The sequence below is a fragment of the Devosia sp. Leaf420 genome (assembly GCF_001425445.1).
Lineage (GTDB): Bacteria > Pseudomonadota > Alphaproteobacteria > Rhizobiales > Devosiaceae > Devosia.
Genome location: NZ_LMQU01000009.1, coordinates 336,892 through 564,303, shown reverse-complemented (window position 1 = coordinate 564,303; position 227,412 = coordinate 336,892). Strand labels below are relative to the sequence as shown.

Here is a 227,412-nt window from a genome sequence, read left to right as displayed (position 1 = left end):
GACGCCATTGGCGTTGACCGGGGTTGCACCGCCGCCATTGGACAGAAACGCCGAGGCGAGGCGGATGTCCTGCATAGCTTCGAAGGGCGACTTGCTGATATCGCCACCATCGCCCTTATCGCCACCGCGCTTGTCGGGGCCATTGTTGAGCATGGCAACGCCATTGCTGACGAGTTCGACATGGGCGAGTTCTTCGGCAGTGATCGAGGCAACGAGGCTGTAAAACGGCCTCAGCTTGTCCTTGCTGCGGAAATTGAAGCTTTGGAACATGTAGTTCCCAAGCGTCGACATCTCCCCATATTTGCCGCCGAGCAATTCCTGAAGCGCTGCGGCAGCATTGGGGTCCTGTTTTTTCGGCGGAGGCAATTCGGTGATCAGACGGTCGACACGCATAAACATGGACAAGTCTCCTGATTGGCTGCAGGGCCAACGGAGCGCACATGGCGATGTTCCTGAAACCATCCTCGGTTTCATTTGCGGGTTGTCAGTCTGCTGCCGCGGGAAAATCTCGCGAGATCAGGGCGGGTTCACGGCGGTGGATAGACCTATTCAGGCTTCCAGACGGCCGTGTCGGCTTCGCGTTTGAGCGGGCCCATATGGGTGATGTCTTCGCCGCGGCGCATGGCGATGTTCATGCGGAAGGAGTTGCCGATGCGTTCGGAGCGCTCGGTGAAAAGGGCGGCGATGTCGGGCGGGCAGAGGGCGTCGACGGTTTCGCGGAAGAGGCGGAGCCAGCGCATGAAATGGGCATCGCTGAGTTCGGGGATGGCCATGTGCTTGGGCATGGGCCGGCCGCCATATTTGCCGGTGCCGAGGAGCATGGAGCTCCAGAAATCGGTGATCGTTGCGATATGGGCAGGCCAGTGGGCTTCGGGGATGACGCGATTAAAGACAGGGCCGATGACCGGATCGCGGCGGGCGGCGGCATAAAAGCTCACGACCACGCGGGCGATCATGGCTTCGTCGAGCCCCTCGGGCGTATCCCAGCCGATGCGGTGAAGGCGCGTGCCGGCGGGTGGGCGGGGATCGGTCATGAGACGGTCTCGGACGTGATGCGATAGGAGCAGCGGCGGCCACCGCTGACGATATGTTCCTCGCGCTCGATCTGGGCTTCGGGGCCGAGAATCGAGCGGAAGACATCGAGCTCAGCGCGGCAAAAGCCCTGGCAGGCAGTGGCGGCGGCGCAGATCGGGCAATGGTTTTCGATGAGGAGGAGCGAGCCATCGGGCTCTTCGCGCCACTCGGCCATATAGCCTTCGCGTGTGCGGAGATCGACGAGCGCGGCGGTGCGGGATTTGAGGTCGGTTTTATCGGCGACGGCGGCTTCGTAGGCCTCGCGGGTGAGGGTTTCGCGGGCGGTGATGACGGCATCGAGCGCGTTGGGGCCAAGGGTGGTTTCGACGAGTTCGAGGAGCTGGACGGTGAGAGCCGCGTGCGTATCGGGGAAGCGCGACTGGGCGGCGGGGGTCAGGGACCAAAGCTGGGTCGGACGGCCGACGCCGGTCGACGACGCCATGGCTTCCACCAGGCCTTCTTGGGCGAGGCGCAGCAATTGCTGGCGGGCAGCTTCGCCGGTGATCCCCAACTCCTGGCCGATGGCGCCGGACGACAGGCCCGAGCGCATCTTGAGCGCCATCAGCACCCGCTCGCGCGGGCTGCGGGGGGACCAGGCCGGATTTTCCAAGTCTGAACTTGACATATTTGGCGGAAGGGTTTTCAAAGTCATTGCTTGGAAAATAGTCCGGTTAGCCGCAGATGGCAAGCCGGGCCGGAAGGAACCTCAAGCGAGGTGCTTCGATTTTCCCGATGCACAATGCAAAAGGAGCCTCAAATGGCCTTCGAACTGCCCACCCTGCCCTATTCGACCAATGCCCTTGCCAATGCCGGCATGAGCCAGGAAACGCTGGAACTGCACCACGGCAAGCACCACCAGGCCTATGTGACCGCGCTCAACGGCTTTGTGGAAAAGAACCCGGATCTGCAGGGCAAGAGCCTCGAAGAAATCGTGCTCTTTGCCAAGGACAAGGCAGACCTCGCGCCTGTTTTCAACAATGCCGGCCAGCACTGGAACCACATCCACTTCTGGAACGCGCTTTCCCCCACCGGCGGCAAACTGCCGGGCAAGCTCGAAGCCAAGATCACGCAAGACTTCGGGTCGGTCGATGCGTTCAAGGACGCGTTCAAGACCGCGGCGACCACGCAGTTCGGTTCGGGCTGGGCCTGGCTCGTGCTCGGCAATGACGGCAAGCTCAAAGCGACCAAGACGGCGAATGGCTCGAACCCGCTCGCGACTGGCGAAGGCAAGCCGCTGCTGGGCCTCGATGTTTGGGAACACTCCTACTATGTCGACTTCCGCAATCGTCGCCCGGATTATGTGACGAACTTCCTCGACAAGCTCGCGAACTATGAGTTTGCCGAAGCCAATTTGGGCTAACACCCCTACGCAGCGTCATCCCCGCGAAAGCGGGGATCTCGCTTACCAAAAGGGATTCCCGCTTTCGCGGGAATGACGCGGTGAAATCGACTGACCCGCAACCATCGACACTTCCGAGTAGCGTGATGCCTGATTTTGAATTGCCTGAGAGCATGACGCTGCGGCCGACGCGACGGCCGATGGTTGGTTCGGCCGAGTTCCGCAGCGCCATGGCGTCGATGGCGGCCAGTGTCTCGGTGGTAACGGCGCGGCGAGGCGAGGAGCGGGTTGGGCGGACAGTTACTGCTGTGATGTCGCTTTCAGCGACGCCGCCGGCGATCCTGATTTCGATCGATATCATGAGCCGGCTGGCAGACTTGATCGCCAAAACCGGTGGCTTTTCGCTCTCGATGCTGGCAGCGGGGCAGGACGAGATTGCGAATGCCTTTGCCGGCAAGGTGGCGCAGGCGGAGCGGTTTATGCTTGGGACCTGGCACCAATGGCCATCGGGGCATCCGCAGCTCGACGGGGCGATGACGGTGCTCGATTGCGAAGTGATCGGCTCGATCGCAACGGGGACGCATGTGCTGTTTGCCGGGGCCATCGTCGATGTCGAGACGCATGAGAGCCGGCAGCCGCTTTTGTGGCAGCGGCACGATTATCATGCGTTGACGGAATTGGACTGAAGCGGTCCAAAGTGCCACACTGACAGCGTTTTCCCGATTCAGGTTGAACCGCGCTGGAGGCGAGACGTTTTCCTCCAGTGCCGGCGCTGAGGAGGCGGTCTTGCCACGTTACTTTTTCCACTATCGCACCGATGAGGAACTGATCCGCGACGAAGCGGGCAGCGAACTCGCCGATCTCGACGCTGCGGAAACGCAGGCGGCGGAAATCGGCAAGGCGATAATCGAGCGATTGGCGGGGCAAGGCGGCGAAACCAAGCTGCCGCGGACCATCGAAATCACCGATGCGGGCGGCGAGGAGCTGCTTTATGTGGTGTTTTGGGAGGGGCCGAAGATCGGGAGCGAGGGCAGCCCGGTGACGCCGGCGAGCGTGCACTGATTTTTGCAATGGCTTCCCGCTTTCGCGGGATGACGCCGTAAATGGCAAAGTTCTAATTACAAGAAGAGCGGGCCGCCGTGGGCGGTGACGACGAAGCCAAGGATAAGGGCGGCGGCGAGAGCGGCGTAGGAGACATAGAGCTGGACGTTGGTCATGGCGGCCTCACGAGCTATGACCCAAAGACTACCAGACTAATCGAGATTAACAAGCTGTAAACCGTATGCCGGAAGGCCTGCGGTGGAAACGCTTTGCCTCGTTGTGACGGTTTGATGAAAAGAGTCTACCGTCACGCTCCTGTCCGAGGCGTGACGCAGGAAGGCAGACAGACTCACTTTGGCTGATAGAGTGGGCGCGAATAACGGTAGGAGCGGCGTATGACGGACGAGCGGATCTGGAGCTTTATCGAGGCTGCAAAGGCACTGGCAGCGGGCGATGCGAGCCTTGCCCGGTTCCTGGTGGCGGCGATCAAGGCGACCGATCCCGACGACCTGGCGCGGCAAACGCCGGAAACGTTCCTGGCCGGATTGAAGCGGAGCCATGCGGCGGCGATTTTCGGGCCGCTACAGGAAACGCGCATCCAGATGACGCCGCCGACGGCGCCGGGCGAACTGCTCGCGATGGATGTGATCTCGCCCGATATGCCGTTTATCGTCGATTCCACCTTGGCCGCCTTGCGGGCGATGGGCGGGACGATCCGGCTTTTTGCCCACCCCGTGGTACATGTGAACCAGGCGCAGGTGGTCGAGACCGGGGGCGCGGCGATCAGCGTGCTCCATATCCTTAGCGAACCGGTGGCGGACCTTGCGGCGCTTAAGGAGGAAATCCGGGCGACGCTCACCGATGTATCGCGGGCGGTTGTCGATTGGCGGGCAATGCTCGACCGGGTGCGGCAGGCGATGACCGGGCTCAATGGCGTCAAGCCGGCGCTGCGCGATGAACCGGCGCGGTTTCTCGAATGGCTGACCGAGCATAACTTTACGTTTTTGGGCGTGCAGGAATACCGCCTCGAGGGCGCGGAACTGGTGCCCATGGCCGGGACCGGGCTGGGGCTCTGGCGCGATGAGACCCTCAAAGTGCTGCGCAACGGGCAGATTTACGTGGATTCAACGCCCGAACTCGTGGCGTTTTTGCAGACCGCCGAACCGCTGCTGGTGACCAAGGCCAATGTGCGCTCGCGCGTGCATCGGCGGCAGCACATGGACTATGTGGGGGTCAAGATTTACGGCGCCGACGGCGCGGTGCGCGGGGAATTGCGCATTGTGGGGCTCTTTACGGCGCAGGCGCTGGCGACGCCGCATACCGAGGTACCGATCATCCGGCGCAAGATTGCCGAGGTGATGCGCAAGAGCGGGCTCGACCCGCTGGGCCATGCCGGACGGGCGCTGCTCAGCGCGCTCGATTCTTATCCGCGCGACGAGATGTTTCAGATCGACATCGCGCAATTGGCCGAATTTGCCGAGGCAATTGCGGGGCTTTATGACCGGCCACGAGTGCGCGTCTTGCCGCGCATCGACCGGTTCGACAATTTCGTCTCGATCTTGGTTTTCGTGCCGCGCGATCGTTATGACGGGGACGTGCGGGCGCGGATCACGCGCTATCTCGCCGAGGTCTACGACGGGCGCGTTTCGGCCTATTATCCGCATTTTCCTGAGGGCGAGCTGGTCCGGCTGCATGTGATCATCGGGCGCCTGAGCGGGCCGACGCCGAAGCCGACGCGCACTGTGCTCGAAGCGCGGGTAGAGGCGCTGACGCAGGATTTTTCAGACCTCTTGCAGGCGCAGGCGACAGAGCCGGCCGAGATCAGCGACTATCGTTCGGCCTTTTCGCAGGCCTATCAATCGCGCAATACGGCCGAGGATGCGCTGGCTGATATTGCCGCCTTGCGGGCGCTGACCGAGGGGCAGATTGGCTTGAAGCTCAGGACGCGCGAAGGCGCGGAAGGGGCGTTGGGGCTCAAATTCTATTCCAAGGGCGGGGCGATTGCGCTGAGCGATCGCGTGCCCATGCTCGAGCACTTTGGGTTCAAGGTGATCGACGAGCGGACCTATACCGTCGTGCCGCGGGACGGGGTCGAGCGGTTTATTCACGACATGGTTCTGGCGCCGGCCTCGGGCGGTGAGCTCAATGTCGCGCTGCGCGGCAAGGCGATCGAGGAGGGACTGCTTGCGGTCTGGGCAGGGCTGGCGGAAAGCGACCAGATCAATACGCTGGTGACCCAGGCTGGGCTCGACTGGACCGAGGCGGCGTTGTTGCGCGCGCTTTCGCGCTATCTGCGGCAGATCGGGATTTCCTATTCGCAGCGCTATATCGCGCAGGTGCTGGTGACGCAGGCGGAGGCGGCCAAGGCGCTGGTGACGCTCTTTGCGGCGCTGCACGATCCGAAGCTCGAAAGCCGCGGCATGGCAGAGGCGGCGGCGCGCGACACAATCGCTGCGCAGCTCGAGGCGACGAGTTCGCTCGACGAGGACACGATCATCCGGCGGTTCTTGAACCTGATGGATGCTTCGCTGCGGACCAATGCGTTTCAGCGCGACGAAAGCGGTGCGCGGCGACCGGCGCTGGCGATCAAGTTTGATTCCGCTGCCGTCGCCGGCATGGTGGCGCCGCGACCCTATCGCGAAATTTCGGTCTATTCGCCGCGCGTCGAGGGCGTGCATCTGCGCTTTGGCGCCATCGCGCGTGGCGGCATTCGCTGGTCGGACCGACCGGAGGATTTCCGCACGGAAGTGCTAGGGCTGGTCAAGGCGCAGCAGGTCAAGAATGCGGTGATCGTGCCAGTCGGCGCCAAGGGCGGGTTCGTGCCCAAGAGGCTCGTGACCGGCATGGCGCGCGAGGCTTTCATGGCCGAGGGGACCGAGAGCTACAAGATTTTCATCGGCGCGCTGCTCGATGTCACCGACAATCTGATCGAGGGCGCTGTCGTGCCGCCGGCCGAAACGATGCGGCGGGATGGGGACGATCCCTACCTCGTCGTCGCGGCCGACAAGGGCACGGCGAGTTTTTCCGATACGGCCAATGCCATCGCCTTAGGGCGCGGCTTCTGGCTCGGCGATGCCTTCGCCTCGGGTGGATCGGTTGGCTATGACCACAAGAAGATGGGCATTACCGCGCGGGGCGGCTGGGAGGCAGTGAAGCGGCACTTCCGCGAGATGAACCGCGATATTCAGCGCGAGGCGTTCAGCGTCGTTGGAGTTGGCGATATGAGCGGGGACGTCTTTGGCAATGGCATGTTGCTATCGCCGGAAATTCGGCTCAGGGCGGCGTTCGACCACCGCGATATCTTCATCGATCCGGAGCCCGATGCGGCGAAAAGTTTTGCCGAGCGGCAGCGGCTCTTTGCCCTGCCTCGGTCGAGCTGGCAGGATTATGACAAGAGCCTGATTTCGGCTGGAGGCGGGGTTTTCTCGCGCAGCCTCAAGGTGATTGCGCTGACCGAGGAAATGCAGGCGCTGCTGGGGCTCAAAAAGGCGACGGCGACGCCGGCCGAGGTGATGCGCGCGATTTTGACGGCGCAGGTGGATTTGCTGTGGTTTGGCGGCATCGGCACCTATATCCGTGCGGCAGAAGAAGACGATGCGGCCGCGGGCGACCGCGCCAATGACGCGATCCGGGTGACGGCGGGCGAGGTGCGCGCGAAAGTGGTCGGCGAAGGCGCTAATCTCGGCGTCACGCAGCGGGGGCGCATTGCTTTCGCGCTCAATGGCGGGCGGATCAATACCGATGCCATCGACAATTCGGCTGGCGTGAATTCGTCTGACCTCGAGGTCAATATCAAGATTGCGCTGGCGCCGGTTGTCGCTTCTGGCGCGCTGGGCGAACAGGCGCGGAATGCATTTCTGGCGACCATGACCGATGAAGTGGCGGCGCTCTGTTTGCGGAACAACTATCTGCAGACCCTGGCGCTATCGCTGGCTGAGCGCGCGGGAACGGCGGAACTGCCGGATCATCGCGGGCTGATCGAGACGCTGGAGGAACGTGGTCGGCTCGATCGGGCGGTGGAATTCCTGCCGAGCGATGCGGTGCTCGATGCGCGGGCAGCGCAAGGCAAGGCGCTGACGCGGCCGGAACTGGCGGTGATCCTTGCCTATGCCAAGCTGTCGCTGTTCGATGACTTGATGGCCAGTACGGCGGTCGATGCGCCTTATCTTGCCAATGAACTCTTCCGCTATTTCCCGCAGACGCTGCACGGGGCCTATCCAGAGGCAGTCGAGGGACATCGGCTGAAGCGCGAGGTGATCGCAACGGTGCTGGCCAATGCGATGATCAATCGCGGGGGTCCGGCTTATGTGTCGGAGCTGACGGCGGGGACGAGCGCGAGTGCCGGCGATGTGGCGCTGGCCTATGCGGCGGTGCGCGATATTTATCGGCTGACCGAGCTCAATGCCGCGATTGACGCGCTCGACACCGTGGTGCCGGGCAGTGTGCAACTGGCCCTTTATGCGCAGGTCGAGGCGCTGCTGCGGCGCGAAACGCTGTGGTTCCTGCGCAATGGCAATGTGGCGGGGAGCGACATCGCCGATCTCGTGCGGCGGCATCAGGCCGGGGTCGAGACGCTGCGGAGCGAAGTCGACACGCTGCTGCCGGCCAAGGAGCGCGAGGCGCTTTCGGCGCGGGTCAATGGGCTGATCAGCCATGGGGTCGCCAAGGACCTGGCGCGGCGGATCGGGCAGATGCCGGTGCTCAGTTTTGCAAGCGACGTGGTGCTGGTCGCCGAGCGCGCCGGGGTCGAACATGACGAGGCGGCACGGGCCTTCTTCGGGGTGGCGGGGCTATTCGATTTCTTCCGTATCGTCGAGGAAGGACGCGCGATTGCGCTCAGCGATCGGTTCGACCGCATGGCCCTTGATCGGGCACTAGCGAACCTGATGCGCGCGGTGCGGGATTTGACAGCGGACGTGTTGGCGGCGGGGGATATCGATGCGTGGCGGGCCAAGCACGATGCGGGCATCGCGCGGACGGTGAAGGCGGTCACGGAGCTGACCGGCGGCGCGGCGACGGTGTCGCGGCTGAGCGTGGCGGCAGGGTTGCTGGGGGATTTGGCGCGGGAGGGGTAGGTGCTTTATTTTTGGCGTTGGAAGGCGCATATTTTGAGCATGACTCTGACCATCGATATCCCTGAACCAATGCAGGATCGCGTCCAAGCAATTGCGATGCGGTCAAACCTGACGCCTTCACAAATCGTTGCGGATGCACTGGAGCACGGACTGTCGCTCGAATGGCAGGAGCATTTTATCGCCCAGGCTGAGGCAGGGCTGAAGGACGCCGATAACGGTAACTTTGCCTCTGAAGAGGAAGTTCTGGCGGTCAGAAACAAATATAGACCCAAGAGCTTACCTTCCTTCTCCCCTTGAGGGAGAAGGTGGCGCGAAGCGCCGGATGAGGGGTATTCCTGCTGGCTCGCTCCTAGCTCCTATGCGGAGGATGGATACCCCTCACCCTGGAATTTCTTCTAAACGAAGAAATTCCTGTCCCTCTCCCACAAGGGGCGAGGGAAGGTCCGCGCAAGGCATCTCTCAAGTCACCCAAAAGTCTCTCTTGTGTCGGTTCGCTCGATCGCCATGGTATCTGCGATCAAATGGAGTTGCCTATGACCACGCTTGCCCAATGGCTTGAGACTGAGACGGATGATGCGGCGCTGGCTTCGGTGGTTTTGAGCATGGCGGCGGCGAGTGCGGAGCTTTCGGGGGTTTTGCGGGAGGCGCCGATTGCCGGGCAGACGGGGCTGGCGGGCCATACCAATGTGCAGGGCGAAGCGCAGAAGGCGCTCGATGTCATTTCCAATGATGTCGTGCTCAAGCATTTGACGGGTAATGCGGCGGTGGCTGTGTTGATTTCGGAGGAGCTGGATGAGGCCGTGCATCTGGCGGAAGGGGGCGCTTATCTGGTGGCGACCGATCCGCTCGATGGGTCCTCCAATCTCGATGTGAATGTCACTGTGGGCACGATCTTCTCGGTGTTGCCGAGTTCGGGCGGACTGTTGCAGCAGGGCAAGGCGCAGGCGGCGGCGGGATATGTGGCGTATGGGCCGGCGACGAGCTTGGTCATCCGGATCAAGGGCGACGTCTCGGTGTTTACGCTCAGTGCTGCAGGCGGATGGCTGCAGACGGTGGCGGCGGCGAAGGTGCCGGAGGCTTCGGGCGAATTCGCGATCAATACGGCGCGCGAGCGGTTTTGGGATGCGGCGACGACGGGCTATGTGAAGGAAAATGTGGCGGGCGAAACGGGGCCGGCCGGCAAGCGCTACAATATGCGCTGGGTGGGGTCGATGGTGGCCGATATCCACCGCATCCTCATGCGCGGCGGGATTTTTCTTTATCCGCTCGACAGCGAGACCGTGAGCAAGGGTGGGCGCCTGCGGTTACTTTATGAGGCGAACCCGATGGCTTGGCTGGTCGAGGGGGCCGGTGGGCGTTCGACGACGGGAACGCAAGGGATTTTGGACATTGTGCCGACAGGGATTCATCAGCGAGTGCCGGTGATTTTGGGGTCGGCGGAGGAAGTGAAGCGGGTTGAGGGGTGGTATGCCAAGGGGTGATGGCCCTCCCGCTGCGGAGGATGCCATTCGAGCGTAGCTCTCATGGCCTTCTCTCCTCAAATCATGCCACTGGCATGATTTGCCCTGCAGGACGGCTCGAAGCCCCTCACCCTGATTTTCTGCTGAACGCAGAAAATCTGTCCCTCTCCCACAAGGGGCGAGGGAGAGCCGGTGATTGGGGTGAGCAGAAAGAAGACTGCACACTGAAAAATTGCAACGTTGCGATGATGTCGGTAGAAGCGTCGGAAACGTCCGGCAGTGATGGCCGGAGGGGAGATATGATGAGCGAGCCGACCCTTTCCCTGCCCCGCACCAATGCCAGCCCCTGGCAGAAGCGGCCTTTTCACCGTCAGTACCTAATGCGGCAGGCGAACAACCTGTTCGACTTTTTCGAGGCGGCCTCGATCAATCCCAAGGGCGGATTTTTCGAGCTCGACGATGAGGGCTTTCCGCTCGGGGTAGACAATGGGCTGCGGCAAATCCATGTGACGACACGCATGATTCATTGCGCCGTTGTCGGTAGCCTGATTGGGCGGCCGGGGTCGGACGAGATCATCGACCACGGGATGACATATCTCTGGGAAAAGCACCGCGATGCGGAGCGCGGGGGCTATTTCTGGTCGCTCGACGACAATGGTGTCAAAGACGGCGTCAAGCAGGCCTATGGGCATGCGTTCGTGTTGCTGGCCGGGTCGAGCGCCAAGCTGGTTGGGCATCCGCTGGCCGACAAGGTGATTGCCGACGTGACCGAGGTGATCGAGCGGCGCTTCTGGGACGACAAGGCCGGGGCTGTGCGCGAGGAGTTTAGCGCGGACTGGGTCGAAGTGCCGGGCTATCGCGGGCAGAATTCGAACATGCACCTGACCGAAGCGCTGATGGCGGCATATGAGGCGACGGGCAACAAGGATTATCTGAAGAAAGCCGAGCGGATCGCGCAGCGGATCATTCGCGACAATGCCGTGCCGCTGGGGCATCGGGTGGCCGAGCATTTCGACGAGAACTGGGGCGTCGACAAGAATTACAAGCACGAGAACGAAATGTTCCGCCCGTCCGGCACGACGCCTGGACATTGGCTGGAATGGTCACGGCTGCTCTATCAGCTCTGGGTGCTGGGGCAGAAGCAGCATAGCTGGATGACCGATGCGGCACGCAATCTCTTCACCAAGTCGATCGACCTTGGCTGGGACAAGGTGCATGGTGGTTTTTTTTATACGCTCGACTGGGACGACAAGCCGGCGATCCGCGAAAAGCTCTGGTGGCCGGTGGCTGAAGCCATTGGCGCGGCGGCTTATATTTCGGCCCATGACAATGAGGACTATTTCCAGACCTGGTATCGCAAGCTCTGGGACTATGCCGAGAACCATGTGATCGACCATGCGCGCGGCGGCTGGCTGAGTGAATTGTCGGAAGACCTGACGCCGGCCTCCAACCTCTTTGTCGGCAAGCCCGACATTTATCATGCGCTGCAGGCCTGCCTTATCCCGCTTTATCCGGCAACGGGCAGCTTAACCCACGGCATTATCGAGCAGGATCATACGACGCGCGGCAGCCACTAAGCGTTTTGGGTCACGAGAGATTGGGGCGTCGGGGTCAACCCTGGCGCCCTTTTTGCGTTCTGGCTTTCGAACAGGAGAGAACCATGAACGATCTGAGCAACAAGGCGGCGCTGGTGACGGGAGCCGGTTCGGGACTGGGCAAGGCAACGGCGCTGCGCTTGGCCAAGGCGGGCGCGAAGGTGGCTGTCTTGAGCCGGACCAAGGAAGAAATCGATAAGGTTGCGGCAGAAATCGAGGCGGCGGGCGGCACGGCAATCAGCATTCCGGGCGATACTTCGAGCGATGGCGACATGAAGAAGGCCATCGAGACCGTCGTCGAAAAGTTTGGCAGCCTCGACATCGTGGTGGCCAATGCCGGGATCAATGGCGTGTGGGCGCCGATCGAGGATATTACGCCCGATGAGTGGGACAAGACGATAACGGTCAATCTGCGCGGGACCTATCTGACGATCCATCATGCAGTCCCGAAGCTCGAAGCGGCGGGTGGCGGGGCGATCGTGATCATTTCGTCGATCAACGGGACGCGGACGTTTACGTCGCCGGGGGCTTCGGCTTATTCGGCGACGAAGGCCGCGCAGGTGGCGATGGCGCAGCAATTGGCGCTGGAACTGGGACCGCGGAAAATCCGGGTGAATGCGATCTGTCCAGGGGCGATCGAAAGCGAGATCGACGATAATACCGAGCAGCGCGGTACGGAAAAGACGGAGATTCCCGTGGAGTTTCCGAAGGGGGATATTCCGATTACCGATGGCAAGCCGGGCAAGGCTGAGGATGTGGCCGAGGCGGTGTTGTTTTTGGTTTCGGATGCCTCAAAGCATATTACGGGGTCGCCGCTTTGGATCGATGGCGGGCAGAGTTTGCTGCGGTAGGGGGTTAAGGCCCCCTCAACCCGCCGCTGCGCGTCGACCTCTCCCCCAGAGGGAGAGGTGGTGGCTGTTGGGGTGTAGGAGAAAGAGGCGAGATTGTCAGCGTGACGGGAGAGGCGTAGAGAACGGCGGAATTCTTTGCGCAAGTGTCACCTATGTCCGATCCCCTGCCCGCTTCGTCTCAGAGCCTGACCGATCTTGCCGTTACGGCGTCGATTGCGGCGGCAGAGGTTATTCTCGAGGTTTATGCGCGGCCGATCCATGCGGTCAAAAAATCCGACGGGTCGCCGGTGACCGAGGCGGATGCGGCGGCCGAGAAGATCATCATTGCGCATTTGGCCGGGACCGGGGTGCCGGTGCTCGGGGAAGAAAGCGTTGCGGCGGGGATTATTCCCGAACTGGGCGACCGGTATTTCGTGGTCGATCCGCTCGATGGAACCAAGGAGTTCATCAAGCGGAACGGGGAATTCACCGTCAATATTGCGCTCGTCGAAGATGGCAAGCCGACAATGGGCGTGGTGCTGGCGCCGGTAACGGGCGAAATTTTCGTCGGTGACGCGGATGGCGCGTGGGCCGGGAAGATCGTCGATGGCGTCGTGACCGGGCGCGCGCCGATCAGCATCGGCTTTATGCCGCGTTTGCGGATCGTCGCCAGCCGCTCGCATGGCCATGCGGCGCTTGAACAGCTCTGCGAGAGTTTTGATGTCGAGAGCGATGTGTCCGTAGGATCGTCGCTCAAATTCTGTTTGCTGGCGCGGGGCGATGCGCAGCTTTACCCGCGCTTTACCCCAACTTGCGAATGGGACACCGCGGCAGGCCAGGCGGTACTGGAAGCGGCGGGGGGCGCCGTGGTAACCTTGGATGGCGCGCCAATGCGCTATGGCAAGCACGCACTGGGATTTCTGAATCCATACTTCGTTGCTGCGGCGAGCCTAGAGCTTGCACAGCGTGCAGCGGATAAAATGCGAACGCTGCTTGCGTAATACTGCGGCAATGTCCCGTCCCTATAGACTTTGTCAGGGGAACATTGGGGGACATGCAACACACGCTTAACTGATCTGCGCGATGCCCTCCCTCGTAAATCTTGCCGTGAGGGGGTTGGACAATATATAGCCCGAGCATATATCGAACCGGAATAGGCCGGAGGATGGGTGCTTGATGAACGTGCGGACGCTTTGCCTGTCGGTTCTCTATGAGGGCGAAGCCACGGGCTACGATATCCGCCGCATGGCCTCGGAAGGCGAGTTCGCCTATTTCGTCGAGGCCAGTTTTGGGTCGATCTATCCGGCACTGGCAAAGCTCGAAGAGGATGGCCTCGTGACGAGCCGGATCGTGCCGCAAGACGGCAAGCCGGCGCGCAAGGTCTATTCCATCACCGACACCGGGCGCGAGGCTTTTGCCGAAGACCTGTCCGGCCCGATCGGGGAAGACGTTTTTCGCAGTCCGTTTCTCCTACTGGCACGGTTTGTCAGCATCTTGCCGCAGAACTTGGTGGCGCAACGCGCCGAAGAGCATCTGGAGCGAATTGCAAAGGACCGCCAGCGGCTCGAACAGGGCGAAGCTGACGGAAACTGCAGCCCGGCTGATTGCTGGGTCATCAATTACGGTCGTGCAGTATTGGATGTTGCGGAACGCTATTTGCGCACCCATATGCACGAACTGATCACTTTATCGCGAGCCGAGCAACGCAAGGACGCGGCGGAATAAAAGGGGCGACTATTCTATGCGTGCATTGTTTTCCTACGGGCTCGCGCTGCTGATCCTTCTGGGTGCAGGCGCGTGGCTTTCGACCGGAACGCTCGTGATGGGCGGCAACGGCCCGGGCAATGGCGAAAAGCCAATCGTCTCGGTGATCGAAGGCAAGGAACATGGTCCGGTGGCTACGGCGCTCGGCAATGCCGGGCTGCTGGCCGAACACCATGAGCCGGAAGTCGACCCTGCCCTGACCATTGCCCAGCGCAATGAAGAGACAACTGGCGCCAATGCCCCGATGCCGGATGTTCGGGTCCAGACCTTTACCGCCCAGCCCATGCCGATCGAAGTGCCGCTGCGCGGCCGCACGATCGCCAAATCCAGCATCACCGCCGTTGCCGAAACTGCCGGCACCGTCGATACGGTGCATGTGACTAAGGGCCAGCGCGTCAATGTGGGCGATGCGCTCTGCACGCTCGACCAGGGCACGCGCGCCGCCGCCGTTGCCCAGGCACAGGCCGGCGTCGATCAAGCCAATGCAGCGCTTGCCCAGGCGCAGCTCAACTTCGATACCAATGCCGACCTTCGCCAGCGTGGCCTTGCCGCTGCAAACACCGCCAATGCTGCCGATGTGGCGCTTGCCCAGGCCAAGGCCGGCGTGAGCCAGGCTGCTGCTGGTCTCGACAATGCGCAGGCGGAACTTGACCGCACGGAAATTACGGCCAAGGTCGCCGGCCTCGTGCAGGACCCGGTCGCGACGGCTGGTGCGATGCTCAATGCCGGTGGTGCTTGCGCCACGATCGTGCAGCTCGACCCGATGGTCTTTGCCGGCATGGTTCCGGAAAAGCATATCGGCCTTGCCAAGGTGGGGCTTGAAGCGACGATCACGACCGTGACCGGCCAGAGTGTCGAGGGCAAGGTGACCTATATCGCGTCGCAGGCCGACAATGCGACGCGCTCCTTCCCCGTCGAAATTGAAATCCCGAATGCCGACTTTGCCATCAAGGACGGGGTGACGGCGGAAGCCAAGGTCAATCTCGGCGCTGCGCCCGGACACCTGCTGCCGCAATCGGTGCTGACGCTCGACGACGAAGGTACGCTTGGCGTGCGCACGGTGGAAAATGGCGTTGTTGCCTTCCATCCCGTGACGATCGTGAGCGACACACGCCAGGGCGTCTGGGTGACAGGCCTGCCCGTAACGGCCGAGGTGATTACCGTGGGCCAGGAAAGTGTGACTGCCGGACAGGCCGTGAAGGCCAGCCCGGCGGCGACTACGCCGACTGAACCCGTAGCCAGCTAAGGACGAGTTTCATGCTCGACTTCATCGAAAAGATTTTGAGGATGCCCAGAGTCGTCCTCACCGTCATGGCGATTGTCCTGACGGCTGGTACGGCGGCCTATCTTTCCATGCCAAAGGAAAGTTTCCCGGCCATCGACGTGCCCTATCTCTACGTCTCGATCAGCCAGACCGGCGTTTCACCGCGCGACGCGGAAAACCTTTTGGCAAAGCCTGCCGAAGAGGAACTGGCCAATCTGCCGGGCCTCCAGAACATCTCGTCGACCTCGACCACCGGCCATGCTTCGGTGATCCTCGAATTCGACATCAACACCAACAAGGACCAGGCGCTGCAGGATACGCGCGCCAAGATGGACGCGATCAAGGCCAAGCTCCCCGCTGACGCCGACGATCCGACCGTGAGCGAGGTCGATTTCATCGGCCCGGTCATGTCGGTGGCTATCTATGGCACGGCGCCTGAAAAGGAACTCAACCGCCGCGCCGAGCAATTGCAGGATGCGCTCGAAGCGCTGGGCGATGTGCGCGAAGTCAAGCTTTCGGGCGCGCGCAAGGAACAGCTCGAGGTCCGCATCGACCTGCTCCGTCTGGAAGCCTATGGCCTGACGGCCAACCAGCTCTTTGACGCGCTATCGCGCAACAACATGGTCGTGCCTGGCGGTACGCTCAACACCGGACAGGGCTCGTTCAATATCGAAGTGCCCGGCCTCATCAGCAATGCCGAGGACGTCTACAATCTGCCGATCAAGACCGACGGCAACACCGTCGTCACCTTCGGCGATGTGGCAACCATTACGCGCACGCTGGCCGACGCCACGGAATATACCCAGGTGAACGGCTCGCCGGCGCAGATTCTGGGCGTGTCGAAGAAAGCCGGCACGAACATCATCGACGTCTCGAGCCAGATCCGCGCGACGACGGCCGAACTGGCGAAGAGCTGGGGCAATGGGGTTGGCTACAGCTTCTTCCTCGATCAGGCTGAAACGACCACCAATCTCTTCCGCTCGCTGGAAGCCGCTGTTTTGACCGCTGTGGCGCTGGTGCTGATCACCTGTATCGCAACGCTTGGCCTGCGCCCTGCGCTGATGATCGGGCTTTCGATCCCGCTCTCGTTCATGATGGCCTTTCTCGTCGCCGAAATGCTGGGCATGACCATCAATATGATGGTGATGTTCGGGCTCGTGATCGCGGTGGGCGTGCTCGTCGACGACCCTGTCGTGGTCGTCGAGTATGCCGAGCGAAAACTGATGGAGGGCGTTCCGAAGAAGGAAGCCTTCATCATGGCCATGCGCAAGATGTTCGTGCCCGTGGTTGGCGCGACGGCAACGACGCTTGGCGCATTCATTCCGCTCCTCTTCTGGCCTGGGATCATCGGCAAGTTCATGAGCTATCTGCCGATGATCGTGATCATCGTCATGATCGCCTCGTTCATTTCGGCGCTGATCTTCATGCCAGTTATCGGCTCCGTCATCGCTTCGACCCATGTCGATCCGGTTGCAAAGGCCAAGGCCGATATCGTCATGTATCCCGACAAGTTCGACACCAAGAAGGTGTCGGGCCTGACCGGGCTCTATGTGCGGTTGATGGACAAGCTGATTTCCTGGCCAGTGCCGACACTGGCCGTCGGATTCGGTATCATCGTCGCGATCTTCGTGACCTATGCCACGCATCCCACCGGGTCCGAAGCCTTCCCGGCTTCCGAACCGGAATATGCAACGGTGGCCGTGGTTGGACAGGGCAACTATTCGCCCGAAGAAGTGCGCGACATGCTGATCGAGGTCGAAGACCAGCTCTTGCAGGTCAATGGCATCCAAGACGTGATCATGCAATTTGGCACGACCGGCGCCGCCGGCACCATGCCGCCTGACACGATCGGCAATTTCCAGCTCCAGCTCACCAATTGGAACCAGCGTATCAAGGCGGAACAGATTTTCGCCGATATCCGCAATCGCGTTGCCGGCATTGCCGGGCTCGATGTTCAGGTTTTGGCGGTCGAGAATGGACCTCCGGCCGGCAAGGATATCAACCTGCGGGTGGAAAGCACCAATTACGACGACCTCGTGCCTGTGGTGACCGCGATCCGCAATCACCTTTCTACGTGGCCGGAAGTGGTCGATGCCGAAGATGGCCGCCCTTCCCCCGGCATCGATTGGCAGATCACTGTCGATCGGGCAGAGGCGGGGAAATATGGTCTCGGCGTGCGTGAGCTCGTGCCCTATGTGCAGCTCATCACCAATGGCGTGAAGCTCGGCACCTATCGTGACGAGGAAGGCGACGAACTCGATATTCGCGTTCGTCTGCCCAAGGACGAACGCACGTTCGACGCGCTCGATTCCATGCGCATCGCCACCGCCGGTGGCATGATCCCGGTCTCGAATTTCATCGACCGCAAGGCTGTACCCAAGGTCGCCAATATCGAGCGCCGCAATCAGGTCTATGTGATGAACGTGGCGGCTGGGCTCGTGAACCTGCCCGAAGGCGTCTATGCGGCCGATAAGGTTGCAGAGCTGCAGAAGTGGATCGGCGAGCAGAACTTCCCTGAAAGCGTCAATGTCGCTTTTGGCGGTGCCGAAGAGCAGATGGGCGATGCCAATGCCTTTATCGTTACGGCGATGGGCATGGCTATGGCGCTGATCTTCTTCATCCTGCTGCTCGAATATAACAGCTTCTTCCAGGTGATGGTGACGCTCTCGACGGTGGTGATGTCGGTTGCGGGTGTGCTTCTGGGCATGCTGGCAACGGGGATGACCTTCTCGGCCATCATGACTGGTCTCGGCATCGTGGCACTGGCGGGCATTGTGGTGAAGAACGGCATCGTGCTGATCGACACCTACAATGACTATAACCGCCACCAGCATGTCGAGCCGGTGAAGGCCATGTTGTTGACGGTCGCGCAGCGTGTGCGTCCGGTGTTGTTGACCGCGTTCCTCACGGCGCTTGGCGTTATCCCGATGTGGGCGAACGTCGAGTTCGACTTCATCCGCCGCGAAATCGTGGTGGGTGGTCTGGCGGGTTCGTGGTTCATCCACCTCTCGGCAGCGCTTGTATCGGGCCTCTTCTTTTCGACGCTCCTAACGCTGATCATGGTTCCGGTGATGATCACTGCGCCAAGCGTTCTCTGGCGCCAGATCAAGGGCACGGGCGAATGGATCCGCAGCATGCGCCGCCGGCCGGCCACGGCTACTCCGGCAGGCTTTGACGGCATGGCCGTCGAAGAAACCGCCGATGGCACCCAGCGCTTTGTCGTCAGCAAAGATGCCGGGCTGCACGATCGCCGGGATGCGGCGGAGTAGTGTTTGGTGGATCGAAGAATGAAAAGGGCCCGCAGCGATGTGGGCCTTTTTTTATTGGTGGGTGACAATGTGGGCGGAATGGATTATATCCAATTTAGCTATTTTAGCTGAAAGGGATGACCATGGCACAAATCTCGGCGACGGATGCTAAAAACAAGTTTGGCCAAGTTTTGGAAATGGCGCAGGCTGGTCCGGTGCACGTCCAAAAAAATGGCAGAGATGTCGTGGTCGTGCTGTCGGCGGAGCAATATGCTGAACTGAGAGCCGCGAACGGTACAGCCAAGGTCAGACCTGCGATCGAAGAGTTGATGGCGAGAAGCGTGGAAAAACGGAAGTCGCTTTATGAAGCGCTCGCTCGATAGCCAGCATGCCTTTCAGCTATTTGACGCTTGAAGAAGCGCTGCGCATCCATGCCATCCTGATCGAAAAATTTGGTGGTGCGGCGGGCGTTCGGGACCTCGGCCTGATCGAGGCGGCACTGCTTCGCCCACAAACGGGCTATTATGCCGACCTTATCGAGGAAGCTGCCGCACTCTGGGAAAGCCTGGCGATGAACCATGGCTTCGTCGATGGAAATAAGCGCGTCGCCTATGCCTGTCTCGAACTCTTTCAACAGCTGAATGGCTCGGACGTTGTGGCCGACAACGACGAGATTGAGCGCTTCATCTACTCAAATCTCCAGGCCGGATCGTTTCGCAAGGACGTTCTTGAGGCGTGGTTGCGCCAGCACACAGCCCCGCTGACCTAATTCTATCTCAACGGCCCTTGAGCCACAAACTCATTAAGCCGCCAATCGTCGCCGTCGAAGTGGATGTCGCGGGTGGTCAGGGCTTGGGGTGCGAGGACTTTGGGCCAGAAGAATTGGGCGGCGGTGTTGGCGTGGGGCACGGCGATGTGCCAGGGGCCGGGGTGGAGGACGAGGGCCTCGTTGACGGCGGCTTTGCCGGCTCCCCTGCCCCGATAGGCTTTCAAGACAAAGAACTCGGCCATGAACCAGCAGGGCTTGCGGCCGGTGAGCGGGCACTCGTCGATGACGACGGCGAAGCCGGCGATCTCTTCATCGGACATGATGAGGTAGGGGAAGCGCCAGAAGCGGTCAAGGAAATCGTATTGGTAGCGGCCATCCGCGCCGACCGGAAACGGCATGAAGGCGGTCATGTCGTGGAGATAGAGCTGGATCAGATTGGCTATGATCGGCTTCTGGTCAGGGCGCGCGGGGGTGAGGTGGATGGCCATTGCGGGAGGTTAGGCGGAGAGAGCGGAGGGGGCAAGGTTTGACGGCTTGATTGCGCGCTCTAAGCACTCAGCACCGGGCGCTTTGACTTCATCCTCTGTCATCCTCACGCGAGCGGCGAGCAATCTTGAAATATCAGGATGGGCCCCGGCCTTCGCCGGGGTGACACTCCGTGGGGTTGCTGCTGCTCTTCAATCACAGTCCAAAAAGAGATCCCCGCTTTCGCGGGGATGACGCAGGATGGAGAGGTACGCCTTGGTTCAAGTCATAGACTATTCCGCAGCGGGCGTGCCGCGCTTTACAAAACCGTCCGGGTCTTCGCGGGTGCGGGCGAGGGCTTCTTCGGCTTCGGTGGCTTCGCGTTGGCGGCTCCACATTTGGGCGTAGAGGCCGTTTTGGGCGAGGAGCTGGCTGTGGTTGCCGCGCTCCGCAACGAGGCCTTCGCGGAGAACCAGGATTTCGTCGGCATTGATCACGGTCGAGAGACGGTGGGCGATGACGACGCTGGTACGGTTGCGCGAGACTTCATCGAGAGCTGCCTGGATATCGCGCTCGGTCTTGGTATCGAGGGCGGAGGTCGCTTCGTCGAGGATGAGGATCGAGGGGGCTTTGAGGATAGTGCGAGCTATGGCAACGCGTTGCTTTTCGCCGCCGGACAGTTTTAGCCCACGTTCGCCGACCGGGGTTTCATAGCCCTTGGGCAGGCTTTCGATGAAGGGGCCGACCTGAGCCATGCGAGCGGCAGAGCGGATGTCTTCCTCGGATGCACCGGGGCGGCCATATTCGATATTGTAGCCGATGGTATCGTTGAAGAGCACCGTGTCCTGCGGCACCATGCCGATGGTCGAGCGCAGGCTTTCCTGCGTGACATCGCGGAGGTCCTGGCCATCGATAGTGATGCGGCCGCCGGTGACGTCGTAAAAACGGTAGAGCAGACGCGAAATGGTCGACTTGCCGGCGCCGGTGGGTCCGACGATCGCGACCGTCTTGCCGGCCGGCACTTCGAAGCTGACGCCCTTTAGGATCGGACGATCTGGATCGTAGTGGAAGGTGACGTCTTCGAAACGGATGACAGGACCAGTGACCTTGAGCGGGGTCGCATTGGGCTTGTCGACGATTTCTGGATCCTGATCGAGGAGCTTGAACATCTCTTCGATATCAGTGAGGCCCTGGCGGAGCTCGCGATAAACGAAGCCAATGAAATTGAGCGGACGATAGATCTGCATCAGGAAGGTGTTGAGCAACACGAAATCGCCCAGCGTCAGGCGGCCGGCCATGACGCCATTGATGGCCATAATCGAGATGATCAGGAAGCCGCCATAGAAGATGACGGCCTGGCCGAAGTTCAGCCAGCCGAGCGAGGTCCAGATGCGGATCGCGGACTTTTCGTAGCTCGCCATGGCGCCGTCATAGCGCTCGGCCTCCATCTTCTCATTGGCGAAGTATTTGACCGTCTCATAATTGAGGAGGCTGTCGATCGCCTTACCATTGGCGTCGGTGTCGGAATTGTTCATGTCCCGACGGATGGAAATGCGCCAATTCGAGGCCTTGATGGTGAAATAGAGATAGGCCCAGATCATCACCACCAGGACGCCGAGATAGCTGACGCCGAAGAGCCAGACGAAGATGATGGCGACGACGATGAACTCGACGATGGTGGGTGCGATATTGAGCATGGCGAAACGGACGACCGTTTCGATACCTTTTACGCCGCGCTCGATGACGCGGGAGAGGCCGCCAGTGCGCCGCGCGAGATGGAAGCGCAGCGAGAGGCGGTGCATATGGTGGAAGGTCTGGAGCGCAAGTTTGCGCACGGCATGCTGGCCAACGCCGGCAAAGAGAACGTCGCGCAATTGCTGGAAGCCAGCATCGAGCACATTGCCCAGCACATAGGCGATGACGAGCACCACCGGAATGGCGAGGCCCATCACCAACTGGCTATCGACATCGGTGCCATCGAGATTGTCGATGATGCCCTTATAGGCAAAAGGCACGAGGGTGGTCGCGACCTTGCTGAGGAGGAGAGCGCCGATGGCGAGCACGACCTGCAGCTTGAGATCGGGCCGGCCATCGGGCCACATATAGGGCCAGAGATTGCGGACGGTAGAGAATACCGAGCCTTCGTCCGCGTTAACGGACGGCTTCTTTTCATTGGGTTTGTCAGCCATTAGGCCAGTTTCGCTTTCCTCAAAGCGCAGGGCGAGTTTTTCAGGCTCGCTTTATGCGCCTTAATCATTGGTTTTGTGCAGATCGTAATTCCCGAAACCGAGAACCAGTTTCAGGAGACCTGCTGTAGTGGGGCTCGGAGATTGAGACCATCGATCAAACCGCCAAAGGCGGTTCCGAGTTCGGCCAGGCGATCCTGCCGGATCATGTAGCGGTTGCGCGTGCCGGTGGGCTTGCGTTCGATTAGCCCGGCATCGAGCAGCACCTTTATGTGCTGGGAGACAGTGGACTGGGCGAGCGGCAGGGATTCGGTGACATCGCCGCAGCAACATTCGCGCTGCTGCTGGCTCGCGAGGAACCGCAGGATGCTGAGCCGGACCGGATGGCCCAAAGCTCTCATGATGTTGGCAATGTCGTCGTCTTGCATGGGGCTGGCCGAATTCAATCGGTGAATTGCGATGAACATGGTGAGGATTGGGGGGAAGGTCAATCCCTGGGGTGCGCTGGGGCGGAGATAAAGGTGGTTTGGGGTAGCAAAGGCCACCCCCTCCCGGCCTCCCCCATCTAGGGGGAGGTGTCAGGCTGGTGGGTGTGACAATACCCAGCCCCACACGCGATGCCTCACCTCCCCCTTGATGGGGGAGGCTGGGAGGGGGTGATGTGAATGTCCGCGTCAAACGAAAATGGCGCCCGGGGGCGCCATTTTTTATTGGGGGAGGCTGAAAACCTGGCCGGGGTAGATACGGTCGGGGTCGCGGATCTGGCCGGTATTGGCGTCGTAGATGGTGGTGTATTTGATGCCCTCGCCATAGACGCGGCGGGCGATGGTCCAGAGATTGTCACCGCGGCGGATGATGGCTTTGCCGGACGCGAAGCGCTGGGCATCAGGGCCGCCGACGGAGACGGCGACCATGGTGGGGACGGCAGGCTCGGCGGCGGGTTGCGTGGGAGCAGGCGTCGGGGTTTCTGCAGTTGCGACGGACGTTGCAGGCGCAGGCGCCTCGGGTTCAGTCGTCGTGGCGAGTGTGTCAGCATCGGCGGCGGATGTCGCGGGGGTCTCTGTGCTGGCGGCGGCAGCGGGAGCAGTTGGCTCTGCTGCTGGCGTAGGCGTTTCCGGGGCTGCGGGCTCGGTGGCCGGAGTGGTGGATGGCTCCACTGCGGACGTTGGAGCCGGCTGCGATGTGGCGGCCGGAGCGGTGGTCGAGGTGTCGGCGCTGGCGACGGAGGTCTCGGTGCTCTGCCCTTCAGGTTCATCGACGACAAAATCGACTTCGGCGCGGGCGACGACATCCGAGGAGTTGGCGCCGAGGAGGTCGGCGCGCACGCGCTGGCTGGGGGCAGAGAGGACGGGGCCGGCTTCGACCAGCCAGCGACCGCCTTCGACCTTGGAATCGGCGACGAAGGTATCATCCACATAGAGGCGGACGGTGCGCCCTTCTGGACCGCTGCCGGCGAAGAAGGTGCGGGCGCCTTCGACTTCAATGGCGTCGATGGTGGGTGGGACGTCGGCGACCTGAGGGGCTGCCGGCGCTGCGGGTGGAGTTGCTGCGGGAGCAGCGGGCGCGGGTGTGGTTGCCGGAGCAGCTGGCGTTGCCGGCGCGGGTTGAGTTTCTGCTGTCTGCGCGGCAGGAGGCGTGGTGCTTGGAGCGGCGGCCGGGGCGGTTGGTGCAGGAGTATTTGGCGCAGGGGTGGTCGTTGCTGGCTGAGCGGGTGCAGCAGGTGCGGCTTCAGGGGCAGCCGGTGAGGCTGGCTCTGCCGATGGGGTGGCGGCTTCGTCCGGTACTGCTGGTGGGGCAGTGGGTGCCGGTGTTGCGACGGGGGCCGGAGTCGCAGTGGGTGCTGGTGGAGTGGCAGCGGGCGCTGGGGGCGTCACAGCAGGCGCTTCGGCGACGGCCATTGGCGAAGGTTCGGTTTCCGGTGCCGCAGGAGGCGTTGTTACCTCGGGCGCGGCGGCGACGGCGGTCGGTGCCGGGCGATCGAGGCCCTGGAGGATTTCGCTGGCCTGGCCCGGTGTGCTGGCAACGACGAGCGGCTGGGTAGTTTTGTCGTCATCGACGACGACGACGAAAGACTGATCGGCGCGCTCGGTCTTGCCGTGCTCGGCAAGGGTGATTTCAACGCCGCCCGTGGGCAGTGGGCTATCGGGCACGAGGACCCAATCGCCTGAGGATTCGACCTTTGCCGTGCCGAGGAGCTTGTCGTCGGAATAGACGTCGACTTCGCTGCCGGGCTGACCGCTGCCGGCGATGACGACGGAGCCATCGGGCTCGGCGCGGAGGAGGCCAAAGGTTGCGGCGACGATGCCCTGCGGCACTTCGGGCGTCGCTTCGGCTGGCGGGGTGACGTCGAGCGCTGGCGCGGTCAACTCGCCTTCGGGTTCTGCGGGCGTGGCAGGCGTTTCCGTTGGAGCCGCCGGCGTTGTGGTTTCGGCGACTTCGGTGACGGGCGCGGGCGGGAAGAGGCCGGCTTCGGTGAACTTGCCCCTGATGCACTGACCCATGCCATCGGGACTATTGAAGCAGGTTGAAATGGTGGGCGCGGCGAAAATGCCGAGGATGACAAGTAACGTGACGGCGACTGCCCCAATGGTGAGAGCAAGTGGGCGTTTTGGAGCAGTTTCGGCCAGTTTGTCCTCCCGGACGGTTGTCAGCCGGTGGCTTTTTGCACCGGCCGAGAAGTCGCCATCACTGTGGTCGACTGCACCGCCTCAGTCTTCAACAGCTTGTATGTGATTGATTCATACAGAGCTTCAAAGGACGCATCAATGATGTTGGAAGAAACACCGATCGTCGTCCAGCGCTCGCCGGTACTGTCCTTGCTCTCGACCAGTACACGGGTGACCGCGCCCGTGCCACCGTCGAGGATACGCACTTTGAAATCGACCAGTTCAAGATCTTCGATCCGGGCGGAATAGATGCCGAGATCTTTGCGCAGGGCCTGATCGAGCGCGTTGACCGGGCCATTGCCTTCGGCGACGGACATCAGCAATTCGCCCTGCACCCGGACTTTCACCACCGCTTCGGTGACGGTGATCTCTTCACCTTGTGCGTTGTGGCGGCGCTCGACCATGGCGCGATAATGTTCGACGTCGAAAAAGCTTGGCAGCGTGCCGAGGACGGAGCGGGCGAGGACGGCGAAGGACGCATCGGCGCCGTCATAGGAATAGCCGCGGGCTTCGCGACTTTTCACCGTCGCCAAGAGCTTTTCGAGGCGGGGATCGTCCTTTTCGAGAATTATATCGTGGCGCGCGAGGGCGGTGAGCAGGTTGGATTTTCCGGCCTGCTGTGAGACCATGATGGCGCGTTCGTTGCCGACGCTTTCGGGCGGGACGTGCTCATAGGTAGAAAAATCTTTGAGGAGGGCCGAGGCGTGGATGCCGGCCTTGGTGGCGAAAGCAGCGGCGCCGACATAGGGCGCCTGGCGCGCGGGGGCACGGTTGAGGCGATCGTCGAAGGCGCGGGAAATGTGGGTGAGGCGTTCGAGATGGGCTGGCGTGATGCCGGTTTCGAAGCGCTCGGCGTAATAGGGTTTTAGGACCAGCGTCGGGATCAGGGTAATCAGATTGGCATTGCCGCAGCGTTCGCCGAGGCCGTTGAGCGTGCCCTGAACTTGGCGCACACCGGCTTCGACGGCGGCCAGCGCATTGGCGACAGCCTGGCCGGTATCGTCGTGCGGGTGGATGCCGAGCTTGTCGCCCGGCGCGAATTTAAGAACCGTGCCGACGATGGTGCGGATTTCGGCCGGCATGGTGCCGCCGTTGGTGTCACAAAGGACGACCCAGCGGGCGCCGGCATCAAGCGCGGTCGTAACGCAGGAGAGCGCGTATTCGGGATTGGCTTTGAAGCCATCGAAGAAGTGTTCGAGATCGATGAGGACTTCCTTGCCGGCTGCAGCAGCGGTGCGCACGGTGTCCGCGAGCCCTTCGAGGTGCTCGTCGGTGTTGGAGCCGAGGGCGAGTTCGACCTGATAATCCCAGGCTTTGGCGACGAAACAGGTTGCGGCGGCGGCGGAATTGACGAGGGACTGGACGCCTGGGTCGTTCTGAGCCGACCGCCCTGCCCGCTTGGTCATGCCGAAAGCGGTGAAGGTGGCCTTTTTCGTGCGCCTTTCGTCGAAAAAGGCCGTGTCGACCGGATTGGCACCGGGATAGCCGCCTTCGATATAGTCGACGCCGAGCTCTTCCAAGAGACCAATAATAGCGATCTTGTCCTCGAGCGAGAATTCTACGCCGGCCGTCTGCGCGCCATCGCGCAGGGTCGTGTCGAAGAGGTAGAGGCGATCTCGGGACATTTTTGGTCTCTAGTCTTTTTAGGTTTTTGGTGGCCAGGTGGCCGTGTCGTGGTCGGGGTGCTGGTGATTGGAGGAGGCGATTGCGGCGGCCCACGAGGCGTTGTCATCGTCCCGTGTGCCTGTTTCGCCGCCATGTGCGAGCGTGGGCAAGGTATCGAACCAGGGCACGCGCGCTTCATTGCCATCATTGATGTGGGGCGGGAATAGCTCGAGGTGATCAAGCGAGCCGATGGTGAAATTCACCCGGTTGCCGGTGATGTCCTCGTAAAACAGGGGCGTGCCGCATTGGCTGCAGAAGCCGCGATCGACGTGATCGGAGGAGCGAAAGCGCGCGGGCGTGCCGCGGGTCCAGGTGATGACTTCGCGTGGAGCCGCGACGAGGGCGGCAAAGATATTGCCGACGGCCTTTTGGCACATGCGGCAATGGCAGATGTGCGCGTTGTCGAACATTTCCGTTGCGTGATAGCGCACAGCGCCGCATTGGCAGCCGCCGCTGACGTCCATTGTGTAGCGGTCCATCAGATTTCGTCCTTGGGCGGCCAATCGGCGGTGTCGTGATCAGGGTGCTGATTGGAATGGATTCCGGTCAGGAAATCGCGCCATTCATCGCTGACTTCATGGCGGACGGGGATTTTGGTCAGGTCGTCGAAAAATGGCAGCTTGTCGTGCGGATTGACCTGGATTTCGGGCGCGGCGACGGTCGGGTCGTCGAAGGCGCCGATGGCCAGTTCCAGGCCGAAGCGGGTTTCATAAGCAAGCGGGGTGCCGCACTCGCCGCAAAAAGCGCGGCGGGCGGCATTGGAGCTCTGGAACCATTTGGGTTCGCCGCGGGTCCAGGCGGCATTGTGCGCCGTGACCAGCGGGCCAAAGAAGCCGCCGAATGCCTTTTGGCACATGCGGCAATGGCAGATGGAGGGCCGGCCAAGCCGGGTGACGCGGAAACGAACCGCGCCACACTGGCATCCGCCGGCGTGTTCTTCACTTGGGGGCATGACACACCGCTTCGACATTGTTGCCATCGGGATCGATGACGAAGGCACCGTAATAATTCTCGTGATAATGCGGGCGCGGACCGGGGCCGCCATTGTCGCGACCGCCATTGGCCATGGCGGCGGCATAGAAGGCGTCGACTGCGGCATGGTCGGCGGCGGCGAAGGCATAGTGGCGGCCGGGGCCGGTTTCCATGCTCTCGGTTAGCCAGAAATCGGGTTTTTCCTTGCCATAGCCACCGACCTTAACGCCGCCCGTGAATTGCTCGGGGACTTCGGCGAGCATGGTGTAGCCGAGGGCGGCAAAGGCAGCGTCGTAAAAGGCGCGGGATTTGGTCCAGTCTGCGACGAGAATTCCGACGTGATCAAGCATGGGGGAGACTCCTTTGGTGAGGAGGCCATGAGGATAGGCGTGGGTGGTGACAGGGGGTGTCAGCATGGGTTTGCTGACCTCTGTGCAGAGTGGCCCAGATGGTTTCAGCGACGGCGTCTGGGGAGGCTAGGATGTCATTGTTCCAGAGGCGGAGGAGGTGGAAGTTTTGCGCGCGCAGGTAGGTGTCGCGGGTTAAATCGCGCGGGGATTCGGCGTGCTGGGAGCCGTCGGCTTCGATGATGAGGCGGGCTTCGAGACAGATGAAGTCGGCTATATAATTGCCAACGGGGAATTGGCGACGGAATTTGAAGCCCAAGAAGCGCCGGCTCCGAAGCAGGGTCCACAACCGTTGCTCGGCTTCAGTGGGCTCGTGGCGCATTGAACGGGCACGGCCGCGCATCAACCCTGAAATTCTTCGATGCTTGGGCGAAGAATACCCCTCATCCGCCCTTCGGGCACCTTCTCCCGCAAGGGGAGAAGGAGGGCTGGTGGTTAGGGCTGACACCACAGCTTGGGCATGCACGGAACTCCCCTCTCCCCTTGCGGGAGAGGGTGGATCGGCCGGAGGCCGAGACGGGTGAGGGGTATGCTCGGGAGCCACCATCACCTCTTCACTTCCCACTTGGTCGCCCGCTGGCCATTCTCATCCTTGTAGTCGAGCAACGCCACGCCCTGCTCTGCCAGATCGTTGCGGATGGCGTCGGCTTTAGCGAAATCCTTGGCGTTGAGGGCTTCGAGGCGGGTGGCGATGGCGTTGGCGATGTGGGCGGGGGCTTCCCAGCCGTCGTTGGAATCGAGGAGGCTATCGAGGCTGAAGCCGAGGAATTTTAGGGTGGCGGCGAGGCAGTGTTTGGCATTGCCTTCTTCGCGGTTGGCTTTTTTGACGATGAAATCGAGGGCGACGCTGGCGCGGTGGAAGTTGAGGTCGTCGGCGAGTTCGCTGACGACGGAGGCGTCGGGGTCGTCGCCCTCGGACACCGTTGCGCCGCGGGCGGCGCGTTGCCAGTCGCGGAGCTTGGTTTCGGCTTCTTCGAGGCGTTTTACGGTGAAATCGATGGGCTCGCGGTAGTGCGTCATGAGCATGGCGAGGCGCAGGACTTCGCCGACCCAGGCGCGGCCGCCCATGGCGCCTGTTTCGAGGAGCTCGTTGATGGTGACGAAATTGCCCAGGCTCTTGGACATTTTCTGTCCTTCGACCTGGAGGAAACCGTTGTGAATCCAGACATTGGCCATAGCGTGGGTGCCATGGGCGCAGCGGGACTGGGCGATTTCGTTTTCGTGGTGCGGGAAGATCAGGTCGAGCCCGCCGCCATGGATATCAAAGGTTTTGCCGAGGTAACGCTCGGACATGGCGGAGCATTCGATGTGCCAACCGGGGCGGCCGCGGCCCCAGGGGCTGTCCCAGCCGGGTTCGGTTTCCGAGGACAGTTTCCAGAGGACGAAATCTGCCGGGTCTTCCTTGTGGGCTTCGACCGCGATGCGGGCGCCGGCGAGATTGTCTTCGAGATTACGACCGGAGAGTTGTCCGTAGTCTGCCATTGAGCGGGTGCGGAAAAGCACTTCGCCATTGGTGTTATAGGCGTGGTTGCGCTCGATCAGCGACGAGATGAGGGTCTGCATCTCGGTGATGTTTTCGGTGGCGCGCGGCTGGTGGGTGGGTGCAAGCGTGCCGAGCGCCTTCACGTCGGCGAGAAACTGGTTCTCGGTCTTTTCGGTGACCTTACGGATGGCTTCGTTGAGCGGCAGATCAGGAAAATCGCGCAGCGCGCGGGCGTTGATCTTATCATCGACGTCGGTGATGTTGCGCACGTAGGTGACGTGGCTCTCGCCGTAGACGTGGCGCAGCAGACGGAAGAGCACGTCGAAGACGATGACCGGGCGGGCATTGCCGATATGGGCGAAGTCATAGACCGTCGGGCCGCAGACATACATGCGCACATTGTTCGCATCCATGGGCGCGAAGGGCGCCTTGGTGCGGGTGAGCGTGTTGTAGAGGCTGATCTGCGGCTTTGCCGTGGTCATCGAGAGGTCCTTGTGGGCCCGACACATTGGGGCTCTGGCGGGAGGCCTCTATCTTCAGAGAATTTTGGATGAAGAAGACTGCTCCGCCAACGCTTGGGTTAGCAGGTAATAATGCAGGCGATAATGGTGCACTTGGTCTTCATGAGCGGAGATTGGCCGGGCGAGCCAAATAAATCAAGAGCCAAAAGAAAAGAGGGCGACCCGAAGGCCGCCCATTTCGCTTTGGAGGCGAACATCATCCCAAGGGACGATCTCTGCGGAGTTAACTAACCCGTACGGGTTAGCTCCGGAATTGCTGGTGGCACTGGCCACAGGTGGCGCCGATGGCCTTGACGGCTTCGGTGTAGGCTGCGGCGTCGCCAGCTTCGGCGGCTGCGATACCCTGTTCGGCAGCGGTCACGCCGGCATCGGCGATAGCGGTGAAAGCTTCCCAATTTTCCCAGATGGCAGGAAGGGCTTCGGATTCACCGACATTGGAGCCTTCGGGGAAGAGCGCCGGAATGTGGCTATAGTTGTCGCGCAGGGTCGTCATGGCAGCGACGGCGTCGGCTCCGGTGAGGTTGCCGGCCTGGCGCAGGATGCCGCCATTTTCCTTCATCATCGCCTCGCGAACGGTGACAGCCTCTTCAGGCGTCGCCGGAGGCGTAAAAGCGTCCTGGGCCACAACCGCGACCGTGCCTGCAGCGAGCAAGGCGGCTATGGCAATACCGGAGAACTTCGAAAGGACCATCAAACTGCACCCTCAACGTGATTGATATGAACCAGCCGCTCCAACGGCCAGTGAGTTCGCCAAGCTCCCCCACTCGACAATGCGACAGTGGCACGCGGAGTTGACGCTCCCAACGTCAACACGGGAATGTTACCGAATTAGGGGCGCGGCGAAAGAGCCACGACGGTCTGCCGGATATCGCCGAAAACCGAGCGATTGCCCGTGCCGATGGCGGCGATGCGGACACTGTCGCCGGGCTTGAGGAAGGGCGTGCGGGCTTTGCCGAATTTCACCTTTTCGGCCGTGCGCGCTTCGGCGATGCAGCCAAAGCCGATGCCATCTTCTTTGATCGGGAGCGTAGAGTCGTGGTGGTTGGCGATCGTGCCCGAGCCGATAATGGTGCCGGCGGTCAACTGTCGGGTACGCGCGGCTTCGATGATGAGATCGACGAAATCGAAGTGGACATCGACGCCGGCATTGGGTTGACCGTAGAGCGTGCCGTTGACCTCGACGCGAATGGGGAGATGGAGCTTGTTGTCGCGCCAGCGATCGCCGAGCGCATCGGGTGTGACAACGACGGGAGCGAATGAGGTCGAGGGCTTTGAGTGGAAGAACCCAAAGCCGTTTTGTAGATCATCGGCGACGAGGCGGCGGAGAGAAACGTCGTTGCAGACCGTGATCAGGCGAATGGCGGCGGAGGCCTGGTCGCGGCTCGGACGCATGGGCACGGGGCCGATGATGGCGGCGAGCTCGACTTCGAAATCAAGCGCGAGATCATCTTCGGGGATGACGATGGGATCGGTGGCGGCGGAAAGCGAATCGGAGCCGCCCTGGTAGATCAGGGGGCGAACCGATTGTAGCTCCGCATCGCGGCTTCCCTTGAGCGAGCGGACGCGTTCGAGGTGGCTCATATAGCCGGCGCCGTCGATCCACTGATAGGCGCGCGGAAGAGGGGCAAGCGCGGTGGTTGGTTCGAAGGGTTGGCCGGCGATTTCGCCTTTGTCGAGCTGGGCCGAAAGCGCCGAAAGCTCGGGCGAGAGGCGCTGCCAATCATCGAGCGCGGCCTGCAGCGTTGGAGCGATGCGGCCGGCGGAGACGCAGCGGGTGAGATCGTTGGAGACCACGACCAATTGGCCATCCGGACGGTTGGCGCGCAGGGTAGCGAGTTTCATGAGCGAACGATCTCCCTTTATGTGTTGCCCGGCAGCGCTACCGGCGCGGTCAGGCATTGTTATAGTGTTGCAACTTGCCCTAGCGATGTCTTAAGGGCGAGACATGGCCACAGGTTGCGGCCGCCGAACAGGACCATTTCGTGCGCATATCTTTTTCCGGTCTTCGCGTGCCTCTGCTGCTGGCTTTTGCAGCGCTGATGTTTACGCTCGATGTGCAAACCGTCTATGCCCAATCGGCACAGTGCAACCAGCTCAATGGCGCGCTGCGCCAGTTCGACCGCAATGGCGATTTCCGGCAGCGCGGGGGCAATTCGTCGGCGGCGCAGCAATTGCAGCGCGACGTGCAAAATGCGGAAAGCCAATATATTCGCGAAGGCTGCAATGATGCGGCGCGGGCCGGCCAGGTTTTGACCCGGCAATGCCAGCAGATCGGGCGAACGGTTTTGCGGCTGCGCGAGGATTATGCGCAGGTTTCGCAATCTGTCGACACGGCCAATGCCGTCGCCCAGCAGCGCGAGGCCATTTTGCAGGAAATGGCGCGCTTTGGTTGCAATGGCGGCTCGAGCGCTACCTTTAGCCAGGATCGCCAATCGATTTTCGATCGCGTTTTCGGTTCGACCACCGAGGGCGATTTCACCAATGGCGATTTCATCGACGGCGGGGACTATTGGGGCAATCAGGGCTACAACACGGTCCGCACGGTCTGCGTGCGCCTCTCGGACGGCTATTTCTGGCCCATCAGCTATTCGACCCTGACCGAATATGTCGGGAATGACGCCCAGCAATGCCAGGCGATGTGTCCCAACACCCAGGTTGATCTCTACTACTATGACAATCCCGGGCAAGAGCCGGAGCAGATGCGGAATATGTCGGGTTCGGCCTATACGAGCCTGCCGACAGCCTTCGCCTATCGCACCAATTTCGACATCAAGGCGACTTGCAAGGTCGCGCCGCAATCGGCTGGCACGGTGAGTGTCGCGACGGACGCTGGCGGCAGCGGAAGGACGATGCTCGATATAAATGGGCTGAAATTTCCGATGCCGCTGCGCGATCCGCGCGGCAGCGTGCCGACGCAGCAGGCTGTGGCGCCGGCGCCGGTCGAGGCCGTTGCCTCGGTGGCGCTGATCAACGTCCCCCTGCCCCGCCCGAGGCCGTCGGGCCCCGGCGAAGTGGCTGTGCGGCCCAATGCCAATCAGACCGCGGAAGAAGCGGAACTGCGGATCGTTCACTTCGATGGCAAGGCTGTCAGGGTAGTCGGTCCAGACACGCCGTACGCCCAAGCAGGACAAGCAGGGACTTAAGCTCGGGGCCATCGTGGCGGCCTGTCAGGGCGAGGCGAAGGGGCAGGAACAAAGCCTTGCCCTTTCGGCCGGTCGCACCCTTGAGCGCAGTGGTCCAAGTGGACCAGGTGGTTTCGTCCCAAGGTTCAAGCGGCAGCATAGCCTTGGCGAGAGCCAGGAATTCCTGATCTTCATTGGCAATGACCGGCTCTATCGGGCCGGTGACGACCTTTGACCATTCGGCGATATCGGGGAAGCGCACGAGGTTTTCGCGCAGAAGAGTCCAGATCGCTTCGCCTTCGAGCCCGAGCGAAGAGAGGCGCGGAAACGCTTCTTCGTAGGGCATGGTGTGGAGAAGGCGGGCGTTGAGGCTGTCGAGTTCAGCGGGATCGAAGCGGGCCGAGCCATGCGAAATCATCGAGAAGTCGAGTTTTTCGGCGATGGCGTCTAGGCTCGGATAGGGCTCGATCGGCATGCTGGTGCCGGTCAGGGTCGCCATGATGGCGATGGCGAGCGGCTCGTAGCCTTCATCGCGGAAATCGGAAATCGACTGCGAGCCCAAGCGCTTGGAAAAGCCCTGGCCGGCTGCATCGGTGAGAAGATTGTGGTGGGCAAAGGTCGGGACAGCGCCACCCAGGGCTTCGATGATCTCGATCTGCGTGCCGGTGTTGGAGACGTGGTCCTCGCCACGGATCACATGGGTGATCGCGAGGTCGATATCGTCGACAACTGAGGGGAGCGTATAGAGATAGGAGCCGTCGGCGCGGATCAGCACCGGGTCAGACATGGAAGCGGTGTTGACCGTCTGCGGGCCCTTGATCAGATCGTTGAATTGAACCGGGCGACCATCGAGCTTGAAACGCCAATGGGGTTTGCGGCCTTCGGCTTCGTAGGCGGCTTTCTGTTCGTCCGTCAGACTGAGCGCGGCGCGATCATAGATCGGTGGTTTGCCGAGGAGGCGCGCGCGGGCGCGCTTGCGGTCAAGTTCGTCTTCGGTTTCGTAGGCGGGGTAGAGGCGGCCGGAGGCGATAAGCTGGTCGCGGGCGTTATCATAAAGCGCAGTGCGCTCAGACTGGCGGACGAGGAGATCGGGCGTGACGCCGAGCCAGGCGAGATCGACCTCGATGCCATCGGCGGATTCGCGCGTCGAGCGCGCGAGGTCCGTGTCGTCCATGCGGAGGATGTAACGTCCGCCATTGCGGCGGGCGAAAAACCAGTTGAGCAGCGCCGGACGGGCATTGCCGAGGTGAATGCGGCCCGTGGGGGACGGCGCCCAGCGTACGACTGTCATCCGACGGTCTGATCCTTGTAACCATTGGTGATGGGATATTTGCGGCCGAGGCCGAAGGCCCGGGCGGTCAGCTTCGGACCCGGCGCGGACTGGCGGCGCTTATATTCGGCGATATTGAGCAGGCGCTCGATACGCTTGACCAGAGCCGGCTCGTGGCCGCGGGCAACGACTTCTCCGAGGCTCATCTCTTCTTCAACGATGGAACGGAGAATATCGTCGAGCACGGGATAGGGTGGCAGGCTGTCCTGATCGGTTTGATCGGGGCGGAGCTCGGCACTTGGGGCCTTGTCGATGATGGATTGCGGGATGACCTGACCGCTCGGGCCAAGGCTATCACCAGGCGTGTGCTTATTGCGCCAATCGGCAAGGGCATAGACTTCCATCTTGAACATGTCCTTGAGCGGATTATAGCCGCCGTTCATGTCGCCATAGATGGTGGCATAGCCAACGCCCATTTCGGACTTGTTGCCGGTGGTCAGGAGCATGGAGCCGAGCTTGTTGGACACGGCCATGAGGATCGTGCCGCGCATGCGCGACTGGATGTTTTCCTCGGCGGTATCGAGCGGGCGATCGCCGAATACAGGCGCAAGCTCGCGGAGCGCGTTGTCGACCGGATCACCGATGGCGACGACGTCGTAACGGACGCCGAGGCGGGTGGCGCAATCCTTGGCGTCGCGGAGGCTCTCTTCGGACGTGTAGCGATAGGGCAGCATGATGCAGTGGACTTTTTCAGGTCCGAAAGCATCGACGGCCATGGCGGCGACGACGGCACTATCGATGCCACCCGACAGGCCGAGCACGACGTGATTGAAGCCGTTTTTATGGACGTAGTCACGCAGGCCGAGAACGGCAGCGCGCCATGGCGCTTCGTCGATCGAGGGCAACTCTTCCAGACGGCCATTGATCGAGGTCCAGCTCTCGCCTTCTCGATGCCAATCGGAGACAAGGAAGTCGGTTTCGAAGGACTTTGCCTGGAGGACGAGCTTGTCGCCGGGTGCGATGGCAAAGGAGGCGCCATCGAAAACCAGTTCGTCCTGACCACCGACCTGGTTGAGGTAGATCAGCGGGACGTCATGCTCGATAGCGTGCTTGCGCACCAGTTCCTTGCGCACATGCTGCTTGTTCGTCCAATAGGGCGAGCCATTGGGGCACAGCAGGATTTCGGCACCTTCACGCACCAGATGTTCGCAGGCCCAGGGGTGCCAGATATCCTCGCAGATCGGAATACCGACCGAGACGCCCTTGATGGTCACGGGGTGCGGCAAGGGTCCGGCAGTAAAATAGCGCTTTTCGTAGAAGACGTCGTTGTTGGGCAGTTCACGCTTATACCGCTTGACGGTGATCGCGCCATTTTCGGCGACGAGCACGGCGTTGTGGAGCGCGGAATTTTCCTGCCAGATGGTGGGCAGGATCAATGTGACATCGGTCCCGGCAGTATCGGCGATCAGGGCTTCGGCGGCGGCCTTGGCATCGGCGAGAAACTGAGGCTTGAAGAGCAGATCATCCGGGAAATAACCGGTGAGGAAAAGCTCGGACAGCATCAGGATATCGGCCTTGGCCGAAACGGCATCGGCCAGCGCCTTGCGCGCCAATGCAAGATTACCTGGAAGGTCGCCGACCTTGGGATTGAGCTGGGCGAGCGCAATTCTGAGCTGGTCGGTCACGGAAGCTGCCTAATGGATATGGACGGGCCGCCCGGCCCGCGGCCGAACGCGGGCAAGACTTAGCCTCTGGACCTGCCAAGAGCAAGCGCTGGACTAGAAGCTGCCAGCGACTTCGAGCAGCGCGCCATAGCGGAGCATCGAGAAGGGATTGTTGTTCGAGATGTAGTTCTGCTGCGAAACCGTTGGTGGGTCCCCCGCTGTAGCCGGCTGGGTCACCTGGTACGTATTGTATGTAACGTCATACTGACCGGTCAAATAGGTAGCACGTCCACCAAGCCGGATTGCCAGATTTTCTGTTGGTTTGAAGCCAACCATGAGTTTGCCCGTCGCGCCGTAGGCATGACCGTTTACGGCGGCAGCCGACCCCTGACCAAAGTATGGACCTAGCGGTGCGCCCTGATAGGCACCGTACGTGCCGGTAATCCAAGAATATGGAATGGCGGCCGCTTCGCCGAGGATGTCAAAGCTACCGGTATCGAACTTGGTGGCCAAGCCGAGTTTAAGCTGATGGATCTCGAAGTTGTTGATTTCGCTGTCGCCGCCAGAAAGCTGGTAAAGCCCTCCTACCTGCGTCGTGCCGCCCGTGTAGAAGTTCGCTCGGCCCGTATCGGGGCTATCGTTGGTGTACTGGTAGCCTGTGATGAAGCCCAGGCCGACGCTATCCCCCCCGAAGGGGAGATAGGCAAAATCAGCGCCTGCATAGCCAAGGCGGTAAGCGGGTAGTGTCTGCGGGGTACCGCCATTGGTGGTGTATGTGCCCTCATGAGCGACGCCGTAGCCGCCGAAGGCTTCGAGGTAGGAGCGGGTCGAATGATCCTCGACGCGTGCGAAGACTTCACCAACATGGCTCTTGCTGTCGACCGACTGGCTATAGTTGCCGATCTGGTGGTCCTGCTTGCCAATCGAATACCAGTAGCGCACGCCCAGTTCGATCCTCAGTGGATCGCTGGCTGGGGTTTCCCACTCTTGCGGATAAGCCGGACGCAATGGAGGGAGTGCGCCATAGTCAGCAGCGAATACCGTTGCAGAAGAGACAGTGGCAAGGCCTGCAAGAACGCCGACTGCATAGAGCTTCATCACCAACTCCCCTGGTACGCAAACATTGGATCGTGGAACGTTTATCGATCATTAGGGTTAATGTTCCGCTAAATCAGTCCGCCGGAATTTTTCGCTTTGGTAACTTCCGAGGATCATCCTGACAGTCGACGTCGAGATTTCGTCGTTTCGGCATGCAACCACATTGCGCTTCAGGAGTTTGTGTCAAATGGGTATTAGTCAGAAGACTGTCGTTTGATGCCGTGTCGCGTTCTCATTGTTGAAGACGAGATATTCGTCGCTTCCGAGATCGAGCAGATCGTCGCGGAAATGGGCCATGAGCCTATCGGCATCGCTGCTGACAAGAAGAGCGCGTTGCGTCACGCCAGCGAAGCTGAAATCGCGCTTGTCGATCTCAACCTGCGCGATGGACCCACCGGCATCGAAATCGGCAAAATCCTGGCCCAGACTCATGGTGCAAGCGTCATATTCCTGACGGCCAACCCAGCGCAACTTGGCGCCGGCGTTCCGGGCACGATCGGGGTAGTTTCCAAGCCTATCGCCGAACGTGACCTGCGCGAAGTCGTGGATTATGCCATGGCAAAACGCGCTGAAGCTGACGCGAGACCGCCAAGACGCTTACGTCTTTTCGATTGGCCCGGTGGCGGAACGCAACAGGCCACTTGAGCCAGACAAACAAACATCTAACGACGATTTTGGGACGCCTCAGGCGTCCTCTGTTTTTTCTACCTGCAGGCGGCTTGAGCGCATGAGCGAAGCGAGCGGTAATGTCAGCTCGACCTTGAGACCATCATCTTCCCACAGACGCTCGATCTGACCGCGCATCTGGCCGGTGACGGACAGTTCGATCAAGCGCGATCCGAAGCCGGATAGCTGAGCTGGGGCCGAAGTGCTAGGGCCACCGCGCTCTTTCCAGGTGAGGTGGAAGTCGTCGCCTTCGCGCCGACCTGTGAGATCGACCCAACCATCGGGCCCCTGCAGCGCGCCATATTTGGCGGCATTGGTGGCAAGCTCGTGAAAGAGAAGCGCTAGGGGCGTAGCTGCGGCATCGTCAATGATGGTGTCGTCACCCGCATAGCGGATCCGGCTCGATCCATCTTCGCCCTCGTATGGACGGAGGAGGCGAGCGACCAGCGCGGACAAGGTCCCCTGCCCCTTCGAGCTTTCCGACAGGTAGGTCTGGGGGCGCACGAAGTCGTGGGCCTCGCCAAGCGCAAAGATACGCTGACGCAACTGATCGGCGAAGGGCTTGATATCCGGGCGGCCACGGGCCGACAGAGACACGATGCCGGTGAGCACCGCAAAGATGTTCTTGATGCGGTGGCTGAGTTCCTGAGCGACAAGCTCGCGCTCCTCGGCGGCCTTTCGCGACTCGTGGATATCGGTGCAGGTGCCGATCCAGCGCAGAATGCGTCCGTTGTTGTCGACGATCGGCAGGGCGCGACCAAGGGTCCAGCGATATTCGCCGCTGTGATGGCGGAGGCGATATTCGATCTGGTAGGGCTCACCGGTTTCGAGCGAGTGACGCCAGCGCTTCCAGGCTTCTTCCTGATCGTCAGGGTGGAACATGTCGTTCCAGCCTTCGCCGTCGGTGGTGCCCGGTTGCATGCCGGTGAACTCGTACCAGCGGGCGTTATAGTAGTCGTGGTAGCCATCCGGCTGGGTGGCCCAGATCATCTGCGGCATGGTGTCGGCGAGGGTGCGGAATTCAAGCTCGCTTTTGGCGAGCGCCTCGGCGGCACGGCGCTGCTCGGTGATGTCGATCGCAACACCTGGGAAACGATAGACTTGACCTTCGGCATTGAAGCGGGGACGGCCAGAAGCCACAACCCACCGGCGCGTGCCATCTGGGGCAACAACGCGGTATTCGCTGCGAAAGTCGGCGCCAGTGGAGAAAGAGCGCTGGAGGTCGTCGTTTACGCGCGGCAGGTCCTCATGTTCGACCGCCAGCAGATATTGCTCGATGGGCGCGCCGAGGCCGGCGATCTGGGAATCGACATTGTAGAGATTGGCGAACTGATCGTCGGCCGTGACGATATTGTTGATTGTGTCCCAATCCCAGGTGCCGACGAGGGCTGAGCTCGAGAGGGCAAGGGTCAGGCGCTCTTCGCTACGCGCGAGGGCCTTTTCGGCCAGGATACGGGCCGTGGTTTCATGGACAATACAAAGCGTACCCATGGAATAGCCATCGTCCCCCATGATGGGGCTGTAATGAAGGTCCATCCAGCTGGTTTCGGGCGCTCCGTGACGATTAAGCAGTAGTTCCTGGTCGTTCAGCGTCCATGACTCGCCGGTCAGGCCGCGCTCGACGTTTTGGCGATTGAAATCGGCGATCTCGGGCCAGGCTTCGAGGGCTGGCATGCCAAAGATCTCGGGGTGGCGCTGGCCGGCGAAGACGCCATAGGCATCGTTATAGATAAGGATGGCTTGCGGGCCGACCATCATGACCATGGGGGTCGAGGCGACCATCATCAAGCGCACAGCGCCTTTGAGGCTTGCCGGCCAATCGGGGATCGGACCGAGGGGATTGCTCGACCAATCATAATCATTGAGCAATTTGACAGTTGGATCGCGCTCAAGTTCAGCGCGGACCTCGGGTGCGGCCAGGGGAAACAGAGATCTCGGCATTACCTACTCACTCTTGCGCGGCACTGTCCTTGGCCTGGAAGCGGGCAAAGAAAAGACCGCGCGCCGATGATGAACGCGCGGCCGCCTCTCAAGTTCACTCTTGGCGCTGGTCTATTCGCCCGCAAGCCGCCGCTGGGCGGGCGGCTTCTGGGCGTGCACTTCCTCGGCGACGAGGAAAGCCAGCTCCAGCGCCTGGCTGGCATTGAGGCGAGGGTCGCAATAGGTGTTGTAGCGATCAGCCAGCGTCGTTTCAGTCACGGCCGACAGACCACCGACGCATTCAGTGACATCGTCGCCGGTCATTTCGATGTGGACGCCGCCAGCATAGGTGCCCATTTCGCGGTGCACTTCGAAGAAGTTGCGCACTTCGGTGAGGACGCGATCGAAGGGGCGGGTCTTGTAGCCGGTCGAGGCCTTGATCGTATTGCCGTGCATAGGGTCACAGCACCAGACGACGGTGCGGCCTGCCTTTTGGACGGTTTCGACGAGACGCGGCAGGTGTTCGTGCACCTTATCGGCGCCGAAGCGCGAGATCAGCGTGATGCGGCCGGCTTCGTCGGTCGGGTTTAGCCGATCAAGGAGGCGTAGGAGATCGTCATTGGCAAGGCTTGGGCCGCACTTGATGCCGATGGGATTGTGGATGCCGGCGAAGTATTCGACATGCGCGCCATCAGGCTGGCGGGTACGGTCCCCGATCCAAAGCATATGGCCAGACGTCGCATAAAAATTGTTGGAGATGGAATCGCGACGTGTCAGCGACTCTTCATAACCGAGCAGCAGGGCTTCGTGGCTGGTGTAAAAGCTTGTCTGCTTGAGAGCGGGCGTATTGTCCGGATTGAGACCGAGCGCCGACATGAAGGTGATGGCGTCATCGATCTTGCGAGCGACTTCCTCGAAGCGGACGTTCCAGTTGGACCCCTTCATGAAGCCCATGGTCCATTCGTGGATGCGAGTCAGTTCGGCATAACCACCCATGGAGAAGGCGCGAAGCAGGTTCAGCGTCGCGGCCGACTGGCGATAGGCCTGCAGCATGCGATCGGGATCGGGTACGCGCGCGGCTTCGGTGAACTCGATGGCGTTGATGATGTCGCCGCGATAGCTCGGTAGCTCGACGCCTTCGATGGTTTCGGTATCGGCGGACCGGGGCTTGGCGAATTGGCCGGCGACGCGGCCGACCTTCACCACGGGCTTCGAGCCGCCATGGGTCAGGACCACCGCCATCTGCAGAAAGACGCGGAAGAAGTCGCGGATATGGTCCGCGCCATGCTCGGCGAAGCTTTCGGCGCAATCGCCCCCTTGGAGCAGGAAGGCTTCGCCGCGGGCAACGGCCGCGAGGCGAGACTTGAGTTCACGCGCCTCGCCGGCAAAAACCAGCGGCGGGAACGAAGCGAGTTGACGCTCGGCCTCAGCCAAGGCAGCGGCATCGGGATAGGCGGGAACCTGAAGAACAGGCTTTTCGCGCCAGCTGCTGGGGGTCCAAGTGGTCATGGTCATCTCGCTCACGCGGGGCATCTTGCGGGTTGGGGCGGTCTAGCAATACCTACACGGGCTGCCAAGTCCAAACCAGGCTTTGCCGTCTACCCCACCTTCTTGCAGTCGCGATAAGTGTAGCTCGGCGATTTGAAGGTCACGAGTTCTTCGGCCGCCGTAGGGTGGAGCGCGATGGTGCGATCGAGGTCTTTTTTGGTCGCACCCATGCTCATGGCGACGCCGACAAGCTGGATCATTTCACCTGCGCCGGGACCAAAGATGTGGACGCCGAGGACCTTGCCTTCGTCCTTTTCGGTGATGAGCTTCATCACCATGCGCTCGGTGCGGGTCGAGAGCGTATTCTGCATGGGACGGAAGCGCGCGAGGTAGACGTCGACATCGCCATGGGTGGCGGCTTCTTCCTCGGTGAGGCCCACAACGCCAATCTCAGGCTCGCTGAAGACGGCCGTCGGGATCAGCGAATAATCGACCTTCTGCGGATTGTTGTTGTAGACGGTCTCGGCAAAGTACCAGCCTTCGCGGATCGCAACGGGAGTCAATTGCGCGCGGCCCGTGACGTCGCCGACAGCATAGATCGAGGGGGTCGAAGACTGCGAATAGGCGTCGACGGCGATGCTGCCATTGTCGTTGAGTTTGACGCCTGCGGTTTCAAGGCCAAGGCCAGTGGTGTTGGCGCGGCGCCCGGTGGCGAACATGACGACATCGAATGGCGCAGTGATGCCGTCGCTCAGGGTCGCCTGGACCTTGTCGCCAGCCTTGGCGAGCGAAGCGATAGTGGCTTGATAGATAGTGCGCACGCCACGGGTGGTGAGCGCGGCTTCAAGACCACGGCGCATGTCTTCGTCAAAGCCGCGCAGGATGCAATCGCCGCGATAGATCAGGGTCGTATCGACGCCGAGACCGGCAAAGATGGTCGCAAATTCCACAGCGATGTAGCCGCCGCCCTCGATGAGGATGGTCTTGGGAAGCGTCGGAAGATCGAAGGCCTCATTAGAGGTGATGCCGAATTCGGCGCCGGGCACTTCGGGAATGAAGGGGTGAGACCCGGTTGCTATCAACAAGCGCTCAGCCGTGAGTTCACGACCTGAACCCGTGAGGCGCAGGCTATTGGGCCCGGTGACGACGGCGCGATCCCTGATGATTTCGACGCCCGGCTTTTCGAGATTGGCCGTATAGGCGGATTCGAGCCGGGTGATTTCTTTTTCCTTGGCGGCGACCAGGGTCGGCCAATCGAAGCTCGCCTCGACCTGCCAGCCGAAGCTGGGCGCGAGATCGAACTGATCGGAAAAGCGGGATGCATAAACATAGAGCTTTTTCGGCACGCAGCCGCGGATGACACAGGTGCCGCCGACGCGGAATTCCTCGATGATCGCGACCTTGGCGCCATAGGTGGCAGCCATACGGGCGGCGCGGACGCCGCCAGAGCCAGCCCCGATTACCAAGAGATCATAATCATAAGCCATGCTCGCCCCCATGCTTCATCGTAATCTAACGATATAGATAATCTATCTTGCTGACAAAAAAAGACCCCGCACAAGGGCGGGGCCGGTATTCAAACGTCAGATCGATCAGAGCTCGATATTCTGAGCGCGGAGTTCGGCACGAACCTTGGCGAAGAATTCGCGCTGCAGGTTACCCGAGAAAACCTGCATGACGCGCTGCAAATCCGTGTTCAGTTCGGAATTGGCCTGAGCCAGCTTCGCGCCGGTCGGCGATTCATAGAAGGTCACGATCTGCTGAAGCTCTTCCATGGTGAAGCGCAGCGCATAGACACGCGCAAACTGATCGAGCAGTTCGCCCTTGCGGCCGCGATATTCCTCGATGACCTTGGTGATCGCGGCGTTCGTCTGATCGATGATTTCCGGATTCTGCTGCACGATCTGCTGCATGGTGCGCACGCCGGTTTCGACGACAGTCACTTCGTAAACAGCACCACGATCGGTCAGATCGATATATTTGCGGGCGAGCGCCAACTGCTCAGGCGCAACTTCCTGCGCGAAAGCAGGAGCGGCCAGACCGATCATGCCGGCAGTGACGACTGCGGCGAAGATCGCCTTGGCGCCGCGCATAAAATCCATGTTCATCCGGTTCCCCATGTCTTCAGTTGCGGGCTTGAGGTCAGTTGCCCTTGAGAAGTGTTTTTACGCCATCAGGCGCCGCCACATAAGCTTTGCTGCACATATTGAGGAAGAGCCCATGCTGGACTACTCCCGGAATATCGAGCAGATCGCGTGACAGCGCTTCTGGCTGCGAAATGCGGCCAAAAAAAGCATCGAGGATCAGGTGTCCACCATCGGTCACGAAGACTTCGCCCTTGTCTTCGCCGCGCAGCTTGAGAGCACCCTCGGCACCGTGCGCCTTGAGCGTTTCGGCAACAAGGGCGCGGGTAGCGCCAAGGCCGAAACGATTGACCTCGATGGGCAAAGGAAAGCGCCCCAGCGTGTCGACGACCTTGGAGCTATCGGCAATGACGATCATGGTGCTCGACGCGGCGGCAACGATCTTTTCGCGCAACAGCGCGCCGCCACCGCCCTTGATCAGATTGAGATTGGCATCGAGTTCATCGGCACCATCGACGGTGAGGTCGATGCGGCCAAGACGATCGAGATCGGACAGCGGAATGCCGAGGCCGCGTGCCTGCTCGGCAGTGACTTCGGATGTCGGCACGCAGATGACATCGAGTCCCTGCGCGACGCGCTCGCCGAGCAGGTCAACGAAGTGGCGGGCGGTCGAGCCAGTGCCGAGGCCAAGGCGCATGCCGGGGCGAACATCTTCAAGCGCACGGCGTGCGGCTTCGCGTTTGAGGTCTTCGGACATTTTTCCTCACTTTGGCCAAGGGTGATGCAAGCTCCCCTGCCCCGCTGTCAACCCTTGCGCAGCGCCGGTCTGGATCATTGGTGAACACGCACTGTCACCTCCGCGCAACAGAGTGTGGCGTACCCGCCATTTATGTGGCCAAAAGGTGACTGTTAAGACTTCTCGCCTAGAATTGAGAAATGTAAATAGCGGCATTACTTACGGCACGCGAATCAACCGCCGCCGAACTTTCAGAGGCCTGGACGAGCATGAAGTTTTCGAGAGCGGCAATGGCCGTGTGTCTGTCGGTCCTGGTGGCGCTTTCGATGACTGCGCAGAGCCGGGCTGTAACCGTCTACAACACCGATACGAATACGTGGGAAGAAAAGGTCGTCACCACCCCGCGTCGTGGCGGCAGCCCGATCAAGAAAGAGCTCGTCGACTATGTGACGAACTATAAAGTCGGCACGATCGTTGTCGAGACCGGCGAACGCCGCCTGTATCTCGTGCTCGAAGACGGTAAGGCGCTGCGCTATGGCATCGGCGTCGGCCGCGATGGCTTCACCTGGTCCGGCACGCACCGGATCACCCGCAAGGCCGAATGGCCCGGCTGGACTCCGCCTGCCGCCATGCGCAAGCGCGTCCCTGACCTTCCGGCCTATATGCCTGGCGGCCCGGAAAATCCGCTCGGCGCCCGCGCACTTTACATCGGCTCGACGCTTTACCGTGTGCACGGCACGTCCGAGCCCTGGTCGATCGGCCAGGCCGTCTCGTCGGGCTGTATCCGCCTGACCAATGATGACGTCGCGGACCTCTATGAGCGCGTCAAGGTTGGCGCGACGATCGTCGTCAACCACTAAGGTTGATGGACTAAGGAATTGAAAGGGTCGCTTCGGCGGCCCTTTTGTTTTGTCCGGGGCAACAACATTGCTCGACCATGGTTTCCATCTCATGCGGCACCGCTTACATTGAAGCCATGAACGCGCCTTTCGCTCCCAAACGTCCGCTGGTCGACACTTTTGGCCGAACCATCAGCTATCTGCGCATTTCGGTGACGGATCGCTGCGATTTTCGCTGTGTCTATTGCATGGCGGAGGACATGGTTTTTCTGCCCAAGAAGGATGTGCTGAGCTTTGAAGAGGTCGAGACGATCGCTTCGGCCTTTATAGCGCGGGGAACGACCAAGATCAGGCTGACGGGCGGCGAACCGTTGGTGCGGCGCGACATCATGGATTTGGTGGGGACGCTGGGTGAGCGGATCGGATCGGGGCTCGAAGAGCTGACGATCACGACCAATGGCAGCCAATTGGCAAAGCATGCTGAAGGCTTGTTTGCAGCGGGTGTCCGGCGGATCAATGTATCGCTCGATACGCTCAATGCGGAGCGTTTTGCGACCATTACACGGCGCGGGCGGCTGGCTGACGTGATGGCCGGAATTGATGCAGCACAGGCTGGGGGGCTGAGCCTCAAGATCAATATGGTGGCGATGCGCGGCGTCAATGATGACGAGATCGAGCCGATGATGGCCTGGGCGCATGGGCGCGGCATGGGCCTAACGCTAATCGAGGGCATGCCGCTCGGTGAAGTCGGGCTAGACCGTGTTGACACCTATCTGCCGCTGCGAGAGTTGCATGAGCGTCTCGCGAACCGGTACACCCTGACACGATTAGCCAAAAAGACCGGCGGACCGGCGCGCTATGACCATGTGGCGGAAACGGGCGGCGTGCTCGGCTTCATCACGCCAATGAGCCACAATTTCTGCGAAAGCTGCAATCGGGTGCGGCTGACGGCGACCGGCCAGCTCTTCCTCTGCCTTGGGCAGGATGATCAGGTGAACCTGCGCGACGCATTGCGCGATGGGGGTCGGGCGGGGCTCGATGCGGCACTCGACCATGCGATGCTGATCAAGCCCAAGGGGCATGACTTCGTCATTGATCGCAACGCACCGGCGCCGGCGGTTGCGCGGCATATGAGCGTCACCGGCGGATAGCCTAGCGCCCTTCACCGCGCTCGATCAGTTCCACCATGATGCCGTCGGGATCGCGCACGAAAGCGAGCTGTTTGATCAGTGGCGTATTGCGAGCGCCACGTGGTCCTTCGATCACCTCGACACCGGCAGCTTCAAGGCGCCCGAGCACCTTGGCCAAATCTGAATAGGCGAAGGTCAAGTGGCGGATGCCGGCTTCGTGGAGAGGCACGTCGCGGAAGCGGTCGACGGTGGCCGCATCGGGCGCAAAGACTTCGAGCATGCCGGCGCCGGTATCGAAAAAGCCGATCTCACCACGATCAACCTTATTGCGTTGTGCGAGCGTGAGCCCGAGCAGGTCGCAATAGAATGCGACCGCCCGATCCATGTTCGACACGGTCATACCAACATGTTCAAAGGCAATGAGCATGGCTTACTTGTCGTCGTCCACGACTATGGCGAAGTCGAGCGGCAGGGCTGTCGTGTACTTGATCTGGCCCATGGCAAAAGCGGAGCTGACATCGGTCAGATTGATCTTGCTGATGAGGCGCTTGTAAAACGTATCATAGGCCTGAATGTCGGGCACGACGACGCGCATGAGATAATCGACATCGCCGCTCATGCGATAAAATTCGACCACCTCGGGGAATTCATCGATCACGCCGGAGAATTTGCGCATCCAGGCTTCATTGTGCTCGTTGGTCTTGACCGAGACAAAAACGGTGACGCCGACATTGACCTTATTGGGGTCGAGCACCGCAACGCGACGCTGAATGACGCCGTCTTCTTCCATCTTCTGAATACGGCGCCAGCAAGGGGTGGTCGACAAGCCAACTTTGCGACCGATCTCGGCGACGGGCATTGTGGCGTCTTTTTGGAGCAGCGTCAGTATCTTGCGGTCGATCTTATCCAGTGCCATCCGGCCCTCTCGGCGAAATCAGATTTTTCTTGCAGCGATTTTATTGGGCATTCGCGCAGCGGAAACTGCCATAAGGACTTACATTGCGCAATAAAATTGCTTCGTCGACTTATCATATGACTTCTGGTGGACGTACGATCGTCCGCAGCAGGTAACGCAGATGCGGCGTTCCAGTTTCACGTCATGTTAACCACGCCCTGACTACGTTGGCAGCGAGCGTAGCAGTGACCCGTTGTTACTGCGTGGTTTAGTAATGAGTACCGTTCATGCCGTCTCAGCCGGCCAATAACGCGGACGTGCGCGCCTTGATGGGCCGTGACGGGAAACGCGCTGCCCAAAAGACCGTGCTTGAGGCACGCCAGAAGCTGACATCCAGCTCCGGCACCCGTGCGGAATTCGACTTCGAACTGATGCATGATTATGCCGCTTCGCGTCGTGAGGCAGCACTGCCCATGGCAGCGGTCGTCTGCATCCTCGCCATCGTCTCGAGTTTTTGGGTACCAGTCATTTTCTCCGCACTTTGGGCGGGGCTGGTGATCGTCAGTTTGCTGGTGGTGGTGCTGGTTGCGAGCCGGTTCATCGACCAGGACCCCAGCAAATTCAATGCGGCGAACTGGACGACGAGTTTTGTTGCCGCCGAAACCTTCTATGGCTTGACGCTTTCGCTCCTCGCCGTTTCCGCCTTTGTGGCTCCGACGGATGTGGCGCCGGTGATGTTTGCCATGGTGCTGGTGAGCATCGCGGCCAATGCGATCGCGACGCACACGCTGCCCCCGGCGACGCTGATGAGCACTTTACCGGTGACGATCAGCGTGGCGATCAGCCTTGTCTGGCTCGGTGGCACGATGAATTATACGCTGGCTGGCGTTGCCGTCTGCGGCGAAATCTTTTTCCTGTTCCTTGCTCGTCAGCTCTATGGCTCGGAGCTTGAGACGCTGTCGCACCAGTCCGAAAAGGACTCGCTGATCGCGGAACTGGAAGAAGCGCGGCAGATGTCGGAAGAGGCGCGGCGACATGCCGAGCAGGCCAATATCGCCAAAAGCCAGTTTCTCGCCACGATGAGCCACGAGCTGCGCACGCCGCTCAACGCCATCATCGGCTTTTCAGAAGTGCTGAAATCCGAACTGTTGGGCACGCACCAGGTGCCGCAATACAAAGAATATGCCGGCGACATCCATTCGAGCGGGCAGCATCTCCTCAACCTCATCAACGAATTGCTCGACCTCAGCCGTATCGAGGCCGGTAAATATGAGCTGCATGAGGAAGCGGTTTCGATCATCGATATCGCCGACGATTGCCAGCGCATGATGCAATTGCGCGCCAAGTCCAAGGGTATCGAGTTGACCTTTAGCTATGGCGATAACCTGCCGAAAATCTGGGGTGACGAACGCGCCATTCGCCAGGTGGTGCTGAACCTCCTGAGCAATGCCATCAAGTTCACGCCCCAGCATGGCAAGGTGATGCTACTCGTAACGCGCAGCGCCGATGGCGGGCAGTTGCTTTCGGTCAAGGATAACGGTCCGGGCATTCCGGAGAACGAAATCGAGACGGTGCTGTCCTCGTTCGGCCAAGGGTCACTCGCCCAAAAGACGGCGGAACAGGGTGCGGGTCTCGGTCTGCCGATCGTGCAGCGGATCATGGACCTCCATCAGGGCAGGTTCGATCTGTTCTCAAAGCTCCGCTTCGGCACTGAAGTCATTGCGACCTTCCCGCGTGCTCGCGTGATGGATGCGCTGGCCCCGGTGACCGAGCGTCGCAACAAGCTCGAGATTTACTCGCAGGTTGGTTGAAACCGAGCATTTGGCGTCTCAAATTTGCCCCTATCGGGCCCTCCATTGCGGTCCAGATAGGGGTATCGAATTTGAAGTCGCTTGCTCGGTTCTTGTCGTTGTTGATCCTGCTCCCGACCCTCGCCTTTGCGCAGGAGAAACCGGTCCAGGTTTTCGACACCAGCTATCCGCCTTCAACGATCATATCGGCGCGTATCCAGCGCCAATTCCTCGACTCGGTTCGCTGGTCGGTCGGCGTCGAGGTGCGCAATAGTCTTGCGGCAGCGTTTGCCGAGCGACCCGCGCTGGAAATCTGGCAGGATCTGGTGGCCAAGGACGGGCTAAAGACCGGCAATGTGGCCGATGCGTTGACCGCCTATTGGGTACTCAATTGGGTGACTGCCAATGCCCGCTACAACAGCAAGATCGACAACAGACCAGTACGGGCGCAAATCGCCGCGGCCATGGCGAATGATGCAAGTTTTCGCACGCTCGACAATCTGCAGCGGCAGGAAATGGCTGAGGGATATATCCTCAAATTCCTCGTCGAGCATGCAGCGCTGAACCAGGCGATGGCCAGCAAGGATGTGGCAACCCTCGGCAGGCTAGCCCTCGCCTCGGCCACCCGCTTCCGTCAGGAAATGGGCGTCGATCTCTTGACCCTTGAGCCCGGCTCAGAGGGGTTCATGCCAAGGGTACGACCTGTCACGCCAGCGGCCGACTGACCGACGCGCTTTCGAAGGTCGCCATATTGGTGTGGAGGTGGAGCGCCGTCTTGATCAGGACGACGCCGAGCGCTGCGCCCGTGCCTTCGCCGAGATAAATTCCGAGATTGAGCAGCGGCTTCTTGCCGAGGCGTTCGAGCACCTGTGCGTGGGCGCCTTCGTCGGCGACGTGTGCGAATAGGCAGTGGTCGATAGCTTCGGGGTTGACCGCATGGGCAATGGCGGCAGCGGCGGTTGCTACATAGCCATCGATAACGACAGGGACTTTCTGGTGGCGTGCAGCGATCAGGGCGCCGAGGATGGCAGCGATCTCGCGGCCGCCGACGCGGGCCAGAATGGCGAGCGGATGATCGAGCTGGCCGGCGTGGAAGGCGAGGGCCAGGTCGACGGCGTCGATCTTATTGGCGCGGTGTGCGTCATGGCTGCCGGAGCCCTGCCCGACCCAATTAGCGCCGGTGCCACCATAGAGCGCGGCAAAAATGGCGGCGGCGACGGTGGTGTTGCCGATGCCCATATCGCCGAGGCCGATAAGATCGGGCTTACCAGCGACCGCTTCCATGCCATAGGCAATGGTGGCGGCGCACATCTGATCGTCGAGCGCGGCGGCTTGGGTGATGTCTGCGGTGGGGAGCTCGAGCGCGAGTTCGAATACGCGCAGGTTGATTTCGTGGAGAGCGCAAATCTGCGAAATGGCCGCGCCGCCATTGGTGAAATTGGCGACCATTTCGGCGGTCATTTCCTGGGCGAAATCCGACACGTCCTGCGCCGCGACACCGTGATTGGCGGCAAAGACCGTGACCATGGGATTATCGAGACGCGGCACTTTCCGGTGCTGCCAGCGCGCGAGGAACTCGACGAGCTGTTCGAGACGACCGAGCGAGCCTGCCGGTTTGGTCAAATCCGCATCGCGTTCGCGCACGGCCGCCACGGCCGCTTCGTCCCCATCCGGCACAGCCATCAGCAGTTCGAGAATATCGGCAAAGGCGGGATTGAGCGCAGGCATGGGGCAGTCCGGTGAAGGGCGATTGGTGCGGACTTGTTGCTCAGAACCGCGCCGAATGCAATTGAGACTGGAGCCGAGGCGTGCCTGCGGCGTTAAGGCGGGGGAACTTCGCTGCTGCCAAGCCTTGAAATGGCCGCGCTGCTCCCCTTAATCCATAGGCATAGGCCAACGGAGCGACGACGACGATGATCTTTATAGGGATTGCGCTTCTCGTCGCCGTGGGTATTGCCCTGATGATATCTGCCGATGCCGGGAGCATGATCGGCCTGACGCAGACACAGACCGCCCAACTCGTGCCAATGGTGGTGATCCTGATTGTATTTGCTGGCGGGCTTTTCTCAAGGCGGCGCCGCGCGGCAGAATTGCTGGGCGCGGTCGGGCTTTGGGTTGCGATTTTTGCGGCGGTCGGCGTTGGTTACGCTTATCGCGATGAACTGCTGGGTGTCGTCGGTCGAGTGACGGGCGAATTGCAGCCGGGCGTTGCTGTCGTCGATAGCGAAAATCGCACGGCAGAATTCCGGCGCGGCTTTGGCGGGCATTTCGAAATCGCGGCAACGATCAATGGCCATACGACGCCGATGATCTTTGACACCGGGGCAAGCGCCGTGGTGCTGACGCGCGCCGATGCCGAGGCGGCGGGGATCGATCTTGAGGGATTGCGCTATACGGTGCCGGTTTCGACGGCCAATGGAACGGGCATGGCGGCGCGGGCGGGGCTCAAGAACATCGAGGTTGGCGGGATCAGCCGGCGCAATATCGCGGCCTTTGTGGCCGAGGATGGCGCGCTCGATACGAGCCTTCTAGGCCAGACGTTCCTCGAAACGCTGGGCCAATATAGCGTGAGCCAGAACTCGCTCTTGCTGCGCGACTGATTACTCGGCAGCGACCTCGGCGCGGTCTTCGACAGCCGCCAGCGCCTGGAGGAACACTTCCGTGCCGGCATTGGGTCGGCAGGCATCGACGCTGAGAATTTGGCGGAATTGGCGCGCACCGGGACGGCCATTGGCGAGGCCCAGCATATGGCGCGAGATATTGTTTAGGCGGGCGCCGTCGCGAAGCTGGGTTTCGGCGTAATCGGCCATCTCATGCATAACATCGGCAAGGGTAATGTCGCGTGGTGCGTCGCCAAAGAGGCGCTCATCGACTTTGGCCAGCAGCATTGGATTTTGATAGGCGGCACGGCCTATCATGACACCGTGCATGTGCTGGAGATGGACAGCGATGTCATCAAAGGTTTCGATGCCGCCATTGATCACAATCGGCAAGGGTGCAAGGCGCGCGCTGAGCCGGTGAACACGCGGGTAATCGAGCGGCGGGATCGTGCGGTTTTCCTTTGGACTCAATCCCTGAAGCCAGGCTTTTCGCGCATGGACATAAAGCGCGGCAACGCCGGCTTCCGCCATCTTGTCGGCGAAGCGATCCAGGCTCTCTTCGGTGTCCTGATCGTCGATGCCGATGCGGCATTTGACGGTGACGGGCTTGTCGGTTGCGCTGCGCATGGCGCGGACGCAGTCGGCAACGAGGTCGGGTTCGGCCATGAGGCAAGCGCCGAACTTGCCCGACTGCACGCGGTCCGATGGGCAACCGACATTGAGGTTGATTTCATCATAGCCGAACTCGTCGCCGATGCGGGTAGAGGCGGCGAGATCGGCGGGATCGGACCCGCCAAGTTGCAGAGCGACAGGCTGCTCGACGGGATCAAAGCGCAGCAGGCGTTGGGTATCGCCGTTGAGGATCGCGCCTGTTGTGATCATTTCGGTGAACAAGAGACCGCGACGCGTGAGGATGCGATGGAGGTAACGGCAATGCCGATCCGTCCAGTCGATCATCGGGGCAACGGAGAAGCGGCGTGCGGTCTCGAGGGAAACGGCATGGCCGCGCTTCTGGTCGGTCATCAGCGCGCAAACACGTTTTTCTAATCAGGAGGTGGCTGGAATAGACCTTTCCATGGCGGCGGGCAATGGACTGATCTGGATCAAAGCGGACACGCATGCGTTAGTCCAATGTCACACCAGTCCAAGCCAAAAGGGGGAATGAATGTATTCCAACATCATCTGCGCCATCGACGGGTCCGATCTCAGCACTAAGGCGCTGACCCAGGCGATCCATATTGCCGGAAAGCTTAGCGCGCGACTGACGGCGGTGACCGTAACCGAAACATCGATGATCGTGGCGCCGGGGCCGGAAATGATGATGGTCGACACGACCAATATGATCGGCGAACTCGATAAGGCCAAAGCGGAATCCGCAAAGGCGACCTTGGCCGCAGCATTGAAGCTGGGTGAAGCGTCCGGGCTCGAAATGTCCGTCAAGCATGTCCCGAACCTACCGGCAGCCGAGGGCATTATAGCGGCCGCGCGAGAGCTGAATGCGGACCTGATCGTGATGGGATCGCATGGACGCCGCGGGCTTGGCCGGCTGCTGCTTGGCAGCCAGGCGGCAGAGGTTTTGGCCCATGCCGATATACCGGTGCTGATCATCAAATAGCGCTAACATGTTAGCCATGGCGCGGCGGTTTGAATTCCGCTATGGGGCTTAAGCCCCGACGGAGAGCGCTGCGCCATGACACAGTCCCTGCCCCGCCATATCGCCGTGATCGATATCGGCAAGACCAATGCAAAAGTGGTTTTGATCGATGCGGCAAGCGAGACCCAACTTGGCGGGCTCAGCCGACCCAATACCGTCCTTCGCGATGCGCCATACCCGCATGCCGACGTAGATGGGCTGTGGGATTTTGTGCTCGATAGTCTCGGTCGGCTGCATCGCCAGCATGGCGTCGATGGAATTTCCATTACGACGCATGGTGCCACCGCCGCGCTGATCGCGGGCGATCGACTGGCGCTGCCGGTGCTCGACTATGAATATGATGGTCCTGCGGCTTCGGACGAAGCCTATGACCGGGCACGGCCGAAATTTGACGAGACACTGTCACCAAAACTGCCGAACGGGCTCAATCTCGGGGCTCAGATCTTTTGGCAATCGCGCGCCTTCCCCGAGGATTTCGCTCGGGTGACGAGCATTCTGACCTATCCGCAATATTGGGCCTGGCGGCTGACGGGCGTCCTCGCCAGCGAAGTCACCTCGCTCGGCTGCCATACCGACCTTTGGGCGCCGGACAGCGGAGACTTTTCGGCGCTAGTGGATGAGCAGGGGTGGCGAGGGCTGTTTCCGATGATCCGTCCGGCGGCTTCAATATTGGGCGCCATTCGGCCCGATATCGCGACGCTGACAGGTCTTGCGGCAGACACGCCGGTGACCTGTGGGATCCACGACTCCAATGCGTCGCTGGTGCCGCATCTGGGACGGCGCGCTGCGCCATTCACGATCCTTTCGACTGGGACTTGGGCCATTGCGATGACAGTGGGTGGGGACACGGCGCAGCTCGACCAGATGCGCGATAGCCTTGCCAATGTCGATGCCTTTGGACGGCCCGTGCCGACGGCGCGGTTCATGGGTGGGCGCGAATTCGACGCGCTGGTGGACAAGATTGTCGAACCGACAGAGGCTGATCTGACATCGGTCATGGAGCGCGATGTTCAGGCTTTGCCGACCTTTGCGCCGGGGGTTGGGCCCTTTGCAGGCAAGAAGGGGCGGTGGACCGCGGCGCCGGATGGTTTGAGCGATGGAGAACGGACCGCTGCAGCCTCGCTTTATCTCGCGCTCGTCGCCCGCGAATGCCTCGAACTCTGCGGGTTGGGAGAGACCATCACCATAGAAGGTCCATTGGCGCGCAATGGCGTATTTGCGGCAGCGCTGGCGGCTTTGGCCGAGCGGCCGGTGCATGCTTCGGGCGATGGGACGGGAACGAGCCTGGGGGCCAGCCTGTTGTTCGGTGGACAACCCGCGCATGAGCAGCACGATTCTCCGATCGCGCCGCTGATGCATCCAGGTTTTCCGGCCTATGCGCAGCGTTGGCGGGATCGTGTCACCGGGTAGACTTAAGCGGCATTGACGGCGCGCTGCCCAAACCCAATGTTTGAGGCAGATATGGAGGCCGCCATGACGACGCCAAAGCACCGGATCATCATCATCGGTGGAGGCTTTGGCGGTATCGCCGCAGCGGAGGCGCTCAAGCACGCCGATGTCGACGTATTGCTGATCGACCGGCGCAATCACCACCTGTTCCAGCCGCTGCTCTATCAGGTCGCAACGGCGTCGCTTAGCCCATCGGAGATTGCCTGGCCGATCCGGCATGTGCTGCGTCGCCAAAACAATGTCCGCGTGATCATGGCGACGGTGACCGGGATCGACGTTGCCTGCAAACAGGTGATGATCGAGGATGGCGAGCCGGAGCGCTATGACAGCCTGATCGTCGCGACCGGGGCGCAACACGCTTACTTTGGCAATGACGAATGGGAGCAGTTTGCGCCCGGGCTGAAAACGCTCGAAGACGCGACCGGCATCCGCCGCAAGCTGCTGCTGGCTTTCGAGGCGGCTGAGCGCGAGGCCGAGCCAGAGCGGCGGCGGGCTCTGCTGACATTTGCCATCATCGGAGCCGGGCCGACCGGGGTCGAAATGGCCGGGGCGATTAGCGAATTAGGGCGGTCGGCGCTGGCGGGGCAGTTCAAGACCATAGCGCCTGGGGATGTACGCGTCGTGCTGATCGAAGGTGCCGATCGCGTACTGCTCAATTTCGAGCCCGAGCTCTCGGACTATGCGCTCAAGGCGCTGGAGCGTCTGGGGGTCGAAGTAGAGCTAGGGCAAAAGGTCAAAAATATCGACGCCGATGGCGTCAGCTACGGCGACAAACGGCTCGAAACCAAGACCATCATTTGGGGCGCTGGGGTTGCGGCGTCGCCAGCGGCAGAGTGGCTGGGCGTGGAGCCGGATCGGTCGGGACGGGTCAAGGTCGAGAAGGACCTGTCGCTGCCGGGACATAAGGAGATTTTCGTCGTCGGGGACACGGCGAGCATCATGCAGGAGAATGGCAAGCCTGTGCCGGGCGTGGCGCCTGCGGCCAAGCAAGCAGGGGCACATGCGGCGAAGACCACACTACTGCGGCTCAAGGGCGATATGAGCGCGCATCCATTTTCTTATAGCCATGCCGGCGATCTCGCGACGATCGGGAAGCGGGCAGCGGTCCTCGACTTTGGCTGGACCAAACTCACCGGCGGGCTCGCCTGGTGGGTTTGGGGCATCGCGCATATCTACTTTCTGGTCGACGTCAAAAACCGCATCTTCGTCGCGATGAGCTGGCTCTGGATTTATCTGACGGGCCAGCGCAGCGCGCGGTTGATCACCCACGGGCGGGCGACTTCTGCAGAGCCCTTGCGGGAAGTCGAAGAGGGCAAGGTCGGCTAGTGGGGCACAACAACTGAGGGCGCGGGCTTGGCCAAGCTCCGCTCGCGCAACCAGATGTATAGCCCGCTCAAAATGACGATCGGCGCGCCGACATAGAGCCAGAAATCGGGCGGCTGGGCGAAAATCAGCCAGCTCGAAAGCGCCATGAAAATGATCTGAAAGTAAGAAAATGGCGCCAGCACAGTCGCCGGTGCCAGACCCGAGGCCATGGTGATCAACTGATGACCGAGAAAGCCGAAGATGCCCACGGCGAAGAAGGCGATCCAACCATCTGGCGTCGTCGGCCAGGACCAAAAAAATATCACGATCGGCAGCAGTACGACGGTTGCGAAGATACCAACATAAAACTGGCTGGTCGCGGGGCTGTCGAAGGCGGAGACGCGGCGTGTCAGCAGCATATAAGCCGCAGTGCTGAATGCACCGAGAAGGCTGAGGAGTGAGGCTGGGTGAAAGGCGTTGGTGCCTGGGCGAACGATCACCAACACACCGATAAAGCCGACGCCGATAGCGGTCCACCGCCGCCAACCGACGGTTTCGCCGAGGAAGGGGACGGAAAGTGCGCAGATCAACAGGGGGACTGTGAAGGCAATGGCGCCCGTGACGGTCAAAGGCAGATATTGCACCGCGACGAAATTGCAGACGGTGGACCCAAGCAAAGCAAGCGCACGGAAGAACTGGAGTTTAAGGCTCCCTGTCCTCACCATGACCCGGCCATGGCGCGGCAGATGGACCGTCGCCACCAAAGCCAGATGAATGGCGTAGCGCAGGAAGACGATCTGCACGGCCGAAATGCCGACAAGCCCGAGCCATTTGGCGGAGGAGTCGATGCCGGTGAACATGAAATAGGCGGCAAGCGCCAAGCCGATCCCGAGGAGCCGATGCTCTTGGGGCGGGGCGAAGGGAGCAGACATTTTCGATCCATGCGGCCGCAGGAGGCGCGACCCGGATCAAGGGTGGAAGAAAGCTGCCGCCCAGTCAATCGCCGGGCGGCAAAAACTTGTATGGCAGTTTAGAAGGTTTCGGCCAGGTTGCGGACCTTGAGGGAATTACGCAGGTCAGCAGATGTGACGCTCGCGCCATGGCGCGGTTGGAACACCAGCTCGACCGGTTGGCCGGGAAGCAGGGTTAGTGCATTGTCCGAGAAGTAGCCAGGAACATCGACCGTCGCTGTTGCGAACAGGGCGGGCTTGTCCGAAACGAGCGTCAGGACCGCTTGGCCGTCGCGATCGGACCAGGAGGACGCGATCGTGGGCTGGACCAGTTCATAGGCCTTATAGGGCTTGGGGAAGTAGTCGTTTTCGCCGATCGTTGTTCCGGCAGCGTCCTTCCATGAGAAGTAGAGGAACTCGTCGTCCGCAAGATCGGAGAGCGACATAGTTGCGAGAACGATGGCAGCGTCGGGACCGACGGCGGCATTGCCCGAGAAGACCGTCCGGGTCTCGCCAGTGACTTTGACGGCTTGGACGTCAAGCGTGAAAGACGTCGCGCTGCCGGTGTCGTTGATACCCTTGAGGCTGATTGCGGTGTTTTCAGCATTGGGTACGGCGACGACATTGACCAGGCGGAAGAAGCGCTTGGCCATGTATTGCATCAGCTTCCACTGCCCGCCGTAATCAAGGCTCGACCAGCTTGCGACCGGCCAGATGTCGTTGATCTGCCAGTAAAGCGTGCCCATGCAGCGGGGCTTGGTGGAGCGCCAATACTCGATGGCGGTCTTGATGGCGAGTCCCTGCTGGATCTGGCTGAGAAACACCATCTGGTCGAAATCGCGCGGGAAGCGGAAGTAGCGCGTCATCGTTTCGATAATACGGGCATTGCCGCCATTGTTGCGCTGGTGGTTTTCCATGACCGGCGAGGACGGATTGCGGTCCTTTTCTTCCGAGAAGGTCTCAATGACATTCATCGAGGTGAAGGACTGGAAGCCGAATTCGGAGGCGAAGCGCGGATTAACCGAGCGATAGGCGTCAAAGCTTTTGGCCGAATGCCAGACGTCCCAATAGTGGAGATCGCCGCGGGTGTCGGAGTGCCAGCCGTCGGAAAAATCCATGTAGCCGAGCGAAGGCGAAGACGGCCAAAAGCGGCGGGCGGGATCTTCATCCTCGACGATGCGATGCAGCATCGAGTTGAGGCGATCGTAATTGGCGAGATAGCGGCCGGGGTCGGCCTTGGTTTCCGGGTACCAATTGAGCGAGCCGATAACTTCGTTATCACCGCACCAAAGGGCGATCGAGGCGTGGTGGCTGAGGCGGCGCACCTGCTGTGTGATTTCGGTTTCGACCGAGGCGAGAAATTCTCGGTTGGATGGATAACTCATGCACGAGAACATGAAATCGTGCCAAAGCAGAATGCCGAGCTCGTCGCAGAGATCGTAGAAGTAGTCCGGCTCGTACTGGCCACCGCCCCAGATGCGGAGCATATTCATATTGGCAGCTTTGGCGCTCTCCAGGAGATCGCGGATGACTGTTGGCGTGATGCGCGAGGGGATGGCATCGGCCGGGATCCAGTTGGCGCCCATCATGGTGATGTCGCGGCCATTGATGCGACACTTGAACGAGTGGTCGATCTCGTCCTTCTCGATGATCCATTCTAGCTTGCGCAGGCCGATCTTGCGGGTCGTGATTTCGCCTTCAAGATTGGTGGTCAGTTCATAAAGCGGCTGCTCGCCCTGCCCGGCCGGCCACCAGATCTTTGGATTATGGACGGTCACATTGTGGGTGAAGACATTCTCGCCCTTCTGGACGGAAACCTTATCGGTGATGGTCTGGTCATCGATCATGTGTTCGAGTTCGACTTCGCCATGGGCAAAGGCGAAGATGCGCGTCTTGATCGAGAGTTCGACCGAATTGGCGCCGTGGGTCTGGTTGACCTCGACGCTGTCCTGGCGGGCAAGGCGCGATTTGCGGAGCGCCATGGTGCCATAGACGCCGATAGGCATGGTGCAGATGCCCCAGTCCCACCCCGCATGGCAGGCTGCCTTGCGGATGAAGTTCATGTGGATACCCTTCAGGCCATTGGTCTGGTAATTATAGGTGAAGGGGATCGGGAACGGGTGCGCATCGGAGCGTGCTTTGGCGACATCGGGCGCGATATCGAATTCGATGCGAAGCGTGTTTTCGCCAGCGCTGACCTTTCCGGTGACGTCGATGTCATGGCGCACAAAGCTATTGTCCGTCCGCGCGATCTCTTCGCCGTTGAGGAAGATGGTTGCGATGCAATCAACTTCCGAGAGTGTCAGGGTGAGATAGCCATCGATATCAGCGGCCGAGGCTTCAAAGCGGCGCTCGACGGTCCAAGCGGTCTCATTGACCCACATCACGACCTTTTCATTCTCGCCGTAATAGGGGTCGGGAATGAGATCGGCGGCGAGGAGAGCGCCATGAACGTCGCCAGGCAATTCGATGGTCGTGGCGATATCGCGCGAGGTGGCGGTTAGCGCGTATTTTCCGTGCAGGTTCAGCGCAGTATTGAAGCTTGGGATGGTCAAGTCGTCCTCCTGCCGGGCAGGTCCGGCCTCGTCTAGCAGCGGATGGCGTGGCTGCTGAAATCGATTTCGGAAGCGCTTTTAGCGTGAAGAGGTGACGGTTGGAATGCCCGCAAGCGCGCATTTTTTTATCTTTTGCATCGTTGCGATCAGCTTGAGAAGAGAATGCGACGCTGGATTTACTGATCTATTAGGAAGTTGCTGCTTAGTCTTCCTTGGTTAGGGGCGTTCGATGGCAGTTTTCCGGCAATTTTGCCGCAGTGTATTCGGTGGGCAGGCGACGGCAGAGCTGACGCTAGCGCAATGGAATGCCCTGCGCCTGCAAGTGCCGCTGATGTATGTCATGCTGCTGACCAATTCGATCATCCTGGCCGCCACACATTATGCCGTCGCGCCGCATGGATTGACGCTGATCGTCCCTGGCGTCCTGACCGTCCTTTGCACCCTTCGCATTGTGATCTGGATGCGCGATGGGAAGCGTCCGGTGACGGTCGAGAAGGCACGGCGCGGGCTGCGCATGCTGGTCATCCTCGGGCCGATGCTGGCCGTTGGTTTCACCTGGTGGTCGCTGAGCCTTTTTCCTTATGGCGATCAATATCAGCAGTCCCACGTGGCCTTTTTCATGGGCATCACTGTGATCGGCTGCATGTTCTGCCTTTTGCGCGTGCGTCAGGCGGCGCTGGCGATCAGCGCGATCGTCATCGTTCCATTTCTTCTGGTTTTCGGCACCGCGGGTGAGCCGACGCTGCTGGCCATCGCCGTCAACATGTTGCTTGTGACGGCCACGCTGACGGTGATCCTTTTCGGCAATTATCGGGACTTTGCCGGTCTCGTTGCCTCGCGCACGGCAATTGCACAGAAGCAGGCCGAGACACAGGCGCTGCTTGAGGAAAACCACCGCCTCGCCTGGCTCGATAGCTTGACCGGCGTGCCCAATAGGCGCTCGTTCCACGAGACGCTCGGCGCCTGTCTCGAAGAAGCGGGGCGCGAGGGCCGGACCATTGCGCTAGCGCGGCTCAATCTTGATGCGTTCAAGGCCGTCAACGAGGTGTTCGGGCAATTCATGGGCGACCAGGTGCTGCGGGAAATCGCGCAGCGGCTCGACCAGAACAAGCCACCGCATTCGTTTTTTGCTCGTCTCGATAGCGATAATTTCGCGCTGATCGTCACGGAAAACACCGGCAGCAAAAATCTGGAGCGGCTGGGCAAGCGGCTTGGCGATATCGTCAACCAGCCGATCACCCTGGTGCAGGGCACGGCCCATGTCACCGCCTCGATCGGTTTTGCCGCATCAAGCGTCGATGACACGCCAGAGACGCTGTTCGATCACGCTGATTACGCGAGTTGGCTGGCTAAGCGCGATATGCGCGGCCGCTGGATGATCTTTTCGGCCATCGATGCGCATGACCTCCGGCAGATCCGCCGGATGGAGCAGATGCTCCACGCTGCCGACCTCGACAGCGAAATCTACATTTTGCTGCAGCCGCAATTCGATGTCTCGATTGGCGAGACGACGGGCTACGAAGTACTGGCGCGCTGGCGCAGCCCGCATCTTGGCGAAGTGTCTCCCGCCGATTTCATTCCCATGGCGGAGCGCATGGGGCAGATCGGGCGGATCACACAGGTGGTGTTGCGCAAGGCGATCGAGGTCAGCAAAACCCTGCCGCGCGGCGTTCGCCTGTCGGTCAATCTTTCGGCGCACGATATCGGCTCTGATGCGGCCGTCGATGAGGTGATTGCACTGGTCAAAGCCGCGGACCAGCCAACGCGGATCGATTTCGAGATAACCGAAACGGCAGTGATGCGCGATCTGCATCAAGCAAATGAAGCGGTGTCGCGCCTCCTCAATCTCGGGTCGCGCATCGCGCTCGACGATTTCGGCACGGGTCACTCGAGCCTTACCCATGTGCAGCGTTTGCCGCTCCATCGGATCAAGATCGACCGCAGCTTTGTTGCCGAAGTCACGACCGACAGCACGAGCCGCGCCATCGTCAAAACGATGATCGACCTCTGCCGCAATCTTGGGATGTCCTGCGTGTTCGAAGGGATCGAGACCGAGGAGCAGCTCGAAGCGCTGGTCGGGCTCGGCGGAACAGTGATGCAAGGCTATCTCTTTGGCCGCCCCATGGCGCCGGAAGCAGCGCTTGAACTCGCCGCGCGACCAGGAGACGGCAAAAGGAATGACCGCTTGCGCCAATACGGCACGACAAGCTGAATTTTCCCGATCGCGTGTCGAAACTACCGCCCGAAAATCGTCGCAAGGTCAGCGGCTCAACAGTGAGCGCGGGATGGACAAGACAAAATGATCAGGACAGGTTGGGTATTGAGCGTGCTGGTCACGCTGTTTCTTCTCGGCGCTTCGGCAGCGCCAAAGCTGATGAATTCGCCATTGGCGCTGGAGCCGATGACTGTCGTTGGCTGGCCAGCAAAATACATGCTGCTTATTGGCCTCATCGAGGTGCTTTGCGCTGTGCTCTATATCATTCCGCGCACGGCCCTATTGGGCGCAGTACTGACGACCGGGCTTTTGAGCGCGGCGCTGGCGGCCAATCTGCGGGTCGACAATCCGCTTTTCAGTCACACGCTGTTCAGCGTCTATTTCGGTATTTTGGTTTGGGTAGCGCTATGGTTGCGCGAGCCCAGGATACGGAATCTCTTTCCGATCATCCGCTAAGAAAAAGCCCCGGCATCGCTGCCGGAGCTTTTTGCTATTGCGCAGCTTCCAAGTCCAAGAACCCACCGGACTGACGCTCCCAGAGCATGGCGTAGTGCCCTCCAGAGGCGAGGAGTTGCGCGTGCGTTCCCTCCTCGACAATCCGGCCCTTTTCGAGCACGACAAGACGGTCCATGGCGGCGATGGTTGAGAGACGGTGGGCGATGGCGATCACCGTCTTACCCTGCATCAGCATGGTCAACTGCTCCTGGATTGCCGCTTCGACTTCGGAGTCGAGGGCAGAAGTCGCTTCATCCAACACGAGGATCGGCGCGTTCTTGAGGAGAACGCGGGCGATGGCGACGCGCTGGCGTTGGCCGCCCGAGAGCTTTACGCCCCGCTCTCCGACATGAGCGTCATAGCCCCGACGGCCCTGTGGATCGGACAGGCCCATGATGACTTCATGCACATTGGCCTGCTCGGCGGCCCGGATCATCTCTTCGTCACTCGCCGAATGGCGGCCGTATTTGAGATTTTCGCGGACCGAGCGATGCAGCAGCGACGTATCCTGGCTGACAAGGCCAATGGCGGCGCGGAGGCTTTCCTGGGTTACCGAGCGGACATCGTGGCCGTCGATGCGGATCGATCCGTCCTGAACATCGAACATGCGCAGGGCAAGGTTGACCAGCGTCGACTTGCCTGAGCCCGAACGTCCGACAAGGCCGATCTTTTCGCCTGGTTTGATCGTCAGGTTGAAGGCATCGATGACGCTGCCTTCCTTGCCCCGCCAATAGTTGAAGCTGACATTGTCGTAGTGGAGGCCACCCGCCGTGACTGGCAGAGCCACCGCTTCGGGCGCGTCGAGCATGGTGAGGGGCTGAGCGATGGTGTCCATCGAGTCCCGCGTCGTGCCGATCTGACGGAAAATGTTCGACCCGATCTCGAGGATCCAGCCGCTCATATTCATGATCTGAAGGGCAAAGGGAATGGCAGTCGCCACCGCAGCGGCTGTCAGCGTCCCATTGTTCCAGCCGGTCAGTGACAGCCAGGTGACCGAGACCACGAGACCAGCATTGAGCAAGAAGAGCGTCGACCACATATAGGTGAAGACCCGCATGAGTTTGCGAAAACTCTTGGCGTGGTCGAGGACGCTGTCGGAGACATAGCGGTCCTCATGCTCGCCGGTAGCGAAGGTCTTGATGGTCTGGATATTGGTGTAGCTGTCGACGATGCGACCGGTCATCACCGATTTGCTTTCCGAAAGCTCTTCGGAGTAACGAGCAATGAGCGGCATGGTGATGGTGAAGAGCACCGCATAAAGCAGCAGCCAGATGCCGATGGGTACCAGCAGCAACAGATCGAGCTGTGCCAGGACGATGATGGCGACGACAACGAACACCAGAGCATACCAGGCGGCGTCGATGGTCAGGTTGACGCCGATCTCGATGGCTTCACCAACTTGGATGACCTTATTGGCGATGCGGCCGGCAAAGTCATTCTGGAAATAGGTCCAGCTCTGACGGATGACATGCCAATGGCTTTGCCAGCGGATAATGTCGACGAGATTGGGCACGATGGCATGGTTGCGCACCAGCGTATCGAGGAGGAAGGTCAGCGGCCGGACGAGCACCACCACGAACACCATCCACAAAAGAGTCTGGCCGTGCTGGTCGAAGATTTCGCCTGGATTAGTGGTGGCCAGCATGCCCACGATCATGCCGACGAAAACGGGCATGAGCGCATCGGCGACCGAGCCGATGGCGACAAGGCCTATGCGGATAGCAAAGGCGCGCTTGAACTGGCCGATGAAGTAGCTGACGAAAGGTCGGAGGCCCATGGGCGGCTGGCGGTTCTTGGCCAGAGCGACGGGCGAATAAAGATTGTCGAAGAATTCGATGACGCGGTTGAACATTTTCTGCTCATTTTATTGAGCCGCGCCTGACGGGAGCTTCCTTAGTCGTATTGCTGGGAAGGAAAGCTGGTTTCCACTTTTCCTAGCGATACTTGCTTCCTGGTCAGGTTCGGTGCCGATCGGTGGGTTTGGGTTGGCTCAGGGCAAATGCACTCGGGTTGCCCATATGTCGCGTCATGATGATATCTCCCATTTGGGATCTCCTTGTTTGGTGCTGCCCCTCGGGGCGGCGGGTTGATAACTCTATGTCGGAAACGGAGCGGCGCTTATTGCGCCGCGTCCTCCACCTGATCCATCTCGAGGAATCCGCCTGATTGGCGGGCCCAGAGCTGGCTATAGATGCCGCCTGAATCGACGAGCTCGGCATGGGTACCCTGCTCGACGATCTGGCCTTTGTCGAGCACCACGAGACGATCCATCATGGCGATGGTGGAAAGGCGGTGGGCAATGGCAATAACCGTCTTCCCGCGCATCAGCAGCTCGAACTGGCTCTGGATGGCAGCCTCGACCTCCGAATCGAGGGCGGAGGTCGCTTCGTCGAGCACGAGAATTGGCGCGTTTTTCAGGAGTACGCGGGCAATAGCGATCCGCTGGCGTTGGCCGCCGGAGAGTTTCACACCGCGCTCGCCGACATGGGCGTCGTAACCGGTGCGACCCTTGTAGTCGGTGAGGTTGAGGATGAAATCATGGGCCTCGGCAAGCTTGGCCGCTTCGATCATCTCCTCTTCGGTCGCATCCGGACGGCCGTAGGTGATGTTTTCGCGCACCGAGCGATGGAGCAAAGACGTATCCTGCGTGACGACGCCGACATTGGCGCGGAGGCTATCCTGCTGGACCTCGGCAATGTCCTTATCGTCCATAAGAATGCGGCCACCCTGACGGTCGTAGAACCGCAGCAGCAGGTTGACGATGGTGGACTTGCCGGCGCCTGAACGGCCGACGAGACCGATCTTTTCGCCCGGCTTGATATTGAGGTTAAGGCCCTCGATGACGCCGGATTCCTTGCCATAGTGGAACGACACGTTGTCGAACTTGATGTCGCCGGCAACGCGGCCGATGGCCTTGGCCGCAGGCTTGTCCGAGACGACGCGCGGCAATGAGATCGAGTTGATGCCGTCCTTGACCGTGCCGATGTTTTCGAACAGCGACGACATTTCCCACATCACCCACTGGCTCATGCCCTGGAAGCGCATGACGAGGCCGAGTGCAACTGCAAGCGCGCCCGGGCTCATGATGCCCTGCATCCAGAGCCAAATACCCGTGGCGCCGACGGCAAAAAGCAGCAGCGCATTGGACCAGAGCACCAGCATATTGAGCCAGGTGAAGAGCCGCATCTGGCGGTAGACGGTGTCGAGGAACTCGTCCATCGCCTCGCGGGCATAGGTCTCTTCGCGGTTGGAATGGCTGAAGAGTTTTACCGTCGCGATATTGGTGTAGCTGTCGACGATGCGGCCGGTCATCATCGAGCGCGCATCGGCCTGCGCCTGGGAAATCTTGCCCATGCGCGGGATGAAATAAACCATCAGAGCGACATAGGCAGCGAGCCAGGCGAGAAACGGCACTGCGAGCCGCCAATCAGCGGCGGCGGCCAGAATGACGGCGCCCGTGAAGTAGACGACGACATAGACCAGCATGTCGAGAAGTTTCATGACCACTTCGCGCACGGCGAGCGAGGTCTGCATCAGCTTGGCGCCGATACGGCCGGCAAACTCATCCTGGAAATAGCTCATCGACTGACGGATCAGATAGCGATGGGCCATCCAGCGGATGCGCTGGGGGAAGTTGCCCAGGAGTGTCTGGTTCATGGTCAGCGTCGAAAGAAGCGCAAAGCCCGGCACGATGAACACAACCATCGCGCCCATGAGCGCCAGCTTCCAACCGTCCGTCTCAAGGAACGTGTTGGGATCGGCGTCGGCGAGCCAATTGACCACATCGCCAATGAAACCGAAGACGAGGATTTCGCCGATAGCAACGGCTGCGGCGGCAAAGGCCATCAGGGCCAGCCACTTCTTGGCGCCAAGGCTATAGTGCAAGCAGAAGGCGAGCAGCCCCTTTGGCGGCTCCGTCGGCTCACCTGCAGGGTAAGCGTCGAGCCGCGTTTCGAACCATTTCAACATAACGTCACCATACCTACCGTCCGGAAGGACACCGTGGCCAAACGCTATGCGACGGCAATGACAATGGCCGTCAGCAGAGCTGGCAATGGTCGAACCACCCAGGAAAACTTCAAGGACCGCGCTCGGTACGCCCCCAAGTGGCGCAGAGGAGCTGCGTGGTGCATTGCCCGTTCCTCCTCCTCGCACCGCCCTATGGGCACGAAGAATTGGGCTATGCAGCCAAGAGCGGCGTAGAATACACAAATGGAGAGAGTCGGCTGTTACCCGATGGCCACATTAGACTGCCAGAAATAACGTTGTATTGGATCGCCTAATGCGCACCGAGACCGAGCACACCATTTTTCTCAAGGACTATGCCCCGACGCCCTACGCGATCGTCGCCGTGGACATGGACTTCAAGATCACTGCGGCTGGGACTCGGGTGCGCACGCAGATGACGGTGGAGCCGCGACCTGAAACGGCGCCGGGGACGCCGCTGGTGCTTGATGGCGATGGACTGACGCTCGATTCCATTGCCATTGATGGCCTGCCGCTGATGCTCTCGGCCTATGCCTCAAACGAGACAGGTCTCACCGTTGTGGAACCACCGTTCCGCCGCTTCGTGCTCGAAACGGAAGTGAACCTGCAGCCCGACGCCAATACGAAGCTGATGGGGCTCTATCGCTCGGGCGGGACCTGGTGCACCCAATGCGAACCCGAGGGGTTCCGGCGCATCACCTATTATCTCGACCGGCCCGACGTCCTCGCCACATTCAAGGTGCGGATCACTGCGCCCAAAGACATTGCGCCGGTGCTGCTCTCGAACGGCAACCTCGTCGACAAGGGCGAAGCTTCCGACGGCATGCATTTCGCGCTCTGGGAAGATCCGTTCCCCAAGCCCGCTTATCTCTTCGCGCTCGTTGCCGGCGATCTGGGCTCGATTACCGACACTTTTACGACCATGAGCGGCCGCAAGGTCGATCTCGCAATTTATTGCGCCCATGGCAAGGAAGCCGAATGCGTCTATGCCATGGACAGCCTCAAGCGCTCTATGGCCTGGGATGAAAAGCGGTTCGGCCGGGAATATGATCTCGACGTTTTCAACATCGTCGCCGTATCCGATTTCAACTTCGGCGCGATGGAGAACAAGGGCCTCAATATCTTCAACGACAAGCTGGTTTTCGCCCTGCCCGAGATCGCGAGCGACGCCAATTATTCCAATATCGAGCGCGTCATCGCGCACGAATATTTCCATAATTGGACCGGCAATCGCATCACCTGCCGCGACTGGTTCCAGCTCTGCCTCAAGGAAGGGCTGACGGTCTATCGCGATCAGGAATTCTCCTCGGACGAGCGTAGCCGCCCGGTGCAACGCATCCACGATGTCGAAAACCTGCGCGTGACACAGTTTCCCGAGGATGGCGGTCCGTTGGCGCATCCGCCGCGGCCTGACCATTATCGCGAAATCAACAATTTTTACACGACAACTGTCTACCAGAAGGGCGCGGAAGTCGTCCGCATGCTGGCAACGCTCCTCGGCGAGGCTGGTTTCCGCAAGGGAATGGACCTTTACTTCGAGCGCCATGATGGCGAGGCGACAACGATCGAAGCTTTCATCAAGGTGTTCGAGGACGCCAATGGGATGGAGCTCAATCAGTTTGCCCGGTGGTACACCCAGGCGGGAACGCCAATCGTCAACGCGCGCGACACGTACGACGCCGCGAGCCAGACCTACACGCTGAGCCTAAGCCAGCGGACGGCGCCCACTCCAGGCCAACCGGAAAAGGCGCCCTTCGTCATTCCCGTGAAGTTTGGGCTTATCGGACCAAATGGACACCCTGTGACTTGGTCCGAAGTCAGTGGCGGTCGCGTAGAGGGCGACCTCATCGTCCTCGACCAGGAAACCGTCACCCTGACGTTTACCGGTGTTGCCAATCGGCCCGTGCCGTCGCTGTTCCGCGGTTTTTCAGCCCCCATCAAGCTCGAGACGGGGCTCGGTCATGGCGATTTGCTTTTCCTCGCGCGGCATGATAGCGATCCATTCAATCGTTGGGATGCGATGCAGACGGTTGCAACGCAATTGCTCGCCAAGAGCGCCACTGGCGCGAAGCCGACGACCGGTGACATAGATGCCCTCCGGCAGGCGATGATGGATACGCTCAACGATCCATCGCTTGATCCGGCCTTCAAGGCCCAGGCGATCGGCATTCCGGACGAAACCGTGATTGCGCGGCATATCGGGCGCAATGTGGATCCAAGCGCGGTTAGCGCGGCGCGGGCAAGCCTCGTCAAAACCATCATTGGCCCAATTGCGGCACAGCTTGAAGCGGTCTATCGCGAACTCGCTGTTTCCGGACCCTATAGTCCCGATGCGGAGCAAGCCGGACGCCGGTCGCTGCGCAATCGGCTGCTTGCGCTGCTGACGGCAGGATCGGACCTCGGCGCGGATCTGGCCGAGGCCCAGTATTACGCGGCGACCAATATGACGGACCGCTACGCTGCGCTCGCAATATCGGCGCATAACTGGACCAAGGCCGCGCCTGCTCTACTTGGGGATTTCCGAATGCGTTTCGGCGGCGATCCACTGGTGTTCGACAAGTGGCTGGTGGCGTCCTCGCAGGCGCCGGACGACGGGGTGATCGAGCGCCTTCGCTCTATCCTTTCGGCACCGGACTTCCCCAAGACTAACCCCAATCGCCTGCGCTCCCTGCTCGGCAGCTTTGTCATGAGCAATCTCGAACAGTTCGCACGCGCCGATGGGCTTGGCTTCCGTTTCGTGACCGAAGCGGCGGCGGAAATCGATAAGGTCAATCCGCAGGTCGCGGCTCGCATCCTCACAGGCTTCCGGACATTGCCACTCCTTGAAGCCAATCGCCGCGAGATCGGGCGGGCAGCGCTCGAAGCACTCAAGAGCCAGCACGCGCTCAGCCGAAATACCGGCGAAATTTTGGATCGAATCCTCGCCGGCTGACCCCAAATCACAGCCCGCTGTTTGGCGCTAAGCCACGGCTTCTGGGCACCTCAGACGAGTATTCCACAGGCGGGTTCCGGAGACGTTCTCCGGGACCCTTTTTCTTAAACTATTTTTCTTTGAGCCTAAGTGACTCAAGAGACTCGCGTTTTTTGACAAGCCCAAAACAGCCCCTGTGAGGACTCTGGACAACACCCCTCGGGATGATTCATTAATCGTTAACGGGCAAATCGCTTCGAGACTAACCTCTTCTAGTTCTGGAGAATTTTATGCAGTCGTCGGAGACCTCCGGCGCCAGTGCTGACAAAATCGGCGCGGGCAATGGACGAAATTTCTGGCGTGTCCGCCACCACGGCAAGACTGCATCCCGCAGCCGGCACAACAAGACACCATCGGTCACGATGTCAGTCGCCGGAACAGCTTTTATCGCCGCAACGCTCTTCGTTGCCTATGACGTGTATTCGACATTGGCGGAGGTGAAGCGCGAGCTGGCTCTGATGGGCACCGCTGTTGCAGCGCGCGTCGCCACCGTTGCGCCGGAAACCGCAGAAGCAACTTTGGCGGGCAGTCTGGGTGATTATCCCGGGATTGTCAGCGCAAGCTTCATCCAAGGTGGCGTACCCGAGCAACGCCCGCTCTTTTCCGAATTGGTCCCCGCTGGCGAGCATGGGCTTATCAGCATTGAAGGCGAACAGTCCGGTGCGTTAGCCGGTATTGCAGGCCGTGGCGCTGCAGCCCTCGCCCTTGCCGGTCTTATGACCGCGTTTACACTGCGTCGCCGCCGCGACGACGATACCGAAGTTGATCTACAGCTCGAAACGCTCGAAGTCCTGACTTCCGCCATCCCCATGGGCGCTGCCTGCTGGACCCAAGAAGGCCGCATGATCGTCTGCAATGAGGATTATCGCGCCCGCCTCAAACTCCGCGACAATGACATTACCTACTCGGAAGCCTTGGGGCGCCTGTTGACGGGGGGCTACCTCAAGCTACTCCGCGAAGATCGCGGCAATCGCCTTCTGGAACTGCATCAGGTCGATGGCTCTTGCTTGATGATCGAAGAGCGTCCCCTGGACAATGGCGGGTTCATGACGCTCGTGTCCGACGAAACCAAACGGCGCCACGCCGACGTTCTGCTCACGACGATCCGCGAAGAGCAACGCCAGCTGGCGCGGCGCTATCATGAGGAAAAGATCAAGGCCGAGGCTGCGAGCCGCGCCAAGACCAATTTCCTTGCCCATCTCAGCCACGACATCCGCACGCCGCTTAACCACATCATCGGCTTTGCCGAACTGATGGGCCGGGAAACCTATGGCAAGCTCGGCGATCCGCGCTATGCCGACTATGTGCAGTCGATCCGTAATTCCGGCGAGCATCTGCTCAACTCATTCTCTGCCATTCTCGACCTCGCCGAACTCGACAACGGCCAGAAGGTGCTCCGGTCCGACACAGTGCCGGTTGATGAGGTCATCGATTCCGTCAGCCGCCGTTTCCAGGCGCAAATCAAACGCGCCGGCCTCGAACTTGCTGTCAGCGCCAATTGTGGTGCCGTGCTCAATGGCGATCGCCTGGCCCTCGTCCGCATGGTTGCCAATATCGTCGAAAATGCCATTCGCTTTACGCCGCCAGGCGGGGAGCTGACCCTAGCCACGTTCGCGGCTGAAGATGGCGTCGTGATCGAAGTGACCGATACCGGCATCGGTATGAACGAAGAACGCCTGAGCAGCCTCCGTCAGCCATTCGCCCTTGGCGATGCGACTTTCACCAAGGAAGGCGTCGGCCCTGGCCTCGGGATTTCGATCTCCCGCGCCATTGCCGAATTGAGCGGCGGCCGCATGGTGATCGACTCAACGCCTGCGATCGGCACGACCGTTGCCATCTCCCTCCCCATCGGAGCAGACCTATCTAAGGCGACCGTGGCAGCCTGATCGCAACTGGTCTGATGCGCACCGAACAATAAACGTTACAGCGTTCGCGCTTTTTCGTACCACTGGGCCGCTGCTGCAGCGACTTCGCTCTGCATCTGGGCGACATCAGTCGCGAGCAGCCGGAAATCGGGATAATGGCAGAGTTGGGCCAAAAGCTCTTCGAACGCTGGAGACCAGGCCGTCTCGCTGAACGGCGAAACCAGCGCCGAACTCATCACCTGCAGAATGGTCGCGTAGATCTGGTGGATTTCCGCCAGTCTTTCGCCCCTCGGCACCAGGCCGAGCTTGCCGAGGCGCATCAGCACGCGTGGGGGCGCGGCCTGTGGCAGATCGATCATCCTGCTCGCAACGAGCTGCGCCGATTGCGCGATAAATTCGAGATCAACGAGGCCACCCGGCGCCAGCTTGAGATCGAAGGCATGGCGCGGCTTGCGCTCCTTGGCCATCAACGCGCGCATGGACACGGCGTCGTCGATGGTTTTTCCGACGTCGCGTGGCATGGCCATGACTTCAGCGATCTCGGCATCAACTTTTGTCCGCAAGGCGGGAGCCCCAGCGACGACGCGTGCGCGCGCCAGTGCCAAGTGTTCCCAGGTCCAGGCTTCTTCATGCTGATAGCGATGGAAGGAGCCGATGCTGGTTGCGAGCGGTCCGGCATTCCCCGAAGGCCGCAGCCGCATGTCGGCCTCGTAAAGCACGCCTTCGGCCGTCGGTGCAGCGAGGGCGGCAACCAGACGTTGAGTGAGCCGCGCAAAATAGTGGGAGGTCGCCAATGGCCGCTCACCGTCGGACTCGGCATCTGGCGCGTCATAAAGCAGGATGAAATCGAGATCGGAAGCGAACGTCATCTCACGGCTCGCCATCTTGCCGAAGGCCAACAGAGCGGTTGACGCGCCGGCAATCCGCCCATGGCGCCGCGCGAACTCATCCTCGACGCTGGCGAAGAGACGATGCAGCAGGGTCTCGGCCAGGGCGGTGAACTGTTCACCGGCAACCGTCGCAGAGACTGTGCCCGAGAGCAGCCCCGCGGCCACGAGAAATTTCTGCTCCTGTCCAATGATGCGGGCGCGATCGATCAGGTCTTCATAGGAGCGCGCATCGGCGAGGAACGTATCGACTTTTCCCACCAGCACATCGCGATGGGTGACATCATCGGCAAAGGCGGGGTCGATCAGACCATCGACCACGTGCGCGCGGTGAATAACCGCCTCCGCCATACGCGGGGCCGAAGCCATGAATTGGACGAGCAGCGACCGCAATTGCGCATGATTGCGCAGCAGCGCGAAAAGCTGCACGCCGGCCGGCAGGCGCGAGAGAAAATCGTCCATGCGCGCGAGACCCAGATCGGCGCTGCCCGCCGCGGCGAGCGTCGTCAGCAGCGCCGGAAGAAGTTCGGTCAAATGCGCCCGGGCCGCGGATGTGCGTGTAGCAGCGTAGCTCCCATAGTGCCACTTTCGCACGATCTCGATGGCCTTGTGGGCGTCGACGAAGCCCATATTGGTGAGGGTCTCGAGCGTGTTCGGATCGTCATCGCTGCCGGTGAAAACGAGATTACCCTCGACGGTCCCTAGCGTTTCGCCTTCAGTGAACAGCTCGGCATAATAGCGGGCGACCCGTTCGAGCGCCGCACGATAGGTCTTCTCGAATGTAGAGAGATCAGGTTCGCCCATCAGCCGGCCGATAACGGCAACGGCTTCGGGCGTATCGGGCATGATGTGGGTCTGTTCGTCACGCAGCATTTGCAGCCGGTTTTCGACGGCGCGAAGATACCAATAGGTCTCGGTCAGTTCCTTCGCCGTCGTCGGCGCGATCCAGTTGGCCTCGGCAAGCGCGGCCAGTGCATGCGATGTCGGCCGCACCCGTAGCGACTTATCCCGGCCACCGGCGATCAATTGCTGCGTTTGCGCGAAGAACTCGATCTCGCGGATACCGCCGCGTCCAAGTTTGACATTGTGCCCTTCGACGCGGATATCGCCGACTTTCTTCGACACATTGATCTGGCGTTTCATCGCCTGGATATCGGTGATGGTCGCGTAATCGAGATGCTTGCGCCAAACATAGGGCGCCAGCTCCTTGATGAAGGCTTCGCCCACTGCCTTGCCTCCGGCGCAGGGCCGCGCCTTGATCCAGGCGGCGCGCTCCCAATTCTGGCCGCGCACCTCGTAATAGGCAATGGCCGCATCGACCGACAAAGCCACGGGGGTCGACCCGGGATCGGGCCGCAGGCGCAGGTCGGTGCGGAAGACATAGCCATGGGCCTGATGATCCTCCATCAGCCCGACGAGCTTTTGCACCATGCGCGAATAGATTTTTGTCGCCTCGCTCGGATCGGCGAGCACCGGCTTTTGCGGATCGAAGAAGGCGACGATATCGATATCCGAGGAGTAATTGAGTTCGCGCCCGCCATGTTTGCCGAGGGCGAAGAGCGCGAGACCGGAATTGGCCGCCAGAGCTTCCTCACGCGGCAGAACCAGTTGTCCCTTGTCTGCGGCCTGCCCCATCAAGAGATCGAGCGCCGCTTCGAGCGCTGCGTCGGCCAGGTCGGAAAGCGCTTCCGTCGCGCGTGCCGTCGTCCATGCGCCACCGGTTTCGGCAACCGCCGCCAACAGTGCAGTCCGGCCCTTGGCGATGCGCAGGGACTGCCCAAGCCCGGCCTCGTCACCCGACCGGCCAGCACTGCTCACCTCGGCCAACAGCGCGCCGAAAGCGGCATCGGGGCCCGTTTCGATCGCGTCCATCAGCCATTGCGCATGCACGCGCGCCAGTTCCAGCAAATAGGGCGCCGACTGCAGCAACGGCCCCAAAAGACCAGCGTGGGTCTGAACCTGCTGGCCGAGCGCAGGAGGCAAGTCAGCGCAAAGCGCGTCGAATGCAGGATGGGGAATGGATGGCAAAGGCGAAAGAACGGTGCTCATTAAAGAGGCATAACCCGCCTCCTCTAACCCAGCAAGTCGGGCTAGGCCCTGTCCGCCTTGCCGGCTTGAGTTTGGGAAAGTTCAGCCAGGACGCGCTTTTCCTCGTCCGACAGATCATCCCCAGCCTGGGGCGGAGACTGCCTACGGCTGGCGACCCAAATTCCACCAAGGCCCGCAATCAGCAGCGCCGGCGCGGCGATCCAGAGGATCCAGGTATGCTCGTTGAGCCTTGGATTGAGGAGGACATATTCGCCATAGCGATCGACGAGATATTGCTGAACCTCGGCGTCACTATCACCGGCCACCAGTCGCTCACGCACCAGAATGCGCAAATCCCGAGCGAGATCGGCGTCGCTATCGTCGATCGACTGGTTCTGGCAGACCAGACACCGCAGCCCCGACGAAATTGCCCGCGCCCGTTGCTCCAGCGCCGGATCGGACAGCATTTCGTCTGGAGACACCGCCATCGCCGGAAATACCAGAGCCAGCATCAGAGCGAGACAGGCCAGAACCCGCTTCATTCGGCTGGTTCCATGACGTGCTTGGTGGCGCGCTGTGGAGCGCCGACGCGGAGCCGCCGATCGGTCAGCGACAGCACCCCTGCCCCGGCCATGACGATGGCGCCGAGCCAGATCAGGAGGATGTATGGTTTGTGCCAGATGCGGACGACATGGGTGTTATCGAGCGGTTCGCCGAGCTGCAGATAAAACTGCGACAGCCCGAACGTTGCGATTGCGGCTTCTGTCGTCGGCATGCCGCTCGCGACATAGGTCCGCCGCTCAGCCTCAAGATTGGTCGTGCCGCCACCAGGCGCCGTCAGCGTGAAATGCCCGGTATCGGCCATATAGTTCGGGCCCGGAATCTGGGAGAAATCGTCAAACGCCAGGGAATAGCCGGCAAGTTGCGTCGTCTCGCCAGGATTGAGCGTCGTCACCAGTTCGGTTTCCCAAGCCGTTACCGAGACAATGCCGAGCACAGTCAGCCCCAGGCCCATATGGCCAATCGCCGTTGACCAAATGCTGCGTGGCAGGCCCGCCAGACGGCGCAAACTTTCGCGCACTGGAATGCGCCCGATCTTGCCGCGCTCGATCAGTTCAGCAAAGGCGCCGAAGGTGACCCAGAAGCCAAGCAGCAAACCCAGTGGCGCGAGCGAGATCGAGACGCCGCCCAGCGCAGAGACCAAAATCGTGAGAAAAATGGCAAGTCCCGCGGCCCCGATCAGCCGCTGGCCAGCGGCCACCATATCCGCGCGCTTCCAGGGCAAGAGCGGCCCAAACGGCAACACCAGCAAGAGCGGCGCCATCAGCGCGCCGAAGGTCAGATCGAAGAATGGCGCGCCAACAGAGATAGTGGTGCCGATCAGCGCGTCGAGCACGAGCGGATAAAGCGTGCCCACAAGGATCGCGCCGACAGCCGTCGCCAGGAACAGGTTATTGAGGATCAATGCGCCCTCGCGGCTGATGGGCGCAAACAGGCCACCCTGCCGCAATGCGCTTGCACGCAGCGCGAACAGCAGGAAGGCGCCTCCGATCAGCACGGCGAGAATAGCGAGAATGACGAGACCACGCGTCGGGTCGCTGGCAAAGGTATGGACCGAGGTCAGGATGCCCGAACGGACAAGGAAGGTGCCAAGCAGGGACAGCGAGAAGGTGATGATGGACAAAAAGATCGTCCAGATTTTCAGCGCGTTACGCTTTTCCATCACCAGCGCTGAATGGAGCAGCGCCGTGCCCGCAAGCCAGGGCATGAAGCTGGCGTTTTCGACTGGATCCCAGAACCACCAGCCGCCCCAACCGAGTTCGTAATAGGCCCAATAGGAGCCCATAGCGATACCGAGGGTCAGAAAAATCCAGCTCAACATGGTCCAGGGCCGCACCCAGCGCGCCCACGCCTGATCGATACGGCCGGAAATCAGCGCGGCGATAGCAAAGGAAAAGCAGATCGAAAAGCCGACATAGCCGGCGTAGAGTAGCGGCGGATGAATGGCGAGGCCGATATCCTGCAAGATCGGATTAAGGTCGGCGCCCTCTATCGGCGGCTGCGCAAGACGCGCGAACGGATTGGACGTGAAAAGTGTAAAGCCGCCAAAGGCAACGACCAGAAGGCTCTGCGTCCCGAGCACCAGATTGAGAAGGTCCGCCGGAAGACGCCGGCCAAACGCCGCGACCAGAGCACCGAACAGCACAAGGATCAGGATCCAGAGCAGCAGCGAGCCTTCGTGATTGCCCCAAACGCCGGAGATTTTGAAAATCAGCGGCTTCAGCGAGTGCGAATTGTTTGCCGCCAACGCGAGGCTGAAGTCGGATGTCGCAAAAGCCTGCACCACGGCAAGAAACGCCACAGCCACCAGCACGAACTGCAGAATGGCCGATTGCGCCAAGACGGAAGCCAGACGTTCGCCGCTGCGCCAAAGCGTCAGCCCGCCAATGGATGATGCCAGCGCGATGGCGCAGGCGAGGATCAGGGCGAAATGTCCGAGCTCGATGCTCATTGCGCTGTGCCCTCCGGCCGCCATTCGCCCTGCGCTTTCAGCGCCTCGACGACTTCCTTGGGCACATAGTTCTCGTCGTGTTTCGCCAAGACATTGGTAGCCGTAAAAATGCCATCAGGACCGACCGAGCCCTCGGCCACGACGCCCTGCCCTTCGCGGAACAGGTCCGGCAAAATGCCGCTATAGCGCGCCGTGATCTCGGTCCCGCCATCGGTGACGACAAAGGTATTGTCCTGCCCAGCGCGCACCCAAGTGCCGTCCTTGACAAGACCACCGAGACGGATCGGGTGACCGGGCTCGACACCACGAGATTGAATTTCGGACGGCGAATAGAAAAAGACGATCTGATCGCGCAGCGCCGTCAGCACCAGCGCCGCAGCAATAGCCAGCACCACACCAAGCCCGACGATCACAGCGAGGCGCTTCTGCTTGCGCGACCAGCCTTTGCGGCGGACTGCGGAAGGCATGGTCATTGCGCGTCTCCGTTCAGTTTCAATCCTGCGCTCAGGGCTAGCGTGTCGAGCTCACCCCGTTCGAACGCTGTGGGATAGGCTGCGACCGAAGCATCATAAGCCTTTTGCGCATTCGGCAGATCGCCAAGCACGATGTAGGAGCGCACGAGCTGCGTCCATTCTTCGATGGTTCCGCCCTCGTCGTAAAGCCGTGTGGAGAGACTCTCGACCATTCCGCCGATCATCTCTGCCTGATCGGAGGCCGTCGTATCGACACCGTCGTTTTGCGCCACTGCAAGCCCCTGCCGGGCAGCGGGTAGCCACGGCTCCGCCCCACTCGCGAGGTCGATTGCCGACTGCCAATAGCGCGCGGCATCGTCATATTTTGCAGTCCGCGTCAGCTCGGCGGCCAGATAAAGCTGCGGCTGCGGGTCAGTGGGGTCGAGTTCGGTTGCCTGGCGCAGCAGCGTCATAGCCTCATCAGACCCTGCGCCATCCGCCGCAAGCAGCAGCGCCTCAGCCTGATCGGTCAGAAGTTGCGCCGTCGGCTGCGATAGCGCGATGACACGGCCATAGGCGTTGGCGCCATCCGTGAAGCGGCCGACCTGCACCAAGGCCGGCGCGAGGACGGTCCAGCCACGAATGTCATTGGGATCTTCTGCAAGCCGAGTCTCAATGCGGGAAATGGCCGCGTCGATATCCATGTTCTGCGCCGCCACATCGGCGCGCGAGGCAAGGGGTTGAGCGGGAATATTGGGACTGCCGAGAAGAGCATAACCACCGAGCGCAATGGCGGCGACAAGAGCGGCACCGGAGACAAGCGCGGCGCGGCCGAGTCCAACGGCAGCGGGCTTCGCTTCCGACTTTGCCCGGATCATTTCGCGCGCTAGTTCGCCCTTGGCGCCAATCGCTTCATCGGCATTGATCTTGCCGGCGGCGAGATCGCTATCGATCCCAGCAAGCAATTGGCGGAAATGGCTGGTGGTATCTGCGCTTTCGTCCCCCGCTGCGTTGACCGGGCGACCGCGCCCCGCGTACAACAGCGCGGCGCAGGCAATTGCGGTTACAGCTATGGCGATCAACCAGAAAATCATGGGCTCCGGACGCTTGCTTCCGGCCTTGAGAAAGGCCGCGCCTTCTATAAGCCGATTGGCAGCAAATGCCACTAAAACCCACGTGTTAGCTGCGGACTCATTGCCACAGGGTCAGCGCGCCGCAGGCAGGCAGCATGCCTGACATCGCGGTCGAGTTCGCCGTATTCGGCGCCAGTCCGCTGGCCTGCCTCGTTGCAGGCCTCCTTGCCGAGCGGCATGGAAAAACCGTGGTACAGATCGCAGAGCCGGAAGCCCGCTATCGGTTGACGCGTAGCATCGATCTCTCGATTGCGCCGATCACCCGGCCCGAAACCTGGACGCTTTTGGGCAAACTTGTTCCCGAAACCCAGAAGCTGCTGACGCGTATCGCGGGACGTCGCGTCCTGCGCCGACTTGATCCTCTGCTCTACGCCCATCACGCAGAAGGCCAGGAGGCTCTCGGCCATATTGCTCACATGGCCCGCGCCAACGGGCTGATGGCCGATCGGGTTGCCAATTCGAAGCTTGGTCCGAACCGAAGTGCGTTCCGGTTCGGCGACGTGCTGACAATCGACCGACAAACGCTGTTGCCGCGCTCAGAAAAATGGCTCACGGGTCTAGGCGTCAGGCGTTTGAGACCGGACTTTGCCACTCTGCACGCTGATGGCGTGACCGAACTGGCGGATGGCGAAAACACGATCCGCGCCGCGCGGTCGATCCTGATCGACGAAGCCGCCATCATGCGCCACGTGCCCACCGCGCAGTGGCCGGACGTGCTCCAGACCCGGCCCCATGCCAGCATCCTCATTTCCGCCAAGCATCGCCTCAGCAGCGATGTGATGCTCAATCTCGATACCGGTCTGACACTCATCCAACTCGATGGCGGCAGTGTCGCCGCGACGGGCCCCGGCACACTTTCGCAATTTTCGGCACGGCTCGCGCAAACACTCTTGGACCGGGGCGTCACCCAACAAATTGGGCAGTCCGGTTTTGACGCGCTTGTCTCGCTTGACGGCACACCGATCATCGACGCTTTGGACACGGGCCTAGTGATCCTTGCCGGCCTTGGCACGACCGGCGCGTTCCTCGCGCCTCTCTTTGCCCGCTACCTGACGAATAGCGCGAGCGACGAAGAAGCTGTTTGGTCCGCCGCCAGAAGCTCAAGCATCGACCGCCGCGCCGTCGCCGAGTTCCTTTTCCGCTTGCCGGATCACGCCGCATGAGACCGCAAATCAGCCGGCTACCCGCAAACACCGCCAAGGGCCTCGCTGGCTCGCAAATTGATCGCACCCGGCCCATCGAGTTCCGTATCCAGGGTCGCATGGTCTCGGCGTTCGAAGGCGACACGGTGCTGACCGCGCTTCTCGCTTCGGGCATCGACACCATCGGGACCCATCACGGTCAGCCGATTGGATTGCGCCACGGCGCAGCACCGGCAATTGCCTATGCCGGAGCTGCCGCCACGCCAGAGCTCGCCTTGCCGATGGATCGTGTACCTGCGCGGGGCGGCGCCGATTACGTCTTCGTCGCTCCCGGCAAGAAATCAGGCCTCATCACCCGCCTGTTCCAAGGTGGCCGCACGCTGGGCCTGACGCTGGACGATCATGACAGGAGCCTCGTCCGCCCGTGGCGCAGTCTCGTCGGTCGTACTGAACCCGGCGTCGATGTGCTCCTCATTGGTGGCGGCGTCGCCGGGATGAGCGCGGCTTTAACTGCCGCTCGTGCCGGCCTCTCGGTCACGCTTGTGGAAGAGAGCCCGATGCTTGGTGGCCATTCCGGTCTGTTCGGCACTCAAGATGGCGATGCAACGCCTGAGGACCACGTCGCGCTACTGGTCACCGAAATCAAATCCCACGCCGCAATCACCGTTCGCACCCATAGCGAAGCCTTCGCGATCGTGCCGGGTCTTGTCCGCGTGCATCAGATCGATATCAGCGGCGGTCTCGTCACCGGCAAAGTGCTCGACCTACCCGCCCGCTACATCATTCTCGCCACGGGCTCCATCGAGCGCCTCCCCGTCATTCCCGGCAATCGACGGCCCGGCGTCATCGGCGCGCAGGAAGCCTATGAGCTCGCTCAGCGCTACGGCATCTGGTCAGGTCATTCGGTGATGCTCGCAACCTCGGCCAATCCCGCCTACCGCCTTGCCACGCTGCTTGCCGAAACCGGCATCGCACTCGATCGCATTACCGATGGGCGCGATCAGGCCAGTTCGCGCTATATCGAATTTTCGAAGGCTTATGGGTTCCGCTTGTTTCCTGGCACGGTACCAAAGAGCATCGCCACAGCCGACGGGCAGCTTGCCATCGATCTGGCGCATGGAGATGCCGTTCGTGTCGACAGGCTCATCCTCAGCGGCGGCTGGCAGCCCGATCTTACGCTGTGGCACATGGCTGGCGGGCATAGCCGCTGGAACGCCAATGCGGAGCGGCTCGAACCCATCGGCACGCTCGACACAATCGCTCTCGCTGGCGCCGCCGCGGGCTACCTCACGCGCCAGGGCTGCGTCACCAGCGGCGTTGCCGCGATCAATCATCTGCTCGGCCGGGCTGGTCCCGGTGTCGACGACCCCGTCATATCCGCGCTTTACGAGACGCCCGATCGGCAGATGTGCGCTCTTGAAGCGCCAGACGCGAACCCTGCCTATCTCGATGCCGAAGCCAGTCTAGTCGTTCGCCCTATCCCCCAGCCGCAGCATTGGTTGTCCAAAATCACCGACAGGCAAGGAAGCACTTCGGGCCTTCTCGCCGAATCGCCGCAGCCGCTTTCGATTTCTGCAATTTCCTCGGGCGTCGCTCTTGGCCTGATCCCGCCTGAATCCGCCGGTGTCGTCGCGCAGGAGCGGGTCGCCCTGATCCCTCTCTCGCACCAAGATGCGGCAGACATTTCCGCGCCATCCGAGACCAAGTCTGTCCCAGATTACCTCCAGGGACGGTTTGGCGCCGACGCCATAGTGGTGCAGCTCGATCAGCCCGAGGCGCGCCGAACCGACAGCGGTGCACTCATCTTCCTCGATCACGACACGACCAACCCGCAGCGCGCGGTGGGTATCGTCCTTAGAATGCGGAGTGAGAAGATCGAAGCGCTCTTGGCCGCAGCCCATGCGCAGCCGGGCGTAAGGCTGGTCGTGCGGGATCTCGGCCAGGCGTTCCCGGCCGAGGTAAAGGCTTAGCTGCGCTTTTCCGCGGCGTGCCGCGCGCGCTTCAGCGTCTCGGCATATTCGGCCGAGAATCGCACCTGCGCCATCTGGATCACCGCATCGAGGCGGGCGATCGTATTGGCGTCTTCCGGGTCCTGCCGATAGGTATCCATCGTGCGCTGAATGTGGATTTCCAATGCCTGGCCTGACTGGTTCCAGGCCTGCTCGAACACCGAATTGAGCGCCAAAGAATCCCGGCAATCGCGTACGGTTGCGAGGAGGAAAATCCCGCCAACAGCGGCGAAGAGTTTTTCGGTGTCGAGCCGGTCCGCGTTCTCGCGCCGGCGCATGGCCTGGTTGAGGTCGGTCACGACCTCCTTGAGCCGTGGCTCCAGCCGGTCCGAAACATATTTGGTGATGGCCGAAAGGGTTGCCGTCGCCTGGCTGCCGCGCGAAAACTCAATATATCCCGTCAAGGAGCGCACGAGCTTGTGGAAGCGCTCAAGCGCCCGGCAGATCAGATCCACATCGGCGAATGGCCCATTGCCCTCGAAGAACCGCAACTGATTCTGGGCATGAGCGATATAGGCATCGAGAAGTGGGCCGAGGCCCGCGCGCCGCACGGACACTTCCGTAGCCGCGCCCGAAAGTTTGATGGCGGCGAGAACGAGGATCGTCGGGTTCCCCGCCTGACCAAGCGCAGCGTGGAAAACCAACGCCGCAAGCGCAGGCTCCTGCAGCGGCATGGCCTTGATGGCTGCGGCCAGAGCATTTTCGTCGGAGATTGAATTGGTCGCCTTGCCGAAGGCCTGGGCTTTGCCGAGAAGTGCCCGGTTGCGCAGAGCCAACATCACCGTGGGCAAATGTTGGCGCGTCTCGTCGCCACCAAGCTGGGCGGAAAGGCGTCGCGCGCCTTCCACATCGGCCAGGCCTTGAGCGAGCGCGGCCTTCATCCGCCCCAGCATTTCGGGCAGAGCAGCTTCCACCTCGGCAGGCGTCAAAGCACCGCTGGCAATGCGATCGGCCGGAATAATATCATTGCAGATATCACGCGTAACCCAGGTCCATATGCCCTGGGCAGCATGAGCATTCACCGATCCCTGAAACGTCTCGAGCACTGGGTCATGCACGAGAACGGAATCGATCAGACCACAGAAAGGGCCTTTGGGCTTTGGTGCCGCGCTCGGCTGGGCAGAAGCCGGCGCAACGGTATCCACGCGGTTGGCGAGCTGTGTCATGGGGCTGTCAGTCAAAAAGAAATTTGACCGACAGCGTACCGAGCGCAGGTAAACAATCCATGTCAGGCATGGATTGACTTGAGTTTATGCGGCGCCCTGAACCACATTCCAATTGCCGGTCTGCTCGCGGCAAGCGGTGCCCTTTTTCACGTAGTCCTGGCCATTGGCCTTAACCGTGTGCGTGAAATCGCGGCAATCGAGATTGTTGACGCGGACGTAAGGCCCAACCGAGACCGAGCCGGTCGTGCCCTTGTCGCCAGCCCACTGGCGCGGCGCGCCGGGACGGCCAAACTGGAGCGCGTAGAATTGCGCGCTATTGGCTTCAGCCGAATCCTTTGCCGTCATCACGGCGAGCGCTGCGCTATCGACAAAACCGGTGGAAACGCTGGTGGTCAGGCGAGCCTGCTGCGTCGTCTGGGCCGTGCTCGGCATCATCGGCTGCGTCACGACCGGCATTGGAGCAGTAGCCACGACCGGAGCCTGCGCCACTTGGCTTGTTCCAGTGCTGGAGCAACCGGCAAGCGCCAGAGCAAGGATAGGCATGGCAAACAGGGCAAAGCGATTCATCGTTATGGACCTTATCAGCGTTCGATCGGTACTTGTTGAGCCATTGCGGCGAAAGTGCGTCAGGCGGCGGATGGGCGCCCAATGCCCACCGCCCGTGCAGCGGGAAGGCGCAGTTCGACCAATAGTCCGCCTAGCGCCGAACGTTTGAGCTCAAGACTTCCGCCATAGACATCAACCAGTTCCTTGACGATATCCAGCCCCAGCCCGCTTCCGGGCGTTTTCTCGTCGAGCCTGACACCGCGGCGCAACACTTTGCGGGCGTCATCCTCGGTCAGACCGGGGCCATTGTCCTCGATCCGAATCAAAAGCTGGCTGCCCTTGGCATTGCGTTCGCCCGAAAGCGAAACGTCGACCTGCCCCCTCGACCACTTGCAAGCGTTGTCGAACAGATTGCCCGCCATTTCCTCGAGATCAGCTTCATCGCCCCTGAACCACGGGAGGCCTGCCTCGGTTTGCTCGAAATGAACATCCACGTCGCGATGGATCTTTCCCATCACCCGCGCCAGCCGCGACAGGATCATGCCCGCATCGGCTTTCTTGCCCACGACCGACGTCCGCGCTGCAAGCCGCGCGCGTTCGAGATAGGTCGAGACCATTGTGCTCATCTTTTCGGTCTCGGCCGCTACGGCATCGGCCAAGGCGCCATTTTGCGTCCCGGCCTCATTGCGCAACACGGCGATCGGCGTCTTCAACCCATGGGCGAGATTGCCCACCTGATTGCGCGCGCGCTCGATGATCTGGGCATTGGAGCGGAGGAGTTCGTTGACCTCCTCAGCCAACGGCGCGATTTCAGTGGGATAGCGTCCAGTAATCTCCGTCGTTTCGCCCTCGCGCACGCTTTCGATTGCCGCACTGAGCCGCCCCACGGGCCGCATGGCAAAGCGCGCGACGATCACGCTCATGATGGCGAGCATTGCGCCCACCGCACCAAGCACAATGAATGTCTGCCCGCGGAAATCGCCGACCAGCCCAAGAATTTCAGTGAGATTGCCGGCGACCTCGATCCGATAGGTCTGGTCACCCATCGAAACACTGCGCTCGACGACGCGCAATTGCGTTCCGAAGGCATCGGACAGCACGCCAGTGCGCCGGCCGAGCGCATCAAGATTCCCGCTCAGCCCAGGCAGATCGATACCCACAACCGACGTCGACAGATTGACAAGCCGGCCGCTACCATCGCGAATAATCCAGTACCAGCCCGAGCGCGGACGATCGAAACGCGGATCCGCAAGTGTGATTCCTGGGTCGCGCGGATCACCGGCCTCGAGCAAAATCCCCGTGAGGCTCTCGACGTGAAAATCGAGCGTCTGGGATAGCGTCGTATCGAGCGTCCGCGAATAAAGGTCGGTCAGCAAAAAACCGGTCGCGACCAGCGCGATCACGAGCCAGCCGGCCGTCAGCCAAAAAAGCGAAGCGGCAATCGATCCCTTGCGCAGCCAGTGCGGCGCGTTATTGGGCGAAGCAGCCGGTTGTCCGGTCTCGTTGGACAAGCCCGCCTAGTCCCCGACGATCTGATAGCCGAGTCCGCGCACCGTCTGGATGCACTCTTCGGGCAGTTTCTTGCGCAGGCGCCCCACGAACACTTCGATCGTGTTGCTATCGCGGTCGAAATCCTGGTCGTAGAGGTGCTCGGTCAATTCCGTGCGCGAGACGACCTTACCCTTGTGATGCATCAGGTAGCTCAAAAGCCGCAACTCGTGGCTCGTCAGCTTCACGGCCTGCCCATTGACCGTCACCCGGCCCGAACGCGCATCGAGCCGCACCGGCCCGGCGGTGATCTCGTTGCTGGCATGACCTGCCGCGCGGCGCACGAGCGCCCGCAACCGTGCCAACACTTCTTCCATATGAAATGGCTTGGCGACATAGTCGTCGGCCCCGGCGTCGATCCCCTGAACCTTATCGCTCCAGCGATCGCGCGCCGTTAGCAGCAGCACCGGCGTTGTTTTGCCGGCACGGCGCCATTCTTCGAGCACCGAAAGCCCGTCCATCTGTGGCAGGCCGATATCGAGCACCACCGCATCATAGGGTTCGGTTTCGCCAAGGAAATGTCCCTCTTCCCCGTCAAAGGCCACGTCGACGACATAGCCTGCTTCGGTCAGGGCTTCCTTGAGCTGCCTGTTGAGATTGGTATCGTCTTCGACGACCAGAATACGCATCGCCTGCCCCCGACGCTCAGAGAAATCCGCTGGTGACCACTACCACCATTCCCGCACCAAGGCACAATAGGCTGGAAACCTATTGTGCGCTCAGTGTCAGGTTCTGCGCCTGACCATCCGCGGTCAATACGCCGATGATATAGACCAGTTGCCCGCCCTGATCGCAAACCTGGACGTTGAGAATTTCGGCGCTGCCATCGACGCCATTCGCCGCCAGCACCGCATCGAGGGACATGATCTGCCCCGAGGTGACGGCTTCCTGGATCTGTTGCCGGTCAAGACAAGCCTGTGCCTGGCTCGCTCCCGTACCCGAAAGGGCCAAGGCAAGAGCCAGTGCAATGGCTGCAGCGGCGGATGGTTTTGAGGCTTTCGTGTTCATGGCGTGAAACTAGCGGCACCTAGCTGAATGGGACATGAATAAGGCAGGTCATATCCCAAAGCTGATTGTCCCGATTTCGTTCCGTCATGCCGCGCCGGCCTTCAAACCCTTGCGCAAAAAGATGATGGCCAGCGCTTCGAGAACAAGATTGCCCGCCGCCCCGCCATCAAGCGAGGGCAGGTCGATACCCAGAACCTGCGCCAACCCGGCCAGCAGCATGAACGCCGCGACGATATAGGTGCGATAGCCCGAGAAAACATCCATCGGCAGTCTCCTTTGCATGGAAGTGGAATTTTCGACGGCGCCCAGCGCAGCCGCCCTCACCGCGGCCACTCGGCTGGTCCAGCCGCGGCCGAACACCGGAAAAGTCGCGAGCCCGCGCAGGAAGGCGAGCCGCCGGTCGCAAACCGCGTTGATCAGCGCCCTACTGTCAGCCGCACCAAGCGCCGCGAGCGTCTTCGGCCCGACTTCACCATCCGCCGCGACGCCGAGCGCCGCCTGCAAGACGCGCGCCGCCCGATCCGGCCCGGAATTGACCGCAAAATCAAACACCGCGAGGTCCACGCCCGCCGGCATCGCCCCGGCCTTACAAGGGTTCCAGTATTGTGCCCGATAGATCTGCGCCGCCTCGGCCCGGCTCAGCGCCTTCACCGCGCTTTTCGGCAAGTCGGTCCAGGGCGAAATTTTTCGCCACCGCGCCAGCGTCTTGCGCGTGATCCCCATATTCGTCGCGCCGCCAAGATCGCTCGGATGGTCACTATAGCCCCCCTCATGCCGCAGAACTTCCCTGAGGCACTGCTCAAACCGCTCATCCGCCATAGCCCTGCTCCCGTGCCTGCCCCGCTCCCAAAGCCGGGCTCACCTGCGCCACCGTGTAGACAAAGCCCGTCGCCGCACCGCCAAAGTCAGCCACCTGCTCGGCCAGGCTGTAGCTCGCCTGCGTCGCTCCGCTGTCGATGACGCGCTTGACTGTGGATCCATCGAAAATCGACAGCCGATAGTGCTCCGGCACCACGTCGAGCCCCGGCTCCGCCACGCCCCAGGCATCATCATCTGCCCGGCTTCTTCTGATCCAACTGAAGGCGATGGCTCCATCGCTCTGCCGCTTGGCCCGCAGATGCACCGGCGCCAGAGGCAGGGCCGCCGCCACTTGCGTCAGGGCCGAAACCACCTGCCCCACAAGATCAGCGCTGCCCGCATAAGCCCGAACATCCCGCGCCTCGCCCAGCCAGCCCGACTCCACCGGCACAGCACTGACGCGACCATCCAGCACCATGACGCTACGACCCGAGGAAACCGGCCCCACCGCCGCATCCGTCCCGATCAGCCCACGCAAAAGTTTGGACAGCCGATAGACCCCCGCCTCGATGAGTTCAGCCGCGGTAAAGCCGATCACCTCCCAAGCCCCCGCATCCGTCTCGACCGCAATCCGATTGCCACCCGCCAAGACCGCTGGCTCGGCCCCATCGGCAAGATGCCCGCCATAAAGCCGGATGGTCAGCACATTGCCCCTGTCCCAAACCGCCCGCGGCCCAGCCCCAATCGCCTCTACCACCTCGCCCAGCGTCGCCGGCCGCTCCACTTGCGTCAGTGCCGCCCCCGTCGCCGCATCCACCAGCCGCACCATTCCCGGCCAGGGCCGCGCAAACGCGCCCACCGCCAGGCGGCTGCGCGTAAGATCACCCGCATCCGGCGGCAAATGCGCCAGCGCAATCACCGGTGTTGCCGTCAAACCAGCCACTGGGGCTGGCGCCGGTGGCCGCGTCAGCCCCGCCGCCGTCGCCACTCCAGCCGCCACCGCCCGCGCCGTTACCCGCCGTACAAGCCCGTCGCGGATTTCTGTGATCTCGAACGGTCCCTCGGCGAGCCCCTCCACGGCCACCCGATCCCCCGGCTCCACGGCAAGGAGGCTCGGCGGCAGGGCCAGTTCGACCGTATCAAGCGACGCCGCTCGATCATCGAGCAACCGTTCCGCCGCCAGCCTTGCCCCTGCCCCATCGAGCACCATGGAGAGGCTCTCGCTGACCAACGGCCCCGTCCCCGGCCGGATAGACGTCGCCGTCGCCACCAGATAATCCCGGTCACGATCGATATGACTTAGCGCCAATCGTGCCGGCCGCTCTTCGGCCGCCGCCCGACGGCGCGCCAAGATCGGCCCCTCGCCCTCCGCCAGCGCCTCGTGATCAAACGTCACCGCCGCCGATCCACGCGCCGAGACGGCCGTCAGCACACCCTGCCGCGCCAGCAGCCGCTGCCCCGTAATCTCCAGCAGCGGCTCCAGCGCCTCTCGCGCCGTCCCCGGCGATGCCAACATCACGCCCGTCACCATCGGCTGCGCTGCCCCCGAAACCAGCGTCACCCCATGATCCCGCGCGATCGCCGCAGCCAATTCGTCCGTCGCCATGCCCCCAAGCCGCCCGGTCAGCCAATGCCCCGTCAGATGGTTCGCGCCATCCGCCCAGAAATCGGTCAAGGCCGGAAAAGCCGGGTAAGGCCGCGCGTCCCAGGTCCAGCAATAAATCCGCTCGACATCGACCATGCCCGCCGGATTTTTCGCGGGATCACTCCAATGCCGGTAGTGCGCCCGCAGATATTGCCGCTGCATCAGCGCATCGGGCGCCCCATTGGAGAAGTATGGCCGCCCACCCTCGGCGCTCTTGGCGTCGCCAAAAATATTGGGCTGGTTCGCGCCCTTGTCGACCGCCGCGCAGCCCAATTCCATGAGCCAGATCGGCTTCGCCCCCGGCACCCAGGCCGTCGGCACAGCCGCTCGCACCCCGCCCGGCCGGTTGAAATGCTGCTGGCTCCAAAAGCTGACCAGATCCTTGAACCGCCAGATCCACGGCTCGCCATATGCGCCATCCGCAATCGGCGTCCGCACCTGGTTCAGCCGATCGGTGTCGCTCGCATAGAACCAATCGAACCCTTCGCCCCCGGCGATATTGCCGCCGAGATAACCAAGATCATGGATGCCCCCCGCCGCGGCATCGAGATGCCCCTCGCCCTCGCGCCAGTCAGCCGCCGGCATGTAATAGTCGATCCCGACCGCATCGATGGCAGCCGATGCCCAGAGCGGATCGAGGTGAAAAAACTTCTCGCCCCCGCCCTGCACTCCGGCATATTCGCTCCAATCCGCCGCATAAGTCAGCTTCACCCCGAGCCCGACCAGCGCCCGCACATCGTCCGCCAAAGCCACCAGCGCCGAAACGAACGGGAAGGTGTTTCCCGCCCCGCGCACCGTCGTCAGCCCGCGCATTTCCGAGCCGATGATGAATGCCTCGGCGCCGGCCTCCGCCGCTAGGCCCGCATATTGCAGCACCATGGCGCGATAACCCGGCACGAATGCTGCTACCTGCGCCGCAGCCGCTGCGCTCCCATCGGGAGACCCCGCCCGTCCAGCCGCCGGATGACATGTGATCCGCCCGCGCCACGGATAGCTCGCCTGCATCGCCCCGCCATAAGGATCGGGCAGGCCATTACCCGCCGGCACATCCATCATCACCATGGGATAAAGCGTCACCGAAAGCCCACGCGCCCTGAGGTCGGCAATCGCCGCGCGCACCGCCGCGTCCGAGGGCGTACCGCCATAAGCCGGCCCGCCCGCATGGCTCGACACGACCGGCACATCCCCGCGCGAAAACCCCGCGACGCTCCATTCGACCCCCTCGACCACACGCTCCGCCGACTCGACCCGCGGCCCGATGGCGCAGGACCCACAGCGCAGATCGTCCCCAAACCAGGCCACCACCAGCGACACATGCTTGAGGTTCGGGCAAAGCTCCTGCAACTCGTCGATCGACACCGTCCAGTCGCTGACACCAGGCAAAACATGCGCGTTCTCGGCCTCGCCCGTCCCCCGTCCCAACACGCGAAAGCGCGGCACCGGGTCATAACCAAACTCGGTCGCGCCGGGGATCACCGTGATCGCCCTTATCGCCGGCTCCAGCTCGCCCACCGGCCGGCACAGCTCCACCGAAATCTGCGGAATGCGATTGCCGAAGCGCGAGAGCGGCAGGTTTTCGAACACGATGTAGCAAAGCCCGCGGTACGCCGGCGCCTGTCCCGTCCCCTGCGTCGCTTCGATCAGGCTATCGGGCGCCTGGTCCTCGCTCCCCGCATAAAAGCGGAAATTGAGCCCGCGCGTATCGAGCAATTGCCCATCCGCCCAAATCCGCCCCAGCCGCGCCGCAGTCCCTTCGCAAAAGCCGATGGCAAAGCTCGCGCCGATTTCGTCGTCTTCCTCCTGCCCAAACCCCTTGGCGCCCGACGTCTCACCCCCGAGCCGCTCCAGCTCCCGCGCCCAGATGATATTTCCGGCCAGGCGCCCCCAGCCATAGAGCCGCGGGATCGGCACGCCCTCCGCCGATCCGCCAATGCGGACGTCAAAGGCGCGCTGCTGCGGCTTTTCGCCAAACAGCATCCCATCGACAGCACTCCCCGCCAGCGCCCCCAGCGCCCGCCCGATCGTCGCCCCGATCGGCCCGCCCACCAGCGCCCCGGCAAACTGCCCCGCCAAGGATAAAGCCAAAGTCGCCATGTTTTCACCATTGCCTGAGAGCCACGATCCTCCCTCGCCCCTTGAGGGAGAGGGACAGATTTTCTGCGTTCAGCAGAAAATCAGGGTGAGGGGTATTCTCTCCTCCGCAGAGGAGCATGTGATTGGAAAGTGGTATCGGCCGAACCTAAGGAAACACGAACCGTCCGCTCACCCGCTTCGCCCAGCCCGGAGTCAAATTCGCCTCGACCACGCCGAGCTTTTCCTGCGCATGGAGGAACCGATCGGCTCCAACCAAAATCCCGCAATGCCGCGCCTCGTCGAGCCCATTGAGCCGAAACAGCACCACCTGCCCCGCCTCAACCGCCCCCTCCGCCGGCAGCAAAAACTGCTCCGCCGCTTCCCGCAGCGCCCCAGCATGCTCCGGATCTCGCACACTCGCTCGATAGGCAGGAACCACCACCGGCTCCTTGCCATAAAGCGCCCGCCAGACCCCGCGGAGCAGCCCCAGGCAATCGCACCCTGCGCCTAGCGTTGAAGCACGATGCCGATAGGGCGTGCCGAGCCAGGCCCGCGCTGCCGCAACCACCGCGTCGCCGGTCATCGCACCACCGCCCGTCCATCGAGCGCGTCGCCCTCGCGTGGATAGCGCAGCACGAAGTCATTGCCCGGCACATGCGGAAAGCCGCGAAACCCCGCGCCATTGCCGAATTTGTCCCGGCACGTGGCAAAGCGCCGGTCACACCCCGCCGTCACCTTAAGCGTGTCGCCCGGCACGACCCAGTCGCCCACCCGCTGCCCAAATCCGATAAGATCGCCAGCGCCACTCTTGCGATGCGCCAAGACAGCATCCGCCAGCCCGCTCTTCTTCCCCGAGCTCCAATGCCCCATGCCAAAGGCAAACCAGTCCTCGACGAAGCTGCCAAGCCCACTGACTTCCACCCGAAACGCATCGACCACGGAAACCACCGTCGCCACCGCCCAGCGCCCCGGCGCATCGAGATCGACGCCACAGCGCGCATCCCCCACCACCGCGTCGCACAGCCCCTGATAGAGCCGCCCACCGGTCTTGTTCAGCGCTGCTTCCGCCGAGCGCAGTTCCGCACGAAAAATCCCATCTTCACGCACGATCTCGCCGATCGTATCGACCCGCAGCAGCAGCCGTTCTTCCGGTGCGTGCCAGTTCACCCGCCAGGTCTCGACCCGCGCGCCATCGTAGCGCCCGAGCAAAATATCGTCCTCGGCAATGGCGGCATCATCGAGAATGCCCAGCACCTCGCCCGTCTCCACCTGCGCCCCGAGCCGCACCGGCACCTCGCCGCCCTCGAGCCCATGCATCGGCCGGCACGCCGTCCCCTCGACCAAAAGCTCCAGGTCATGATCGGTAAATCCGAGCACGACCCCGTCGGATCGCAGCACCCGCCAGCACGTCGCCAGCGTCGTCTCGCCCTGCGCCAGATGCGCCGCCAACCCCGCGCTCACCGTCTTCATGGCAAGATCTCCACCAGCGGAATATTCGGCGCCTCGGCCGCATCGAACCCCGACCATTCGACATCGAGCCGATCGGTATCGAAGCGCACCGGCACATCGAACAGAAACCCCGCCGTCACGGCAGCCCCAGCACCCGGCGCCACCGCAAAGCTGACAATCCCCGTCGTCATATCGACACTCCAGCCGCTCACAGCCTCAACGCCAGCCACCGCCACGCGGACCGACCCCAAAACCGGCTTTCGGATTGGCCGCTGATAGGGCGCAAAACTCGCTCCATAGGTCTTGATCAGCTGAAAACTCTTCGTCGCGCCATCGCCGGTGCCGAGCGCCTGATCTCCCGGCAGCGGCACCATGCCACCCGAGGAATGATCCATCCCATCGCGCCACAAAAACCCATGCAGCCGCCCGCGCCGTTCCTCGAAAAACGCCAGCACCGCGTGCATATCCGCCCGCGATTTCACCCCGTAGCCGGCATTATATTTCCGCCGCGAATGCGCCCACCGCCCATTACGCTGCTCGCCCCCGCCCGCGAGGGTGACGACATCCGTCTTCCGCTCCGGCCCACCCCGCGCCCCCAGCGCAATGTCGAGCGGAAACCGCACATGATGAAATGCCATTTTTTTGTCCCTACCCACCTAACCTCCCCCTGAAGGGGGAGGGACACATCACGTTTGTCTCCTGGTCTGTGAGCCACCGGCAGACCCCTCCCCCTACCAGGGGGAGGCCAGGTGGGGGTCCTACTAGGCCCCCCTCGACCCCCGCCTGACGGCCCTCAACAGCATCGCGCTCACCTCTGCTTCACTCGCCGCAAAGCTCCGCGCGTCGCTCGCCGTCACATTGAACGTCACATTGACCCCGCCACCGCCGCCTGCGACACCCAGCCGACCATCGGGCCCGCGCGCCAGCGGCATGATCGCCTCCGGCCCCGCCTCGCCCGCCAGCCCGATTGCCCCACCCATCGGAAAATAGGTCGGCGCTGCAATCACCCCGCCCTTGGCATGGGGAATGATCGAGGGATTGAGGCCCGTAAACAGCCCCTCCAGCGCCTTGCCCGCCAGCATCTCCAGCGGCTTGAACGCTGCCTTCAGCGCCATGTCCGAAAACGCCTTGCCGATATCGGCGATCACCGATTGCAACGATTTTCCATCGGTCAGCGCGCTGCGAAATCCCGAGGAAATGGAGCGCGCCACTCCGTTTGCCAGCACATGGATGCGCTCGATCTCGACCGACACATCGGTCAACTCGGTCCTGAAATCGTCCGAAAAAAGATCACCGGCCATCTGGAAACCTCTCCATCAGCGCTTCGAGCCCCGGCCGGTCCATCGACCCCGCCCGCTCGCCCACCACTGCGCCCCAGGCTGCCGCCAGTTCACGCGGGCTCATTTTCCAAAAAACCTCGGGCGGCAGCCGCAACACGCCCAAGCCAAACTGCATGGCGTCCTTCCAGGGAAACGGCCTCATGCCGCTTCCCCAAATGTCGCCTGCAGCAATCTCACCGCAATATCAGCCGCCCCGCGCAACCCGCCCTCGACGCTCATCTGCGCCAGGTCATCGTCGGAAATGGCATTGCCACCCCCGCGCAATCCGGCCCCAATAATCGCCGTCAAATCCCGCGCCGAAATCTTGCCGCCAGCAAACCGCTCGGCCAGTCCCGCCAGATCCCCCGCCCCAAGACGCGCCTCCAACTCCGCCAACGCCCCCAGCGTCAGGCAAAGCGTGCGCGTCTCGCCACCGATCACGGTAGCGATTTCTCCTCGATAAATGTTTGGCATTTTGTCTCCTCAGAAAAACGTCGCGCAGCGACACCTCACCCTCGGGGGGGGGGGGAGAGGTCGACCCTCTTGGGTTCACCGAATTCGCGTCTGCGAATTCGGTTGGGGTAAGGGAGCCTTCCCTAAGCCGCCACGAACGTCACTTCCCCGGCACTTTCCAGCGCCAGATCGAACGTCACTTCCCCCGCATGGTCAGCCGAGAATTCCAGCGCCACGATCTGGAACGGTCCCGCCACCGTGCCGAAATGCGGCAGGATCAGCTGCCAATTCCGGATCGTGCCGCCAAAGAAAAGGCTCCGGATAAGCCCATCCGAAGCCTGATCCTTGAACACCCCGGCCCCCGAAACCGAAGCCCGCTTCACCCCGCCACCAGCGAGCAATTCCCGCCAGCGCCCCGCACTTTCCTGGTCCGTCGTATCGACACTCGCTGCATTGAACGCCAGGCTTCGTGTCCTCAGCCCCGCCACCGTCAGAAAACTCCCCGACCCCGTCTGGTCGAGTTTTAGAAGCATATCCTTGCCGCTCTGCGCCGCCATTCTCTTGGTCCCTCTCTCGGTGTCACCCCCCCCACCAGCGCGTCCCTCCCCCTCTCAGGGGGAGGCTAGGTGGGGTGCCCGCTACTCCGTCAAAAACCGCAAAAGCACCGCCGCCCGCGCCTGCCCCGTCGAAGTATCGATCATCGTCTCGGTCCGCACATGCTCCGCCAGCGTCACCGCCAAGCCCACCGGCGCCAATCCAAACCGCGCCGCCATCACCCGCTCGACAATCGCCAGGGCCGCCTTTCGGCTCGCCCGATCCGCCCAGCAATGCACCATCACCCGATGCTCCTGCCCCGGCGTCCCGTCGCCATCGGCCTGGCGCATATCGTGCCGGTCGATCACCACATAGGGCGCCGGCCTATTCTGCGGCGGCGCATCGAACACGCCGCCTGCGCCGATCAGCGCTGTAAGACCGGCATCCGCTTCAAGCGCCGCCACCAGCGCCCCCTGCAGCAAAACGATCGGATGGCTCATCCCGTCACCTGCGTTTCGCTGCACGAACAGCTCAAATAGGCCCGACGCCCGTTCAAATCCGCCGCGCTGACCACATCGAGATTGCGCCCGCGATAGATGATCCGGTCGCCCGGCCCGAGATCAGGCCGAAACCGCAAAACCACCGTATGCGAAATCGCCACCATGCGCCCATCGGCATTGCTGCCCTGGCGCCCCGAAAGGCTGCGCACCCGCGCCCAGGCATTGCCCAGCGGCACAAAAATCCGCGCATGCCCGCCTTCCGGCTCCGCCACGCTTTCTCGTCGCCGCAGCTGCACCCGATCAGTCAGCGTCCCGATCGGCGGCACCGCCTTGCTCACAGCCGCACCCGCTTATGCGAAGCCACCAGCCGGTCGAACCCTGTGGGCACCACCGCCCCTGAACCCGCGACGATGACGGCGTCCCGATGCTCATACCAATGCGCGATCAGCCCCAGCATCGCCTGTTTGAGATCTGCCGGCACCTCGTCCGGTTCGGTCCCAAACCCCGCAACATAATCGATCTCGATCCCCTGCCGCTCCTGCAGCGCCGGCATGCCGACCACCACGCGCGGCACCAGCAGCCGATCCGGCTCCGATCGGAACTGCCCCAGCGGCAGCTCATGGCTCGCGCCATTGCCATCGGTCGCCGAAATCTCGGTCACCGCAATCAACGGCGCCACCGGCAGCTTGACGACGCCATTCTCCGGCCAATCGTCGAGCACCACCCGCCAACTCTGCGCCAAGAGTGCCTTGCCAGTGATGCCCTCCACATGCAGCCGCGCCGCCCCGATCAGTGTCGTGATCAGCCCGTCTTCCGCACCATCCTCGACTTTCAGAAACCCCTTCGCCTCGACAAGCGAAACCGGCTCCTCAGCGGGCCCCGCCAGGAGATAGGACGTCATTCTTTTGTTCCTTTGGATTGTTAGCTGGAAGCCACCGGCCCTCCCCTCGCCCCTTGTGGGAGAGGGACAGACCAACTTTGCGTTCAGCAAATTGGTCAGGGTGAGGGGTATCCATCCTCCGCAGAGGAGCGGGTAGGGGACACTGTAAGAATACCCCTCATCCGCCCCTGCGGGGCACCTTCTCCCACAAGGGGAGAAGGGGGCCGGTAGGTGTGATTATCTCAAGCTATTGCCCAGGCCCTCAGCTGACCCCAAATTTGAGCAGCTTGATCGCATCGTAATCCGCGATCCCACCACCCACGCGCTTCGTCGTATAAAACAGCACATAGGGCTTGCTCGAATAGGGATCGCGCAACACGTTCACCCCCTGGCGATCCACAATCAGATAGCCCCGACGAAAATCACCGAAAGCCACCGAAAGCGAGTTCGCCCCGACATTGGGCATGTCCTCCGCCTCCACCAGCGGAAAGCCCATGAAGCTCGCGCGACCATCCGCCGTCGCCGAAGGCTGCCAGAGGTAATTGCCGTCGCCATCCTTGAGCTTCCTGAGCGTCCCCTGCGTCTTACGGTTCATCACCCAGGTCGCGTTCTGCCGATAGCCGGCCTTGAGCGCATAGACGAGATCGATCAGCACATCGCTGGCATTGCTCGAGGGCAGCGCGCCGGATGTTCCGGTCGCCACATAGCCGAGGTTCCCCCAGCTCCAGCTCGTCTCGGCTACTGCCGTCGCCGCAAGAAAGCCGGTTGGTTTATTGACGCCGTTGCCGGTCACGAAGGCCGTCGTCTCCTGCGCCGCAAAAGCCGCGTTGACCTCGTCGGCAATCCACTGGCCGACATCGACCGCCGCATCGTCGAGGAAAGCCGTCGTTGCCGCCGGCATGGCGTAGAGTTCTGTCGTCGGATAGGTCAGTTCCGCCAGCGTCTGGCTCGACGTCGTCGGGCGGCTCGCCGCCTCGCCAACCCAGCCCGTCTGCGGCCCGGTCACCGTGATCGGGCGCTTATAGATCGAGGCCGACACCTGGCGCACACCGGCAATGGCACGGATTGGAGAAATACCCGTCATCAGCCGGGTGATTTCCACCTCGACCTCGCTCGGCACTACATAGCCGCCATCGGCCCCAACGCCGACCTGCAGCGCCTTTTCCTCGCCGCGCTTCACATAGGCCGAAAAGGCCTCCTTATATTCGCCATTGGGCACCGCGCCCTTGCCCTCGAGCGCCGGACGGCCACGCTCCGCCGTCGCGCGATCAAGCGCCGCCTTCTGCCCGTCGAGCACGGCATTGAGCTTTTCGAGCTTGCCTTCCAGCAAGCCGTCGGCCGTGCCGCGCTTCTCGATCTCCTTCAAACGCTGGTCATTGGTGCGCTTGAACTCCTCGAAAGCAGAGGAAAATTCGCCAAACAGCGCGGCAACGTCAGTCCCCGCGCCGGCCTTGGTTTCAAGTCCGTCGTCAATCCGATCCATGTCGGCATCCTTCTATCGGTTACGGATAGTTCTCGTGGCGGCCGCAATGGCGGCGCCGGCCGAAATGGGAACAGCGATCCGCGCCGCCTCCATCATCGGAAAGGTCACGATCGAAATTTCATAAAGATCGATCTCGTGCAGCAGCCGGTTCCCCGCCTGCCGGCTGGCTTTCACGGTGCGAAAGCCGATGGAAAGCCCATCGAGCGCCTCGGCCTCGATCAGGCGTTTGAGGGCATCCGCCCGCGGCACGCCGGGCACGAGCCGCCCACGCGCAAAAAGCCCGTGAGAATCCTCGCGAAGCTCCTCCCAAAAGCCCACCGGCTCCTTGGGATCGTGCTGAAACAATAGCCGAATGCGCCCTGCGCGGCTCCTGAGGCTTTTGGCAAATGCCCCCGGCAAAACAATATCGCCGCCGCTATCGAGCCGGTCGAACACGCTCGCATATCCCGCAAAGCGCCCATCGGCATCGACAGGAATTGGCCCTGCCATCAGCGCTTGCTCCCCGCCCGCCCCTGCGGCCGGGCAGCGGATCGCCCCGGCGGTTTCGCCATCGGCTTCCCCTTGTCCACCAGCGTCCCCGCCAGGTTCCAGGCAAATTGCCGAAACGTCTGCACCGCCGCCTCCCGCCCCTGCTTATCCGCCATGTCAGTCATCCCCCTTGCGAAAGAGCCTATTCAGGCTCGCGATCTCGCTCACGAAATCATTGAACCGCTTATTCCCCGCCGCCATCTCCCGCAGCGCCCAAACCAAGAGCGAACTCGCCCCCGTCGCCCACAAAAACAGCGCCAGATGCGCAAGATCTCCCCGCTCGACGATGGTTCTCGTCAAATCGTCCATGATGTGTCCCCTTTGTCAGCGCAGTCAGGCGGGCGAGACACCAACCATCTCCCGCTTCTCCGCATCGCTCAAAAAGTCCGCCCCGCCGACCCTCGCCCAAAGCGCCGCGCGATCCTCCGCCAGCGCCTCGACCTCGTCGAAATCCGGCACGACCTGCGCGCCGTCGAATGCCGGCCCCAGCCACAGGCTCAGTTCCTGCGCCACCCGCACCACCAGCGGCACCAGGGTTTGCCGCCAGAGCGCCCGATTGGCCTCGGCCATATTGGCATAGGTATTGTCGCCCGGAATCCCGAGCAGCATGGGCGGTACGCCGAAGGCGAGCGAAATGTCCCGCGCCGCCGCATGCCGCGCTTCGATAAAATCCATCTCGCGCGGGCTCATAGCGATGGCCTTCCAGTCGATCCCGCCATCGAGCACCATCGGCCGCCCCGCATTGGCGGCACCGGAAAAATTCTCTTCGAGCTCTTCCTTGAGCCGCCGAAACTGCTCTTCCGTCAGCGAGCCCCCGCCCGTCGAATAGACCAGCGCTCCGCTCGGCCGCGCCGCATTGTCGAGCAGCGCCTTGTTCCACTGCGCCGAGGCATTATGAATATCGAGGCTCGTCTGCGCCGCCTCGAGCGGCCCCATGCCATAATGGTCGTCCATGGGGTGAAACAGCGCCATGTGCAGCACGCCCGGCACCGGCGCTGTCTCCTGCGAAATCCGCACCGAGCGCCCACTGGCCGTATAATCATAGCCCACCGGCCAGCCATCACCGCCTGACACGACCCGCATCCGATCGGGCCGCAGCACGAACAGTGCCTTCACCCCGCCATCGACGATACCAGCCTGCAGATAGGCATTCCCCGCGGTCTGCAGATAGGCATAAACCGCCTCCAGCATTTCCGCGCCCGATTGCCGCCCATTCGGCCTTTGCAGCAGCGCCACGAGCGGATGCTCGCTCACGTTCCGGCCATCGACCTTGACCACCAGCGGCACCCGGTTCGCCGTCTCGGCAATCAGCCTTATGCAACGATAAACCACCGGATTGCGCATAAACCCCTGATTGACGAGGCTCGCATAGCCTCGCCCGCTCCACTGCGCCGGCCCCAAGGCGCTCAACGTCATCAGCGAATGCCCGCCAAAACTCTTCGTTTCGCTAGGCATGTTCGTCCGTCCGCCAAACAGGCGGCCCATCCAGTTCGGCATTTTTTGATCCTTAGATTACCCGCACCCGCGGCCCCTGCCCTTTGAGCAGCAGCTCCGTCAGCGCCCATACCAGCGCATCCACCCGGTCCGGCGAATGTCCATCCGCCTTGCCATCCGGCCCAAAGGCACAGAGCTCATCCTCAAGCGCGGTCAGTCCCGCTACATGGCCAACAAGCCCCCGCGCATAAAGCGCCGCCACCGGCTCGGCCCGCACCCACTTACCCCGGCTCGCCCGCACCTCGATCACCGGCACCGTCGCCTTCACCTGGGTCAGCAACCCCTTCACCAGGTCCCCGCCCTGGTTCACCTCGACGACGATCGCGTCCGCCTCATGCGCCTCGAACGCCGCCACGGCCCGCCTCGCCCAGGTCAGCGGCGCCACCCCCTTGAGCGTCGCGTCTTCGAGCACCACCGCGCCCTCGCCACTGCGGCCCACAACCACGATCCCGCACGCATCCGAGCGCGCCGTTCCCGTCACCGGCGGATCGACCGCCACGACGATCCGCCCGTCGATCACCCCGCCCTCGCGGAAAATCCCCCGCTGCCAGAGCGCATCGGGTCGATCCTCGATCAGCTCGCCCTCAAGCTCCTGCCGTCCCAGAACCGTGCCACGATAGCGCGCGACAACGGCGTCCAAAAACGTCGGCGCCAATTGCGCCTTGTTTTCCTCCGTCGTGATCCGCACCGTCACCGTCTGCGGGTCGGCCAACAGCCGCTTGATCAGCCGTGTCGGCCGCGGCGTCGTCGTCACCAATTGCCGCGGCCGGTCCCCCAGTCGCAGCCCGAACTGCAATTGATCGAAGGCCTCTTCCGCCCTTGGCCATTTTCCCGCCTCGTCGCACCAGGCAGCGGCAAATTGCGGTCCGCGAAACCGTTCCGGGTCCGATGCCGTCATGATCGACGCCTCGACCCCATTGGGCCAGACCAGCCGATTGCCCCCGCGCAGGATCGGTCTCTCATCGTCGGGGTGCACCGCGATAATGCCGCTTTCGCCGCGCACCATGATGCTCAGCGCTTCGGTCATCGTTTCGCCCACCAGCGCAATCGGCGACACCCGCTCCCGCGCCAGTGCACGCACCCATTCCGCGCCCGCCCGTGTCTTGCCCGACCCGCGCCCGCCCATCAGCAGCCACGTCGTCCAGTCGCCTGCCGGCGGAAGTTGCTTGAGAAAGGCCCATTTCTGCCAGTTGAAGAGCATCGTCTCGACATCTACGTCTTCAAGCCGTTCGACCTGTTCTTTCTCTGTCAGGCGCGGTCCCTGGACAGGTGCATTGTCCCAAACGTCCGTTTCGGTCACGCCCCGCCCCTATCGTCTGTTAAACTGCTCCAACTGCTTGACGAGTTTGGCCCGCATGTCCGTCATGTCCTTGCGGCTCGCCGGTTCCACATCGGGCTTGGTCGCCCCCTGCTTGATCAGCGTGTCGAGCGTTTTCACCGTTTCGCTCAGCGCCTTGACCTGTTTGTCGATCGGTTCGTCCACCGCCTTCTCCAACTGTCTCAGCTGCTTGTCCAAAACCCTGAGCATCCGCGCGACGATGTCGCCATGCTTGGGCACCCGAGCCCGCGAACTCAGCCAGCCTTCCAACTGCCGCCGATAGCGCAGCTGCATCTCGGAAATCCCATGCCGCTGGCAGATCACCGACGGCAAAAACAGCCGGCCTTCATACTCTTCCCGAATGGTCTCCCAGTCGGGCTTGCGCACGTCATCCATGTCATTGACTCGATTGTGAATCCGCCAAAGCGGAACGCCGTGGAATCGGGCTGGATTCATTTCTGTGGCCCCAACGGGAGAGCCGCGCGATGTCCACCGCCATCCGCCATATGCATTACAAGTCCGACAGCCAGGAGCTGTCGGTCTGGTTCGGCCCCGATTTCCGCCGCTACAAATATTTCGGCGTGCCGCAGCACCTCTATGAGGCCTTCAGCGAAGCCGACAGCCAAGGCCAGTTCTTCAACCGCTTCATCAAAGGCCGTTTTGATTGCATCCCGGTCGCCAAACCCGCCAACCCGAACAAAGGCTGGCAATCCGTCCGCCGCGTTTCACCCACTTCTTCGACCATACCCAAACAATAGCAGGTCACCGTGACGCGTGGATAAGATGGATAAGTTTTTAGGCGATCCAGCTTGAAGACCGCCGCAGCGCCGCAAGATCGCGCGGCGATTTCATCGCCTCTTCAGCCCGCTCCAAAGCATCTTCTCCTAGCGCTTGCGCCGCTGCGGCAAAGCTCGGATTGCATGCCGCCACCGTTTCCAGGCACTTCATCAGCCGGATCATGACTTCGACGATATGCGCCCCGTCGCGCGCCAAAGGCCGGAACACATCCTCAAGCACATCGGCAGGATCGAGCCGCGCCACGAACACCCGGTCATGCTTGGCGTCCTCTTTTTCATCCTCGAATTCGAGCAGCAGCCGTGTCACCGTGTCGATAACATCGATTGCCGTACCCGGATCGTTGATCCCAGCGGACATCGCCTTATCGGCAATTTCGCCGAGCACGATAAAGCCGAAGCGCGGATCGGAATCATAGCTGCGCGTGTCGCCGATGACGAAACAGGCCGCCAGTTGTTCCGCGACGTCCTTGCCAAAGGTCCCCTCGACCGCGAGCACCGGCCGCACCGGCGTCGCATAAGCGCCCGGCCGGGCCAGCACCGCCAGGGTCAGGTCGTGCTCTTCCGCCAGCCGCTGCAGTTCGACCGTGTCGCAGTGCTGCACATAGCCGGGCTTGAGCGCAGTAATCCGTTCGCCCTGCGGCTCGCCGTCCAATAGGCGCCCATCGAGCAGCGGATGCTCAGCCATCACGGCGAGCGCATCGTGCGTCGCTTTTTCCACTGCATCGATCGTATTGCCCACCCGCCCGATCGCCGAAATCTGACCGATCCAGCGGATAAGTGCCGCCACGACAAGGACGAGCACGCCGAGCGTTACGACGAACAGAAAAAGCCGCCCGGCTTCGCTATAAAGCCCCGCCGAAAGCCCGATAATGCCGACGATGGAAAACAGAAATGCCCCGATAAAAACCGAGATCGAGGTCTGCGCCCGCAGATCGCCGGCAACGAGCGGCACCGCCCGCGGCGTCGTCGCGCTCGAGGCACTCGACAGCGCCCCGACGACGGTCGAGAGCGCAAACACAGCGACCGTTAGAAGGCTCGATGCCAATATCTGCAAGATCGACTGCACGGCGTTGGCCGGCATGACGAAAGGCAGCTCGTCCGGGGCAAAGCGCGCCAGGATATAGGCGATGATCACGGTCAGCACCGCCAGCGCCGAAAACGCCGCCGGCAAAAACCACATGCGCTGCAACAACTGGCGCAGCTTGAACCGGATATAACTCATGAGCCCCCCTTTCCTCTCGGAATGCGCGGGGTCGGAATAGGATGCGCCTTGAGCCTAAGGCCCCCTCACCCGCCGGCTACGCCGTCGACCTCTCCCCCCTAAGGGAGAGGTGGGTGATCACCAATGTCGCGGAGCGACACCTCTCCCTTGGGGGACTTCGAATTGACCCGAAGGGAAAATCGCTCCGGTGGAGCGATTTTAAGTGAGAAGGCCATGAGAGCTATGCTCGAATGGATTGTCGGCCCTCTTGGGCCGGGTGAGGGGGCCTTCTGGCGCTCGCAAACGCCTCACCCAAAAACCCGCTTAGCCTCCATCGCCAAGCCAAGCCCCACGCTCCCCAACACATCCGTCCGCACCACATCGGCGTCCGGAAAGAGCCCCTGCAATTGCCCGGCCACTGCCGGCACCAGCGTCGAGCCACCCGTCAGGATCAAACTATCCACCGCCTCGCGCCCAACCCCCGCACGCTTCAGTGTTTCGCCGATTGCCGCTTCCAGCCGCCCAATCGACTCCGCCAGCGCGGCGCCCAATTCAGCCGCCGTAATCGTCGTCTCGATCGTCCGGTCCCGCACCGGAAACTCGAACAGCGTCTCCGCCCGATCCGAGAGATCGATCTTGGCCTCTTCCACCCGCCCGATCAGCCGGTGCCCCAACCGATCTTCGACCAGCATCACCATGGTCTCGACCCGATCGGGCTCGGCCGCCTCGCGCATGGTCGAGCGCAGGTCGCGCTGCGCCTGCGCATCATAGAGCCGGTTGATCCGGTGCCAGGTCGAGAGTTCGACATAGGGAGCGACCGGCAGATAGCGCTTGCCGTCCCGGGTTTCGCTGCCGAGCCCCATTTCCGGCATCACCTTGGCCATCGAGAGCAATCGATCGAAATCGGTGCCGCCGATATGCACGCCGGCCGTTGCCAGAATATCGCCGCTGCGATCCGCCAGCCCGCTGCGTTCCGGCGAAACCCGCACCACCGAAAAGTCCGACGTGCCGCCGCCCAGGTCGACGATCAGCGCCAGCCGCTCGCCATTGACCTGCCGCTCATAATCGAGCGCCGCCGCGATCGGCTCGAACTGAAAGGCGATTTCTTCAAACCCCTGCGCCCGCACCGCCGCCTCGAGCTGCCCCTGCGCCGCCGCATCAGCCACCGGATCGTCATCGACAAAATGCACCGGCCGGCCCATCACCACCTGGGTCAGTTCATCGCCGAGTTTTGCTTCGGCGCGCTGCTTCAATTCCCCCACAAAGCTGCCGATGATCTCGCCAAAGCCGAGCCGCCGTCCCTTGATGCGCGTCGTGTCGTTAAAGAGCGTCGTCCCCAACACGCTCTTGAGCGAGCGCATCAAGCGCCCATCCGCCCCGCTCACATATTCGGCCACCGCATCGCGCCCAAACCGCAACTTGTCGTCTTCAAACCCGAAAAACAAAACGCTTGGAATCGTCCGGCTCTCACCCTCAAGCGCCAGCAAATCGGGCTGCCCATCGGCGCCAATCCGCCCAAGCGTCGAATTGGAAGTGCCAAAATCGAGGCCACAACTCAGCGCCATCGCAAACCGTCCACGAAAAGGGAAAAGCGCGGCAACCGCGCGGGGACGGGCTCTATAGGAGGTGAGCCTTGGCTTGGCAACCGCTGGGGGAGAGAAAGGCGTACAGCCATCACGTCGCGCCGAGCGTTACACGGCGTCATTCCCGCGCAAGCGGGAATCTCTTCTCAAGAAGCCAAGGCCCCTCACCCGCCGCTAAGCGGCGACCTCTCCCCCAGAGGGAGAGGTGGGAGTATGGCCTTAGTCGCGGAGCGACACCTCTCCCTTAGGGGGAGAGGTCGAATTGCGCAGCAATTCGGGTGAGGGGGCCTTCCGGCAATAGAGGATGGCGAAGCAATAAAGCGGAGCTACTTACTGTCCGCTTCCTAAAACCTAAGCCGCCACGTCCCGCTTCTCGCCACCGCGCAGATCCGCAATATCGAGCCGACCCAGTCCCCGCCGCTGCGCCTTGCGCAGCGCCTGCTTGGCGATATCGAGCACATTGCGATCATAGGGCGGTTCCGGATTGACCACCGCCAGCCCTGCCCCGAGCGTCACCGCTCCAGCGTGGCTTTCCTTGTTGATCAGACCCTGACGACGCACGGCCTGGTTGATCTTCATCACCAGTTCGCGGCCCATCAGCATCGGCATATCGGGTAGCACCAGCACAAAGCCGCTCTGGCCGAGCCGCATGCAACTATCGTCCTCGCGCACGAGCAGCGAAGCAATCAGCCGCTCCAGCGTTTCCATGCAGTCTTCGGCTGCATCGCGCCCATAGGCGGAGAGATATTCGACATAACAGTCGATTTCGAGCGCCACGACACAAAGCGACACGCGCCGCTCCGACGCCATCAGCCAGGCGCGTTGCAATTCTTCTTCGATCGGCCGGCCGGCGGGGTAGCGCTTGCGCATGGCCTCGAGCGCCTCTGCCCCGCCGCTCCCGCGCAACGCCGCATGGCGCCCCAGGATCGTCCGCACACGCTGCCAGAACCATTCTTTCTGGAAACTTTCGGTCATGCTCATCATGCCTGCCCCACCGCGGATATTGCCGCCGATCTGGTCACATCATGGTTAATGAGAAGTTACCAAGTTAACTGATTTGGCAAGTATCAGCTTTGCTTAGATATCGAAGAAACGCGCAAGATAGCCGCCGTGTGACAATTTCGACTCTAAAGATGTTCCGGCGGTTCCCATTCGGGCCAATCCACCGCGTGCTCTTCCCATTCATCGGGATCGACTTCGGTTTCCAAGAACGTCCGCCCCTTCACCGACACGCCGACATCGACAACGGTCTGCGGATCGCCCGAAACCAGCGGATGCCACCAGGCAAGACCCTTGCCTTCGGCGAGCCGGCGATAGGCGCAGGTGGTCGGGATCCACTTGATTTCTACGACATTCTCGATCGTCAGCTTGATGCAGTCGGGCACCTTCTTCTGCCGGTTGGGGTAGTCGGTGCAGCCGCAGGTATCGCCATCGAGCAATTGGCAGCGCACGTCCGAGGTGATCAGCGTGCCGGTATCCTCGTCTTCGAGCTTGATGAGGCAACAGCGGCCGCAGCCATCGCAGAGCGCTTCCCACTCTGCCGGGCTCATTTCGGCCAGCGTTTTTTCTTCCCAAAAGGCCATGCGGGGTTCGTTCCGTTTATCCTGTTGCCCGTTTGCGCTTGTCTTCCGCACAAGGCAATCATATTCCAGCGATGCGATTGAATTGGCATCCGGCTCAAGTCACATTCGAGCGACGTGATCCAAGGGGTTGGGCGTGCAGGATCCTTTCTATAGCAAGCAAAAACGTCCAAAACGCGCCGGCGGCATGTTGGCCGCCGATGCCTGGCTCGACTCTTCGCTTTACGAATTCTGGCAGGCCCTTGGCCGCGGTTATACCCGCTACCAGGATTTCATGAGCCGGTTTCACGTCACGGGCTTCAAGCGCTTCATCGTCGAAATCCTCTCGGACGCTTTTACCTTCGGCGCTATCGGCGCGGTGTTGATGACGGCGCTCGCCATGCCCGCCTTTTCGATCATCGATCGCGGCGCCTTCAACAAGGCCGAGGATTATTCTGTCGTGTTCCTCGATCGTTTCGGCACCGAAATCGGCCGCCGCGGCATTCGCTCCGACGATAGCGTCGCGCTCGACCAGATGCCCGATTATCTGATCAAGGCGACCCTTGCGACCGAAGACCGCCGTTTCTACGACCACTTTGGCATCGACATCGTCGGCACGCTGCGCGCCCTTGCCTCAAATGCCCAGGGCGACAATTCCACCCAGGGCGGCTCCTCGCTCACCCAGCAGCTCGCCAAAAATCTCTTCCTCTCCTCCGAGCGCACCTTTGAGCGCAAGATCATCGAAGCCTATCTCGCGATCTGGCTCGAATGGCACTATTCCAAGGACGAGATTTTAAAACTCTATTTCGACCGCGCCTATATGGGCGGCGGCAATTTCGGCGTCACTGCCGCGGCCGAATATTACTTCGGCAAGCGCGTACAGGACATCAACCTCGCCGAAGCCGCCATGCTCGCCGGCATGTTCAAGGCCCCGACGCGCTATGCGCCACACGTCGATCTCGCCGCTGCTCGCGGCCGCGCCAATCTCGTCCTCTCCAATCTCGTCGCCTCGGGCTTTCTGACCGAAGGCCAGGTAACCGCCGCCCGTCGCCACCCCGCCTCGCCCATCGAGCGCACCGCCGACGTCAATTCGCCCAATTACTTCCTCGATTGGGCCTTTGACGAAGCCAAGCGCATCATCGACGAGACCGGCGCGCAGGGCAATAATTTCACCGTCCGCACCACCATCGATACGACGCTCCAGCGCTATGCCGAGGAAGCCGTGACCTCGGTCGTCCGCGAACAGGGCGAGCAATATAAGGTCTCCCAGGCCGCCATGGTCGTCACCGACACCCAGGGCGCCATCCGCGCCATGGTCGGCGGCACGGACTACGGCAAAAGCCAGTTCAACCGCGCCATCGTCTCGACGCGCCAGCCCGGCTCCTCCTTCAAGCCCTTCGTCTATGCCGAAGCCTTCGAGCAATTGGGCCTCAAACCCTCCGACACCATTTCGGACCGTCCGGTCTGCATCGGCGATTGGTGCCCGCAGAATTATGGCCGCAATTACAAGGGCCAGATTTCCCTGCAATCAGCCTTTGCCGCTTCGATCAACACGGTCCCCGTCACCCTCTCGATCAAGACCGGCCGCGACACCATTGCCGCGCTCAGCCATCGCATGGGCCTCCGCGCCGATTATCCGGTGACCCGTTCGCTCGCCCTTGGCGTTGCCTCGGTTTCCGTCCTCGACATGACCTCGTCCTATGCGGTCTTTGCCAATGACGGCCTCAAGACCCCCGCCTTCGGCATCACCCGGATGACGACGCTCACCGGCGATCCCGTCTGGGAATATGATCCCGACGCCCCGCGCGAGCGCATCCTCTCGGAACAAACCGTCGCCTATATGAACCAGATGATGCGCGCCGTCGTCACCAGCGGCACCGGCTCGCGCGCCAAGATCGACGGCGTCCCGACGCTGGGCAAAACGGGCACCACCACGTCCTATCGCGACGCCTGGTTCTGCGGCTTCACCGGAAATTATGTCGCCGCCGTTTGGTTCGGCAATGATGACTATCGCCCGACCAACAATCTCACCGGCGGCACGCTGCCCACTGTGGCCTGGCAGAAATTCATGGCCTATGCCCACACCAATATCGAGATCAAGCCGGTCTTCGGCGTCGATTTCGTGCCCGAGCAGACCATCGTCGCCGATGCCGCCGCGCTCCCCGAGGAAGAAACGGCCGAGCGGCCGCCCAACCTGACCCCGGCGGCCGCGCGCAAACTCCTCGATCTCGCCGATCGTCTTGACATCGCCATCAAGGATCTGGCGCCGGTTTCCGATCAGGCCAGCGCCCCCGCCCCCAGCGCCGGGCTCTGAGCCCGGCAGCGCCGCGCCACAGTAAACCCCTGTCGCCGCCCTATTTTCACCGCATCTTTTGCCCATCTGATGCCGGCGCTCACCGTTTCGTGAGCGTCAAACTGCGATGCACCGGCCGGTTTCCGGCACGGGCGCCATTCGCGATCAACAGATCAAAGGATGAGTTATGAAGACAACGATTCTCGCCGCTGCTTTTGTTTTCGCCGGCACCGCCACCGCTTTCGCCTGCACGCCCGAAGAGCTGCAGACCAAAGCGATGGAGCTCTCGACCAAGGTGCAGGAAGTGGTTGCCGCCAATCCTGACAAGGCCACCGAAATCAGCCAGAAATTCACCGGTCTCCAGACCAATCCACCGACCGATGTCGAAGCCGCCTGCAAGGCCTATGACGATCTCATCGTCGAACTCGACGCCATGTAAGTTTCGGCGCGGCGGTCCCCCGCCGCGCTCACTTCTACTGCCGCTTGTAGGTCCCGATAAACGACACATTGAGCCCGCCGCATTGGCCATTGTCGTCGACCTCGAGCAACTCGCCATTCAGCGTCATATCCACCCAGCAATCATATTGCCCGGCTTCGCTCGTGGGGATGATCTCGTCGCCCGTCGATGCGATAGTCACGTTATTGCCGTCGATCCAGTCGGCCGGAATGTTGCCTGCAAATCCCCCCACATTGATCGCGCCCATCGCGGCACTTTCGGGATCCTCGGCGCCATAGGTGGCATAGCCCTCGACCGCCAAACCGCCATCGGCGCCCGACGTGATGGTGATCTCCTGTTCAGGTCCCCCGATCCATGTTCCGGTCCATCCGGATAGGTCGCCCACGGCCGTCGTCTTGTCCTTGGCCATTGCGGGGCCAGCGGCAACTGCCAATAGCCCAAGCGCGATCCAAATCCGTCCCTGCATAAACATCTCACCCGTCTTGATTCTCTTGATAGAGCTATCGCTATTTTGCGTCTGCGGCATCACCATGGCTTTCGCCCCCGCCGCTTGATTGCTATAGCCTTGGCATGTTCGCGGCGCTGCCGGTTCAGCACGTCATGCCCAGATATCGAGGAAGCTGAACTCAAGTGCGGTTTGTCCTGCTTCTCCTCTTTTCCATCGCCGTCGCCCTCGTGACCGGCTTTGGTCTTTCCTATTACGCGCTGACCGATGGCCGCCTCTTCGGCGCCGCGCAAATCGGCGCCTGGGTGTCCTGGCCCGATCTCGGCTCGGACGCCCCAAATCCCTATACCCGCGGCCATCTCACCCGCGAAGCCGCGCTCCAGCTTGGTCGTGCCGAAGGCCTCCAATTCCTCGCCACCACCGACACCGCCGGCGAGCCGCTCGATCTCTCCTGCACCTATACGCTCTCCGGCCACGTCCCGGTCTCGAGCTTCTGGACGCTCGTTGCCGTCGATAGCGCCGGCCAGAACCTTGCCGCCCCCGGCACCGATCTCGCCATGCGCTCGAGCCAGATCGCCCGCGACAAGTCCGGCGCCATGACCGTGCATGTCGGCAAATCGCTGTCCCCCGGCAATTGGCTTGAACTCGCCGGCTCCGGCCCCTTCAGCCTCGAATTGACGCTTTACGACACCACCGCCTTTTCCGGCTTCGGTTCGGGCAATGACACCATGCCCACCATCACGCGCGGAGATTGCGCATGATCCGGTTCTTGCTCTGGCTCGTCGGCGGCGTCCTTCTCGGCGGCATCATCCACATCGTCGTCATTCTGACCCTGCCGATGCTGGCCGAAGAAACCACCTGGTCGCGGGTCTCAGCCTTCGAAGCCAGCAACCGTATGGTCATCCTGCCGCCGGTCGAAGCCGCCCAGCCCAATCCGCTGGGGCTCGATCCCGATCTCGTCTATGGCCTCTGCCAGCTCGACCTTTCCCAAGGCCCCGCCTATCTCCGCGGCACCCTGCCCGATGCCTTCTGGTCCCTCGCCCTTTTCAACGAGGCCGGCATCGTCATCTATTCGACCACCAATCGCGACGGTATCGGCCAGACGGTCGATCTCGGCATTTTCAACGCCGCCCAGACCCGTCTCCTTGCCCAGCAGCAGCTCGATATCGAAGAGGGCCTCCTCGTCGTCGAAGCGCCCAGCGACAAGCTTTTTGCTCTCGTCCGCCTCTCCCCGCCGCACCAGGTTATGCGCGCGCGTTTCGCCGAACGCCTCGGCGCCATTTCCTGCGGCCCGCGCGGCTGATGCCCGCGTTCGGCTCCGCCCTTCTCGTTTATGCGCTGGCCGCGCTCGCTGAAATCGCTGGCTGCTTTGCCTTCTGGGCCGTCTTCCGTTTGGGCAAGCCCATCTGGTGGCTTGTTCCCGGCATGCTGGCCCTCGCCGCTTTCGCCCGGCTCCTCACTCTCGCGCCCAGCGATCATGCCGGCCGCGCCTATGCCGCCTATGGCGGGGTCTATATCCTCGCCTCGCTGATCTGGCTCCGGGCCGTCGAAGCGCGCCAACCCGATGCCTGGGATCTTGCTGGCGGCGTGCTCGCCCTTGCCGGCGCCGCAATCATCCTTTTTGCTCCTCGCGGCTAAGCCGGCGTCGAAACGGCAAGTAGCCGTTCGTCGCGCAGAAAACAGAGGAGTGTTTTCATGTCGTCAAAAGTCTTCAACGTGCAGGGCGCCTATGCCGGCATGTCCGTCGCCGATCTCGATATAGCCCTTGTCTGGTACGAAAAGCTGATCGGCCGCCCGGTCGATGACAAGCCCATTCCCGGCATGGTGCAGTGGCGCAATATCGGCGGCACCGGTCTCCAGCTGTGGCAAGACGAAACCAATGCGGGCCACTCGGTCATGACCATCGTCACCCCCGATCTCGACACCGAAATCGCCCGCCTTGCCGCCCTAGACATCGCCGCCGTCAACGCCACGAGTGGCCCCTTCGGCAAGGTCGCACAAGTCTTCGATCCCGACGGCAACCGCATCGCGCTGGCCGAACCACCCCCAGGTTTCGGCGGCTGATTTCTTTCTCGCATCACCGCCGAGCCCCCCCCACCATCATGAAGACCCGGCTCGACCGGGTGGACCATCTGACGCCCGAGGCGCAGAACAGGATTTCAGTTCACGCGCCAGACGGTCTAAAACCTCTTCATGTCACCCGAATCCTTCGCGCAAACCCTCGCCGCCACCGTCACCCGCTATCTCGCCCAGGTAGCCGCCCCCGCCGAGCACCTGTCGCTGCTCCGCTGGCAAATTGCCGAAGGTCATCGCCTCGATCTCCGCGAAACTATGCCGGGCCATCTCACCACCAGCGCCATCGTGCTCTCGCCCGATCACGCCCAGATCCTCGTCATCGACCACATCACCATCGGCCGCTGGCTCCAGCCCGGCGGCCACTACGAACCAAGCCCCTTCTTCCATCTCTCCGCCCAACGCGAAGCGGAGGAAGAAACCGGCGTCACCGGCCTAAAACTGCACCCCTGGCATCAAAACGGCGACCTTCCCTTCATCATCGACAGCCACGACGTCCCCGGCAAAAAATCCCGCAACGAGCCGCCCCACATCCACCACGACCTCCAATACCTCTTCCTCGCCGACCCAAGCCAACCGCTGACCGCGCAGCTAGACGAGGTGAATGCCGCCAAATGGCGCGAGGTGGCGATGTTGGAAGATTTTGCGCCAAAGACGGCTGCGCGGTTGAAGATGGCCCCTGCGCCAGTCTAGGGCACGAAGCGCACAGCCCAGCGCTCCGTGTTAATCCTGATTCAGCAAATTTAAGTGCGATATTGGTATTTGTTGGCTCGCCCCGCGCCAATGATCTAATCATCGCGCAGACAACTCCGCCGGAGCCCAAAATGGCGAAGCGAATTGAATACAATTCTATTCAATACTTGCGCGCTGTTGCTGCGCTCGGCGTCGTCGCGCACCATCTGGCAGTGCAATTTCCGCGCTTCGGCAGCACGCTGGAACTGCCGGAGTTTCTCTCGGCGGGCGTCGATCTTTTCTTCATCATCAGTGGCTTCATCATGTGGATGACCACGCGCGAGAGCGATATCACGCCCGCGCAATTCTATCGCAAGCGCATCGTGCGGGTGGTGCCGCTCTATTGGCTCGTCACAAGCTTTCTGGTGCTTGTCGCGTTTGCGGCGCCGAGTGTCCTTCAAAGTGGCGCATTCGATCTCAACCACATCATCGCGTCATATCTTTTCGTGCCCTATCCCCACCCCGTCGTCGACGCGATCTATCCGATCCTCGTTCCCGGCTGGACCCTCAACTATGAGATGTTCTTCTACGCCATATTTGGCGCGGCGCTCTTTTTGCCGGTCACGGCGCGGCTTTGGGCCGTTGGCGGCCTGCTGATCCTGCTGTCGGTCTTTGGTGCCGTTACGTCCCCGACCAATGCAGCGCTCAAGTTCTGGACCGACTCAATTCTGATCGAGTTCCTCTTCGGCATGCTTATCGCAGCGCTGCTCAGCAGCGGCAGACTCACGCTTGGACGCGTCCCGGCCTGGACGCTGATCATAGCCGGGCTGGTCTTGGTCGCCATTCCAGGCATATCGACGCACGGACTATCGCGGACATGGTTCTTCGGCGTGCCAGCCGCGATGATCCTGATCGGCGCTGTTTCGCTTGATGCCATTGGCGATATCGGTCGGTGGCGCATCCCGAAGCTGCTCGGCGATGCGTCCTACTCGATCTATCTGTCACATGGGATCACCCTGTCGGCGATGAGCCACGTTTGGCAGCGGCTCAATCTTGGTGGCGAGCCCATCGCCATTCTCGCCTTCTGCATTGCCGGAATGAGCGCCGCAATTATCGTCGGAATAGCGGTCTATTTCTTCGTAGAGCGCCCGCTGACCGGGGCCTTCATGCCGCGCAACCGACAGGTACCGAAGCCAGCCTAACGGTCACACGACCCCCATCACCCCGCCAATAACCGCCAGCGCCACAACAACCGCCAGCGGCGGCACTTTCCAGTTCACGAGCGCCACAAAACCTGCCAGCGCCAAAACAAAATCCACCGGCCCCAGCACCGCGCTCGTGAATACCGGATTATAAAGCGCCAGACCCAAAATCCCGACGACCGCGGCATTTGCCCCGCGCATCGCCGCCTGCGCGGTCGCATTGCCGCGCAGTCCATGCCAGAACGGCAGCGCCGCCAGCACAATCAGCATGCCCGGCAAGAAGATCGCGACGAGCGCAATCGCTGCCCCGATCGCTCCATTTGGCGGCACTCCGCTCGCCGCGCCGAGATAAGATGCAAACGTGAAGAGCGGCCCGGGCATGGCCTGCGCAGCGCCATAGCCGGCAAGAAAAGTGTTCTGGTCGAGCCAGCCCTGTCTCACCGTTCCCGCTTCAAGCAGCGGCAGCACGACGTGCCCCCCACCAAAAACCAGCGCACCGGCGCGATAAAACGCGTCGAACACCGCAAGACCTTGTCCGAAGCCCGCCACAAGCGGCAGAACCAGTAGCAGTCCGGCAAACAGCAACAGCGCCGCAACGCCGACCGTGCGCGACACCGGCACGGCGAGCTCCTCGCCGACCGCCTGCGCCTCGCCCCGGCACAGCCAGAGCCCCAGCAGGCCGCCAAGCAGAATCGCGCCAACCTGCCCCCAGACACCGCCGAGAATCACCATAGCCACCACAGCCAACACCGCGATGCCCGCCCGCACCTTGTCCGGCGTCAGGCTCTTCGCCATGCCCAGCACCGCCTGCGCGACGACGGCCACGGCAACAAGCTTCAATCCATGCAAAACGCCCTGCGCCAGATCGCCGCCCAGCGCCCCTGCCCCAAGGGCAATGGCCAGCATCAACAGCGCCGATGGCAGGGTAAATCCGGCCCAGGCCGCGAGCGCGCCCAGGCCACCGGCCCGCATCAGCCCAATAGCAAAACCAACCTGGCTCGATGCCGGTCCCGGCAAGAATTGGCAGAGCGCCACGAGATCGGCATAGGCCTTATCGTCGAACCATCCGCGCCGGCTGACGAATTCATCACGAAAATAGCCGAGATGGGCGATCGGCCCACCAAAACTTGTCAGCCCGAGTTTGAGAAAGACTAGAAAGACCTCAGCGACATTTCCGGTCCGTCCAGCACTCAACACTCTGCTCCAGCTATTTTTGGTCGATCACTTCAAGGTCGGGCACCATCGTCTGGAAGCGTGACGGTATGGTGACACTGCCGCGGGCATGCTGGCCCGTCGGATCGCCGCAGAAATCATGCCGTGTCGCCCGCGCCGCCCAGTAGCTCAATTGCTCGAGCGAAGTGTCGACGGTGATCGATTGCTCATGTGGCGTTTCGACGAGGAGATTGTCGAGCGCATATGAATAGCTCTCGTAGCGATAGTTCACCGCCCGCACGAACCACTCGATATGAAAGTCGTTCTCATGCTTTCGCGCCGCGACATCCTCGGCCGCACCCGGCTCGAGATCGGTTAGCGAAGCCAAAGCCACCGCCCGGTTGCGATCGACTTCGATCACCGCGCAGATGCTCGCAAAGGTCGTCGGCATGGTATCGAGATCGGCCAACACATGCCGGTTCAGCGTCGCGTAGCGCACGCGGGAGGATTGGTAATAGGTCCGCTTCAGCCAGGAATAATAGCGGTCCGTCGTGAAGGTAAAATCCTTGGGCCGGGCGATGCGCGTGCGCTGCATTTCCGCCTGAGTGTCGAACATCCAGTCGTCCGCCTGTGCGGCAACGAGAAAACGCCAGGTGCGATCGTGCATTTCGCGTTCCTGGTCGGTCTGGTTGAAATTGGACACAGGTTCGCGCTGGCGGGCCATAAAAGTCCCGACCGCAGGCAAAACACTGTCGTGCAGCACGCTCGGTTGCGCGCGGCCAAAATCACCGACAGGGCGCGACGCGCAGGCGACGACGAGCCCGGCGAGCAGCGCCGTTCCGGCAAGACGCAAAACTGTCGACACGCGATCAGCCGCGCTTGCGGCGGCGACGTGACGGGTCGAGCCGGTCAGTGGGTGGCGGCGTAGGCCCGCGTTCATAACGTACCCCGGTGAAGATCAAAATCTGTGCGTCTCCGGGCTGTCGTATTCCCGACCGTGCGGGTCGATCCCGCATTTCGAATTTCAGCAGCTTTCCCAAGCTGACCTCCAATGTGAGCCGCTCCCCCGTCCCTAGTGGAGGCAGCGAGTTCAGTGATTCTCCCGGCGCAATGACGCCCTTTGCGCTTATTCCTATTAAGAGATCGTCAAGGTTAACGGACTGCTAACGAATTGGAGGCAAATTAGGCATCAGAACGCGCCGGGGGCGCATTAGAGTCGATGGTTCTGCCAAAAATGCTCGGTTTTCAGCCTTACGAAACTTTCCAGCTTCTTATCGAGACCGGCGGCGTCGACCGCACCAATACGCTTCTGATCGCCGCCTGCGACGCTTATGCCCGCCGCGGTCGTCCGACCCCTCCCGAAATGGAACAGTTCGAAACGCTGGCCACTCGGCTCTTCCAGGCAGCGAGCCCGCAGGCCCGCGCGAAAGCCGCAGCAATCCTGGGCCGGAGCGAGCTTTTGTCCGAGCCGCTCGAGCAATTGGTCGTCGACAATATCGGCGATGACCTCAACGCCTTCCTCACCCAAGCGCCCGAGCTATCCGATCGCACAATGCTCGACGTCATCGCCCGCTACGATGTTGGCGCTGCGGCCATCATCGGCGCCCGCGCGAACCTCTCCAATGTGGTTCTCGCAAAACTCTTCCAGATGAACTCGCGCAAGGTCTATCGCGCGCTCTCGCAAAATCTCGATATCAGCCCGCGCGGCGCCTATCTCAGCGCGCTCGCCCGTTCGGCTCAGATGGATCATCTCGTCGCCGAAGCCCTTGGAAACCGTAAGGATTTCGACGCGGCCCTCCTCGCGCCGGCCTTCTTCGATCTCTCCGATATCCACCGCATCAAGGTCATCCAGGCCTTCGCCAATCGCGAAACCCCGGCCGCCCCGATCCAGCGCACCATCGAACAGCTTTCCGTCGCAACGCCCGAATTGACCAAGGCGCTGATGAAGTTGTTCTCGGAAAATCGTCGTCCGGAAGTCACTAAGCTCCTCGCCCAGATCACCGGCCTCGATGAAGTCCGCTGCGGCCAGATCGCCCATGACGTCACCGGCGCCTCGACCTTCGTCGTCCTCCGCGGCTTCGGCGTTTCGGCCTATGATGGCCTGAAAGTTCTGATCCACGCGACGAGCCACGACGACGAGCGCTCACGCGCACTGGCCGATTTCGCCTCGCTCTTTGCGACCGTATCGCCCGAATCCATGGCCTATCTGATGAGCGCCTGGCGCGGCGAGGTGAACCTCCTCGACCTGTCCAAGCCCCAGTACCGCCCCGTCGCCATGCCAAGCCGCCGCACCCCTGCCGCTGCAGCATCGGGCGCCACCTCGACGAGCTCGAACAATCCCGTCGTCGAACAAGCCATGGTCGCCCTCTCCCGCCTCGGCGCCCGCCGCGCTGGCTAAGGGCCACAACGTCATCCCCGCGAAAGCGGGGATCTCGTTTCGAAATCGGCGATTTAGGGCGTTTGGTCTTTGATCACATCGATCCCGAGATCATCGCCCCTGAGATCCACACTCAGAACCCAAAGATCGGGATCGAAATCGCTTTCCCGCGCAATGCGTTGGCGTACGGCGTCCGGCTCGACGCGGCTGAACCTGCGCTGAAACACCAGCCCGGCCGTATTACCGCGGCTCACCACTGGCGCCGGCGTATAAAGCGAACGGGTGCCATCGAGATGATCGACCTCGATAAACACTTGCCCGGCAATAGGGTCGCCGCGCTTGGCGACGACGCACATATTCCCGAGATCATTGTGGCGCCGGACGAAGGCCATGCACCAGATATCGCTGCGCAGGGCCCCGGCCACTAGATCGTGGCGCCCGCCTTGCGCAGCAGATCGACGAGATCTGGCTGGACCTGGCCGGTGATCTTGTAACGGTGGAAATTCTCGAATTCGCGAATGGCCCGCGCTGTTTCCGGCCCCGGATTGCCGTCAATCTGGCCGCGGAAAAAGCCAAGGCTGGCCAATCCACGCTGAATATCGGCCACGAGATCGCCGTCCGTAGCCGGACGTGCGGCGCGCGGTGGCTGGGTCGGGGTAATGGCAACCGGCTGCGCCACGGGCTGGATCTGCGCCACCGGCTGGGCTGCAGCGGCCTGCACCTGGACTGGCGCCGGCATAGGCTGGTTCGGCACGCTTGCCGTCGGTACGGGTGGATTGCTTACCGGCGTCGACGTACCGCGTTCGCCACCGACAGCCGCGACGATGGAATCGATCGTGTTGGCTGTGGCCGTACCAACCGTATCCAGGGCAGTCTCGACCGGCGACAGCGCTGGAAGCCGCGCCACCACGCGATCCTGCTGCGGCGCGGGAGCCGGCGCAATCTCGGCAACTGGCGCAGGTGCTGGCGCAACGACAGGCGCAGCCGCTACCGGCTGTGGCGCTGCGACCGGTTGCGGCGCGACTGCAGCCTGGGGCTGCACGACAGGCTGCGGCGCTGCTGCCCGGCCTGCCGCATCGGAATTGATGATCGATTGCACGATTGCCGAAGACAGCGCGCCCTGCGGCTCAAAGCCGTTGCGTTCTTCGAAAGCGCGGATGGCGCGGGCGGTCATCGGACCATAATAGCCGTCGACCTTGCCCTCGAACAATTTGAGTTCGGCGAGCTTTTTCTGCACGGCAAAAACTTCGGAATTGCCCACCGGCTGGTCGGGAATCACCTGCGGCTGCGCGGTCACGACGCTACCGGTCGTCTCCGGAACCGCGGCTGGCGCAAGGGCTGCGGCGTCGTCCTCGGCCTGTTCGCGCATGGCGGCAGGCGCCGGCATCGGCGCTTCAACCGGGCTCACCTTGACCGCACGCGGCACATCGAGCGAGGTCGCGAAGAAGGGCGATGGATGCACGCCCGTCTGGAAATAGAGCGCATTGCTGCTGGCAAAGGCACTCATCGAAACGAGCGCAAAAATAGCCGTCGAGGCGAGCGGCGCCCGCATATAATGTTCGAAAGACCAGCGCGCGCCACGACCCAGTTGAGCCATGAGCACGCTACCGGCCATCAGCGGAAGCTGGGACAGGGTAGAAGCCGTCATTGCGCTTTTCTTTTTTCGTTTTGCCATGAAGTATCGGGCGCCGTCGCGGGCTCACGATGCAATTGTATAACCGCGACAGTCTCTTCCATCTTTGTTGCCGGACCGTTTATCGGCAGGAGTACGGTCATGGTTGTCCCCGCTCCAATTTCCGACATGGCCCTTAAAGTGCCGCCGTGGAGCTCGGCCAGACCCTTGACGATCGAGAGTCCGAGGCCGGTGCCTTCATATTGCCGGTTGAGCCCATCCTCTGCCTGGAAGAAGGGTTCGCCGATTCGTTCGAGCGCCATTGGCGCCATGCCGATGCCCTGGTCGCGCACGGCAAAGCTGATCGCCGTACCCTGGCGTTTGACCACCAGCGTCACGCGGTCACCCTCGTGGCTGAACTTGATGGCATTGGAGAGGAGATTGATCAGGATCTGCCGGCATGCGCGCTCGTCGGCGACGATCATCGGCAGGCCCGCTTCGATATCGGCATCGAGCGTGATCTTGCGGCCCTTGGCCATGGAATCGATCATGGCAAAGCAGGGCTGCACGATATCCGCCGCCGCGAACCGCGCGGTGCTGATCTCGAATTTACCGGCCTCGATCCGCGACATGTCGAGCAACATGCCGACAACGTCGAGCAGGTGCTTGCCGCTCTGGTGAATAAGCCCGGCATATTCGCGATGCGTGTTCGACAGTTCGCCACCAATGCCCGTCGTCATCATTTCGGAGAAGCCGACGACGGCGTTGAGCGGCGTGCGCAATTCGTGCCCGATCGTCGCGAGGAAACGCGACTTGGCCTGCGAGGCTTCCTCGGCCGAGCGGGTCGCTTCGGCCATGGCAGCTTCCGCGTCCTTGCGTTTGGTCACGTCGCGCATCAATGCGGTCACTTCATAGCGCTCGCTGGTTGCTGCGCTGCTGATCGGCGCAAAGCGCACTTCGACCCAGATAAATTGCGGCGCCGAGGCGCCCGACCGCGGATCGTCGCGGCGCATGCGCACCTCGATCGTCCGGTTCTTCCCGCCTTGATTGGCATCGGCATAGGCCGTCAGGTAGGCAGGGCGATCCATGACATGGAGCCGCTCGCCAAGCGTTGCAGAACTCAATTGGTAGCGCGGGCAGCCGAAAAGCTCCTCGGACGACCGCGAGGCCGACAGAATGTCTCCCTCGAGCGAAAAGCAGATGACCGTGTCCTGCATATGCTCGACCAGATGCCGATAGGCGTTCACCTGCGCCTTGTCGTGGACGACATAGCCGGCGTTGATGTGGTGGGTCGTGTGCGCGACGACGACAATCGCCAGGGCAAAGAGCACGCCACCAGCGAGCGTCGCCTCATTGGCGAGCGTGATATCGTGCGGAAATCCAAAGAACGAGAATGCGCCGCCAACCAGAATTGCCGCGGCAACGCCGAGCCAGGTCAAGATCCGCGCCTGCCGCCCCATCAGAAGCGCGGCCAGCACCGGACCCATGAGGACGACGGCGAGGCCAAGATCGGCAAAGCGCGAATCGATCAGCGTCAAAAACACGCCGCCGCCCATGACCGTACCGATCTGGGCGAGCGCGGCTTCATCGTGGTGGCCGCGATGAAAGAACGAGAGCGAGAGCATGCCGCCAGTTAAGACGAGGCAGGCGAGCGCGAAGCCGAGCGCAGCATGGGCAAGCAGGGCCCACATGGCAAAGGGCATGGCGAGCGCGGCAATGGCGATCATCAGGCGGGCATTGTTGGCAATGGTCTTCCGGCGCAACACGTCAGGCCGCGGGCTGGAGGCAGCAAAGCGTGCGCCATCCCTTCCGCCAATGCCAAAAATATCGAGGCTACGCATCATTTTACTCATACTAAGACGCCGCTCTTGCCGGCCCCTGGGACCGTCGCCGCGATCAGTGATCCCGGCCTGCTGTCTGATTACCCATCAGATCTTGTGTGCCCCACACTCGCGCCTCAGGCCCTAAAACAGGTTTAAGTCCGCGCCGCGCGAGAGGGGTTTCGCCCGATAGCGTAAACAAGGTGTTGTCCTCCTCCGAAACTGCGATAACCATTTGTTTCAAATTTTAAGAACTGGGCCAAACCAGCCTTAGGAAGCGCTCGTTAGGGTCGAGATAGAAGGGCGGCATAGGGTCGCTCGAAAAGTTTCGGCCATGTTTTTCCTATTGCGCTCCGCATTTTGGCTCACTGTCGCCTTCCTGGTCATCCGGCCAGGCGTCGATATGCGTGCGTCCGCCGAGTCGGTGGCCAATGAGGCCATGACGCGCGGCAGCCAGTTCGTTGCTCAACAGATCCAGGCGATCGAATGCGATAGCCTGCAATGCTACGGGGGAAAGGCGATCATTGCCGCCACCCTCCCGCCTATCCCGCCCTCAGTCACACCCATGCATGTTGCGCCTGAGGCCGATCCGATTCCCTATCCCCGCCCCCGACCTCAGCGCGCGGGATAGAGTTTTAGATCAAAATGCGCGGCGGACTTGCTTTGAGGCCGATGCGCATAGGGAAAATGGAGCACCCCTGCTCCAACGACGCCAGGTTTGGTGTCGCACTGTTAATCCGATGGGCCTGCTGCCCGCCCGGCAGCGTCGCTCCAATACCCATCGGCTCCTGCCGCAAGCACGCACCCCGTGCTTGCGGCCTTTTCTTTTGAGGCGTTTTTGCGCATGTCTTTTTCCTGAAACCGGTACCCACTTTCAGGCGACATGCTGTAGATAGTGGCCCATGACCCAGCCCCAAGCCTTTCAGGACATTGCCGACAACCTTTCGTTTCTCGACGATTGGGAAGACCGCTACCGCTATCTCATCGAACTCGGCCAGGCTCTGCCCAAGCTCGACGAGGGCGAACGAACCGATTCCAACAAGGTCAATGGCTGCATTTCCCAAGTCTGGCTCGTCGCGGAACCCAAGGACAGCGCGCTGCACCTTAAGGGCGAAAGCGATGCGATGATCGTGCAAGGACTGGTGGCCGTGCTGCTCGCGCTCTATTCGGACCGGCCGATGAAAGAAATCGCCGAGACTGACGCCATCGCGCTCTTTGACGAATTGGGCCTCCGCGAGCACCTGACCTCGCAGCGCTCCAATGGGCTCGTCGCCATGGTCAATCGCATCCGGAACGAAGCCAAGGCTCGGCTAGCCTAGGGTTTCTTGCGGTTGAGGCGCCGCATCAGCGGCCGCTCGACATAGCGGTAGAGCAAAAGCCCAAGCCAGATGCCGGTGCCGATCGCAAGGAGCGTCACCACCGGCACGATTCCCGGAAAACTCCGCCCGATCAGCTTGAGTCCAATCCCTGCCATCAAGGCGACGGCAAAGATATGGACAAGGTAGATCGAGTAGGACGCATTGCCCAAATGCTCGAGCCAGCGGAAACGCGGCAGCCGCGCCTCATAGCGCACAGCCAATAGGACTGTGCTCGCCGCAAAGGCCAATAGGCCGACAAAGGCACTCGCGTCTTCGACGACGCCGCGGTTCCAGCCAAAGCCTTCATAGAGCCCGAACAGGCCAGTCGCGCCGACCAGCACCATGACGGGCAGCGGGATATCCGCCAGCCGCCCTTCGAGGTGCCCCAGCCCGATCCAGCAGCCGGCGACAAAAGCGAGCGGCAGGAAGCTCGTGTAAAAATGCGGAATGGCGGCCTGCGGCGCGAGAAAAAGCCCGATCAGCGCCAGCCCGATATAGGCGATGGTCAACCCCATGACCCGCCCGCGCGCGGTGAAAACCGCGAGAAGCGCGAAGCAGGCATAAAAGAACATCTCATAGTTGAGCGTCCAGCCGAGTTTATAGAGCGGGTGCAATCCTTGGCTTGCCGCGTTGTAAAACGGGATGAAGGCCAGCGAGAGCGCCAGTTGCTCGCCGTTGAACACCGTCGTCTTGAACAATTGCGGCGCGACGAACGCCATGAGCGCGGCAACAAAGGTGAAGGCCCAATAGAGCGGCACGACACGGAGAATGCGCCGCTGCATGAATCCGCGGCCATCGAAGCGCCCGCCCTCAGTGACGCTGACCATGATGAAACCGGAAATGACGAAAAAGAGGATCACACCCAGCCAGCCCAGCCGGCCATAGGTGATGTCCTCGACCGTCAGCGGGTAAAGCAGGGCGTGCGAAACCAACACCATGAGAGCCGCAATGGCGCGCAGATACTGGATGGCAACGATTCTTGCGGACATGGCTCCCGCCCTGCTTGATGAAGGCAATCTACCACGCGCACCATTCACCAAACATTACAGAACCTTACATCGTTAAGAACCCGCATGCGGAAACATCTCCGGCCGCTCTGGCAGCCAATGCCTTTGCGGGGTCGCGTCGCGGCCCTCGGCCTTGGCCTCCAGCCCGAATTGGCTCGCAAGGCTTGAAAGCGCAATCCGCAGGACAAGCTTGCCGCCGCGTCGAGGCCAATCCCGGCTTGCCTCGATCTCCTGCAGGCCAAGATCAAGCCCGCAAATGTCGAACAGGAGCGACCAGCACTCGGCCGGCATCGTTCGCGCCAGATCTGATAGTTTTCGCCGTGCATCGGCTGCCGACACGGACAAGTCCGTCTCGGCCGATCCCGACCCCGAACGCCCACCTACCCGCGCCGGGTCATAAGACATGGTCACCCGCTGCCGCAGTCGCGCCTTTTCGAACAGGCGAGCGAGGCGCGATGCCGCCTCGATATGGTGCCGATCAAGAAATGCCGCCTGCTCTCCGCGCCCACTCGCGAGGCGCAAAACGGCGTCTGGAAGCCCTTCCATCTCAGTGCTCCCGCGTTTCGTTGAGCAGCGCCTCAAGCCGGTCGAGCTCTGCGTCAAAGCCGGGATCGTCGCGCATATCCTCGATCAAACCACAGGCATAGGAGACTGTAGTCCTATCTCGGCCGAAAGCGGACCCGATCGCCGTCAGGCTGATGCCCTTCACCACATGGGCCAGATACATCGCCACCTGCCGCGCCCGCGCCGTCTCGGCCCGGCAACGAGAAACGTGAACCAGCAACCGGATAGGAATATCTCTCTCCCGTGAAATCAGAGCGAGTACATCGGCCAACCCAAAATCGCCGCGTTTGCGGCGTGGGTTCGGTTGTGGCGGTTCACCGGAATGAGTTTCGATTCGCATAGACATCCCCCGACATCATAGGACAATATTCCTATATCCTGACAGAGGTTTTCCACCCCGGGGATAACTTGGCCCCGAGAAGGTAAAAATCGCGAGAAATGAAGGGGTAAACGCATAGTGGCCACCCGGGGGCGGCCACTAAGAGAAAAGTCGATCGGATCGAATTGCGCTTCAACTCAAATATCGAGAGCTCAGCGCAACTGCTTGGTCTTGCGCAGGTCTTGCCGATATCGGCAAGGCCTCACGCAGGTGACCTCTAGATTGTTCAGCCAGCCTTACGGCCGAGGCCATTGTCCTTGGCAAGCTTGGAGCGCGTTGCCGAATAGTTTGGCGCAACCATGGGATAATCGGCCGGCAGGCCCCACTTCTCACGGTATTCCTCGGGCGAGAGGTTGTAGTGCGTGCGCAGGTGGCGCTTGAGCGACTTGAACTTCTTCCCGTCTTCGAGGCAGATGATGTAGTCGGCAGCGACCGACTTGCGCACCGGAACGGCAGGCTTGAGATCTTCCACAAGCACAGGCACTTCATTGCTGCGCAGGGACCGCAGCGCACCATGCACTTCAGCGATCAACTTGGTCAGATCTGTCGGGCTCACGGCGTTGTGGCTGACATAAGCCGAGACGATGTCGGCACTTAGTTCGACCAGATCGAACTCTCCCACATCTGCCGGAGCGATGTTGTCGTTCATGTTGTAACCTTCCGAATTTATTGAATCGCAACAGGGCAGTGGCGACCGTGTTGCATTCCTAATTCTGTTTACTGCAGCACGCAACTCTGAACTGCAATATAAACCGAATTCACTCGGGTTTATTCATGCTTGGGAATTTTGTTCCAATCGTGTCTTAGGATCAACCCCTACGCTACTTTCCCCAAGCGGTTGATTGCCAAGATAACTCGCTCTGGCAAGGAGATGCGCGGACAAGGGTGTTGTGAGCAGCAGAAACACAATACCGATCAATGCGCGGAGCGCCACTGCGGCATCAAGGCTCACCAGCCCGACCGCCAGCAAAACGAGCCCACCGCCCACGGCACCTGCCTTGGAGGCGGCGTGCATCCGCGTGTAGAGGTCAGGCAGGCGAATGACTCCGAGTGCGGCGATGAGCGTGAATATCGCCCCCAGAATCAAACAACCGCCTCCAAGGCAGAGCACGATATCTCTCACTTTGATTGCGCCTCCATTGCGTGATCTTCTTTAAGACCACGTCGCATGATGTATCGCGCTAAGGCCACAGTCGCGAGAAAGCCCAAAAGGGCGAGCGCGAGCGCAATGTCCAAATACAGCGTCAGCCCGGTGCGAATGGCTACGGCGCCAATAAATCCCATGGCCACCACCGTCAGCAGATCGAGCGCCAGGACGCGATCGGCCAAGGTCGGCCCGATAACAATGCGCACGATCGACAACAACAGCGCTGCACTCAGCAAAACCAGCGCGATAAGACTGCTCAAATCAAGAAATTGCGCGACGCTCATTTGAAGATCTCCGCAATCCGCGCTTCGAACCCGGTCTTGATATCGGCGATCACGGCCGCTTCGCTCGTCATCGACAGCACATGCACATAGAGCACCGAGCGGTCCTCGGCGACGTCGATGCTGAGTGTCCCCGGGGTCAGGGTAATCATATTGGCAAGAAGCGTAATCTCTGCATCCGACTTGACCGTCAGCGGTACGGCAACGACCGCAGGCCGGATCGCCGATTTCACATCGGGCCGCAGCACGATTGCCGCAACGCGAATGGCGCTCATCAGCAGTTCGACGAGAAACAGCAGCGCCAGCCCCAAAAGCTGCCGCGCCTTGCGCAATGAGCCACGATCTCTGACCGAGGACCGCAACACGAAAATGGCGACGCTGCCGATCACACCGCCAAAGAGCAGGTTGAGCCCGGAAAAATTGCCCGAAATGCCAGCCCAGATCAGCGCCAGGATGACGACGAGAAAAGCACTGTTCATGGCGTCACCTCCGCCAACCCGACCGCTTGGACATAGCGGGTCGTATCAATGAGATCGACCGCCCCTGCCTGCCCCACGGTCAGCATTGGATTGGGCCAGAGCCCGATGGCAAAGACGATGAGCGTCAGAACTGCCGTCGCCCCCATCGCCAAGCGCCCTGACCCGGTCAGCGGCGGTAAAGGCAGCGGCTCATTCACCCCCGCCACGCCCTCGGGGCCGTTCCGCCAAAAAATATGCGCCCAGATCCGCGTGCCGGCGATCAACACCAGCACGGCATTGACCACGAGCGCCGAGACCAGCACCCAGCCCATCCCGCCCTCGGCAACACCCGCCTGCAGGATGAGCAGTTTTGGCCAAAAGCCCAGAAATGGCGGCACGCCGGCAAGCGCCAGGATCGTCCCGAAGAACAGGATCGAAAGCGGCGCACTTCTCGCATAGAGCCCACCCATCGCTCGCGTATCGCGCGCGCCCGTCCGCACCTCGATAATCCCGATAACAAGATAAAGCGCTGCCACCGACAGCATGGCATGGAAGATGTAGACCCCTGCCCCAGCCACACCTTCGGCGCTTGGCATGGCGATCCCAGCCAGAATGGCGCCGATCCCTGAAATAACAAAGAACCCCGCCGCGCGCCGCAGATTGGTTTCGGCAATCGCCCCGAGCGGCGCAATCACCAGCGTGGCGACCGCCAGGATCACCAGTACCGGTTCCAGCAGCTCCCGGCTCTGCGGCAGAAGCGCGATAAGCGTCCGCAGCAGCGCATAGGCGCCCACCTTGGTCAGCAGCGCCGCAAACAGCGCCGAAACCGCGAGACGCGGCGTGTGGTAAGACGCCGGCAGCCAGGCATTGAGCGGAAACGCCGCCGCCTTGATCCCGAAGGCCAGCAGCAAGAGCGCCGCGATCCCCGTCAGCGCTGCCCGGTCAGCGCTAGGGGCCTCGCGGATAATGTCGGCCATATTGAGCGTGCCGAGCAGGCCATAGGTCAGCCCCAACGCCAGAAGAAAAAGCGTCGTCGCCAGGAAATTGATGAAGCCATATTTGACCGCCCCATCGATCTGCGGCGGCGTCCCGCCCAGAACAATCAGCCCGAACGAAGCGATCAGCGTGACCTCGAACCAGACATAGAGATTGAAGAGATCGCCGGTCAGAAACGCGCCGCTCACCCCGCCGAGCAGCAGCAACACCATGGCATGGAAACCATCGCGGCTTTGCCCGTCATCGCGCCCCATTTCGGCATAAAGCACCACCGCCAGCGTTACCACCGCCGCCGCCAACGCAAAACCGGCGCCAAAGAGGTCAGCCGTCAGCGCAATGCCAAAGGGTGGCAACCAGCGCCCCATGGTCATGCTTACCGGCCCGGTTTCCAAAATCCGCAGCAACAGCCCGACATCGGCAGCGATAATTCCGCAGACGACCAAGGCGGCCACGATGACCGGCAAGCCTTTTTGTCCGCGCAGCACCAGCAGCAGTGCCGCACCCATCAGCGACAGCACGATTGGCAAAATCACGAGCCAATCGGCGAGCGCCGTTGCGGTTTCGATCATGGCGGGCGGCAATCCCGATAGCGCCGTGTCTTCCATGTCAGTAGCTCAATGGCGGTTGCGGCGCATTGTCAGGCTCGGCGAGCCGCATGCGGTCCGTGTTGTCGGCATCAAGGCTTTGATAGGCGCGATAGGCCAGCACCAGCAGGAAGGCGAACATCGAAAAGCCGATGACAATTGCCGTCAGGATCAGCGCCTGTGGCAGCGGATTGGCGATCGGCCCTGCGGGTGTATCGAGCCCCACCGGCACGATCGGCGCCACCCCGCGCGTGACGCGGCCCGCGGTAAAGATCAGCAAATTGACGCCATTGCCCAAGATAGTCATGCCGAGGATCATGCGGATCACCGAGCGCGAGAGCAGCAGGTAGACCCCGAGCGACACGAAGACCCCGACCAGCAAAGCCAGAACATAATCCATCAGAGGTCCTCCTCGCTGTCGCTTTCAAGGGCCAGCGCCACTGCTGAAAGCGTGCCGAAGACCGTCAAATAGACGCCGATATCGAAAAACAGCGGCGTCGACAGCGGCACCACCGTCTCCCCGAGATCGAGGTAAAGCCAAATGCTGGTAAGGAAAGGCGCCTCGATGAACAGGCTCAAAAGCCCCGACACTCCGGCCAGCAAAACGCCAGCCCCGGCAATCGCCATCGGATCGAGTTTGAGCGCCCGGCGCACCGCGGGCACGCCCGCCGCCATGCCATAAACGGCGATAGCCGATGCGGCGATCAGCCCGCCGATAAAGCCGCCGCCTGGCTCGTTATGGCCGCGAAGGCAGATATAGACTGAAAAGACCAGCATGGTCGCAACGATGAGCGGCGCAGCCGTGCGGAAAAGCAGCGTATTCATCGTGCTTCACTCCCAGGCTTGCGGCGCCGCAACAGCGCTAGGATGGCGATACCAGCGCCAATCACCACCGAAATCTCGCCCAGCGTATCGAAGCCGCGATAGTCGACGAGGATGACATTGACGATATTGGCCCCATGCGCGATCGGCACGCTGGTCCGGGTGAAGAATTCCGCCAAACGGTCATCGAGCGTACCGCTCAAAACCAGCATCAGCAGCAGGCTCAACCCTGCCCCGCAGACCACGGCAATGGTCCCGTCCCGCGCCCAATCCTCGAACGGCCGGTGATCGCGCGCGTCGAGTTTGAGATTTGTCATGACGATCGTCAGGATCACGACCGAAAGAATTTCGACCATCAACTGGGTGAAAGCCAAATCCGGCGCGCCGAAGAGCAGGAAAATCAGCGCAAGCGCTGTGCCCTGAATGCCAAGCGAGAGAATGGCAACCAAGCGGCTCTGCGCGATCAAGACCGCAAGGAGCCCCAGCACCGCCAGCAGCACAACGCCCCACTCGTGCAGTTCCAGCGCCGGCAGCACCAGGCGCTTGGACCAATCGCCGAGATCGGCCGTCGGCACCATCCAGTCGAACCCACCTAGCATGAGCATGGGCAGGAACAGCGCCAGCGTCAGGCACATGAAGAGCAATGCCAAATAATATTCGAGCCTGCCGTGATGAAGCGCCCGCGTCACCGCTGCCGCAAAGCGAATGAGCCCGAACATCACAAGGTCAAACATCCGATCTGCCGAGGGCAGAACGGCATTGAACCGCCGCAGCACAGCCCGGATGACGTGACCTTTCTGGAACACCAAAATGGCAGCCAGCCATGTGATCGCCGAGAGCCAGAGCAACGGGCTCGTGATGTCGAGCGCGAGAGACAGATGGCTCTCAATCCCCTGCCCCAATATCGCGCTGCCGGCTTGCGCCAACACGTCATGGCCCAGCCAATCGGGCAATAGTCCCAGCACCACACCCACGCCACCAAGCAGGATCGGCCCCGCCAGCATGGCAATCGGCGCCTCATGCACGGCCTTCGGCGTCTCGACGACATCGCCGAGGAATGGCCGGATCATCACGATCAAGCCCACGCCCGCCAGCAGCGCATTGCCGATTACAAGCACCAGCAAGACCGCCAGCATGCCGAAGTCGCCGCCGGTCACCGCCAGATACATTTCTTCCTTGGCGAAATATCCGAGGGTCAGCGGCAGGCCGAGCATCGAGAGCACCGCCAGCGCCGCGCCGATAAAGGTCACCGGCATCTTGTCGGCCAACCCGCCAAGCGCATTGATCTCGCGCGTCCCCGCGCCATGATCCACCGCGCCGGCGACCATGAAGAGCCCCGCCTTGTAGCAAGCATGAGCGATGAAATAGAGCACGGCCCCAGCAATCGCCGCCTCGGTCGCAAGCCCGATCAGCACGACGAGTAGGCCCAGCGAACCAATCGTCGTCTGCGCCAGCATTTGTTTCAGATCAGTCTCGCGCAACGCCGCCAGCGCGCCCCAGATCAGCGTCACCCCGCCAAAACCGAGCAATAATCCGGTCCAGACCGGTGTGCCGCCCAGAACCGGCGTCATGCGCAGGAGTAGATAAACCCCAGCCTGGACCATGGTCGCCGAATGCAAAAAGGCGGAAACCGGCGTCGGCGCTTCCATGGCATTGGGCAGCCAGAAGTGGAACGGAAACTGCGCCGATTTGGTGAAAGCGGCTAGCAGGAACAGGGCGAGCAAGACGCCATAAAGACCCGAACCGCGCGCCACCTCACCCATGTCGCGCAGCTCGCTTAGAAGCCACGTTCCACCGACATGCTGGAGCAAAATCACGCCGACCAGCAGCGCCATGCCACCGATATTGGTGATCACCAGCGCCTGGATTGCCGCCCGACGCGCCGCCTGCCGGCTATGATCGAACCCAATCAGGAGGAACGAAGTAACTGACGTCGCTTCCCAGAACAAAAACAGCGCCAGCATGGAATCGGCCAGCACCAGCCCCAGCATCGCGCCCATGAAGGCGAGAATATACGCATAGAAGCGCCCGAGATGCGGATGCCCTCGAAGATAGGCTCCGGCATAGAGGAGGATTAGCGTGCCCACCCCGGCAATGGTCAGCGCGAAAACCAAGCTCAGCCCATCGACGAAAAAGCCGAGCGTCAGTCCATAGGCCGGCACCCAGTCGATCGCGGCCGTCAGCGTACCGCCACCAATCACCGTCTCGCCCAGACGGATCAGCAGCATGAAAATGCCGGCCGGCACCAGCGCCAGGATCCAGGCCGAATAGCGTCCCGCCAGACTATGGATGAACGGCGCCAATAGCGCCGCAACAAAGGGCGCTATCGCCACAAGGGCGATGCTCGCATCCAGGGACAGCCCCACTCAGCCCCTCCAAAGGGTTCTTGGTTCTTCTTTTGTGAATCAAAGCTTAACCACTCACGAAGCGGGAACAAGCCAAATCGGACTGCGCCAGCATGTTGCGCCCAGCTTTCGCGCCTCTGGCAATTCCCGCGCGCCCCGCCTATGTCCTAGCCACCACTCCTGCCTCCAAAGCGGAATAACTTTATGACCAAGACCACCCCGCCCCAAGCCAAGCGCGTGCCCCATAGCCATATCCATCACGGCGTGACCCGCGAGGATCCCTGGGCGTGGCTGCGCGCCGATAATTGGCAGGAGGTCATGCAGAGCCCGGAAACGCTCGATCCGGAAATCCGCGCCTATCTTGAGGCCGAAAATTCTTTCTACGAAGACCAGTTCGGCAAGCCCACGGCGGAGCTGCAGGACAAGATCTACAAGGAAATCCGCGGCCGCATCAAAGAAGACGATAGCGGCATTCCCTCGCCCGATGGCCCCTGGGCCTATAATTCGCGCTTGCTCGAGGGCAAGCAATATCCGCAGGTCGTCCGCACCCCGCGCGACGGCGGCCCCGAAACCGTTCTCCTCGATTGCAATATCGAAGCCGGCGACGGTTACTTCGGCTTTGCCGGCGCCGACCATGACGCCAGCCACCGCTATCTCGCCTGGGCCGCCGACCGCGCCGGCTCGGAATATTATGACATCGTCATCCGCGATCTCGAAACCGGCACGGATAGCCCGGAAACCATCGCCGACACCGCCGGCTCCTATGTCTGGAGCAATGATTCCAAGGCGATCTACTACACCGAATATGACGACAACCACCGTCCCTACCGCATCCGCCGCCACACGATCGGCACTGAGCAATCCGCCGACCCGATCATCTACGAAGAAAAAGATCCCGGCTTCTTCGTTGGCGTCGGCAAGACCCAGAACGACAAGTTCATCATCATCGACGCGCACGATCACCAGACGTCCGAAGTCTATCTGATCGACGCCGAAACCGGCGGCGAACCGCGCCTCGTTGCCCCCCGCCTTACCGATCGAGAGTACGACGTCGAAGAGCGCGATGGCCTTCTCTATATCCGCACTAATGCCGACGGCGCCGAGGACTATAAGGTCGTCACCGCGCCGCTCGACAATCCCGGTGCCGAAAACTGGACCGACCTCGTCCCCCACGAAGCCGGCACGCTGATCCTCGACACTATCGTCCTCAAGAACCATCTCCTCCGCCTCGAACGCCGCGACGGCTTGCCGCGCATCGTCGTGCGCGATCTCACTTCGGGCAAGGAAGACGTGGTCCGCTTCGAAGAAGAAGCCTATTCCCTCGGCATGTCGGTCGGCTACGAATTCGACACTACCGTCTTCCGCCTCTCCTATTCCTCTCCGACGACGCCCAACCAGGTCTACGACGTCGATCTCGCGACCGGCTCGCGCACCCTCCTAAAGACCCAGGAAGTCCCCTCCGGCCACGACAAGGACGCTTACGAAACCCGCCGCATCTTCGCCAAAGCCGCCGACGGCGCCGAAGTCCCGGTGACGCTTCTCTACAAAAAGGGCACGCCGCTTAACGGCAATAACCCGACCCTGCTTTACGGCTACGGCGCCTATGGCATGTCCATGCCCGCGAGCTTCTCCGTTTCGGTCCTCTCCCTCGTCGATCGCGGCTTCGTCTACGCCATCGCCCATATTCGCGGCGGCATGGATAAGGGCTATGCCTGGTACAAAAACGGCCGCCGCGAATTCAAGACCAACACTTTTTCCGACTTCATCGCCGCCGCCGAAGCGCTGATCGAAGCCGGCTACACCCAAAAGGGCAAAATCGTCGCCCAAGGCGGTTCCGCCGGCGGCATGCTGATGGGCGCCATCGCCAATATGCGCCCCGATCTCTGGGCCGGCGTCATCGCCCAGGTGCCCTTCGTCGACGTGCTCAACACCATGCTCGACGAAACCCTGCCGCTCACTCCGCCCGAATGGCCCGAATGGGGCAATCCGATCACCTCGGAAGCGGACTACACCCGCATCGCCGCGTATGCGCCATATGAAGCCGTCTCGGCTCAAAACTATCCGCCGATCCTCGCCCTCGCCGGCCTTACCGATCCGCGCGTCACCTATTGGGAGCCGGCCAAGTGGGTCGCAAAACTGCGCGCAACCGCGACGGGCACCGCGCCATTATATCTTAAGACCAATATGGGCGCGGGCCATGGCGGCGCTTCCGGCCGCTTCGATCGCCTCAAGGAAACCGCCGAGTGTTATGCCTTTGCGATAAAGTCGGTGGGATTGGACGGTTAGTTCCCGCCCCGTCATTGTTGGGACAAGTCAGACTGCCTATAACCAATCCGTAATTCCTGTTTCGCTTCAGCGTCATCCTTTTTCAGAAACGGAGACTATCCATGTCGACCAAGTTCACCCTGCCGCCGCTGCCCTATGCTTACGATGCGCTCGGGCCCTACATGTCCGCCGAAACGCTCGAATTCCACCACGACAAGCACCATCAGGCCTACGTCACCAATGGCGAAAAGCTGCTTGAAGGTTCGGGTCTCGAAATCCTGCCGCTCGAAGACATCGTCAAGGAAAGCTTCGGCAAGAATGCCGGCCTCTTCAACAATGCCGGCCAGCATTATAACCACGTCCACTTCTGGAACTGGATGAAGCCCAACGGCGGCGGCAACAAGCTCCCCGGCAAGCTTCAGGCGGCGGTCGATTCCGATCTCGGCGGCTTCGACAAGCTCCGCGCCGATTTCATTCAGGCCGGCACGACCCAGTTCGGCTCCGGCTGGGCCTGGATCGCCGTCAAGAACGGCAAGCTCGAAATTTCCAAGACCGCAAACGGCGAATCTCCGCTCGTTTATGGCGGCAAGCCGATCCTCGGCGTCGACGTCTGGGAACACTCCTATTACATCGACTACCGCAACGCCCGCCCGAAATACCTCGAAGCCTGGTTCGACAATCTCGTGAACTGGGAACACGTCGAGTTGCTCTTCGAAGAAGCCACGGCCTGATTTCCATCACCGGCTGTCACCCCGGCGAAAGCCGGGGCCCATCCTGAGATTTCTGAGAAAGCCCGCCCGCGCAAGCTGGCGGGTTTTCTTTTAGTCCAGCGCCCCCCTCCCGGCCTCCCCCATCAAGGGGGAGGTGTCGCATCGAGTGTGTGGCACGCTTCGTCCAAAAGCACCGGCCCGCACCTCCCCCTTGATGGGGGAGGTTGGGAGGGGGTGTCTTTGGCAAACACGAAAAGCGTTTTCGCAAACCCCTCTCGCCGTTCACTTTCCCAACAATTCCCACTGCTTAGCGGAATGCAACGCTTCCAGCGCGATTCAGTCCGTGTTAACGGATTGTTTACTAACCGGGGAAAAGCGTTGACGACAAAGCCGAAAACAGTGGCCGTATTGGCCGCTAACCCCGCATTGACGTCCGTTCTGACGATGGTCCTCGCCGGCGACTCACGCCTGCGCGTGCGTCCGTTCGAAAGCGAAGGCGAGCTCTTCGCCTATATGCGCATCGCCCCGCTCGATATGCTGGTGGTCGATTTCGATCGCGACGGTCGCCCGGCCTATGAAATGGTCGAAGCCATCCGCCTCGACCCCACTTTCGTCAGCCGCGACCTTCCGGTGATCGCGCTTACCCGCGCCATCACTCCGCCCATGCGTCACCAGTCGATCAGCGCCGGCATCGACGAGGTCCTCGTCAAGCCCATGTCCCCGCGCCACCTGTTGCAGCGCGTCCAGGCCCGCCTCATCAATCGCAGCGTCGTCGGCCTCCTCGGCAACGGCTACCGCGGCCCCGACCGCCGCGACCGCGTCCCCATGCCAAAACCCCAGCCGAGCCCGACGCGCCGGACGACGGACAATGTGGTCCCGCTATTCCCCAACACCCGCCGGCCCATGCATCCGGGCCTTGAGCCTTAATCGGGTAAGGCCCCCTCACCCGCCGGCTACGCCGTCGACCTCTCCCCCAAGGGAGAGGTGAGAGTTCCCTTAGTCGCGCAGCGACACCTCTCCCTTTGGGGGAGAGGTCGGCTTGCAAACCAAGCCGGGTGAGGGGGCCTTCCCATTATCAGCCTCGCTCCCTCACCGTCTCTCCAGCACCCAACTGACCTTGTGCCAGAGATCCTCGACATTGTCCGCAAACTGGATATTGCGGTCATATCCAGCCACCGAATGCGACAGCACGTCGCCAGCGAAACCCTTCACCACCTCAAAAGCCCGGTGGCGGTTGAGCATCACCACGGGCTTGGGCTTCCCCTGCCCTGCCGCCCAGGCGCCGAACAGCGAACTTGCCGAAGCTAGCGAGCCCGGCAGAGCCAGCAAAACCTGCGCTTCCTCGGCCAAGAGCGCGTGCCGCGCCGCCCGATCCTCCACGACCCGCACCGGCACCCCGGCCAAAGTCGGCGGCACGCTTACCTCTTCATCCGCCAGGATCGACACCGGTCCGCCCGCCGTCCGCGCCGCCGTCATCAGTGGTAGCGGGCACACCCCATTCTCCCAGAGGCACAAAAGCTGGGCGCCGCGCCGGGCAAACAGCGTTCCCGTCTGGCTCATCAGGCTCGCGCGTTCCGGATCGCCTGGCCCCTTGTCCGAAGCGAAAATGCCGATAACCGGCTGGGTCTTCGAAAGATCGGCCATGGTCATCGTCCCTTGAGGCTGCCGAGAATGCCGCGCACGATGGCGCTGCCGAGCCGATTGGCCACCGTTCGCGCAAAGGAGTTCATCGCCGCCTCTGCCGGCGTCTGCCGGCTCGTTCGCCGCGGCTGGGTCACGCGTTCTTCGCGCGCCGTTTCCCGCGCCATCTGATCGGCCCGCGCCCGGTCCTCGGCATCATATTTGGCCCGTTCATCCGACAATTGCCGATCGCGCGCCCGCTTTTCCAAAATCTCGAAGGCCGACTCGCGATCGACCACCGTGTCATAGAGACCGCCAACCGGCGAATTGGCGAGCGTCGCATCGCGCTCCGCCGGATTGAGCGGCCCCACCTGCGCCGAAGGCGGCCGGATCAACGTCCGCCCCACCATCGAGGGCACGCCCTTATCCTCCAGCACCGAAACCAGAGCCTCGCCGATCCCAAGCTGGGTGATCACCTCTTCGGTCGAAAAAGCTGGGTTGGGGCGGAAGGTTTCCGCCGCCACCTTTACCGCCTTCTGCTCGCGCGGCGTATAGGCGCGCAACGCGTGCTGCACGCGGTTGGAAAGCTGCGCCAGCACATTTTCCGGAATATCGATCGGGTTCTGCGTCACAAAATAGACGCCGACACCCTTGGAGCGAATGAGTTTGACGACTTGCTCGACCTTATCGATCAGGGCCTTGGGTGCGTCATCAAAAAGCAGGTGCGCCTCGTCGAAGAAGAACACCATTTTCGGCTTCTCCGGATCGCCCACTTCCGGCAGCTCTTCGAACAGCTCGGACAGCAGCCACAGCAAAAACGTCCCATAGAGCCGCGGCGAGGCCATCAATTGATCGGCCGCGAGGATCGAAATGAACCCGCGCCCGTCGCTATCGGTCCGCATCAGGTCGGCAATTTCGAGCGCCCGCTCGCCAAAGAAATGGTCGGCGCCTTGCTGCTCCAGCACCAAGAGCGCCCGCTGGATCGCGCCGATCGACGCGGTCGAAACATTGCCATAGCGTCCCGAAATCTCCTTGGCCCGCTCCTGGAGATTGACCAGCAGCGCGCGCAGATCCTTCAAATCGAGCAGCAGCAACCCTTCCTCGTCGGCCACGCGAAAGGCAATATTGAGCACGCCTTCCTGCGTATCGTTGAGATCGAGAATGCGGCTCAGCAGCACCGGCCCCATCTCCGAAATGGTCGCACGCACCGGATGCCCCTTGGTCCCGAAAAGGTCCCAGAACACCACCGGAAAAGCGTCATTGGCATAGTCGGTAAAGCCGATCTCCTCGGCGCGCTTGGTCTGCCATTCCTGGATCGGCTGGCCCTTGGCCACACCCGAAAGATCGCCCTTGATGTCAGCCGCAAAGACCGGCACCCCCGCCGCCGAAAATCCCTCGGCCAGCGCCTGCAGCGTCACGGTCTTGCCCGTGCCCGTCGCCCCGGTCACCAGCCCATGCCGATTGCCATATTTAAGGCTCAGATATTCCGGCCGCGTGCTCGTCCCGAGATAGATCTTACCGTCAACGAGCATTGCATGCCTCTCTCTAAAACCATTCCCCCGTTATAGCCGCGCCGTTGGCGGGCAAACAAGGCACGGAAGGATGGCCCCGTTCACCAATTCCCCCGCTTTTCCTCGCGCCGCGCCCGAAAGCTGGCACAATACAATCATGCGCCAAGAAACAACGATTTCCCGCCGCCACGCCGTTCTCGGTCTCTCCGCCCTCGCCGCGGCCGCTTCCGCGCCGGTTCAGGCGCAGACGGCCGATCTCGTGTCCGATGGCGATAGCGACCAAACCGCCGCTCTCCAGGCCGCTATCGATAGCGCCGTCGGCAAACTCACGCTCCCCGCCGGCCGCTTCCGCGTCGGCCAGATCAATCTCAAATCCAATTTCACGCTCGAGGGCGTACCCGGCGCCACCTGGCTCGTCGCCTCCGGCGGCCCTGCCCTCGTCATTTCCAACCAGCAAAGCACCATCGTCCGCGACATCGGCTTTACCGGCAATAGCGGCACCGACCCGCTCTTCGGCATCGAAACCGGCACCGACATCACCGTCGAGCGCTGCCATTTCACCGATGGCTCCAACATTGCCCTCGGTATGCATGCCAGCGCGGTCCGCGTCAGAGATTGCGTCTTCCTCAATCACGCCGATTGCGCCATCCATTCGCTCGAAAGCACGGGCTCGCTCATTTCCGGCAATCACATCGATGGCTGCGGCAATGCCGGCATTCGCATCTGGCGCGATACCAAAGGCGTCGATGGCTCCATCGTCACCAATAACCGCATCGCCAATATCGATTGGAAAGCCGGCGGCAATGGCCAGAACGGCAATGGCATCAATGTCTATCTCGCCGACGAAGTGATCGTTTCGGACAATCACATCAGCGATTGCGCCTTCACCGCCGTGCGCCTCAACACCACGAAAAACACCGTCGTCTCCGGCAATCAGTGCCGCACCTGTGGCGAGGTCGCGATCTTCTCCGAATTCGGCTTTTCCGGCTCGATCATCGCCGAAAACCTCATCGACGGCGCCGCAACCGGCATTTCCATCACCAATCTCGACAGCGAGGGGCATCTCGCCACCTGCGCCAACAATATCGTGCGCAATATCTCGCCCAAATCCGAGGTCAATCCGGACACTGTCCCCGTCGGCATCTATGTCGAAGCCGAAGTTTCGGTCACCGGCAATGTCGTCGAAAACGTCCCCGGCGTCGCCATCGCCGCAGGCTTCGGCCGCTTCATGCGCTCGATCGTCATCGCCAACAATGTCGTCTATGCAAGCGATGTCGGCATTGGCGTCACCGTTGCCGACGATCCTGGCCCGGTGCTGATCGCCGACAACATGATTTACGAGCCCAAAGTCGGCGAAATCGTCGGCCTAGAATGGACCAAGATCACCGAGCCGGACCTCCGCGCCGCGGCAGACAAATATCCGCATGTGACGATCAGGTAGTGCCCCACCTAACCTGCCCCTGAAGGGGGAGGAATAGATGGCTCTTGCCACCATACCCGGGCAACACCATCAGATCCCTCCCCCTACGAGGGGGAGGCTAGGTGGGGGTTGTGCTAAATCCCAACCGCCCGCATCTCCCCCACCACCGTCTTCCGCACATTCACCGTCGGCTGCCTAACAAACTGCTCCAACACCTTGCGCTGCCCCTCATCCGGCTCCGCAAATTTCAGCAGCAGCGCCGCGACCATCGCCTGGCTCGCCGCCATATTGCCGTCGTCGCATTTGAGCGCATAGCCCCAGCCCTTGTCGCGGATGGCGCCGCATTGCACGCCTTCGGCCCCGCCCTTTTGCATGACGCGGCCACCAAAAGCTTCCATCACCAGCGTGTCGAGATGGCCCGTTCCCGCTACGAGCAGCGGATGGGTGGTCGCCGCATCGAACAGCGCCTGCGCTCCCGCCGCGTGGCCGGCATCGAGCCCGTTCCCCGTCGCCATCCGCGCAAAGCCATGCGCCCAGGCCCGGATCGGCGCTGCCCATGTCGGGATCGAACACCCGTCCGTGCCGCAGCGGTCCTCGGTCAGCTCCTCGCCGATCACCAGTTCCACCGCCGCCCGCACCGCGCGCTGCACATCGTGCTCGCGGCTGACATAGCCTTCCGTCGGCACGCCCATGGCCAGAGCCACGCTCAACATGCCGGCATGCTTGCCCGAGCAATTGTTATGGAGCGCACTTGGCTCCTCATGCTTTTCCCTGAGTACCTCGCGCGCCGCGCCATTGGTCGGCTGATGCGCGCCGCATTCAAGCGTCGCCACCGACAGCCCCATGCGCTGCAAAAATCCGCCAACCCGGCTCGTATGCACCTCTTCGCCATGATGCGAAGCGCAAGCCAGCGCCAGTTCTTCGGAAGAATGATGAAACCGTTCCACCGCATGCCGGTCGAAGATCGCGAGGGCCTGCATGGATTTGATCGCCGAGCGCGGAAAGACCGGCCGCTCGATATCGCCTGCCGAGGCAATCACCCGCCCATCGGCATCAATCACGACAAAAGCGCCGCGATGGCGATTTTCCACCCAATTGCCGCGCACGGCTTCGGCGAGAACGGGATTGGCATCCATAAAAGAAAACTCCGGTCCTGACTGCTCTTGAGGAACAATCAGCGACCGGAAAAGTCAATGCATGGGGAGGTCAGTACACAGTCACTAAAATCAGCCGATGGAGGGGTCGGCCTAAAAATCAGATTTCTCTGCCGCCGAGCGGTGAGAGGTAGCGAGAGTTCACCCAACCGCGCGTCTCGTCATTATCGACAAGGCACCAGTCCGAGCTTTTCGCTACCTCGATACAACGCTCGACCCAAACCGGAGTTCCCGGCCCAAAGCTGCCGACTTTGCGCGAATAGCTCGCCGGCCATTTGCGCACCTGCAGCACATCCCAGGGCGCAACGCGCGACACCTGCGCCGGCTGGCCCACATCATAGCTCGCCGCCATGACGGGCTGCACCACGAACCCGGCCGTCACCGCGATCACGAGACCACAAAGCGTGGCGACCAAAACCTTTTCCTGGCGCTTGTTCATGTTCGTCCCCCGACGATCAAATTCATCATGGCGTGAGAATGGCCCTCTCCGTTTGAACTTAGCCTGATGGCCCCGTTCAGTTTCGGTTCATCCGCGCGAGAGAGCGCTCCCTGTTGGCAAGGCCAGCAATTCCGCCTAACCTTCTTCCCAATAGTCGCGCAGGAAATCCGCGTGGAATTTGAGGAGGTTCGGATGAAGAAGGTTCTCGTCACCGGGGGCAGCGGCAAGCTCGGTCGCGCCGTGCTGCGCGATCTCGTGGCCCATGGCTATGACGTGCTCAATGTCGATAACCAGACGCTCTCGGAACCGATCTGCCCCTCGGTGCGTATCGACCTCACCAATTTCGGCGAAGTCGCCTCGGCCATTCTCGGCGGCGTCGATGAGCGCGGTGGGCCCTTCGACGCCGTCGTGCATCTTGCGGCCATTCCCGCGCCTGGTCTCGCCGCCAATGCTAGGACATTCGCCAACAATGTCCCGACGACCTACAATGTCTTCGAGGCCTGCCGTCTGGCGAAGATCAAGAATGTCGTCTTTGCCTCGAGCGAAACCGTTCTCGGCCTCCCCTTCGACAGCCCCCCGCCCTATGCGCCGGTCGATGAAGAATACTTCCCCCGCCCCGAAAGCGCTTATTCACTGGGAAAACTGCTCGACGAAACCATGGCCGCCCAATTCTGCCGCTGGGACCCCGAGCTTCGGATCGTCGGCCTGCGTTTTTCCAACGTCATGTACCCCGAAGACTACGCCGCCTTCCCGGGGTTCGACAGCGACCCGAAAAAGCGCAAGTGGAACCTCTGGGGCTATATCGACGCCCGCGACGGCGCCCAGGCCGTGCGGCGTTCGCTCCAGGCCGATTTCAAGGGCTTTGAGGCCTTCATCATCGCCAATGCAGATTCGGTAATGACCCGCTCCAACACCTCGCTCCTCGCCGAAGTGTTCCCCAATGTTCCCCAAAAGGGCAACATCTCGACCAATGGCACGCTGCTCTCGATCGAGAAGGCCAAGCGGATGCTGGGCTATTCGCCGCAATATTCCTGGCGGAATGAAGTGGGGAAGTAGTTCAGAGCGACGATCCGTTGAAGAGGTACGTGGGGGAAGCGACCCTCGGGTCAAGCCCGAGGGAAAACGCAGTGCTTGTGGATAGTTCTGAGTTTAAGCCGCTAAGCACCGCCAGCAGCCGCGAAAGTTTGGTTTGAACTTCAAATCGCCCCACCCACCTATCTTCCCTCGGACTTGATCCGAGGGCCTTCATGAAAGCCACAGGAGTATTGTTCAGGCCTACACTTGCCGAACATCTCTAATACAACACACACTCCAGTGTCGACCTACCGGCCATTTGGAACTGAAATCAGCCATGGCCTGGCTCTACATTATGGCTGATCGCAAGTTCGGCACGATCTACATCGGCGCCACCAGCGACATCGTCCGCCGTGTCTGGGAACACAAAAACGATCTGGTCCCGAGCTTTACCCAAAAGTACCAGTGTCACCTCCTCGTCTATTACGAAGAGCACCAAGACATGTACTTCGCGATGCAGCGCGAAAAGAGCATGAAACACTGGCCGCGCGCGTGGAAAGTCGCGCTGATCGAGAAAGACAATCCCGAATGGGAAGACCTCTATCTCGGTATTTTGCCCGGCTGACAATTCAAGTCGGCCCCCAATCCAACCACACCCACCCATCTTCCCTCGGACCTGATCCGAGGGCCTCCGCGGGAGCCACCGCACTCGCGCGCAGGGGTAGGGACCCTCGGGTCAAGCCCGAGGGAAGACCGGGGATGGTTTGGTAAATCCGGGAAGATGCAGACATGATTGTGGACGTGTCACTCACGACGTCCGGCGCGTCCCAATCCAACCTACCCACCATTCTTCCCTTGGACTTGATCCGAGGGCCTTTGCGGGAGCCACCGCGCCTGCGCTCATGGGCTGCGACCCTCGGGGCAAGCCTGAGGATTATGGATTAAGTGGACCCCTCACTTCATCCAAAACACCGGCAGTAAATCTACCGATACCGGCTCGTTCTTCTCATTTGTCGCCATGATGTCGGCCATATGCGCCCACCAGCGCTTCATGACCTCGGTACTGGGTAAATCCGCCATCGTGTGATCCACCCGCCGCCACAAAACCCCGAACAGCGTGTTGGTCTCTTCGTCGAGATGGATCGAATAATCCTTCACGCCCGCAGCGTGCAGCAGGTCGACGAGTTCGGGAAATATCTCGTCGTGGCGCTTTTTATATTCGGCGCTCATGCCGGGATTGAGCCGCATCTTGAAGGCGTGCTTTTCGTAGCCGTTATCGGTGATCATGCGCGTCTTTGCCTCCACATGCGGAACAGGATCGGCAGCGCGATCACGACGATCAGCAGCGAGCCGATGAAAATCGACATGACGATCCCCGGCACGTTGAGGAGCCCAAGCCCGAAGGTCACAAGGCCCATGATCAGCGCCGCGAGCACAACGCCGATGATCGTGCCGGAACCGCCAAGGATGGAAACGCCACCCAGGACAACCATGGTTACAGCCTCGAGCTCAAAACCTTCCGCAATCGACGGCCGCGTCGACCCCAGCCGCGCCGTCAAAAGCACCGCCGCGATGCCGCTCATCAGCCCGGTCAGGCAGAACAGCACGAATTTGATGCGATCGACGCGCACACCGGAAAACCGCGCCGCCGTCGCATTATTGCCGATCGCATAGACCCGGCGCCCGAAATTGGTGTGCTGCAGCAGCACATAGAAAATGACGGCTGCCACGACGAAGAGCACCAGCTCGAATGAGATAACCCAGAACACATAGCCCTGCCCGAACCAGGAAAAGCTCGCCGGGTAACCCTTAAAGCTCTGGTCGCCCAAAACAATATAGGCGATGCCGCGGAAGAGGCTCATCGTACCGATGGTAACGACGATCGAGGGCAGCTTGAGCCCGGTCACCAGGAACCCGTTGAACGCCCCGCAGAGCACTCCGACACAGATCCCCACCATGACGAGCACGGGCGTATCCGCTCCTGCCTGCAGCGCCAGGCCCATCATGGTCGAGGCAAGCGCAATGATCGAGGCGACAGACAGGTCGATCTCACCGGTGATGATGATCAGCGCCATGGCAAGCGCGATCAGCGCCTTTTCGGTGAAGTTGAACGTCATATCGCTCAAGCTCCACTCATTGAGGAAGTAGGGCGAGGCAAACGAATTGGCGATGAAGATCGCCAGCGCGACGAGCACCAGCAGGCTTTCCCAACTGAGCACAGCGGATTTCAGCGGCTTGTCGAGCCGGTTCGGAAGCTGACGGCCGGTTGCAGGGAAATCGGTCATGAAGGGGCTCCCGGCGTGAGAGTGGAAATGGATGGGTTTATGGGTGCCGTCACCCCCTCCCAACCTCCCCCATCAAGGGGGAGGTGCAAGGCCGGTGGGGGGCACAAAATCTCATCCCAAACTGGATGCAACACCTCCCCCTTGATGGGGGAGGCTGGGAGGGGGTGATGCGATACAGCAGCTCCGCTCATCATGCCCCCGCCTCCGCCTTATTCAAAATAATCCGCCCCTTGGTCCGCTCGCTCCGGCCATTGAGCACCACGGCAATCAGAATCGCCGCGCCCGAAATCGCCATCTGCCAGAACGGCGAGACACCGATCACCGGCAGCGCGTTGTTGACGACGCCGAGGAACAGCGCGCCAAGCAGCGCACCCGCCACCGTCCCGATGCCACCGGCAATCGACACGCCACCGATGACGCAGGCCGCAACGATGGTCAGTTCATAGCCACCGGCCACTTCCACCGAAGCGATCACATAGCGCGAAATCCAGAGATAGCCGCAAAGGCCCGAAATGGCCCCGGCCAGCACGAAGGCGAGAAACTTGGTCCGCCCGACATTGATGCCGGTATAGACGGCCGCCGTCGGATTGACGCCGATGGCGTAAAAGGCCCGGCCCTGCGGCGTGCGCGTCATGAGGAGATAGACGAGCCCCGCGACGACCACGGCAAACCACGAGAGGATCGGCAGCCCAAGGAAAGACCCGCGCTGAAGCTGGATGAATTCCTGGCTCATCTGCGCCGCATTGACCCAGGCGCCGCCCGAAATCACGAAGACGAGGCCACGGAAAATCGTCAACGTGCCGAGGGTGACGACGATCGGCGGAATATCGAGCTTCCAGACCAAAATACCGTTGAACGCCCCCAGCGCCGCGCCAACCACGACGCAGCCGGCAATCAGCAACGGGATCGGCACGCCGGGCGCTGCCGCATTGATCATGGCCACGACCATGCCCGTCAGTGCCAGGTTCGACGCCATCGAAAGATCGATCGAGCGCGTCAGGATGACGGCCATCTGCCCCAGCGCCAGCATCATCAGGATCGACGTGTCGTTGAAAATGGTGAGCAGATTGCCCGGTTGGGAAAAGCGCGGGAAGCGCAGCGTCACCAGCACGATGACGGCGAAAATGCCGAGGGCCAGCCAGAGTTCGCGGGTTTTCAGCAGCCGGTTCATGCCGCCTTCTCCTCAGCAATGCCAGCCGCCAGACGCACCAGCGTCTCGGGCTGCAAGTTGGTATTGTCGAGCGTGTCGACCATCAGCCCCTCGCGCATAACGACGACGCGGTCGCTCATGCCGAGGATTTCCGGCAGTTCCGACGAGACCATGATCACAGAGAGCCCCTGGCTCACGAGTTCGCCCATGAATTCGTGCACCGCTGCTTTCGAACCGATATCGATGCCCTTGGTCGGTTCATCGAGAATGATAACCTTGGGCAGCGTTGCGAGCCACTTGGCGATGACGACCTTCTGCTGGTTGCCGCCTGACAGGGTCGACACATTCTGGCTCAGCGAAGAAGCGCGGAGATCCAACCGCTCGGTATAGGTCCGCGCCAGCTTGTATTCTTCCGCCATGCGGATGAAGCCCTTTGAGCTGGTCTTATCAAGGCTCGGTAGCGACACGTTTTTGAAAATCGGCTCGCCGGTAATGACACCCTGCTTGCCGCGCTCTTCCGGCACATAGACGATGCCAGCTTCCACGGCATCGGCGGGCGAGCGCGGCGCGATCGTCTTGCCATCGAGCACCATGGTGCCGCCCGACACTTCGGTCATCCCGAAAACGGCTTGCATCACCTCGGAGCGCCCGGCACCCACGAGGCCATAAAACCCAAGAATCTCGCCCTTCCGCACTGAAAACGAAATGTTCTCAAACTCGGTCGGATGGCTGAGCCCCGTCACCTCGAGCACCGGCGCCCCAATGGTCGCCGCGCGCATCGGGAAAATCTGATCGACCGAGCGGCCGACCATCATCTTGACGATCTCGCTTTGCGGCGTATCCTTGATAAAGCCCTTCCCCACCATTTCACCGTCGCGGAACACAGTATAGCGGTCGGCGATGCGATAGATTTCGTCGAACTTGTGCGAGATGAAGAGGATCGCCTTGCCGTCCTTCTTGAGGAGTTCGACGAGCACATAAAGCTCCTCGATTTCCTTCTGGGAGAGCGCCGCGGTCGGTTCATCCATGATCACGACCTGCGCATCGACGCTGAGCGCCCGCGCCACGGCGACCAGATGCTTCTTGGCAATCCCCAATTCCTTGAGTGGAATATCGGCATCGATCCCGGCCGCCATGGAATCGAGCGTCTTCTGCGCCTCCGATTTCATGGTTTTCCAGTCGATCATGCCGAAGCGATTGCGCGGCGCATGCCCGAGATAGATGTTCTCGGCCACGGTCAGCTCATCGAAGAGCACCGTTTCCTGGTGGATCGCGGTAACCCCCGCCGCCGTCGCCGAGATCGCCGTCGGCAGCGTCACGACCTTGCCCCCAACCCGGATCTCGCCCGCGTCCGGCTGATAGATCCCGGTCATGGTCTTCACCAGCGTCGACTTGCCGGCCCCATTCTCGCCGATCAGCGCCGTCACTGCACCGGGATAAAGCTCCAGCGCCACATCATGCAGCGCCCGCACACCGGGGAAGGTCTTGGTGATACCCGAAAGGGTCAGGATGGGGTCGGTCATTTTTTTATTCCTTGGCGTGGTGGTGGTCTCGCCACGCACTCGGTCCAGTCCCCTCTCCCTCTGGGGGAGAGGATCACCGAATTCGCTCTTGCGAATTCGGTTGGGGTGAGGGGGCCCTCCTGTTTCGGAAAGGCCCCCTCACCCGCTGCTTCGCATCGACCTCTCCCCCGGAGGGAGAGGTGAAGAAAGATCAATAGATCTTCGAGAATTCTTCGATGTTGCTCTTGTCGAACTGGAACGGAGCGGCCATCGCAGCCGAGTTCGTGTCGTCGAGCGTCACTTCGCCGACCTTGCCGATCGAGAACACTGCGCCTGGCTTGGCTTCTTCGCCCTTGACGAGATCATTGGCGAGGTAGACGGCCGAGTAGCCGAGATCGATCGGGTTCCACAGCGCCACGGCCTGGCTCGCGCCATTGTCGATGAACTGCTTGAACTCGGATGGCAGCGCGAGGCCGGTGACGTTGATCTTGCCGATCAGGTTCTGGTCGGTGACGACCTGAGCCGCGGCAACGACGCCAACGGTGGTCGGCGCGATGATGGCCTTGAGGTTCGGATAGGCCGAGATCAGGCCGCGCGCTTCTTCGGTCGACTTCACCGAGTCATCATCGCCATAGACGGTCGCGACGAGGTTGATGTTAGGGAATTTTTCCGGAATGACAGCCTTGGCCGCTTCGATCCAGGCATTCTGGTTGGTCGCGGTGGAGGCGGCCGAAAGAATGGCAACATCGCCGCCTTCGGGCAGATAGTCTGCCGCCAGCTTGATGATGGTTTCGCCGATCAGCGCGGTTTCCGATGGGTTGAGGTGGATCTGGCGGCCTTCCGGCGCCACGCCGGAATCCCACGAGATAACCTTGATGCCGCGGTCCATGGCGCGCTTCAGCACGGGCACGAGAGCATCCGGGTCATTGGCGGAAATCGCAATCGCGTCGACCTGCTGGGCGATCAGCGAATTGACGACTTCGATCTGGGCTTCGGCGGTCGCGGTGGTCGGGCCGGTATAGATGACCTCGATATCGCCGAGTTCCTTGGCCGCGTCCTGCGCGCCCTTGTTGGCGGCGTCGAAGAAACCGTTGCCGAGCGACTTTACCACGAGCGCAATGCGCGTCTGGGCAAAGGCAGGCGTCGCCAGAAGGATGGCGGCAGCAGCGGTAGCGGCCATCAGTTTAAAGAGCTTCATAAATTCCCTCCCTGGGATTTTGCGATGTTTCTCAAGCCACGGCGGCCTGAGCAGGCGTCTCCACGACGATCAACCGCACGCCCGCCGTTTCCAGCATCTGTCGGTCTTCGTCGCGGATGCCGGCGTCGGTGATGACAGCGGCAATCTTATCGAGGCCACACAAGATCAAACTTGAGCGGCCTGTAAATTTGGAAGAGTCGGCAAGAACGATCAGCTCATCCGCCTGCCCGATCAGTCCCAGCTCGGACTGCACGACCATGGGGTCCGCCTCCATCAGCCCATGGGCGCCGATCCCCTGGCAGCCGATGAACATGCGCTTGGCATAAAAGTGACTCGCCACCACACCGCCAAAGGGCGAGAGGATGACGTTCTGCTCGCGATAGACCGTGCCGCCAGGAATGACGACGGGATTTCGCGAATTGTGGATGAGGAATTCGGCGATGGCGAAGCTATTGGTGAAGACACTGACGCGCTTGGTCGTCAGGTGATGCACCATCTGATAGGTCGTCGTGCCGCCATTGATGATGATCGGCTCGCCGTCATTGCAAAGATCGGCCGCCGCTTTGGCGATTGCGCGCTTCTGAGCGATGTTGATCGTTTCATTGACCGAAAATGGCCGCCCGACCAAGCCACCCTGCGATGGCGGGTTGATCGCCTCGGCCCCGCCCCGCACACGCCGCACCTTGCCCTGCTCGTCGAGCGCGGCAATGTCCCGGCGAATGGTCGCTTCGGAAGAGCCCGTCAGATCGCACAGGTCCGCAACCGTCACCATGGCATGGGACTGGGCGGCGGCGAGAATAACGCGATGGCGTTCCGTTTCGTGCAATGCTGATACTCCTCAGGCGCAGTGCTTTCATTCTTTCCAAGCAGAGTCAATCAGCATTTTGCCATTTACAATCATCTTCGCGCACATCTGATGATTGATGATCGTTTGTGATTGACAGCGTCAACCGTTCTATGGCCATGTCCGCGCCAAACGAATGTGTTGCCGGCTTTCGGATCACCCCTCGAGAGCGACCAAACACACGGTTGTCACCCCGGCCTCGAGCCTGGGCCCATCCTGAGATCTCAAGATGGATCCCCGCCTGCGCGGGGATGACAGCCGGTGGGTGGGGCAAACTCCGCAACCCTGCGCTTCGCACCGAGGCGCCACCACTTCGGGAGGAATCTTCATGTCGACCGCGCCCAAGCGCCTTGAAAACAAGTGGGACGACGCCAAGGCCGCGTCCATGACCGAGCCGGAGCGCCTCGTTTATCGCTCCAACCTCCTCGGGTCCGACAAGCGCGTCACCAATTATGGCGGCGGCAACACGTCCTCCAAGATCATGCAGAAGGACCCGCTGACCGGTGAAATGGTCGAAGTCCTCTGGGTGAAAGGTTCGGGCGGCGATAGCGCCTCGATCAAGCTCGATGGCTTTTCGACGCTCTATATGGACAAGCTCCGCGCCCTCAAGGGTCTCTATCGCGGCGTCGAATTCGAAGACGAAATGGTGGGCTACCTGCCGCACGCGACGTTCAATCTGAACCCCCGCGCCGCTTCGATCGACACCCCGCTCCATGCCTATGTGAACCACCCGTTCGTCGATCACATGCACCCCGACGCGATCATCGCCATCGCGGCTTCCAAGAACTCCAAAGAACTGACCAAGCAGATTTTTGGCGATTCCATCGGCTGGCTCCCCTGGAAGAAGCCGGGCTTCGAGCTCGGCCTCTGGCTCGGCAAATATTGCGAAGAGAACCCCAATTCCAAGGGCCTGATCCTTGAGTCCCACGGCCTCTTCACCTGGGGCGACACCCCCAAGGAATGCTACGAAACGACCATCGGCATCATCAATCAGGCCATCGAATGGTTTGAGAAGGAAACCGAGGGCAAGACCATTTTCGGCGGCCAGGCCGTGCAGTCGCTAGACGCCGACGCCCGCCGCGCCGTCGCGGCGAAGCTCATGCCGAAAATCCGCGGCTTCATCTCCGAAGACAGCCACAAGCTCGGCCACTTCGACGACTCGCCTGCGGTGCTCGAATTCGTCAATTCCAACAATCTGCGCCCGCTGGCGGCTCTCGGAACCTCGTGCCCGGACCACTTCCTGCGCACGAAAATCCGTCCACTGGTCATCGACTTTGATCCGGCCAATCCCGATGTCGACGCCGTCATCGCCGGCCTTGACCAGCAGGTTGCCGACTATCGCGCTGACTACGCGGCCTATTATGACCGCTGCAAGCACGACAATTCGCCCGCCATCCGCGATCCCAATGCCGTGGTCTACCTGATCCCCGGCGTCGGCATGCTGACCTTTGCCAAGGACAAGGCCACCGCCCGCATCTCCGGCGAGTTCTATGTCAACGCCATCAACGTGATGCGCGGTGCCTCGACCGTCTCCGAATATCAGGGCCTGCCCGAGCAGGAAGCCTTCGACATCGAATACTGGCTGCTTGAAGAAGCCAAGCTTGCCCGTATGCCGAAGCCAAAGTCCCTCGCCGGCAAGATCGCCCTCGTCACTGGTGGCGCCGGCGGCATCGGCAAGGCTACGGCCGCCCGTCTTCTCCGCGAAGGCGCCTGCGTCGTCCTCGCCGATATCGACCAGACCGCCCTCGATGGCGCCACGGCCGAACTCTCCGGCATTTTCGGCAGTGATTTCGTCCGCCCGGTGAACATCAACGTCACCAAGGAAGAGCAGGTCCTCGCCGGTTTCGCCCACGCCGTGGTCGAATTCGGTGGCCTCGACATCCTCGTCAGCAATGCCGGTCTCGCCTCCTCGGCCGCGATCGAAGACACCTCGCTCGAACTCTGGAACAAGAACATGGACATCCTGTCCACGGGCTATTTCCTGGTTTCGCGCGAAGCCTTCCGTCTCTTCCGCCAACAGAAGATCGGCGGCAACGTCGTCTTCGTCGCATCCAAGAACGGCCTCGCCGCTTCGCCAAACGCGGCTGCCTATTGCACCGCCAAGGCTGCCGAAATCCACTTGGCCCGCTGCCTCGCCCTCGAAGGCGCGGAAGCACAGATCCGCGTCAACGTCGTCAATCCTGACGCGGTGTTGCGTGGCTCGAAAATCTGGGCCGGCGAATGGCTCGAACAGCGCGCATCGACCTACAAGACCGACAAGGACGGCCTTGAAGAGATGTATCGCCAGCGCTCGATGCTGAAGCGCTCAGTGTTCCCCGAAGACATCGCCGAAGCCATCTACTTCTTCGCCTCGGAAGCCTCGGCCAAGTCCACCGGCAACATCATCAACGTCGACGCCGGCAACGCCCAGTCGTTCCCACGCTAAGCAACAGCAAGGCCCCCTCACCCGCCGCTATGCGGCGACCTCTCCCCCAAGGGAGAGGTGGGGGGCTCCCCGTCGCGCAGCGACACCTCTCCCTCTGGGGGAGAGGTCGGCCGAAGGCCGGGTGAGGGGGCCTTATTCCCAGGAGGAGCAAAACATGACCGAACACATCATCGACCCATCCATCGTCACCGCCGACAATTCCAAGCGCGAAGCCGATCTCCGCCGCGATTACGAAACCCTGGGCGAACGCCTAGACCGCCGGGGCATCGCCATCGACGCCATCAAGGCAAAAGTCGCAAAATTCTCCGTCGCCGTTCCCTCCTGGGGCGTTGGCACCGGCGGCACGCGCTTTGCCAAGTTCCCCGGCAAGGGCGAACCGCGCGACATCTTCGACAAGATTGAAGACTGCGCCGTCATCGCCCAGCTCACCCAGGCGACCAAAACCATCTCGCTCCACATTCCGTGGGACAAGGCCGATCCGAACCGCCTGAAGCAGGCAGCCAGCCGCTTTAATCTCGGCTTCGACGCGATGAACTCGAACACGTTCTCGGATGCCAAGGGCCAGATGCAGAGCTACAAGTTCGGCTCGCTTTCGTCCTATGAAAAGGCGACCCGCGATCAGGCGATCGAGCACAATCTCGAATGCATCGAGATCGGCAAGACCATCGGCTCCAAAGCCCTCACCATCTGGGTTGGCGACGGTTCCAACTTCCCCGGCCAGGTCAATTTCGCCGATCAGTTCGCCAACTATCTCGACTCGGCCAAGTCGATCTATGCCGCCCTGCCGGACGACTGGAATCTCTACACCGAACACAAGATGTATGAGCCGGCCTTCTATTCGACGGTCGTGCAGGATTGGGGCACCAATTACATCATCGCCAAGGAACTGGGCGACAAGGCCCTCTGCCTCGTCGATCTCGGTCACCATGCGCCCAACGTGAACATCGAAATGATCGTCTCCCGCCTTGCCCAGTTCGGCAAGCTCGGTGGCTTCCACTTCAATGACAGCAAGTATGGCGACGACGATCTCGACGCCGGTTCGGTCGATCCCTACCGTCTGTTCCTCGTTTTCAACGAACTCGTCGACATCGAGAACCGCGATGGCGATTTCCACCCGGCCCACATGCTCGACCAGAGCCACAATGTCACCGACCCAATCGAGTCGCTGATGCTCTCAGCCTCCGACGTCCAACGCTCCTACGCCCAGGCCCTCCTCGTCGACCGCGCGACCCTCAAAGCCGCCCAGTCCGACAATGACGCCCTGACCGCCACCCAACAACTCCGCCACGCCTTCCGCACCGATGTCGAGCCGATCCTCGCATTGGCCCGCCTCGAAGCCGGCGGCGCCATCGACCCCCTCGCCGCCTACCGCGCCAGCGGCTACCGCGCCAAGGTTGCCGAAGTGCGCCCGGCTGTTGAGGGCGGTTCGGGCGGTATCGTCTGATTTTTGCAGGCTCTGAACTAAAAAGGCCCGGCGATCAGCCGCCGGGCCTTTTTGTTTGGCTCGCGCCCCCTCACCCGTCTCGGCCTTTGGCCGATCCACCCTCTCCCCAAGAGGGAGAGGAATAAAGGCCCCACCTCTTATTCTTCTCCCCCTCGGGGAGAAGGTGGCGCGCAGCGCCGGATGAGGGGGATGCCTAAACACCCACAACACCCCTACCCCCGCACCAGCCCCCCAAAATAATCCAACCCATAAGCCGCCACCCCCTCCACCAAGATCACCTCCCGCCCCCGAAACTGCCCAACGCCGCCCTCGCTCCAATCGCGATAAACCCCGAACGCGCCCACCCACTCAAACCCACCTAAAAACCGCCCCTCCGCATACATCGCCGTCAGCGCGCCCTTGATCGTCGCCCCGGCCCGCTCCGCGTCGATCAGATCCGGCCGGATCACATAGCCATAATAGTTCATCGCCCAGACCGGATCGGCGAGGTGCCACACCACTTCCTGCCCCAGAAAATCGGTGCCGCCAAAATAGCTGTCGAGGTAGCGCCACGGCCCCTCGCTCCAGCCAAGATCATGCGAGCCCGGTCGCGACGCTGGCGCTTTCACCCCGCCCCCGACATAGGTCGCCGCCTTGGCCCGTACGATGACGGCGTTGAGTTCGTCGCTGGTCATATCCGCTCCATCCATGATGATGCATGAGCGCTACCGGCCGTCCGCGACAGCTTTTGTCAGGATTTTACCCGCTTCGGGCTTTTGAGCGTCTCGATGCTAACGGAATGCTACCGAAGTCACGTGCCCTCGCGCATGAATGCGGTGGCCCCCAGCATCCAGTCGCGAAACATCTTCACCTTCGGCGCATTCCGCCGGCTCTCGGGATAGACCAGATAATATCCCCGCCCCGCCGGCGCGAGAATCAGGAATGGCTGGATCAGCCGCCCCGAGGTTATTTCGTCGCGAAACAGCGCCGGCGTCAGCATTGAAACACCCCGCCCGGCCATTGCCGCCGATCCCAGCAGCGATTGCAGATTAAGGATGCTCATCGGCCGGCCTTCCGTCGAAAAGCCAGGCACGCCAGCCACTTCGAACCACATGGCCCACCATTCATCCCGCGGATCGAGCATGGGCAGTTTCAGAAGGTCGGCCGGCTCCTTCACCCCGCCAATGCTCGCCGCCAGAGCCGGGCTCAGGAGCGGCGTGAAATCCGCTTCAACGAGCAGATGCGCCACCAGACCCTTCTTGAGCGGCCCGGACAAGGTCCTGATTCCAATATCGAAATCCTCATTGAGCAGGTCCACAACATCGCTACGGCTATCGAGCCGCACTGCGATATCGGGATGGTCGATCTGGAACAAGCCAAGGTTCTGCGCCAGCCATTGGCTCGCAAAAGTCGGTACGATGGTGATGGAGAGGAGATTATCGACCTCGCCGCGCGTATCGGCAAAGGCATCGCGCATGATGTCGAAGGCCTCTTTCACCTGCGGCGCCAATTTTATCCCCGCCTCGCTCAGCGCAATCTGCCGCGGTTTGCGCAAAAACAGCGCCGCCCCCACCCGCTCCTCGAGCAATTTGACCTGATAGCTCACCGCCGCCTGCGTCATCCCCAATTCCTCGGCCGCGCGAGTGAAGCTGAGATGCCGCGCGACGGCCTCGAAAACCCTGACGGCATTAAGTGGCGGCAACGACATTTGGATAAGCTCACCTTATGCATGCATGCGGACGTTTAGTTGGATCGCCGCCGATATCAGGCGCATCCTCCTGCCATGTCAACCTGATATGGAGCGGCTCGCCATAAGGCCAGTCGATGCATCAATGCTCACGCTGCCGCACATCCTTGGCTTCCTCTTCGCCGTCCCCGCCCCGTCCAAGGCATCCGAAAAGCCCGACCGCCACAAGGCCATCCAGGCCCTCCGCCTCTCCGCACACATCCTTCGCGATGTCGGCATGGAGGATTACGACGCCGCGGCCAGTGACCCGCGTTGGGTCCAGCGACCCGACCTCGAACGCTGAGGCTTGAGCTTTGTTTTATTCGAGCTAAAACAAGGACATGTCCAAGACCACGCCCGCCACCCAAGCGCTCATCAACGCCGGTATCGCCTTCACCCTGGCGCACTATGACTACGACCCGAACGCCGAGCGCGTCGGGCTGCAAGCTGCTGAAGCGATCGGCGTTTCTCCCGGCGAGGTGTTCAAGACCCTCATGGCCGAACTCGATGGCAAGCCGATCTGCGCCATTGTCCCGTCGGACGAAGAGGTCAACATGAAAAAGCTCGCCGCCGCCCTCGGCGGCAAGTCGGCGCATATGATGAAGCCCACCGACGCCGAGCGCCTGACGGGCTATAAGGTCGGCGGCATCAGCCCCTTGGGGCAGCGCAAGCCCGTGCCGACGGCGCTCGACGAAATGGCGCAGCTTTACGATGAGATTTATCTCAATGGCGGACAGCGCGGGCTGCAAATTCGCATAAAGCCCAATGACTTGATCGTCGCGCTCGACTGCATAGTCGCTGACCTGACGCGCTGAAACCAAGCCCCAGAAACGACAAAAGGCGCCCTGAGGACGCCTTCATCGTACGACTGCTTCTGCTTAAAGCTTAGGCAGCGTAGGTGCCGCGAGCGATCGACTTGATGTCGCCGCGCGTGATGCCCAGATCGGTCAGCTGACGGGCGTCGAGCGAGTTTAGCTCGCGCATCGTGCGCTGGTAACGGGCATAGTCGGCAAGCTTCTTCGCAATGTTCATTTCGGTTCCCCTTCGTTTGATGCCCCCTATGTAGATCGAACCGGTCGTGATTAGTAGTCAGTCTCTCTGCACATCCGTTATGCACTGACTGCATCCAAAAGAGGCATATGGTTCATATTCGGTTTAGGTGGCCTGCGCTCAGCCGCCAATTGGGTGAGAGCCCAGCGCGTGATCAAACTACGCAAAACAAAGGAAAACCGGGCAATACGAGCACCTCGCATTACCTGTCCGCGAATTTTGACCAAATGGTCAGGAGCTATGCGTTAACGAATGAGCAACACGGCCGCCGGTGCTCTGCAAGCGACCATTACGCCGCAAGACTGACGGGATCGTGGTCTGAACACACGGTTTGCATTTGTGGCCTACCGCACAGTCGACGACTTCTCAGCGAACCACTGCTCTGGCGACTGCGTCTTGACCTCAAACTGGTCCTGCGTTTGCGTATAGCTATGCCCACCAAGGCGGCCGACTGCATCCATGGCTTGCTTATCGATGTGAAGGTTGTTGGTATCCACCGCACTGCTGCGGACATAGAGACCAACCACCTCCCCCAGAATGATCTCGCGTGCCTTTCCGACTTCCAAAGTCATGTAGCGCCGGCATTCGAGAGCCGCGGGAGCCGCCAAAATGCGCGGGCTGCCAACGGCATACCCCGGCACCGTCTCCAGTCCGGCTTCAGCGAGTTCATCGACCTCCGGACCAAATTTGATGGCGCAAATCTCCATCTGATCTACCAGCGCCTGGTCTACGATGTGCACGGTGAACTCGCCCGTCTCGCGGATATTGCGCGCCGTGTCCTTGAAGCGCATGTCGGCATAGTTCTCGACCCCAACCGCGATGATGGCGGGGTCGTGAGTGAGGACGTTGAGGAAGCTGAAGGGACCGGCATTGGCTCGTCCATCCCGCCCTAGCGTTGTGATAAGCGCGATCGGGCGCGGGATGACGGTGCCGATAAGCAGCTTGTAGCGCTCGCGCTCATTGAGGGCGCCAAAGTCGAAATGGGTATGCTCCATCACACAGCGACCCGGTGCGTTTCGAGCGGGGTGTGGCGGCTGAGGTTTTCGAAGCCGTCTTTGGTGACAAGATAACAGTCCCCGATATTGCATCCGGCCGATTGGGCTTCGAGCCATTGGGTGTGGAGCACAAAAACCATGCCCTCTTCGAGCCGGTCGAAGTTGTGCGAGGACACATTAAAACTGTTTTGCGCACCCGCCATGCCCACGGAGTGGCCGAGGTTTGGATTATGCGGCCCATGCGTAGCCGGATAAACGTGCATGAGCTTGCGGCCCTGCGCTTCCCAGTCGGCATCGGGAACATATTGGCGCGGCACGAGCCGGGCACCACCATCGTCAGCGGGGCTCCAATTGTAGGGCATGGTCCGCGCATGCGGCGAAGTCAGCAAGCCGTGCTCGATATAGGATGAGAAGGCGGCATTGTTGACCTCGCTGATGAGGGCACCGGGCTTGATCAGTTTTTCAGCACGCTTGACGCCGAGGGTGCAGGCCGCGAGGACTTTTTCCTGGCGCTCGGTGATGTCCCCAACGGCAATCATACGCGCAGTCTGGGCGGTATAGCCGCGATAGGTGACGTTGGAGATGTAAAGATTGATGATATCGCCAGGCCGGACGACGTGTCCATAAGGCTTGCCGCAATGGGTCCCGTATTCGTTGATGCCGATCTGATATCCGTCGCCGGTTTCCCCGCCCCGCGCGAGCTGGGCAAACGTGAAGGCGGCGTAGATTTCGGCATCGGTCACGCCCAGGCGCGTAACGTGATAAGCGGCCTGCGTTCCTATGGAAATGAGTTGAGCCGCAGCCTGAAACATCTCGACCTCGCGGGGACTGCGAATTTTCTGCATGCGATCGATGATGGCATTGTCCCGGACAAATTTGGCCTTGGGCATGGCTTCATCGAGATCGGACCAGAAGTCGCGAGACGTGCGATCGCCGAGGAGCCCGATCTGGCTTTTGGATAGACCGAGCTTATCCAGCAGATGTGCCGTCGCTTCGGCCGTGAGCGTGGTGGATGAACCGGGACGATCGGCATATTCCCGGCCGATGGCACCCACCTGCCAGATGTCTTCGACGAGAACCGGCTCGCCCCCTGGCGGCAGAATGACGGACTGGGTGAAGAACGAGACGAGGGTCAGCGGTTTATCGCTGTCGGTTGGAATGATGAGGACGCCTTCGCGCATCCAGTCGCAGACATAGCGAAGATAGGCATTGGAAGTGTGGAACCAGCCGACCATGTCGGTGTGGATCACCAAGGCATCGTGGCCAGCAATGACCGCCTCGCGGCGGATGCGGCGGAGGCGATCTTCGTATTCGGCTTCCGGAAGCGGCGGGGGAGCGACGAAGTCGAAATTCGGCTCGAAATCGGCAAGCAGGTTCTCAATCCGGCGCAGGGCGCCAGGCGAATGCATGTTCATCTGTGTGGTCCTTGTTGGTGGCGCGCGGCGCCTTGACTTGGTTTAGGTACGGGCCAAGGCCTTCCGGCCGAGGATGAGGCCGATGAGAACGAGGCCGATCAAAATCCCGGACATGGCGGCTACCCGAACATCGAGCCCCTCTTCGATGAGGGCAAACATGCGCAGCGGCAGCACGGTAGTCTGGGGGTCGGCGAGGAAGAGCGAGATCGACACATTGTCGAGCGATTGGATGAAGACGAGGAACGCGCCCGCAAGAATGCCCGGCAACATCAGCGGCAGGGTCACCTTGAAAAGAGTTCGCACCCAACTTGCCCCCATGACGGTCGAGGCTTCTTCGAGGCTCGGATAGAGGCTTTGCGCCAGCACTGCCGCCGAGCGGTACATCAGCGGACCGAAGACGACGACATGGCCTGCAATGGTCAACCAGAAGGACGGCCTGATGCCGAGGAGCCGGCAACGATCAGTGCTGCCAGGCCATAAACGAGGCTGGGCAAAACAAGTGGCAGGAGCAAAAGTGGCTCGACGGCACCGGCAGTGCGCCGCTTGACGCGACTGACGCCAATGGCGGCGGGGACGGCAAAGAGCAGCGCGCCAAGAACAGCCGCGGCGGCGATCTTGAGCGAGTTGAAGGCGGCGATGTGTTCGGTCGAGGAGCGAGCCGGATCGAGCAGGGCTTCATACCAACGCAACGAAAAGCCTTCCGGCGGAAAGCGCAGGGTTTGGCCGCCCGTAAAACTCATGGCGATGGCAATCACGATCGGCGCCGCCATGAAGGCAACGCAGAGCGTGCCGAAGCCAAAGACGAAGATTTTGTGGAGGGCGGCAGGCAACAGGGTTTGGCGTCTGTCAGGCATGGTTGGCGAGCCTCCTGTGACGAGAAAGGAAGGTGATGGCCAGAAGCACGGCGCCGGAGGTCAGCAACAGAACAACGGCGATGGCGGCGGCAAGCGGCCAATCGAACAGAGTGCCGACCTCGCGGTAGATCAACTGCGGCATGTAAACATTACGGGCCCCGCCGATGACGGCCTGGGTGACGAAGGAGGCGCTGGTGCTGGCAAAGACTAGAACCCAGCCGGCAAGCAGGGCCGGCAGCATCAGCGGAATAAGAACGGTTATGAGAATGCGCCATGGGCCCGCGCCCGAGACTTCCGCGGCCTCGCCCAGACTTGTCGGCAAGCGCGAGAGCATGGCAATGAGCGGCAAGACCACGAGAGGCAAGTCGATCTGCGTCATGGCGAGGACCAGGCCCAATTCGGTGAACATGAGACTGATCGGGCCGTCGGTGAAACCGAAGGCAAGAAGCGTTTCGCTGATCGGTCCTTGGCGACCGAGGATCACGATCCAGGCGAATGTCCGCACGACGTTGCTGGTGAGCATCGGGATGAGCGTCAGGAAAATAATCACCTGACGGACACGGGGTCCGCTATGCCAGTAGAGCAAGGCGATGGGGATGCCTAGCAGCGTCACGCCCAACACGGTCTGGATGCCGAGACGGAACGTGTTGACCAGCACCCGGAAGTTGAAAGGGTCGCCGAGAAAACGGGCATAGTTGTCGAGGGTAAAACCTGTCTCGCCGACAAAGCTGTAACCGACGAGCATGGCGAGCGGCGCCGCGAAGAACAGCACCGACAGGGTGAGCATCGGGGTCAGGAAGGGAACGCCGCTCGCACGCATGGGATCAGCCCGCCACGACAGCGTCGAACGCGCGGATCCAGGCGTCGCGGTTCTGGTTGATCAGCGTCCAATCGGGGTAGACCAGATTGGGGAGGTCTTCGCGCGTGACATATTGCTCGATTTCGGGCGTCAGCGCGACATCGTGATTGGTCGGGAAAGTCGCCGTCGGCGGCGCCATAAGTTCGGTCTGGGCGGCCGCGGAGATGGCGGCGTCCATATAGGCATAAGCCGCATCGACATTTTGCGAGCCCTTGGTCAGGTGAATGTTGACGGGGGCAGCCGGCGAGCCGGTTTCGGGATGGACGAATTCGGCATTGAGGCCAAGGCTCTTGAGCTTAGCGACATTACCGGTCGAGCACATGAAGACGGCGATCTCGCCCTGCTGGAATAGCGTCATCTGGCTATTGGTGCTATCGACGACATTGTTGAGCTGATCCGGGTGATCGCGAAAAAGCTGGAACACGGCTTCCATATCATCGGGACCAGTTCCGAAAATCTTGGCGAGCTGGGTATAGGCCATGACGGCAGTGTTGGAGCCGAAGCCGGTCCAAGAGACCTTGCCGGCATATTCCGGCTTGTTGAACAGATCCGCATAGCCGGCAGGACGCGGCACGAGGCCTGGATTGTAGCAGATGCCGTTGACTTCGACGGTAACAGTCGGGCCATACTCGCCCTGGAAGGCAGGATCGAGCTTGTCCCAATTGGAAAGGCGCGCGGGGTCAATCTTCTGGATCAGGTCGTTCTCGATGGCGACGGCGCCCTGCCCTAGCGACATCAAGAGCGTGTCGAAGGCCGGAGCATCGGGGCTGGCCATAACCTTGGCCAACTGATCCTGCGCCAACGCGGGCGAAATCGTGAGGTCGAACCCCTTCTCGGACAAAAGCGGCGTGAGCACGCGGCGATAGCCGTCTTCCCAATTGCCCGGGAAGGTCGCGGCAACGAGGCCGCCGGCGGCACGCGCCTGCATTGGCAGGAAGCCGGCGGCCGCTGCGCCGAGGGCAAGGATGTTGAAATGGCGGCGGGAAAGTCTGGTCGTCATGAAGGCACCTTTGGACTTCAGTGGGAGGGAGACGAAGACAGGCTAGAACCGGCTGGCGCCGGGAAGATATGACACCTGGCGGTATCGATGGAGAGGAACACCGCCTCGCCGGGCTTGCCGGGACGCATTGATTGATCGCGCATCTGGCTGGCGCGAATTTCGGTGCCGTCGGCGAGCGTCAGCTCGTGAACGAGCGTCGGCCCCAGGGCGATGGCGACGCTGACGCGGGCCGGCAGCGTCGTGGCATTGGCCCCGGAGACGAGGGTGACGTCCTCCGGTCGACAGGTGACGACGACGGGAGCGTCGACAACGAATTCAACCTGTCGCGGGACTTTGATCTTCTGGCCGACTGCAAGCCGGACAATGGAGTGATCGGCACCGGCGCTTTGGATGATGCCGGGAAGCTGATTGGCCTGGCCGATGAAGCTGTTGACGAAAAGGCTCTTGGGCGCATCGTAGACCGCCGTCGGCGTGTCGATCTGTTCAACCCGTCCCTTGTTCATCAGCACAAGGCGGCCGGCGAGGCTTTGGGCCTCTTCCTGGTCATGGGTGACGATCAGCGTCGTGATACCAAGGCTCCGCTGCAGCCGCAGCATCTCAACCTGAAGGTCGAAGCGGAGCGCGCGATCGAGGGCGCCGAACGGCTCATCGAGAAGCAGAAGGTTTGGTCGCGCGGCAAGCGCTCTTGCGACCGCCACACGCTGTTGCTGGCCACCCGATTGCTCTCGCGGCAGGCGGCGCGCCATGGTGTCGAGGCGCACCAGCGTTAAAAGTTCGGCAACGCGCTGGCGCCGCTCGGAGCGGGGCAGCCCCTGACAGGTCAGGGGATAGCCGACATTCTCTTCGACAGTGAGATGGGGAAACAGCGCATAGTTCTGAAAGACCATGCCAATCCCGCGGGTACGAGCCGGCATCGTATCGAGCCGTTGCGCTCCCATCGTGATCGTCCCTTCTTGGGGCTTGATCAGACCGGCGATCGAGCGGAGCACGGTCGACTTGCCACAACCGCTGGGCCCCAGCAGCGCCACGACTTCGCCCGGCCGCACATCGAAGGTGATGCGGTCGATCGCCAAAGCTGTGCCATACCGGTGCGTGAGGCTGTTGACGACCAGCCCTTGCGGTTGTGTTTCCATTGCTTGCTGATCGACGGCTAAAGCTTGATCGGTCATGGTCAGGCACTCACGATGATCCCAACCGAAACATCGCAATCAGCGTGCCAAATCGAGCGTGGCCAGCATATTTTTGTCTTAAGCAACTGACTTAAATAAATAAAATTCACTCATGAAATGTTTGCGAAACCAGTTTCGCATATTCATACGAATTATAATTCGCACATTATTTTGCACATTCGTGCGTCATGTGATGTATTTGTAGGCATCGCAAATCAGGACTTCCGACCATGCCGCCCCGTAAAGCTCCCCGCGCAAAGCCCGTCGAGATCGACATCGATGATGCCGAGGATGTCAACGACCGCATCTGTGCGACGCTGTCGACGGCCATCGCCGACGGTGCACTCAAGCCTGGAAGCAAGATCATCGAAGAGGCGATTGCGGAGCATTTCGGCGTCAGCCGCACAGTCGTCCGCGGTGCGCTCGGCGTCTTGCAGCGTGAGCGGCTCCTAGAGCGCAAGCGCAATCGCGGCACGTTCGTCGCCGAACCCAGTATTGAAGAGGCGCACCAACTGTTCGAAGCACGGCGGGCGCTCGAGCGCACTATTCTTAGCCTTGTGGCGCAACGGATCACCGCGGCTGATTTCGAGAAGCTCGATGCCATCACTGCCGAAGAGCTACGCGTCCACCAGCATGGTCATCAGGTGGCAAAGGCGACAACGATCGGCGAATTTCACGTCGAGCTCGCAGCGATCGCCGGCAATAAAGTGCTCAGTGAGATGCTGGCCAAGCTGGTCGCCCGCCTCTCTCTGGTGATGGCTTTATATGAAGATGAACGGCAGGATGATTGTGGCGCAGATCATCATCGCCAGATCGTCGACGCCCTGCGCGCGAGCGATCTGAGAAAGGCCCAAGCGCTGATGGATACCCATCTGGGAGATATAGAGGGGCGCGTGAGGCTGACGCCAGGACAGAGCGAGCGCCACAGTTTCATGTCCATGCTCGAGACATTCAGCGACTAGCAGAGCCACATGCTGATTAAGTCTTTCTCGAGAAACGAACCTCAACTTCCAGACGCTCATCCTCGATAGATCGCTTGATGAAAAATGGCGGCCATCGCTGGCCGCCATGTAAAGTCAGTTGGCCTGAACAGGCACGACGGTACCGGGGGAATAGACCACGGCACGATTGCTGAGATCGACGAAATAGACGCGATCATTGGTGTAGAAATAGCCGTGGGTGGCATCACCCTCGATCGGATGCAGCACGACAGCTTCTGGAACGGTGTAGCCGACGTCGATGGCGCCATCGATCACGACAGGGTCGGTCGGGTGCAGCCGAACATATTCAACTGAGCCGGCTTCGACGCCACCTGCAGCGCCGACCGACGCGCCAGCGAAACCACCGATTGCAGCGCCGATAGGACCGAAAACGAGGCCACCAATGACGGCCCCGGTGACGCCGCCAGCGGCGCCGCCCACGGCGGCATCAGCATTGGCATCCGGGTTCGTCTTGATAATCTGCGCCTGCGCAACGGTGGGGACGGCAAGGGCGGCAATAGCGAGAGCGCTGATAAAAAGCTTTTTCATCTTATCCTCTTGGAGGGTTGGAAGATGAAATCAAAACTCCTCAGCGCATGCCCAGTTCCGGTGATTATTTCAGAATTTCTATTATTACATAGGAATTACGATAACCGTAATGCAGATGTAAGGTATGAATACAATTAATATGGCCATTTCATTTATGATTACGACATTATACTCTGCAGTCGGCCGACGTTTCCAACAAACTATCGACATCCAAAACGGCCGTAGCGCGGTTCAGCGGCGGGCAAGCGGCAGGCGAACCTCGACCTTGAGCCCACCGCGCTCACCAGCGGAATAGGCAATCGTACCGCCATTGATGTCGAGGATTTCGCCGGCAATGGCGAGGCCAAGGCCGGTTCCTGGAACATTCTGGTCAAGACGCATACCGCGCCTCCCGAGCGTCTTGATAAGCTCATCCGGAATGCCCGGGCCGTCGTCTTCAATCGTTAAGAGAGCCATGGCTCCAGCCGTGGCCGTTGAAACCGCAATCGAGGTGTGCGCCCACTTGGATGCGTTTTCGAGCGTCACGCCGATCAGCTCCATCAGATCCTGCCGATGAATATCCACATCGGGGTCGTCACCCAGTTGCGCCATCCAGTGAAGGTTTTCGCCGTCTTGCGTTTTCCGCAGCACCGCCACGGTGCGCAGCACGGCGGTATTGAGCGAACTGCTCTCGCGATGTTCGCCCGTCCGGGTGCGCAATGAGGCCAGGCGCATCTGATAATCGACGCGCGTGGACATTTCATGCGCCAGATCATCGAGGACCGTTGCTTCGTCGTCCTGCCCCTTGTCGCGCAGGCGCATAGCGATGCCATGGAGGGCCGCGAGCGGCGTTTTGAGCCCGTGAGCAAGATCGGATGCGCGGCGCCGGCCGCGCTGTGCCAGTTCTTCGCGTTCGGACAGCAGCGCATTGACCTCGCTGACAAGGGGTTCGATTTCTGACGGAAACGCGCCCTCGAGCCGGCCGACACTCCCTAGGCGCACATCGTCCACCGCGCTGCGCAGACGGTTGAGCGGAGCAAGACCCAGTTGCAGTTGGGCCCATGAAGCGCCGACAATGGCAATCGCCATGAGCGCAAAGAGGCGCCCGATGTCCCATCCATAGGCCTGCGACGCCTGGTGGATCGGATCGTGATCTTCGCCAAGCGTAACCCGATAGGGACGACCATCGATGGTGATGTCGCGAGAGAGAAGGATCAGGTGAAAACGATCCTTGTTGGTCCAGTGGACGATCGATCCATTGGCTTGAGGCGCGATATCCAATTGCTGATCAAAGAGCGAGCGCGAGCGCGCCACGCCCTTGGTATCTAGGGCCTCGATCTGCCAATAGCGGCCGCCCAAGGGTGTTTCATAGCGCGGGTCTGGCAGGGGGGCCGAGATGGATGGGGTCGATGTGGATGGATCGATGACGGCAATGAGCCTCGTCATTGCCGCTTCAAGGTCACGTTTAACGCTGGCTTCCAGATTGGCGACGAAAAGCGCCTGCAAGATAATGCCGGAGAGGATGAGCGACCCCACGACCATGACCACCGCAAGGCCCATCAGCCGCAGAGCGATCGACCGCCGGTTTGGCAGCCAGCGCCGGATCAATAGTTGTCACCGAGCGTATAGCCAAAACCGCGGCGGGTTTTGACCACGTCATGGCCCAGCCTTTTACGCAGGCGCGCGACTAGAACCTCCAGCGCGTTGGAATCTCGCTCGTAGTCCTGCCGATAAATGTGCTCAGTAATTTCGAGTTGCGACACCACTCGACCGCGATTGTGCAACAGATAGGCCATTAGGCGAAATTCCTGTGGCGTCAGGTCCATGGGAAGACCGTCTTCCGTGACCGCCATGGTCCGCATGTCGAGTTCGTATTTGCCGAAAGCCACGCGCGAAGATGCAAGGCCCTTCGAGCGGCGGATGAGAGCGCGGATGCGCGCAACGATTTCGAGGGCGTGAAATGGCTTGACCACATAGTCATCGGCGCCAGCTTCGATCCCTTCCACCCTCTCCTCCCATTGCCCGCGAGCAGTGAGGATCAGCACAGGCGTCTCAAGGCCGCCGCGGCGCCAACGCTTCAGGATGGTCAACCCGTCCATCTGCGGCAGGCCCAGATCGAGAATGACCGCGTCAAAAGTCTCGGTGTCGGCCCGAAACCACACAGCTTCGCCATCGCTTTCGCGCTGCACTTCGAAACCGGACCGGCTCAAACTCGATTGCAGCACTTCGGCAATGCGGTCGTCGTCTTCGCCCACCAAGATCTTCATGGCTCGCTCCCGATGAAGCGCCCCGATTGGGCGTAATAATATTCCGTCGTCACCGTGCCGTTGGCGCGCAGAACGCGGATCGAATAGACGAGAAAGCCACGAATGCTGAGCATTTCCGCGTCGATGACATTGGTGCCGGCACGTTGGGCCAAATCCGGCAACAGACTGCTCAGGCTCACCGCACGTCCAGCGTTGACCGCATCACGCGCATAATCGGTACTGTAGTGCACTGTAATGTCTGGCGCCGCGATCGTGTCGCCTGACCCAGGCGAGACGGTGCTGCCTGTTGCAGGTGCAACGCCCCCGCTTCCGGCGCTCGTCGATCCTTGGCTCGCGCCATTGCCTTGGCCATTATTTCCGTTGTTTCCAGTATTGCCGTTGTTTCCGGCGTTGCCGTTATTCCCGGCGTTGCCATCGCCGTTCCCATTGTTCCCGGCATTGCCGTTTCCGTTTCCGTTTCCGTTTCCGTTTCCGTTTCCGTTTCCGTTTCCGTTTCCGTTTCCGTTTCCGGAATTGCCATTTTCGGTTGCGTTCCCGTCCTGCTGGGATTTTTCAGAACCGTTTCCATTGCCGTTGCCATTCCCGTTCTCTCCCCCATTGCCGTTGCCCTGGGCGAGCGCAGGTGCAGCGACCAGAAAGATCATCAAAGGCATGAGAAGGAGGATCCGCATGGCACAATTCTATCCTGCTGAAGCTGACAGAGTGCTTACAGGCACACTCACAGATGCGTCACGCCAATTGTGAGACACTGGTTTCGGTCGAGCTCCGCCCATGCTGGATTTTCGACCTCTTGATGGTAAAGGCCGCTCCGACATATCCCCGCCCCCCAAGCCCGTTGGAGCGGCCTCCTCGCTTTCAAACCCAGCATGAACGTCGCCGAGGTCCAGGGGTTAGACACGGCGTATCGGGATGGACCTTCGCCCTGTCGCACCTTGCAAACGCGCGACGCCGTTTGTCGGAGGACAAACGGCGCCACAAAAGTATTTATCGAAACGGATCAACCTCGACGCCAGGCAGCCTAAACTGCCGTCGATTAGCAGTCGTTGATACCTAGCGCTCAATAGATGAGACCCGTCTCTGCCTGGGCCTTAATTCGTGACCGTAACGTTGGGCAGATCGACGTTTACAGACTCGCCATTGCTGGTGATGCCACCGTTGACCAGCCAGATAATCAAGATAACCGCGAGGACGGCGGCAATGATCCCGCCGATAATGCCAAATGGGCTGCCCCCAGTGACCACGGTCTCGGTCGTTGCTGGGCGTTCGATGATTGTTTCGCGTTCGATAGTCATTGATGTCTCCAGGGTTTGAGATTGTTAGGGGGGCGAGCGCAGGGCGCCGCAATGAAAGCTCAAGAGGCTGACGTTTCGGGCGCAACCAGATCGCTGCCGGTCCGCTCGACGGCAGAGAAATCCGTTGCTGTGAAGATCAGGCCCGCCGACGCAAGGCAGGCAAGACCAACGATTCCCAAAAACAAAAGAATGACGAGCATCCTTTCCTCCTCTTGAAACCACCCCAAAGGGGCGGCTGGCCGAGCCTTAGGCTGGGCCGTTTAGTGGCAAACAGTCATGATGAGGACGATCCAGAATGGGCAGCTATTGCAGCTCTGTCGTTTTGCTGCCGGATGTGAGCCGCGTCCTCGTTATCCATGCCAAAATAACGGCGAGTACCACCTAGCGTTCCCTCTAAGTGATTGTTTTTATTATTACATTTCAATGTTCAGCGTTGTAAGCTATTTGTTATCTTTGCTGTCGGCTGCTATTTCGAATTAACGAAATCGACAACATCACCATGCTTTCAAACTAGACAGCCATACAGCCTAGGTATCTATGCCCGTCAGCAGTTTACGTTGTGCGGGCCACAGATGGATTTCCTGAGCTTCGCCATCTTGATAGACATGTGCGTCTATGCGCTGATCGGCTTCATTGTCGCCAAGGTCGGGCGCCGCTGGCTGCCTGAGCCCTGGAACAAACCATCGATGACGATCCCGGTAGCCCTAGCCATCGGCGCGATCATCACATTGGCCACCCTGCCCCGCTGGTTCATCTGGCCGCACTGATCGCGGTCGATCTGGCGGCTCAGTCGCGGGGTACGATCATCTCCACGCTCGCGATCAGGTCTGCGGCAAGGGTAGGCTTCTGGTGAAGCACGCTCCCTTCGATCATGCCCTTGTCCGCTGCGCTGACAGTGTCACCCGTCATGAAGATAACGCCCGTTGCAGCGCTGATTTCACGAGATCTGCGCGCAATGTCCCATCCGCTGACAGTGCCGGGCAGGTGAATATCCGTAATGACCGCATCAAAGCGCGGAAAGGCGCTGGCCAGCAGGTCCAGAGCCGCGGCGCCACCATAAGCAGTGGCCGTCTCAAAGCCAGCCTCTGTCAAAACTCCTTCCAAGAAGACAGCGATCATCGCTTCGTCTTCGACCAGGAGAACTTTCTTGCGGGGAGCCATTGCTGAGACGATCCTGACTGCAGCCACCACACTTTGGTGGTGTGCATCGGCCAAAGTTCTCTCAATAATCCAGCCCTGCTGACAAATGGCTGACACAACTCCGGCTTGGCAAAGTTATGTGCCCTAGACTGCCCCTTTGCCCGGCCCGTCCCCTGCTGATCACCGCTCTAGCGAGATTAAAACTGGAAGTTGAGAGCCTTCTCGCCCTGAAGTTCGATGCGACAAACTTTGCCCTCCACAGCCAGAACGCCCGCCATCCGCATCATCATTTGAGCGAGTTCGCTGGTTGGCAGTTCGACCTCGATGGTTTCGGCTCTCCCGCCTCTGAGCGTGAGGCTCGCCAGTGCGCCGTTTTCCCAGGAGAGATCAACACTGTGGCCGCCGACGGTGCGGATGTTCCGGGCGCTGCCGGCGGGCCAGCTCGCCGGAAGCGTCGGCAGAATGATGATATGGCCCTTGCGGCTCTGAACCAGCAGTTCGGTCATGCCCGCCACGGCGCCGAAATTGCCGTCGATCTGGAAGACATTGCCTTCTTCCCAACCCGAATGGGGATGAAGCACCATCAGCGATTTGAATGCCAGATTGTTGAGGAGCCCGTGGATGGCCTTATCGGCGCGCGCGGTGTCGCGGAGACGCGCAGCCTGACAGAGAATCCAGGCTTGGCTCCAGCCGGTGTGACCCGACCCATTGGCAAGGCGAACATCGAGCGCTTTGCGCACACCGGCAAAAGCCTCGGGTGTCGTTTGAGCGGTAATGCGGCGGCCGGGATGCAGGCCGAAGAGATGCGAAAGGTGGCGGTGGCCGATTTCGGCCGAGGTGACATCGACGGACCATTCGCTCAAAGCGCCAGTGGCATCGATGTGCGGGATTTTCAGTTTGGCAAGCGCAGCGCGCGCTTCTGCCTTCAGCGCGGCATCGTCTGCGGTTGCAAAGCCGACAAAGATTTCGAGCAGTTCGCGGATCATTTCTTGATCCATGGCCGACCCAGCCGACACCGCAACCTTTGCGCCATCAGCCGCGAAAAACTGGTTCTCAGGTGATGTCGAGGGACTTGCGACCAAAGCGCCATCTTGGTCTTCGACGAGCATATCCAAGGCGAAGGGTACCGCCTCGCGCCACACAGGCAGAGCGATGGTGCGCAGAAACCCATCGTCGTCCGGATAGTAGTCCAGGCGGCTATTGAGCTGAACCGCAAGCCAGATGAGGCCCGATGCCCAATTGGCCCAGCTCGGATCGCCATGAACAGGCGCCGAGAAATGCCAGATGTCGGTATTGTGGTGAATGGTAGCCCCGCGCGCTCCATAATAGTGCCGCGCGGCGACTTGGCCTCGCGCGCCTGCAGCCTCGGCAACGAATTGGTGGAGCGGGGCTGCAAGATCGCCCAGCCCTGTCATTTCGGCGGGCCAATAGTTCATCTCGGTATTGATGTTGATGGTGTAATTGGCGCTCCAGGCGGGGCGCACATCGACATTCCAGATACCCTGAAGATTTGTTGGCTGCGTGCCGGGGCGGGAACTGCTGATCATCAGATAGCGGCCATAGTGATAGAGCAATTCGGCGCGTCGCGGATCGAGGCCATCATGGACGGGCGACTGCGAGAGGTCGAAATCCATGCGGTCGAAATAGCTTGAATAGTCTTCGCGATGATCCTCGACGAGACGCTGGATCGGTTGCGCAAGCGCTGCGGTTACGCGGTCTTTTGCCGCTTTCGCAAGGGCCGCGACATCGGCGCTGGGACGCTGATCATACCCACGAAAACCGCTTTCCGCCGAAACTATCAGGCGCGCTGATCCCGCCGCATCTTGGTGGAGCGCCGCAACCACGGCATAGCCCATCCCCGCGGCTACTGTGCCTGAAGCATCGGGCATGTCATCGGCGTAGACGATGGCCGGTTCGTCATCGACATAGTTGGGCAGTACAGTTTTAGGCACGCGGCCCGTGACGGTCATCCATTTGATGCCGTCGGCCTCGGCAACAGCGATTTCCGCCTTCTCGTGTGGCGTATTAAAGGCCAGTGCCATTTCGACGAAAGCCAAAATGCCCGGCCCTGCGATGGTGGCGAGGAGAACACCTGCCGGTGCCGAAACGAGCGAGCGGAGTTGCACCGATCCGTTTTCACTATCGTAAGTGGCGCGCGCTTCGGCCTTCGCGAGATCGAGGCAACGGTTATAGCCACTAATCTCAGCCGCAGCGGCATAGGTGAGTTTGAGCGTGCCAAGCGGCTGGTAGGACTGAGTCCAACCAGGCCCCTGCATATCGCGGCTGATTGCATCGGCGCGTTTGAAATCACCCGCGGCAATGGCATCGCGCAGCGGCTGAAGAAGATAGGCGGGAGATGGCCCCGGTTCGTCGCCAAGCGGACCGGCCGACCAGAGCGTATCGAGATTAAGCGCAAAGCTCTCCGTTCCCGGCTTGCCCAGAACCGACGCGCCAAAACTGCCATTGCCGAGCAGGAAGCTTTCCGTAAAGCCGGAGGCAGGAGCGTTGAGTTCGAGAAGGAAGCGGGAGGCCATATCGGGTCCTTGCAAAGAAGATGGGGTGGAAGGTTATCCTTCCACCCCAGATCATAAAAGACGGAGCATGCTTTGCTAGAGACGCATCTTGATGGATGCAAACCCCAAGCTGCGCTCGCGGTCTGCGAGACCCAAACTAGAATTCGCTCCAGTCATCTTTGAGCGCGGTATTTCCCCGGCTGATATAGGCGCGCGAGGCAGAGGCGATCTTGTTTTGCACGGCTTTGACTGGGCTTGGTCGTGCCGACGCTGCGGCACGAGAGACGGGTGTCGCGCTGGCGCTGATCTTGAACTGATCAACGATATGATCGAGATCGCTGGCGCGAGACTCGGTCTGCTCGATTGCCGCATTGGTTTCTTCGACGAGGGCAGCGTTGTGCTGGGTCATTTCGTCCATCTGGCGGATGGCGACGGAGACTTCCGCGATGGCCGAGGATTGCTCCTGGCTGGCCGTGGCGATGGACTGGATCAGCGCGCTGTTGGTCTCGACCGAGTCGAGAATAGCCCTAAGTTTGCCGGCAGCATCGGCGACAAGGCGGCTGCCCTGCCCGACTTCGTTAGCCGATTGCTCGATAAGCGCCTTGACCTCGGCAGAGGCTTCGGCAGCCGATTGCGCCAAGCGACGCACTTCGACGGCCACCACCGCAAAGCCTTTGCCGGCTTCACCGGCACGGGCCGCTTCCACCGAGGCGTTGAGCGCCAAGAGGTTGGTCTGGAAAGCGATGTCGTCGATCATGCCGATGATGTTGGAAATCTTGGCGGAGGATTGCGTGATCCGCTCCATGGCGCCGGTCGCAAGGTTCATCACCTGACCGCCTTCACCGGCAAGACGGGCGGATGCGGTGGTCGAAGCGGCTGCGTCGTCTGCCTTGCGGGCATTGTCGACGACGGTGCTCGAAAGCTGCTCAATGGAGGCCGATGTCTGTTCGATGGCCGCGGCCTGTTTGGTCGTGCGTTCCGAGAGATCGTTGGCGCCGGCGAGGATTTCGCTGGTGGCCAATTTCAGGGCGCGGGACGTTTCGCGAAGTTGCCCCATGACGCTGGTTAGATTGTCGGCAACAGCATTGGTGTCTGATTTCAGCCGATCAAGTGCGCCGCGATATTGCCCAGTCACACGTTGAGTTAGATCCGTGCGGGCCAGCGCGGAAAGCACTTCTCCGGTTTCATTTAGACCCGTTTCGATCGTGTCGATCATGCCGTTGAAGTTTGCTGCGATGCCGGCAATGTCGGCATCCGCGAACTGGCTCTGCATGCGCTTGCTGAAATCGCCATTGCTCGCCGAGCGCACGACGACATCGAACTCGGATTGAAACGCATCCATCAATTTGGCACGGGCCGCCGCTGCACGGGCACGGTCGGCTTCCTCGAGCCCAATGGTGGCGACCCGCTCGCCATTGTCGCGGAAAACGGCGACAGCCTTGGCCATGTCTCCAATTTCGTCGCCACGGCCCGCAAAAGGTATTTCGCTCGCCAGATCACCCTCGGCCAGCGCGGTCATGCGCTTGTTGATCTCGGCGATCGGTCGCGCCACCGAGCGAGCGCCGAAAACGGCTGTGCCGATCAAGACGAGGATGACGAGGCCGCCCAAGGCCGTGCTGATGAGCGATGTCTGATCGCGCTGGCCATCGGCAGCAGCGTTGGCGTTTTGCGCCAATTCCGAAGCGAGCGCCGTGATGTGCTGCATACGTTCGGACATGTCGGCGCCGAGGTCGGCAAGCTTTTGCTTGAGCGCGCTGTGTTCGCTGGCAACGTCCAATGCTGCAGCGGGGTCGAGCGCCTTCTTGGCATTGGCCGCGAGGCCGACGGCTTCGGCAATGAACTGTTCGCGCGCCGTGAGGACTGCCTCGGCATTGGCGATATTTTCCGGCCGCGTCATGCGAGATTTGGCGTCGGTGATGAACGTTTCCATCCGTCCGCCGGCTTCGGCCGCGGCTTGATATGCAGCATCGGCTTCGGCGGCACTGGCCACATCGTTGAGCTGGCCAACAGCGATTTCCATATCGCGCATGGATATGCTCGCATTGAGCATCAGCCGTCTGATTTCCATCTGTCGGTCCTGGAAATCGTCGGCCTGTTTGGTGAGACCCGTCCCGAAAATCGTCGCGGCCATCATAATTGCGACGACGATAATGCCAATAAGGGACGCCAGAGCCAATTTGGCTCCGAGTTTTATACTACCCGGGGTTTTCATGAGAGCACCTGATCAACACGGATAAGGGCATCCGTATTTGTACCAAGGGTTACGCCGCTGTGGTTAACGGCTGGTTCCCATAATGGGTCACTTCGAGCGCCATTTCACGCCAAGCGCATCACATTTGAAATGCACACCGCGCCCTTCGGCAAACCAGAGATTTGTTCGGTCGGCTTAGCCGCAGCGCAGGCGAAGTTGGGTGAGATCGACGATGGTGACGTGCCGGTAGTTGGCGATCTCGATGACCCTATCCGTCTTAAGCTTGCTCATCTGCCGGCTCACCGTCTCGATGGTCAGCCCCAGGAAGTCGCCGATATCGGCACGACTTAGCGGCAGGTCGAAGGTGGCTAGCGCCCCTTCTTCCGTGGGGTCGATATGCGTTGCAATGAGGTACAAAAAGCTTGCGACCTTTTCGGCCGCCGTCTTGCGACCCAGCGTTACCATCCAGTCGCGCGCTTCATCGAGCTCACGCAGAGCCTGCATCATCACCCGGTGCTCGACGGGGCTACCATCACGCATCAGCGCTTCGAGCGCAGGCTTGGGAATCATGCAGAGTTCGACATCCGATGCCGTTTCGACGCTGACCCGGCTTTCGCTGGCAAAGGGCCGGCCCAGAAGATCGGGCGCGAATTGCAGGCCGACGACCTGCTGCCGCCCGTCCTCCAGCACCTTGGTCAGTTTGACGACACCGCGCAGCACATTGGCATAGGCCGGCATCGGCATGGCGTCGGCCATCAGTTCCTGTCCTGCTTCGCGCTTGACGCGGCGCGTTTGCTTGGCAAGTGCGGCGAGTTGCTCAGGCGTCAGCGCGCCACAAATACCCTGATGCCGCGCCTCGCAGCTTTGGCATAGGATGGGCACGTCTGAATTGTGGATGTCTTTGCGAACCGTCTGCATGGAACTGCTCCTGACAGTTCCGTGATTACGCCTCATCCGCTCCCAAGATAATCCGCCCTTTTGACGCTGTGCCAACGCGTCGCATGGCGAAACCGAGGCGCGCCTCAAATAGAGACAGACAGCCCTTGACCTTCCCATCATGGGAAGGTCTATCTCTACGCGGACGAGGTAATAGCCATGAACGCACACGTCCAAAAAACCGCTGCCACACCCATCACGCTCGACATCACCGGCATGTCCTGCGCGTCCTGCGTGTCGCGTGTCGAAAAGGCACTGTTGAAAGTCCCGGGCGTCGAAGCGGCTTCCGTCAATCTTGCAACGGAGCGGGCAACGGTATCAGGTGGCGACCAGGATGCACTGATGAAGGCCGTCGAAAAGGCGGGCTACACGAGCAGCATCCGCCTGCCCGACCAGCCCACGCATGACCACGCGCATCATCACGACGAAGATGCCGCCGTGCTCCGGCGCGATGTCATCATCGCCGCGATCCCGACCATTCCGCTCTTCGCGCTCGAAATGCTCGGCCATCTCTACATGCCCTTCCACATATGGCTGATCTCCGTCATCCCGATGGACGTGCTCTATGCTGCCTATTTCGTGCTCACGACCTTCGTGCTTTTCATGCCCGGCCTTCGCTTCTTCAAGGCCGGCATCCCGGCTCTCTTGCGCGGCGCGCCCGAGATGAATTCCCTTGTTGCGCTCGGCGCCGGGGCGGCCTGGCTGTTCTCAACCGTGGTCACCTTCGCCCCGCAGCTCGTGCCGGCGGAAACCCGCTACGTCTATTTCGAAGCCGCTGCGGTCATCGTGACGCTGATCCTCGTCGGCCGCTGGCTCGAAGCCATCGCCAAGGGCCGCACCGGCCAAGCCATACAGCGGCTCGTGCACGAGCAGGCCAAGACGGCACGCATCGAACGCGATGGCACATCGCTCGAAGTCGATATCGCCCAAGTCCGCGTCGGCGACATCATTGTCGTGCGCCCGGGCGAGAAGATCGCCGTCGATGGCGAGGTGATCGACGGCACAAGCCATGTCAATGAAGCCATGATTTCTGGGGAGCCCTTACCAGTCTCTAAGTCTGCCGGTGCACCGGTCATCGGCGGCACGCTCAACACTTCCGGCAGCTTCCGCTTCCGCGCCACCAAGGTCGGCGGCGATACCATGCTCGCCCAGATCATCCGGATGGTCGAAGAAGCGCAGGCCGGCAAATTACCGATCCAGCGTACCGTCGATCTGATCACCGCCTGGTTCGTGCCCGCCGTCATGGCTCTGGCTGCGCTGACCTTTCTCATCTGGCTCATCTGGGGGCCCGACCCTGCCCTGACATTCGGTTTCGTCAACGCGGTCGCCGTCCTCATCATCGCCTGCCCCTGCGCCATGGGTCTTGCGACACCCACCTCGATCATGGTCGGCACCGGCCGCGCCGCCGAACTCGGCGTGCTCTTCCGGAAGAGTGAAGCCCTGCAGCGCCTTCGCGATGCCGACGTCGTCGCCTTCGACAAGACTGGCACGCTGACCGAAGGCAAGCCGGTGCTCAGCGACCTCATTCTCGACGACGATTTTACCCATGACGAGGTGCTGTCGCTTGTCGCCGCAGCCGAAAGCCGCTCCGAACATCCGATCGCGCTGGCCATCGTCGCTGCCGCCGAAAAGTCCGGCCTGACACTGCCCGCCCTGGAAAACTTCGCTTCCGACGCCGGCCACGGCGTCACGGCCACCATCGATGGCCGCAAGGTGCAAGTTGGCTCCGCCCGCATGATGGACGGGCTTGATCTCTCGGACTTCGAAGAAGCGCTGCAGCGGCTTGCCGATGAAGGCAAAACGCCGGTCTTTGCCGCCGTGGATGGCAAGATCGCGGCCGCCATCGTGGTCGCCGATGTGATCAAGCCGACCAGCAAGGCCGTCATCGCCCGCCTACACGCCATTGGTCTCAAGACGGCGATGATCTCGGGCGATAATCAGCGCACTGCCGCAGCCATCGCCGCCCAACTCGGCATCGATGAAGTCCGTGCCGAAGTCCTGCCCGCCGATAAGGTCGCGGCGATCAAGGCCCTGCGTCAAGACGGTCGCACGGTCGCCTATATCGGCGACGGCATCAACGATGCCCCAGCCCTTGCCGAAGCCGATATCGGCATTGCCGTCGGCACCGGCACGGACGCTGCCATTGAAAGCGCCGATGTCGTCTTGCTCGGCGGCGACCTCAAAGGCGTACTCAATGCCCTAAAGGTTAGCCGATCTACCATGCGCAATATCTGGGAAAATCTCTTCTGGGCGTTCGGCTACAATACCGTGCTGATCCCCGTCGCTGCCGGCGCGCTCTATCCAGCCTTCGGCATCCTGCTCTCGCCCATGCTTGGCGCCGGCGCCATGGCGCTGTCCTCGGTCTTTGTCGTCAGCAACGCCCAGCGCCTCCGCGCCATTAAGGGAGAAGCGCTATGAATATCGGTGAAGCCGCGAGCGCCACCGGCGTTTCCGCCAAGATGATCCGCTATTATGAAGAGATCGGCCTTATCCGGCCGCCGCATCGGACTGGCAGCAATTATCGCGTCTATGGCGCGGATGAGGTCCATGTTCTCCGCTTCATCCGCCGCTCGCGCACCCTCGGCTTTTCCATCGAGGAGACCGGCGCGCTCCTCGCTCTCTGGCAGGACAAGACCCGCGCCAGCGGCGAAGTGCGCGAAATTGCCGCCGGCCATATTTCAGCGCTCGAAACCAAGATTGCCGAACTCCAATCCATGGTCGGCACGCTCAAGCATCTCGTTCATTGCTGCCATGGCGATGACCGACCCGACTGCCCGATCCTCGATGATCTCGCAGGCAGCTCAACCAAAACCAAAGGACACTGACATGACCGACAAGACCATTTTTATCGTCAACGACATGACCTGCGGCCACTGCGTCGGCACCGTCCGCAAAGCCCTCGAAACCGCCCTGCCCGGCGCCGAAATTTCCGTCGATCTCGACACCCACAAGGTCAGCTTCACCGGCGACCGCGCAAAGGGCGAAGAAGCGATCAAGGAAGCCGGTTACACGCCCGAGCCAGCGTAAAGCCGCCCAAAGTCCCTGCTTGACCTTGCCATTTGGCAAGGCCGCAGGCTGCAACCGATAATAGGAGACCCCAATGAAACCAGCGCTTCTCGCCCTTGCCTTCACTCTGCTTGCCGCACCGGCCTTCGCTCAGGATCAGCACGCTGGCCATAGTGCCGCCGCGGCCGGCGAAGCCCCGTCCACCGCCGCCTTTCGCGCTGCCAACATGGCCATGCACGAAAATATGGACATCGATTATTCCGGCAATCCTGACGTCGATTTCATGCGCGGCATGATCCCCCATCACCAGGGTGCGGTGGCCATGGCGAAGATCGCGCTTCAATACGGCTCGGACCCTGAGGTCAAAAAACTTGCCGAAGCCGTCATCGCGGCGCAGGAAGCCGAAATCGCCTTCATGCAGGATTGGCTCGCCAAGCACCCGCAATAGGGGTTGACGCCTGGACGTCAGCCAACTCGCCCCACGGAGTTGCGCACGATCAGTTCCGCGCGCAGCAATATCTGGCTTTCCTTTGGCGTCTCGCCAGCGAGCATGCCGAGCAGCAAGTCCATCGCGGCCTCGCCGATGCGCGTGCGCGGCTGTTTCATCGTCGTGAGCGACGGCGAGACGAAGCTTGAAAACGAGATATCGTCAAAGCCCATGATCGAGAATTGCCGCGGCAAGTCGTAATGCCGCGCGCTCAGCGAGATCAGCACGCCGAGCGCCGTCGCGTCATTGACGCAGAAGAAGGCGGTCGGCAGTGCATCGCGCACGAACATCAACTCGGCTGCCGCGCGGCCGCTCTCCGTCGTGCCATCGCCATCGATGATGAGGCGCGGATCCACGGTCAGCCCGGCTCCAGTCAGGGCCGTACGATACCCCTCTTCGCGCAGCCGATTGACCTCGCGCCCCGGCGCTCTTCCGATAAAGGCGATCCGCTTGTGCCCTTGCGAAATCAGGTGCTCGGTCGCGATCCGCGCCCCGGCAAAATTGTCGACGCCGACAAACGGCACATCGGCATTGGGCACCGGCTCGTTGACCGCCACCATGGGCGGCAGCCGTGTCTCATTGCCATCCTGGCCATAGCCGAACGGCAGGTGCCCAGTAAAAAGGATGAGCCCATCGGCTTGGTTTGAGCTGATGAATCGCAGGTAGTCCGTTTCGCGGCTCGGATCGTTCTGCGTATTTCCGATCAAGACGCCATAGCCGCGCTTGCTGGCCTCGGTTTCGAGCCCGACGAGAATATTGGAAAAGTTTGGATCGCCCACATCGGGCGCCAGGATGAGGATCATGTTGGATCGCCGCATGCGCAGCGACCTGGCCATGGCATTGGTGGTGTAACCGGTGCGGGCAACAGCCTCGGTCACCTTGCGGCGCGTGGCTTCGGCTACTTTCGTTGGCTCATTGATGGCGCGGCTGACCGTGGCGATGGAGACCCCAGCCAAGGCAGCGACATCCTCGATCGTGGCCAGTTTTTGCTGCTGCACTCAGCGCTCCGCCCATCGCGCGATACCGCCCGAGCGGCGCGCGCCTCAGCCCTTAGCAGAAGCCATGAAAGAAGCCATGGCCTTCAACTCAGGCTATATGCTTTTGCTGCACTGTAAACCTTTACACAATCCATGAAAACCTTTACATCAATGGTCATGGCCGCAGAATGGACCCAAAGTCCTCCGGCTTCAGAGGTAGGAGATGCACATGTCCGAGGGGGCAGGTGCTGCTGTGCCGCCGATCCTGTCGGCACATCGCATTTCGAAATCATTCGGCGAAATCCCGGTGCTGTTCAGCATCGACTTCGACATTCGCCCCGGCGAAGTTCACGCTATCATCGGCGAGAATGGCGCGGGCAAATCGACGCTGATCAAGATCCTCTCCGGTCTCGAACAGCCCACCTCCGGCACGATCACCTATCGCGGCCAGCAGGTCACCCTGCCCCCTAATGGCGAGGCGGCGGCCATGGGCATCGTCGTCATCCACCAAGAACTCTTGCTTGCCGAGCATTTGACGGTCGCCGACTCGATTTTCCTCGGCCGCGAAATGCAGTCCGGCGGTTTCCTGAAGCTCAAAGAAATGCGCGCCGAAGCCCGTGCCATCCTCGATACGCTCCACGTCAATATCGACCCCGATACGCGCATCCATACGCTTTCGGTCGCCGACAAGCAGATGGTCGAAATCGCCAAGGCGATCAGCCAGGACGCCCGCGTCATCATCATGGACGAGCCGACCGCCGTCCTCTCGGTCGCCGAGACCCGCACCTTCTTCGAGCAGATCCGTCGCCTCACCGCGCAGGGCGTCGCCATCGTCTTCATCTCCCATAAGCTCGACGAGATCATGGAGCTCGCCAATCGCGTCACCGTGCTCCGCGATGGCCAGTTGATCGCGACTGTCGGCACGGAAAACCTGACGCCCGATTCCATCGCCCAGATGATGGTCGGCCGCGAACTCTCCAATCTCTATCCGCCCAAGCACGAGCCGGATGTCGATTCCGAAGTCATGCTCTCTGTGCGCGACCTCTCCGCGCCGGGCATTTCCGGCATTTCCTTCGATCTCAAGCGCGGCGAAATCCTTGGCTTTGCCGGTCTCATCGGCTCGGGCCGTACCGCGGTCGCCGAAGCCATCGTTGGTCTCACCAGAAAGACCAATGGCAGCGTAACCGTCAAAGGCCAGCCCGCCGACTTCACCGACGTCTCAAAATCCGTCGCTGCGGGCCTTGCCTATATGACCAAGGATCGCAAGGGCCGTGGTCTCCTTCTGAATGCCGGACTCACGCCGAATCTCACGCTCCTGACTCTCAAGAAACACCTCAAGAACGGCTTCCTCGACGGCAGCAGCGAGACCAAGGCGCTCGAGCGCGCGGTACGGCGCTTCGATATCCGCGCCCGCGACCCCTCGGTTCCCGTCGGGAAGCTCTCTGGCGGCAATCAGCAAAAGTTGATGCTGGGCAAGACCATGGAGAGCGAACCCGATATCGTCATCATGGACGAACCGACGCGTGGCATCGATGTCGGCACCAAGCAGCAGATCTATCACATCATTGCGGCCCTTGCGGCCGAGGGCAAAGCCATCATCGTCATCTCCTCGGAAATGCAGGAAGTGATCGGGCTGTCTCACAGGGTCGTCGTCATGCGCCAGGGCCGAATGGCCGGCATGCTCGAGGGCGCGGAAATAACCGAAGCCGAAATCATGCGCTACGCAGCCGGCATCAAACAGGGTGGCGAAGATGACCGTCTCAGTGCCTGAAGCACAAAAGGCTCCCAAGGGCTTTCGTATCGATCTCAAGACCGCCGGGCCGCTGCTCGCCTTGGTCCTCTTGATCATCCTCGGCTATAGCCTCAATCCGGCCTTCCTCAACGAGGGCAATGTCACCAATCTTCTGACGCGCTCGGCCTTTATCGGCATCATCGCGGTGGGCGCCACCTTCGTCATCACCGCCGGCGGCATCGACCTTTCGGTCGGCTCCATGGCCGCCTTCATCGCCGGCATGATGATCCTGATCATGAATGCCGCCGTCGACAGCTGGGGCGCTTCTCTCGCCACCGTGCTTCTCGGCATCGGCTGTTCGCTGATCCTCGGCATTAGCGCCGGTTTCATCAACGGCTTCCTAACGACAAAGGCCAAGATTGAAGCCTTTATCGTCACCCTCGGCACCATGGGCATCTATCGCTCGCTCATCACCTATTTCGCCGATGGCGGCACGCTCTCGCTCAACAACGGCGCGCGCGAAATATATCGCCCGGTCTACTATGATAGCTTCCTGCGCATCCCCTACCCGGTCTGGGTCTTCATCATCGTCGCCTTAATCGGCTGGATCCTGATGAACCGCACCGCCTTCGGCCGCTATTGCATGGCCATCGGCTCCAACGAGCAGGTGGCGCGCTATTCCGCCATCAAGGTGGATCGCATCCGCACCTGGACCTACGTGCTCCAAGGCCTCTGCGTCTCGCTGGCCACCATCATCTATGTGCCGCGCTTGGGCTCAGCATCCTCTGCCACCGGCGTCCTCTGGGAACTCGAAGCCATCGCAGCCGTGATCATCGGCGGCACCGTGCTCAAGGGCGGCTTCGGGCGCATCGGGGGCACCGTTATAGGCGCGCTGATCCTCACCGCCATCGGCAATATCCTCAACCTGACCGATATCATCTCGAATTATCTCAATGGCGCCGTGCAGGGCATCATCATCATCGCAGCGGTCTATCTGCAGCGCGGCAGCCTCACGTCCAAGCGCAAAAAAGCCGAATAAACACCGCAGAATTCCCGGTCTCGGCCGGGCGAAACCGGCGCCAAAGGCGCCACACTAGAGGGAGGATTACTTATGTATATCAAGGCATTGGCCCTGGCATTGGCGGCCACGACCGCACTCGCTGGCACCGCGATTGCTCAGGAAAAGATAAAGATCGGCGTCTCCATCCCCGCAGCGACCCATGGTTGGGCCGGTGGCCTCAACTGGCACGCCCAGGAAGCCGAAAAGCGTATCGAAGCGGCCAATCCCAATATCGACATCACGCTCGTGACCGCCGATAGCCCGGCCGATCAGGCTGGCGATATCGAAGATCTTGTCTCCGTGCAGCAGATCGACGCGCTCGTCGTCCTGCCCTTCGAATCCGATCCGCTGGTCGAGCCAGTGCGCATGGCCAAGGAATCGGGCGCCTTCATCACCGTCGTTGATCGTGGTCTGCCGGATACGTCCATTCAGGACGTCTATGTCGCCGGCAACAATACCGAACTCGGTTCAGTTTCGGCCGAATACTTCAAGACCCGTCTCGGCGAAGGCGACAATATCGTCATTCTCCGCGGCATTCCGACCGTCATCGATACCGAGCGCTTCGATGCGTTCATGAAGGGCATCGAAGGCTCGGGCATCAACGTCCTCGACAACCAGTTCGCCAACTGGAACCGCGATGACGGCTTTGAAGTCATGCAGGACTTCCTCTCCCGCTTCCCGGACATCGATGGCGTCTGGGCGCAGGACGACGATATCGCCATGGGCGTTGTCGAAGCCGTGCGTCAGGCCGGCCGCGAAGGCGACATGTTCATCGTCGGCGGCGCCGGCATGAAGGATGTCATCAAGGGCATCATGGATGGCGACGCGCTGATCCCGGTCGATGTGCTCTATCCGCCGGCGATGATCGCCACTGCCATGGACGTGACCGTTGCCAACTTCACCTCCAATGGCCCCGTGCAGGGCGAATATATTCTGGGTGCGCCACTCGTCACCAAGGACAATGCCGAGCAGTTCTACTTCCCAGACAGTCCGTTCTGATCTCCCATCAGCACAAATGGAAAGGGGCGCTCCGGCGCCCCTTTTTTTATGCCATCACCAAACTGACCAGTTTCTGATCGCCCCATGTCATTCGGCCCGGACGGCCGAGGAAAAAGCCCTGCGCCTCGTTGCAGCCTTCGTGCCTCAGGACATTAAGCTGTTCGATGGTTTCTACCCCTTCGGCCAGAACCGGCACGGAGAGACTGCGGCCCAGCGCCAGGATAGCCCGCACGATGGCCTTGGACTGCTCGGAGTTCTCCACTTCCTGCATGAAAGAGCGATCGAGCTTGATCTTGTCGAACGGAAAGCTGCGCAGCGTTTCAAGCGAGGAATAGCCGGTCCCAAAGTCGTCGATGGCAATCGAGACGCCCATTTTCCGGATCTGCCGCAGCGTATTGAGCGCCCGCTTCTTGTCCGAGATGATCGCCGTTTCGGTCACTTCGAGCTCCAGCCGCTCCGGCGCCAGCCCCGATTGGTAGAGCACCATCTTGACCAGATCGACGAGTTCAAGCTGTGCCAGCTGCACACCCGAAACATTCACGGCGATCTTGTGCTGGCTCGGCCAGCTCGCAGCCTCGATGCATGCAGTCCGTAGCACCCAGGCGCCGATAGCGTTGATGGCGCCGCATTCTTCAGCCACGGGGATGAAATCGGCGGGCGACACCCAGCCATGTCCCGGCCGGTTCCAGCGCAACAGCACCTCGTAGCCCGTTATTTCGCTCGTCGCCACGGACTTCTGCACCTGATAGGCGAGTTCGAACCCATCGGTCTCGATGGCGTTCCAGAGGTCCTTGACCATGGCGCGGCGCCAGCGGGCGCTCTCGTCCATCGCGGCTTCATAGTAGCAGATATGAGCGTCGAAATCGGCCTTGGCGCGATACATCGCCAAGTCGGCATTGCTGAGAAGCTTCGAGCGGTCCTTGCCATCCTCGGGATAAGTCGCAACACCGATACTGCCGCCCGTGGCGATGAGCACCTCATGGTGCTGCACATTGCCAAAGAGCACGCCTTCGATGCGTTCGAGAAATTCGCGCAAGGCTTCGATGGAGCCAAAGGGCTTGAAGGCGGCGAACTCGTCGCCCCCAAGGCGCGCCACAACCTCGCCAGGCTTCAAGACCGAGGTGAAGCGCTCGGCGAGAACGCGCAGCACCTGGTCGCCAGTCGCGTGGCCATAGCTGTCATTGATTTCCTTGAACCGGTCGAGGTCCATGGCAACGACGCCGACATGGCCGGATTTTTCCTCCGCCTCGACCAAGGCGCGTTCAAACAGTTCGTCGAACTGCGCGCGATTGGGTAGGCCCGTCAGCGTGTCGTGCAGCGCCAGATGGGCAATCGCGGCTTCGTTGCGCTTACTTTCGGAAATGTCCTCCATCATCGTGACCCAGCGACCGTCACCAATGGGATTGTGCCGAACGCGCATGAACCGATCGCCGATGGCGTGAACGATTTCGCCGCCGCGTTGCGCCAGTTCGCGATGTTCGCGCGCGATCCGTTCCACCCCGGCGAGCCCCAGTTCGTCATCCGGATTGAAACCGTAGGACATCATGGCCAGCTCTTCGAGCGATTTGCCCTCCACCGACGTGTGCGATGGCAAGCCCAGAAGCTCGAGCATACGTTCGTTGTGGAGAAGTATCCTGCCCTCTGCCGAATAAAGCGCGATGGCCTGACCCATATGGGTCAAGGCAAGTTCAAGCTTCTGCGTCACCGATGCAATCCGGTCGGCATCGAGCTGTTCGCGCAGCATTTCGCGTTCGGTGCGCCGACGGTCGGCTTCGTCGAGAACAATACTGCCCAGCACGGCTGTGAGAATAAGAAGCGTAATGACCGCAACGATGAGCGACATCATCTGCCAGTCGATGTCGAAACCGCTATGGATCAGCGGCAAGCAATTGCTGAAATCAGCCGCGCCCATGGCCGTAAAGTGCATGGCGCAAATGGCGAGAGTCAAAAGCACGGCGCCGCCAATCAAACGCCAGCGGTTGCCACCCATGGCGGTGATGACGGCAAGACCCGACAGAACGATGCCCGCGATAATCGATGTTGCGACGAGACCATCGCTCCACACCGGCCTGCCTTCAAGCAAGAGCGCGGCGATGCCGACATAGTGCATGGCCGAAATGCCGGCGCCGACCACGGCACCGCCAAGAAACCTGTCGTGGATGGTTGTCGCGCGCACCGCGACCGCAAGCCCGACGCCACAGAGGATTATGGCAATCAGCAGCGACACACCTGTCAGAACGATGTCGTATTGCAGCGGGAAGCCCGCGCGAAACGCCAACATCGCTACAAAATGGGTCGACCAGATGCCAAGCCCCACCGACAGCGCCGATACTGTCAGCCAGATCGTCCGTGTCCGGCCTTCCATTCCAACAGCGTGCCGCAAGAGGCTCATACAGGCATAGGCGGACAGCATGCAGACCGCCGCTGCCATGCCGACATAGAGAAAATCATGGTCTTTAAAAAAGAAGTCGAGAAGTGAAAACAAAGCGCGACATCCGTAAATTTACGGAGCTAGCACTACCCGCTTCGGCTTTACCGATCTCTTACGCCATGTTCACGGCTGTTGCGATGCTGAACAAGCCGTAAATTGCGAGCTAAACTATACCTTTGAAAGCGAGAATCGCTCCAGCTCCTGTGTCGAAGATTTCTGCCGACACACCATAGAGTTGCGCGATAAGACCTGGACTGAGGACATCTCCGGGCGTCCCTTCGGCCACCACTTTTCCGCCTTCCATCGCGATGAGCCAATCGCAATATTGCAGCGCCAGATTGAGATCGTGCAGTGCCAGCAACACGAGTTTCCCTGAAGTGGCGAGGCTACGGAGCAGGGTCAAAACCTCGATCTGCGCCCGAATATCGAGATGGCTCGTTGGTTCGTCGAGCAGAAAGAGTTGCGGCGCCTGCGCCAGGGCCCGCGCGATCTGCCCACGCTGCTGCTCACCGCCCGAAAGCGTATTGAATTGCCGCCCCGCAAATTCCTCCAAGCCGACTTGGGCAAGAGCCTGGCTGACGATATCGGCATCCTCGGCGCTGTCAGCGGCAAACATGTTTGCATGCGGAATGCGCCCAAGCGCGACGACTTCGGCAAGGCTCAGCCGCTCCTCCGTCTGCGCCGATTGCTCGACCAGAGCGCAAAGCCGCGCCCGCTTCCGCCGGCCGAGAGCCAGCAAATCCTGCTGACCGAAACCAAGCGTCCCCTGCTCTGGCCTCTGCAATCCGGCGATTGCGCCAATGAGGGTCGATTTCCCGGCTCCATTGGGTCCGATCAGTCCCGTCACTTTCGCTCGCGGCGCGGAAAAGCTGGCGCTATCCACAATGGTCTTGCCGCCCAGCACCACCGATAGATTTGAGACAACCAAACTCATGTGATCCGCCTGAACCGCATGAGGATTAGCAAGAAGGCCGGCGCCCCGACGAGCGCCGTCACGATGCCCACCGGCAGTTCCCGCGGATCAAATACCGTCCGCGCCAGCGTATCGGCCCAAAGCATGAAAATCGCGCCCACCAGCATCGCCATCGGCAGCAGGCGCCGGTGCCCCGACCCCACCGCGAGCCGCACGGCATGCGGAACGACGAGACCGACAAAGCCGATGGCCCCCCCGATGGAGACCATGATCCCGGTCAGCAGTGCCGAAGCCAGAAGCAGCACCCAACGCAACCGCGCCACATCCACCCCGAGGCTTGCGGCCGCCTTGTCGCCAAAGGCAAAGGCATCGAGCCCGCGCGCCGAGAGCACCATGACCGGCGCACAGACGATCAATGCTCCAATGACCAGCGCCGCATCGAACCAGTTCGAACCACTCAGCGAGCCCATCAGCCAACTGAGGATTTCCCGATAGGAATCCCCCGTCGCCGACCAGAAGATAATGAACGACGTGGCAGCCGAGGCCAGTGCTGAAATTGAGATACCCGCTAAAATTGCGCGCACCGGTGTCGTCCCGCCCAGCAGTTGCGTCACGACTAATGCCAGTGCCAGCGCAGCCAACGCCCCAACAAACGCGCCAAGCGGCACAAAGGCCGTCAGCCCCAGCACAACCAGCGCCACAGCGCCCAGCGCCGCGCCGGATGACAGGCCGAGCAAATAGGGATCGGCTAGCGGATTGCGCGTCAGCGCCTGCATCACCGCCCCCGCCAGCGCCAACCCTGCCCCCACGCCCAGCGCCGCAATCACCCGCGGCAACCGCAAATCCCAGACAATCGCATCACGCAGCCGCGAGACTGGACTTTCGGGCACGAAGCCGAGGTGATGGAGGATGGTTACCCAGACTTCGGCAGGAGTGATGTCGGCGGGACCAAAGGTGACGGCAAGGACGGCGCTGGCGAGAAGCAGGAGGCAGAGGGACGCAAAGGCCGTCATAGTGAGCGAGCGCTTCAAAAGACCTGAGCGCCAACCGACACCCCCTCCCAACCTCCCCCGTCAATGGGGAGGTGCTTCACCCAGTTTGGCGCAGCATGTTGCCCAACCCACCAAACCAGCACCCTCCCCCTGGCGGGGAGGGTTGGGGAGGGGGAGCGGTGTGCGCATAAATCCGGCATGTGTGCTAGAAACTCAATCCAGCCAACTGCCCCGCCAGATCCACCGTGGCCGGCACATTCCGCACCCCGGCTTCCGAAGCCGGGAACGGAATAATCAGATACCGTTCGTTGATCACCGCATCCATCTTCGACGTAATCGGATTTTCCGCCAGCAGCTTCTTCTTCGCATCGGCCGAGTTCCAGGCCGCATCGACCAACACGATCACATCGGGATTGGCATCGACGATCGCCTCCCAGCTCGCCTGCGTCCAGCCCTCGTCGACATCGGCAAAAATGTTGTTGAGCCCAAGTGCATGGAGGATCATCTCCGGCGCATTGCTGCCCGCGCCGACATAGGGCGTTTTGGTGCCCGAGGAATACCAAAGCGCCGTCAGCCCGCGATCATCCGCCTTCACCCCGGCCAGCGCCGCCTTCTGTTCCTCGACCAGATTTTCCGCCGTCGTCCCGACATCGAAAATGGCGCCCATTTCGGTGATTTCGCCAAAGAGCTGATCAAAGCTGAGCTTTTCCGGCTTCACCGAGCGACACGCCGCCGGCGCGACATAGCTCGTGATCCCGAGCTCCGCCAGCGCCGGCCGCTCGCCCGCGCCATCAGCCGCAAAATTGCTCTCCCAGCCGCCATAGATGAAGTCCGGCTCGGTCTCGAGTACTACTTCCTGCGACGGCAGCTTGTCCGACAGAATGGGATAGGTGCTGTCCGTATAGGGTTCGGCCAGTGGCCCATCGAGGAAGGCCAAGCCCACAATCTTGTCTTCAAGCCCCAGCGCCAACAACAGCTCGGCCGCCGTCGACTTGATGGCGACGACGCGCTGCGGTGGCGCGGCAATGGTCAGCGCCATGCCGCAATTGTCGAGCTGCAGGGGATAGTCCGTCGCCCAGGCGGGCACGGCAAAAAGCCCGGCAGCCGCAGCAGCCAGAAGAGAAAGGGAGTGACGCATGGCTTAGTCCTGCTTTTGCGCGTTCGAGCGCTCGTGAGAAATCGTACCGCTCTTCAATTCCGCCATCGCCGCTTCATAGCCCAGCCGATAGGCCTCGGCCGAACCGAAGCGGAACATGTCATCGTCCCCAGTCCGCACCAGCGTCCGCGCCCCCGGCGCATCGAGCCCGGCGACCAACCGCCCCATGCCGCGCACCACAGCGACAGGAATGCCCGACGTCTTGCCTTTGACGAGGTCCGCCGCCCCCGCCAATTCGTCGGCCACCACCGCCACCGTCACATGCAGCGGCCGTCCATTGGCGTCATTGGCCCCGCGCAGATCGTCCGTCAGTTGCAGCCCTGCGGCGCCGATCGCCAGATCCGTCTGCCCCACGCGCCATGGCCTCCCAACCGTGTCGGTCACAATAACCGCAAGCTCGATCCCGAACCGCTCCCGCAATCCCTCGCACAGCGCCCGCGCCGACCGATCCGGGTCTTCCGGCAATTTCAGCGCAAAGCCCTCCGGCACATTGGACATGTCGAGCCCAGCCGCCGCCATGATCATGCCCTGCTTGGTCTCGACGATCCGCGTCACCCCGCCCGGATGCACGCGCTCGGCGACGACACGCACCGTGTCATCGGCGATGGCCTTTTCCCGATCCGCGGCCGGCACCTGCCGCCCCTCGGCTTTCGAGACGATCTTGCTGGTCACGACCAGAATATCGCCATCGACCAGCGCATGTTCCGGCCCCATCTCGGCAATCGCCGCAGCGATCAGCGCCACGAGATCATCGCCCTCGGCAATCTCGGGAATGCCGGTTACGCCCCAAACGCTGTATGTTGGCACCGACATCATCGTCTCCCTCAGACCAGCGCCTTCAGCCGCGGCAGGATTTCCTTGGCATAAAGGCTCAGAAACCGGCTCTGGTCCGTCCCCGGCGCATGAAACACCAGATGGTCAAACCCATAGTCCATATAGGTCTTGATCTGCGCCACGTGCTCATCGGGATCGCTTGACACGATCCAGCGCTTTGCCACCCGCTCGATCGGCAATTGGTCGGCAAGCCTTTCCATCTCCTCGGCGTCCTGCACCGAGTGCTTTTCCTCAGCCGAGAGCGACAGGGCTGCCCAGTTGCGCGTGTCCTCCAGCGCCCGTTCAGCATCGGTATCGAACGACACCTTCACCTCGATCATCCGCTCATAGGGCTTATCCGCCCGCGCGGAATCCTGCCGCCCAACCGCCACGTTCGGCAGCAGTTCGTCGACATAGAGCGACGCGCCCTTGCCCGAGGTGCAGATGAAGCCATCCCCCTCGCGCCCGGCAAATTTCGCATTCAGCGGCCCGCCTGCCGCGATATAGATCGGCACCATTTCGTCGGGCTTGTCATAGATCGTCGCGTTGACAGTCTTGTAATACTGCCCCTCGAAACTGACCCGATCCTCGCTCCAAAGCTGCCGGATTAGTTTTATGGCCTCGCGCAACCGCGCCGACCGCTCCTTCAACTCCGGCCATTCAATCCCGGTCGCTGGCACTTCATTCAGCCCTTCGCCCGTTCCGACGCCGAGAATAACCCGGCCCGGAAACATCGCCCCAAGAGTGCCAAAGGCATGCGCCACGACCGATGGATGCAGCCGGAATGTCGGCGTCAGCACCGATGTCCCAAGCGAAATCCGCTCCGTCTTCGCCAACACCGCCGCCATCCATGCCGGCGCAAAAGGGGCATGGCCATCGGTATGCTTCCAAGGCTGAAAATGATCGCTGACGAACACAGAGTCGAACCCACCCTGCTCCGCCTCGACGGCAAACTGCAGAAGCTTATTGGGCGAAAACTGCTCGGCCGAAGCCTTATATCCAAACCGCATTCTTTTGGTCTCCTCCGAAGCTCGGTGAGCACCCCCACCTAGCCTCCCCTTCTAAGGGGAGGGACAAATCCGTTCTTGCCGCGCCGACTTTAAGCCACCCGCAGATCCCTCCCCTGTCAGGGGGAGGTTAGGTGGGGGTCAAACCTCACCGAAAAGCCGGGATCACATGCCTGCCATAACCGGCAATGATCTCTTCTTCATCGCCACTATCGAGATAGATATTGAACTGCGTGACACCAGCCGCCTCGAGCTCGCGCACCTTGGCGATATGCTCGTCGGGCTCACCAAGCACGCAGAAACTCTCCACCACATCATCGGTAATGAAATCGAGGAACGGGTTATCCGCCTGGCCGTGCTTGGAATAATCATAGCCCCGGCGCTTCTCGATATAGCTCGTCAAGCTCGCCGGCACCTTGCCGCTCTCCGTGCCATATTTCTCGACGATATCGGCCACATGGTTGCCCACCATCGCCGGGAACCACTTCACCTTCTCAATCGCCCGCTTCTTGTCGCCAAAGTAAGCCGGCGCGGCCGCCATGGAGCGATAGTTCGACATATCCTTGCCCGCCGCAGTGCCCGCTTCGATGCACTGGTCGGTGAACCACTTGCAGAGGCCGGGATCGGCGATCTGCAGCACGACGCCCTCGGCGCTCTCACCCGCGGTCTTCAGCGCCAGCGGGCCATATGCGGCGATCCAGCTCGGCATGTCGTGGCCAACCGCCCATGGGAACTTCACCGGCGCCGGGATTTCGCCATAGGAAACCTCTTCGCCCCGCACCATGGCCTTAGTCTTGTCGATAAATTCCGCCACGCGCTTCAGCGTCGCCGGCTTCTTGCCCATGACGCGCATGGAGCTATCGCCGCGGCCCACCGCGAGGTCGAACCGACCGCCGCTTTGCTTGGAAAGCGAGCCGAAGATCGACGCCGCCACCGACCAGTCGCGCACGTCCGGATTGGTCACCAGCGGCCCGAACCGCATCTTCTGCGTATGCTCCATGCACATGGCAATGGCCGAGTAGCAGTCACGCCACAAGATATGTGAATCATAGAACCAGCAATAATCGAAGCCGGCGAATTCGGCAGCGCGGACCAGATAACGCGCGCGTTCCGCATCCACGAAACCCTTGAAGGTAATGCCGAATTCCATAGTCCCGTCCCCACGTTTCCTTCGGTCAAGAAATTTGACCAGTCAGTCAAATTTTGACCGGCGCGGGGTGATTGTCAACTGGCCTTTATGCGCCGGAACGCGGTCGCTTTATCGACGTTGAATCGACACAACGGACCGTCGGGAGCTGATCATGGCCGCCAAGGCGCAAGACCTGCTGAAGGACTACAAAGCCAAGCGCAATTTCGCCAAGACCCAAGAACCCGCCGGTGACGGGGCCACAGGCAAAACGTCCGAGCGCGGCAGCTTCGTCATTCAGAAACACGACGCGACGCGCCTTCATTATGATTTCCGCATCGAGCTCGATGGCGTCCTCAAAAGCTGGGCCGTCACCAAAGGTCCCTCTAACAATCCTGAGGATAAGCGCCTCGCGGTCCGGGTCGAGGATCACCCTCTCGAATATGGTGGCTTCGAAGGCACCATCCCCGAAGGCGAATATGGCGGCGGCACCGTCATGCTGTGGGATCGTGGCACTTGGGAGCCGATCGGAGACCCGCATGAGGGCCTCGAAAACGGCGACCTCAAGATGCGCATCTATGGCGAGCGCCTCAAAGGCGAATATGTCCTCGTCCATATGAAGGGCCGCGACACCAAGCGCAAATCGGGCCCTGACCGCGAAAACTGGCTCCTCATCAAACACCGCGATTCCTATGCGCGGGACAAGGATACGCTGACCACGCGCTTTACCCGTTCGGTGGCCACGACCCGCGATTTCAAGCAGATTGCGAGCGGCGCGGCGACGGCAAAAGCAAGCAAGGTCAAGCCCGACGCCGTCTGGCATTCCGATGCCGAAGAGGCTGAAAAAGCCGACCAGAAAACCCGTATCATGGCTGAGGCGGATAGCGGCAAGACACCCGCCTTCCGTCCCCTCCAGCTCGCCACTCTCGTCGACAGCGTCCCTGCCGGCAAGGATTGGCTATTCGAGATGAAATATGATGGCTATCGCTGCCTTGCCTCGGTCGAGGGCGATAGCGTCAGGCTGTTCACCCGCAATGGCCTGGATTGGACCGAACAGTTCGGCGCTCTCGTCGAGCCACTGCAAAAGCTCAAGATCGGCTCAGCTCTAATCGATGGCGAAGTCTGCGCCTTCGACGCCAAAGGCCGCACCGATTTCACGACGCTCAAGAACACCCTCGCGGATGGCGGACGGCTTGAATATTTCGCCTTCGACATCCTCGAAGCCGATGGGCGGGACCTCACCAAACTGCCGCTTCTCGAACGCAAGGCGCGGCTCGAAAAGCTCCTCGGTAAATCGGCTCGCAACGACCCGATCCAGTATTCGTCCCATGTCCGCGATCACGGCCAAAAAGTGCTCGATGCGCTGTGCAAGGATGGCCACGAAGGGGTCATCGCCAAGCGCGCCGACGCCCCCTATCGCGGCGAACGCAATCGCGATTGGCTCAAGATCAAATGCCTAAAACGCCAAGAATTCGTCATCGGCGGATGGTCGCCCTCCACTAAGCGCAAAGGCTTCGCTTCGCTGCTCCTCGGCTCTTGGGAGAACGGCAAGCTGCTCTATCGCGGCCGTGTCGGCACCGGCTTCACCCACAATTTGCTCGTCGAGATGGACGCCAAGCTCGAAAAACTCGCGCGCAAGACCAACCCCTTCGAGGCCGTCCCCAAGGAACGCGCCCGCGGCGCTCATTGGGTAGAGCCGCAATTGGTCGCCGAGATCGCCTATACCGAATTGACCGGCGACGACATCCTCCGCCATCCCAGCTTTATTGGCCTCCGCGGCGACAAACCCGCCAAGGACGTAAAAATGGAAAAGCCCGAGCCGTTGGAGCACGATGGCGAAGAAGTCGCCGAGCGCCTCGGCGTCCGTCTGACCTCCCCGAGCCGCGTCGTTTTTCCCGGCCAGGGCATCACCAAAGCCGATCTCGTCGCCTATTACGAAGCGGTCGCCGAGGTCATGCTGCCCCATATCAAAGACCGGCCGCTCAGCCTTGTCCGTTGCCCCCAAGGTCGCGCCAAATATTGCTTCTTCCAGAAGCACGACACCGGCGGCTTCCCTGACGAAATCAAGTCGACCTCGATCACGGAGAAAGATGGCGAGGAACAGGACTACTTTTACGTCGACGATCTCGCCGGTCTCATCGCCGGGACGCAGATGAATGCGCTCGAGTGGCACATTTGGGGCTCGCGCCGGCAGGCCGTGGAAAAGCCCGATCGTCTGGTGTTCGATATCGACCCCGACGAAGGACTTGGCTTCGACGCCGTCATCGCTGCAGCCCAAGAGATCGCCGCGCGCCTCACGGACAAGAAGCTCAAGAGCTATCCCATGGTCTCGGGCGGCAAAGGCATCCACGTTATCGTGCCCTTAAAGCCCGAGGTCGAATGGCCGGAGGTCAAGGATTTCTGCAAGAGCTTTGCACAAGGCCTTGCCGACGACGAACCCGATCGCTTCACCGCCAATCTGTCGAAAGCCAAGCGCAAGGGCCGGCTCTTCATCGATTATCTCCGCAACGAACGCGGCTCGACCGCCATCTCCCCCTGGTCCGCCCGCTCCCGCGAAAACGCCCCCGTCGCCGTGCCCGTCTCCTGGGACGAAGTCAAAACCCTCAAGGCGGCCAACCTCTTCTCCCTCGACGCTGCCGCGAGCCGCGCCAAAAACGACAACCCCTGGCCCGATTATTTTAAAATCAAGCAATCGTTGAAGGGAAAACTGTGTTAAAGCCGGTCAGGCCTAGTCACCGTCATCGAGGTACCCACCACCTCTCCCTCTGGGGGAGAGGTCGACGCAACGCGTCGGGTGAGGGGGCCTTCCTCTAATCCCTGCACCCGCTTCCATTCACCCTTCCCACCCAAGCCACTTCAGCGTAAACCCCGGGCATCACGGGGGAGTGATCATGGCCTACACAGTCGAACAGGTTCTCGATACAGCCGGCGCCGGCCGCTTCCAGCGCCGCCTTCTCGGCATTTTTGGCCTCGTCTGGGCCGCAGACGCCATGCAGGTCCTCGCCGTCGGCTTCACCAGTGCCTCGATCGCCGCAAGCTTTGACATTTCTGTCCCGCAAGCCCTCCAGATCGGCACGCTCTTCTTCCTCGGCATGCTGATCGGCGCGAGCCTTTTCGGCCGCCTCGCCGATCGCTTCGGCCGCCGCCGCGTGCTGCTGATCACCGTCGCCTGCGATGCCATCTTCGGCCTCCTCTCGGTTCTCGCGCCCAACCTCTTCCTGCTCTTCCTCTTCCGCTTCCTAACCGGCATTGCCGTCGGCGGCACCCTGCCTGTCGATTATGCGATGATGGCCGAATTCCTGCCCGCCAAAAATCGCGGCCGCTGGCTCGTCATCCTCGAAGGCTTTTGGGCCGTCGGCACTGTCGCCGTCGCCCTCGCTGCCTGGGCCGCCAGCATCTATATGCCGACCGATTCCTGGCGCTGGATTTTTGCCGTCACCGCCCTGCCCGCCCTTATCGGCATCTGGCTTCGCCTCTGGGTCCCGGAATCCCCGCTTTATCTCCTTGGCCGCGGCGACCAACCGGCGCTCAAATCCGTCCTCGACACCATTCTGACGACCAACGGCAAATCCGCGCTCCCCGCCGACGCCGTCATCGACGCCCCGCCGCAGCCACCCAAGCAGAGCATTTTCTCGCCCGACCTCCGCCGCCGCTCGGTCGCGATCCTCGCCGTCTGGTTCCTCGTCTCGATCTCTTACTACGGCGTCTTCACCTGGCTGCCCGCCCGTCTCGCGCAAGACGGCTTCGGCTACGTCCGCGGCTATGGCTTCCTCGTTCTCGTCGCCCTGGCCCAACTCCCCGGCTACGCCCTCGCCGCCTGGGGCGTCGAAGCCGTGGGCCGCAAGCCCACCCTGATCGGCTTCCTCTTTCTAAGCGCTGCCGGCTGCGCCCTCTTCCTTATCGCTGGCGACGGCGCCCTTCTCGGCTCCGCAATCCTCCTCATGAGCTTTGCCCTTCTCGGCACCTGGGGCGCGCTCTATGCTTTCACGCCCGAACTCTACCCCACGGTCTCCCGCGCCACCGGCATGGGCGCGGCCGGTGCCATGGCTCGCCTCGGCGGCCTTCTCGCGCCCTCGCTCATGGGCCTCGTTTTCGTCCAGAGTTTCAGCCTCGCCATAGCCCTATTTGCTGCCCTTCTGCTCCTCGGCGCCGTTGCAGCTTGGTTCGTCGATGCCGAAACCCGCCAGCAAGCGCTGCACTAGCGACACACGGACTTCAGAAACTACGTATTGTCACGTCAAAGTATTTGCCGCTCACTGTATTGCGAGGGGCATGACTGAATTTAAACAATAACAAGAAGACATCGACCTGCCCTCTCGCGCAATTTGTGTTGCCGAGCGAAGGGTTCAGTATGCGTTCAAACAAAGTCGCCTTGATCACCGGCATTACCGGCCAGGATGGCTCCTATCTCGCCGAATTCCTGCTCGATAAGGGCTATCGCGTTCACGGCATCAAGCGGCGCTCGTCGCAGTTCAATACTCAGCGCATCGACCATATCTATCGCGATCAACACAGCCAGGCCGATGGCCTCACCCTCCATCATGGCGATCTCTCCGATACGCTCAGCCTCACGCGCATCATCCGCGATGTCGAGCCAGACGAAATCTACAATCTCGGCGCCCAGTCCCACGTTAAAGTCTCCTTCGAAGCGCCCGAATACACGTCCGATATCGACGGCCTCGGCACGCTGCGCCTCCTTGAATCCATCCGCTTTCTCGGCTTCGAAAAGAAGACACGCTTTTATCAGGCCTCCACGTCCGAACTCTTCGGCAAAGTTGCTGAAGTTCCCCAGCGCGAGACGACGCCCTTCCATCCTCGCTCGCCCTATGCGGTGGCCAAGCTCTATGCCTATGCGATGACGGTCAATTATCGCGAGGCCTACGGCCTCTATGCCTGCAATGGCATTCTCTTCAATCATGAGAGCCCGCGCCGCGGCGAAACCTTCGTCACGCGTAAAATCACCCGCGGCCTTGCCAATATCGCCCTCGGCCTCGAGCCCTGTCTTTATGTCGGCAATCTCGACGCCCTGCGCGATTGGGGGCATGCCCGCGATTATGTCCGCATGCAGTGGATGATGTTGCAGCAGGATGAGCCCGAGGATTTCGTCATCGCCTCCGGCCAGCAATATTCGGTGCGAGAATTCATCATCTGGGCCGCCGCCGATCTCGGGATCACGCTCGAATTTTCCGGCTCCGGAGAAAACGAAGTCGGCGTCATCGCCGCCATCCAGGGCGACCTCGCGCCGCAAGTGCGGACGGGCGACATCATCCTCCGAGTCGATCCGCGCTACTTCCGTCCCGCCGAAACCGACACGCTTCTCGGCGATGCCAGCAAGGCACGCGATAAGCTCGGCTGGACGCCGCTGATCACTGCCCGCGAAATGTGCCGGGAAATGGTCGAGGCCGATTATCAAGCCGCGCGACGCCACGCCCTTCTCAGCGCGCATGGCCTCGCTCTCCCCGTCAGCCTTGCAGATTGAGGTGGGCCATGCCGTTCGATCTCTCCGGCAAACGCATCTGGGTCGCCGGGCATACCGGCCTCGTCGGCAGCGCCCTCGTCCGCCGCCTCCAGCGTGAAAACTGCACGCTCGTAACCGCGACCCGCGCCCAGCTCGATCTTCGGCAGCAACCAGCGGTCGATCGCTTTATTCATGACAGCCGCCCTGACGCCATCATTATTGCGGCCGCAACCGTCGGCGGCATCCTTGCCAATCAAACCCGGCCCGCCGAATTCCTCGCCGACAACCTTCTTATAGCCACCAACATCATCACTTCGGGCCACTCGAATGACGTCGATCGCCTGCTCTTCCTCGGCTCCTCCTGCATCTATCCGCGCCTCGCGGCGCAGCCCATATCCGAAGATGCGCTCCTCACGGGCCCGCTTGAGCCGTCCAACGAATGGTATGCCATCGCCAAGATCGCCGGCATCAAGCTCGTCCAGGCCTTCCGCGCCCAATATGGCCGCGACTATATCGCCGCCATGCCGACCAACCTCTATGGCACCGCAGACAATTTCGATCCTCTCTTGAGCCACGTCCTCCCCGCGCTCATCCGAAAAATTCACGAAGCCAAGCTGGCGTCCGCGCCGTCCATCACCATCTGGGGCACCGGCACGCCCCGCCGCGAGTTCCTCCATGCCGATGATTGCGCCGATGCGATCGTTTTTCTCCTCAAGGCCTATTCCAGTGGGGAGCCAATCAATGTCGGCTTCGGCGACGATATCAGCATCTTGAATCTGGCGCATACGATCGCCCGGATTATCGGCTACTCCGGCGAGATCCTACCCGATCCGTCCAAGCCCGATGGCACGCCGCGGAAGCTTCTCGACAGCACCCGGCTCCGCCAACTCGGTTGGTCGCCCAGCGTGGATCTGGAGACCGGCATCACCCTGACCTATCGCTGGTTTCTCGCCCATTCTGCTGTCGAGCCGCGTAGCGGTCCTGCCGCTAAGGATATCGAAGAAAAGCGTGCGGGAAGCGCTTGAACCCTTGCCCGTCTCTGGCTATAACGCCGCCACATCGCGCCGCGACGGGTTTTACCCGCGCATTCCCGAGCGATGCAATTCCTGACGGAGTATAGCGCAGCCTGGTAGCGCACCTGCTTCGGGAGCAGGGGGTCGAGTGTTCGAATCACTCTACTCCGACCAATAGCAACGGGCGTCGCCGAATTTTCGGCGGCGCCCGTTTTGCTTTCTCCAAGTTCTCAGGTGCGCAAAAGCCGCCGCAACGACGCATCAGGCGTCGCGGCTTGCTTCCATCGCGCGCGCCAATTCAAACGATTCCGCATCGTCGAGTGCCACACCGTCATTGAGCGTGCCCCAACGCGGCTGCCAGAGTTCGTCGCGTTGCAGCGTCACGACCACTTCGGGAAATCCATGCAGGGCCTTGGCTGCCTCTGCCGCCTTGAGGGCCTCGTCGACAGTGTCATAATCGGCCTCATCGGCATCGACATCGCCGCGCGATGGCCACCAGACCGCCGCCACCACCCGGCCGTCGGCGTTTTCCTCGATCCCGACCGTCACGGCGTCACCGGCATCTTCGCCCACGCCAATTTTTCGATATGCGCTCATCTTCACCTCGCTCTGCCCAAAGACGTGCGAGCACACTTTTTCGTTCCTCGCCTTCGCATGTGAATCAAGGAACTCGCAACCGCACCGCCGCATTTCTGGCGACGGACGATGGAGACCACGATGCGCAGCCAGGGACCAGTTTGGGACAGAATGCGGGCCGATGAAATCGTTGCGGCGCCCCCGCCCGGCCTTTGCTTTTCTTCCGATTGCGATCCAGGGTGGACGCGTCTCCGCCGCGGTAAAGGCTTTTCTTATGTCGATGCCGACGGGGAAGCCCCGACGCCGCAGCAGCGAAAAATGATCGAGGCTCTCGTCATCCCGCCCGCCTGGACCGATGTCTGGATTTGCGCCGAGGCCAATGGCCACATTCAGGCCACCGGTCGCGACGAGCGCGGCCGCAAGCAATATCGCTATCACGCCGATTGGACCGCGCATCGTTCCGGCAACAAGTTTGGTCGCCTCCTCGCCTTCGCCCAGGTCCTGCCAAACCTCCGGGCCCAGGTCGATGCGGATCTGCGTCGGCGCAGCCTTGGCCGCGATCGGGTCGCTGCCTCTGTCGTCTGGCTCCTCGATAATAGCCTTATTCGCGTCGGCAATCCCGCTTACGCGCGCGACAATAAGAGCTTTGGCCTGACGACGCTGCGCCGCAAGCACGTCGATATCAGTGGCCAGGCCATCAATTTCCGCTTCAAGGGCAAGTCGGGCAAGGACTGGAACCTGCAGCTCGTCGATCGCCGCATGTCCCGCCTCGTCAAATCCATGCAGGACCTGCCCGGCCAGCATCTCTTCAAATATGAGGACGAAAACGGCTTTCACGCCATCAGTTCGCGCGACATCAACGACTACATCGCCGAACATGCAGGCGAAGGCTTTTCCTCAAAGCACTTCCGCACTTGGGCGGCGACTGTCCGGGCGTATGGCCTTCTCTGCGGCACCGATGTTCCCGAAACCAAGGCTGGACAGAAACGGTTCGTCACCGGCGTGATCGATCAGGTCGCCAGTAAGCTCGGCAATACCCGCGCCGTCTGCCGCTCGAGCTATATTCACCCGGCAGTTTTCGAGCATTGGGAAGAGGGAAAACTGCTGCCCGAAAAGCGCCTGCGCCCGATCGAATGGTTCGACGAGGAGGAGCTTGGCACCCTCGCCTTCCTCAAATGCCTTTCAGCGGACAAATAAAAAGGGCCGGCCTGCAGGCCAGCCCACATATTCTAGATCGGTTCGTGTTAGCGCTTGGCGCCAAAAACGTTCCAGGCGCCGGTCACGGTCAGCGCAGCCAGAGCCATCTTGAGAATATCCCAGACGATGAATGGCTGAACCGCCTTGGCCCAGGCCGAGGCGACGACATTGGTCTGGTCGATCCACTGGGCATTGCCCGAGAGGGTCAGCAGCCAGGCAAAGCCAATGGCAAAGAGCGCAACTTCTCCGACCAGCATGGCACCGAACAGAGTTAGAGGCTTGGATGAAGCGCCGCGGTCAGCGGCATAGCCAATAATGCCGGCCATGACGAGGAAGCCGAGAAGGAAGCCACCGGTGGGCCCGATCAGGTAAGGCAGGCCGCCGCCGGTCGCGAAAACGGGCAGGCCCATCGCCCCTTCGAGGAGATAAAGAGCAACGGTCGCAACGCCGATACGCGTGCCGAAAGCGGCAGCAAGCGCGGCGATGGCAAGACCCTGCAGGGTCACCGGAACCGGCCAGACCGGAACATTGATCTTGGCGGCAAGGGTGATCAGAAGCGTGCCGAGCACGACAGTCGTGAGATTGGTCGCCAGCTTGGCTGCATTGGACTTGGGCTGGAATGCACCGAGCAGCGTATTGGGCGTGGTCAAAGTGACGGCCATTTCATACCTTTCTAGCTGAGAGCACGGCCGGGTCGATCAACCGTCCGTGTTCGGTACCCCCGTTCTATTCTGTCACGATACCAGGCGCAATGGCTCCCCAAGCTCCTCCCACATTCGATACGCAGTTCTCGCCTAAGGTCGGCGCCGGCATCGCGCTCGCGCCCGGCCTCACGCGCATAACAGCGCCCAATGCGTCGCCCTATACTTTTACCGGCACCAATAGCTTTCTCCTCGGCACCAATCGCGTCGCCATTCTCGATCCAGGGCCTGACGACACCGCCCATCTCGAATCGCTCCACCGCGCCATCGCCGACCGCGAGGTCTCGGCCATTCTCCTGACCCACACCCATCGCGACCACAGCGCCGCCGCTGCAAAAGTTGCGGCGCGCTACAAGGCCCCGCTCTGGTTCGGCGGCCCCCACCGCCTCTCGCGCCCACTTCGCCGCTTCGAGCGCAACCCGATCAAGAATTCCTGCGATTGGGATTTGCAGCCCGACCGCACTCTCACCGATGACGAAACGATCACCGCCGGCGATCTGACGCTCACCGTCCACACGACCCCCGGCCACTGCGCCAACCACCTCGCCTTCGGCCTACCCCAACACGATATTCTGTTATCCGGCGATCACGTCATGGGCTGGAATTCCACCCTCGTCGCCGTCCCCGATGGCTCCATGGCCGATTACTTCGCCTCCCTCGACAAAGTCATCGCCCTGCCGTATCGGCATTTTCACGCTGCCCACGGTGGCCCTATTGAGGACGGCCGAGGCCATGCTGAGGCGCTCAAAGGGCACCGGCAAATGCGCAACGACCAACTGCTCGCCGCCGTCGGCAACGGCGCGAAGACTCTCGGCGCGGTGGTGAAAGTAATCTACCCGACCCAGCCCGCAAAGATCCGTACGGCCGCCCGGATGACCATGGCGGCGCACGTCGAATATCTGGAACAGCGCGGCGCGCTGAAAGTGAAACGCGGTTTTTTGGGGATGCGGTTGGCTTTGGCCTAAGCCCTCTTCACCTATCCCCACGGGGAGAGGTGTCAGTTCCGCTGGAAACCCACAGCCCCCTCGCGCCCGGTCTGCCCGCGATGCCGCAACATATGATCTGCCAGCACCAGCGCCATCATCGCCTCACCCACCGGCACGGCGCGAATACCCACACAGGGATCATGCCGCCCTTTGGTGATGATATCGGCATCCTCATTGGCCGAGGTCACCGTCTGCCGCGGCGTAATGATCGACGATGTCGGCTTCACCGCAAAGCGGCAAACGATCGGATCGCCATTGGAAATCCCACCCAAGATCCCCCCGGCATGATTGGATAGGAAATACGGCTTTCCCTCGCCCGCCCGCATCTGGTCGGCATTCTCTACCCCCGTCAGCGCCGCCGCGCCAAAGCCATCCCCGATCTCGACGGCCTTGACCGCATTGATGCTCATCATCGCCGAGGCCAGGTCCGCGCTCAGCTTGCCATAGACCGGCGCGCCCCAGCCTGCCGGCACGCCCTCGGCCACTACCTCGATCACTGCCCCTACGGAGTTGCCATCCCGACGAATGCCATCAAGATAATCCGCCCAAAATTCCGCCGCCTTGGCATCGGCGCAGAAAAACGGGTTCTCCCCCACCTGATCCCAATCGAAATTTTTGTAGTCGATCTTGTGCGGCCCAACCTGCACAAGGCTCGCGCGGATCGTCACGCCCGCCAGCACCTGACGCGCCACCGCGCCGGCCGCAACGCGTGCCGCGGTCTCGCGGGCCGAAGTGCGCCCACCACCGCGATAGTCGCGAATGCCGTACTTCTGGTCATAGGTGAAATCGGCATGGCCCGGACGATACTTGTCGCGGATATCGGAATAATCCTTGGATCGCTGGTCCGTATTCTCGATCAAGAGCGAAATCGGTGTCCCCGTCGTCCGCGGACCATCGGTGCGCTCGTCCTCGAACACGCCCGACAGGATCTTGACCGCGTCATCCTCGCGCCGCTGCGTCGTATATTTGCTCTGCCCCGGCTTCCGCCGATCGAGATCGCGCTGAATGATCTCCGGCGTCAGCAAAATGCCCGGCGGCACCCCGTCCACCACCACGCCCAGCGCCGGCCCATGGCTCTCGCCCCAGGTGGTGAAACGGAAAAGATGCCCGAACGTATTGAAAGACATGGCGCAGCCCCTTGGGTTGTGGGCTTTCTAGAAAGCCCACCCCCTGAGGTCAATCGCCATGCTCAAGCAGAAGCGGAATCCCAGCTATTCTCTGCCGCATGCAGCGTCATCCGGCCCTTGGCAAAATGCGCGATGACACCCTGCGGCGGCGGCCAATTCAGCACATCCCCGCGCGGCGCACCTTCGACCAGATGCCGCAAGACGCGCAACACGCCGCCATGCGCAACGACGACGGCTTGATGGGTCAGATCATGCGCGAAATCGACAAGTCGCGCCGAAACGTCATCATAGTTCTCGCCGCCATTCGGCCGGAACGCCCAATAGCTCTCGTCGCGCTCACCGGGCGACAAAGCCGCATATTTCTGCGCTACTTCCGCGTGCAACATGCCCTCGAAATCGCCGAATGAAATCTCGATCAGCCGCGGATCATGAATCACCGGCGGCAATTCAACATCAAAGGCCGCCCGCATGCGGTCCATGGTTTCCGACGCCCTGCTCAGCGGCGAGGCAAACCAGTTGAGCGAAGCGGGATCGACGCCATCCTGCTCCAACAATTGCCGCAACAACACGCCATTGGCATCGGCCTGCAGCTGCCCGACCCGATTGAGCGGAATGTCCATGCTGCCCTGATATCGGCGTTCGCGGTTCCAGTCGGTTTCGCCGTGCCGGGCAAAGTAGAAATCGGGCCAGTCGGGGGTGGTCATGCGCATAAACGCGCCAAAAACGGCGCGACCTTGGACTAGAGTCGAAACGAACGCCAATTCGCCCGTTCCAGGCCGAAACCGCTCTTCGCGCAAATCCCGAACCCGGCGGTACCGTACCCGATTTGCCTCATCATGCCAGAGGCAGAAACGGGAATGTGCCATGCCCGCCACGTCTTTCTGGCATCCGGCGTCAGTGTGTGGCAGATGAGATCACCCATCCTGCGCGCCGTTCCGGAGGCCCCATGTCCCTGTCACAAAGCGAAATCGCCAGCGGTCTCTCCGCCATTATGGGGCACGATGCGGTCATCACCGATGCGCAAAAAATGGACGCCTATGTCAAGGAGCCGCGCAAGCGGTTCCACACGCCCGCTGCCGCCGTCGTCATCCCACCCGACGTTCACGCCCTCCAAGCCCTCCTCCGCTGGGCCAATGAAAACCGCGTCGGCATCATCCCCCAGGGCGGCAATACCGGCCTCGTCGGCGCCCAGGTACCGCTCCTAGGCAGCGAGGTCATCGTATCTCTCGCCCGCTTCGATCGCATCCGCGCGCTCGATACCGCCGCCGGCGTGATGACCGCAGAATCCGGCGTCATCCTCGAAAACGCCCACAAAGCCGCCGAAGCTCAGGGCGCCATGTTCCCGCTCTGGCTCGCCTCGCAAGGCTCGGCCCGCATCGGCGGCGTCCTCTCTTCCAATGCCGGCGGCGTCAATGTCCTCGCCTATGGCAATGCCCGCGAATTGACCATGGGCGTCGAAGCCGTCCTCGCCGATGGCCGTCTCTATCAGGGCCTCAATGCCCTCAAAAAGGACAATACCGGGTACGATCTCAAGGACCTGCTCGTCGGCGCAGAGGGCACCCTCGGCATCATCACGGCCGCAACTCTCAAAATCTTCCCGCTGCCGGAGGACCACGAAACCGCCCTCGTCAACGTCGCCTCGCCCGATGCCGCGCTGACCCTCTTCCAGCTTATGCGCCAGCGTCTCGGCGGTCGCCTCAATGCCTTCGAACTCATCCCCCAGATCGGTCTCGATTTCCAACTCCGCCACGGCATGCTCGACGCCGATCCCACCGCCAGCCCCTCGCCATGGTATGCGCTGATCGAAGTCACGCGGATGGCCGGCACCGAACCCGGCGCCCTGCAATCGGCCCTCGAAAACGCCTTCGAGCGCGATCTCATCACCGATGCGACGCTCGCCGAATCCCTCGCCGAGCGCACCCGCATGTGGACCTTCCGCGAACAGATGAGCGAGTGCCAATCCAAGGAAGGTGCCTCCATCAAGCACGACGTGTCCGTGCCCATCGCCGCCGTTCCCGTCCTCATTGCCGAAGGCTCCGCCGCGGCGGCACGCGTCTCTCCTGGCATCCGCCCCGTCCCCTTCGGCCACATGGGCGACGGCAATATCCACTTCAACTTTTCCCAACCCGCCGGCGCCGATCCCAAAGCCTTCATGGCCGAATATGACGAGGCCGTGCACGAGGTCATCTACGACACCGTCCTCAAACTCGGCGGCTCGGTCTCCGCCGAACATGGCATCGGCCAGCTCAAAGTCGATCTGTTGAAGCAGGTCAAAGACCCCGTCGCGCTCGAGATGATGCGCTCGATCAAGACGGCCCTCGATCCCAACGGGATTCTCAATCCTGGGAAGATGCTCGGCTCTGAGCCGTCATAAATTGTAGATCACCAGGTGATGATGGAGTCGCTATACCCGGCGAGCGCCGCATCATGTGTCAACAAGCGAATGCCCTCAGAGAGGGCTTGAGCAAGGATAAGCCGGTCGAATGGGTCACCATGGGCCATAGCGAGGCCGTCTACGGCCACGGCATGCTCAGCGGATACGTTCAACAATTGAAGACCGGCAGCTTCAAATTCGTGCCTCGCGATCTCCCCCGAAAAAGGCATGTGCCCGCGCCTGCTGAACTTGATGGCAATTTCCCAGAGGGAAACAACCGAAACCAGCACTTCATTATCGGGCCGGCTCATCAGCCGGCGAATATGCTGGGGAATTTTCTTTGGGTCCATAACAACCCAGATTGCCACATGCGTATCAAGCAGCAGACGCATCATCATCGCCTTTAGCCGGCGGGAAGATTTCGCCCTCCAGCATGATCTTGGCGATTTCGACGCTTTGCCGATCCCACTCATCCCAGTCGATCGGGTCATACTTGCCTTCGGCCAAGCCAAACAGGATCGGCTGGCGCACAGCGACGATCGGCACGATCCGCGCCGCCGGCTTGCCATTGCGCGCAATGATGATCTCGGCTTCCGCGCCGCTTTCCACTGCCTCGACGAGCTTGGACAGCTGCGTCTTGGCCTCCAGCATATTGACCATCGTCATTGCCATCACCCTTAGCTAAGCTTGGCTAAGGTAAGCCTGCCCACACATTTTTACAAGTCGGTCACTCCCTTGTGCCTTCTTGCTCCGCGTGCCAGAGCGCCCCATCTTTCGGTTATGCTCCTCAACATCAATTTTCTCGACGACGCCACGCGTCCGCCCGTGCCTACACTGCCCAATCTGACCAATCGTCAGCGTCAGGCCGGTCACCACCTGCGCATGATCCACGATCATCTGTGCGACAATATGAAAACCCTCGGCAAGCTGATCGAGCGGGCCAATGCGCGGCAGGTAAGCCCGGCCGAAATCGCTGCCGAAACCAGCGACATGGCCATGGTCGCCAACTATCGGCGCTTCGGCAATCTTTGCGGCCAGCATTGCGGCATTGTCGACACCCACCACACGATCGAGGATCAGCACCTCTTTCCCGTGCTCGCCCAACAAGGCCCTGCCTTCAAGGCCATCGCCGATCGGCTGGCTGCGGAACATGTCGTCGTCCACGAATTGCTCGAGCGTCTTGTCGAGGCCCTCAACGCGCTCGCCACCGAACCAAGCGAAACGCGCTTCACCGACGCCCGCGACATCTATCACGCCCTCGAACGCGTACTCCTCTCCCACCTCGGCTGGGAAGAAGAGGCCATGGGCGATGCGCTGGGATATTTTGAGATTATGTAGCCCCTCACCCGTCTCGCGCTTCGCGCGATCCACCCTCTCCCCAAGTGGGAGAGGAATGGTGCCCCTCTTTTATTCTTCTCCCTCTCGGGGAGAAGGTGGCTCGCCCAAGGGGCGAGACGGATGAGAGGGGACCTCAAAACAAATCCATCTGCCCACCACCGCCGGCAACCTTCTTAGGCTTCACAGCCACCGGCTCCGGCTTTTCCTCCGTCACTTCCTCGATCAGCCCTGGATCATCGTCCCGCGCCGAATTGACCCGCGTCGACACCGGATGGAATTTCAGCACCCCGTCCTCGAGCGGCAGCGCCATCTGCGCCGCTTCCTCCGCGCGCACCTCGCGCACATTGAGCCAATCGTCGATCTGCCGTTCATCCATCAAAATCGCCGGCATGCGATCATGGATCGCTGAAAGCTGCGCATTGGCCGCGACGGTAATGGTCGCAACGCTGTCGATCTCTTCGCCCTCCGGCCCGCTCCAGGTCGCATAAAGCCCCGCCAGCGCCATCGGTTGCCCGTCGGCGCGAGTGATGTAATAGGGCCGCTTTTTCTTGTCTGGCCCCGTATGCCATTCATAATAACCGCTCGCCGGCACGATGCAGCGCCCGTGCTTGAGCGGATCGCGAAACGCCGCCTTTTCCCGCATGGTCTCGGCCCGCGCATTGACCAGCAGCGGGAATTCGCGCGGGTCCTTCACCCAGCGCGGCACGAGCCCCCAGCGCGCAAAATGTCCCTCGCGCTGCCCGCCCTCTTCCCAGATGGCGGCGATGGGCTGGGTCGGCGCAATATTGTAGCGCGGCACCATGGGCAGCTCTTTCAAGATCTTGAAGAGCTCGACCATCATTTCGGGCGGCAAAGTCGCCGCATAGCGTCCGCACATGGCGTGTCTCCTTTACTTCTCACGAGGTAATGTCATTGCAGACGAATCGCAAACTGCTCGGGCCATGACCGCTCTCCCCAATGCCGCCAGCGTCGGCATCGTACGCCACGGCAAAATCCTGCTCATCAAGCGCGCCCTGCCGCCTTACCAGAACTTGTGGACTTTTCCGGGCGGCCGCCTTGAGGTCAACGAAACCATCGAGCAATGCGCCATCCGTGAAGTGCAGGAAGAGCTTGGCCTTACCGTGCGCAACCCGCGCCACGTCATGACCCAGGAACTCGGCCGGGACGGCACCTATCGCCTCGCCGTCTTCACCACCACCGACTATGTCGGCACGGTCAAACCCTCGAGCGAAATCCTCGATCACAAATGGGCCGACCCAGGCATGCTCCTCGCCCTCCGCACCACCGCGCGCCTCGATGACGTGATCAAAGAGTGTTTTAAAATTTTGGGCCAAAGCTGGTAAGAGGCGGGCATGATCAAGCCTAACCTCCAAGCGCGTGGCTCCACCCCCTCCCTCCTCCCCCATCAAGGGGGAGGTGCGGCATCGCGTTTGGGGCGCTCTCTGGTCAAGATCACCGGCCTGCACCTCCCCCTTGAGGGGCTCCGAGCCGGACCGCAGGGCAAATCGCTCCAGTGGAGCGATTTGAGGCGAGGAGGCTGGGAGGGGGTGACAGCAAGCACAATCCTCAAAAAAACCCTCGCCCCCCTCCTTCTCGCCCTAACCCTCACGACCCCAACCCTCGCCGTCGATCCGCCCTATCAGCGCCAGATGGAGCGCCTCGCCGAGGTCATGGGGAGCCTTTATTACCTCCAGCCGCTCTGCGAAGCCGGCAGCGAGGATTGGCGCGCGCAAATGTCCGAATTGATCTCTCTAGATGAGCCCGATGAAGACCGTCGCCAGCGCCTCGCCGGTGCATTCAATTCCGGCTATACCGGCTTTTCCCGCCTCCACCGCCATTGCACGCCGGCCTCGCGCGAAGCGCTGTCGCGGCTGATGGTCGAAGCCCAGCAATTGGCCCGGAGCATTCATACGCGTTTTGCCGAATAGGCAGGGCGGCGAAAGCCTGCAATTGCCTACTCCGCGTTAACCTTCGGCTTACTTCTGCCGCGCCATCGGACGGGGTGCGTGCTACGGAACCCCTTATGAGCACCACCAAATCCATTTTTGCGCCGGCTTCCGGCCAGGGCCCCTTCGAGCAGGGTCAGGTCGAGCGCCAGATCGCCCTCGAATATCTGGCCGAGGCCTGGAACAGCGCCGAGGAAGATGGTCTCGAACCCGCCTCCCTCGCCCACGCCTCGCTCTTTGCCGCGCTCGCCACTTTCGTGCGCATGCATGGCGACGAAGCCACGGCCGACCTCGTGGCCCAACTCCCCGACCGCATCCGCACCGGCGAATATAACCTCGAGCGCATTCTCCAGTAGTTTTATCACCTCAGCCGCGCCGGCCACCGGCGCGCTCCTCCCCCTACCAGGGGGAGGTTGGGTGGGGTAACCCCTACTCCGCCATCGCGTGCGCGCGCTCGATCGCCAGCTCTTCCTTGGTCTTAGGCTTGGCGCTCTTCTTGGCGCCCCGCAGCAAGAGGATCAGCGGGATCGACGCCAGGCTCAGGATCAGCATCAGCCAGAAATCGTCGAGATAGGCGAGCATGGCCGCTTGCTTCTGCACGAGCCCGTTGATTACCGCGATGATCTGCCCATTGCCCGCGATCAGCCCCGGCATCTGCGTCTGCACGGCCATGGAGTCGACTGTCAGCCGCTCGGCGAGCTCTGCATGGTTCACCTGCATCATGCTCGAGAGCACGACCGACACCAACGAGATACCGATTCCCTGCCCCATATTGCGCACCAGCGCGAACATAGCCGTCGCATCGGCGCGCACGCTCGGCGCAATGGTGGCAAAGGCCATGGTCGAGAGCGGTACGAACAAAAAGCCCATGCCAAAGCCCTGCAGCGCCCCCGTGATGATCACCGGCCAATAGTCCATATCGGGGCTAAAGCCGGTCATCAGGTAAAGCGAGTAGCTCATCAGCAAAGCGCCGATCAGCAAGACGATCCGCGGGTCGACCTTGCCGCTCGTGCGCCCCACGATCATCATCGCCACCAGCGTTGCCGCACCGCGCGGCGCCATCAGCAGCCCAGTAAAAATCACCGAATAACCCATCAGGTTCTGCAGCATGGGCGGCAAGAGCGCGAGCCCTGAAAACAGCGTGATCCCCATCACGCCCATCAGGAGCGAGGCGAGCGAAAAGTTGAAATCCTTGAACATTTTTAGATCAACAAACGGCTGCTTGGCTGTCAGCGAGTGTACGAGAAACACCCAGATGCCGGTGATGACGAGCCCCAGTTCGATCCAGGTTTCGATCGATTGGAACCAGTCGTTCTCGGCGCCACGATCGAGCATCAATTGCAGCGCGCCGACGCCGAGCGCCAGCATGCCGAAGCCGAAAAAGTCGAAACTCCGGTTCTTGATCTCGGTCTGCGGCATGAACAGCATCAGCATGGCGACGCACACCGCGCCCACCGGCACGTTGACGAGAAAAACCCAGCGCCAGTCAAAAGTCTCGGTCAGCCAGCCGCCCAGCGACGGCCCGATGATCGGCGCGACCATGATGCCCATGCCATAGATGGCCATGGCCTGGCCGATGCGCTCCTTGGGATTGATGTTGAGCAGCACGGTCTGGGCCAAAGGCGCGATCATGGCGCCGCAAATGCCCTGCAGCACGCGGAAAATCACCATTTCCGGCAGGCTTGAGGCAATACCGCACAGCGCCGAAGCAACGGTGAACCCGATCACCGCGAACAGAAACAGCCGCCGCTGCCCCAGCCGGTCGCTCATCCAGCCCGTCAGCGGCGTCGCGATCGCCGCCGCCACGATATAGGAGGTAAGAACCCAGGTGATTTCGTTCTGCGAGGCGCCGAGCGAGGACGACATATGCGGCAGCGCCACATTGGCGATCGTTGTGTCGAGCACCTGCATGATGGTGCCCAGCATCAGCGCCAGGGTGAGCATGCCCTTGTTCTTAACGACAAGTGCGGGCTGGGAAATCGCTTCGGCCATCTTGGCCTCCTTGGGAGAAATGGAGGCGGGCCCGTGGGCCCGTCACATCAGAGGGGCTTTGCTTCGCCCGTCATGCGCTCAAGCGTATTGGCGCCGGTATCGACACTGACCACCGCGCTCATGCCCGAGCGCAGCAGATCGGCCGGCACAGCGTCGCCAAAATCGATGCGCACGGGAATGCGCTGGGTCACCTTGACCCAATTGCCGGTCGCGTTCTGCGCCGGGATCAGCGAAAATTCCGAGCCCGTCGCCGCGCCGATACTGGTCACCGTGCCTTCGATCGGCTTGCCCGGAATAGCGTCGACCGCCACTTCGGCCTTCATGCCGACGCGAATGCCGGCAAGCTGAGTTTCCTTGAAATTGGCTTCCACCCAACTCGCCTTGGTTTCGACAAGGCTCGCAATGGTCGTGCCGGCCGCGACGAACTGCCCGACATTGAGGCTCGCCACCTGGCTGATGACGCCATCGGTCACGGCCACAACCTTGGTCTTGCTCAGGTTTCGTTCCGCCAGGCTCACAGCCGCCAGCGCCGTCTTCACCGCCGGATGCGCATCGGTATCGATATCGGCATTGCCGCCGAGCGCTGCCGCCGCATTATCCACCTGCTGCTGCGCCGTCGAAACCGCATTCTGCGCCTGCTGCAAGGCAAGCTTGGGATCATCAAGCGTTGCCGTCGAGGCAATGCCTTGGGTCACAAGCGTATCCTGCCGGTCGAACTTGGATTGCTGAATGGCCAGAACCTGATTGGCCGCGTTCAGCGCCTTGGTCGCCGTCGCATAGGCCACCTTGAGCTGTTCCACATTGACGCGCGCCGTGCCCAGCGCCGCATTGGCCTGTTCGAGCGCGATCTGGTAGGGCTCGGGATCGATCGCAAAGATCTCGTCCCCGGCATGCACCATCACGTTCTCGGCCACATCCACTTCGGTGATGCGCCCAGCGACATCGGCCGAAAGGGCAACCTTGGCCTGCTGCACATAGGCATTGTCGGTTTCTTCAAACCGTCCGCCCGTCAGGTAGAAATAACCACCCGCCGCCACCAGCAGCACGGGCACGCTGACCATCAGCAGCAGCCGGCCTGGCCGGCGCTTCTTCTTGGCAGGTTCGGTTGGTGGCAGTGGCGGCGTGACCTCGTTGGCAGCAACAGGGGTGGCTTCGCCGGGCTTTGGTTCTTTTGCGTGGGCGTTCATCGGGTCAGTCCTTGGTCTCGGCGTCGCCGCCGCTCAGATTATCGCGAATTCTGGCAAGCCCTTCGATCAGGGCCGCGGTCTCGGTCGGCGCCATGCCTGCAATGGCCGTCTTGTAGAGTTCGACGCCCATCCCCTCGACCTGGGAGAACAGCGCCCGGCCTTCCGGCGTCAGCGTCACGATCTTTGCGCGTCCGTCCTGCGGGTCCGGCTCACGCTGCACCAGTTCGCGCTCGGTCAGGCGTTTCAAAATGCTGCTCATGGTCATCGGGTCGGTATCGAGCGCCGAGGCCAGCGCCACCTGCGACATGCCGTTTTCGCGCCCGAGCTTGGTCACCGTGCGCCATTGCGGCAGCGTCAGGTCATTGCCGCGCGTCTGCTCCTCGAGCTGCCGGCGGAAGGCCCGGAACACCTCGTGGATCAGGTAAAAAATCGGCGCTGTCTCCATGCTTTTCATCAGGCATACCCGCTTTAGTAAGCGTGCATATAATATGCCTTCTTACTAAATGAAAGCGGCGTTCTTTGTCATGGAGCAATGCGCGCCGTGCAATCCTGCGTGAGGGTTAAGAAAGTCCGCTATTGTCCCGCCATAAAAAAATCCGCCTTTGCCGCAATCCAAAGCGTTGAGGCGCAAGGAGACATGCATGCGGTGGGGATTCCTCGAAAGCCTGGTCAGCATCGCCGCAATCGCGGCCGTCGGCGGCGGCATCTATGCGTGGGGTGCAGGCTGGTTCTGGCCCTGCGAAACTCTTGGACTGATGTTCAATAATGGCGCCTGCCAGAAAGTCGCGCATTTCGACGCGCGCAATATCGGTCCCTTCGGGCTGTTGCCGAACGGCAATATTCTGGTTGCCAGTCTCCCCGGTGAAGACAACAGCTCCGACCCACTTGCCCTCGTCGAAATCGACGCAAAATCCGGCGAGGCCATTCACTCGACCCTTGTCAACGACCTACAACCCGAAGCCAGCGTCACCAACATGGCCGTCAGCCCCGATGGCCAGACGGTCGCGCTCTCCTTCATTCACAACAAGACCCATGTCATCAGCCGCGATGGCGGCACAATCCTGCGCACAGTAGATCGCTGGTTTCCACGCTATCTGAGCTTTGACAAAAGCGGCTGGCTTCTGACGGATATGGGGACAGACCCGACCGGCCTGCCCGACCCCAACCACGCCGAAGGCTGGCCGATCGCGTCAAATAATGAAGATCCGGTCCCGGCCAACGTCGCCGATACGGCAGGCCTTTATAGCCATGGTATCGAGACCGCCCTCAGCCCGGATGGCCGAACCTATGCGCAAAAGATCGATCAGCTTCGCGATAGCGCCGTCACAGGCATCCGCATCGGCTCCGTCGATGATCCCGCCTACGCGGGCACCCTCTATGGCCTGACCCTGCGCGATGGCTGCACCTATGCCAGCAGCCAAATTTCCTTCAGCCCATTCGGCAAGCAAGTCGCCGCCGAATTCTCCTGCCCCGAACGCTGGGGCAAAACCGCCAGCGCCCTCGCCGTCTGGGACTACGAAACTGGCAAGACGCTCCTCATCCTGCCCACAATCGATTATTTCAGCTCCATAGTTTGGGAGAGCGCCGACACCATCCTGACCGACCGCTATAATTTCGGCCCGGAAACCAACGACATCCTTCGGATCAAGGTGCCGGCGGCGGAGTAACGCGAAAAAGGCCCCCTCACTCACCGCTCTGCGGCTCCACCAAAGTCGCGGAGCGACACCTCTCCCTCCGGGGGAAAGGTCGAACTGCAAAGCAATTCGGGTGAGGGGGCCTTTCTTTTTTGCCTTACCCCTGCGGCAGCGATTCCAAAAACCGCATCGGCTGCCCCTGGCTCGGCGTCACCAGCTCCCCCTGCCACATCACCTTGTGCCCGCGCACCACCGTGCCCACCGGCCAACCCGTCACCGTCACCCCATCATAAGGCGTCCAGCCCGCGCGGCTCTTGATCCACGCATTGGTGATCGTCTCGCGCCGCTTCAGATCGACCACCGTCAAATCCGCATCATAGCCCACCGCGATCCGCCCCTTGCCGGCAATCCCGAACAGCCGGTTCGGCCCATGGCTCGTCATGTCGACAAACCGCTGCAGGCTCAGCTTTCCAGCATTCACATGGTCGAGCATGGTCGGCACCAGCGTCTGCACGCCGGTCATGCCCGAATGGCTGTCCGGATAGGGATGGTCCTTTTCCTCGCGCGTATGCGGCGCATGGTCTGAGCCTAGGATATCCGCTACCCCATTGGCAACGCCCTTCCAGATGCCTTCGCGATGATCCTTATCCCGCACCGGCGGGTTCATCTGCGCATAAGTCCCGAGCCGCGTGTAGGCGGTCTCATCCAGCGTCAGATGGTGCGGCGTCACCTCGACCGAGGCCACATCCTTGTGCTCGGCAAGATACACCATCTCTTCCTTGGTCGAGATATGCAGCACATGGATGCGCTTGCCGGTTTTGCGCGCCAGGTTCACGAGCCGCGTCGTGCAGCTCATTGCGACTTCCGGCGAGCGCCAGACTGGATGGCTCGACGGATCGCCCGCCACGCGCAGATGCTTGCGCTCTTCGAGCATATATTCGTCTTCAGAGTGGAAAGCCGCCCGGCGCGAAATCGTCCGCAAAATCGCCTCGACCCCGGCATCGTCCTGCACCAGCAGCGAGCCGGTCGACGATCCCATGAACACTTTTACGCCCGCACACCCCGGCAGTTTTTCGAGCGTGGCCAGTTCGCCGACATTTTCGTGCGTCCCGCCGATATAGAAGGCGAAATCGCAATGCATGCGATTTGTACCCGCCGCGATCTTGGCCTCAAAGGTCTCGCGCGTCGTCGTCAGCGGATTGGTGTTCGGCATCTCAAAGACGCCGGTCACCCCGCCCATCACCGCGCCGAGCGACCCGGTCTCCAGGTCTTCCTTATGCGTCAGCCCCGGCTCGCGAAAATGCACTTGCGTGTCGATAACGCCCGGCAGGATATGCAGTCCTTTGCAATCGACCACTTCGGCCGCATCGCCCGTCACGGTCCCGAGCGCAACGATCTTCCCGCCCTTGACCGCGATATCGGCCTGCCCCTCGCCGTCATGGTTGACCACAGTCGCGTTCTTGAAAATCGTGTCGTACTGCGCCATGTCTGAGGCCTCCGCGGGTTCGGTTCCGGGCTGGTTTAGCGGAGGAAAACTCCGCGAGGCAAGGCATTCCATGACCATTCATCTGCGCAGCGACCGTGCCGTCTTCCGTTTTTCGGGCCCTGACGCGCATCGGCTGATCAACGATGTGGTCACTGGCGAAATCCCGACCGAAGGCGATAAGGCCGCCGCCTGGGCCCTGCTCTCCCCCCAAGGCAAGATCCTCGCCGAAGGTCTCGCCGGCTTTGCCGAAGACGCGCTTTGGCTCGACGTTCACACGTCCGTCGCTGACGACTTCTTAAAACGCATGAAAATGTACCGCCTCCGCGCCAAGGTCGATATCGACGATCTGCGCGAGACCCACCGCGTCGGCTTTGCCGCCGAACCCGCGCACCTTGCACATCAGGATCGGCGCGGCCCCGTTTCGCTCGGCTATCGCATCATAGCGCCAGTCGAAGCCACAATTGACTGGTCAACCGACGACACCGCCTACCACACCGCCCGCATCGCCAACGGTATCCTGCACCAGGGTAATGACTTCCCGGCCAATGAGGCCTTCGCGCACGATATCGGCCTCGACATTCTCGACGGCATCGACTTCGCCAAGGGCTGCTATGTCGGCCAGGAAGTTGTCAGCCGCATGAAACACCGCGGCACCGCCCGCCGCCGCCCCGTCATCGTCTCAGGCGTCGATGCGCCCCCCGACACTCCCGTGATCGCTGGTGGCCGCGACGCCGGCACCATCGGCCAGGTCGTCGACGGCAAAGCCGTCGCCATCCTGCGCCTCGATCGCATCACCGACCCCTCCGCCGCGACCGTCGAAGGAAAAACCGTCGAACTATCTCTCCCCGCCTGGGCCACCTACCAATTCGGCGATTCGGTCCCGTCCGAAGACTAACGGCATCCCCGATGCGTCCCCCCCTACCAGGGGGAGGCTAGGTGGGGGTATCGCCGGTCGCCAATCCCCGACTAACCAAACCTTATCGAATCGACGCCATCTGTTAGTCTCGACGATACCGTGATGCTAACGAATTAGACCTAGATGGCCCGTACAAGCACCCGAGCCTGGCAGCGCATGCTGTCCGGTCGCCGCCTCGATATTCTCGATCCCTCGCCCATGGATGTGGAGCTTTCCGACATCGCCCATGGCCTTGCCCGCGTCGCGCGCTGGAATGGCCAAACCATTGGTGACTATCCCTTTTCCGTCGCGCAGCACTCGGTTCTCGTCCTCGAGCTTTTCCGCGCCGCCAATCCGGACGCCTCATCCGCGGCCCTCCTCCAAACGCTCCTTCACGACGCGCCCGAATATGTCATGGGCGACATCATCTCGCCCTTCAAGACGGCCATGGGCGGCAATTACAAAGACGTCGAAAACCGTTTGATGTCCGCAATTTACCTCCGCTTCTCCCTTCCCGCCACGGTCCCTGCGGCGCTCAAGAAACAGATGAAAAAGGCCGACCAGGAAGCCGCCTATTTCGAGGCTACCACCCTTGCCGGTTTCGAACCCGGCGAGGCCACGAAATTTTTCGGTGAGCCGGGCGTTGCCGCCTTCGAGATCGAGCAGTTCGATCGCCTGATCCAGCCCTGGCCGACCCGCCAGGCGCATGATCGTTTCATCGCAAGTTTCGAGACCATAGCCACACTTATTCCCGCCGCCTGAAACCGTGGCAGAATTAACCAAGGGCTGAGGAAAGGTTTGGCACGCCCGCATCGCGATGGTTACTGATCCGTTAAGCACGTGCACCAGCACTGGATCAGAATGGGACGCATCAAATGCATCTGCCGACCCGTCGCGCCATCTTCGGCCTACTCGCCAGCAGTCTTTTTGCCGTTTCTATCCCCGCTTTCGCAGACGGTTTTGACGGCGACAATCTCGTCCGTTTTGGCGACGACCAAGGCGTAACCTATGACGATTGGGTCTCGACTGATCCGGTCAGCACCGTCACGGTCAAGAAGATCGAAGGCGGGCGCGTGAGCTACGTCACCATCACCAAGACAGCGACCGGCACCTATTCGGATGATGGCATCGCTTCGCCACATGTGCAGTATCCAGGCGTCAACGAACGCGATAACGCATTGAATCAATTCAGCTTTTCAAGCTGGAACAATGGCCATTGGAACCGGATGCGGACCTATAATGGCAATTCCTACGTGTCGGTGACGACCTATAAGACCCATCGCGGCCAAACCCGCACCTCGACCTGCATTTCCACGGCAAGCTTTTATTATTGCTAGGCTTTTAGCCGAATAACCAACCGCGCTTGAACTTGTAGAAAACGTGCAACCCGATCTGGGTGACCTTCTCCATGCGCGGTGCCCATTTGGGGCTGACATAGGTCGCATGGTAATGCGTCGCGGTGCCGACTTCGGTCAGGTAAAGCTCACCGGCGAGGAAACGGTTGGCGATATCTTCGGCCTGAACCCAGGGCTCGCGCTCGCTGATGACCTCTGGAATGCCGTCGCAGGCAAACGAGAACTGGCAGGCATTGCGCTTGTCCTGGTTCTGGAACACCACACCACAAATCGTGCTCGGATAGCGATGATCTTTGACGCGGTTCATGACCACCTGGGCCACGGCCACCTGACCGCGATAGCTTTCGCCACGCGCTTCGAAGTAGATCGCGGTTGCAAGGCACCACTTCTCGCGGTCTGATACTTCAACAGGGGCCATGGTCGAAAAAGCCCCGGTCACCGGGGCATTGGCGCGGGCATAGGCCAGTTGTTCGGAAGCGACGGCAGGCATCATTGGACCCACGGGACCAAGCGATGCCGTCTGCGGCGCGATACCGGCGATGGCATCGAGTGCCGCTGCCGTTGCCGGATCGATCGAAGCCACCGACATGCGCGGCCCAGTTTCTTCTGGCTGGTTTTCGAGCGCAGCGACGCGCGATTGGCCGAGCGCATTGGGATCGACATTCTCGTCGCGCAGCGCTGCAATCTGCATGCGCGCCTGCTCAAAATTCTTGGAAAAGGCCGCAACATCGACCGGCGGACGATAGCGATCGGTCTTTTCCGACCGGTTTGGCCCGGTAAAGCTGATGGATTTGAAGAGGTTGTCGACGGAGCCAGTGATGACAGGCTCGGCGCCAGTATAGCTCAGGCTCGCCAGAGCCAGCTCGGGTTTGGTCTGGTCAGGCAGATCGGAAGACGGACCGAAGGCGCCTCCCGCAAAGCCCATATAGGCGACGGAGGCAAACAGTCCCAGCGCCAAGGTCTTGGCGACTGGAAAACTCCGGCGAACCGCTCTAGCCGCGTGCGAACGCACGACCGGCCGGTGTGGATGGGCCATAAACTCTACTCAACGCTACGCAACACGAACTAAGCTCGGCAAAGGTGACGCTAAAATGCCGATAGTTGTGATGATCTCTTATTAAGGTTAGCGCGGAGTAAATTCCCAAGAGGGCGTGCAAAGGGTCAAAGCGCGGCAGGAATATGATCGCCGCTTTTGTCTGAGTTTTTAGCTACAGGCGGCCCGCACCGGCTCGACCTGTTCGAGCACGCCGGCAAGGCTGAAGCGCACAGAAAGCGAGCGCGAATTCGCCGGCGTCACGCGTGTCGTCAGGTTGTTCGAACCTTGCAGTGAATCCAGAAAAGCCAATGAATCCGAGGTGTTATCGATCACGACCGCAGTGTTGGTCCGATTGACATTGAGCGTGCGGCTACGCGCCGCCTGCAGATCCACCTGCGTCGTCAGCCCCGCATCGCGACCTAATGCCGACATAGTATTGCCTGCGTAAGCAAAGGCGATCGTCAGGTTTCCGGCCTCACACGATATCGTCATCGTCGCGGGCATGCGACCGCTTGGGCGCGCTGGAATAAGCTGTTCGGAGTTAAAGGTGACGCTCAGCGCGGCCTCACTCGGACCGTTTCGAAACACACTGTCATAACAGGCGAGGCGTTCGCCATCGGCCACGATGGACGAGCATTGATTTCCCGATTGGGCGGAAGCCGTCCCCGTAAAAGCCAGTGAACCCAAAACCGCAAGTGTCGACCACTGCACACTATTCACCGGCAGTCCTCCCCATTCTTCTTTTCGTTCTTCTCTGCCAACATATTGGGGCAAAAGCGTCGAATGTGAATGGGGTCAGCCAAAAGTGTGGCGCGTCACGTCGCCGCCTGCGCCAGTGTCAGCCGCGCGACCGGTACGCGGTATGGCGCGCAACTCACATAGTCGACGCCAAGGCCGGCAAAATATTTGAGCGAGACGGGATCGCCGGCATGCTCGCCGCAAATGCCGATCTTAAGCTTGGGATTGGCCGCCCTCCCCCGCTCGATGGCGATGGAGATCATTTCGCCGACACCCTTTTCGTCAATGGTCACAAAGGGATCGCGCTCATAAATGCCCTTGCGCTGATAGACGGCAAGGAATGTCGGCGCATCGTCGCGCGAAATCCCGAACGTCGTCTGCGTCAGGTCATTGGTGCCGAAGGAGATGAAATCGACCATGTTGGCGATGTCGCCCGTGCGAAGGCAGGCGCGCGGCAATTCGATCATCGTGCCAAAGGAGAAAGTCACCTTATCCGATTTAAGGAGACCCGAATTGGCGATGATCGCCATCATGCGTTCGCGCACCCAGGCGACTTCTGACGCGGTCGAGACGAAGGGGACCATGACCTCGACGGGAATGGTTTTGTTGAGACGCTCGCTCGCCTCCCGGGCGCCGGCAATCACAGCCTGCATCTGCATCTGCAGAATTTCGGGATAGGTGATGGCAAGCCGCACACCGCGGTGGCCTAGCATTGGATTGACCTCGGCGATCCGTTCGAGCCGCATGCGCAAGGCACGCACGGCAACGCCCAGCGAGGCTGCCGTGTCCTCGATTTCCTCTTCGCTTCGCGGCAAGAATTCATGCAGCGGCGGATCGAAGAGACGGACGGTCACGGGCAGTCCACCCATCACCGAGAACAGCGCCGAATAGTCGCCCGTCTGGAAATCGACGAGCCCGTTGACGGCAAGACTGCGCGCCTCCTCGTCCTCGGACAGGATCATGCGCCGCAGCGCCACCATGCGCTCGGGCGAGAAGAACATGTGCTCGGACCGCGCCAGACCAATGCCCTCGGCCCCAAAACTCAGTGCCGTTGCCGCGGATTCAACCGTCTCGACATTGGTGCGGACGGAAACGGCGCGGCTCGCATCGGACCAGCCGAGCAAAGTGCCGATCGCCCCGCCGATATGCGGCTGCGAAAGGGGCAGTGTGCCGGTATAGACCGAGCCGTCGCTACCATCGATCGTCAGCCGATCACCGGGCCGGAATTCCCGCGATCCGATGCGGCAGACCATTTCCACCGTATCGACCGACAGTGTGCGAACCCCCGCCACGCAGGGCTTACCGGTGATACGCGCGATAACCCCGGCATGGCTCGTCATGCCGCCACGCGCCGTCAGGATGCCCGTTGCGGCCTTCATGCCTTCGATATCGGCCGGCCCGGTTTCGTTGACGACAAGAATGCAATGCTTGCCCCTCGCCCGTAGTCGCGCCGCATCGTCGGCGGAAAAGGTGATGATGCCGCTCGCGGCCCCCGGCGACACGCCCAGCCCCGTCGCGATCGGCACCACATCATCAGTTGATTTGATGCGCGGATGCAGCAATTGCGGCAAACGGTTTGGATCGACGCGGCTCACCGCATTATGCGGCGACCAGATCTTGTTCTGCACCCGATCGACCGCGGCCTCGAGTTCGGCTGCTGCCGAAGCCTGCACGGGACGGGCCGAGAGAAACTGCACCTTGCCGCGATTGATCGTCACGAGGCAGGCCATATGGCGCCCGGCCTTGGCATCGAGCAGCGAGATCAACGATCCCACACCTTCTGGCAGCTTAGACAGTGGCACCCCATTGAGCGGCGCGGGCCCCAATGCCCCCGTCGTCGCATTGCGCGTCAGAAACTGTTCGATCTCGCCTTCCGCCGCGACCTGCACCAGCACGATCTGCCTTGCCCGGTCGTCATCCTGACGGAAACTCGCCCATGACTTCTGCGGAAAGCCATAGCTGTCGAAGGCTTGCTTGACCGCCTTCGCCAGAGCCCGGGTCGGATCGACGGAATCTTCTGGCGCTGTCGGCGCCGCAATGCCGATACGGGCCGGCTGCAAGCCACTATTGTGATTTGCCGCCGAGGTGCGCACCGCCAGCAGGGGCGGCTTTCCGTCCTTATCGACGAGCTTGAAAAGGCAAGTCACCCAATGGGTTCTGAGGCGCGTATCGAGCCGGCCCCGTTCGGCCTGCAGTGCCTCCCAAGCGGCACGGGTAATCGCGATCGTGGGCACCGTCGGAAAACCCGCCTCGCCGACGCGAAAAATCCAGCGCGCCTTGCCGGCTAGCAGTTTGAGCTGCGCGGCAGTGAGGTTTGCCTTCCCCTGGGCCGGAACGATCGCAAACATTTCCTGGGCAAGACTCACCGGCCAACCGTCCCTGACTTCATTGTCGCCTCATATTGCCTCAGCGCCCCCTCCGGCTGCAACAGCACTTGACTTGAGGGGTTACCGAAAGCATCTGATCTCTCATGGAAAAACGGCCACACCTCGACATCCTGCTCTGTGCACCCCGTGGATTTTGCGCGGGCGTTGATCGCGCCATCCAGATTGTGGAGCTGGCGCTGCAGAAATATGGCGCGCCGGTCTATGTGCGTCATGCAATCGTCCATAATAAATACGTGGTCGAAGGCTTAAAGGCCAAGGGCGCGGTGTTCGTCGAAGAGCTCGACGAAATCCCGGCTACCGAGGCGCCCGTGGTGTTTTCGGCCCATGGTGTGCCCAAAAGCGTGCCGGCCGATGCCAAATCGCGCAACATGTTCTTCCTCGATGCCACTTGCCCGCTCGTGAGCAAAGTCCATGTCGAAGCCTCGCGGCATTTCGAAGAAGGTCACGAGATCGTGCTGATCGGCCATGCCGGACATCCCGAGGTCATCGGTACAATGGGCCAATTGCCTGAGGGCGCCGTCACGCTCATTGAAACCGTTGCCGACGCGAATAGCTTCACGCCGAAAAATCCCGACACGCTTGCCTTCGTGACCCAGACGACCCTCAGCGTCGATGATACGCGCGAGATCGTCGCTGCCCTTAAGGTGCGCTTCCCCGCGATCAACGGACCGCACAAAGAAGACATCTGCTACGCAACGACCAATCGCCAGGAATCGATCAAGGCCGTGGCGCCGATGGTGGAAGCCATGATCGTGGTTGGTTCGCCCCACTCCTCGAATTCCCAGCGCCTCGTCGAAGTCGCCCTTCGCAGCGGTTGCAAAATCGCGACCCTCGTTGATCGCGCCAGCGAAATCGACTGGTCGCTTTATGGTGATATCAAGTCGCTCGGCGTCAGCGCGGGTGCCTCGGCCCCAGAAAGCCTCGTCGAGGAAGTCATCGATGCCTTTGCCGCGCGCTATGACGTGACGGTCGAGACCAAGACCACGGCCGAAGAAAATATCGCCTTCAATATTCCGAAGGTGCTGCGCACCATGGAAGTGGCCGTCGGCCGATGAAAGACCTAGCCCTGTTCGAGACCGAAAGGCTGGTGCTGTCCGGCTGGCGGCTCGATCAACTCGATGATCTTGTGGCGCTCCATGGCACGCCCAATGTCGCTCGCTATCTCTCGGCAAGCGGCGAGCCCTGGCCACGCGAAAAGGCCGAGGCTGCGCTGCGCGGTTGGATCGATCTCTTTGAAACCCGCCAATTGGGCAAGCTGCGCCTCACCCGCAAAAGCGATGGCGCCTTTATCGGCCGCGCCGGCTTCGGCATCTATGGCCCCACTGGCGAGCCCGAAATCGGCTATGCGCTTTTCGAAGAGCACCACGGCCAGGGTTTTGCCAAGGAAGCGGCCGCCGGCCTCCGCGATTGGTATTTTCGCGAAACGACCGGCACGCATTTCATCGGCTTTGCTGATACGCGCAACGAACCCTCCCTTGCCGTCCTCCGCAAGATCGGCATGGAGCCGACACACGTTGAGGTCGAGCCCGGCGGATTGACCTGCCAATTCCATATCCTGAGGCGACCAAGCATTGGCTGAACCTGTCATCATCCATACCGACGGCGCCTGCTCGGGTAATCCCGGCCCCGGCGGCTGGGGCGCCATCCTGCAATTCGGCCAACACCGCAAGGAGCTGAAGGGCGGCGAAGCGCACACCACCAACAACAAGATGGAGCTCACCGCCGCCATCGAAGCACTGAATGCCTTGACGCGCCCCTGCGCCATCGACCTCCACACCGATAGCCAATATGTCAAAAACGGCGTTCAGGGCTGGATCCACGGCTGGAAGAAAAACGGCTGGAAAACCGCCGACAAGAAGCCGGTGAAAAACGTCGAACTCTGGCAAGCGCTCGACGAAGCCACCAAGCGCCACCAGATCTCCTGGCACTGGGTCAAAGGCCACGCCGGCGACGAACTCAACGAACGCGCCGACGAACTCGCCCGCGAAGGCATGGCGCCTTTCAAGGGCAAAAAGGCCCCGGAGGGTTTCGCGCCACCGTTTTGAGGTGTTCTTTCTCAGTAGTCCTCATGGTGAGGTGCGAAGCGTAGCGTAGCCTCGAACCACGAGGGCGTGGCAATGCCACATCTTGGCACGCCCCCGCCCTTCGAGGCTCGCCCTTGGCGAGCACCTCAGGATGAGGGCTACTACAGCTGGGCGCCAGTTGAGGCCCGCTTCGGCAGCATCCGCTTAATCGCCTTCCAAGCCGGCGCAATCACATAGCCTGCGACTGGGATCAGCAACGCCCCAAGGGCTAGTCCAAAGAAAAAGTCCACAAACGCCGTCGCGAACCACCCTGCTACCGCAGCGATCGACGGGAAGATGTGCTCGGCCCAATGCGCTGCGGCTTCGATCACATGCTCGGGCCAATCGAGCCCAAACTCATAAAGCCCATGCGCGACGATCGAGCCACCGACCCAGGTCATGGCCGCCGTCCCGATGATGCTGAGCGCCTGCATGAAATAGGGCATGCCGACGACAAGCCCCCGGCCGAACCCGCGACCCGCGCCGGTCTTGCCATTCTTGGCCATGAACAGCCCGAAATCGTCGGCCTTCACGATCAGCGCCACGGCGCCATAGACGACCACGGTGATGCCGATCCCGGCCACAGCGAGCACAGCCGCCCGGGTCCAGAAATCACCCACTTCGATCGCGGCGAGGATGATCGTCATGATCTCGGCCGAGAGAATGAAATCGGTCTTGATCGCGCCGCCGACTTTTTGATCCTCGAGCGTCTGCGGGTCGATCGCTGCGGGCTCCAAGCCTGCTTCATGATGCTCCGCCTGATGCGGCGCGAACATATGAAAGACCTTCTCGGCGCCTTCGTAGCAAAGGTAGGCGCCGCCAATCATCAGCAGCGGCGTAATCAGCCATGGCGCGAAAAAGCTCAGCAGTAGCGCCGCTGGCAAAAGGAACAGCAGCTTGTTCTTGATCGAGCCCCAGGCGATCTTGCCGACAATCGGCAATTCGCGGTCAGCCGTAAAACCCTGCACATAGTTGGGGGTCACCGCCGCGTCGTCGATCACCGCCCCCGCCGCCTTGGCACCCGCCTTGGCCGCCTGCCCCGCGACATCGTCGAGCGAGGCAGCAGCGACCTTGACGAGCCCGGCGACGTCATCGAGCAAAGCAAGCAGGCCAACACTCATGGCGGTCCTCAATCCGTTGATGCGAAAGCAAAACCGCGCCACCAGGGCGCGGTTGCATTTAGCCGGCGACTTTGCCGAAATCGGCCACGAGATGCATAGTGTCGCGCAGCCGCGCGAGGAGATTGAGGCGATTGGCACGCACAGCCTGGTCGGCATCGTTGACCAAAACCGCCGTAAAGAACGCATCGACAGGCGCTCGGAGCGTCGCAAGCTCCGCCATCGCGCCCTTGTAGTCGTCCTTGGCCACATGGTTCGTGACCGCCGCGTGGACCGCATCCACCGCAAAGGCCAGCGCCTCTTCTTCCGGCAGTTTCAACGCCGCCTGATCGACTGCACCAGCGAAGGCCTTGCCGTCCTTTTTCTCTTCGGCCGCCAGGATATTGGCGGCGCGGCGATAGCCGGCGAGGAGGTTCTTGCCATCGTCGCTCGACAGCAAGGTCGACAGCGCTTCGGCACGCTGCGTGATCTGGAGAATGTCGTTGCTGTCGCCCGAAATGACGGCATCGACGAGATCATGCCGCGCCCCAGCATCGCGCAGCGACACCTTTAGGCGATCGTGGAAGAACGCCAAGAGATCGGCATCGACCTTGAGCGGGAATTTCAGACCATTTTCGGTGATGATGCGGATCACGCCAAGCGCCGCACGGCGCAGCGCGAAGGGATCTCGCGAGCCGGTCGGCTTTTCGTCGATCGACCAGAAGCCCGAGAGCACATTGAGCTTGTCGGCCAGTGCCACGGCAATCGAAACCGGCTCCGTGGGCACCCGGTCCGAAGGCCCGACGGGCTTGTAGTGCATTTCGAGCGCATTGGCGATTTCAGCCGGCTCGCCCTGCGCCGTCGCATAATAGCGGCCCATCAGGCCCTGCAATTCGGGGAATTCGCCGACCATGCCGGTGACGAGATCGGCCTTCGCCAGCATCGCCGCACGCTTGGTCTTTTCGACATCGGCGCCAACCTGCGGCGCGATTTCGGCCGCCAGCTTTACCAGCCGCTCGACCATGGCGAACTGCGTGCCGAGCTTGGCGTGGAACACCATGTCTTCGAGCTTGGGCAGACCATGCTCGAGCGGAATAGCGAGATCACCCTGATAGAAGAATGCCGCATCCGAAAGGCGCGCGCGAATGACGCGCTCATTGCCGGCGATAACAACGGCGCCGCCATCCGCCGGGATCGTGTTTGCCGTGATGATGAAATTGGGCGCCAGCTTGCCAGTCGCATCGCGCAGGCAGAAGCATTTCTGGTTGGCGCGGATCGTCGCGATGATCACTTCCTCGGGCAGTTTGAGGAAGTCTGGATCGAACGACCCCATCATCACATTGGGCCACTCGACGAGACCCGCGACTTCTTCGAGAAGACCCTCGTCGTGAATGACGGTCAGGCCCTGTGCAAAAGCCAGGTGATCGGCCTCGCCCCGGATGATGTCCTTGCGGCGATCGATATCGAGAACAACCTTGGCGCGCTCAAGCGCGGTCACATAGTCGTCGAACCGCCGCACCCGGATCGCGTCGGGCGCGAGGAAGCGGTGGCCAAAAGTCGTTTGCGCGGCAGCGGTGCCAGCAACCGTAAAAGGCACGACGGTCGGTTCGTCATTTTCGGTGCCAAACGTCGCGGTGATGGCGCGAAGCGGACGGACCCAGTTAAAGCTGCCCGAGCCCCAGCGCATGGATTTGGCCCAGGGAAATTCGGTCAGGATTTTCGGCAAAATACCGGAGAGCAGCGCCACGGCGTCAGCGCCGGGCTTGTCAATGACGGCAACGTAAAAGTCGCCCTTTTTCGGATCGCTTTCGACCTTGGCCTGATCGAGCGAGGTGAGCCCCGCCGAGCGCAGGAACCCGTCGATCGCCGGCTGCGGCGCACCGACCTTGGGACCCTTCTTTTCTTCGCGCGTATCCGGCGAGCGCGCCGGCAGGCCATTGACGGTCAGCGCCAGGCGGCGCGGCGTCGCAAAGGCTTTGGCGCCCTCATAAACGAGACCCGCATCGACCAAGGCATTGGTGACGGCTTTCTTGAGGTCCTCGGCAGCGCGACGCTGGAAGCGGGCGGGGATTTCCTCGGAGAAGAGTTCAAGCAGGAGTTCGGGCATGGTCTAACCAGTCAAAGAGCGCGTGTTTGCCTAGCAAGTGCATCGGCCAATGTCCACCAAGCGCTTAACCCGAACGCGCCAAGTGGAGATCGAGCCGCTCCCGCACCGCGTTCATCACCGGCTTGGGCACCTTCACATAGCCATCCCGGCCAAGCCATTCGAGCGTGTCGTAGCGCATCAGCAAAAACTGCAGGACCAGAAACGTCAGCTCGTCCTCGACAGGCGTCCCCAGCAAAAGCGCGCGCTGCGGCTCATCGAGATAATGCCGCGCCGAAAGGGTGCGGTCGCCAAGCGTAAAGTCATAGTCGATATAGTTGTAGAAATAGCCGAACTGGCCGGGCAGGTTGGGGTCCGGGTCGCCAAACTCGACGCGGTGATAAATGGCGACAGGCGCGATGACGTCCTGCTCATAGGGTGAGGCCGCCACTACCAGCCCCCGCCTCCACCGCCGCCACCACCCCCGCCGGAGAAGCCGCCGCCACCGCCGCTCGAGCCGGACGAACTTGCCTGCACCGGCTGCGCTGCGATCATCGCTGCGGCCATGCCGGTCGTTGCGGCGCTGACGGTGTTGGAAATCGAGCCCGGCGAAAAACCGCGCGAGCCGCCCGAATACCAATAGGGATTGTAGCCAGTGCTCGACACATCGCTGACGGCATTCCGCGCCAGCTCGGATTCGAAATGCTCCGACCACGGTTTTTCAACGCCAAGCGCGATGGCATAGGGCAGGATTTTTTCAAACCGCTCCACCGTCATCGGCGGCTCCGCCGTCATGTTGAGCCGCTCTTTTTCAGCCGTATCGAGATAGAGTTTAAAGCCCTCGATCTCGTCCATCACCTTGCGGCCCTGCACGGTCGGTGCGCGCATCAGAACCGCGAAGATCGCGGTGATCAGCACCATCGAACCTGCCGCCAGCGCCGCCGAATTGATCGTCACGCCCGAGAAGGTCTCGAGCATGCCCGCGACGAAGTTGAAGCCGAAAATGCCGATAATTGCGAGCGTCAGATAACGCTGCCAGCCCCCCTGTTTCATCACACTGAAAATGATCGAGCCGACCACCGCGGCAAAAATGCCGCCGACAAAGGCGACGATCAACCAGACCGGCTCCAGCACATCGAGCGCCACCATGCCGACCAGCATCAGAATGGTCAGGACTACGCTCAACGCTGCAAAACCGAAATTGTGGTTGAACCAGATTTTCTGGTTTTCACGCTGGATGGCGCTCATGAATTCGCTGCGCTGCCGCGCCAGTTCGACGCCCGTCGATTTGCCGACAGTCACCTCGCCCTGGCTCGAAAAATAGCGATTGAGCACTTCCTCCCCAACCGGCAGCGGCGCATCGGGCGCCTTGCCGGTCGCTTGGACGGTGAGCCCATCGTCGGTGTTCTTGATCGTCACCAGCCCCTTGACCCCAAGATCAAAGATCGCCGCCGTCATCGCCGTCCAGCCAGAATTGGCAAAGCCCCATTTGTGGACATAGTGCGTTAGGGCCGGCGAGAAATTCTTGGGCGGATGAAAGAGCGGAATGATCGTGCCCTTGGGCGGATCGCGGCCAACGCGTATCCAGGCGCCAAAATTGTAGAGGAGCAGCAGAAGCACCGCGACGACTGGCAGCCAGACCTCGCGCAGGTCGGACGCTTCCTGCACCAAGGCATCGACGCCGGTCGGAAAGGCAATGATGCCCTTTTGGAATGAAACGGCAAAGCTCATCCCCTCCCCCGGCCCCAATTCGCGCTGGGTGCGGAACGTCGCCTGATTGTCCGATGTCGGCGTGATGGTCACGGCCGTTTCCGTCGAGCCGACATCGCCGGTAAAAGCCGACATGTTTTCGATGACGGCGCCCTCAGGCAGCGTCACCCGCGCGACCGAGCGCAGGATCGGAAAATTCCAGTAATTGCCCGTCGCGTTCCAATAGAGCTCGTCATAGGTCTCGAATGGCCGCGCCATCCGGTCCATGGTGTAGGTGATGACGAAGCGATGCACGCCGCGATCAATGAACTGGTCCGGGTCGCCGATCCAGATGCGCTGGAAATTGCCCATGCGCTCGGTGCGGAACATTTCCGCATTACCGTCGCGCGTCACCGATTCGACCTCAAGCCCGACACGGATCTTGTTGCCCGATGGCCCCTGCAGCACGGTCGGAATATCGCGATAGATGCCGCGGCGGATGTCCAGCCCTTCGGCATTGACATCAACGGTTTCGATCACGCGCACCGATCCATCGGTGCGCAGCGTCACGTCCGAGGCAAAGGCGCGGATTTCCTCGCGCCCTAAGGCCGGCACGGCAAGAACAACCAGCGCCAGAAGCGCCGTGACCCAGGCGGCAAGTGCCTTCATGTCTTTAGAACTTTACCACCGGCGCCTGCCGCTCGGCTTCGTTGTCGAGCTCGAAATACTGCGCCTTCTCGAATCTGAAAGTGTTGGCGACGAGGTTGGAGGGGAAGGATTCGACCTGGATATTCAGGTTGCGCACTGCGCCATTATAATAGCGCCGCGCCATCTGGATTTCGTCTTCCACCGTCTGCAGCGCCGTCTGGAATTCGAGGAAAGTGGTGTTCGCCTTGAGGTCGGGATAGGCCTCGGCCACCGCGATCAGCCGCCCCAGCGCCGAAGACAATTCGCCTTCCGCTTTGGCGCGGGCCTCCGGGCCGGCCGCGCTTGCGCTCGTTGCCTTGGCGCGCGCTTCGACCACGGCCTGCAGCGTCTCGCGCTCGTGGCCCATATAGCCCTTCACCGTCTCCATCATATTGGGAATGAGATCAGTGCGGCGCTTCAATTGTACGTCGATGCCGGACCAGCCTTCGGCCACCATCTGCCGGTTTCGGACAAGGCCATTGTATATGACGATGGCATAACCGACGACGCCCACGACCAGGGCAAGAATGACCCATTCCATTGCGCTCAACTCCCTCAAGCCAACGGAGCGGACACTGGCAGTTTGGCTTGGCCAATGCAACGGGGCGCGACAGCCCCGGGCTTGACTTCGAGGCATCAATGCATAGCTTTGTGGGCATGAACACCATGCGCCACACCTATCGCCGTATCGTCCTCCTCGCAGGATAGAGACCCTAGGCATGCGCCCGCCGGAGCCTGCTTAGGGCTCGGCACTTCGCCCCACCGGCATCTTTTTATTTTTTCACAACGGCTCCAACCGCCGCAGTTTTGCGCGCCGGGCCGACGGGACCTATCATGACTGACATCCGAAAAGACCTCGCCCCTGCTATCGTCTTAGGCAAGAGCGACTACGCCAAACTCACCGCCCTCGCCGAAGCCGGCCTCGACCGCTGGCCCGACCTTGCCGATCGGCTACTTGCTGAACTCGAACGCGCCAAAGTGGTCGCCGACGACAAGGTGCCCGAAAGCATCGCCCGCATGGGCTCATCCGTCACCTACAGCACCAATGCCGGCCAGCAGCAGACCGTCACTCTCGTCTACCCCGCCGATGCCGACATCGACCAGGGCCGCATTTCAGTGATGACACCAATCGGCACCGCATTGATCGGCCTCAAAACCGGCCAATCCATCACCTGGCGCGACCGCGCGGACAAACGCCACAAGCTGACGGTGGAAGCAGTAAAAGCACCGGTGGAGGCTTAATCGGCTTTTGCTCGGAGAACCACCTGTTATAGACCGCGCTCGGACAGCATTGCTTCGAGATCATCGATCAACGCATCATGCTGACCGCGCGCAATCGCGCCGATATGGCGCAGCCAGACCCACATCGAAACCCGATGCAGCAGCGTATAGAGCCAGAGCGCGCGCTGCGGTTCTGGATGGTCGATCACGCCATAGCCTTCGAGCAATAGAGCGCCTGCGCCCGACGCCATATGCTCGGTACAGAAAATTGCCTTGGCGAGGTCGAAGATAGCATCGGCCGCGAGCGCATTTCCAAAGTCGATCAGCCCCGTCACGACTGCCGCGCCGTTCCTGACTTCAGCGAGGACATTGCCAATTTGGAAATCATTGTGGGCAAAGACGGGACCAAGACTGTGATCGGCTGCATCCAGATGCGTGGACACGGCCACTTCCATTCGCACCGCCAATTCGGCCGCCCCACCTTCCGCGCGGAAACGCTCAATCGCCGCGGTGGCAAAGGCTGTGATGAAGGCTGGATTTATCCGATGTCGGCGCGTGTCCTCGCCGTCATCAATCGCCCCATATAAAGGACGCGACACACGGTGCACCTGTCTTAGTAGCGCGCCCATCTCCCGGTAGGCACTATCGAGCCTGATGCCGCCCGCTAATTTGAGTTGCTCAAGAGTTTGTCCGGGCAGATAGCTTGTCACCGCAAAACGATAGGGAAGCTGGGTGCAGCTTTCGTCAGACAACAGATAGCGCGTTGCAGCCACGCCCGCGTCCGCCAAAAGCTTTGCCGCATGAGCCTCGCGCGCTGGCGCCTTGCCGCGCGAGTCGTCATAGGTCTTGATATTGACGCGCTTACCGTTTGTGAGATCGACGCGGAACACTGCGTTCGATCCACCCGGCATCCTTATCACGGCCAGCGCTGGTGGCAATCCGATAACATCAAGGATCGGAGCAAGCTGATGGAGCGTCGGAGTGACTAGGCCATCCGACGCCGCCGCCATTACTCCGCGCCGCCGCCCGCTGTCTGCAGCCATGCTTCGCCGCAGGATTTGGCCAATTCGCGGATGCGCAGGATATAGCTCTGGCGCTCGGTGACCGAGATCACGCCGCGCGCATCGAGCATGTTGAAATTGTGCGCGGCGCGCAGCACCTGCTCATAGGCGGGGATTGCCATGGTCTGGCGATTTGCTTCAGCGCCCTTGGCGAGAATGGCGCGGCATTCCTTTTCCGCATCGGCAAAGTGGCGGAACAGCATCTCGGTGTCTGCCGCCTCGAAATTGTACTTCGATTGCTCCTGCTCGTTTTGCAGAAACACGTCGGCATAGGTCACCTTCGCATCGCCCACGCCGCCGTTGAAGTTGAGCTCCATGATGGAGTCGACGTTCTGGAGATAGCAGGCCAGCCGCTCCAGCCCATAGGTCAATTCGCCCGCGACCGGATTGCACTCGAAACCCGCAACCTGCTGGAAATAGGTGAACTGGCTGACCTCCATGCCGTCGCACCAGACTTCCCAGCCCAGCCCCCAGGCGCCGAGCGTGGGGTTTTCCCAATCGTCCTCGACAAAGCGCAGATCATGCACTGCCGGGTCGATGCCGATGGCATAGAGTGACTGGAGATAGAGCTCCTGGATATTGTCCGGCGATGGTTTGAGGATCACCTGGAACTGGTAGTAATGCTGGAGCCGGTTGGGGTTCTCGCCATAGCGTCCGTCCTTGGGCCGGCGCGACGGCTGAGCATAGGCTGCGTTCCAAGGTTTTGGCCCCAGCGCACGCAACACCGTGCCCGTATGCGACGTCCCCGCACCCATCGGCATGTCATAGGGTTGCAGAATGACGCAGCCCTGCTCGGCCCAGAAATTCTGAAGCGTCAGGATCAGACCCTGGAAGGAATTCTTCGGGTCCA

Annotated in this window: 217 protein-coding genes, 1 tRNA gene and 1 pseudogene (2 of these 219 cut by a window edge); 81 read left to right on the top strand and 138 right to left on the bottom strand. The window is 61.4% G+C overall.

Annotated elements, in window-relative coordinates:
• The 3 genes from ASG47_RS07290 to ASG47_RS07280 all read right to left on the bottom strand — a co-directional run.
• On the bottom strand, positions 1 to 399 hold the start of the coding sequence (locus tag ASG47_RS07290) for a manganese catalase family protein (protein ID WP_061908043.1). The gene continues 534 nt to the left of window position 1, outside the view; the window shows 399 of its 933 coding nt (coding positions 1–399); the start codon lies at positions 397 to 399; its stop codon lies off the left edge, out of view.
• 146 nt (positions 400 to 545) lie between these two features.
• Positions 546 to 1,034, bottom strand: coding sequence for a group III truncated hemoglobin (locus ASG47_RS07285; RefSeq protein ID WP_061908042.1), 489 nt, complete (start codon positions 1,032 to 1,034; stop codon positions 546 to 548).
• Positions 1,031 to 1,636: a helix-turn-helix transcriptional regulator gene (locus ASG47_RS07280; RefSeq protein WP_244487052.1), complete on the bottom strand. Its 606-nt coding sequence runs from the start codon at positions 1,634 to 1,636 to the stop codon at positions 1,031 to 1,033. The genes ASG47_RS07285 and ASG47_RS07280 overlap by 4 nt, the downstream gene beginning before the upstream one ends.
• A 195-nt stretch (positions 1,637 to 1,831) precedes the next feature.
• Here ASG47_RS07280 and ASG47_RS07275 point away from each other — a divergent pair, with 195 nt between their 5' ends.
• The 14 genes from ASG47_RS07275 (at position 1,832) to ASG47_RS07210 (ending at position 19,459) form a co-directional block, all read left to right on the top strand.
• Positions 1,832 to 2,434, top strand: a complete 603-nt coding sequence (locus tag ASG47_RS07275; protein WP_061908040.1) for a superoxide dismutase — start codon at positions 1,832 to 1,834, stop codon at positions 2,432 to 2,434.
• 125 nt (positions 2,435 to 2,559) lie between these two features.
• Complete coding sequence (locus ASG47_RS07270) at positions 2,560 to 3,099, top strand: flavin reductase family protein (RefSeq protein WP_244487051.1); 540 nt, start codon at positions 2,560 to 2,562, stop codon at positions 3,097 to 3,099.
• A gap of 100 nt (positions 3,100 to 3,199) precedes the next feature.
• Entirely contained in the window at positions 3,200 to 3,475 is a 276-nt protein-coding gene (locus tag ASG47_RS07265) for a DUF6894 family protein (RefSeq protein WP_061908039.1), read from the top strand.
• A 374-nt stretch (positions 3,476 to 3,849) separates the two neighbouring features.
• A complete protein-coding gene (locus tag ASG47_RS07260) occupies positions 3,850 to 8,529 on the top strand; it encodes an NAD-glutamate dehydrogenase (RefSeq protein WP_061908038.1) in 4,680 nt (1,559 codons plus the stop codon).
• Positions 8,530 to 8,826, top strand: coding sequence for a transcriptional regulator (locus ASG47_RS07255; protein ID WP_244487050.1), 297 nt, complete (start codon positions 8,530 to 8,532; stop codon positions 8,824 to 8,826).
• A gap of 236 nt (positions 8,827 to 9,062) precedes the next feature.
• The gene (locus ASG47_RS07250; protein WP_061908037.1) at positions 9,063 to 10,010 is read left to right on the top strand and encodes a class 1 fructose-bisphosphatase; all 948 of its coding nucleotides are present in this window, start codon (positions 9,063 to 9,065) and stop codon (positions 10,008 to 10,010) included.
• Positions 10,011 to 10,288: 278 nt separating this feature from the next.
• On the top strand, positions 10,289 to 11,566 hold the full coding sequence (locus ASG47_RS07245; protein ID WP_082511620.1) for an AGE family epimerase/isomerase: 1,278 nt from the start codon (positions 10,289 to 10,291) through the stop codon (positions 11,564 to 11,566).
• Positions 11,567 to 11,649: 83 nt separating this feature from the next.
• Entirely contained in the window at positions 11,650 to 12,435 is a 786-nt protein-coding gene (locus ASG47_RS07240) for an SDR family oxidoreductase (protein ID WP_061908036.1), read from the top strand.
• A gap of 152 nt (positions 12,436 to 12,587) precedes the next feature.
• Positions 12,588 to 13,415: a 3'(2'),5'-bisphosphate nucleotidase CysQ gene (cysQ, locus tag ASG47_RS07235; protein WP_061908035.1), complete on the top strand. Its 828-nt coding sequence runs from the start codon at positions 12,588 to 12,590 to the stop codon at positions 13,413 to 13,415.
• A 175-nt stretch (positions 13,416 to 13,590) separates the two neighbouring features.
• On the top strand, positions 13,591 to 14,139 hold the full coding sequence (locus ASG47_RS07230) for a PadR family transcriptional regulator (protein WP_061908034.1): 549 nt from the start codon (positions 13,591 to 13,593) through the stop codon (positions 14,137 to 14,139).
• A 16-nt stretch (positions 14,140 to 14,155) separates the two neighbouring features.
• Positions 14,156 to 15,424 carry an efflux RND transporter periplasmic adaptor subunit gene (locus ASG47_RS07225; protein ID WP_061908033.1) on the top strand — a complete coding sequence of 423 codons (1,269 nt, stop codon included), beginning with the start codon at positions 14,156 to 14,158 and terminating at the stop codon, positions 15,422 to 15,424.
• Between the two features lie 11 nt (positions 15,425 to 15,435).
• Positions 15,436 to 18,711, top strand: a complete 3,276-nt coding sequence (locus ASG47_RS07220; RefSeq protein ID WP_061908032.1) for an efflux RND transporter permease subunit — start codon at positions 15,436 to 15,438, stop codon at positions 18,709 to 18,711.
• A gap of 122 nt (positions 18,712 to 18,833) precedes the next feature.
• Positions 18,834 to 19,073: a type II toxin-antitoxin system prevent-host-death family antitoxin gene (locus ASG47_RS07215; protein WP_244487049.1), complete on the top strand. Its 240-nt coding sequence runs from the start codon at positions 18,834 to 18,836 to the stop codon at positions 19,071 to 19,073.
• Positions 19,074 to 19,078: 5 nt separating this feature from the next.
• Complete coding sequence (locus tag ASG47_RS07210) at positions 19,079 to 19,459, top strand: type II toxin-antitoxin system death-on-curing family toxin (RefSeq protein ID WP_061908030.1); 381 nt, start codon at positions 19,079 to 19,081, stop codon at positions 19,457 to 19,459.
• A 2-nt stretch (positions 19,460 to 19,461) separates the two neighbouring features.
• Here ASG47_RS07210 and ASG47_RS07205 read toward each other — a convergent pair whose 3' ends face one another.
• The 12 genes from ASG47_RS07205 to ASG47_RS07155 form a co-directional block, all read right to left on the bottom strand.
• Positions 19,462 to 19,947, bottom strand: coding sequence for a GNAT family N-acetyltransferase (locus ASG47_RS07205; protein ID WP_061908029.1), 486 nt, complete (start codon positions 19,945 to 19,947; stop codon positions 19,462 to 19,464).
• A 270-nt stretch (positions 19,948 to 20,217) separates the two neighbouring features.
• On the bottom strand, positions 20,218 to 22,113 hold the full coding sequence (locus ASG47_RS07200) for an ABCB family ABC transporter ATP-binding protein/permease (RefSeq protein WP_061908028.1): 1,896 nt from the start codon (positions 22,111 to 22,113) through the stop codon (positions 20,218 to 20,220).
• Positions 22,114 to 22,223: 110 nt separating this feature from the next.
• Entirely contained in the window at positions 22,224 to 22,538 is a 315-nt protein-coding gene (locus tag ASG47_RS07195; RefSeq protein ID WP_244487048.1) for an ArsR/SmtB family transcription factor, read from the bottom strand.
• A gap of 279 nt (positions 22,539 to 22,817) precedes the next feature.
• Positions 22,818 to 24,611: a LysM peptidoglycan-binding domain-containing protein gene (locus ASG47_RS07190; RefSeq protein ID WP_061908026.1), complete on the bottom strand. Its 1,794-nt coding sequence runs from the start codon at positions 24,609 to 24,611 to the stop codon at positions 22,818 to 22,820.
• Positions 24,612 to 24,757: 146 nt separating this feature from the next.
• On the bottom strand, positions 24,758 to 26,401 hold the full coding sequence (cimA, locus tag ASG47_RS07185; RefSeq protein WP_061908025.1) for a citramalate synthase: 1,644 nt from the start codon (positions 26,399 to 26,401) through the stop codon (positions 24,758 to 24,760).
• Between the two features lie 18 nt (positions 26,402 to 26,419).
• Positions 26,420 to 26,920, bottom strand: a complete 501-nt coding sequence (locus tag ASG47_RS07180) for a GFA family protein (protein ID WP_061908024.1) — start codon at positions 26,918 to 26,920, stop codon at positions 26,420 to 26,422.
• Entirely contained in the window at positions 26,920 to 27,393 is a 474-nt protein-coding gene (locus ASG47_RS07175; RefSeq protein ID WP_061908023.1) for a GFA family protein, read from the bottom strand. The genes ASG47_RS07180 and ASG47_RS07175 overlap by 1 nt, the downstream gene beginning before the upstream one ends.
• A complete protein-coding gene (locus ASG47_RS07170) occupies positions 27,380 to 27,763 on the bottom strand; it encodes a VOC family protein (RefSeq protein ID WP_061908110.1) in 384 nt (127 codons plus the stop codon). Before ASG47_RS07170 ends, ASG47_RS07175 begins: the two co-directional genes overlap by 14 nt.
• Positions 27,756 to 28,163, bottom strand: a complete 408-nt coding sequence (locus tag ASG47_RS20225) for an endonuclease domain-containing protein (RefSeq protein WP_082511619.1) — start codon at positions 28,161 to 28,163, stop codon at positions 27,756 to 27,758. The genes ASG47_RS07170 and ASG47_RS20225 overlap by 8 nt, the downstream gene beginning before the upstream one ends.
• A 203-nt stretch (positions 28,164 to 28,366) precedes the next feature.
• Positions 28,367 to 29,785, bottom strand: coding sequence for a cysteine--tRNA ligase (gene cysS / locus ASG47_RS07165; protein ID WP_061908109.1), 1,419 nt, complete (start codon positions 29,783 to 29,785; stop codon positions 28,367 to 28,369).
• A 280-nt stretch (positions 29,786 to 30,065) separates the two neighbouring features.
• Positions 30,066 to 30,515 carry a c-type cytochrome gene (locus ASG47_RS07160; RefSeq protein WP_061908022.1) on the bottom strand — a complete coding sequence of 150 codons (450 nt, stop codon included), beginning with the start codon at positions 30,513 to 30,515 and terminating at the stop codon, positions 30,066 to 30,068.
• 137 nt (positions 30,516 to 30,652) lie between these two features.
• Positions 30,653 to 31,666, bottom strand: a complete 1,014-nt coding sequence (locus ASG47_RS07155) for a fumarylacetoacetate hydrolase family protein (protein WP_061908021.1) — start codon at positions 31,664 to 31,666, stop codon at positions 30,653 to 30,655.
• 140 nt (positions 31,667 to 31,806) lie between these two features.
• On the opposite strand from ASG47_RS07155, the gene ASG47_RS07150 reads away from it, so the two are divergent.
• Positions 31,807 to 32,967, top strand: a complete 1,161-nt coding sequence (locus ASG47_RS07150; protein ID WP_061908020.1) for a DUF2865 domain-containing protein — start codon at positions 31,807 to 31,809, stop codon at positions 32,965 to 32,967.
• Here ASG47_RS07150 and gltX read toward each other — a convergent pair.
• The 3 genes from gltX to ASG47_RS07135 form a co-directional block, all read right to left on the bottom strand.
• Positions 32,912 to 34,237, bottom strand: a complete 1,326-nt coding sequence (gene gltX / locus ASG47_RS07145; RefSeq protein ID WP_061908019.1) for a glutamate--tRNA ligase — start codon at positions 34,235 to 34,237, stop codon at positions 32,912 to 32,914. The two genes, ASG47_RS07150 and gltX, sit on opposite strands and share 56 nt — an antisense overlap.
• A complete protein-coding gene (locus ASG47_RS07140; RefSeq protein WP_061908018.1) occupies positions 34,234 to 35,901 on the bottom strand; it encodes an NAD+ synthase in 1,668 nt (555 codons plus the stop codon). The genes gltX and ASG47_RS07140 overlap by 4 nt, the downstream gene beginning before the upstream one ends.
• 93 nt (positions 35,902 to 35,994) lie before the next feature.
• Complete coding sequence (locus tag ASG47_RS07135) at positions 35,995 to 36,978, bottom strand: hypothetical protein (protein WP_061908017.1); 984 nt, start codon at positions 36,976 to 36,978, stop codon at positions 35,995 to 35,997.
• A 216-nt stretch (positions 36,979 to 37,194) separates the two neighbouring features.
• Between ASG47_RS07135 and ASG47_RS07130 the strand changes: the two genes are divergently transcribed.
• Positions 37,195 to 37,623, top strand: coding sequence for a response regulator (locus ASG47_RS07130; RefSeq protein WP_061908016.1), 429 nt, complete (start codon positions 37,195 to 37,197; stop codon positions 37,621 to 37,623).
• 39 nt (positions 37,624 to 37,662) lie between these two features.
• Here ASG47_RS07130 and ASG47_RS07125 read toward each other — a convergent pair whose 3' ends face one another.
• The 5 genes from ASG47_RS07125 to rpiA form a co-directional block, all read right to left on the bottom strand.
• The gene (locus tag ASG47_RS07125) at positions 37,663 to 39,585 is read right to left on the bottom strand and encodes a PAS domain-containing protein (protein ID WP_061908015.1); all 1,923 of its coding nucleotides are present in this window, start codon (positions 39,583 to 39,585) and stop codon (positions 37,663 to 37,665) included.
• A gap of 111 nt (positions 39,586 to 39,696) precedes the next feature.
• Positions 39,697 to 41,073 carry a class II 3-deoxy-7-phosphoheptulonate synthase gene (locus ASG47_RS07120; RefSeq protein WP_061908108.1) on the bottom strand — a complete coding sequence of 459 codons (1,377 nt, stop codon included), beginning with the start codon at positions 41,071 to 41,073 and terminating at the stop codon, positions 39,697 to 39,699.
• Positions 41,074 to 41,162: 89 nt separating this feature from the next.
• A complete protein-coding gene (gene gor / locus ASG47_RS07115; RefSeq protein WP_061908107.1) occupies positions 41,163 to 42,539 on the bottom strand; it encodes a glutathione-disulfide reductase in 1,377 nt (458 codons plus the stop codon).
• A gap of 105 nt (positions 42,540 to 42,644) precedes the next feature.
• Positions 42,645 to 43,160: a DUF2059 domain-containing protein gene (locus ASG47_RS07110; RefSeq protein WP_061908014.1), complete on the bottom strand. Its 516-nt coding sequence runs from the start codon at positions 43,158 to 43,160 to the stop codon at positions 42,645 to 42,647.
• Between the two features lie 34 nt (positions 43,161 to 43,194).
• Positions 43,195 to 43,893 carry a ribose-5-phosphate isomerase RpiA gene (rpiA, locus tag ASG47_RS07105; protein ID WP_061908013.1) on the bottom strand — a complete coding sequence of 233 codons (699 nt, stop codon included), beginning with the start codon at positions 43,891 to 43,893 and terminating at the stop codon, positions 43,195 to 43,197.
• 248 nt (positions 43,894 to 44,141) lie between these two features.
• Between rpiA and ASG47_RS07100 the strand changes: the two genes are divergently transcribed.
• The gene (locus ASG47_RS07100; protein WP_244484042.1) at positions 44,142 to 44,732 is read left to right on the top strand and encodes a L,D-transpeptidase; all 591 of its coding nucleotides are present in this window, start codon (positions 44,142 to 44,144) and stop codon (positions 44,730 to 44,732) included.
• 116 nt (positions 44,733 to 44,848) lie between these two features.
• The gene (gene moaA, locus ASG47_RS07095) at positions 44,849 to 45,862 is read left to right on the top strand and encodes a GTP 3',8-cyclase MoaA (protein ID WP_061908105.1); all 1,014 of its coding nucleotides are present in this window, start codon (positions 44,849 to 44,851) and stop codon (positions 45,860 to 45,862) included.
• Between the two features lies 1 nt (position 45,863).
• Here moaA and ASG47_RS07090 read toward each other — a convergent pair whose 3' ends face one another.
• Positions 45,864 to 46,268, bottom strand: coding sequence for a VOC family protein (locus tag ASG47_RS07090; protein ID WP_061908012.1), 405 nt, complete (start codon positions 46,266 to 46,268; stop codon positions 45,864 to 45,866).
• Between the two features lie 3 nt (positions 46,269 to 46,271).
• Positions 46,272 to 46,751, bottom strand: coding sequence for an Lrp/AsnC family transcriptional regulator (locus ASG47_RS07085; protein WP_061908104.1), 480 nt, complete (start codon positions 46,749 to 46,751; stop codon positions 46,272 to 46,274).
• Positions 46,752 to 47,023: 272 nt separating this feature from the next.
• Between ASG47_RS07085 and ASG47_RS07080 the strand changes: the two genes are divergently transcribed.
• On the top strand, positions 47,024 to 48,547 hold the full coding sequence (locus tag ASG47_RS07080) for a sensor histidine kinase (RefSeq protein ID WP_061908011.1): 1,524 nt from the start codon (positions 47,024 to 47,026) through the stop codon (positions 48,545 to 48,547).
• A 71-nt stretch (positions 48,548 to 48,618) separates the two neighbouring features.
• Positions 48,619 to 49,251 carry a DUF6683 family protein gene (locus tag ASG47_RS07075; protein WP_156464019.1) on the top strand — a complete coding sequence of 211 codons (633 nt, stop codon included), beginning with the start codon at positions 48,619 to 48,621 and terminating at the stop codon, positions 49,249 to 49,251.
• Here ASG47_RS07075 and cobT read toward each other — a convergent pair.
• Entirely contained in the window at positions 49,232 to 50,254 is a 1,023-nt protein-coding gene (gene cobT, locus ASG47_RS07070; RefSeq protein ID WP_061908009.1) for a nicotinate-nucleotide--dimethylbenzimidazole phosphoribosyltransferase, read from the bottom strand. The genes ASG47_RS07075 and cobT overlap by 20 nt on opposite strands.
• A gap of 185 nt (positions 50,255 to 50,439) precedes the next feature.
• Between cobT and ASG47_RS07065 the strand changes: the two genes are divergently transcribed.
• Positions 50,440 to 51,126, top strand: coding sequence for a TIGR02281 family clan AA aspartic protease (locus ASG47_RS07065; RefSeq protein WP_061908008.1), 687 nt, complete (start codon positions 50,440 to 50,442; stop codon positions 51,124 to 51,126).
• Here the strand turns inward: ASG47_RS07065 and dusA are convergent, their stop codons facing one another.
• Positions 51,127 to 52,149: a tRNA dihydrouridine(20/20a) synthase DusA gene (dusA, locus tag ASG47_RS07060; protein ID WP_061908007.1), complete on the bottom strand. Its 1,023-nt coding sequence runs from the start codon at positions 52,147 to 52,149 to the stop codon at positions 51,127 to 51,129.
• Between the two features lie 142 nt (positions 52,150 to 52,291).
• On the opposite strand from dusA, the gene ASG47_RS07055 reads away from it, so the two are divergent.
• The 3 genes from ASG47_RS07055 to ASG47_RS07045 all read left to right on the top strand — a co-directional run bounded on the left by ASG47_RS07055 (position 52,292) and on the right by ASG47_RS07045 (position 55,555).
• The gene (locus ASG47_RS07055) at positions 52,292 to 52,741 is read left to right on the top strand and encodes a universal stress protein (protein ID WP_061908006.1); all 450 of its coding nucleotides are present in this window, start codon (positions 52,292 to 52,294) and stop codon (positions 52,739 to 52,741) included.
• Between the two features lie 75 nt (positions 52,742 to 52,816).
• On the top strand, positions 52,817 to 54,190 hold the full coding sequence (locus ASG47_RS07050) for an FGGY-family carbohydrate kinase (RefSeq protein WP_061908005.1): 1,374 nt from the start codon (positions 52,817 to 52,819) through the stop codon (positions 54,188 to 54,190).
• A gap of 63 nt (positions 54,191 to 54,253) precedes the next feature.
• Complete coding sequence (locus ASG47_RS07045) at positions 54,254 to 55,555, top strand: NAD(P)/FAD-dependent oxidoreductase (protein ID WP_061908103.1); 1,302 nt, start codon at positions 54,254 to 54,256, stop codon at positions 55,553 to 55,555.
• Here the strand turns inward: ASG47_RS07045 and ASG47_RS07040 are convergent.
• Both ASG47_RS07040 and ASG47_RS07035 read right to left on the bottom strand, forming a co-directional pair.
• Positions 55,552 to 56,466 (bottom strand): DMT family transporter, encoded by a 915-nt coding sequence (locus ASG47_RS07040; protein ID WP_061908004.1) that lies wholly within the window; start codon positions 56,464 to 56,466, stop codon positions 55,552 to 55,554. The genes ASG47_RS07045 and ASG47_RS07040 overlap by 4 nt on opposite strands.
• A 98-nt stretch (positions 56,467 to 56,564) precedes the next feature.
• Positions 56,565 to 59,039: a beta-mannosidase gene (locus tag ASG47_RS07035; RefSeq protein ID WP_061908003.1), complete on the bottom strand. Its 2,475-nt coding sequence runs from the start codon at positions 59,037 to 59,039 to the stop codon at positions 56,565 to 56,567.
• Between the two features lie 229 nt (positions 59,040 to 59,268).
• Between ASG47_RS07035 and ASG47_RS07030 the strand changes: the two genes are divergently transcribed.
• Positions 59,269 to 61,251, top strand: coding sequence for a putative bifunctional diguanylate cyclase/phosphodiesterase (locus tag ASG47_RS07030; protein WP_082511618.1), 1,983 nt, complete (start codon positions 59,269 to 59,271; stop codon positions 61,249 to 61,251).
• Between the two features lie 87 nt (positions 61,252 to 61,338).
• A complete protein-coding gene (locus ASG47_RS07025; RefSeq protein ID WP_061908001.1) occupies positions 61,339 to 61,710 on the top strand; it encodes a DoxX family protein in 372 nt (123 codons plus the stop codon).
• A gap of 34 nt (positions 61,711 to 61,744) precedes the next feature.
• On the opposite strand, the gene ASG47_RS07020 is transcribed toward ASG47_RS07025, so the two are convergent.
• On the bottom strand, positions 61,745 to 63,601 hold the full coding sequence (locus tag ASG47_RS07020; protein ID WP_082511617.1) for an ABC transporter ATP-binding protein: 1,857 nt from the start codon (positions 63,599 to 63,601) through the stop codon (positions 61,745 to 61,747).
• A gap of 266 nt (positions 63,602 to 63,867) precedes the next feature.
• On the bottom strand, positions 63,868 to 65,718 hold the full coding sequence (locus ASG47_RS07015; RefSeq protein ID WP_061908000.1) for an ABC transporter ATP-binding protein: 1,851 nt from the start codon (positions 65,716 to 65,718) through the stop codon (positions 63,868 to 63,870).
• A gap of 313 nt (positions 65,719 to 66,031) precedes the next feature.
• Here ASG47_RS07015 and pepN point away from each other — a divergent pair, with 313 nt between their 5' ends.
• Together pepN and ASG47_RS07005 are read left to right on the top strand one after the other, a co-directional pair.
• Positions 66,032 to 68,668, top strand: a complete 2,637-nt coding sequence (gene pepN, locus ASG47_RS07010) for an aminopeptidase N (protein ID WP_061907999.1) — start codon at positions 66,032 to 66,034, stop codon at positions 68,666 to 68,668.
• Between the two features lie 269 nt (positions 68,669 to 68,937).
• Positions 68,938 to 70,593: a sensor histidine kinase gene (locus tag ASG47_RS07005; protein ID WP_061907998.1), complete on the top strand. Its 1,656-nt coding sequence runs from the start codon at positions 68,938 to 68,940 to the stop codon at positions 70,591 to 70,593.
• A 35-nt stretch (positions 70,594 to 70,628) separates the two neighbouring features.
• On the opposite strand, the gene ASG47_RS07000 is transcribed toward ASG47_RS07005, so the two are convergent.
• Genes ASG47_RS07000 through ccmI form a run of 5 tightly spaced genes read right to left on the bottom strand, consistent with a single transcriptional unit; the run spans position 70,629 to position 77,617 of the window.
• Positions 70,629 to 73,508: a bifunctional [glutamine synthetase] adenylyltransferase/[glutamine synthetase]-adenylyl-L-tyrosine phosphorylase gene (locus ASG47_RS07000; RefSeq protein WP_061907997.1), complete on the bottom strand. Its 2,880-nt coding sequence runs from the start codon at positions 73,506 to 73,508 to the stop codon at positions 70,629 to 70,631.
• A gap of 41 nt (positions 73,509 to 73,549) precedes the next feature.
• Entirely contained in the window at positions 73,550 to 74,029 is a 480-nt protein-coding gene (locus ASG47_RS06995) for a cytochrome c-type biogenesis protein CcmH (protein WP_061907996.1), read from the bottom strand.
• A complete protein-coding gene (locus ASG47_RS06990) occupies positions 74,026 to 75,999 on the bottom strand; it encodes a heme lyase CcmF/NrfE family subunit (protein WP_061907995.1) in 1,974 nt (657 codons plus the stop codon). The genes ASG47_RS06995 and ASG47_RS06990 overlap by 4 nt, the downstream gene beginning before the upstream one ends.
• The gene (gene ccmE / locus ASG47_RS06985) at positions 75,996 to 76,472 is read right to left on the bottom strand and encodes a cytochrome c maturation protein CcmE (protein ID WP_082511616.1); all 477 of its coding nucleotides are present in this window, start codon (positions 76,470 to 76,472) and stop codon (positions 75,996 to 75,998) included. Before ccmE ends, ASG47_RS06990 begins: the two co-directional genes overlap by 4 nt.
• The gene (gene ccmI / locus ASG47_RS06980) at positions 76,469 to 77,617 is read right to left on the bottom strand and encodes a c-type cytochrome biogenesis protein CcmI (protein ID WP_061907994.1); all 1,149 of its coding nucleotides are present in this window, start codon (positions 77,615 to 77,617) and stop codon (positions 76,469 to 76,471) included. Before ccmI ends, ccmE begins: the two co-directional genes overlap by 4 nt.
• A 62-nt stretch (positions 77,618 to 77,679) precedes the next feature.
• On the opposite strand from ccmI, the gene ASG47_RS06975 reads away from it, so the two are divergent.
• A complete protein-coding gene (locus ASG47_RS06975; protein WP_061907993.1) occupies positions 77,680 to 78,747 on the top strand; it encodes a hypothetical protein in 1,068 nt (355 codons plus the stop codon).
• A complete protein-coding gene (locus ASG47_RS06970; RefSeq protein ID WP_061907992.1) occupies positions 78,744 to 80,696 on the top strand; it encodes an FAD-dependent oxidoreductase in 1,953 nt (650 codons plus the stop codon). The genes ASG47_RS06975 and ASG47_RS06970 overlap by 4 nt, the downstream gene beginning before the upstream one ends.
• Here the strand turns inward: ASG47_RS06970 and ASG47_RS06965 are convergent.
• The 23 genes from ASG47_RS06965 to ASG47_RS06855 all read right to left on the bottom strand — a co-directional run bounded on the left by ASG47_RS06965 (position 80,693) and on the right by ASG47_RS06855 (position 99,873).
• On the bottom strand, positions 80,693 to 81,901 hold the full coding sequence (locus ASG47_RS06965; protein WP_061907991.1) for a hypothetical protein: 1,209 nt from the start codon (positions 81,899 to 81,901) through the stop codon (positions 80,693 to 80,695). The two genes, ASG47_RS06970 and ASG47_RS06965, sit on opposite strands and share 4 nt — an antisense overlap.
• Before the next feature lie 84 nt (positions 81,902 to 81,985).
• Positions 81,986 to 82,468 (bottom strand): RT0821/Lpp0805 family surface protein, encoded by a 483-nt coding sequence (locus tag ASG47_RS06960; protein ID WP_061907990.1) that lies wholly within the window; start codon positions 82,466 to 82,468, stop codon positions 81,986 to 81,988.
• Positions 82,469 to 82,527: 59 nt separating this feature from the next.
• Entirely contained in the window at positions 82,528 to 83,958 is a 1,431-nt protein-coding gene (locus ASG47_RS06955) for a sensor histidine kinase (protein WP_061907989.1), read from the bottom strand.
• A 6-nt stretch (positions 83,959 to 83,964) separates the two neighbouring features.
• Positions 83,965 to 84,624: a response regulator transcription factor gene (locus ASG47_RS06950; RefSeq protein WP_061907988.1), complete on the bottom strand. Its 660-nt coding sequence runs from the start codon at positions 84,622 to 84,624 to the stop codon at positions 83,965 to 83,967.
• 79 nt (positions 84,625 to 84,703) lie between these two features.
• The gene (locus ASG47_RS06945) at positions 84,704 to 85,003 is read right to left on the bottom strand and encodes a hypothetical protein (RefSeq protein ID WP_061907987.1); all 300 of its coding nucleotides are present in this window, start codon (positions 85,001 to 85,003) and stop codon (positions 84,704 to 84,706) included.
• Positions 85,004 to 85,087: 84 nt separating this feature from the next.
• Entirely contained in the window at positions 85,088 to 85,822 is a 735-nt protein-coding gene (locus tag ASG47_RS06940) for a glycoside hydrolase family 108 protein (RefSeq protein WP_061907986.1), read from the bottom strand.
• Complete coding sequence (locus ASG47_RS06935) at positions 85,812 to 89,540, bottom strand: glycoside hydrolase/phage tail family protein (protein ID WP_082511615.1); 3,729 nt, start codon at positions 89,538 to 89,540, stop codon at positions 85,812 to 85,814. Before ASG47_RS06935 ends, ASG47_RS06940 begins: the two co-directional genes overlap by 11 nt.
• 145 nt (positions 89,541 to 89,685) lie before the next feature.
• The gene (locus tag ASG47_RS06930) at positions 89,686 to 90,102 is read right to left on the bottom strand and encodes an NlpC/P60 family protein (RefSeq protein WP_061907984.1); all 417 of its coding nucleotides are present in this window, start codon (positions 90,100 to 90,102) and stop codon (positions 89,686 to 89,688) included.
• On the bottom strand, positions 90,099 to 90,989 hold the full coding sequence (locus ASG47_RS06925) for a DUF2163 domain-containing protein (RefSeq protein WP_061907983.1): 891 nt from the start codon (positions 90,987 to 90,989) through the stop codon (positions 90,099 to 90,101). The genes ASG47_RS06930 and ASG47_RS06925 overlap by 4 nt, the downstream gene beginning before the upstream one ends.
• Positions 90,986 to 91,606, bottom strand: a complete 621-nt coding sequence (locus ASG47_RS06920; protein ID WP_061907982.1) for a DUF2460 domain-containing protein — start codon at positions 91,604 to 91,606, stop codon at positions 90,986 to 90,988. Before ASG47_RS06920 ends, ASG47_RS06925 begins: the two co-directional genes overlap by 4 nt.
• A gap of 123 nt (positions 91,607 to 91,729) precedes the next feature.
• Positions 91,730 to 92,269: a phage tail tape measure protein gene (locus ASG47_RS06915; protein WP_061907981.1), complete on the bottom strand. Its 540-nt coding sequence runs from the start codon at positions 92,267 to 92,269 to the stop codon at positions 91,730 to 91,732.
• The gene (locus tag ASG47_RS06910) at positions 92,259 to 92,450 is read right to left on the bottom strand and encodes a rcc01693 family protein (protein WP_061907980.1); all 192 of its coding nucleotides are present in this window, start codon (positions 92,448 to 92,450) and stop codon (positions 92,259 to 92,261) included. Before ASG47_RS06910 ends, ASG47_RS06915 begins: the two co-directional genes overlap by 11 nt.
• Positions 92,447 to 92,761 (bottom strand): gene transfer agent family protein, encoded by a 315-nt coding sequence (locus ASG47_RS06905; RefSeq protein ID WP_061907979.1) that lies wholly within the window; start codon positions 92,759 to 92,761, stop codon positions 92,447 to 92,449. The genes ASG47_RS06910 and ASG47_RS06905 overlap by 4 nt, the downstream gene beginning before the upstream one ends.
• 122 nt (positions 92,762 to 92,883) lie before the next feature.
• Positions 92,884 to 93,297: a phage major tail protein, TP901-1 family gene (locus ASG47_RS06900; protein ID WP_061907978.1), complete on the bottom strand. Its 414-nt coding sequence runs from the start codon at positions 93,295 to 93,297 to the stop codon at positions 92,884 to 92,886.
• An 81-nt stretch (positions 93,298 to 93,378) separates the two neighbouring features.
• Positions 93,379 to 93,774 carry a DUF3168 domain-containing protein gene (locus tag ASG47_RS06895; RefSeq protein ID WP_061907977.1) on the bottom strand — a complete coding sequence of 132 codons (396 nt, stop codon included), beginning with the start codon at positions 93,772 to 93,774 and terminating at the stop codon, positions 93,379 to 93,381.
• Complete coding sequence (locus tag ASG47_RS06890; protein WP_061907976.1) at positions 93,771 to 94,112, bottom strand: phage head closure protein; 342 nt, start codon at positions 94,110 to 94,112, stop codon at positions 93,771 to 93,773. Before ASG47_RS06890 ends, ASG47_RS06895 begins: the two co-directional genes overlap by 4 nt.
• Complete coding sequence (locus tag ASG47_RS06885) at positions 94,109 to 94,675, bottom strand: head-tail connector protein (protein WP_061907975.1); 567 nt, start codon at positions 94,673 to 94,675, stop codon at positions 94,109 to 94,111. The genes ASG47_RS06890 and ASG47_RS06885 overlap by 4 nt, the downstream gene beginning before the upstream one ends.
• 241 nt (positions 94,676 to 94,916) lie before the next feature.
• The gene (locus tag ASG47_RS06880) at positions 94,917 to 96,137 is read right to left on the bottom strand and encodes a phage major capsid protein (RefSeq protein ID WP_061907974.1); all 1,221 of its coding nucleotides are present in this window, start codon (positions 96,135 to 96,137) and stop codon (positions 94,917 to 94,919) included.
• 12 nt (positions 96,138 to 96,149) lie between these two features.
• Positions 96,150 to 96,626 (bottom strand): HK97 family phage prohead protease, encoded by a 477-nt coding sequence (locus ASG47_RS06875; protein WP_061907973.1) that lies wholly within the window; start codon positions 96,624 to 96,626, stop codon positions 96,150 to 96,152.
• Between the two features lie 156 nt (positions 96,627 to 96,782).
• Entirely contained in the window at positions 96,783 to 96,974 is a 192-nt protein-coding gene (locus ASG47_RS06870; protein WP_061907972.1) for a hypothetical protein, read from the bottom strand.
• Positions 96,975 to 96,998: 24 nt separating this feature from the next.
• Entirely contained in the window at positions 96,999 to 98,162 is a 1,164-nt protein-coding gene (locus ASG47_RS06865) for a phage portal protein (protein ID WP_082511613.1), read from the bottom strand.
• Positions 98,163 to 98,172: 10 nt separating this feature from the next.
• Positions 98,173 to 99,360 carry a terminase large subunit domain-containing protein gene (locus tag ASG47_RS06860; protein WP_082511625.1) on the bottom strand — a complete coding sequence of 396 codons (1,188 nt, stop codon included), beginning with the start codon at positions 99,358 to 99,360 and terminating at the stop codon, positions 98,173 to 98,175.
• 108 nt (positions 99,361 to 99,468) lie between these two features.
• Positions 99,469 to 99,873 carry a hypothetical protein gene (locus tag ASG47_RS06855; protein ID WP_061907970.1) on the bottom strand — a complete coding sequence of 135 codons (405 nt, stop codon included), beginning with the start codon at positions 99,871 to 99,873 and terminating at the stop codon, positions 99,469 to 99,471.
• An 89-nt stretch (positions 99,874 to 99,962) separates the two neighbouring features.
• On the opposite strand from ASG47_RS06855, the gene ASG47_RS06850 reads away from it, so the two are divergent.
• Positions 99,963 to 100,235, top strand: a complete 273-nt coding sequence (locus ASG47_RS06850; protein ID WP_061907969.1) for a KTSC domain-containing protein — start codon at positions 99,963 to 99,965, stop codon at positions 100,233 to 100,235.
• A gap of 37 nt (positions 100,236 to 100,272) precedes the next feature.
• On the opposite strand, the gene ASG47_RS06845 is transcribed toward ASG47_RS06850, so the two are convergent.
• The 4 genes from ASG47_RS06845 to ASG47_RS06830 all read right to left on the bottom strand — a co-directional run bounded on the left by ASG47_RS06845 (position 100,273) and on the right by ASG47_RS06830 (position 104,641).
• On the bottom strand, positions 100,273 to 101,496 hold the full coding sequence (locus tag ASG47_RS06845; protein WP_061907968.1) for a DUF2254 domain-containing protein: 1,224 nt from the start codon (positions 101,494 to 101,496) through the stop codon (positions 100,273 to 100,275).
• A gap of 287 nt (positions 101,497 to 101,783) precedes the next feature.
• Complete coding sequence (locus tag ASG47_RS06840; protein WP_061907967.1) at positions 101,784 to 103,040, bottom strand: Hsp70 family protein; 1,257 nt, start codon at positions 103,038 to 103,040, stop codon at positions 101,784 to 101,786.
• Between the two features lie 369 nt (positions 103,041 to 103,409).
• A complete protein-coding gene (locus tag ASG47_RS06835; protein WP_210168434.1) occupies positions 103,410 to 104,033 on the bottom strand; it encodes a diguanylate cyclase domain-containing protein in 624 nt (207 codons plus the stop codon).
• 152 nt (positions 104,034 to 104,185) lie between these two features.
• Positions 104,186 to 104,641, bottom strand: coding sequence for a YcgN family cysteine cluster protein (locus tag ASG47_RS06830; RefSeq protein WP_061907965.1), 456 nt, complete (start codon positions 104,639 to 104,641; stop codon positions 104,186 to 104,188).
• A 133-nt stretch (positions 104,642 to 104,774) separates the two neighbouring features.
• On the opposite strand from ASG47_RS06830, the gene ASG47_RS06825 reads away from it, so the two are divergent.
• Together ASG47_RS06825 and ASG47_RS06820 are read left to right on the top strand one after the other, a co-directional pair.
• Positions 104,775 to 106,931 carry a transglycosylase domain-containing protein gene (locus ASG47_RS06825; RefSeq protein WP_061908099.1) on the top strand — a complete coding sequence of 719 codons (2,157 nt, stop codon included), beginning with the start codon at positions 104,775 to 104,777 and terminating at the stop codon, positions 106,929 to 106,931.
• A 166-nt stretch (positions 106,932 to 107,097) separates the two neighbouring features.
• Positions 107,098 to 107,349 carry a hypothetical protein gene (locus ASG47_RS06820; protein WP_061907964.1) on the top strand — a complete coding sequence of 84 codons (252 nt, stop codon included), beginning with the start codon at positions 107,098 to 107,100 and terminating at the stop codon, positions 107,347 to 107,349.
• A 34-nt stretch (positions 107,350 to 107,383) separates the two neighbouring features.
• On the opposite strand, the gene ASG47_RS06815 is transcribed toward ASG47_RS06820, so the two are convergent.
• On the bottom strand, positions 107,384 to 107,833 hold the full coding sequence (locus ASG47_RS06815; protein WP_156464018.1) for a hypothetical protein: 450 nt from the start codon (positions 107,831 to 107,833) through the stop codon (positions 107,384 to 107,386).
• A gap of 164 nt (positions 107,834 to 107,997) precedes the next feature.
• Between ASG47_RS06815 and ASG47_RS06810 the strand changes: the two genes are divergently transcribed.
• The 6 genes from ASG47_RS06810 (at position 107,998) to ASG47_RS06785 (ending at position 111,759) form a co-directional block, all read left to right on the top strand.
• The gene (locus ASG47_RS06810) at positions 107,998 to 108,573 is read left to right on the top strand and encodes a DUF1214 domain-containing protein (protein ID WP_061907962.1); all 576 of its coding nucleotides are present in this window, start codon (positions 107,998 to 108,000) and stop codon (positions 108,571 to 108,573) included.
• Positions 108,570 to 109,115, top strand: coding sequence for a DUF1254 domain-containing protein (locus tag ASG47_RS06805; protein WP_061907961.1), 546 nt, complete (start codon positions 108,570 to 108,572; stop codon positions 109,113 to 109,115). Before ASG47_RS06810 ends, ASG47_RS06805 begins: the two co-directional genes overlap by 4 nt.
• Entirely contained in the window at positions 109,115 to 109,450 is a 336-nt protein-coding gene (locus ASG47_RS06800; RefSeq protein ID WP_061907960.1) for a YnfA family protein, read from the top strand. Before ASG47_RS06805 ends, ASG47_RS06800 begins: the two co-directional genes overlap by 1 nt.
• Before the next feature lie 57 nt (positions 109,451 to 109,507).
• Positions 109,508 to 109,876 (top strand): VOC family protein, encoded by a 369-nt coding sequence (locus ASG47_RS06795; protein WP_061907959.1) that lies wholly within the window; start codon positions 109,508 to 109,510, stop codon positions 109,874 to 109,876.
• A gap of 129 nt (positions 109,877 to 110,005) precedes the next feature.
• The gene (locus tag ASG47_RS06790) at positions 110,006 to 110,578 is read left to right on the top strand and encodes an NUDIX hydrolase (protein ID WP_061907958.1); all 573 of its coding nucleotides are present in this window, start codon (positions 110,006 to 110,008) and stop codon (positions 110,576 to 110,578) included.
• Positions 110,579 to 110,709: 131 nt separating this feature from the next.
• Positions 110,710 to 111,759 (top strand): acyltransferase family protein, encoded by a 1,050-nt coding sequence (locus ASG47_RS06785; protein ID WP_162243230.1) that lies wholly within the window; start codon positions 110,710 to 110,712, stop codon positions 111,757 to 111,759.
• Between the two features lie 3 nt (positions 111,760 to 111,762).
• Here the strand turns inward: ASG47_RS06785 and chrA are convergent, their stop codons facing one another.
• A complete protein-coding gene (chrA, locus tag ASG47_RS06780) occupies positions 111,763 to 112,953 on the bottom strand; it encodes a chromate efflux transporter (protein WP_061907957.1) in 1,191 nt (396 codons plus the stop codon).
• 13 nt (positions 112,954 to 112,966) lie between these two features.
• On the bottom strand, positions 112,967 to 113,851 hold the full coding sequence (locus tag ASG47_RS06775) for a hypothetical protein (protein WP_061907956.1): 885 nt from the start codon (positions 113,849 to 113,851) through the stop codon (positions 112,967 to 112,969).
• Between the two features lie 279 nt (positions 113,852 to 114,130).
• On the opposite strand from ASG47_RS06775, the gene ASG47_RS06770 reads away from it, so the two are divergent.
• On the top strand, positions 114,131 to 115,309 hold the full coding sequence (locus tag ASG47_RS06770) for a DUF2336 domain-containing protein (RefSeq protein ID WP_061907955.1): 1,179 nt from the start codon (positions 114,131 to 114,133) through the stop codon (positions 115,307 to 115,309).
• A gap of 53 nt (positions 115,310 to 115,362) precedes the next feature.
• On the opposite strand, the gene ASG47_RS06765 is transcribed toward ASG47_RS06770, so the two are convergent.
• From ASG47_RS06765 to ASG47_RS06755, 3 genes are read right to left on the bottom strand one after another with little or no spacing between them, the layout of a single operon-like run.
• The gene (locus ASG47_RS06765; protein WP_082511611.1) at positions 115,363 to 115,713 is read right to left on the bottom strand and encodes a DUF1491 family protein; all 351 of its coding nucleotides are present in this window, start codon (positions 115,711 to 115,713) and stop codon (positions 115,363 to 115,365) included.
• Positions 115,713 to 116,936: a peptidoglycan-binding domain-containing protein gene (locus ASG47_RS06760; RefSeq protein ID WP_061907954.1), complete on the bottom strand. Its 1,224-nt coding sequence runs from the start codon at positions 116,934 to 116,936 to the stop codon at positions 115,713 to 115,715. The genes ASG47_RS06765 and ASG47_RS06760 overlap by 1 nt, the downstream gene beginning before the upstream one ends.
• Positions 116,933 to 118,753, bottom strand: coding sequence for an ATP-binding protein (locus tag ASG47_RS06755; protein WP_082511609.1), 1,821 nt, complete (start codon positions 118,751 to 118,753; stop codon positions 116,933 to 116,935). The genes ASG47_RS06760 and ASG47_RS06755 overlap by 4 nt, the downstream gene beginning before the upstream one ends.
• 869 nt (positions 118,754 to 119,622) lie before the next feature.
• Here ASG47_RS06755 and ASG47_RS06745 point away from each other — a divergent pair.
• Complete coding sequence (locus tag ASG47_RS06745; RefSeq protein ID WP_061907951.1) at positions 119,623 to 120,039, top strand: SufE family protein; 417 nt, start codon at positions 119,623 to 119,625, stop codon at positions 120,037 to 120,039.
• Here the strand turns inward: ASG47_RS06745 and ASG47_RS06740 are convergent.
• The 11 genes from ASG47_RS06740 to mbhE all read right to left on the bottom strand — a co-directional run bounded on the left by ASG47_RS06740 (position 120,036) and on the right by mbhE (position 128,682).
• A complete protein-coding gene (locus tag ASG47_RS06740) occupies positions 120,036 to 121,067 on the bottom strand; it encodes an acyltransferase family protein (RefSeq protein ID WP_061907950.1) in 1,032 nt (343 codons plus the stop codon). The genes ASG47_RS06745 and ASG47_RS06740 overlap by 4 nt on opposite strands.
• A gap of 72 nt (positions 121,068 to 121,139) precedes the next feature.
• A complete protein-coding gene (locus tag ASG47_RS06735; RefSeq protein WP_061907949.1) occupies positions 121,140 to 121,631 on the bottom strand; it encodes a DUF6456 domain-containing protein in 492 nt (163 codons plus the stop codon).
• Between the two features lies 1 nt (position 121,632).
• Positions 121,633 to 121,989 (bottom strand): helix-turn-helix domain-containing protein, encoded by a 357-nt coding sequence (locus tag ASG47_RS20220; protein ID WP_082461267.1) that lies wholly within the window; start codon positions 121,987 to 121,989, stop codon positions 121,633 to 121,635.
• 265 nt (positions 121,990 to 122,254) lie between these two features.
• Positions 122,255 to 122,677 carry a MucR family transcriptional regulator gene (locus ASG47_RS06725; RefSeq protein ID WP_061907947.1) on the bottom strand — a complete coding sequence of 141 codons (423 nt, stop codon included), beginning with the start codon at positions 122,675 to 122,677 and terminating at the stop codon, positions 122,255 to 122,257.
• Positions 122,678 to 122,800: 123 nt separating this feature from the next.
• On the bottom strand, positions 122,801 to 123,151 hold the full coding sequence (gene mnhG, locus ASG47_RS06720; RefSeq protein ID WP_061907946.1) for a monovalent cation/H(+) antiporter subunit G: 351 nt from the start codon (positions 123,149 to 123,151) through the stop codon (positions 122,801 to 122,803).
• Positions 123,148 to 123,459, bottom strand: a complete 312-nt coding sequence (locus ASG47_RS06715) for a cation:proton antiporter (protein WP_061907945.1) — start codon at positions 123,457 to 123,459, stop codon at positions 123,148 to 123,150. Before ASG47_RS06715 ends, mnhG begins: the two co-directional genes overlap by 4 nt.
• The gene (locus tag ASG47_RS06710; protein WP_061907944.1) at positions 123,456 to 123,935 is read right to left on the bottom strand and encodes a Na+/H+ antiporter subunit E; all 480 of its coding nucleotides are present in this window, start codon (positions 123,933 to 123,935) and stop codon (positions 123,456 to 123,458) included. The genes ASG47_RS06715 and ASG47_RS06710 overlap by 4 nt, the downstream gene beginning before the upstream one ends.
• Positions 123,932 to 125,515, bottom strand: a complete 1,584-nt coding sequence (locus tag ASG47_RS06705; RefSeq protein WP_082511608.1) for a proton-conducting transporter membrane subunit — start codon at positions 125,513 to 125,515, stop codon at positions 123,932 to 123,934. Before ASG47_RS06705 ends, ASG47_RS06710 begins: the two co-directional genes overlap by 4 nt.
• 1 nt (position 125,516) lies before the next feature.
• Positions 125,517 to 125,894: a Na+/H+ antiporter subunit C gene (locus tag ASG47_RS06700; RefSeq protein WP_061907942.1), complete on the bottom strand. Its 378-nt coding sequence runs from the start codon at positions 125,892 to 125,894 to the stop codon at positions 125,517 to 125,519.
• Positions 125,894 to 126,319, bottom strand: coding sequence for an MnhB domain-containing protein (locus tag ASG47_RS06695; protein ID WP_061907941.1), 426 nt, complete (start codon positions 126,317 to 126,319; stop codon positions 125,894 to 125,896). The genes ASG47_RS06700 and ASG47_RS06695 overlap by 1 nt, the downstream gene beginning before the upstream one ends.
• Positions 126,316 to 128,682 (bottom strand): hydrogen gas-evolving membrane-bound hydrogenase subunit E, encoded by a 2,367-nt coding sequence (gene mbhE, locus ASG47_RS06690; protein WP_244487047.1) that lies wholly within the window; start codon positions 128,680 to 128,682, stop codon positions 126,316 to 126,318. Before mbhE ends, ASG47_RS06695 begins: the two co-directional genes overlap by 4 nt.
• A gap of 183 nt (positions 128,683 to 128,865) precedes the next feature.
• On the opposite strand from mbhE, the gene ASG47_RS06685 reads away from it, so the two are divergent.
• The 3 genes from ASG47_RS06685 (at position 128,866) to ASG47_RS06675 (ending at position 132,563) form a co-directional block, all read left to right on the top strand.
• The gene (locus tag ASG47_RS06685) at positions 128,866 to 130,947 is read left to right on the top strand and encodes a S9 family peptidase (protein WP_061907940.1); all 2,082 of its coding nucleotides are present in this window, start codon (positions 128,866 to 128,868) and stop codon (positions 130,945 to 130,947) included.
• A 101-nt stretch (positions 130,948 to 131,048) separates the two neighbouring features.
• Positions 131,049 to 131,657 carry a superoxide dismutase gene (locus ASG47_RS06680; RefSeq protein WP_061907939.1) on the top strand — a complete coding sequence of 203 codons (609 nt, stop codon included), beginning with the start codon at positions 131,049 to 131,051 and terminating at the stop codon, positions 131,655 to 131,657.
• A gap of 357 nt (positions 131,658 to 132,014) precedes the next feature.
• Positions 132,015 to 132,563, top strand: a complete 549-nt coding sequence (locus ASG47_RS06675; RefSeq protein ID WP_162243229.1) for a two-component system response regulator — start codon at positions 132,015 to 132,017, stop codon at positions 132,561 to 132,563.
• Positions 132,564 to 132,725: 162 nt separating this feature from the next.
• Here the strand turns inward: ASG47_RS06675 and ASG47_RS06670 are convergent, their stop codons facing one another.
• Together ASG47_RS06670 and ASG47_RS06665 are read right to left on the bottom strand one after the other, a co-directional pair.
• Positions 132,726 to 133,280 (bottom strand): hypothetical protein, encoded by a 555-nt coding sequence (locus ASG47_RS06670; protein ID WP_156464016.1) that lies wholly within the window; start codon positions 133,278 to 133,280, stop codon positions 132,726 to 132,728.
• Positions 133,281 to 133,282: 2 nt separating this feature from the next.
• A complete protein-coding gene (locus ASG47_RS06665; RefSeq protein ID WP_061907936.1) occupies positions 133,283 to 134,788 on the bottom strand; it encodes a helicase HerA-like domain-containing protein in 1,506 nt (501 codons plus the stop codon).
• Between the two features lie 136 nt (positions 134,789 to 134,924).
• Between ASG47_RS06665 and ASG47_RS06660 the strand changes: the two genes are divergently transcribed.
• Entirely contained in the window at positions 134,925 to 136,208 is a 1,284-nt protein-coding gene (locus ASG47_RS06660; RefSeq protein WP_162243228.1) for a TIGR03808 family TAT-translocated repetitive protein, read from the top strand.
• A gap of 113 nt (positions 136,209 to 136,321) precedes the next feature.
• Here ASG47_RS06660 and ASG47_RS06655 read toward each other — a convergent pair whose 3' ends face one another.
• Positions 136,322 to 137,323 carry an asparaginase gene (locus tag ASG47_RS06655; protein WP_061907934.1) on the bottom strand — a complete coding sequence of 334 codons (1,002 nt, stop codon included), beginning with the start codon at positions 137,321 to 137,323 and terminating at the stop codon, positions 136,322 to 136,324.
• Positions 137,324 to 137,441: 118 nt separating this feature from the next.
• Positions 137,442 to 137,780 carry an SH3 domain-containing protein gene (locus tag ASG47_RS06650; RefSeq protein WP_061907933.1) on the bottom strand — a complete coding sequence of 113 codons (339 nt, stop codon included), beginning with the start codon at positions 137,778 to 137,780 and terminating at the stop codon, positions 137,442 to 137,444.
• 192 nt (positions 137,781 to 137,972) lie between these two features.
• Here ASG47_RS06650 and ASG47_RS06645 point away from each other — a divergent pair, with 192 nt between their 5' ends.
• Entirely contained in the window at positions 137,973 to 138,836 is an 864-nt protein-coding gene (locus ASG47_RS06645) for an NAD-dependent epimerase/dehydratase family protein (RefSeq protein ID WP_061907932.1), read from the top strand.
• A 295-nt stretch (positions 138,837 to 139,131) separates the two neighbouring features.
• A complete protein-coding gene (locus ASG47_RS06640; RefSeq protein ID WP_061907931.1) occupies positions 139,132 to 139,419 on the top strand; it encodes a GIY-YIG nuclease family protein in 288 nt (95 codons plus the stop codon).
• 329 nt (positions 139,420 to 139,748) lie between these two features.
• Here the strand turns inward: ASG47_RS06640 and rhaM are convergent, their stop codons facing one another.
• The 6 genes from rhaM to ASG47_RS06610 form a co-directional block, all read right to left on the bottom strand.
• Positions 139,749 to 140,081, bottom strand: a complete 333-nt coding sequence (gene rhaM, locus ASG47_RS06635) for an L-rhamnose mutarotase (RefSeq protein WP_061907930.1) — start codon at positions 140,079 to 140,081, stop codon at positions 139,749 to 139,751.
• Positions 140,078 to 141,079, bottom strand: coding sequence for an ABC transporter permease (locus ASG47_RS06630; RefSeq protein WP_061907929.1), 1,002 nt, complete (start codon positions 141,077 to 141,079; stop codon positions 140,078 to 140,080). The genes rhaM and ASG47_RS06630 overlap by 4 nt, the downstream gene beginning before the upstream one ends.
• A gap of 190 nt (positions 141,080 to 141,269) precedes the next feature.
• A complete protein-coding gene (locus tag ASG47_RS06625; protein WP_061907928.1) occupies positions 141,270 to 142,250 on the bottom strand; it encodes an ABC transporter permease in 981 nt (326 codons plus the stop codon).
• The gene (locus ASG47_RS06620) at positions 142,247 to 143,752 is read right to left on the bottom strand and encodes a sugar ABC transporter ATP-binding protein (protein WP_061907927.1); all 1,506 of its coding nucleotides are present in this window, start codon (positions 143,750 to 143,752) and stop codon (positions 142,247 to 142,249) included. The genes ASG47_RS06625 and ASG47_RS06620 overlap by 4 nt, the downstream gene beginning before the upstream one ends.
• Before the next feature lie 190 nt (positions 143,753 to 143,942).
• Positions 143,943 to 144,929 (bottom strand): rhamnose ABC transporter substrate-binding protein, encoded by a 987-nt coding sequence (rhaS, locus tag ASG47_RS06615; protein ID WP_061907926.1) that lies wholly within the window; start codon positions 144,927 to 144,929, stop codon positions 143,943 to 143,945.
• 31 nt (positions 144,930 to 144,960) lie between these two features.
• Positions 144,961 to 145,755 carry a DeoR/GlpR family DNA-binding transcription regulator gene (locus ASG47_RS06610; protein WP_061907925.1) on the bottom strand — a complete coding sequence of 265 codons (795 nt, stop codon included), beginning with the start codon at positions 145,753 to 145,755 and terminating at the stop codon, positions 144,961 to 144,963.
• A 346-nt stretch (positions 145,756 to 146,101) separates the two neighbouring features.
• On the opposite strand from ASG47_RS06610, the gene ASG47_RS06605 reads away from it, so the two are divergent.
• Together ASG47_RS06605 and rhaI are read left to right on the top strand one after the other, a co-directional pair.
• A complete protein-coding gene (locus ASG47_RS06605; protein WP_061907924.1) occupies positions 146,102 to 148,198 on the top strand; it encodes a bifunctional rhamnulose-1-phosphate aldolase/short-chain dehydrogenase in 2,097 nt (698 codons plus the stop codon).
• Between the two features lie 154 nt (positions 148,199 to 148,352).
• Positions 148,353 to 149,642: an L-rhamnose catabolism isomerase gene (rhaI, locus tag ASG47_RS06600; RefSeq protein ID WP_061907923.1), complete on the top strand. Its 1,290-nt coding sequence runs from the start codon at positions 148,353 to 148,355 to the stop codon at positions 149,640 to 149,642.
• Between the two features lie 212 nt (positions 149,643 to 149,854).
• On the opposite strand, the gene ASG47_RS06595 is transcribed toward rhaI, so the two are convergent.
• Both ASG47_RS06595 and ASG47_RS06590 read right to left on the bottom strand, forming a co-directional pair.
• Positions 149,855 to 150,316 carry a DUF5680 domain-containing protein gene (locus ASG47_RS06595; protein WP_061907922.1) on the bottom strand — a complete coding sequence of 154 codons (462 nt, stop codon included), beginning with the start codon at positions 150,314 to 150,316 and terminating at the stop codon, positions 149,855 to 149,857.
• 116 nt (positions 150,317 to 150,432) lie between these two features.
• Complete coding sequence (locus ASG47_RS06590; RefSeq protein ID WP_061907921.1) at positions 150,433 to 151,329, bottom strand: LysR substrate-binding domain-containing protein; 897 nt, start codon at positions 151,327 to 151,329, stop codon at positions 150,433 to 150,435.
• A gap of 124 nt (positions 151,330 to 151,453) precedes the next feature.
• Between ASG47_RS06590 and ASG47_RS06585 the strand changes: the two genes are divergently transcribed.
• Complete coding sequence (locus ASG47_RS06585) at positions 151,454 to 151,651, top strand: hypothetical protein (RefSeq protein ID WP_061907920.1); 198 nt, start codon at positions 151,454 to 151,456, stop codon at positions 151,649 to 151,651.
• Positions 151,652 to 151,688: 37 nt separating this feature from the next.
• Positions 151,689 to 152,162 (top strand): Cys-tRNA(Pro) deacylase, encoded by a 474-nt coding sequence (ybaK, locus tag ASG47_RS06580; protein ID WP_061907919.1) that lies wholly within the window; start codon positions 151,689 to 151,691, stop codon positions 152,160 to 152,162.
• Between the two features lie 70 nt (positions 152,163 to 152,232).
• On the opposite strand, the gene ASG47_RS20215 is transcribed toward ybaK, so the two are convergent.
• The 7 genes and pseudogenes from ASG47_RS20215 to ASG47_RS06550 all read right to left on the bottom strand — a co-directional run bounded on the left by ASG47_RS20215 (position 152,233) and on the right by ASG47_RS06550 (position 158,689).
• Positions 152,233 to 152,379 carry a DUF1127 domain-containing protein gene (locus ASG47_RS20215; protein ID WP_082461207.1) on the bottom strand — a complete coding sequence of 49 codons (147 nt, stop codon included), beginning with the start codon at positions 152,377 to 152,379 and terminating at the stop codon, positions 152,233 to 152,235.
• 362 nt (positions 152,380 to 152,741) lie between these two features.
• Positions 152,742 to 153,392, bottom strand: coding sequence for a flavin reductase family protein (locus ASG47_RS06575; protein WP_061907918.1), 651 nt, complete (start codon positions 153,390 to 153,392; stop codon positions 152,742 to 152,744).
• Entirely contained in the window at positions 153,392 to 154,807 is a 1,416-nt protein-coding gene (locus ASG47_RS06570; protein ID WP_061907917.1) for a M24 family metallopeptidase, read from the bottom strand. The genes ASG47_RS06575 and ASG47_RS06570 overlap by 1 nt, the downstream gene beginning before the upstream one ends.
• Positions 154,808 to 154,849: 42 nt before the next feature.
• Positions 154,850 to 155,661: pseudogene (locus ASG47_RS06565) on the bottom strand (ABC transporter permease).
• Entirely contained in the window at positions 155,654 to 156,481 is an 828-nt protein-coding gene (locus ASG47_RS06560; protein WP_061907916.1) for an ABC transporter permease, read from the bottom strand. Before ASG47_RS06560 ends, ASG47_RS06565 begins: the two are co-directional and overlap by 8 nt.
• Before the next feature lie 4 nt (positions 156,482 to 156,485).
• Entirely contained in the window at positions 156,486 to 157,520 is a 1,035-nt protein-coding gene (locus tag ASG47_RS06555) for an ABC transporter substrate-binding protein (RefSeq protein ID WP_061907915.1), read from the bottom strand.
• A 17-nt stretch (positions 157,521 to 157,537) separates the two neighbouring features.
• Positions 157,538 to 158,689 carry an ABC transporter ATP-binding protein gene (locus ASG47_RS06550; RefSeq protein ID WP_061907914.1) on the bottom strand — a complete coding sequence of 384 codons (1,152 nt, stop codon included), beginning with the start codon at positions 158,687 to 158,689 and terminating at the stop codon, positions 157,538 to 157,540.
• 230 nt (positions 158,690 to 158,919) lie between these two features.
• Here ASG47_RS06550 and ASG47_RS06545 point away from each other — a divergent pair, with 230 nt between their 5' ends.
• Positions 158,920 to 159,651: a GntR family transcriptional regulator gene (locus ASG47_RS06545; protein WP_061907913.1), complete on the top strand. Its 732-nt coding sequence runs from the start codon at positions 158,920 to 158,922 to the stop codon at positions 159,649 to 159,651.
• Between the two features lie 114 nt (positions 159,652 to 159,765).
• Here the strand turns inward: ASG47_RS06545 and ASG47_RS06540 are convergent, their stop codons facing one another.
• The 4 genes from ASG47_RS06540 to ASG47_RS20610 all read right to left on the bottom strand — a co-directional run bounded on the left by ASG47_RS06540 (position 159,766) and on the right by ASG47_RS20610 (position 162,694).
• Positions 159,766 to 160,218, bottom strand: coding sequence for a DUF1236 domain-containing protein (locus ASG47_RS06540; protein WP_061907912.1), 453 nt, complete (start codon positions 160,216 to 160,218; stop codon positions 159,766 to 159,768).
• A 231-nt stretch (positions 160,219 to 160,449) separates the two neighbouring features.
• Positions 160,450 to 161,805 (bottom strand): sensor histidine kinase, encoded by a 1,356-nt coding sequence (locus ASG47_RS06535; RefSeq protein ID WP_156464014.1) that lies wholly within the window; start codon positions 161,803 to 161,805, stop codon positions 160,450 to 160,452.
• Positions 161,802 to 162,464: a response regulator transcription factor gene (locus ASG47_RS06530; protein WP_061907910.1), complete on the bottom strand. Its 663-nt coding sequence runs from the start codon at positions 162,462 to 162,464 to the stop codon at positions 161,802 to 161,804. The genes ASG47_RS06535 and ASG47_RS06530 overlap by 4 nt, the downstream gene beginning before the upstream one ends.
• A complete protein-coding gene (locus ASG47_RS20610; protein WP_156351765.1) occupies positions 162,461 to 162,694 on the bottom strand; it encodes a PepSY domain-containing protein in 234 nt (77 codons plus the stop codon). Before ASG47_RS20610 ends, ASG47_RS06530 begins: the two co-directional genes overlap by 4 nt.
• A gap of 96 nt (positions 162,695 to 162,790) precedes the next feature.
• On the opposite strand from ASG47_RS20610, the gene ASG47_RS20605 reads away from it, so the two are divergent.
• A complete protein-coding gene (locus ASG47_RS20605; RefSeq protein ID WP_156464013.1) occupies positions 162,791 to 163,156 on the top strand; it encodes a hypothetical protein in 366 nt (121 codons plus the stop codon).
• Positions 163,157 to 163,552: 396 nt separating this feature from the next.
• On the opposite strand, the gene ASG47_RS06520 is transcribed toward ASG47_RS20605, so the two are convergent.
• Together ASG47_RS06520 and ASG47_RS20600 are read right to left on the bottom strand one after the other, a co-directional pair.
• Positions 163,553 to 163,756, bottom strand: coding sequence for a hypothetical protein (locus ASG47_RS06520; protein ID WP_061907908.1), 204 nt, complete (start codon positions 163,754 to 163,756; stop codon positions 163,553 to 163,555).
• A gap of 59 nt (positions 163,757 to 163,815) precedes the next feature.
• A complete protein-coding gene (locus tag ASG47_RS20600) occupies positions 163,816 to 163,956 on the bottom strand; it encodes a hypothetical protein (RefSeq protein WP_156351769.1) in 141 nt (46 codons plus the stop codon).
• Positions 163,957 to 164,328: 372 nt separating this feature from the next.
• On the opposite strand from ASG47_RS20600, the gene ASG47_RS06515 reads away from it, so the two are divergent.
• Positions 164,329 to 164,523 carry a hypothetical protein gene (locus ASG47_RS06515; RefSeq protein WP_061907907.1) on the top strand — a complete coding sequence of 65 codons (195 nt, stop codon included), beginning with the start codon at positions 164,329 to 164,331 and terminating at the stop codon, positions 164,521 to 164,523.
• 19 nt (positions 164,524 to 164,542) lie between these two features.
• Here ASG47_RS06515 and ASG47_RS06510 read toward each other — a convergent pair whose 3' ends face one another.
• From ASG47_RS06510 to ASG47_RS06495, 4 genes are all read right to left on the bottom strand, one after another.
• Positions 164,543 to 164,971 carry a response regulator gene (locus tag ASG47_RS06510; RefSeq protein ID WP_156464012.1) on the bottom strand — a complete coding sequence of 143 codons (429 nt, stop codon included), beginning with the start codon at positions 164,969 to 164,971 and terminating at the stop codon, positions 164,543 to 164,545.
• A 122-nt stretch (positions 164,972 to 165,093) separates the two neighbouring features.
• Entirely contained in the window at positions 165,094 to 167,430 is a 2,337-nt protein-coding gene (locus ASG47_RS06505) for a glycosyl hydrolase family 95 catalytic domain-containing protein (protein ID WP_061907905.1), read from the bottom strand.
• Positions 167,431 to 167,566: 136 nt separating this feature from the next.
• Complete coding sequence (locus ASG47_RS06500) at positions 167,567 to 169,585, bottom strand: methyl-accepting chemotaxis protein (RefSeq protein WP_061907904.1); 2,019 nt, start codon at positions 169,583 to 169,585, stop codon at positions 167,567 to 167,569.
• Positions 169,586 to 169,795: 210 nt separating this feature from the next.
• Positions 169,796 to 170,518: a Crp/Fnr family transcriptional regulator gene (locus tag ASG47_RS06495; RefSeq protein ID WP_061907903.1), complete on the bottom strand. Its 723-nt coding sequence runs from the start codon at positions 170,516 to 170,518 to the stop codon at positions 169,796 to 169,798.
• A 177-nt stretch (positions 170,519 to 170,695) separates the two neighbouring features.
• On the opposite strand from ASG47_RS06495, the gene ASG47_RS06490 reads away from it, so the two are divergent.
• The 4 genes from ASG47_RS06490 to ASG47_RS06475 all read left to right on the top strand — a co-directional run bounded on the left by ASG47_RS06490 (position 170,696) and on the right by ASG47_RS06475 (position 173,990).
• Positions 170,696 to 172,954 carry a heavy metal translocating P-type ATPase gene (locus tag ASG47_RS06490; RefSeq protein ID WP_061907902.1) on the top strand — a complete coding sequence of 753 codons (2,259 nt, stop codon included), beginning with the start codon at positions 170,696 to 170,698 and terminating at the stop codon, positions 172,952 to 172,954.
• The gene (gene cueR, locus ASG47_RS06485) at positions 172,951 to 173,361 is read left to right on the top strand and encodes a Cu(I)-responsive transcriptional regulator (protein WP_061907901.1); all 411 of its coding nucleotides are present in this window, start codon (positions 172,951 to 172,953) and stop codon (positions 173,359 to 173,361) included. The genes ASG47_RS06490 and cueR overlap by 4 nt, the downstream gene beginning before the upstream one ends.
• Position 173,362: 1 nt before the next feature.
• Positions 173,363 to 173,563, top strand: coding sequence for a heavy-metal-associated domain-containing protein (locus tag ASG47_RS06480; protein WP_061907900.1), 201 nt, complete (start codon positions 173,363 to 173,365; stop codon positions 173,561 to 173,563).
• 73 nt (positions 173,564 to 173,636) lie between these two features.
• A complete protein-coding gene (locus ASG47_RS06475; RefSeq protein ID WP_061907899.1) occupies positions 173,637 to 173,990 on the top strand; it encodes a DUF305 domain-containing protein in 354 nt (117 codons plus the stop codon).
• A 17-nt stretch (positions 173,991 to 174,007) separates the two neighbouring features.
• On the opposite strand, the gene ASG47_RS06470 is transcribed toward ASG47_RS06475, so the two are convergent.
• On the bottom strand, positions 174,008 to 175,027 hold the full coding sequence (locus tag ASG47_RS06470) for a LacI family DNA-binding transcriptional regulator (RefSeq protein ID WP_061907898.1): 1,020 nt from the start codon (positions 175,025 to 175,027) through the stop codon (positions 174,008 to 174,010).
• 208 nt (positions 175,028 to 175,235) lie between these two features.
• On the opposite strand from ASG47_RS06470, the gene ASG47_RS06465 reads away from it, so the two are divergent.
• The 3 genes from ASG47_RS06465 to ASG47_RS06455 all read left to right on the top strand — a co-directional run bounded on the left by ASG47_RS06465 (position 175,236) and on the right by ASG47_RS06455 (position 178,797).
• Positions 175,236 to 176,777, top strand: a complete 1,542-nt coding sequence (locus tag ASG47_RS06465) for a sugar ABC transporter ATP-binding protein (RefSeq protein ID WP_061908095.1) — start codon at positions 175,236 to 175,238, stop codon at positions 176,775 to 176,777.
• Positions 176,758 to 177,777: an ABC transporter permease gene (locus ASG47_RS06460; RefSeq protein WP_061907897.1), complete on the top strand. Its 1,020-nt coding sequence runs from the start codon at positions 176,758 to 176,760 to the stop codon at positions 177,775 to 177,777. Before ASG47_RS06465 ends, ASG47_RS06460 begins: the two co-directional genes overlap by 20 nt.
• Positions 177,778 to 177,849: 72 nt before the next feature.
• Complete coding sequence (locus ASG47_RS06455) at positions 177,850 to 178,797, top strand: substrate-binding domain-containing protein (RefSeq protein WP_061907896.1); 948 nt, start codon at positions 177,850 to 177,852, stop codon at positions 178,795 to 178,797.
• A 46-nt stretch (positions 178,798 to 178,843) separates the two neighbouring features.
• Here the strand turns inward: ASG47_RS06455 and ASG47_RS06450 are convergent, their stop codons facing one another.
• From ASG47_RS06450 to ASG47_RS06420, 7 genes are all read right to left on the bottom strand, one after another.
• Positions 178,844 to 181,282 carry an EAL domain-containing protein gene (locus ASG47_RS06450; protein ID WP_061907895.1) on the bottom strand — a complete coding sequence of 813 codons (2,439 nt, stop codon included), beginning with the start codon at positions 181,280 to 181,282 and terminating at the stop codon, positions 178,844 to 178,846.
• 109 nt (positions 181,283 to 181,391) lie between these two features.
• A complete protein-coding gene (locus tag ASG47_RS06445; protein ID WP_061907894.1) occupies positions 181,392 to 182,162 on the bottom strand; it encodes an ABC transporter ATP-binding protein in 771 nt (256 codons plus the stop codon).
• Positions 182,159 to 183,154: a putative F420-0 ABC transporter permease subunit gene (locus tag ASG47_RS06440; RefSeq protein WP_061907893.1), complete on the bottom strand. Its 996-nt coding sequence runs from the start codon at positions 183,152 to 183,154 to the stop codon at positions 182,159 to 182,161. The genes ASG47_RS06445 and ASG47_RS06440 overlap by 4 nt, the downstream gene beginning before the upstream one ends.
• 184 nt (positions 183,155 to 183,338) lie before the next feature.
• Positions 183,339 to 184,271, bottom strand: a complete 933-nt coding sequence (locus ASG47_RS06435) for a putative F420-0 ABC transporter substrate-binding protein (RefSeq protein WP_061907892.1) — start codon at positions 184,269 to 184,271, stop codon at positions 183,339 to 183,341.
• A 3-nt stretch (positions 184,272 to 184,274) separates the two neighbouring features.
• Complete coding sequence (cofE, locus tag ASG47_RS06430; protein ID WP_061908094.1) at positions 184,275 to 185,102, bottom strand: coenzyme F420-0:L-glutamate ligase; 828 nt, start codon at positions 185,100 to 185,102, stop codon at positions 184,275 to 184,277.
• Positions 185,103 to 185,113: 11 nt separating this feature from the next.
• Positions 185,114 to 186,112 carry a glucose-6-phosphate dehydrogenase (coenzyme-F420) gene (gene fgd, locus ASG47_RS06425; RefSeq protein ID WP_061907891.1) on the bottom strand — a complete coding sequence of 333 codons (999 nt, stop codon included), beginning with the start codon at positions 186,110 to 186,112 and terminating at the stop codon, positions 185,114 to 185,116.
• 145 nt (positions 186,113 to 186,257) lie between these two features.
• Positions 186,258 to 187,259: a TIGR03842 family LLM class F420-dependent oxidoreductase gene (locus ASG47_RS06420; RefSeq protein WP_061907890.1), complete on the bottom strand. Its 1,002-nt coding sequence runs from the start codon at positions 187,257 to 187,259 to the stop codon at positions 186,258 to 186,260.
• A gap of 151 nt (positions 187,260 to 187,410) precedes the next feature.
• Between ASG47_RS06420 and ligD the strand changes: the two genes are divergently transcribed.
• The 5 genes from ligD to ASG47_RS06395 all read left to right on the top strand — a co-directional run bounded on the left by ligD (position 187,411) and on the right by ASG47_RS06395 (position 193,880).
• A complete protein-coding gene (gene ligD / locus ASG47_RS06415) occupies positions 187,411 to 189,951 on the top strand; it encodes a DNA ligase D (RefSeq protein WP_061907889.1) in 2,541 nt (846 codons plus the stop codon).
• A gap of 175 nt (positions 189,952 to 190,126) precedes the next feature.
• Positions 190,127 to 191,437, top strand: coding sequence for an MFS transporter (locus ASG47_RS06410; protein WP_061907888.1), 1,311 nt, complete (start codon positions 190,127 to 190,129; stop codon positions 191,435 to 191,437).
• Between the two features lie 149 nt (positions 191,438 to 191,586).
• A complete protein-coding gene (gene gmd, locus ASG47_RS06405; protein ID WP_061907887.1) occupies positions 191,587 to 192,714 on the top strand; it encodes a GDP-mannose 4,6-dehydratase in 1,128 nt (375 codons plus the stop codon).
• A gap of 8 nt (positions 192,715 to 192,722) precedes the next feature.
• A complete protein-coding gene (locus ASG47_RS06400; RefSeq protein WP_061907886.1) occupies positions 192,723 to 193,718 on the top strand; it encodes a GDP-L-fucose synthase family protein in 996 nt (331 codons plus the stop codon).
• Between the two features lie 85 nt (positions 193,719 to 193,803).
• Positions 193,804 to 193,880, top strand: a tRNA-Pro gene (locus ASG47_RS06395).
• A gap of 87 nt (positions 193,881 to 193,967) precedes the next feature.
• On the opposite strand, the gene ASG47_RS06390 is transcribed toward ASG47_RS06395, so the two are convergent.
• The gene (locus tag ASG47_RS06390; RefSeq protein WP_156351773.1) at positions 193,968 to 194,303 is read right to left on the bottom strand and encodes a hypothetical protein; all 336 of its coding nucleotides are present in this window, start codon (positions 194,301 to 194,303) and stop codon (positions 193,968 to 193,970) included.
• Positions 194,304 to 194,423: 120 nt separating this feature from the next.
• Here ASG47_RS06390 and ASG47_RS06385 point away from each other — a divergent pair, with 120 nt between their 5' ends.
• On the top strand, positions 194,424 to 195,479 hold the full coding sequence (locus ASG47_RS06385; protein ID WP_244487046.1) for a DNA topoisomerase IB: 1,056 nt from the start codon (positions 194,424 to 194,426) through the stop codon (positions 195,477 to 195,479).
• Positions 195,480 to 195,526: 47 nt separating this feature from the next.
• Here the strand turns inward: ASG47_RS06385 and ASG47_RS06380 are convergent, their stop codons facing one another.
• On the bottom strand, positions 195,527 to 196,141 hold the full coding sequence (locus tag ASG47_RS06380) for a biotin transporter BioY (protein WP_061907883.1): 615 nt from the start codon (positions 196,139 to 196,141) through the stop codon (positions 195,527 to 195,529).
• 89 nt (positions 196,142 to 196,230) lie between these two features.
• Here ASG47_RS06380 and ASG47_RS06375 point away from each other — a divergent pair, with 89 nt between their 5' ends.
• On the top strand, positions 196,231 to 197,145 hold the full coding sequence (locus tag ASG47_RS06375) for an MBL fold metallo-hydrolase (RefSeq protein ID WP_061907882.1): 915 nt from the start codon (positions 196,231 to 196,233) through the stop codon (positions 197,143 to 197,145).
• A 32-nt stretch (positions 197,146 to 197,177) separates the two neighbouring features.
• Here ASG47_RS06375 and aroC read toward each other — a convergent pair whose 3' ends face one another.
• A complete protein-coding gene (gene aroC / locus ASG47_RS06370) occupies positions 197,178 to 198,293 on the bottom strand; it encodes a chorismate synthase (RefSeq protein ID WP_061907881.1) in 1,116 nt (371 codons plus the stop codon).
• Between the two features lie 62 nt (positions 198,294 to 198,355).
• A complete protein-coding gene (locus tag ASG47_RS06365; RefSeq protein WP_162243227.1) occupies positions 198,356 to 198,997 on the bottom strand; it encodes a histidine phosphatase family protein in 642 nt (213 codons plus the stop codon).
• Between the two features lie 242 nt (positions 198,998 to 199,239).
• On the opposite strand from ASG47_RS06365, the gene ASG47_RS06360 reads away from it, so the two are divergent.
• Positions 199,240 to 200,667, top strand: a complete 1,428-nt coding sequence (locus ASG47_RS06360) for an FAD-binding oxidoreductase (RefSeq protein WP_061907879.1) — start codon at positions 199,240 to 199,242, stop codon at positions 200,665 to 200,667.
• A gap of 8 nt (positions 200,668 to 200,675) precedes the next feature.
• Here ASG47_RS06360 and ASG47_RS06355 read toward each other — a convergent pair whose 3' ends face one another.
• Both ASG47_RS06355 and ASG47_RS06350 read right to left on the bottom strand, forming a co-directional pair.
• Positions 200,676 to 201,059, bottom strand: coding sequence for a type II toxin-antitoxin system VapC family toxin (locus ASG47_RS06355; RefSeq protein ID WP_061908093.1), 384 nt, complete (start codon positions 201,057 to 201,059; stop codon positions 200,676 to 200,678).
• Positions 201,043 to 201,333 carry a type II toxin-antitoxin system Phd/YefM family antitoxin gene (locus ASG47_RS06350; RefSeq protein ID WP_061908092.1) on the bottom strand — a complete coding sequence of 97 codons (291 nt, stop codon included), beginning with the start codon at positions 201,331 to 201,333 and terminating at the stop codon, positions 201,043 to 201,045. Before ASG47_RS06350 ends, ASG47_RS06355 begins: the two co-directional genes overlap by 17 nt.
• Before the next feature lie 114 nt (positions 201,334 to 201,447).
• On the opposite strand from ASG47_RS06350, the gene ASG47_RS06345 reads away from it, so the two are divergent.
• On the top strand, positions 201,448 to 202,005 hold the full coding sequence (locus ASG47_RS06345; protein ID WP_061907878.1) for a hemerythrin domain-containing protein: 558 nt from the start codon (positions 201,448 to 201,450) through the stop codon (positions 202,003 to 202,005).
• 133 nt (positions 202,006 to 202,138) lie between these two features.
• Here ASG47_RS06345 and ASG47_RS06340 read toward each other — a convergent pair whose 3' ends face one another.
• The gene (locus tag ASG47_RS06340) at positions 202,139 to 202,882 is read right to left on the bottom strand and encodes an SOS response-associated peptidase (protein ID WP_061907877.1); all 744 of its coding nucleotides are present in this window, start codon (positions 202,880 to 202,882) and stop codon (positions 202,139 to 202,141) included.
• Positions 202,883 to 202,946: 64 nt separating this feature from the next.
• Here ASG47_RS06340 and ASG47_RS06335 point away from each other — a divergent pair, with 64 nt between their 5' ends.
• From ASG47_RS06335 to ASG47_RS06325, 3 genes are all read left to right on the top strand, one after another.
• On the top strand, positions 202,947 to 203,348 hold the full coding sequence (locus tag ASG47_RS06335; RefSeq protein WP_061907876.1) for an NUDIX hydrolase: 402 nt from the start codon (positions 202,947 to 202,949) through the stop codon (positions 203,346 to 203,348).
• A gap of 204 nt (positions 203,349 to 203,552) precedes the next feature.
• Complete coding sequence (locus ASG47_RS06330; RefSeq protein WP_061907875.1) at positions 203,553 to 203,933, top strand: TIGR02301 family protein; 381 nt, start codon at positions 203,553 to 203,555, stop codon at positions 203,931 to 203,933.
• Positions 203,934 to 204,028: 95 nt separating this feature from the next.
• Positions 204,029 to 204,307: a hypothetical protein gene (locus ASG47_RS06325; protein ID WP_200913565.1), complete on the top strand. Its 279-nt coding sequence runs from the start codon at positions 204,029 to 204,031 to the stop codon at positions 204,305 to 204,307.
• 73 nt (positions 204,308 to 204,380) lie between these two features.
• Here the strand turns inward: ASG47_RS06325 and ASG47_RS06320 are convergent, their stop codons facing one another.
• The 3 genes from ASG47_RS06320 to ASG47_RS06310 are packed head-to-tail and all read right to left on the bottom strand — an operon-like array spanning position 204,381 to position 207,584.
• Positions 204,381 to 205,943 (bottom strand): DHA2 family efflux MFS transporter permease subunit, encoded by a 1,563-nt coding sequence (locus ASG47_RS06320; protein ID WP_061907874.1) that lies wholly within the window; start codon positions 205,941 to 205,943, stop codon positions 204,381 to 204,383.
• A 47-nt stretch (positions 205,944 to 205,990) separates the two neighbouring features.
• Positions 205,991 to 207,130, bottom strand: coding sequence for an HlyD family secretion protein (locus ASG47_RS06315; RefSeq protein ID WP_061907873.1), 1,140 nt, complete (start codon positions 207,128 to 207,130; stop codon positions 205,991 to 205,993).
• 4 nt (positions 207,131 to 207,134) lie between these two features.
• The gene (locus ASG47_RS06310; RefSeq protein WP_082460807.1) at positions 207,135 to 207,584 is read right to left on the bottom strand and encodes a MarR family winged helix-turn-helix transcriptional regulator; all 450 of its coding nucleotides are present in this window, start codon (positions 207,582 to 207,584) and stop codon (positions 207,135 to 207,137) included.
• A gap of 187 nt (positions 207,585 to 207,771) precedes the next feature.
• Between ASG47_RS06310 and ASG47_RS06305 the strand changes: the two genes are divergently transcribed.
• A complete protein-coding gene (locus tag ASG47_RS06305; protein WP_061907871.1) occupies positions 207,772 to 208,797 on the top strand; it encodes a hypothetical protein in 1,026 nt (341 codons plus the stop codon).
• Positions 208,798 to 208,921: 124 nt separating this feature from the next.
• On the opposite strand, the gene ASG47_RS06300 is transcribed toward ASG47_RS06305, so the two are convergent.
• On the bottom strand, positions 208,922 to 210,250 hold the full coding sequence (locus ASG47_RS06300; RefSeq protein ID WP_061908090.1) for a dihydroorotase: 1,329 nt from the start codon (positions 210,248 to 210,250) through the stop codon (positions 208,922 to 208,924).
• Positions 210,251 to 210,320: 70 nt separating this feature from the next.
• Here ASG47_RS06300 and ASG47_RS06295 point away from each other — a divergent pair, with 70 nt between their 5' ends.
• From ASG47_RS06295 to ASG47_RS06285, 3 genes are all read left to right on the top strand, one after another.
• Positions 210,321 to 211,145: a YgfZ/GcvT domain-containing protein gene (locus ASG47_RS06295; protein ID WP_061907870.1), complete on the top strand. Its 825-nt coding sequence runs from the start codon at positions 210,321 to 210,323 to the stop codon at positions 211,143 to 211,145.
• A gap of 144 nt (positions 211,146 to 211,289) precedes the next feature.
• Positions 211,290 to 211,907: an HD family hydrolase gene (locus tag ASG47_RS06290; protein WP_061907869.1), complete on the top strand. Its 618-nt coding sequence runs from the start codon at positions 211,290 to 211,292 to the stop codon at positions 211,905 to 211,907.
• A 113-nt stretch (positions 211,908 to 212,020) separates the two neighbouring features.
• Positions 212,021 to 212,482 carry a hypothetical protein gene (locus ASG47_RS06285; protein ID WP_061907868.1) on the top strand — a complete coding sequence of 154 codons (462 nt, stop codon included), beginning with the start codon at positions 212,021 to 212,023 and terminating at the stop codon, positions 212,480 to 212,482.
• 4 nt (positions 212,483 to 212,486) lie between these two features.
• On the opposite strand, the gene ASG47_RS21060 is transcribed toward ASG47_RS06285, so the two are convergent.
• The 3 genes from ASG47_RS21060 to ASG47_RS06270 all read right to left on the bottom strand — a co-directional run bounded on the left by ASG47_RS21060 (position 212,487) and on the right by ASG47_RS06270 (position 216,640).
• On the bottom strand, positions 212,487 to 212,807 hold the full coding sequence (locus ASG47_RS21060; protein WP_413813453.1) for a cell wall hydrolase: 321 nt from the start codon (positions 212,805 to 212,807) through the stop codon (positions 212,487 to 212,489).
• A gap of 897 nt (positions 212,808 to 213,704) precedes the next feature.
• A complete protein-coding gene (locus tag ASG47_RS06275; RefSeq protein ID WP_156464010.1) occupies positions 213,705 to 214,256 on the bottom strand; it encodes a hypothetical protein in 552 nt (183 codons plus the stop codon).
• A 95-nt stretch (positions 214,257 to 214,351) separates the two neighbouring features.
• Entirely contained in the window at positions 214,352 to 216,640 is a 2,289-nt protein-coding gene (locus tag ASG47_RS06270; protein ID WP_156464009.1) for a putative PEP-binding protein, read from the bottom strand.
• Between the two features lie 104 nt (positions 216,641 to 216,744).
• Between ASG47_RS06270 and ispH the strand changes: the two genes are divergently transcribed.
• The 3 genes from ispH to rnhA are packed head-to-tail and all read left to right on the top strand — an operon-like array spanning position 216,745 to position 218,706.
• Positions 216,745 to 217,716 (top strand): 4-hydroxy-3-methylbut-2-enyl diphosphate reductase, encoded by a 972-nt coding sequence (gene ispH / locus ASG47_RS06265; RefSeq protein ID WP_061907864.1) that lies wholly within the window; start codon positions 216,745 to 216,747, stop codon positions 217,714 to 217,716.
• Complete coding sequence (locus tag ASG47_RS06260; RefSeq protein ID WP_061907863.1) at positions 217,713 to 218,240, top strand: GNAT family N-acetyltransferase; 528 nt, start codon at positions 217,713 to 217,715, stop codon at positions 218,238 to 218,240. Before ispH ends, ASG47_RS06260 begins: the two co-directional genes overlap by 4 nt.
• Positions 218,233 to 218,706 (top strand): ribonuclease HI, encoded by a 474-nt coding sequence (rnhA, locus tag ASG47_RS06255; RefSeq protein WP_061907862.1) that lies wholly within the window; start codon positions 218,233 to 218,235, stop codon positions 218,704 to 218,706. Before ASG47_RS06260 ends, rnhA begins: the two co-directional genes overlap by 8 nt.
• A gap of 140 nt (positions 218,707 to 218,846) precedes the next feature.
• On the opposite strand, the gene ASG47_RS06250 is transcribed toward rnhA, so the two are convergent.
• From ASG47_RS06250 to ASG47_RS06230, 5 genes are all read right to left on the bottom strand, one after another.
• A complete protein-coding gene (locus tag ASG47_RS06250; protein WP_061907861.1) occupies positions 218,847 to 219,845 on the bottom strand; it encodes a DUF808 domain-containing protein in 999 nt (332 codons plus the stop codon).
• Positions 219,846 to 219,903: 58 nt separating this feature from the next.
• Positions 219,904 to 221,928 carry a glycine--tRNA ligase subunit beta gene (gene glyS, locus ASG47_RS06245; RefSeq protein WP_061907860.1) on the bottom strand — a complete coding sequence of 675 codons (2,025 nt, stop codon included), beginning with the start codon at positions 221,926 to 221,928 and terminating at the stop codon, positions 219,904 to 219,906.
• A 64-nt stretch (positions 221,929 to 221,992) separates the two neighbouring features.
• Positions 221,993 to 222,355: a hypothetical protein gene (locus ASG47_RS06240; RefSeq protein WP_061907859.1), complete on the bottom strand. Its 363-nt coding sequence runs from the start codon at positions 222,353 to 222,355 to the stop codon at positions 221,993 to 221,995.
• A complete protein-coding gene (locus ASG47_RS06235) occupies positions 222,355 to 224,262 on the bottom strand; it encodes a DUF2207 domain-containing protein (protein WP_061907858.1) in 1,908 nt (635 codons plus the stop codon). Before ASG47_RS06235 ends, ASG47_RS06240 begins: the two co-directional genes overlap by 1 nt.
• A gap of 4 nt (positions 224,263 to 224,266) precedes the next feature.
• Positions 224,267 to 224,821 (bottom strand): LemA family protein, encoded by a 555-nt coding sequence (locus tag ASG47_RS06230; RefSeq protein WP_061907857.1) that lies wholly within the window; start codon positions 224,819 to 224,821, stop codon positions 224,267 to 224,269.
• A 293-nt stretch (positions 224,822 to 225,114) separates the two neighbouring features.
• On the opposite strand from ASG47_RS06230, the gene rnk reads away from it, so the two are divergent.
• Positions 225,115 to 225,522, top strand: coding sequence for a nucleoside diphosphate kinase regulator (rnk, locus tag ASG47_RS06225; RefSeq protein WP_061907856.1), 408 nt, complete (start codon positions 225,115 to 225,117; stop codon positions 225,520 to 225,522).
• 26 nt (positions 225,523 to 225,548) lie between these two features.
• Here the strand turns inward: rnk and ASG47_RS06220 are convergent, their stop codons facing one another.
• On the bottom strand, positions 225,549 to 226,511 hold the full coding sequence (locus ASG47_RS06220) for a phosphotransferase family protein (protein ID WP_061907855.1): 963 nt from the start codon (positions 226,509 to 226,511) through the stop codon (positions 225,549 to 225,551).
• Positions 226,511 to 227,412, bottom strand: partial view of a glycine--tRNA ligase subunit alpha gene (locus ASG47_RS06215; protein WP_061907854.1) — the 3' portion only. Its footprint extends 22 nt past the window's final position; only the last 902 of its 924 coding nucleotides appear in the window; its start codon lies beyond the right edge, outside the window — the gene reads right to left on this strand; the stop codon is at positions 226,511 to 226,513. Before ASG47_RS06215 ends, ASG47_RS06220 begins: the two co-directional genes overlap by 1 nt.

Bases quoted from the DNA above. Each gene is read 5' to 3' on its own strand.
- ASG47_RS07245 (WP_082511620.1), top strand. From the start codon at position 10,289: ATGATGAGCGAGCCGACCCTTTCCCTGCCCCGCACCAATGCCAGCCCC.
- ASG47_RS06630 (WP_061907929.1), bottom strand. From the start codon at position 141,079: ATGACCGATTTCCCTGCAACCGGCCGTCAGCTTCCGAACCGGCTCGAC.
- ASG47_RS06545 (WP_061907913.1), top strand. From the start codon at position 158,920: ATGCCGCCCCGTAAAGCTCCCCGCGCAAAGCCCGTCGAGATCGACATC.
- ASG47_RS06800 (WP_061907960.1), top strand. From the start codon at position 109,115: ATGCCCGCGTTCGGCTCCGCCCTTCTCGTTTATGCGCTGGCCGCGCTC.
- ASG47_RS06940 (WP_061907986.1), bottom strand. From the start codon at position 85,822: ATGGCGGATGAGCGGTTTGAGCAGTGCCTCAGGGAAGTTCTGCGGCAT.
- ASG47_RS06350 (WP_061908092.1), bottom strand. From the start codon at position 201,333: ATGACGATGGTCAATATGCTGGAGGCCAAGACGCAGCTGTCCAAGCTC.
- ybaK (WP_061907919.1), top strand. From the start codon at position 151,689: ATGTCCAAGACCACGCCCGCCACCCAAGCGCTCATCAACGCCGGTATC.
- ASG47_RS06325 (WP_200913565.1), top strand. From the start codon at position 204,029: ATGAGCACCACCAAATCCATTTTTGCGCCGGCTTCCGGCCAGGGCCCC.
- ASG47_RS06670 (WP_156464016.1), bottom strand. From the start codon at position 133,280: ATGGCCGATCTTTCGAAGACCCAGCCGGTTATCGGCATTTTCGCTTCG.
- ASG47_RS07050 (WP_061908005.1), top strand. From the start codon at position 52,817: ATGACACAGTCCCTGCCCCGCCATATCGCCGTGATCGATATCGGCAAG.
- ASG47_RS07215 (WP_244487049.1), top strand. From the start codon at position 18,834: ATGGCACAAATCTCGGCGACGGATGCTAAAAACAAGTTTGGCCAAGTT.
- ASG47_RS06845 (WP_061907968.1), bottom strand. From the start codon at position 101,496: ATGAGTTATATCCGGTTCAAGCTGCGCCAGTTGTTGCAGCGCATGTGG.
- gmd (WP_061907887.1), top strand. From the start codon at position 191,587: ATGCGTTCAAACAAAGTCGCCTTGATCACCGGCATTACCGGCCAGGAT.
- ASG47_RS06315 (WP_061907873.1), bottom strand. From the start codon at position 207,130: ATGAACGCCCACGCAAAAGAACCAAAGCCCGGCGAAGCCACCCCTGTT.
- ASG47_RS06700 (WP_061907942.1), bottom strand. From the start codon at position 125,894: ATGGATTATGTTCTGGCTTTGCTGGTCGGGGTCTTCGTGTCGCTCGGG.
- ASG47_RS06805 (WP_061907961.1), top strand. From the start codon at position 108,570: ATGATCCGGTTCTTGCTCTGGCTCGTCGGCGGCGTCCTTCTCGGCGGC.
- ASG47_RS06835 (WP_210168434.1), bottom strand. From the start codon at position 104,033: ATGACCGAAAGTTTCCAGAAAGAATGGTTCTGGCAGCGTGTGCGGACG.
- ASG47_RS20220 (WP_082461267.1), bottom strand. From the start codon at position 121,989: ATGCGAATCGAAACTCATTCCGGTGAACCGCCACAACCGAACCCACGC.
- ASG47_RS06445 (WP_061907894.1), bottom strand. From the start codon at position 182,162: ATGAGTTTGGTTGTCTCAAATCTATCGGTGGTGCTGGGCGGCAAGACC.
- ASG47_RS06655 (WP_061907934.1), bottom strand. From the start codon at position 137,323: ATGGATGCCAATCCCGTTCTCGCCGAAGCCGTGCGCGGCAATTGGGTG.
- ASG47_RS06540 (WP_061907912.1), bottom strand. From the start codon at position 160,218: ATGAAAAAGCTTTTTATCAGCGCTCTCGCTATTGCCGCCCTTGCCGTC.
- ASG47_RS06305 (WP_061907871.1), top strand. From the start codon at position 207,772: ATGCGGTGGGGATTCCTCGAAAGCCTGGTCAGCATCGCCGCAATCGCG.
- ASG47_RS07040 (WP_061908004.1), bottom strand. From the start codon at position 56,466: ATGTCTGCTCCCTTCGCCCCGCCCCAAGAGCATCGGCTCCTCGGGATC.
- ASG47_RS07260 (WP_061908038.1), top strand. From the start codon at position 3,850: ATGACGGACGAGCGGATCTGGAGCTTTATCGAGGCTGCAAAGGCACTG.
- ASG47_RS06555 (WP_061907915.1), bottom strand. From the start codon at position 157,520: ATGACGACCAGACTTTCCCGCCGCCATTTCAACATCCTTGCCCTCGGC.
- ASG47_RS06260 (WP_061907863.1), top strand. From the start codon at position 217,713: ATGAAAGACCTAGCCCTGTTCGAGACCGAAAGGCTGGTGCTGTCCGGC.
- ASG47_RS06865 (WP_082511613.1), bottom strand. From the start codon at position 98,162: ATGCCGAACTGGATGGGCCGCCTGTTTGGCGGACGGACGAACATGCCT.
- ASG47_RS07220 (WP_061908032.1), top strand. From the start codon at position 15,436: ATGCTCGACTTCATCGAAAAGATTTTGAGGATGCCCAGAGTCGTCCTC.
- ASG47_RS07275 (WP_061908040.1), top strand. From the start codon at position 1,832: ATGGCCTTCGAACTGCCCACCCTGCCCTATTCGACCAATGCCCTTGCC.
- glyS (WP_061907860.1), bottom strand. From the start codon at position 221,928: ATGCCCGAACTCCTGCTTGAACTCTTCTCCGAGGAAATCCCCGCCCGC.
- ASG47_RS06770 (WP_061907955.1), top strand. From the start codon at position 114,131: ATGGTTCTGCCAAAAATGCTCGGTTTTCAGCCTTACGAAACTTTCCAG.
- ASG47_RS06520 (WP_061907908.1), bottom strand. From the start codon at position 163,756: ATGACTATCGAACGCGAAACAATCATCGAACGCCCAGCAACGACCGAG.
- ASG47_RS06935 (WP_082511615.1), bottom strand. From the start codon at position 89,540: ATGGCGACTTTGGCTTTATCCTTGGCGGGGCAGTTTGCCGGGGCGCTG.
- ASG47_RS06345 (WP_061907878.1), top strand. From the start codon at position 201,448: ATGCTCCTCAACATCAATTTTCTCGACGACGCCACGCGTCCGCCCGTG.
- ASG47_RS06380 (WP_061907883.1), bottom strand. From the start codon at position 196,141: ATGGCCGTCACTTTGACCACGCCCAATACGCTGCTCGGTGCATTCCAG.
- ASG47_RS06230 (WP_061907857.1), bottom strand. From the start codon at position 224,821: ATGGAATGGGTCATTCTTGCCCTGGTCGTGGGCGTCGTCGGTTATGCC.
- ASG47_RS06775 (WP_061907956.1), bottom strand. From the start codon at position 113,851: ATGAACGCGGGCCTACGCCGCCACCCACTGACCGGCTCGACCCGTCAC.
- ASG47_RS06755 (WP_082511609.1), bottom strand. From the start codon at position 118,753: ATGAGTAAAATGATGCGTAGCCTCGATATTTTTGGCATTGGCGGAAGG.
- ASG47_RS06885 (WP_061907975.1), bottom strand. From the start codon at position 94,675: ATGACGTCCTATCTCCTGGCGGGGCCCGCTGAGGAGCCGGTTTCGCTT.
- gltX (WP_061908019.1), bottom strand. From the start codon at position 34,237: ATGACAGTCGTACGCTGGGCGCCGTCCCCCACGGGCCGCATTCACCTC.
- ASG47_RS06480 (WP_061907900.1), top strand. From the start codon at position 173,363: ATGACCGACAAGACCATTTTTATCGTCAACGACATGACCTGCGGCCAC.
- ASG47_RS06360 (WP_061907879.1), top strand. From the start codon at position 199,240: ATGTCCCTGTCACAAAGCGAAATCGCCAGCGGTCTCTCCGCCATTATG.
- ASG47_RS06620 (WP_061907927.1), bottom strand. From the start codon at position 143,752: ATGACCGACCCCATCCTGACCCTTTCGGGTATCACCAAGACCTTCCCC.
- ASG47_RS06530 (WP_061907910.1), bottom strand. From the start codon at position 162,464: ATGAAGATCTTGGTGGGCGAAGACGACGACCGCATTGCCGAAGTGCTG.
- ASG47_RS06930 (WP_061907984.1), bottom strand. From the start codon at position 90,102: ATGACCGGCGACGCGGTGGTTGCGGCAGCGCGGGCCTGGCTCGGCACG.
- ASG47_RS06870 (WP_061907972.1), bottom strand. From the start codon at position 96,974: ATGGACGATTTGACGAGAACCATCGTCGAGCGGGGAGATCTTGCGCAT.
- cysS (WP_061908109.1), bottom strand. From the start codon at position 29,785: ATGACCACGGCAAAGCCGCAGATCAGCCTCTACAACACGCTCACCCGC.
- ASG47_RS06605 (WP_061907924.1), top strand. From the start codon at position 146,102: ATGTCGACCGCGCCCAAGCGCCTTGAAAACAAGTGGGACGACGCCAAG.
- ASG47_RS06830 (WP_061907965.1), bottom strand. From the start codon at position 104,641: ATGGCCTTTTGGGAAGAAAAAACGCTGGCCGAAATGAGCCCGGCAGAG.
- ASG47_RS07285 (WP_061908042.1), bottom strand. From the start codon at position 1,034: ATGACCGATCCCCGCCCACCCGCCGGCACGCGCCTTCACCGCATCGGC.
- rhaM (WP_061907930.1), bottom strand. From the start codon at position 140,081: ATGATCACCGATAACGGCTACGAAAAGCACGCCTTCAAGATGCGGCTC.
- ASG47_RS07250 (WP_061908037.1), top strand. From the start codon at position 9,063: ATGACCACGCTTGCCCAATGGCTTGAGACTGAGACGGATGATGCGGCG.
- ASG47_RS06735 (WP_061907949.1), bottom strand. From the start codon at position 121,631: ATGGAAGGGCTTCCAGACGCCGTTTTGCGCCTCGCGAGTGGGCGCGGA.
- ASG47_RS06625 (WP_061907928.1), bottom strand. From the start codon at position 142,250: ATGAACCGGCTGCTGAAAACCCGCGAACTCTGGCTGGCCCTCGGCATT.
- ASG47_RS06385 (WP_244487046.1), top strand. From the start codon at position 194,424: ATGCGCAGCCAGGGACCAGTTTGGGACAGAATGCGGGCCGATGAAATC.
- ASG47_RS06375 (WP_061907882.1), top strand. From the start codon at position 196,231: ATGGCTCCCCAAGCTCCTCCCACATTCGATACGCAGTTCTCGCCTAAG.
- ASG47_RS07120 (WP_061908108.1), bottom strand. From the start codon at position 41,073: ATGACCACTTGGACCCCCAGCAGCTGGCGCGAAAAGCCTGTTCTTCAG.
- cimA (WP_061908025.1), bottom strand. From the start codon at position 26,401: ATGTCCCGAGATCGCCTCTACCTCTTCGACACGACCCTGCGCGATGGC.
- rhaS (WP_061907926.1), bottom strand. From the start codon at position 144,929: ATGAAGCTCTTTAAACTGATGGCCGCTACCGCTGCTGCCGCCATCCTT.
- ASG47_RS06505 (WP_061907905.1), bottom strand. From the start codon at position 167,430: ATGGCCTCCCGCTTCCTTCTCGAACTCAACGCTCCTGCCTCCGGCTTT.
- ASG47_RS06570 (WP_061907917.1), bottom strand. From the start codon at position 154,807: ATGAACATGCATTCGCCTGGCGCCCTGCGCCGGATTGAGAACCTGCTT.
- ASG47_RS06355 (WP_061908093.1), bottom strand. From the start codon at position 201,059: ATGCGTCTGCTGCTTGATACGCATGTGGCAATCTGGGTTGTTATGGAC.
- ASG47_RS07130 (WP_061908016.1), top strand. From the start codon at position 37,195: ATGCCGTGTCGCGTTCTCATTGTTGAAGACGAGATATTCGTCGCTTCC.
- ASG47_RS06435 (WP_061907892.1), bottom strand. From the start codon at position 184,271: ATGCGTCACTCCCTTTCTCTTCTGGCTGCTGCGGCTGCCGGGCTTTTT.
- ASG47_RS06640 (WP_061907931.1), top strand. From the start codon at position 139,132: ATGGCCTGGCTCTACATTATGGCTGATCGCAAGTTCGGCACGATCTAC.
- ASG47_RS06660 (WP_162243228.1), top strand. From the start codon at position 134,925: ATGCGCCAAGAAACAACGATTTCCCGCCGCCACGCCGTTCTCGGTCTC.
- ASG47_RS07135 (WP_061908017.1), bottom strand. From the start codon at position 36,978: ATGAAGCTCTATGCAGTCGGCGTTCTTGCAGGCCTTGCCACTGTCTCT.
- ASG47_RS06300 (WP_061908090.1), bottom strand. From the start codon at position 210,250: ATGGCGCAGTACGACACGATTTTCAAGAACGCGACTGTGGTCAACCAT.
- ASG47_RS06725 (WP_061907947.1), bottom strand. From the start codon at position 122,677: ATGAACGACAACATCGCTCCGGCAGATGTGGGAGAGTTCGATCTGGTC.
- ASG47_RS06895 (WP_061907977.1), bottom strand. From the start codon at position 93,774: ATGAGCCATCCGATCGTTTTGCTGCAGGGGGCGCTGGTGGCGGCGCTT.
- ASG47_RS07000 (WP_061907997.1), bottom strand. From the start codon at position 73,508: ATGAGCACCGTTCTTTCGCCTTTGCCATCCATTCCCCATCCTGCATTC.
- ASG47_RS06820 (WP_061907964.1), top strand. From the start codon at position 107,098: ATGAAGACAACGATTCTCGCCGCTGCTTTTGTTTTCGCCGGCACCGCC.
- ASG47_RS06475 (WP_061907899.1), top strand. From the start codon at position 173,637: ATGAAACCAGCGCTTCTCGCCCTTGCCTTCACTCTGCTTGCCGCACCG.
- fgd (WP_061907891.1), bottom strand. From the start codon at position 186,112: ATGCGGTTTGGATATAAGGCTTCGGCCGAGCAGTTTTCGCCCAATAAG.
- ASG47_RS06295 (WP_061907870.1), top strand. From the start codon at position 210,321: ATGACCATTCATCTGCGCAGCGACCGTGCCGTCTTCCGTTTTTCGGGC.
- ASG47_RS06795 (WP_061907959.1), top strand. From the start codon at position 109,508: ATGTCGTCAAAAGTCTTCAACGTGCAGGGCGCCTATGCCGGCATGTCC.
- ASG47_RS06855 (WP_061907970.1), bottom strand. From the start codon at position 99,873: ATGGATGACGTGCGCAAGCCCGACTGGGAGACCATTCGGGAAGAGTAT.
- ASG47_RS20215 (WP_082461207.1), bottom strand. From the start codon at position 152,379: ATGAACATTGCGAAGAAGCTTGCCGACTATGCCCGTTACCAGCGCACG.
- ASG47_RS06465 (WP_061908095.1), top strand. From the start codon at position 175,236: ATGTCCGAGGGGGCAGGTGCTGCTGTGCCGCCGATCCTGTCGGCACAT.
- dusA (WP_061908007.1), bottom strand. From the start codon at position 52,149: ATGACCGACCAGAAGCGCGGCCATGCCGTTTCCCTCGAGACCGCACGC.
- ASG47_RS07180 (WP_061908024.1), bottom strand. From the start codon at position 26,920: ATGGACCGCTACACAATGGACGTCAGCGGCGGCTGCCAATGCGGCGCT.
- ASG47_RS06945 (WP_061907987.1), bottom strand. From the start codon at position 85,003: ATGAACACGAAAGCCTCAAAACCATCCGCCGCTGCAGCCATTGCACTG.
- ASG47_RS06915 (WP_061907981.1), bottom strand. From the start codon at position 92,269: ATGGCCGGTGATCTTTTTTCGGACGATTTCAGGACCGAGTTGACCGAT.
- ASG47_RS06680 (WP_061907939.1), top strand. From the start codon at position 131,049: ATGTCGACCAAGTTCACCCTGCCGCCGCTGCCCTATGCTTACGATGCG.
- ASG47_RS06515 (WP_061907907.1), top strand. From the start codon at position 164,329: ATGGATTTCCTGAGCTTCGCCATCTTGATAGACATGTGCGTCTATGCG.
- ASG47_RS07110 (WP_061908014.1), bottom strand. From the start codon at position 43,160: ATGAACATGGATTTTATGCGCGGCGCCAAGGCGATCTTCGCCGCAGTC.
- ASG47_RS06970 (WP_061907992.1), top strand. From the start codon at position 78,744: ATGAGACCGCAAATCAGCCGGCTACCCGCAAACACCGCCAAGGGCCTC.
- ASG47_RS06665 (WP_061907936.1), bottom strand. From the start codon at position 134,788: ATGCTCGTTGACGGTAAGATCTATCTCGGGACGAGCACGCGGCCGGAA.
- ASG47_RS06785 (WP_162243230.1), top strand. From the start codon at position 110,710: ATGGCGAAGCGAATTGAATACAATTCTATTCAATACTTGCGCGCTGTT.
- ASG47_RS06905 (WP_061907979.1), bottom strand. From the start codon at position 92,761: ATGCCAAACATTTATCGAGGAGAAATCGCTACCGTGATCGGTGGCGAG.
- ASG47_RS07090 (WP_061908012.1), bottom strand. From the start codon at position 46,268: ATGCTCATTGCCTTTGAACATGTTGGTATGACCGTGTCGAACATGGAT.
- ASG47_RS07230 (WP_061908034.1), top strand. From the start codon at position 13,591: ATGAACGTGCGGACGCTTTGCCTGTCGGTTCTCTATGAGGGCGAAGCC.
- ASG47_RS20600 (WP_156351769.1), bottom strand. From the start codon at position 163,956: ATGCTCGTCATTCTTTTGTTTTTGGGAATCGTTGGTCTTGCCTGCCTT.
- ASG47_RS06390 (WP_156351773.1), bottom strand. From the start codon at position 194,303: ATGAGCGCATATCGAAAAATTGGCGTGGGCGAAGATGCCGGTGACGCC.
- ASG47_RS06595 (WP_061907922.1), bottom strand. From the start codon at position 150,316: ATGACCAGCGACGAACTCAACGCCGTCATCGTACGGGCCAAGGCGGCG.
- ASG47_RS06815 (WP_156464018.1), bottom strand. From the start codon at position 107,833: ATGCAGGGACGGATTTGGATCGCGCTTGGGCTATTGGCAGTTGCCGCT.
- ASG47_RS06310 (WP_082460807.1), bottom strand. From the start codon at position 207,584: ATGAAAAGCATGGAGACAGCGCCGATTTTTTACCTGATCCACGAGGTG.
- ASG47_RS06460 (WP_061907897.1), top strand. From the start codon at position 176,758: ATGACCGTCTCAGTGCCTGAAGCACAAAAGGCTCCCAAGGGCTTTCGT.
- aroC (WP_061907881.1), bottom strand. From the start codon at position 198,293: ATGTCTTTCAATACGTTCGGGCATCTTTTCCGTTTCACCACCTGGGGC.
- ASG47_RS06575 (WP_061907918.1), bottom strand. From the start codon at position 153,392: ATGGAGCATACCCATTTCGACTTTGGCGCCCTCAATGAGCGCGAGCGC.
- ASG47_RS06590 (WP_061907921.1), bottom strand. From the start codon at position 151,329: ATGTCGTTGCCGCCACTTAATGCCGTCAGGGTTTTCGAGGCCGTCGCG.
- ligD (WP_061907889.1), top strand. From the start codon at position 187,411: ATGGCCGCCAAGGCGCAAGACCTGCTGAAGGACTACAAAGCCAAGCGC.
- ASG47_RS07045 (WP_061908103.1), top strand. From the start codon at position 54,254: ATGACGACGCCAAAGCACCGGATCATCATCATCGGTGGAGGCTTTGGC.
- pepN (WP_061907999.1), top strand. From the start codon at position 66,032: ATGCGCACCGAGACCGAGCACACCATTTTTCTCAAGGACTATGCCCCG.
- ASG47_RS07270 (WP_244487051.1), top strand. From the start codon at position 2,560: ATGCCTGATTTTGAATTGCCTGAGAGCATGACGCTGCGGCCGACGCGA.
- ASG47_RS06860 (WP_082511625.1), bottom strand. From the start codon at position 99,360: ATGCTCTTCAACTGGCAGAAATGGGCCTTTCTCAAGCAACTTCCGCCG.
- ASG47_RS06790 (WP_061907958.1), top strand. From the start codon at position 110,006: ATGTCACCCGAATCCTTCGCGCAAACCCTCGCCGCCACCGTCACCCGC.
- ASG47_RS06965 (WP_061907991.1), bottom strand. From the start codon at position 81,901: ATGACACAGCTCGCCAACCGCGTGGATACCGTTGCGCCGGCTTCTGCC.
- ASG47_RS06960 (WP_061907990.1), bottom strand. From the start codon at position 82,468: ATGAATCGCTTTGCCCTGTTTGCCATGCCTATCCTTGCTCTGGCGCTT.
- ASG47_RS06550 (WP_061907914.1), bottom strand. From the start codon at position 158,689: ATGACCGATCAAGCTTTAGCCGTCGATCAGCAAGCAATGGAAACACAA.
- ASG47_RS06335 (WP_061907876.1), top strand. From the start codon at position 202,947: ATGACCGCTCTCCCCAATGCCGCCAGCGTCGGCATCGTACGCCACGGC.
- ASG47_RS06495 (WP_061907903.1), bottom strand. From the start codon at position 170,518: ATGCAGACGGTTCGCAAAGACATCCACAATTCAGACGTGCCCATCCTA.
- ASG47_RS06740 (WP_061907950.1), bottom strand. From the start codon at position 121,067: ATGTCCGCAAGAATCGTTGCCATCCAGTATCTGCGCGCCATTGCGGCT.
- ASG47_RS07160 (WP_061908022.1), bottom strand. From the start codon at position 30,515: ATGGTCCTTTCGAAGTTCTCCGGTATTGCCATAGCCGCCTTGCTCGCT.
- ASG47_RS07280 (WP_244487052.1), bottom strand. From the start codon at position 1,636: ATGGCGCTCAAGATGCGCTCGGGCCTGTCGTCCGGCGCCATCGGCCAG.
- ASG47_RS07025 (WP_061908001.1), top strand. From the start codon at position 61,339: ATGATCAGGACAGGTTGGGTATTGAGCGTGCTGGTCACGCTGTTTCTT.
- ASG47_RS06745 (WP_061907951.1), top strand. From the start codon at position 119,623: ATGACCCAGCCCCAAGCCTTTCAGGACATTGCCGACAACCTTTCGTTT.
- ASG47_RS07240 (WP_061908036.1), top strand. From the start codon at position 11,650: ATGAACGATCTGAGCAACAAGGCGGCGCTGGTGACGGGAGCCGGTTCG.
- ASG47_RS06650 (WP_061907933.1), bottom strand. From the start codon at position 137,780: ATGAACAAGCGCCAGGAAAAGGTTTTGGTCGCCACGCTTTGTGGTCTC.
- ASG47_RS06490 (WP_061907902.1), top strand. From the start codon at position 170,696: ATGAACGCACACGTCCAAAAAACCGCTGCCACACCCATCACGCTCGAC.
- ASG47_RS06440 (WP_061907893.1), bottom strand. From the start codon at position 183,154: ATGACGGCCTTTGCGTCCCTCTGCCTCCTGCTTCTCGCCAGCGCCGTC.
- ASG47_RS07225 (WP_061908033.1), top strand. From the start codon at position 14,156: ATGCGTGCATTGTTTTCCTACGGGCTCGCGCTGCTGATCCTTCTGGGT.
- ASG47_RS07100 (WP_244484042.1), top strand. From the start codon at position 44,142: ATGAAGTTTTCGAGAGCGGCAATGGCCGTGTGTCTGTCGGTCCTGGTG.
- ASG47_RS06900 (WP_061907978.1), bottom strand. From the start codon at position 93,297: ATGGCGGCGCAGAGCGGCAAGGATATGCTTCTAAAACTCGACCAGACG.
- ASG47_RS07190 (WP_061908026.1), bottom strand. From the start codon at position 24,611: ATGGGTCAGTGCATCAGGGGCAAGTTCACCGAAGCCGGCCTCTTCCCG.
- ASG47_RS06925 (WP_061907983.1), bottom strand. From the start codon at position 90,989: ATGAAGACGGTGAGCGCGGGGTTGGCGGCGCATCTGGCGCAGGGCGAG.
- ASG47_RS07205 (WP_061908029.1), bottom strand. From the start codon at position 19,947: ATGGCCATCCACCTCACCCCCGCGCGCCCTGACCAGAAGCCGATCATA.
- ASG47_RS06715 (WP_061907945.1), bottom strand. From the start codon at position 123,459: ATGAGCGTCGCGCAATTTCTTGATTTGAGCAGTCTTATCGCGCTGGTT.
- ASG47_RS07175 (WP_061908023.1), bottom strand. From the start codon at position 27,393: ATGCCCCCAAGTGAAGAACACGCCGGCGGATGCCAGTGTGGCGCGGTT.
- ASG47_RS07080 (WP_061908011.1), top strand. From the start codon at position 47,024: ATGCCGTCTCAGCCGGCCAATAACGCGGACGTGCGCGCCTTGATGGGC.
- ASG47_RS06585 (WP_061907920.1), top strand. From the start codon at position 151,454: ATGCTCACGCTGCCGCACATCCTTGGCTTCCTCTTCGCCGTCCCCGCC.
- ASG47_RS07195 (WP_244487048.1), bottom strand. From the start codon at position 22,538: ATGCAAGACGACGACATTGCCAACATCATGAGAGCTTTGGGCCATCCG.
- ASG47_RS06400 (WP_061907886.1), top strand. From the start codon at position 192,723: ATGCCGTTCGATCTCTCCGGCAAACGCATCTGGGTCGCCGGGCATACC.
- ASG47_RS06220 (WP_061907855.1), bottom strand. From the start codon at position 226,511: ATGGCGGCGGCGTCGGATGGCCTAGTCACTCCGACGCTCCATCAGCTT.
- ASG47_RS06995 (WP_061907996.1), bottom strand. From the start codon at position 74,029: ATGAAGCGGGTTCTGGCCTGTCTCGCTCTGATGCTGGCTCTGGTATTT.
- rhaI (WP_061907923.1), top strand. From the start codon at position 148,353: ATGACCGAACACATCATCGACCCATCCATCGTCACCGCCGACAATTCC.
- ASG47_RS07170 (WP_061908110.1), bottom strand. From the start codon at position 27,763: ATGCTTGATCACGTCGGAATTCTCGTCGCAGACTGGACCAAATCCCGC.
- ASG47_RS06320 (WP_061907874.1), bottom strand. From the start codon at position 205,943: ATGGCCGAAGCGATTTCCCAGCCCGCACTTGTCGTTAAGAACAAGGGC.
- ASG47_RS06875 (WP_061907973.1), bottom strand. From the start codon at position 96,626: ATGGCAGGGCCAATTCCTGTCGATGCCGATGGGCGCTTTGCGGGATAT.
- cysQ (WP_061908035.1), top strand. From the start codon at position 12,588: ATGTCCGATCCCCTGCCCGCTTCGTCTCAGAGCCTGACCGATCTTGCC.
- ASG47_RS07200 (WP_061908028.1), bottom strand. From the start codon at position 22,113: ATGGCTGACAAACCCAATGAAAAGAAGCCGTCCGTTAACGCGGACGAA.
- ASG47_RS06685 (WP_061907940.1), top strand. From the start codon at position 128,866: ATGACCAAGACCACCCCGCCCCAAGCCAAGCGCGTGCCCCATAGCCAT.
- ASG47_RS06975 (WP_061907993.1), top strand. From the start codon at position 77,680: ATGCCTGACATCGCGGTCGAGTTCGCCGTATTCGGCGCCAGTCCGCTG.
- ASG47_RS06710 (WP_061907944.1), bottom strand. From the start codon at position 123,935: ATGAACAGTGCTTTTCTCGTCGTCATCCTGGCGCTGATCTGGGCTGGC.
- ASG47_RS07015 (WP_061908000.1), bottom strand. From the start codon at position 65,718: ATGTTGAAATGGTTCGAAACGCGGCTCGACGCTTACCCTGCAGGTGAG.
- ASG47_RS06250 (WP_061907861.1), bottom strand. From the start codon at position 219,845: ATGAGTGTTGGCCTGCTTGCTTTGCTCGATGACGTCGCCGGGCTCGTC.
- ASG47_RS06235 (WP_061907858.1), bottom strand. From the start codon at position 224,262: ATGAAGGCACTTGCCGCCTGGGTCACGGCGCTTCTGGCGCTGGTTGTT.
- ASG47_RS06840 (WP_061907967.1), bottom strand. From the start codon at position 103,040: ATGGCGCTGAGTTGTGGCCTCGATTTTGGCACTTCCAATTCGACGCTT.
- ASG47_RS06285 (WP_061907868.1), top strand. From the start codon at position 212,021: ATGCATCTGCCGACCCGTCGCGCCATCTTCGGCCTACTCGCCAGCAGT.
- ccmE (WP_082511616.1), bottom strand. From the start codon at position 76,472: ATGACCATGCCTTCCGCAGTCCGCCGCAAAGGCTGGTCGCGCAAGCAG.
- ASG47_RS06950 (WP_061907988.1), bottom strand. From the start codon at position 84,624: ATGCGTATTCTGGTCGTCGAAGACGATACCAATCTCAACAGGCAGCTC.
- ASG47_RS06365 (WP_162243227.1), bottom strand. From the start codon at position 198,997: ATGACCACCCCCGACTGGCCCGATTTCTACTTTGCCCGGCACGGCGAA.
- ASG47_RS06455 (WP_061907896.1), top strand. From the start codon at position 177,850: ATGTATATCAAGGCATTGGCCCTGGCATTGGCGGCCACGACCGCACTC.
- ASG47_RS06880 (WP_061907974.1), bottom strand. From the start codon at position 96,137: ATGGATCGGATTGACGACGGACTTGAAACCAAGGCCGGCGCGGGGACT.
- cobT (WP_061908009.1), bottom strand. From the start codon at position 50,254: ATGCCTGCGCTCAATCCCGCCTTTGCCGATATTCTCGAACTGCTGATG.
- ASG47_RS07065 (WP_061908008.1), top strand. From the start codon at position 50,440: ATGATCTTTATAGGGATTGCGCTTCTCGTCGCCGTGGGTATTGCCCTG.
- ASG47_RS06290 (WP_061907869.1), top strand. From the start codon at position 211,290: ATGGCCCGTACAAGCACCCGAGCCTGGCAGCGCATGCTGTCCGGTCGC.
- ASG47_RS20225 (WP_082511619.1), bottom strand. From the start codon at position 28,163: ATGCGCGGCCGTGCCCGTTCAATGCGCCACGAGCCCACTGAAGCCGAG.
- rpiA (WP_061908013.1), bottom strand. From the start codon at position 43,893: ATGTCCGAAGACCTCAAACGCGAAGCCGCACGCCGTGCGCTTGAAGAT.
- ASG47_RS06705 (WP_082511608.1), bottom strand. From the start codon at position 125,515: ATGGAAGACACGGCGCTATCGGGATTGCCGCCCGCCATGATCGAAACC.
- ASG47_RS07055 (WP_061908006.1), top strand. From the start codon at position 52,292: ATGTATTCCAACATCATCTGCGCCATCGACGGGTCCGATCTCAGCACT.
- ASG47_RS06990 (WP_061907995.1), bottom strand. From the start codon at position 75,999: ATGAGCATCGAGCTCGGACATTTCGCCCTGATCCTCGCCTGCGCCATC.
- moaA (WP_061908105.1), top strand. From the start codon at position 44,849: ATGAACGCGCCTTTCGCTCCCAAACGTCCGCTGGTCGACACTTTTGGC.
- cofE (WP_061908094.1), bottom strand. From the start codon at position 185,102: ATGTCGGTGCCAACATACAGCGTTTGGGGCGTAACCGGCATTCCCGAG.
- ispH (WP_061907864.1), top strand. From the start codon at position 216,745: ATGGAAAAACGGCCACACCTCGACATCCTGCTCTGTGCACCCCGTGGA.
- rnk (WP_061907856.1), top strand. From the start codon at position 225,115: ATGACTGACATCCGAAAAGACCTCGCCCCTGCTATCGTCTTAGGCAAG.
- ASG47_RS06560 (WP_061907916.1), bottom strand. From the start codon at position 156,481: ATGCGTGCGAGCGGCGTTCCCTTCCTGACCCCGATGCTCACCCTGTCG.
- ASG47_RS06645 (WP_061907932.1), top strand. From the start codon at position 137,973: ATGAAGAAGGTTCTCGTCACCGGGGGCAGCGGCAAGCTCGGTCGCGCC.
- ASG47_RS06340 (WP_061907877.1), bottom strand. From the start codon at position 202,882: ATGTGCGGACGCTATGCGGCGACTTTGCCGCCCGAAATGATGGTCGAG.
- ASG47_RS07005 (WP_061907998.1), top strand. From the start codon at position 68,938: ATGCAGTCGTCGGAGACCTCCGGCGCCAGTGCTGACAAAATCGGCGCG.
- cueR (WP_061907901.1), top strand. From the start codon at position 172,951: ATGAATATCGGTGAAGCCGCGAGCGCCACCGGCGTTTCCGCCAAGATG.
- ASG47_RS07125 (WP_061908015.1), bottom strand. From the start codon at position 39,585: ATGCCGAGATCTCTGTTTCCCCTGGCCGCACCCGAGGTCCGCGCTGAA.
- ASG47_RS06695 (WP_061907941.1), bottom strand. From the start codon at position 126,319: ATGAATACGCTGCTTTTCCGCACGGCTGCGCCGCTCATCGTTGCGACC.
- ASG47_RS06910 (WP_061907980.1), bottom strand. From the start codon at position 92,450: ATGAGGCCGTTTCCCTGGAAGGACGCCATGCAGTTTGGCTTGGGCGTG.
- ASG47_RS07155 (WP_061908021.1), bottom strand. From the start codon at position 31,666: ATGAAACTCGCTACCCTGCGCGCCAACCGTCCGGATGGCCAATTGGTC.
- ASG47_RS06760 (WP_061907954.1), bottom strand. From the start codon at position 116,936: ATGACGGCTTCTACCCTGTCCCAGCTTCCGCTGATGGCCGGTAGCGTG.
- ASG47_RS06850 (WP_061907969.1), top strand. From the start codon at position 99,963: ATGTCCACCGCCATCCGCCATATGCATTACAAGTCCGACAGCCAGGAG.
- ASG47_RS06410 (WP_061907888.1), top strand. From the start codon at position 190,127: ATGGCCTACACAGTCGAACAGGTTCTCGATACAGCCGGCGCCGGCCGC.
- gor (WP_061908107.1), bottom strand. From the start codon at position 42,539: ATGGCTTATGATTATGATCTCTTGGTAATCGGGGCTGGCTCTGGCGGC.
- ASG47_RS06420 (WP_061907890.1), bottom strand. From the start codon at position 187,259: ATGGAATTCGGCATTACCTTCAAGGGTTTCGTGGATGCGGAACGCGCG.
- ASG47_RS07030 (WP_082511618.1), top strand. From the start codon at position 59,269: ATGGCAGTTTTCCGGCAATTTTGCCGCAGTGTATTCGGTGGGCAGGCG.
- ASG47_RS06920 (WP_061907982.1), bottom strand. From the start codon at position 91,606: ATGGCATTTCATCATGTGCGGTTTCCGCTCGACATTGCGCTGGGGGCG.
- ASG47_RS07020 (WP_082511617.1), bottom strand. From the start codon at position 63,601: ATGTTCAACCGCGTCATCGAATTCTTCGACAATCTTTATTCGCCCGTC.
- ASG47_RS21060 (WP_413813453.1), bottom strand. From the start codon at position 212,807: ATGAACCGCGTCAAAGATCATCGCTATCCGAGCACGATTTGTGGTGTG.
- ASG47_RS07210 (WP_061908030.1), top strand. From the start codon at position 19,079: ATGCCTTTCAGCTATTTGACGCTTGAAGAAGCGCTGCGCATCCATGCC.